Annotated in this window: 198 protein-coding genes, 2 tRNA genes, 1 other RNA gene, 2 pseudogenes and 1 riboswitch (2 of these 204 cut by a window edge); of the genes and pseudogenes, 108 read left to right on the top strand and 95 right to left on the bottom strand. The window is 49.6% G+C overall.

The window, feature by feature from the left end; all coding sequences use genetic code 11:
- Positions 1 to 2,022, bottom strand: partial view of an Rne/Rng family ribonuclease gene (locus EL216_RS05610; protein ID WP_085389563.1) — the 5' portion only. Its footprint begins 849 nt before the window's first position; 2,022 of the gene's 2,871 nt are visible here — the first part of the coding sequence; it begins with the start codon at positions 2,020 to 2,022; its stop codon lies off the left edge, out of view.
- Between the two features lie 600 nt (positions 2,023 to 2,622).
- On the opposite strand from EL216_RS05610, the gene EL216_RS05605 reads away from it, so the two are divergent.
- The gene (locus EL216_RS05605) at positions 2,623 to 3,609 is read left to right on the top strand and encodes an RluA family pseudouridine synthase (RefSeq protein ID WP_085389200.1); all 987 of its coding nucleotides are present in this window, start codon (positions 2,623 to 2,625) and stop codon (positions 3,607 to 3,609) included.
- Between the two features lie 103 nt (positions 3,610 to 3,712).
- Here EL216_RS05605 and EL216_RS05600 read toward each other — a convergent pair whose 3' ends face one another.
- Positions 3,713 to 4,639 carry a LysR family transcriptional regulator gene (locus tag EL216_RS05600; protein WP_085389201.1) on the bottom strand — a complete coding sequence of 309 codons (927 nt, stop codon included), beginning with the start codon at positions 4,637 to 4,639 and terminating at the stop codon, positions 3,713 to 3,715.
- 138 nt (positions 4,640 to 4,777) lie between these two features.
- On the opposite strand from EL216_RS05600, the gene EL216_RS05595 reads away from it, so the two are divergent.
- Both EL216_RS05595 and ubiG read left to right on the top strand, forming a co-directional pair.
- The gene (locus tag EL216_RS05595) at positions 4,778 to 5,095 is read left to right on the top strand and encodes a GIY-YIG nuclease family protein (protein WP_232005219.1); all 318 of its coding nucleotides are present in this window, start codon (positions 4,778 to 4,780) and stop codon (positions 5,093 to 5,095) included.
- Between the two features lie 40 nt (positions 5,096 to 5,135).
- Complete coding sequence (ubiG, locus tag EL216_RS05590) at positions 5,136 to 5,855, top strand: bifunctional 2-polyprenyl-6-hydroxyphenol methylase/3-demethylubiquinol 3-O-methyltransferase UbiG (RefSeq protein WP_085389202.1); 720 nt, start codon at positions 5,136 to 5,138, stop codon at positions 5,853 to 5,855.
- Positions 5,856 to 5,981: 126 nt separating this feature from the next.
- Here the strand turns inward: ubiG and EL216_RS05585 are convergent, their stop codons facing one another.
- From EL216_RS05585 to EL216_RS05555, 7 genes are all read right to left on the bottom strand, one after another.
- A complete protein-coding gene (locus EL216_RS05585; RefSeq protein WP_085389203.1) occupies positions 5,982 to 6,227 on the bottom strand; it encodes a GlsB/YeaQ/YmgE family stress response membrane protein in 246 nt (81 codons plus the stop codon).
- Positions 6,228 to 6,935: 708 nt separating this feature from the next.
- Positions 6,936 to 7,328 carry a 30S ribosomal protein S9 gene (gene rpsI, locus EL216_RS05580; protein WP_085389204.1) on the bottom strand — a complete coding sequence of 131 codons (393 nt, stop codon included), beginning with the start codon at positions 7,326 to 7,328 and terminating at the stop codon, positions 6,936 to 6,938.
- Positions 7,329 to 7,337: 9 nt separating this feature from the next.
- A complete protein-coding gene (gene rplM, locus EL216_RS05575; RefSeq protein ID WP_085366043.1) occupies positions 7,338 to 7,766 on the bottom strand; it encodes a 50S ribosomal protein L13 in 429 nt (142 codons plus the stop codon).
- A 240-nt stretch (positions 7,767 to 8,006) separates the two neighbouring features.
- Positions 8,007 to 8,184, bottom strand: a non-coding RNA gene (gene ssrS, locus EL216_RS05570) — 6S RNA.
- 13 nt (positions 8,185 to 8,197) lie between these two features.
- Positions 8,198 to 8,494 carry a cell division protein ZapA gene (locus tag EL216_RS05565; protein ID WP_085389205.1) on the bottom strand — a complete coding sequence of 99 codons (297 nt, stop codon included), beginning with the start codon at positions 8,492 to 8,494 and terminating at the stop codon, positions 8,198 to 8,200.
- A gap of 4 nt (positions 8,495 to 8,498) precedes the next feature.
- Positions 8,499 to 8,855 (bottom strand): hypothetical protein, encoded by a 357-nt coding sequence (locus EL216_RS05560; RefSeq protein ID WP_085389206.1) that lies wholly within the window; start codon positions 8,853 to 8,855, stop codon positions 8,499 to 8,501.
- A gap of 114 nt (positions 8,856 to 8,969) precedes the next feature.
- On the bottom strand, positions 8,970 to 9,959 hold the full coding sequence (locus tag EL216_RS05555; protein WP_085389207.1) for an NAD(P)H-dependent glycerol-3-phosphate dehydrogenase: 990 nt from the start codon (positions 9,957 to 9,959) through the stop codon (positions 8,970 to 8,972).
- Positions 9,960 to 10,362: 403 nt separating this feature from the next.
- On the opposite strand from EL216_RS05555, the gene EL216_RS05550 reads away from it, so the two are divergent.
- Positions 10,363 to 11,526 (top strand): cytochrome-c peroxidase, encoded by a 1,164-nt coding sequence (locus tag EL216_RS05550; RefSeq protein WP_085389208.1) that lies wholly within the window; start codon positions 10,363 to 10,365, stop codon positions 11,524 to 11,526.
- A 125-nt stretch (positions 11,527 to 11,651) separates the two neighbouring features.
- On the opposite strand, the gene EL216_RS05545 is transcribed toward EL216_RS05550, so the two are convergent.
- Entirely contained in the window at positions 11,652 to 13,310 is a 1,659-nt protein-coding gene (locus tag EL216_RS05545; protein WP_085389209.1) for an ArnT family glycosyltransferase, read from the bottom strand.
- A gap of 255 nt (positions 13,311 to 13,565) precedes the next feature.
- Here EL216_RS05545 and EL216_RS05540 point away from each other — a divergent pair, with 255 nt between their 5' ends.
- The 5 genes from EL216_RS05540 (at position 13,566) to EL216_RS05520 (ending at position 21,774) form a co-directional block, all read left to right on the top strand.
- Positions 13,566 to 14,459: a factor H binding protein domain-containing protein gene (locus tag EL216_RS05540; protein ID WP_085389210.1), complete on the top strand. Its 894-nt coding sequence runs from the start codon at positions 13,566 to 13,568 to the stop codon at positions 14,457 to 14,459.
- A gap of 561 nt (positions 14,460 to 15,020) precedes the next feature.
- Complete coding sequence (locus EL216_RS05535) at positions 15,021 to 15,740, top strand: factor H binding protein domain-containing protein (RefSeq protein ID WP_085389211.1); 720 nt, start codon at positions 15,021 to 15,023, stop codon at positions 15,738 to 15,740.
- Positions 15,741 to 16,215: 475 nt separating this feature from the next.
- Positions 16,216 to 18,924 carry an aminopeptidase N gene (gene pepN / locus EL216_RS05530; protein WP_085389212.1) on the top strand — a complete coding sequence of 903 codons (2,709 nt, stop codon included), beginning with the start codon at positions 16,216 to 16,218 and terminating at the stop codon, positions 18,922 to 18,924.
- 413 nt (positions 18,925 to 19,337) lie between these two features.
- Positions 19,338 to 21,116, top strand: coding sequence for an extracellular solute-binding protein (locus tag EL216_RS05525; RefSeq protein WP_085389213.1), 1,779 nt, complete (start codon positions 19,338 to 19,340; stop codon positions 21,114 to 21,116).
- A gap of 202 nt (positions 21,117 to 21,318) precedes the next feature.
- Positions 21,319 to 21,774 (top strand): universal stress protein, encoded by a 456-nt coding sequence (locus EL216_RS05520; protein ID WP_085389214.1) that lies wholly within the window; start codon positions 21,319 to 21,321, stop codon positions 21,772 to 21,774.
- Positions 21,775 to 21,865: 91 nt separating this feature from the next.
- On the opposite strand, the gene EL216_RS05515 is transcribed toward EL216_RS05520, so the two are convergent.
- Positions 21,866 to 22,408, bottom strand: coding sequence for an isochorismatase family protein (locus EL216_RS05515; RefSeq protein ID WP_085389565.1), 543 nt, complete (start codon positions 22,406 to 22,408; stop codon positions 21,866 to 21,868).
- A 493-nt stretch (positions 22,409 to 22,901) separates the two neighbouring features.
- On the opposite strand from EL216_RS05515, the gene pgaA reads away from it, so the two are divergent.
- The 9 genes from pgaA (at position 22,902) to arcC (ending at position 38,201) form a co-directional block, all read left to right on the top strand.
- A complete protein-coding gene (pgaA, locus tag EL216_RS05510) occupies positions 22,902 to 25,301 on the top strand; it encodes a poly-beta-1,6 N-acetyl-D-glucosamine export porin PgaA (RefSeq protein WP_085389215.1) in 2,400 nt (799 codons plus the stop codon).
- Positions 25,302 to 25,389: 88 nt separating this feature from the next.
- Positions 25,390 to 27,318 carry a poly-beta-1,6-N-acetyl-D-glucosamine N-deacetylase PgaB gene (gene pgaB / locus EL216_RS05505; RefSeq protein ID WP_085389216.1) on the top strand — a complete coding sequence of 643 codons (1,929 nt, stop codon included), beginning with the start codon at positions 25,390 to 25,392 and terminating at the stop codon, positions 27,316 to 27,318.
- 91 nt (positions 27,319 to 27,409) lie between these two features.
- Positions 27,410 to 28,636, top strand: coding sequence for a poly-beta-1,6-N-acetyl-D-glucosamine synthase (gene pgaC / locus EL216_RS05500; protein ID WP_085389217.1), 1,227 nt, complete (start codon positions 27,410 to 27,412; stop codon positions 28,634 to 28,636).
- 689 nt (positions 28,637 to 29,325) lie between these two features.
- Positions 29,326 to 31,911, top strand: coding sequence for a bifunctional aconitate hydratase 2/2-methylisocitrate dehydratase (gene acnB / locus EL216_RS05495; RefSeq protein ID WP_085389219.1), 2,586 nt, complete (start codon positions 29,326 to 29,328; stop codon positions 31,909 to 31,911).
- A 375-nt stretch (positions 31,912 to 32,286) separates the two neighbouring features.
- Positions 32,287 to 33,048, top strand: coding sequence for a 3-oxoacyl-ACP reductase FabG (gene fabG / locus EL216_RS05490; protein WP_085389220.1), 762 nt, complete (start codon positions 32,287 to 32,289; stop codon positions 33,046 to 33,048).
- A gap of 297 nt (positions 33,049 to 33,345) precedes the next feature.
- The gene (gene arcD, locus EL216_RS05485) at positions 33,346 to 34,773 is read left to right on the top strand and encodes an arginine-ornithine antiporter (RefSeq protein WP_085389221.1); all 1,428 of its coding nucleotides are present in this window, start codon (positions 33,346 to 33,348) and stop codon (positions 34,771 to 34,773) included.
- Between the two features lie 50 nt (positions 34,774 to 34,823).
- Positions 34,824 to 36,077, top strand: coding sequence for an arginine deiminase (gene arcA / locus EL216_RS05480; RefSeq protein WP_085389222.1), 1,254 nt, complete (start codon positions 34,824 to 34,826; stop codon positions 36,075 to 36,077).
- A 91-nt stretch (positions 36,078 to 36,168) separates the two neighbouring features.
- Complete coding sequence (locus EL216_RS05475) at positions 36,169 to 37,179, top strand: ornithine carbamoyltransferase (protein WP_085389223.1); 1,011 nt, start codon at positions 36,169 to 36,171, stop codon at positions 37,177 to 37,179.
- 92 nt (positions 37,180 to 37,271) lie between these two features.
- Positions 37,272 to 38,201, top strand: a complete 930-nt coding sequence (gene arcC / locus EL216_RS05470; RefSeq protein ID WP_085389224.1) for a carbamate kinase — start codon at positions 37,272 to 37,274, stop codon at positions 38,199 to 38,201.
- A gap of 258 nt (positions 38,202 to 38,459) precedes the next feature.
- Here the strand turns inward: arcC and thiE are convergent, their stop codons facing one another.
- The gene (gene thiE, locus EL216_RS05465) at positions 38,460 to 39,077 is read right to left on the bottom strand and encodes a thiamine phosphate synthase (RefSeq protein WP_085389226.1); all 618 of its coding nucleotides are present in this window, start codon (positions 39,075 to 39,077) and stop codon (positions 38,460 to 38,462) included.
- A 132-nt stretch (positions 39,078 to 39,209) separates the two neighbouring features.
- Between thiE and EL216_RS05460 the strand changes: the two genes are divergently transcribed.
- From EL216_RS05460 to EL216_RS05425, 8 genes are all read left to right on the top strand, one after another.
- A complete protein-coding gene (locus EL216_RS05460; protein WP_085389227.1) occupies positions 39,210 to 40,790 on the top strand; it encodes an inorganic phosphate transporter in 1,581 nt (526 codons plus the stop codon).
- Positions 40,791 to 41,083: 293 nt separating this feature from the next.
- On the top strand, positions 41,084 to 42,187 hold the full coding sequence (locus EL216_RS05455; protein WP_085389228.1) for an anhydro-N-acetylmuramic acid kinase: 1,104 nt from the start codon (positions 41,084 to 41,086) through the stop codon (positions 42,185 to 42,187).
- A 161-nt stretch (positions 42,188 to 42,348) separates the two neighbouring features.
- Complete coding sequence (locus EL216_RS05450) at positions 42,349 to 43,668, top strand: MFS transporter (protein ID WP_085389229.1); 1,320 nt, start codon at positions 42,349 to 42,351, stop codon at positions 43,666 to 43,668.
- Positions 43,669 to 43,774: 106 nt separating this feature from the next.
- Positions 43,775 to 44,818: a DUF2157 domain-containing protein gene (locus EL216_RS05445; RefSeq protein WP_085389230.1), complete on the top strand. Its 1,044-nt coding sequence runs from the start codon at positions 43,775 to 43,777 to the stop codon at positions 44,816 to 44,818.
- Between the two features lie 380 nt (positions 44,819 to 45,198).
- Entirely contained in the window at positions 45,199 to 45,996 is a 798-nt protein-coding gene (locus EL216_RS05440) for a glucose 1-dehydrogenase (RefSeq protein WP_085389231.1), read from the top strand.
- Between the two features lie 183 nt (positions 45,997 to 46,179).
- A complete protein-coding gene (locus EL216_RS05435; RefSeq protein ID WP_085389566.1) occupies positions 46,180 to 48,468 on the top strand; it encodes a Tex family protein in 2,289 nt (762 codons plus the stop codon).
- A 178-nt stretch (positions 48,469 to 48,646) separates the two neighbouring features.
- Positions 48,647 to 49,777, top strand: coding sequence for a Fic family protein (locus tag EL216_RS05430; protein ID WP_085389232.1), 1,131 nt, complete (start codon positions 48,647 to 48,649; stop codon positions 49,775 to 49,777).
- 641 nt (positions 49,778 to 50,418) lie between these two features.
- Complete coding sequence (locus EL216_RS05425; RefSeq protein WP_085389233.1) at positions 50,419 to 51,009, top strand: uracil-DNA glycosylase family protein; 591 nt, start codon at positions 50,419 to 50,421, stop codon at positions 51,007 to 51,009.
- 46 nt (positions 51,010 to 51,055) lie between these two features.
- Here EL216_RS05425 and EL216_RS05420 read toward each other — a convergent pair whose 3' ends face one another.
- The 3 genes from EL216_RS05420 to EL216_RS05410 form a co-directional block, all read right to left on the bottom strand.
- Positions 51,056 to 51,376 (bottom strand): rhodanese-like domain-containing protein, encoded by a 321-nt coding sequence (locus tag EL216_RS05420; protein WP_085389234.1) that lies wholly within the window; start codon positions 51,374 to 51,376, stop codon positions 51,056 to 51,058.
- Positions 51,377 to 51,471: 95 nt separating this feature from the next.
- Positions 51,472 to 52,128, bottom strand: coding sequence for a protein-L-isoaspartate O-methyltransferase family protein (locus tag EL216_RS05415; protein ID WP_085389235.1), 657 nt, complete (start codon positions 52,126 to 52,128; stop codon positions 51,472 to 51,474).
- A gap of 75 nt (positions 52,129 to 52,203) precedes the next feature.
- Positions 52,204 to 52,701, bottom strand: coding sequence for a GAF domain-containing protein (locus tag EL216_RS05410; protein ID WP_085389236.1), 498 nt, complete (start codon positions 52,699 to 52,701; stop codon positions 52,204 to 52,206).
- Between the two features lie 275 nt (positions 52,702 to 52,976).
- Between EL216_RS05410 and tpiA the strand changes: the two genes are divergently transcribed.
- From tpiA to EL216_RS05395, 3 genes are all read left to right on the top strand, one after another.
- Positions 52,977 to 53,732, top strand: a complete 756-nt coding sequence (gene tpiA / locus EL216_RS05405; protein WP_085389237.1) for a triose-phosphate isomerase — start codon at positions 52,977 to 52,979, stop codon at positions 53,730 to 53,732.
- A gap of 5 nt (positions 53,733 to 53,737) precedes the next feature.
- Entirely contained in the window at positions 53,738 to 54,091 is a 354-nt protein-coding gene (gene secG / locus EL216_RS05400) for a preprotein translocase subunit SecG (RefSeq protein WP_085389238.1), read from the top strand.
- A gap of 30 nt (positions 54,092 to 54,121) precedes the next feature.
- Positions 54,122 to 54,207: transfer RNA gene (locus EL216_RS05395), tRNA-Leu, on the top strand.
- Between the two features lie 131 nt (positions 54,208 to 54,338).
- Here EL216_RS05395 and EL216_RS05390 read toward each other — a convergent pair.
- The gene (locus tag EL216_RS05390) at positions 54,339 to 55,160 is read right to left on the bottom strand and encodes a DNA ligase (protein ID WP_085389239.1); all 822 of its coding nucleotides are present in this window, start codon (positions 55,158 to 55,160) and stop codon (positions 54,339 to 54,341) included.
- A 74-nt stretch (positions 55,161 to 55,234) separates the two neighbouring features.
- On the opposite strand from EL216_RS05390, the gene EL216_RS05385 reads away from it, so the two are divergent.
- Positions 55,235 to 55,873 (top strand): MBL fold metallo-hydrolase, encoded by a 639-nt coding sequence (locus tag EL216_RS05385; RefSeq protein WP_085389240.1) that lies wholly within the window; start codon positions 55,235 to 55,237, stop codon positions 55,871 to 55,873.
- Positions 55,874 to 55,997: 124 nt separating this feature from the next.
- On the top strand, positions 55,998 to 57,254 hold the full coding sequence (locus EL216_RS05380) for an OmpA family protein (protein WP_085389241.1): 1,257 nt from the start codon (positions 55,998 to 56,000) through the stop codon (positions 57,252 to 57,254).
- 76 nt (positions 57,255 to 57,330) lie between these two features.
- Here the strand turns inward: EL216_RS05380 and EL216_RS05375 are convergent, their stop codons facing one another.
- From EL216_RS05375 to nirK, 8 genes are all read right to left on the bottom strand, one after another.
- Positions 57,331 to 58,614, bottom strand: coding sequence for an AmpG family muropeptide MFS transporter (locus tag EL216_RS05375; protein WP_197720445.1), 1,284 nt, complete (start codon positions 58,612 to 58,614; stop codon positions 57,331 to 57,333).
- Positions 58,615 to 58,817: 203 nt separating this feature from the next.
- The gene (gene porB, locus EL216_RS05370) at positions 58,818 to 59,912 is read right to left on the bottom strand and encodes a trimeric porin PorB (RefSeq protein ID WP_085389242.1); all 1,095 of its coding nucleotides are present in this window, start codon (positions 59,910 to 59,912) and stop codon (positions 58,818 to 58,820) included.
- A 389-nt stretch (positions 59,913 to 60,301) separates the two neighbouring features.
- Positions 60,302 to 61,432 (bottom strand): prephenate dehydratase, encoded by a 1,131-nt coding sequence (pheA, locus tag EL216_RS05365; protein WP_197720451.1) that lies wholly within the window; start codon positions 61,430 to 61,432, stop codon positions 60,302 to 60,304.
- A 130-nt stretch (positions 61,433 to 61,562) separates the two neighbouring features.
- The gene (locus EL216_RS05360; RefSeq protein WP_197720444.1) at positions 61,563 to 62,789 is read right to left on the bottom strand and encodes a multidrug effflux MFS transporter; all 1,227 of its coding nucleotides are present in this window, start codon (positions 62,787 to 62,789) and stop codon (positions 61,563 to 61,565) included.
- Between the two features lie 280 nt (positions 62,790 to 63,069).
- Positions 63,070 to 64,389 (bottom strand): DUF445 domain-containing protein, encoded by a 1,320-nt coding sequence (locus tag EL216_RS05355; protein ID WP_085389569.1) that lies wholly within the window; start codon positions 64,387 to 64,389, stop codon positions 63,070 to 63,072.
- Between the two features lie 195 nt (positions 64,390 to 64,584).
- Positions 64,585 to 65,301 carry a hypothetical protein gene (locus EL216_RS05350; RefSeq protein WP_085389244.1) on the bottom strand — a complete coding sequence of 239 codons (717 nt, stop codon included), beginning with the start codon at positions 65,299 to 65,301 and terminating at the stop codon, positions 64,585 to 64,587.
- 636 nt (positions 65,302 to 65,937) lie between these two features.
- A complete protein-coding gene (locus tag EL216_RS05345) occupies positions 65,938 to 66,693 on the bottom strand; it encodes a formylglycine-generating enzyme family protein (RefSeq protein ID WP_085389245.1) in 756 nt (251 codons plus the stop codon).
- 277 nt (positions 66,694 to 66,970) lie between these two features.
- Positions 66,971 to 68,467, bottom strand: a complete 1,497-nt coding sequence (gene nirK / locus EL216_RS05340; RefSeq protein ID WP_085389246.1) for a copper-containing nitrite reductase — start codon at positions 68,465 to 68,467, stop codon at positions 66,971 to 66,973.
- Between the two features lie 402 nt (positions 68,468 to 68,869).
- Here nirK and EL216_RS05335 point away from each other — a divergent pair, with 402 nt between their 5' ends.
- Positions 68,870 to 71,107 (top strand): nitric-oxide reductase large subunit, encoded by a 2,238-nt coding sequence (locus EL216_RS05335; protein WP_085389247.1) that lies wholly within the window; start codon positions 68,870 to 68,872, stop codon positions 71,105 to 71,107.
- Between the two features lie 291 nt (positions 71,108 to 71,398).
- Here the strand turns inward: EL216_RS05335 and pta are convergent, their stop codons facing one another.
- From pta to EL216_RS11285, 11 genes and pseudogenes are all read right to left on the bottom strand, one after another.
- Positions 71,399 to 72,907, bottom strand: a complete 1,509-nt coding sequence (gene pta / locus EL216_RS05330) for a phosphate acetyltransferase (protein ID WP_085389248.1) — start codon at positions 72,905 to 72,907, stop codon at positions 71,399 to 71,401.
- Between the two features lie 278 nt (positions 72,908 to 73,185).
- Positions 73,186 to 75,141, bottom strand: a complete 1,956-nt coding sequence (gene rpoD, locus EL216_RS05325; protein ID WP_085389249.1) for an RNA polymerase sigma factor RpoD — start codon at positions 75,139 to 75,141, stop codon at positions 73,186 to 73,188.
- A 150-nt stretch (positions 75,142 to 75,291) separates the two neighbouring features.
- Positions 75,292 to 77,067, bottom strand: a complete 1,776-nt coding sequence (gene dnaG / locus EL216_RS05320) for a DNA primase (protein ID WP_085389250.1) — start codon at positions 77,065 to 77,067, stop codon at positions 75,292 to 75,294.
- Positions 77,068 to 77,121: 54 nt separating this feature from the next.
- Positions 77,122 to 77,568, bottom strand: a complete 447-nt coding sequence (locus EL216_RS05315; protein ID WP_085389570.1) for a GatB/YqeY domain-containing protein — start codon at positions 77,566 to 77,568, stop codon at positions 77,122 to 77,124.
- Between the two features lie 124 nt (positions 77,569 to 77,692).
- Positions 77,693 to 77,905: a 30S ribosomal protein S21 gene (rpsU, locus tag EL216_RS05310; protein WP_003680926.1), complete on the bottom strand. Its 213-nt coding sequence runs from the start codon at positions 77,903 to 77,905 to the stop codon at positions 77,693 to 77,695.
- A 352-nt stretch (positions 77,906 to 78,257) separates the two neighbouring features.
- Positions 78,258 to 79,016: a peptidyl-prolyl cis-trans isomerase gene (locus EL216_RS05305; RefSeq protein ID WP_085389251.1), complete on the bottom strand. Its 759-nt coding sequence runs from the start codon at positions 79,014 to 79,016 to the stop codon at positions 78,258 to 78,260.
- Between the two features lie 21 nt (positions 79,017 to 79,037).
- On the bottom strand, positions 79,038 to 79,910 hold the full coding sequence (locus EL216_RS05300; RefSeq protein WP_085389252.1) for a peptidylprolyl isomerase: 873 nt from the start codon (positions 79,908 to 79,910) through the stop codon (positions 79,038 to 79,040).
- Positions 79,911 to 79,926: 16 nt separating this feature from the next.
- Positions 79,927 to 80,208 carry a BolA family protein gene (locus EL216_RS05295; RefSeq protein WP_085389253.1) on the bottom strand — a complete coding sequence of 94 codons (282 nt, stop codon included), beginning with the start codon at positions 80,206 to 80,208 and terminating at the stop codon, positions 79,927 to 79,929.
- Positions 80,208 to 80,498 carry a YciI family protein gene (locus tag EL216_RS05290; RefSeq protein WP_085389254.1) on the bottom strand — a complete coding sequence of 97 codons (291 nt, stop codon included), beginning with the start codon at positions 80,496 to 80,498 and terminating at the stop codon, positions 80,208 to 80,210. The genes EL216_RS05295 and EL216_RS05290 overlap by 1 nt, the downstream gene beginning before the upstream one ends.
- Positions 80,499 to 80,502: 4 nt before the next feature.
- Positions 80,503 to 81,036 carry a septation protein A gene (locus tag EL216_RS05285; RefSeq protein ID WP_085389255.1) on the bottom strand — a complete coding sequence of 178 codons (534 nt, stop codon included), beginning with the start codon at positions 81,034 to 81,036 and terminating at the stop codon, positions 80,503 to 80,505.
- 122 nt (positions 81,037 to 81,158) lie between these two features.
- Positions 81,159 to 81,512 (bottom strand): annotated as a pseudogene (locus EL216_RS11285) (C40 family peptidase); the annotation flags it as partial.
- Positions 81,513 to 81,952: 440 nt separating this feature from the next.
- Here EL216_RS11285 and EL216_RS05280 point away from each other — a divergent pair.
- From EL216_RS05280 to trhA, 3 genes are all read left to right on the top strand, one after another.
- Positions 81,953 to 82,690 carry a glutathione peroxidase gene (locus tag EL216_RS05280; protein ID WP_085389256.1) on the top strand — a complete coding sequence of 246 codons (738 nt, stop codon included), beginning with the start codon at positions 81,953 to 81,955 and terminating at the stop codon, positions 82,688 to 82,690.
- 179 nt (positions 82,691 to 82,869) lie between these two features.
- Entirely contained in the window at positions 82,870 to 84,315 is a 1,446-nt protein-coding gene (locus EL216_RS05275; protein WP_085389257.1) for a dihydrolipoyl dehydrogenase, read from the top strand.
- A gap of 129 nt (positions 84,316 to 84,444) precedes the next feature.
- Entirely contained in the window at positions 84,445 to 85,071 is a 627-nt protein-coding gene (trhA, locus tag EL216_RS05270; RefSeq protein WP_085389258.1) for a PAQR family membrane homeostasis protein TrhA, read from the top strand.
- Between the two features lie 310 nt (positions 85,072 to 85,381).
- Here the strand turns inward: trhA and EL216_RS05265 are convergent, their stop codons facing one another.
- Positions 85,382 to 86,065 carry an isochorismatase family protein gene (locus EL216_RS05265; protein WP_085389259.1) on the bottom strand — a complete coding sequence of 228 codons (684 nt, stop codon included), beginning with the start codon at positions 86,063 to 86,065 and terminating at the stop codon, positions 85,382 to 85,384.
- A gap of 671 nt (positions 86,066 to 86,736) precedes the next feature.
- On the opposite strand from EL216_RS05265, the gene putA reads away from it, so the two are divergent.
- Both putA and EL216_RS11475 read left to right on the top strand, forming a co-directional pair.
- Entirely contained in the window at positions 86,737 to 90,354 is a 3,618-nt protein-coding gene (putA, locus tag EL216_RS05260; protein ID WP_085389260.1) for a bifunctional proline dehydrogenase/L-glutamate gamma-semialdehyde dehydrogenase PutA, read from the top strand.
- A gap of 42 nt (positions 90,355 to 90,396) precedes the next feature.
- A pseudogene (locus tag EL216_RS11475) lies at positions 90,397 to 90,528 on the top strand (lipoprotein signal peptidase); the annotation flags it as partial.
- Between the two features lie 230 nt (positions 90,529 to 90,758).
- Here the strand turns inward: EL216_RS11475 and mutY are convergent.
- The 3 genes from mutY to EL216_RS05240 form a co-directional block, all read right to left on the bottom strand.
- Positions 90,759 to 91,823 (bottom strand): A/G-specific adenine glycosylase, encoded by a 1,065-nt coding sequence (gene mutY / locus EL216_RS05250; RefSeq protein WP_085389261.1) that lies wholly within the window; start codon positions 91,821 to 91,823, stop codon positions 90,759 to 90,761.
- Between the two features lie 120 nt (positions 91,824 to 91,943).
- On the bottom strand, positions 91,944 to 92,549 hold the full coding sequence (locus EL216_RS05245) for a nitroreductase family protein (RefSeq protein WP_085389262.1): 606 nt from the start codon (positions 92,547 to 92,549) through the stop codon (positions 91,944 to 91,946).
- A gap of 35 nt (positions 92,550 to 92,584) precedes the next feature.
- Positions 92,585 to 92,989: a DoxX family protein gene (locus tag EL216_RS05240; protein WP_164713857.1), complete on the bottom strand. Its 405-nt coding sequence runs from the start codon at positions 92,987 to 92,989 to the stop codon at positions 92,585 to 92,587.
- Between the two features lie 113 nt (positions 92,990 to 93,102).
- On the opposite strand from EL216_RS05240, the gene EL216_RS05235 reads away from it, so the two are divergent.
- Positions 93,103 to 93,993 carry a LysR family transcriptional regulator gene (locus tag EL216_RS05235; protein ID WP_085389264.1) on the top strand — a complete coding sequence of 297 codons (891 nt, stop codon included), beginning with the start codon at positions 93,103 to 93,105 and terminating at the stop codon, positions 93,991 to 93,993.
- A gap of 77 nt (positions 93,994 to 94,070) precedes the next feature.
- Here the strand turns inward: EL216_RS05235 and EL216_RS05230 are convergent, their stop codons facing one another.
- A complete protein-coding gene (locus tag EL216_RS05230; protein WP_085389265.1) occupies positions 94,071 to 94,367 on the bottom strand; it encodes a DUF2288 domain-containing protein in 297 nt (98 codons plus the stop codon).
- A 429-nt stretch (positions 94,368 to 94,796) separates the two neighbouring features.
- Between EL216_RS05230 and EL216_RS05225 the strand changes: the two genes are divergently transcribed.
- The 3 genes from EL216_RS05225 (at position 94,797) to EL216_RS05215 (ending at position 97,494) form a co-directional block, all read left to right on the top strand.
- The gene (locus EL216_RS05225) at positions 94,797 to 95,522 is read left to right on the top strand and encodes a metal ABC transporter ATP-binding protein (RefSeq protein WP_085389266.1); all 726 of its coding nucleotides are present in this window, start codon (positions 94,797 to 94,799) and stop codon (positions 95,520 to 95,522) included.
- Positions 95,523 to 95,609: 87 nt separating this feature from the next.
- Positions 95,610 to 96,485 carry a metal ABC transporter permease gene (locus EL216_RS05220; protein ID WP_085389267.1) on the top strand — a complete coding sequence of 292 codons (876 nt, stop codon included), beginning with the start codon at positions 95,610 to 95,612 and terminating at the stop codon, positions 96,483 to 96,485.
- 88 nt (positions 96,486 to 96,573) lie between these two features.
- Positions 96,574 to 97,494, top strand: coding sequence for a metal ABC transporter solute-binding protein, Zn/Mn family (locus EL216_RS05215; RefSeq protein ID WP_085389268.1), 921 nt, complete (start codon positions 96,574 to 96,576; stop codon positions 97,492 to 97,494).
- Positions 97,495 to 97,563: 69 nt separating this feature from the next.
- On the opposite strand, the gene EL216_RS05210 is transcribed toward EL216_RS05215, so the two are convergent.
- The 6 genes from EL216_RS05210 to pyrE form a co-directional block, all read right to left on the bottom strand.
- Complete coding sequence (locus EL216_RS05210) at positions 97,564 to 98,253, bottom strand: Bax inhibitor-1 family protein (RefSeq protein WP_085389269.1); 690 nt, start codon at positions 98,251 to 98,253, stop codon at positions 97,564 to 97,566.
- Between the two features lie 119 nt (positions 98,254 to 98,372).
- Positions 98,373 to 99,278 (bottom strand): 1,4-dihydroxy-2-naphthoate octaprenyltransferase, encoded by a 906-nt coding sequence (gene menA, locus EL216_RS05205; protein ID WP_085389270.1) that lies wholly within the window; start codon positions 99,276 to 99,278, stop codon positions 98,373 to 98,375.
- Positions 99,279 to 99,530: 252 nt separating this feature from the next.
- Positions 99,531 to 99,800: an oxidative damage protection protein gene (locus tag EL216_RS05200; RefSeq protein ID WP_085389271.1), complete on the bottom strand. Its 270-nt coding sequence runs from the start codon at positions 99,798 to 99,800 to the stop codon at positions 99,531 to 99,533.
- 125 nt (positions 99,801 to 99,925) lie between these two features.
- Positions 99,926 to 101,239: an amino-acid N-acetyltransferase gene (gene argA, locus EL216_RS05195; RefSeq protein ID WP_085389272.1), complete on the bottom strand. Its 1,314-nt coding sequence runs from the start codon at positions 101,237 to 101,239 to the stop codon at positions 99,926 to 99,928.
- Positions 101,236 to 101,658, bottom strand: coding sequence for an MJ0042-type zinc finger domain-containing protein (locus EL216_RS05190; RefSeq protein ID WP_085389571.1), 423 nt, complete (start codon positions 101,656 to 101,658; stop codon positions 101,236 to 101,238). The genes argA and EL216_RS05190 overlap by 4 nt, the downstream gene beginning before the upstream one ends.
- A 222-nt stretch (positions 101,659 to 101,880) precedes the next feature.
- On the bottom strand, positions 101,881 to 102,522 hold the full coding sequence (gene pyrE, locus EL216_RS05185; RefSeq protein WP_085389572.1) for an orotate phosphoribosyltransferase: 642 nt from the start codon (positions 102,520 to 102,522) through the stop codon (positions 101,881 to 101,883).
- Between the two features lie 241 nt (positions 102,523 to 102,763).
- On the opposite strand from pyrE, the gene EL216_RS05180 reads away from it, so the two are divergent.
- Positions 102,764 to 105,277: a TonB-dependent receptor plug domain-containing protein gene (locus tag EL216_RS05180; RefSeq protein ID WP_085389273.1), complete on the top strand. Its 2,514-nt coding sequence runs from the start codon at positions 102,764 to 102,766 to the stop codon at positions 105,275 to 105,277.
- Positions 105,278 to 105,387: 110 nt separating this feature from the next.
- Here the strand turns inward: EL216_RS05180 and EL216_RS05175 are convergent, their stop codons facing one another.
- Both EL216_RS05175 and EL216_RS05170 read right to left on the bottom strand, forming a co-directional pair.
- Complete coding sequence (locus tag EL216_RS05175; RefSeq protein ID WP_085389274.1) at positions 105,388 to 105,654, bottom strand: type II toxin-antitoxin system RelE/ParE family toxin; 267 nt, start codon at positions 105,652 to 105,654, stop codon at positions 105,388 to 105,390.
- Positions 105,632 to 105,907 (bottom strand): type II toxin-antitoxin system RelB/DinJ family antitoxin, encoded by a 276-nt coding sequence (locus EL216_RS05170; protein WP_085389275.1) that lies wholly within the window; start codon positions 105,905 to 105,907, stop codon positions 105,632 to 105,634. The genes EL216_RS05175 and EL216_RS05170 overlap by 23 nt, the downstream gene beginning before the upstream one ends.
- 168 nt (positions 105,908 to 106,075) lie before the next feature.
- On the opposite strand from EL216_RS05170, the gene EL216_RS05165 reads away from it, so the two are divergent.
- The 3 genes from EL216_RS05165 (at position 106,076) to EL216_RS05155 (ending at position 107,667) form a co-directional block, all read left to right on the top strand.
- Entirely contained in the window at positions 106,076 to 106,852 is a 777-nt protein-coding gene (locus EL216_RS05165) for an exodeoxyribonuclease III (RefSeq protein ID WP_085389573.1), read from the top strand.
- 68 nt (positions 106,853 to 106,920) lie between these two features.
- A complete protein-coding gene (locus EL216_RS05160) occupies positions 106,921 to 107,118 on the top strand; it encodes a DUF1737 domain-containing protein (RefSeq protein WP_085389276.1) in 198 nt (65 codons plus the stop codon).
- 15 nt (positions 107,119 to 107,133) lie between these two features.
- On the top strand, positions 107,134 to 107,667 hold the full coding sequence (locus EL216_RS05155; RefSeq protein ID WP_085389277.1) for an alpha/beta hydrolase: 534 nt from the start codon (positions 107,134 to 107,136) through the stop codon (positions 107,665 to 107,667).
- Between the two features lie 216 nt (positions 107,668 to 107,883).
- Here EL216_RS05155 and mnmC read toward each other — a convergent pair whose 3' ends face one another.
- Positions 107,884 to 109,605 carry an FAD-dependent 5-carboxymethylaminomethyl-2-thiouridine(34) oxidoreductase MnmC gene (mnmC, locus tag EL216_RS05150; RefSeq protein WP_085389278.1) on the bottom strand — a complete coding sequence of 574 codons (1,722 nt, stop codon included), beginning with the start codon at positions 109,603 to 109,605 and terminating at the stop codon, positions 107,884 to 107,886.
- 183 nt (positions 109,606 to 109,788) lie between these two features.
- Between mnmC and pyrF the strand changes: the two genes are divergently transcribed.
- From pyrF to rfaD, 3 genes are all read left to right on the top strand, one after another.
- The gene (pyrF, locus tag EL216_RS05145; protein WP_085389279.1) at positions 109,789 to 110,529 is read left to right on the top strand and encodes an orotidine-5'-phosphate decarboxylase; all 741 of its coding nucleotides are present in this window, start codon (positions 109,789 to 109,791) and stop codon (positions 110,527 to 110,529) included.
- Between the two features lie 56 nt (positions 110,530 to 110,585).
- Positions 110,586 to 111,569 carry a D-glycero-beta-D-manno-heptose-7-phosphate kinase gene (gene rfaE1 / locus EL216_RS05140; protein WP_269471222.1) on the top strand — a complete coding sequence of 328 codons (984 nt, stop codon included), beginning with the start codon at positions 110,586 to 110,588 and terminating at the stop codon, positions 111,567 to 111,569.
- 61 nt (positions 111,570 to 111,630) lie between these two features.
- Positions 111,631 to 112,632, top strand: a complete 1,002-nt coding sequence (gene rfaD / locus EL216_RS05135; RefSeq protein WP_085389280.1) for an ADP-glyceromanno-heptose 6-epimerase — start codon at positions 111,631 to 111,633, stop codon at positions 112,630 to 112,632.
- A 232-nt stretch (positions 112,633 to 112,864) separates the two neighbouring features.
- Here rfaD and EL216_RS11060 read toward each other — a convergent pair whose 3' ends face one another.
- Both EL216_RS11060 and EL216_RS11420 read right to left on the bottom strand, forming a co-directional pair.
- A complete protein-coding gene (locus tag EL216_RS11060) occupies positions 112,865 to 113,002 on the bottom strand; it encodes a hypothetical protein (RefSeq protein ID WP_164713856.1) in 138 nt (45 codons plus the stop codon).
- Between the two features lie 347 nt (positions 113,003 to 113,349).
- Complete coding sequence (locus EL216_RS11420; protein ID WP_269471221.1) at positions 113,350 to 113,475, bottom strand: hypothetical protein; 126 nt, start codon at positions 113,473 to 113,475, stop codon at positions 113,350 to 113,352.
- Between EL216_RS11420 and EL216_RS05130 the strand changes: the two genes are divergently transcribed.
- Complete coding sequence (locus tag EL216_RS05130) at positions 113,463 to 115,919, top strand: heavy metal translocating P-type ATPase (RefSeq protein ID WP_085389281.1); 2,457 nt, start codon at positions 113,463 to 113,465, stop codon at positions 115,917 to 115,919. The genes EL216_RS11420 and EL216_RS05130 overlap by 13 nt on opposite strands.
- A gap of 76 nt (positions 115,920 to 115,995) precedes the next feature.
- Here the strand turns inward: EL216_RS05130 and EL216_RS05125 are convergent, their stop codons facing one another.
- Positions 115,996 to 116,721, bottom strand: coding sequence for a 16S rRNA (uracil(1498)-N(3))-methyltransferase (locus tag EL216_RS05125; protein WP_085389282.1), 726 nt, complete (start codon positions 116,719 to 116,721; stop codon positions 115,996 to 115,998).
- 146 nt (positions 116,722 to 116,867) lie between these two features.
- On the opposite strand from EL216_RS05125, the gene EL216_RS05120 reads away from it, so the two are divergent.
- Positions 116,868 to 117,656 (top strand): inositol monophosphatase family protein, encoded by a 789-nt coding sequence (locus EL216_RS05120; protein ID WP_085389283.1) that lies wholly within the window; start codon positions 116,868 to 116,870, stop codon positions 117,654 to 117,656.
- Between the two features lie 314 nt (positions 117,657 to 117,970).
- On the opposite strand, the gene EL216_RS05115 is transcribed toward EL216_RS05120, so the two are convergent.
- Complete coding sequence (locus EL216_RS05115) at positions 117,971 to 118,444, bottom strand: YchJ family protein (protein ID WP_085389284.1); 474 nt, start codon at positions 118,442 to 118,444, stop codon at positions 117,971 to 117,973.
- Positions 118,445 to 118,524: 80 nt separating this feature from the next.
- The gene (locus EL216_RS05110; RefSeq protein WP_085389285.1) at positions 118,525 to 119,958 is read right to left on the bottom strand and encodes an NAD-dependent succinate-semialdehyde dehydrogenase; all 1,434 of its coding nucleotides are present in this window, start codon (positions 119,956 to 119,958) and stop codon (positions 118,525 to 118,527) included.
- Positions 119,959 to 120,117: 159 nt separating this feature from the next.
- Here EL216_RS05110 and EL216_RS05105 point away from each other — a divergent pair, with 159 nt between their 5' ends.
- Together EL216_RS05105 and EL216_RS05100 are read left to right on the top strand one after the other, a co-directional pair.
- Positions 120,118 to 120,378: a hypothetical protein gene (locus tag EL216_RS05105; RefSeq protein ID WP_085389286.1), complete on the top strand. Its 261-nt coding sequence runs from the start codon at positions 120,118 to 120,120 to the stop codon at positions 120,376 to 120,378.
- A 253-nt stretch (positions 120,379 to 120,631) separates the two neighbouring features.
- Entirely contained in the window at positions 120,632 to 121,477 is an 846-nt protein-coding gene (locus EL216_RS05100; RefSeq protein WP_085389287.1) for an RnfABCDGE type electron transport complex subunit B, read from the top strand.
- A gap of 70 nt (positions 121,478 to 121,547) precedes the next feature.
- Here EL216_RS05100 and EL216_RS05095 read toward each other — a convergent pair whose 3' ends face one another.
- The 5 genes from EL216_RS05095 to EL216_RS05075 form a co-directional block, all read right to left on the bottom strand.
- The gene (locus EL216_RS05095) at positions 121,548 to 122,960 is read right to left on the bottom strand and encodes a surface lipoprotein assembly modifier (RefSeq protein WP_085389575.1); all 1,413 of its coding nucleotides are present in this window, start codon (positions 122,958 to 122,960) and stop codon (positions 121,548 to 121,550) included.
- A 131-nt stretch (positions 122,961 to 123,091) separates the two neighbouring features.
- A complete protein-coding gene (locus tag EL216_RS05090; protein ID WP_085389288.1) occupies positions 123,092 to 123,856 on the bottom strand; it encodes a Slam-dependent surface lipoprotein in 765 nt (254 codons plus the stop codon).
- 410 nt (positions 123,857 to 124,266) lie between these two features.
- Positions 124,267 to 125,283, bottom strand: coding sequence for a lysozyme inhibitor LprI family protein (locus EL216_RS05085; RefSeq protein ID WP_085389289.1), 1,017 nt, complete (start codon positions 125,281 to 125,283; stop codon positions 124,267 to 124,269).
- 99 nt (positions 125,284 to 125,382) lie between these two features.
- The gene (gene gltS / locus EL216_RS05080; RefSeq protein ID WP_085389290.1) at positions 125,383 to 126,615 is read right to left on the bottom strand and encodes a sodium/glutamate symporter; all 1,233 of its coding nucleotides are present in this window, start codon (positions 126,613 to 126,615) and stop codon (positions 125,383 to 125,385) included.
- Positions 126,616 to 126,918: 303 nt separating this feature from the next.
- A complete protein-coding gene (locus tag EL216_RS05075) occupies positions 126,919 to 127,386 on the bottom strand; it encodes an MliC family protein (RefSeq protein ID WP_085389292.1) in 468 nt (155 codons plus the stop codon).
- A gap of 294 nt (positions 127,387 to 127,680) precedes the next feature.
- On the opposite strand from EL216_RS05075, the gene EL216_RS05070 reads away from it, so the two are divergent.
- Positions 127,681 to 128,307 carry a phosphoribosylanthranilate isomerase gene (locus EL216_RS05070; protein ID WP_085389294.1) on the top strand — a complete coding sequence of 209 codons (627 nt, stop codon included), beginning with the start codon at positions 127,681 to 127,683 and terminating at the stop codon, positions 128,305 to 128,307.
- A gap of 141 nt (positions 128,308 to 128,448) precedes the next feature.
- Positions 128,449 to 129,651: a tryptophan synthase subunit beta gene (gene trpB, locus EL216_RS05065; protein WP_085389295.1), complete on the top strand. Its 1,203-nt coding sequence runs from the start codon at positions 128,449 to 128,451 to the stop codon at positions 129,649 to 129,651.
- 149 nt (positions 129,652 to 129,800) lie between these two features.
- Here the strand turns inward: trpB and EL216_RS05060 are convergent, their stop codons facing one another.
- Positions 129,801 to 130,802, bottom strand: coding sequence for an HlyD family secretion protein (locus EL216_RS05060; protein WP_085389296.1), 1,002 nt, complete (start codon positions 130,800 to 130,802; stop codon positions 129,801 to 129,803).
- 110 nt (positions 130,803 to 130,912) lie between these two features.
- Positions 130,913 to 132,430 carry a TolC family protein gene (locus EL216_RS05055; RefSeq protein ID WP_232005272.1) on the bottom strand — a complete coding sequence of 506 codons (1,518 nt, stop codon included), beginning with the start codon at positions 132,428 to 132,430 and terminating at the stop codon, positions 130,913 to 130,915.
- Positions 132,431 to 133,049: 619 nt separating this feature from the next.
- Here EL216_RS05055 and EL216_RS05050 point away from each other — a divergent pair.
- The 3 genes from EL216_RS05050 (at position 133,050) to EL216_RS11410 (ending at position 135,305) form a co-directional block, all read left to right on the top strand.
- Positions 133,050 to 134,267, top strand: coding sequence for an aspartate kinase (locus tag EL216_RS05050; protein ID WP_085389297.1), 1,218 nt, complete (start codon positions 133,050 to 133,052; stop codon positions 134,265 to 134,267).
- 71 nt (positions 134,268 to 134,338) lie between these two features.
- The gene (locus EL216_RS11415; protein WP_269471220.1) at positions 134,339 to 134,902 is read left to right on the top strand and encodes a bile acid:sodium symporter; all 564 of its coding nucleotides are present in this window, start codon (positions 134,339 to 134,341) and stop codon (positions 134,900 to 134,902) included.
- Complete coding sequence (locus EL216_RS11410) at positions 134,844 to 135,305, top strand: bile acid:sodium symporter (RefSeq protein WP_269471219.1); 462 nt, start codon at positions 134,844 to 134,846, stop codon at positions 135,303 to 135,305. The genes EL216_RS11415 and EL216_RS11410 overlap by 59 nt, the downstream gene beginning before the upstream one ends.
- Positions 135,306 to 135,361: 56 nt before the next feature.
- On the opposite strand, the gene EL216_RS05040 is transcribed toward EL216_RS11410, so the two are convergent.
- Positions 135,362 to 136,171 (bottom strand): competence/damage-inducible protein A, encoded by an 810-nt coding sequence (locus EL216_RS05040; protein WP_085389298.1) that lies wholly within the window; start codon positions 136,169 to 136,171, stop codon positions 135,362 to 135,364.
- A gap of 169 nt (positions 136,172 to 136,340) precedes the next feature.
- Between EL216_RS05040 and argG the strand changes: the two genes are divergently transcribed.
- The gene (argG, locus tag EL216_RS05035; protein ID WP_085389299.1) at positions 136,341 to 137,696 is read left to right on the top strand and encodes an argininosuccinate synthase; all 1,356 of its coding nucleotides are present in this window, start codon (positions 136,341 to 136,343) and stop codon (positions 137,694 to 137,696) included.
- A gap of 178 nt (positions 137,697 to 137,874) precedes the next feature.
- On the opposite strand, the gene ileS is transcribed toward argG, so the two are convergent.
- Positions 137,875 to 140,661, bottom strand: coding sequence for an isoleucine--tRNA ligase (gene ileS, locus EL216_RS05030; protein WP_085389300.1), 2,787 nt, complete (start codon positions 140,659 to 140,661; stop codon positions 137,875 to 137,877).
- Positions 140,662 to 140,929: 268 nt separating this feature from the next.
- Here ileS and EL216_RS05025 point away from each other — a divergent pair, with 268 nt between their 5' ends.
- Positions 140,930 to 141,286 (top strand): MliC family protein, encoded by a 357-nt coding sequence (locus EL216_RS05025; protein WP_085389301.1) that lies wholly within the window; start codon positions 140,930 to 140,932, stop codon positions 141,284 to 141,286.
- Between the two features lie 187 nt (positions 141,287 to 141,473).
- Here the strand turns inward: EL216_RS05025 and EL216_RS05020 are convergent, their stop codons facing one another.
- Together EL216_RS05020 and EL216_RS05015 are read right to left on the bottom strand one after the other, a co-directional pair.
- Positions 141,474 to 141,944 carry a DUF302 domain-containing protein gene (locus tag EL216_RS05020; protein WP_085389577.1) on the bottom strand — a complete coding sequence of 157 codons (471 nt, stop codon included), beginning with the start codon at positions 141,942 to 141,944 and terminating at the stop codon, positions 141,474 to 141,476.
- A gap of 146 nt (positions 141,945 to 142,090) precedes the next feature.
- Positions 142,091 to 142,819 (bottom strand): YebC/PmpR family DNA-binding transcriptional regulator, encoded by a 729-nt coding sequence (locus EL216_RS05015; RefSeq protein WP_085389578.1) that lies wholly within the window; start codon positions 142,817 to 142,819, stop codon positions 142,091 to 142,093.
- 305 nt (positions 142,820 to 143,124) lie between these two features.
- Between EL216_RS05015 and EL216_RS05010 the strand changes: the two genes are divergently transcribed.
- Positions 143,125 to 144,534, top strand: coding sequence for an alanine/glycine:cation symporter family protein (locus EL216_RS05010; RefSeq protein WP_085389579.1), 1,410 nt, complete (start codon positions 143,125 to 143,127; stop codon positions 144,532 to 144,534).
- 86 nt (positions 144,535 to 144,620) lie between these two features.
- On the opposite strand, the gene efeB is transcribed toward EL216_RS05010, so the two are convergent.
- The 4 genes from efeB to EL216_RS04990 form a co-directional block, all read right to left on the bottom strand.
- On the bottom strand, positions 144,621 to 145,898 hold the full coding sequence (gene efeB / locus EL216_RS05005; RefSeq protein ID WP_085389302.1) for an iron uptake transporter deferrochelatase/peroxidase subunit: 1,278 nt from the start codon (positions 145,896 to 145,898) through the stop codon (positions 144,621 to 144,623).
- Between the two features lie 79 nt (positions 145,899 to 145,977).
- A complete protein-coding gene (gene efeO, locus EL216_RS05000; protein ID WP_085389303.1) occupies positions 145,978 to 147,147 on the bottom strand; it encodes an iron uptake system protein EfeO in 1,170 nt (389 codons plus the stop codon).
- A 14-nt stretch (positions 147,148 to 147,161) separates the two neighbouring features.
- Entirely contained in the window at positions 147,162 to 147,998 is an 837-nt protein-coding gene (gene efeU / locus EL216_RS04995) for an iron uptake transporter permease EfeU (protein WP_085389304.1), read from the bottom strand.
- Positions 147,999 to 148,248: 250 nt separating this feature from the next.
- Positions 148,249 to 149,307: a hypothetical protein gene (locus tag EL216_RS04990; RefSeq protein ID WP_232005271.1), complete on the bottom strand. Its 1,059-nt coding sequence runs from the start codon at positions 149,305 to 149,307 to the stop codon at positions 148,249 to 148,251.
- Between the two features lie 134 nt (positions 149,308 to 149,441).
- Here EL216_RS04990 and EL216_RS04985 point away from each other — a divergent pair, with 134 nt between their 5' ends.
- The 17 genes from EL216_RS04985 (at position 149,442) to EL216_RS04905 (ending at position 164,932) form a co-directional block, all read left to right on the top strand.
- Positions 149,442 to 150,788 carry a DUF2868 domain-containing protein gene (locus EL216_RS04985; protein WP_197720443.1) on the top strand — a complete coding sequence of 449 codons (1,347 nt, stop codon included), beginning with the start codon at positions 149,442 to 149,444 and terminating at the stop codon, positions 150,786 to 150,788.
- 266 nt (positions 150,789 to 151,054) lie between these two features.
- Positions 151,055 to 151,417: a hypothetical protein gene (locus EL216_RS11055; RefSeq protein ID WP_164713855.1), complete on the top strand. Its 363-nt coding sequence runs from the start codon at positions 151,055 to 151,057 to the stop codon at positions 151,415 to 151,417.
- 197 nt (positions 151,418 to 151,614) lie between these two features.
- Positions 151,615 to 151,818: a helix-turn-helix domain-containing protein gene (locus EL216_RS04975; RefSeq protein WP_085389306.1), complete on the top strand. Its 204-nt coding sequence runs from the start codon at positions 151,615 to 151,617 to the stop codon at positions 151,816 to 151,818.
- A gap of 452 nt (positions 151,819 to 152,270) precedes the next feature.
- The gene (locus EL216_RS04970) at positions 152,271 to 153,599 is read left to right on the top strand and encodes a DUF3482 domain-containing protein (RefSeq protein WP_085389307.1); all 1,329 of its coding nucleotides are present in this window, start codon (positions 152,271 to 152,273) and stop codon (positions 153,597 to 153,599) included.
- Positions 153,600 to 154,405: 806 nt separating this feature from the next.
- Positions 154,406 to 154,627, top strand: coding sequence for a dioxygenase (locus EL216_RS04965; protein WP_085389308.1), 222 nt, complete (start codon positions 154,406 to 154,408; stop codon positions 154,625 to 154,627).
- Between the two features lie 66 nt (positions 154,628 to 154,693).
- Positions 154,694 to 155,068, top strand: coding sequence for a VanZ family protein (locus tag EL216_RS04960; RefSeq protein ID WP_085389309.1), 375 nt, complete (start codon positions 154,694 to 154,696; stop codon positions 155,066 to 155,068).
- Between the two features lie 113 nt (positions 155,069 to 155,181).
- The gene (gene pepP, locus EL216_RS04955; RefSeq protein WP_085389310.1) at positions 155,182 to 156,486 is read left to right on the top strand and encodes a Xaa-Pro aminopeptidase; all 1,305 of its coding nucleotides are present in this window, start codon (positions 155,182 to 155,184) and stop codon (positions 156,484 to 156,486) included.
- 10 nt (positions 156,487 to 156,496) lie between these two features.
- Positions 156,497 to 156,697 (top strand): hypothetical protein, encoded by a 201-nt coding sequence (locus tag EL216_RS04950; protein ID WP_085389311.1) that lies wholly within the window; start codon positions 156,497 to 156,499, stop codon positions 156,695 to 156,697.
- A gap of 174 nt (positions 156,698 to 156,871) precedes the next feature.
- Positions 156,872 to 157,870: a tRNA dihydrouridine synthase DusB gene (gene dusB, locus EL216_RS04945; RefSeq protein ID WP_085389312.1), complete on the top strand. Its 999-nt coding sequence runs from the start codon at positions 156,872 to 156,874 to the stop codon at positions 157,868 to 157,870.
- Positions 157,871 to 158,012: 142 nt separating this feature from the next.
- Entirely contained in the window at positions 158,013 to 158,636 is a 624-nt protein-coding gene (locus EL216_RS04940) for a LysE family translocator (protein ID WP_085389313.1), read from the top strand.
- A gap of 81 nt (positions 158,637 to 158,717) precedes the next feature.
- Positions 158,718 to 158,960, top strand: coding sequence for a Fis family transcriptional regulator (locus EL216_RS04935; protein ID WP_085389582.1), 243 nt, complete (start codon positions 158,718 to 158,720; stop codon positions 158,958 to 158,960).
- An 83-nt stretch (positions 158,961 to 159,043) separates the two neighbouring features.
- Positions 159,044 to 160,621, top strand: a complete 1,578-nt coding sequence (gene purH, locus EL216_RS04930; RefSeq protein WP_085389314.1) for a bifunctional phosphoribosylaminoimidazolecarboxamide formyltransferase/IMP cyclohydrolase — start codon at positions 159,044 to 159,046, stop codon at positions 160,619 to 160,621.
- A 321-nt stretch (positions 160,622 to 160,942) separates the two neighbouring features.
- Entirely contained in the window at positions 160,943 to 161,176 is a 234-nt protein-coding gene (gene rpmB, locus EL216_RS04925) for a 50S ribosomal protein L28 (protein ID WP_085389316.1), read from the top strand.
- A 29-nt stretch (positions 161,177 to 161,205) separates the two neighbouring features.
- Positions 161,206 to 161,361 carry a 50S ribosomal protein L33 gene (gene rpmG, locus EL216_RS04920; RefSeq protein WP_003684373.1) on the top strand — a complete coding sequence of 52 codons (156 nt, stop codon included), beginning with the start codon at positions 161,206 to 161,208 and terminating at the stop codon, positions 161,359 to 161,361.
- 491 nt (positions 161,362 to 161,852) lie between these two features.
- Complete coding sequence (locus EL216_RS04915) at positions 161,853 to 164,066, top strand: ATP-binding protein (RefSeq protein WP_085389317.1); 2,214 nt, start codon at positions 161,853 to 161,855, stop codon at positions 164,064 to 164,066.
- A 31-nt stretch (positions 164,067 to 164,097) separates the two neighbouring features.
- Entirely contained in the window at positions 164,098 to 164,463 is a 366-nt protein-coding gene (locus EL216_RS04910; RefSeq protein WP_085389318.1) for a response regulator, read from the top strand.
- A gap of 1 nt (position 164,464) precedes the next feature.
- Positions 164,465 to 164,932 carry a chemotaxis protein CheX gene (locus EL216_RS04905; protein WP_085389319.1) on the top strand — a complete coding sequence of 156 codons (468 nt, stop codon included), beginning with the start codon at positions 164,465 to 164,467 and terminating at the stop codon, positions 164,930 to 164,932.
- Positions 164,933 to 165,217: 285 nt separating this feature from the next.
- Here EL216_RS04905 and EL216_RS04900 read toward each other — a convergent pair whose 3' ends face one another.
- Positions 165,218 to 165,928 (bottom strand): SAM-dependent methyltransferase, encoded by a 711-nt coding sequence (locus tag EL216_RS04900; protein ID WP_085389320.1) that lies wholly within the window; start codon positions 165,926 to 165,928, stop codon positions 165,218 to 165,220.
- Between the two features lie 143 nt (positions 165,929 to 166,071).
- Positions 166,072 to 166,662: a Maf family protein gene (locus EL216_RS04895; RefSeq protein WP_085389321.1), complete on the bottom strand. Its 591-nt coding sequence runs from the start codon at positions 166,660 to 166,662 to the stop codon at positions 166,072 to 166,074.
- A gap of 51 nt (positions 166,663 to 166,713) precedes the next feature.
- Here EL216_RS04895 and EL216_RS04890 point away from each other — a divergent pair, with 51 nt between their 5' ends.
- The 4 genes from EL216_RS04890 to plsX all read left to right on the top strand — a co-directional run bounded on the left by EL216_RS04890 (position 166,714) and on the right by plsX (position 169,422).
- Positions 166,714 to 167,217, top strand: a complete 504-nt coding sequence (locus EL216_RS04890) for a YceD family protein (protein WP_085389322.1) — start codon at positions 166,714 to 166,716, stop codon at positions 167,215 to 167,217.
- Positions 167,218 to 167,254: 37 nt separating this feature from the next.
- On the top strand, positions 167,255 to 167,434 hold the full coding sequence (gene rpmF, locus EL216_RS04885; RefSeq protein ID WP_002214744.1) for a 50S ribosomal protein L32: 180 nt from the start codon (positions 167,255 to 167,257) through the stop codon (positions 167,432 to 167,434).
- A 140-nt stretch (positions 167,435 to 167,574) separates the two neighbouring features.
- The gene (locus tag EL216_RS04880; RefSeq protein WP_085389323.1) at positions 167,575 to 168,102 is read left to right on the top strand and encodes a phosphoribosyltransferase; all 528 of its coding nucleotides are present in this window, start codon (positions 167,575 to 167,577) and stop codon (positions 168,100 to 168,102) included.
- A gap of 255 nt (positions 168,103 to 168,357) precedes the next feature.
- A complete protein-coding gene (gene plsX, locus EL216_RS04875) occupies positions 168,358 to 169,422 on the top strand; it encodes a phosphate acyltransferase PlsX (RefSeq protein ID WP_085389324.1) in 1,065 nt (354 codons plus the stop codon).
- 125 nt (positions 169,423 to 169,547) lie between these two features.
- On the opposite strand, the gene EL216_RS04870 is transcribed toward plsX, so the two are convergent.
- From EL216_RS04870 to moaC, 5 genes are all read right to left on the bottom strand, one after another.
- Positions 169,548 to 170,165, bottom strand: a complete 618-nt coding sequence (locus tag EL216_RS04870; RefSeq protein ID WP_085389325.1) for a 3'-5' exonuclease — start codon at positions 170,163 to 170,165, stop codon at positions 169,548 to 169,550.
- A 9-nt stretch (positions 170,166 to 170,174) separates the two neighbouring features.
- A complete protein-coding gene (locus tag EL216_RS04865; RefSeq protein WP_085389326.1) occupies positions 170,175 to 171,980 on the bottom strand; it encodes a DUF294 nucleotidyltransferase-like domain-containing protein in 1,806 nt (601 codons plus the stop codon).
- 139 nt (positions 171,981 to 172,119) lie between these two features.
- Complete coding sequence (msrAB, locus tag EL216_RS04860; RefSeq protein WP_085389327.1) at positions 172,120 to 173,697, bottom strand: bifunctional peptide-methionine (S)-S-oxide reductase MsrA/peptide-methionine (R)-S-oxide reductase MsrB; 1,578 nt, start codon at positions 173,695 to 173,697, stop codon at positions 172,120 to 172,122.
- A gap of 217 nt (positions 173,698 to 173,914) precedes the next feature.
- On the bottom strand, positions 173,915 to 174,658 hold the full coding sequence (locus EL216_RS04855; protein ID WP_085389328.1) for a HesA/MoeB/ThiF family protein: 744 nt from the start codon (positions 174,656 to 174,658) through the stop codon (positions 173,915 to 173,917).
- 21 nt (positions 174,659 to 174,679) lie between these two features.
- Positions 174,680 to 175,180: a cyclic pyranopterin monophosphate synthase MoaC gene (moaC, locus tag EL216_RS04850; protein WP_085389329.1), complete on the bottom strand. Its 501-nt coding sequence runs from the start codon at positions 175,178 to 175,180 to the stop codon at positions 174,680 to 174,682.
- Positions 175,181 to 175,459: 279 nt separating this feature from the next.
- Between moaC and ppc the strand changes: the two genes are divergently transcribed.
- Together ppc and luxS are read left to right on the top strand one after the other, a co-directional pair.
- Positions 175,460 to 178,162 carry a phosphoenolpyruvate carboxylase gene (gene ppc, locus EL216_RS04845; RefSeq protein WP_085389331.1) on the top strand — a complete coding sequence of 901 codons (2,703 nt, stop codon included), beginning with the start codon at positions 175,460 to 175,462 and terminating at the stop codon, positions 178,160 to 178,162.
- Between the two features lie 120 nt (positions 178,163 to 178,282).
- Complete coding sequence (gene luxS, locus EL216_RS04840) at positions 178,283 to 178,789, top strand: S-ribosylhomocysteine lyase (RefSeq protein WP_085389332.1); 507 nt, start codon at positions 178,283 to 178,285, stop codon at positions 178,787 to 178,789.
- A 72-nt stretch (positions 178,790 to 178,861) separates the two neighbouring features.
- Here the strand turns inward: luxS and tkt are convergent, their stop codons facing one another.
- Positions 178,862 to 180,853 carry a transketolase gene (gene tkt, locus EL216_RS04835; protein WP_085389333.1) on the bottom strand — a complete coding sequence of 664 codons (1,992 nt, stop codon included), beginning with the start codon at positions 180,851 to 180,853 and terminating at the stop codon, positions 178,862 to 178,864.
- Positions 180,854 to 181,707: 854 nt separating this feature from the next.
- On the opposite strand from tkt, the gene EL216_RS04830 reads away from it, so the two are divergent.
- The 3 genes from EL216_RS04830 (at position 181,708) to ppk1 (ending at position 185,659) form a co-directional block, all read left to right on the top strand.
- Positions 181,708 to 182,355, top strand: a complete 648-nt coding sequence (locus EL216_RS04830) for a phosphatase PAP2 family protein (RefSeq protein WP_085389334.1) — start codon at positions 181,708 to 181,710, stop codon at positions 182,353 to 182,355.
- Positions 182,352 to 183,293 (top strand): YheT family hydrolase, encoded by a 942-nt coding sequence (locus EL216_RS04825; RefSeq protein WP_085389335.1) that lies wholly within the window; start codon positions 182,352 to 182,354, stop codon positions 183,291 to 183,293. Before EL216_RS04830 ends, EL216_RS04825 begins: the two co-directional genes overlap by 4 nt.
- 308 nt (positions 183,294 to 183,601) lie before the next feature.
- A complete protein-coding gene (gene ppk1, locus EL216_RS04820) occupies positions 183,602 to 185,659 on the top strand; it encodes a polyphosphate kinase 1 (protein ID WP_085389336.1) in 2,058 nt (685 codons plus the stop codon).
- 99 nt (positions 185,660 to 185,758) lie between these two features.
- Here ppk1 and EL216_RS04815 read toward each other — a convergent pair whose 3' ends face one another.
- The 3 genes from EL216_RS04815 to EL216_RS04805 form a co-directional block, all read right to left on the bottom strand.
- Positions 185,759 to 186,682, bottom strand: coding sequence for a hypothetical protein (locus tag EL216_RS04815; RefSeq protein ID WP_085389337.1), 924 nt, complete (start codon positions 186,680 to 186,682; stop codon positions 185,759 to 185,761).
- Between the two features lie 232 nt (positions 186,683 to 186,914).
- Positions 186,915 to 187,295: an MAPEG family protein gene (locus EL216_RS04810; RefSeq protein WP_085389338.1), complete on the bottom strand. Its 381-nt coding sequence runs from the start codon at positions 187,293 to 187,295 to the stop codon at positions 186,915 to 186,917.
- A gap of 157 nt (positions 187,296 to 187,452) precedes the next feature.
- Positions 187,453 to 188,733: an NAD(P)/FAD-dependent oxidoreductase gene (locus tag EL216_RS04805; protein WP_085389339.1), complete on the bottom strand. Its 1,281-nt coding sequence runs from the start codon at positions 188,731 to 188,733 to the stop codon at positions 187,453 to 187,455.
- Between the two features lie 248 nt (positions 188,734 to 188,981).
- Between EL216_RS04805 and EL216_RS04800 the strand changes: the two genes are divergently transcribed.
- Both EL216_RS04800 and EL216_RS04795 read left to right on the top strand, forming a co-directional pair.
- Positions 188,982 to 189,665, top strand: a complete 684-nt coding sequence (locus tag EL216_RS04800; protein ID WP_085389340.1) for a hypothetical protein — start codon at positions 188,982 to 188,984, stop codon at positions 189,663 to 189,665.
- Positions 189,666 to 189,956: 291 nt separating this feature from the next.
- Positions 189,957 to 191,609, top strand: coding sequence for a transferrin-binding protein-like solute binding protein (locus tag EL216_RS04795; protein WP_085389341.1), 1,653 nt, complete (start codon positions 189,957 to 189,959; stop codon positions 191,607 to 191,609).
- A gap of 441 nt (positions 191,610 to 192,050) precedes the next feature.
- Here EL216_RS04795 and rpmA read toward each other — a convergent pair whose 3' ends face one another.
- A complete protein-coding gene (rpmA, locus tag EL216_RS04790) occupies positions 192,051 to 192,323 on the bottom strand; it encodes a 50S ribosomal protein L27 (RefSeq protein WP_085389342.1) in 273 nt (90 codons plus the stop codon).
- 22 nt (positions 192,324 to 192,345) lie between these two features.
- Entirely contained in the window at positions 192,346 to 192,654 is a 309-nt protein-coding gene (gene rplU, locus EL216_RS04785; protein ID WP_126300841.1) for a 50S ribosomal protein L21, read from the bottom strand.
- Between the two features lie 246 nt (positions 192,655 to 192,900).
- Here rplU and EL216_RS04780 point away from each other — a divergent pair, with 246 nt between their 5' ends.
- Entirely contained in the window at positions 192,901 to 193,875 is a 975-nt protein-coding gene (locus tag EL216_RS04780; RefSeq protein WP_085389344.1) for a polyprenyl synthetase family protein, read from the top strand.
- 14 nt (positions 193,876 to 193,889) lie between these two features.
- Positions 193,890 to 193,961 (top strand) — tRNA-Arg (locus tag EL216_RS04775).
- A gap of 69 nt (positions 193,962 to 194,030) precedes the next feature.
- Here EL216_RS04775 and EL216_RS04770 read toward each other — a convergent pair.
- Positions 194,031 to 194,711 (bottom strand): 7-cyano-7-deazaguanine/7-aminomethyl-7-deazaguanine transporter, encoded by a 681-nt coding sequence (locus tag EL216_RS04770; protein WP_085389345.1) that lies wholly within the window; start codon positions 194,709 to 194,711, stop codon positions 194,031 to 194,033.
- Positions 194,712 to 194,912: 201 nt separating this feature from the next.
- On the bottom strand, positions 194,913 to 195,386 hold the full coding sequence (gene queF / locus EL216_RS04765; RefSeq protein ID WP_085389346.1) for a preQ(1) synthase: 474 nt from the start codon (positions 195,384 to 195,386) through the stop codon (positions 194,913 to 194,915).
- A 4-nt stretch (positions 195,387 to 195,390) separates the two neighbouring features.
- Positions 195,391 to 195,435: riboswitch (PreQ1 riboswitch) on the bottom strand.
- A 581-nt stretch (positions 195,436 to 196,016) separates the two neighbouring features.
- Between queF and EL216_RS04760 the strand changes: the two genes are divergently transcribed.
- The 3 genes from EL216_RS04760 (at position 196,017) to EL216_RS04750 (ending at position 199,504) form a co-directional block, all read left to right on the top strand.
- The gene (locus tag EL216_RS04760; protein WP_085389347.1) at positions 196,017 to 196,508 is read left to right on the top strand and encodes a MarR family transcriptional regulator; all 492 of its coding nucleotides are present in this window, start codon (positions 196,017 to 196,019) and stop codon (positions 196,506 to 196,508) included.
- 66 nt (positions 196,509 to 196,574) lie between these two features.
- On the top strand, positions 196,575 to 197,972 hold the full coding sequence (locus tag EL216_RS04755; RefSeq protein ID WP_085389348.1) for an efflux transporter outer membrane subunit: 1,398 nt from the start codon (positions 196,575 to 196,577) through the stop codon (positions 197,970 to 197,972).
- 365 nt (positions 197,973 to 198,337) lie between these two features.
- The gene (locus EL216_RS04750) at positions 198,338 to 199,504 is read left to right on the top strand and encodes an efflux RND transporter periplasmic adaptor subunit (protein WP_085389583.1); all 1,167 of its coding nucleotides are present in this window, start codon (positions 198,338 to 198,340) and stop codon (positions 199,502 to 199,504) included.
- A gap of 307 nt (positions 199,505 to 199,811) precedes the next feature.
- Here EL216_RS04750 and EL216_RS04745 read toward each other — a convergent pair whose 3' ends face one another.
- On the bottom strand, positions 199,812 to 200,054 hold the full coding sequence (locus tag EL216_RS04745; RefSeq protein ID WP_126300840.1) for a hypothetical protein: 243 nt from the start codon (positions 200,052 to 200,054) through the stop codon (positions 199,812 to 199,814).
- A 535-nt stretch (positions 200,055 to 200,589) separates the two neighbouring features.
- Between EL216_RS04745 and EL216_RS04740 the strand changes: the two genes are divergently transcribed.
- Entirely contained in the window at positions 200,590 to 203,415 is a 2,826-nt protein-coding gene (locus tag EL216_RS04740) for a valine--tRNA ligase (RefSeq protein ID WP_085389350.1), read from the top strand.
- A gap of 231 nt (positions 203,416 to 203,646) precedes the next feature.
- Here the strand turns inward: EL216_RS04740 and trpC are convergent, their stop codons facing one another.
- Positions 203,647 to 204,429 (bottom strand): indole-3-glycerol phosphate synthase TrpC, encoded by a 783-nt coding sequence (trpC, locus tag EL216_RS04735; protein WP_085389351.1) that lies wholly within the window; start codon positions 204,427 to 204,429, stop codon positions 203,647 to 203,649.
- 353 nt (positions 204,430 to 204,782) lie between these two features.
- Here trpC and EL216_RS04730 point away from each other — a divergent pair, with 353 nt between their 5' ends.
- The gene (locus EL216_RS04730; RefSeq protein ID WP_085389584.1) at positions 204,783 to 205,925 is read left to right on the top strand and encodes a THUMP domain-containing class I SAM-dependent RNA methyltransferase; all 1,143 of its coding nucleotides are present in this window, start codon (positions 204,783 to 204,785) and stop codon (positions 205,923 to 205,925) included.
- A 70-nt stretch (positions 205,926 to 205,995) separates the two neighbouring features.
- Here EL216_RS04730 and EL216_RS04725 read toward each other — a convergent pair whose 3' ends face one another.
- Positions 205,996 to 208,119 carry an AsmA family protein gene (locus EL216_RS04725; protein WP_085389352.1) on the bottom strand — a complete coding sequence of 708 codons (2,124 nt, stop codon included), beginning with the start codon at positions 208,117 to 208,119 and terminating at the stop codon, positions 205,996 to 205,998.
- Positions 208,120 to 208,236: 117 nt separating this feature from the next.
- Between EL216_RS04725 and EL216_RS04720 the strand changes: the two genes are divergently transcribed.
- From EL216_RS04720 to EL216_RS04705, 4 genes are all read left to right on the top strand, one after another.
- On the top strand, positions 208,237 to 209,121 hold the full coding sequence (locus EL216_RS04720; RefSeq protein WP_085389353.1) for a chorismate mutase: 885 nt from the start codon (positions 208,237 to 208,239) through the stop codon (positions 209,119 to 209,121).
- Positions 209,122 to 209,306: 185 nt separating this feature from the next.
- The gene (gene rraA, locus EL216_RS04715) at positions 209,307 to 209,804 is read left to right on the top strand and encodes a ribonuclease E activity regulator RraA (protein ID WP_085389354.1); all 498 of its coding nucleotides are present in this window, start codon (positions 209,307 to 209,309) and stop codon (positions 209,802 to 209,804) included.
- 6 nt (positions 209,805 to 209,810) lie between these two features.
- A complete protein-coding gene (locus EL216_RS04710) occupies positions 209,811 to 210,227 on the top strand; it encodes an OsmC family protein (protein ID WP_085389355.1) in 417 nt (138 codons plus the stop codon).
- Positions 210,228 to 210,444: 217 nt separating this feature from the next.
- A complete protein-coding gene (locus EL216_RS04705; RefSeq protein ID WP_085389357.1) occupies positions 210,445 to 211,170 on the top strand; it encodes a GntR family transcriptional regulator in 726 nt (241 codons plus the stop codon).
- Positions 211,171 to 211,236: 66 nt separating this feature from the next.
- Here the strand turns inward: EL216_RS04705 and dsbD are convergent, their stop codons facing one another.
- Both dsbD and folE2 read right to left on the bottom strand, forming a co-directional pair.
- The gene (dsbD, locus tag EL216_RS04700; protein WP_085389358.1) at positions 211,237 to 213,036 is read right to left on the bottom strand and encodes a protein-disulfide reductase DsbD; all 1,800 of its coding nucleotides are present in this window, start codon (positions 213,034 to 213,036) and stop codon (positions 211,237 to 211,239) included.
- A 235-nt stretch (positions 213,037 to 213,271) separates the two neighbouring features.
- On the bottom strand, positions 213,272 to 214,045 hold the full coding sequence (gene folE2, locus EL216_RS04695; RefSeq protein ID WP_085389359.1) for a GTP cyclohydrolase FolE2: 774 nt from the start codon (positions 214,043 to 214,045) through the stop codon (positions 213,272 to 213,274).
- A gap of 254 nt (positions 214,046 to 214,299) precedes the next feature.
- On the opposite strand from folE2, the gene EL216_RS04690 reads away from it, so the two are divergent.
- Together EL216_RS04690 and EL216_RS04685 are read left to right on the top strand one after the other, a co-directional pair.
- Positions 214,300 to 215,454: a trans-sulfuration enzyme family protein gene (locus EL216_RS04690; RefSeq protein ID WP_085389360.1), complete on the top strand. Its 1,155-nt coding sequence runs from the start codon at positions 214,300 to 214,302 to the stop codon at positions 215,452 to 215,454.
- 141 nt (positions 215,455 to 215,595) lie between these two features.
- Positions 215,596 to 216,216, top strand: coding sequence for an HI_0552 family protein (locus EL216_RS04685; RefSeq protein WP_085389361.1), 621 nt, complete (start codon positions 215,596 to 215,598; stop codon positions 216,214 to 216,216).
- Between the two features lie 130 nt (positions 216,217 to 216,346).
- Here EL216_RS04685 and pmbA read toward each other — a convergent pair whose 3' ends face one another.
- Positions 216,347 to 217,678 carry a metalloprotease PmbA gene (gene pmbA, locus EL216_RS04680; protein WP_085389585.1) on the bottom strand — a complete coding sequence of 444 codons (1,332 nt, stop codon included), beginning with the start codon at positions 217,676 to 217,678 and terminating at the stop codon, positions 216,347 to 216,349.
- Positions 217,679 to 217,806: 128 nt separating this feature from the next.
- Here pmbA and yjgA point away from each other — a divergent pair, with 128 nt between their 5' ends.
- The 4 genes from yjgA to EL216_RS04660 all read left to right on the top strand — a co-directional run bounded on the left by yjgA (position 217,807) and on the right by EL216_RS04660 (position 220,944).
- Positions 217,807 to 218,343, top strand: a complete 537-nt coding sequence (gene yjgA, locus EL216_RS04675; RefSeq protein ID WP_085389362.1) for a ribosome biogenesis factor YjgA — start codon at positions 217,807 to 217,809, stop codon at positions 218,341 to 218,343.
- 124 nt (positions 218,344 to 218,467) lie between these two features.
- Positions 218,468 to 219,541 (top strand): tRNA (adenosine(37)-N6)-threonylcarbamoyltransferase complex transferase subunit TsaD, encoded by a 1,074-nt coding sequence (tsaD, locus tag EL216_RS04670; protein WP_085389363.1) that lies wholly within the window; start codon positions 218,468 to 218,470, stop codon positions 219,539 to 219,541.
- 24 nt (positions 219,542 to 219,565) lie between these two features.
- Complete coding sequence (locus EL216_RS04665) at positions 219,566 to 220,318, top strand: J domain-containing protein (protein WP_085389364.1); 753 nt, start codon at positions 219,566 to 219,568, stop codon at positions 220,316 to 220,318.
- Positions 220,319 to 220,347: 29 nt separating this feature from the next.
- Positions 220,348 to 220,944 (top strand): class I SAM-dependent methyltransferase, encoded by a 597-nt coding sequence (locus tag EL216_RS04660; protein ID WP_085389365.1) that lies wholly within the window; start codon positions 220,348 to 220,350, stop codon positions 220,942 to 220,944.
- 87 nt (positions 220,945 to 221,031) lie between these two features.
- On the opposite strand, the gene EL216_RS04655 is transcribed toward EL216_RS04660, so the two are convergent.
- Together EL216_RS04655 and EL216_RS04650 are read right to left on the bottom strand one after the other, a co-directional pair.
- On the bottom strand, positions 221,032 to 221,991 hold the full coding sequence (locus EL216_RS04655; protein ID WP_085389366.1) for a peptidylprolyl isomerase: 960 nt from the start codon (positions 221,989 to 221,991) through the stop codon (positions 221,032 to 221,034).
- Complete coding sequence (locus EL216_RS04650) at positions 221,988 to 224,318, bottom strand: LPS-assembly protein LptD (protein ID WP_085389367.1); 2,331 nt, start codon at positions 224,316 to 224,318, stop codon at positions 221,988 to 221,990. Before EL216_RS04650 ends, EL216_RS04655 begins: the two co-directional genes overlap by 4 nt.
- Positions 224,319 to 224,388: 70 nt before the next feature.
- On the opposite strand from EL216_RS04650, the gene amgK reads away from it, so the two are divergent.
- The 3 genes from amgK to hslO all read left to right on the top strand — a co-directional run bounded on the left by amgK (position 224,389) and on the right by hslO (position 228,111).
- The gene (amgK, locus tag EL216_RS04645; RefSeq protein WP_085389368.1) at positions 224,389 to 225,393 is read left to right on the top strand and encodes an N-acetylmuramate/N-acetylglucosamine kinase AmgK; all 1,005 of its coding nucleotides are present in this window, start codon (positions 224,389 to 224,391) and stop codon (positions 225,391 to 225,393) included.
- A gap of 140 nt (positions 225,394 to 225,533) precedes the next feature.
- Positions 225,534 to 227,078, top strand: a complete 1,545-nt coding sequence (murJ, locus tag EL216_RS04640; protein WP_085389369.1) for a murein biosynthesis integral membrane protein MurJ — start codon at positions 225,534 to 225,536, stop codon at positions 227,076 to 227,078.
- Between the two features lie 115 nt (positions 227,079 to 227,193).
- Entirely contained in the window at positions 227,194 to 228,111 is a 918-nt protein-coding gene (hslO, locus tag EL216_RS04635) for an Hsp33 family molecular chaperone HslO (RefSeq protein ID WP_085389370.1), read from the top strand.
- 87 nt (positions 228,112 to 228,198) lie between these two features.
- On the opposite strand, the gene mscL is transcribed toward hslO, so the two are convergent.
- From mscL to EL216_RS04620, 3 genes are all read right to left on the bottom strand, one after another.
- Positions 228,199 to 228,636 (bottom strand): large conductance mechanosensitive channel protein MscL, encoded by a 438-nt coding sequence (gene mscL, locus EL216_RS04630; protein WP_085389371.1) that lies wholly within the window; start codon positions 228,634 to 228,636, stop codon positions 228,199 to 228,201.
- A gap of 321 nt (positions 228,637 to 228,957) precedes the next feature.
- Complete coding sequence (fabI, locus tag EL216_RS04625; RefSeq protein WP_085389372.1) at positions 228,958 to 229,752, bottom strand: enoyl-ACP reductase FabI; 795 nt, start codon at positions 229,750 to 229,752, stop codon at positions 228,958 to 228,960.
- 231 nt (positions 229,753 to 229,983) lie between these two features.
- A protein-coding gene (locus tag EL216_RS04620; RefSeq protein ID WP_085389373.1) for an MFS transporter crosses the window boundary here: on the bottom strand, positions 229,984 to 230,686 show its 3' portion. Its footprint extends 497 nt past the window's final position; only the last 703 of its 1,200 coding nucleotides appear in the window; the start codon falls outside the window, past its right edge — the gene reads right to left on this strand; it ends in the stop codon at positions 229,984 to 229,986.

The raw sequence follows: 230,686 nt of genomic DNA, 5'->3' as shown, positions 1-230,686 counted from the left end.
CGATTGTCCGCTTTGGCGTTCGTTGCGGCTGTTTTCAGCTTCTTCCGTTTGGACTGCATCGTTGCGACGGTCTTCGTCTGAGCTTTGGCTTTGACGGCCGCTACGTTCACGGCTGTTGTCATTTTGATTACGGCGGTTACTGCGGCCGCTGTTGTCTTTTTCTTCCGTCAATTTGACGGCTTTGTTTTCCGTTTCGGCTTTATCGCCGTCAGTATCTTGACGTTTGACATTTTGCCCGCGGCGCGGGTGATTGCGGCGGTTGGAAGAACGGCGCGCGTTCTGACGGCCGCCTGCGCTGCGTTTTTCGGTTTTTTCGGAATCGGCTGTTTTTTCTTCTGCCGCGGAAGTGCCGAAAATTTTACCCAGCCAGTTTTTGAAATTGCTCCACCACGATGCTTGGGCGGACGGAGTGTTTACAATCGGTGCGGGTTGGGTATGTTTTACGCCTTTTACGGCCGGTTCGGGACGGGTAGCTTTGGCTTTATCGCCGCCGAAAGGTTTGGCATTTTCGTCTTCTTCCGGTGCGGCCACGCGTTTGTAGCTTGGCTCGGCGTTTTCGTCTACATCGTCGGTACGCACACGGGTAACTTCGTAGTGCGGGTTTTCGAGGTGGATGTTGGGAATCAGGAAAACGGATACGTCCAAACGTTCTTCCATACCGAAAAGCTCGGCGCGTTTTTCATTGAGCAGGAACGTGGCCACATCAACCGGCACTTGCGCGTGCACTTCGCCAGTGTTGTCTTTCATGGCTTCTTCCTGAACGATGCGCAACACATGCAGGGCGGTTGATTCGATGCTGCGGATTACGCCGGTGCCGGCGCAACGCGGGCAGGCGATATGGCTGCTTTCGCCCAATGCAGGCTTCAGGCGTTGACGGGAAAGTTCAAGCAGGCCGAAGCGGCTCAATTTGCCCATTTGCACGCGTGCCCGGTCTTTTTTGAGGGCATCGCGCAGCACGTTTTCCACATCGCGCTGATGCTTGGCATTTTCCATATCGATGAAGTCGATTACCACCAAGCCGCCCAAGTCGCGCAAACGCATTTGGCGGGCCACTTCTTCGGCGGCTTCCATATTGGTCTTGAAGGCGGTGTCTTCGATGTCTGCACCGCGGGTGGCACGGGCAGAGTTGACATCAATGGAAACCAGTGCCTCTGTGTGATCGATCACAATCGCACCGCCGGAAGGCAGGCTGACACTACGCGAAAATGCGCTTTCGATTTGGTGTTCGATTTGGAAACGCGAAAACAGCGGAGTGTGGTCTTGATAGAGTTTCAGACGGCCTATGTTGTTGGGCATCACATACGACATAAATTCGGAAATCTGGTCGTACACTTCTTGGTTGTCGACCAAAATTTCGCCGATGTCGGGGCGGAAGTAGTCACGGATGGCGCGGATAAGCAGCGAGCTTTCCATAAAGAGCAGGTAAGGCTCGTTGTGAGCGCGGCCGGCTTCTTCGATGGCCTGCCAAAGTTGTTGCAGGTAGTTGAAGTCCCATTGCAGTTCTTCTACGCTACGGCCGATACCGGCGGTACGGGCGATCAGGCTCATGCCGCGCGGTACGTCCAATTCGGCCATAGCGGCTTTTAACTCTTGACGTTCTTCGCCTTCGATACGGCGAGATACGCCGCCGCCGCGGGGGTTGTTCGGCATCAGTACGAGATAGCGGCCGGCCAGGCTGATAAAAGTGGTGAGCGCCGCACCTTTGTTGCCGCGTTCGTCTTTTTCAACCTGAACAATGATTTCCATGCCTTCTTTCAGCACGTCTTGGATACGGGCGCGGCCGCCCTCGTAGTCTTGGAAATAGGAACGGGAGACTTCTTTGAAGGGGAGAAAACCGTGGCGGTCGGTGCCGTAATCGACGAAACACGCTTCCAGCGACGGTTCGATGCGGGTGATGATACCCTTGTAGATATTACCTTTGCGCTGTTCTTTACCCAGCGTTTCAATATCGAGATCGAGCAGCGTTTGCCCGTCGACAATCGCCACGCGCAGCTCTTCGGCCTGCGTGGCATTAAATAACATACGTTTCATAACTACCTCGTTTTTGAGCACCCACGAGGCCGGTAATCAGTATTCAACGCTTATAAGCCGCCAATGGTCAGGCCGTCTGAAACGGCGTGCGGGGCGTTATCTGAACGAGAAGGAGTGTATAAAGAGCAATGGGCATTGCCTCAAAACAACTGCATTTGTTTACGGGGTTTGTGCCGTTTTTTTATGTGTAAAAGTGTACCGGCGGTATTTCTTAATATCATCCGCGTGTATCTGCACCGGCAAGCGGCGGCGGAAGGGTGTAAACAGTATATCGGTAATGCCTGTGGTTCCGCTTTGGTTTCTATGCTGTGCGAAACACGAAAAATCTTAGCCGTCTTCTTCATTACTGTCCGGCGGTTGTACTGCCGAGGGCTGCACACATGTTTGAGCGGGTGCGTCTTATGCCGGATCGGAAGGCCTGCCGGAAAAGGTTAAACTTAATTACGTCTTCACCCGCCGGGCTTGGCGGCAGATGAAGGAAATGCTTTGTGGCGTGCTTTTTAGTATAAAATTCCAGTTTACAATAAGTTTTCAGACGGCCTGATCAATCTGTAAAACGGCCCCTGAAAACGTAAGCGGATTATAGAGAAAATGCCGACAATTAGCAAAGACTTGGTTAACCACATCAGCATCCCGCCGGAAGACGCAGGGCAGCGGCTCGACAACTTTTTAATCAAGATTTTGAAAGGGGTGCCCAAAAGCCATATTCAGCGCATCATCCGCGCAGGCGAAGTACGCTTGAACAAAAAACGCTGCAAGCCTACCGACCGCATAGAAGCGGGCGATGTTTTGCGTATTCCGCCAGTGCGCATTGCCGAAAAGCAGAGGCCGTCTGAAAACATGCCGGTGCCTGCGCGTGATTTTGAAATCGTTTACGAAGACGATGCGATGCTGGTGGTGAACAAGCCCAGCGGCGTAGCGGTACACGGCGGCAGCGGGGTAAGTTTCGGCGTGATCGAGCAATTGCGCCGCGCCCGACCCGAAGCGCGTTATCTGGAGCTGGTGCACCGTTTGGACAAAGATACCAGCGGGCTGCTGATGATTGCGAAAAAGCGCAGTGCGTTGGTAAAGCTGCACGAAGCCATCCGCAACGACCATCCGAAAAAAGTTTATCTGGCTTTGGGCGTAGGAAAGCTGGCGCAGGATAAGTTGAATGTGAAACTGCCGCTGTTCAAATACACGGGCGCACAAGGCGAAAAGATGGTGCGCGTGAGTGAAAACGGCCAGCATGCGCATACGGTGTTCCGTGTATTGAAGTGTTTTTCAGACGGCCTGCTGCATCAGGTCGGCCTTTCGCATTTAACATTGGTGGAAGCCACCTTGAAAACCGGCCGCACCCATCAAATCCGCGTACACATGCAGTCGCAGCAGTGCCCGATTGCGGGCGACGAACGCTATGGCGACTACCAAGCCAACAAACGGCTGCAAAAACTGGGTTTGAAACGGATGTTTCTGCACGCGGCGGAACTGCATTTGCAGCACCCGCTGACGGGCGAGCCACTGAAACTGGTGGCTCCTTTGCCGCAAGAGTTGGAACAGTTGGTTACGGTGTTGGCGCATCAGCATAAAGCAGAATGACGGGTTGAGGTTTTGAAGTGGAAAGACAAGAGGCCGTCTGAAAGCGAAGCTCACAAGGTTCGCTTTCAGACGGCCTCTCGCTATATGTTCAAATTTGAGCGGCTTACATTTCCAGAACACTCAGCCCCGGCAAGTCTGCAAATCCGCGGTCGCGCACAATTTGGCAGAAATTTTCCAGATAGGTTTTTCCCATATCTTCTGCACGCATGGCGGCATAAAGTTCGCTTTGCAGGCCGTTTTCGGTAATCGGGCGGGAAATGACATAGTCTTTTTCAAGATAGGGCATCACTGTCCAATAGGGGAGGGCGGCAATGCCCCGGCGGCTGGCGACGAGCTGGATAATCGCAATTGTTAATTCGCTATGGCGACGGGGTGGATTGATGCCTTTGGGCAGCAGTACTTTGCGCAGTAAATCAAGCATATCGTCGGGCACGGGGTAGGTGATCAGCGTTTCATCGGCAAAATCTTCCGCTTCCCAAACATTTTTAGCGGCAAGAGGATGATCTTTGGCGCAAATGCCCACCATACCGTAGGCAAACAGCGGTTGAAAAGTAATACCAGATTGAGGTTCGGCATCAGATACAATGGCTAAATCGGCTCGATGTTGCAGCAGCAGCCCTACAGGGTCGGCTTGGAAGCCTGATACGATATCCAGCTCCACTTGTGGCCATAAAGGACGGAATTCTCCCATGGCAGGCATCAGCCAGTCGAAGCAGGTATGGCATTCTACAGCCAAACGCAATTCACCCGCCTCACCTTCGATAATTTGTGCCATATCCCGTTCCGCTGCAGCGACCTGAGGCAGCAGATCGCGTGCCAGCTGAAGCAGGCGTTCTCCCGCAGGTGTAAAGCGCAGCGGGGTGGATTTGCGCTCAAACAACGGCGTTTCGTAGTAGTTTTCCAATGCCCGAATCTGATGAGACAGGGCGGACTGGGTAAGGAATACGCGTTTTGCAGCCAATGATACGCTGCCGGTTTCTTCCAACGCCAACAGGGTTTTGAGATGGCGCAGTTCTATAATGGAATCCATATTTTTGCAGATGGAATAATACAAGTGCGGTTATATTAAAATAACTCATATTCGGATGTAAACGGCCGAATTTGATTTCAGATGGCCTACAGGGTGTTAAAATCATTATTTTACAGGCCGTCTGAAACGGTTTTATCCATGCAATCTGCCGAATACCTTTCCTTATTTTCTCTACCTGAAAAAATCTCAGACGGCGATTGGTACGTATATCTGGTGTTGTGCGAAAACGGTTCGCTGTATTGCGGCATCACTAACTGCCCCGAAGCACGTTTTGCCTTACATTTGGCGGGGAAGGGTGCAAAATATATGCGGATTCACAAGCCAGTATCTATGCGGCTGGTGTATATGGGTATTTCCCGTGGTCAGGCTGCCCGTGTCGAACTTCTGATAAAAAAGTTCAAGGTCGAACAGAAACGGCAGCTATGGGCGGCACTGGACGATTTTCAGACGGCCTGAGTTTGATATAAAATCCAGGCCGGTTTCTATAAGGATTAATATGATGAACAGCCAGCACCAGCACAATGTCGATCATAGTGAAATCGATAAATTTAGCCTGCTTGCCCATAAATGGTGGGATAGAAACGGTGAATTCAAGCCGTTGCATGACATTAACCCGCTGCGTCTGAATTATATCGACCGACACGCACAAATTGCCGGCAAAGCCGTACTGGATGTGGGATGCGGCGGCGGCATCCTGACCGAAAGCATGGCGAAGCACGGAGCTGAACATGTAAGCGGTATCGATATGGCTGAAAAATCGCTGAAAATCGCCAAACTGCATGCATTGGATGAAGGCATTGCCAACGTTGACTACCGCTGTGTACGGGTAGAAGATTTGGCTGCCGAAAAACCGCATAGTTTCGATGTGGTAACGTGCATGGAAATGATGGAACACGTTCCCGATCCCGCCGCTATCGTTGCCGCCTGTGCCAAACTGGTTAAGCCCGACGGTATGGTGTTTTTCTCTACCATCAACCGCAACCCCAAATCGTATGTACACGCTATTGTAGGTGCCGAATATATTTTAGGGCTGGTGCCGCGTGGTACGCACGACTGGCAAAAATTCATCACTCCCGCCGAACTCGCCCGTATGTGCCGCCAAGCAGGGTTGGATATTATCGATTCCAAAGGACTCACCTATAATTTGCTTACCAAAGTTTACTCGGTAGGTGATAACACGGATGTTAACTACATGGTTGCCTGTAAGCCCGCATAATTGAGAAATTTAAATGATGAGGCCGTCTGAAAAACTATTCAGACGGCCTTTTTGATGGGCTTTACAGAGGAGGGCAGGTGTAATGAAAAAGCAGACAATTTATGTCTGCTCTTGAGGAAGATGCGATTACTTTTTAATCAAGCGGGTATAAACTACCAGAATGATAACAGCGAAAATAGTAGAGGCGATCCAACCGGCAGGTTCGCCCACTTCATACCAACCGGCAGATTGGCCAACAAAACCGGCCAACAAAGAACCGCCGATACCGAGTAACGTGGTCATGATGAAGCCTAAATTCTCCTTACCTGGGTGTAGAAATTTCGCTAATACGCCTATGATGAAACCGACGATAATGGTAACTAACCAGCCCATAATTTCCTCTCATGTTGTTTGTTGTTAAGTTAAATAAATATTGCATTCGTATTAGTGTGTGATTGTGTTGATTAACAATTGAATGTAATAAACATAATCTAAAAACATCATACATGTTATATATGTAACAGTCTTTTAAACTTGCGTTTCTTTTCAAAAAATAAAAAGAATTTTAATTTTAAAACAGCAGATATAGGATAAACGCAACAATTTCATGAAAAATGAAGAAATTGCGTACATTTTGTAGAAAATTCTCAATCATTCTCCGATTTTGCCGATTTTAGGAATATTTGAGAAAAAGAGATTTCATTCGAAATAGTAGTATCGTAGCAAGGCAAGCTGTATAAACAGTTTTTTGTATTGCTGGTATTACAGTAAATAAACTTAAAAAAAATAGTACGTTTGTCACGTTCGGGCTTGATTCGAGTATTTCGGGTTCCAGTAACCTTAGAAGATGCTCAGACCAAGCTCGAGCATGGTTGAATCATGGTAAAAATAATTTGATTTATTATATTTTTGGCCGACAGCTTTATTTTGAAGATGAAATGTATTAGGTACCGATAGAAAAGAAGTAAATTAACAAAGTACTGATTTGAAAATATACAATAACAAATTAAATGTTTTTAAAATAAAAGTATTGAATATAAGGGCTAAAGTAAGAAAAAAGCTCTGCAAATAGCAGAGCTTTTGATGTTTCCACAAACAGCATTAACGTTTTGAGAACTGTTTGGCACGGCGTGCTTTGCGCAGACCGAATTTTTTACGTTCCACTTCACGAGCATCGCGGGTAACGAAACCGGCTTGAGACAGAGCAGGTTTCAAAGCTGCATCGTAGTCGATCAAAGCACGGGTAATGCCGTGACGGATGGCACCTGATTGGCCGGTTTCGCCACCACCTACAACATTTACTTTAATGTCGAAAGTTTCAGCATTTTCAGTCAGAACCAAAGGCTGGCGAACCACCATGCGGCTGGTTTCGCGTGAGAAGAATTCGTCAACAGGACGGCCGTTTACGATGATTTGGCCGGTACCTTTTTGCAGGAATACACGAGCCACTGAACTTTTGCGGCGGCCTGTGCCGTAGTAATATTTACCGTTCATGTCGTGTCCTTAGATTTCCAAAACTTTGGGTTGTTGGGCAGCATGGCCGTGCTCGGAGCCGGCATATACTTTCAGTTTTTTAATCATGGCATAACCTAAAGGGCCTTTCGGCAGCATGCCTTTAACGGCTTTTTCCAAAACGCGCTCAGGGAATTTTTCTTGCATTTCGGTAAAGTTACGCTCATAAATACCGCCTGGAAAGCCGGAGTGGCGGTAGTATTTTTTATCTAAGGCTTTGTTACCGGTTACACGCAGTTTGTCGGCGTTGATGACGATGATGTAATCGCCAGTGTCGACATGAGGGGTGTATTCGGGCTTATGTTTACCGCGTAAACGGCGGGCGATTTCGGCTGCAACGCGACCCAGAACTTTGTCTTGTGCATCGACAACAAACCACTCGCGCTTCACCTCGTGCGGTTTAGCTGAAAAGGTTTTCATAAGGGGTAATCCAGATAGGTATAGAAAGTTGCCGATTTTAGAGAGAATTTGAATTTCTGTCAATCTGCTTTAGGCCGTCTGAAAAATTTTATAGAATGTTAACAGCGCTATCAGCTGATATATGTCGTATTTGCGGCATTTCACTTTTACACTAACATGTTAAGGTAAGGCTTTTCTAACTTGCGCCATATTTTTGATTTCTGCAAAATAAAAATACCGCCATAAGGCGGTATTTGGGAAAGGATCCCCGCTGATGTCGTTTTGGCTGAATCCGCTTGAACCTTGCTGACAAGGTGGTCGCCACGGGCAGTTTCGGGTGCATCTGTGAAGACGCTCGCGCCCACTGCAACTCCCGGCAACCTTAAGCGAACGTATTGGTTCAAAGGAATGTATGCCTTCGCGAACATCGCAGGGAAAGAGCTTTAGCCTGATTAGGCTGACTTTGATAATACTTTATCGCAAGTATTAATCATATCTGTTATTTTACGCTCAAATTCGCCAATTGCCAAATCATCTTTTACAGTCATTTTCAATAGGTCGTGTACTAAATTTAAAGAGGCCATGATGATGATTTTGTCTGTTTCGACAATGCGGCCGCTTTGTTTGATGGTGTCGAATTTTTGGTTCAACATGTTTACAGCTTGCAGCAAAGTGGCTTTTTCTTCTGGAGGTGTACCGATATTGAAGGCGCGTCCCATGATTTCTAAGCTGACTTGTTCAATGCTCATCGGTTTATTCTCCAGAAGTTTCGGTGATTTCTTGGGGGAGGCGCGCCAACAGGGTGTGGATGTGCTCGGCATTGTGCTTTAAGGCATCACGGTATTTTTGGTTTTCGGCTATCAGGCTGTTGATTTTACCTTGTAGGTCGTCTTTGAGTTTGTTGACTTGTATCAGCAAGGCCTCGCTCAATTCGTCGACTGCGGCTTCATGTTCGTTTTTTTGTTGTTCTTGCGCCAGCTTTTGACGGGTAATTTCGTCATGTAGGCGGGCGATTTCTTGTTGCAGGCGTTTGTTTTCGCCAATTTGGGTTTCAAATTTTTGTACCAGTTGGTAAACGCTGATTTCGAGTTTGTCTAGAGACTGATTCATTTTGTGCACCACTCGGTTGATATGGGGGCAAGCATAGTCGGGATGAAAGATACTGTCAAATAAGGCCGTCTGAACGTATGTTTTTTCAGACGGCCTTGTATTTTAAAGGCATTTTTATTCGAATCGGGCTTCCCTGTCCATCAGGCGTTCTACCACTTGTTGGGCGGTCATTTCTTTGCGTAGGAGTTGGAGCAGGGTTTGGGTGATGGGCATGTCGATTTGGTGTTTGCAAGCCATATTGAATACTTCTTCAATGCTGCTCACGCCTTCCGATACATGTCCGATTTCAAGGAGCACGGTATGCAGTTCTTTACCTTCTGCGAGGCCTAAGCCTACTCTGCGGTTGCGTGAGAGTGCACCGGTGCAGGTAAGGATTAGATCGCCGATGCCGGCCAATCCCATCATGGTTTTGGGTTGTGCCCCCATGGAAACGGCCAGTCGGGTAATTTCCGCCAATCCTCGGGTTACCAGTGCGGCCCGAGCGTTTAAGCCGTAGCCGAGGCCATCAGAAAGACCGGTGGCGATGGCCATAACGTTTTTAACTGCTCCGCCTACCGCTACGCCGATAATGTCTTTGCTGCCGTATAAACGTAGTACGGTGGTGTTCAGACGGCCTACCAGTTCTTCAATCCAACCTTTGTTTTCCGATGCTAAAACAACGGCGCAAGGTAGTTGTTTGGCTAATTCTTGGGCAAAACTGGGGCCGGAGAGCACGCCGATTTTGTCGTTTTCGGGCAGTACGTCTTTAACCACTTGGAACGTGAGCAAGCCAGTATCTTGCTCAAAGCCTTTACAGGCGGTTAATACAGGTAGGTGGCCGGCGTTGTTTTGCACGAGAAGTTGTGCGCTGTCGCGTAAGCCGGCAACTGAGGTGGCTATGATCACCAGTTCCGTATCGGGAAGGGCTTCTGCCAGAACGGTGTGGACTTTAATGGTGTCCGGTAGTTTGAAGCCGGGGAAATAACGTTTATTTTCGCGGTTTTGTTGCAAGGATTGCATGTGTTCGGTATTTCTCGCCCACATAGATATTTCATTGCCGTGCAGTGCAAAATGTATGGCAAGTGCAGTTCCCCAAGAACCTGCGCCGATTATGGTGATTTTCATGTTTTTCTCCCGAAAAATTGCTTTCCACTTTAAAACAATCATGCTTATGGTGCAAGTTTTAAGCGATTTGTGTAAGAAAAATGAAAGTAGATCGTCCTAATAATGTTTCAAGCATGATTGCACCGAAAATGGTATGTCGGGATTTGAAATAAAAACTATCGTAATGATATATATTGTTAATGGTGGCGTTTAAATTTGATTTTAGGCAAATAAGGAGAAATATTATGCCACTATACTTCCATAAGTTTGTATAAATTTTATGCGGATTACAATTCTGTTTCGTATGACACGGATCGCATTCTAATATGGAGGTAAGCGTAGACAAAAATATTCATTATGGTGGGAGCGTAGATAAAAATATATATTTACTTGTTTTGACTGTTTTATTTTGGAGGAAATCTTCATGAACCAAACCACTCGTAAAGCCTCTCTTGCTATGGCCGTTTTATTGGCCCTTTCGGCATGTGGAGAAAAAGCTGCTGATACTGCTGAACAAGCGGCTTCCCAATCGGTAGAAACTGCAGTTGCGGAAACCTCTGCGCCTGCTGCTGTTGATAACAGCAATGCTTCATCTGAAGATTTGGAGCTGTTGAAGCAGGCCCAAGGTATTTTCAAGCCGTTGCCAAATAGTGAGGAAATGCAAAAAATACATCCATTTACTGAGGCTCAAGTAAAACTTGGTCAGCAACTTTGGCATGATCCGCGTTTATCGCGAGGCAACACCGTAAGCTGTAACACATGTCATAACCTTGCTACGGCAGGCGTTGACAATCTGCCGACCAGTCAGGGCTTTAAAGGCCAATTTGGTCCGCGTAACTCACCCACCGTGTTAAATGCCGCGTTACTGGGTAGCCAGTTCTGGGATGGCCGTGCCGCAACAGTTGAAGAACAAGCAGGTGGCCCGTTGATTAATCCGGTGGAAATGGCAATGCCTGACCATGCGGCCGTAGAGAAGAAAGTTTCTGCTATTCAGGGATATGCTGACTTGTTTAAAGCAGCTTTCCCGGAAAATAACGGTGCGATTTCAATTGCTAACATTACCAATGCTATTGGCGCATTCGAACGGACCTTGTTGACGCCTTCCAAATGGGACGAGTATCTAAAAGGTAATGTTAATGCGTTGAATGAAAAAGAACGTCGAGGTGTGCGTTCATTTATCAATAATGGTTGTATTGCTTGTCATGCAGGCGTAAATTTGGGGGGTGATTCTTTCCAAAAATTCGGTTTGGTTAAGGGACCTTACTGGAAATACACCGGTAGTACAAAACATGATGAAGGTCGTTTTGAGGTAACTAAAGCCGAAAGCGATAAATTCTTCTTCCGTACCCCGGGCCTGCGCAATGTTGCCCGCACCTATCCTTATTTCCACGACGGTAGCGTATGGGAGTTGGATAAAGCTGTCAGCATCATGGGCGAAACCCAGCTTGGTAAACAGTTATCGAAAGAAGAAGTGGATAATATTGTAGCATTCTTGGGTACTTTATCTGCTCCGATACCTGAATCTGCACTTGTATTGCCGGAATTGCCGGAATCTGCGTTGCCGGAAACACACCCCATTAATAAGTAATGTGTAATATAAGTTAGTGTTAAGATAAAAGGCTGTCTGAATTTTTCAGACGGCCTTTTTATATTTAGACCTAGGCTTTATAGGATAAACGTATGGCGGATAGTATGGAATATATATAGGGTAGCTTAGAATTTAGGAAGTTTTTCCAGTAGGGCAAAACCTTCAACTTTGTTGCGCGGGCGTGCACCTTGCCAGAGTAGTAGCCAGCCTTGGGGAGCGGCACTGTCTTTGGGTTGTTGAACTAAGCGGTAACGGCAGGCGGAATCATCGACATTCAGTTTTAGAGAACTATATTGTGTCCAAGCGATACGAGCAGTAGTGGCATTTTTGTCGATGCTGATGCAGTTTTGACCGTTTGAAAGCGATTGCTTTAAGGCTGGCGATAAAGCTGCTTCCATTTGAGAAACAACAGGAGCATGGCTTTTGGCAGCATCAAGCCAAGGTAGAAAAAGTGTCATCATCAACGCCCATACTAAAGTAACACCTGCCGCCCAATTGGTTACAGCCTGCCTGCCGCGGATATGTTTCCGAGTGATGGCCCATAACCATACGGGGGTAAAAGAAATAGCAACCAGCATCGGTACGGTGCTGATTTTAGGAGTGTAGTACGGGCTGAAGTACAGCGAGCGTTCGGCAAGTTTTGCCGGCCAACCGTAGTTCATGGCAAAAAATCCTATCCATAGAAAGATGGCAAACAGCCCGAAAGTCATGATGCCGAACCAGTTGAAGAATGCTGCCGGCCCCCGCCTTAGGCCGTCTAGTTGTACGGCACCGATAAGGGCGAGAGGAGGCATCAACCAAATCAGATTGTCTTGAAATTGCAGGGGCGTAATGCTTAGCAGGATGCCAATAGTGCTGAGCCATGCCAATGCCAGAATACCCCAACGATGTTCGGTTAGCTTGGTTCGGCTGGTTGTCCATATTGCAAGAGGCCATGCCGGTAAAGCAAACCATAACAGGTTTTTCAAATAATAGCCTAATGAAAAGGCCGTCTGAAAAGAGGCTGTGCCGCCAAATTCGCCGAATACATGATATTGCAGCCACAACTCGAAGGCCTCTGGATTAGTTTTATAAAGTGCGAACGGATACACCGGCAACAAAGGAAGGGCAACGGCAAATGCGCCGATTAATGTGATGTAGCAGCGTTTGTTTCTCCAATGGTGGTTAAACAGTAATCCCAGCGACATCAGTATCAAGGCGGCCGGTAGTAAAAAACCGGCTGACAGAGACAATAAAACCCAACCGCCCCCCAGTAACAGTGAGGCCATAATTACCCGACTGGGTGCTAATGAGAATCCATACAGACACATGCCTAACGCCGCGAATACTACCGGCATGCTGCCGAGGAAATGCGCCATGGTAATCAGGCCGACGCAGCCGATTAAAATCAAAACGACGCTACGACCTTGATGGCGGCCTAAAAAGCGGAACCCGGCCATACCGCAGCAAGTCAGCCCGATAGCCGTGAATGCTACGCTGGCAAAACGCGCAGATGCATAAGCATCAGCGGCCCAAGGGGAGAGTAATTTTTGAAACAATACTGCAACCCATAAATATACGGGAGACACTTTGAAATAAGGTTGTTCGAATACTGTTGGCAGCCATACGGATCCTTGATTTGCCAGAGCTTCAATGCTGGTAAATACCATAGGTTCTGCAGGATGCCATAAATCACGTGAAAAAATGCCCGGCCACAGCCAAGCAAATGCCAACAACAGTAGCAACCAAGGTTTTTCATGGGTTGGTGCGACAGTACGGGTTTCTGGTGGAGTATAAGTGAGCATGGGCTGAAGGGGTAAAGTAAAGTGTATTAAGTGTAACAAATTACCTGTTGGGACGGGGTGGATTTTTCCGGTGGGATAAAAAGGAAAAATAGGTGTTTACATAAAATAGCAAAAGTAAAGAACAATGGTATTTTATGCTTTTATGCTATTCCGTGTTCATTTTTTAGAATAAATGGTCTATTTTTACATCAAAGATGTTGTTAAATTGTTTTTCAATAGGTAAGATACATTGTTTTTAATATCTAAGGAAATAGTATGCGAGTTAAGTATTTCGTTTGTTTAAAGGCAGGTATGCTCATATCTGCCATATGTGGTTTGGCTGCCTGCGGCAGTAGTGGTGGAGGCGACAAACCGGTTACTGCTTCCACAACCACTCCTTCAACTTCAAGCTCTACGGCTACAACCGGTAGTCCTCAATTTCGCCGTGCTCAAAATCTGGGAACAAACAATCAACAAGCAGGCAGTAACACTTCAAATCAGGACGCCAATTTACCAGGCCCAACTCCGCGAGCTTCTAAGCCTACTCATAAAAAAGCCCAAAATTATTCAGTAACAATCAACGGACACACACATCAGGGCGGCGGTAAAATCGTATTGGATGATTTTCAGAAATCTAATTTGAGCGTTATTAAGAGTAATAATGGCGGCACGATTCGCGCTTACCGTCAGAATCATTCGATTATTGCAGGTTATTTGGGGCAACCCAGTATGACTACTCCGCAGCTTCTAACTATCGGATTGATAAAGGGTGATTTGACGGAAGCATTGCCTACTCAAGGTACTTATACTTACCAAGGCAAAGCTTTCAGCGGTACTGAAACAGGTAAACTGGATTACAGTGTGAATTTCGATAAACGTACCGGCAGCGGTAAAGTGAGCGGTTTTAAAGAAATCAGTGATATTGTTTTAAAAGAAGGCAGCATCGGTAATGTGATGATTGACAATCAATTGGATGGCAGCGGATTGCAAAAAGCGCAGGGGATTATCGGTAAAACGGAATACTCTGTTGTTGAAAACGGCAATAGGGTGAAACGTGAAGAAGACTACCGTTTGGTATTCTTTGGTCCTAATGCTGAAGAAATCGGTGGAAAAGTGTTCCATGCTACCGGTGAAATCGGTATTGCCGGTAAAGTAACCGGTAAAAAATAACAATCGGTGTATATCGGAAGGGCTGTTTGAATTATTTCAGACGGCCTTTTTTGTTGTTTGAATTACTTATCAATGTGTCGCAGTTATGTTTTGGTTTATATTAAGAGACGTACGATGCTATCGAGGCTGTTTGGGAATGGCCGGTTAAGAGGACTGCCGAATAGATTTGCTGAGAATTTTTTGTGAGTAAATAGACATTTCTGAAAACTAGTGTAAAGAAAAATAGTGTCTGATATAGCTTTTATTGAGAAAAATAGTTTGTGTTGTAATTAAAACACAAGCATCATAAATAAAAAAGCATAATATTAAAAAATAGTTTTTGTTAAAAAATATAAATGATACATGCATTTATGCATAAGAAAAAATTTTTTTGTCATATTGCTTTGTCGTTTTTTAGAATTTTTACCCATAATGAATATTTATGAAGAATAAAATTCATATGAGCGGTATAAATTTTCGCCTAACGGTTGTTAAGTTATGTTGATAATTGCTAATATAGCGTTGTGGCAAATAGCTACTGTTAAATATAGTTAAGAAAATACAAATACGAGGATTACGGAAATGTCTATTCACAAAAAAATCGGTTTAGCAACGATTATTGCACTCGGTTTGGCTGCTTGCGGCGGAGGTGGGGGTGGTTCTCCCTCAACTGCTTCTACCGCCACTGCACAGTTCGTATCAGTCAATCAATTTTCAGATGCTACTCCAGGTATTAAAGCAGCTGCTTATGATGCAAATTTCACTATCAGTTTGGGCGGCAAGGCTTACAAAGTAGCCGAGTTGGAGCAAGACAAAGTGTTGACTTTGACAGACGATGCAACGGGTGAAAGCAGCCGCATTTACCGTCAACAATATTCGATTATCACGAGCAGCGTGCCTAAAGGCGGACAAGATACTCCCCTGTTGATGACTGTAAACAAAATCAGAGGTGCGTTTACTCAAGTTTTACCTACCCAAGGTACTTATAACTATCAAGGTAAGGCCTTCAGCCGCACGGAAGAAGGTGCATTGGCTTACAGTGTGAACTTTGATAAAGGTATCGGCAGCGGTAAAGTAAGCGGTTTCAAAGAGTTCAAAGATATTGCGCTGCAAGAAGCCAAACTTGGACCGGTTCTGTTCAATCAAGAAGGTCTGCGCGGTAAAGGTTTTGCGGGTAAAACCGATTTGGGCGATGATTATCGCTTGGCTCTCTTCGGTGAAAACGCTGAAGAAATCGGCGGTATGGTATATCACAGTACCGGTGAAATCGGTGTGGCAGGTAAATTGATTGATAAAAAATAACTAAAGTCTGTTCCCTGGTGAAAAAACCGTCTGAAATGTTTTCAGACGGTTTTTTTATTTTGGCGGATGAACAGGCAGTGAACCGGATACGAGGAGGATTGTATGGATTGAATCCATATAAAGCGACGGCTTGAAAACGGTTCGGTTGATATAAAACCGATTCTGTTGCCGTTTGGCCGGCCGGTAAAATCATTTGCTTTGGCTCCAGACTAAATAACACGGCATGAAATATGGATTTTTATGGCTATTACTTAATGTCCGGCCTGCTTCGGGTTCATTGCAATGACCAGAAGGCCGTCTGAATATGGCCGGAAAGTTTTCACGGTTTGAACAGTATTTTCAGACGGCCTCTATTGAATAAAGGCCGTCTGAAACCATATAGCAACGGTATTACATGCAGAAGGTAAAATAACTTTATACAACTTTACTTACTGCATTTTCTGCATCATCCGAAACGAAATGAAGAGAGAATCCGATGGCTAAAACCGTTCATTATCTGAAAGATTACCAATCTCCTGCTTACCATATCTGCAAAACCGATTTGCATTTTGACATCCAAGAGCTGCATACAACCGTTAAAGCACGTTTGGTGGTAGGGCCGAAGCGATCGGGAGAACCTTTGGTATTGGACGGTTCGGCAGAGTTGCTCTCCATTAAAATCGACGGCGAAACCGTCGAAAGCTACACGTTGGCCGCTGAAAAGCTCACGATCGATCAGGTGCCGTCTGAAAACTTTATTCTCGAAATCGAAACACGCATCAGGCCGTCTGAAAACAAATCACTGATGGGCTTGTATGCTTCGGGCGGCAATCTGTTCACCCAATGCGAGCCGGAAGGTTTCCGCAAAATCACGTTCTATCCCGACCGCCCCGATGTGATGTCGAAATTCACCACCACCATCGTGGCGGACAAAAAACGTTACCCCGTGCTGCTTTCCAATGGTAATAAGATTGACGGCGGCGAGCTTTCAGACGGCCGCCATTGGGTAAAATGGCTGGATCCGTTTGCCAAACCGAGTTATCTGTTTGCCTTGGTGGCGGGCGATTTGGCTTTGACCGCAGACACCTTTACCACGAACAGCGGCAAAGACGTAGCGATTGAGTTTTACACGACGGAAGCCGACAAGAGCAAAGTCGGTTTTGCGGTAGAATCGCTGAAAAACGCCATGCGTTGGGACGAAACCCGTTTCGGCCTTGAATACGATTTGGATATTTACATGGTCGTGGCGGTGGGTGACTTCAATATGGGTGCGATGGAAAACAAAGGCTTGAACATTTTCAACACCAAATATGTGCTTGCCGACAGCCGTACCGCCACCGACTTTGATTTTGAAGGCATCGAATCGGTGATCGGGCACGAATATTTCCACAACTACACCGGCAACCGCGTAACCTGTCGCGATTGGTTTCAACTTTCGCTTAAAGAAGGCCTCACCGTATTCCGCGATCAGGAATTTTCCGGAGACCGCGCCAGCCGCGCCGTGCGGCGTATCGACAACGTGCGTATGCTGCGCCAGCACCAATTTCCCGAAGATGCCGGCCCGACGGCGCACCCCGTCCGTCCGGCCTCTTATGAAGAGATGAACAACTTCTACACCATGACCGTTTATGAAAAAGGCGCGGAAGTGGTGCGTATGTATCATACCTTGCTAGGTGAAGAAGGTTTTCAGAAAGGCATGGCGCTGTATTTCAAACGCCACGACGGGCAGGCGGTTACCTGCGATGATTTCCGTGCGGCAATGGCCGATGCGAACGGTATCAATCTCGACCAATTCGCCTTGTGGTACAGCCAAGCCGGCACGCCCGTGCTGGATGTGTCAGGCCGTCTGAATGAGGCGGACAACACGTTTATTTTCAACATCAAGCAAACCGTTCCGGCCACACCCGATATGGCGGAAAAACAGCCGATGATGATGCCGGTGAAAATCGGTTTGCTGAACCGCAAAGGCGAAGCGGTTGCATTCAGGCCGTCTGAAAATGCCGAAGCGCAAACCGAAGCCGTGCTGTTGTTGCAACAGGCCGAGCAGGAATTTGTGCTGCACGGTGTAACCGAAGCCGTGGTGCCGTCGCTGCTGCGCGGGTTCAGTGCGCCGGTTCATCTGAATTATCCGTACAGCGACGAAGATTTAACCTTACTGCTGGCACACGATACTGATGCCTTTGCCCGTTGGGAAGCCGGTCAAACCCTTTACCGCCGCGCAGTGCAGGCCAATTTGCAGGCTATTGAGAATCAAACCGCCATGCCCGCGCATGAGGGTTTGGCTGCGGCGGTGAAGCAAGTGTTGCGGCAACAGGATTTAGACCCCGCATTCAAAGCCGTACTGTTGGGCGTGCCGTCTGAATCCGAGCTGTGGGACGGTGCGGAAAACATCAATCCGCAACACTACTACCAAGCGCGCGAAGCCTTGCTGAACACCCTTGCCAAATCCTGCATCAACGAACTGGCAGCCGTGCGTACATGGGCATTGGCGCAGGAAAAAGACAGCGGCATTGCCAAGCCTTACGAGTACCATCCCGAATTAGCCGGTGTACGCAGCTTGTTGGCAGCCGTGCGCCTGCTGACTATCCGCGAAGAGCGTCATTCGATGATTAACACGGCTGCTTATGACAGTGAGCTCAGGGCGCAGACGGCGGCAGTTGAAAAATTGGAAGGCACGCGCCTGAAAGACTACACCACCCGCTACGAACAGCTCACCCGCAATATGACTCACGAGATGAGTATTCTCAACACCGTGAACCATTTGGAAGAAGAAGGCCGCAACCGTTTGCTCGACCGATTCGCCGAACGTTATGCCGATGATGCGCTGGTGATGGACAAATATTTCGTTCTGATCGGCAGCAGCCACCGCAGCGATACCCTGCAACAGGTTCAGACGGCCTTAAGCCATCCGAAATTCAGCTTGGAAAACCCGAACAAAGCTCGCTCGCTGTTGGGCAGCTTTTCGCGCAACGTGCCGCATTTCCACGCGGAAGATGGTAGCGGTTATGAATTTATCGCCGCTAAAGTGATGGAAATCGACCGCTTCAACCCACAAGTGGCCGCCCGTTTGGTGCAGGCGTTCAATATCTGCAATAAGCTCGAACCGAACCGCCGTGGGTTGGTGAAGGCGCAACTGCAACGGATTCAGGCGCAAGAGGGTTTGTCGAAAGACGTTGCCGAGATTGTGGGCAAAATTCTGGCGTAAACGGGTGGGTAAAACAGGTTGAATGCAAAGAGGCCGTCTGAAATTTTTCAGACGGCCTTTCGGTTGGCTCCAAAGATTCCTGTCGGCTTAATGAGTAGGGTGCGCGGCTAAAGACACCTATTATTAGAGGTATGGTAATCTATGCACTGAAGGCCGTCTGAAAACACTTTTTCAGACGGCCTTCTTCTTTCTAAATGCCTTTATGATTGAAGCTGTTGAAATAATCATCAAGGAAATAGATTGCCTGCTATCGTCAAAGCCATTTTGCGGGAGATACGTTTTTCTTTACCGCTAAACTTGCCAACCTGAAATGATGCTTGTAAATGCACGGTATCAGCCTGCGTTGGAAAGGTGTCCGGCAGTTTTTTTAGGCTACAATACGCCGTTCGGTTGTGATAAACAGATATGACGTTATGAAATTATTCTCTATATGGTTGCTGTTTTTTTCCACGGCGACTTATGCCGCCCACGGATTGGGTTTGGGACAGCCGGTTGCTTATCCCGCGGATTTCAAGGCATTTGAGTATGTGAACCCGAATGCGCCGAAAGGCGGCACGTTTTCACTGCCGATAGCAGGCGGTTTTGATACGCTGAATCCGTTTACGCTCAAGGGTGATCACGAAGCGGGAGTGGCGGCTTTGACGTTGGATACACTGACGGTAAAAGGGTTGGACGAACCGTTTTCAATATACGGTTTGCTTGCGCAGGATATTGTTTTGGCTTCAGACGGCCTGTCGGTAACATTCAAACTCAACCCGAAAGCGCGTTTTCATAACGGCGATCCGGTGCTGGCGAAAGATGTGGCGGCATCGTTCGATATTTTGACCAAAGACCCTGCCGCTGTCCCACTATATAAATTCTATTGGGCGGATGTGGCGCGGGTGGAAACGCCCGATGCGCGTACGGCGGTATTCCGTTTTAAAAAACGCAATGCGGAATTGCATATGATTTTGGGCAGGTTGCCGGTGTTTTCGCACAAAAGTTATCCGCACGGGCTGGCTGCCGCGGCAAACAAACTGCCCATAGGTTCGGGGCCATACCGTTTCCATAAAGCAGACGGCGGGCGGTTGAGCGAGTTTAAGCGCGATAAAGAGTATTGGGCGCAAAATCTGCCGGTACGCAAGGGTACGTATAACTTCGACCGGGTGCGTTTCAAATACTATAAAGACGACAGCGTGCGTATCGAGGGCATTAAAGGCGGGCATTACGATTTCATGCAGGAAAACGTCGCCCGCAATTGGGCGCGCGCCTACCCGGAACACATGCTGGAAAAGCGCAGTTTGCACAAGCACGAATGGGCGCAGAAGAGTACCGCCGGGATGCAGGGTTTTGTGATGAACATGCGCCGCAAGCCGTTCGACGATATCCGCGTGCGGCAGGCAATAGTGCTCAGTTTTGATTTTGAAAGCACCAATACGCGCCTGTTTTACGGAGCCTATCGCCGGAGCAACAGCTTTTTTACCAACAGTGAAATGGCGGCTTCGGGCAAACCCGAGGGAGAGGAACTGGCCGTCTTAAATACCGTACGCTCCAAACTGCCGGCCGCCGTATTCACACAGAATGTGCCCGAGCCTCCGAAAACCGATCCGGTGCTCGGTGTCAGGCTCAATCTGCTTAAAGCCCGTGCGTTACTCGAACAGGCGGGCTACCGTTACCGCAACGGAGCGTTGGTGGACGGACAGGGCAAACCGCTGGTGCTGGAGTTTCTCAGTCCGAGTAAAACCTATGAACGGGTAGTGGCGAAATGGCAGAGTGATCTGGCCAAAATCGGCGTAAAAATGAATGTGCGCCTTGCCGATCTTGCCGTGTATCAGAAGCGTGTGAACAACTTCGATTTCGATATGACGGTGGTGGTGTATGCCAACAGCGAAAGCCCGGGTAACGAGCAGTTCGGCTATTTCAGTTGCACCTCCGCCAAAACTGACGGCACCCGCAATTGGGCGGGGGTGTGCGATCCTGCTGTGGAAGTGCTGCTCAAACGTTTTGAAAGTTTTTCCAGCCGCAGCGAACTGGTCGCGTCCGCCCGCGCACTCGATCGGGTGATACGCCACCAATATATTATTGTGCCGAATTGGTATTCCGACCGCTACCGCGTGGTGTACCGTGATACGTTGGGCCTTCCCGACCGCCGTCCGAAAGGTGCTTACGGTGCGGTTGAGTGGGTGCTGAGTTCGGGGTGGATAAAGCAATAAACGGAAGCCGTCTGAAAAATCATGATTTCAGACGGCTTCAAACTTTGATTTAAAACAATTTAATCCTATACTGCCGCAACTTATACCGACGGCGGTGGTCATATAATACAGACCCTTGACTATTTCCTTCCCAAGTGCGGCGGCCCATGCAGGCCGTTTGAAAAGCGGAAAACTGTTTACCACACAACAAAGGAGGTACTTTATGTATCAATATCAGCGCATTATGGTTCCTGTTGACGACAGCCAAACTTCGCTGCAGGCACTGAAAGAAGCGTGTAGTCTGGCTCAGGCGATGGATGCTACTGTGGTGGTGGTACATGTTGTGGACTTGGGGCAATTTGATTGGGGTGCTCCCGGTTTTACCGATGCCGCAGCTTTGCGTAAAGCAGTTGAAAACACCGGTGTGAAAGTACTGAAACGTGCATCCGAAGAATTAAAGAAAGTGGGCGTAAAACACGAAACGCTGATTCTGGAAAGCGCAGGCGACAGAATTGCCGATTTGCTGGTAGAGCAGGCGACAGAGGAAAAATGCGACCTGATTGTAATGGGAACACACGGTTTTTCCGGTTTGATGCACCTTCTGTTAGGTTCGGTTGCCGAAGGCGTTATCCGCAAGTCCAATGTGCCGGTATTGCTGGTGCGCCGCAAGGAAGATTAAGCCAAGTTTTATAAAAGAGAGACTAGAGAAACGGCAGGCCGTCTGAAAACGCTTTTTCAGACGGCCTTGTCTATTGCCTCATTTAAGCAGCCTATTGAATCAGCTTGGAAATCGTTTTAAACGCTTCATGTTTGGCATCTCCCAGCATTTGGAACAGCACGCTTTCCACATTCGACACCACCGCACCTGCTTCACGCATCAGGAGCAAAGCATTTTCCTTATTGGTCGGATTGCGTGAAGTGGTACATTCGAACGGCACATAGACGTTGAGGCCGTCTGAACGCAAGTCCAACACGGTTTGCAGCATACATATATGTGTTTCCGCGCCCACCAAAATCACATTTTCCGCCTGATGTCTGCGGATTGCTTCCCGCACTTCATCGATATAAGCGGAAAACCGCGTTTTCTCGAAAACGGGTACATCTTTTAACAGCAGTTGTACGGCCTGAACAGTAGGTCCCAACCCTTTAGGATATTGTTCGGTAACAACAAGCGGCACGCCGAGCGCCTGCAAGCCCTGCAACAGCACGCGGCTACGCTCTATCATGGCTTCAGCGGCATACAGAGACGGGGTAAGGCGCTCCTGAATGTCTACTACAATACAGATGGTATTTTGAGGACTAAGATGTTTCATTTTTTTTCCTTGGTTCATTTGAATGATAGGTTTTCAGCCCTTGATGCGCGGGCGCAACGCTCGAATTAATTATATGCATAATCAATATTTTAGATTGAATTAGTTATTTTTTTCATATATCGATCTTTTCTTGTACCATACAGGGAAAATTGGGCCTATAAGCTTTTTTAAATATAAATAGCTGTTTTTTTAATAAGTTACAAGATGAAATAATCAGTCATCTAATTTATTATCTAGAGTTATTACTTCTAATGAAATTATTTCAATGGCATAGTCAAATTCCGTTAGTTTAGGTTGTAGACCGTTAGAGTGTAACGTCAGCAATTTTCATCTGGCTAATATAAGCTGTTAGCAACTCTGATTAGAAATAAATTTAAGCCTAATTTCCGGCTTTTTTCGACACATTTCAAAAGGTCCTATTTGTTTCGCTTAAATATCTTCATTTTTTCTTAAGATATTTTCTGTTTGATCACGATTATTGATAGTGAGCATCATGAAAAAAATACCACTTTACATTGCTGTAGCCTTTGCAGCAATTCCTTTAACTGCCGTAGCCAAAGATATTCATGCAGAGAGAGAACGTTGGGTAGTTCACGCGCGTAGCGGCGATGCACAACTGGCAGAGGCAGTAAATGCACTGAAAACATTGTATGCTGAAAACCGAGATCCCAAGGTACGGGCGGATTTGATTGCATTATTGGTGCGCCAGCAGAAATTTTCAGAGGCTTTGGCAGTATGTACCGCATGTGGCTTGGAAGATTTTTCTAACGACGAATTGGAAAATTTAGCCAAAGCAGCCCGCGACAGTAAACAGTTCCCGTTGTCGGTAAGCCTATATAAGCAGTTGCAAAACAAAGCACCCGGCAAAAAAATCGGACATCTCGGGAGTGCATTGGCTGCTGTGGATGCCGCAGATTATTCCGGTGCGCGAAAACAGATTAACGAATACCGCCGCCGTTTTGGAAATGATAAAGACATTCAAGATGCTGAAAAATATCTGAAATTACGTACGCAATCCATCACGGAACGTATGGCGGATTTACAAAAGCAGCTTGAAGCCAATCCTAACGATCATGAAACCGTGATCCAACTTTACCGTTTAGCTGCCCGGTTACAGGCTTTTCCGCAGCAGGAGCGTTTACTGGAGCGGTACCCGCGGCTTTTTAACGAACAAGACCGTTTATGGTTGCAAGAAGCCAAAGCGGTTGTATTACTACGCGGTGCCCGCCCTACCACTTCATCCGATCAATTGCATACTGCTTATCAGCGCTTGAGTGAAATCGTTAATAAAGCTCCGGCAGGCAGTGCATTGCACACTCAAGCCTTGCGCGACCGCATGGCGGCGGCGATTGCCGTAGGTAAAGAGAAGCAAGCACTTAAAGATTACTATGCATTGGTTAAAAACGGTGAGCAGCCTGAATATGTGAAAGAACAATACGCTTTTGCCTTGCTGATGTATGGCAGCCCTAGGGAAGCGAAACATATTTTAGCCAACAGGGCAGCGAAGCAAAAAGCGAAACAGAGCAAAGTAGACCCTGAGATTATTGAAGGCTTAATTCAAGCTGATTCGGATTTATTGCATTTTTCCGAAGCGAAAAAACATCTGCAAGGGTTAAACCCCGATAAATACGCCCGAGATTTTACGCACACGGTTTACGTTCGAAATCCGTATTACGACAAACATTATTTTTGGAGGGTACGGCTTGAAGCTTGGAGCGGCAACATGAAAGGTGCCGTTAAGTTGATGGACGAATGGCTTGCAGAACATCCGGGTGATCCGTGGGCCATGATTTTACGTGGCGAGCTGGCACAATGGAACGGTCATGAAGATGAAGCTATACGTTGGTTCGATAAGTCAAGAGAGTTTCTATCGGAAGAAAGTCAAAAATGGGCCAACAATAAAGCCGGAGCTGTTCTCTTGAATAGTGGCGATTGGTCGTCAATACAAGATTTAGTTGCAGAAATTGATCGTAATGATTTGAACTACCAAGGTTTTTGGAAACTTTACGATGAAGGGCGTGCTGCACAGCTAAATATTTCCGGAAATGTTTTAAAGGCAACTTCTCCGAAAGGCAAGGCTGAATGGCATCAAGAAATAAAACTGTACAGCCCGAGAAGTCAGGGAGGCCATAGGGCTTATATTGTTCAAAGGTTTGATACCGACCCTAATAACGGCAACACATTGCGCGCAGGGCGCGTGGGTGCAGGTGCGGAAGTCAGTCTTTATCCTATTACTTTGAATGCAGAAGCAGGGCGTGGTACGCACTTGAATAACAAAGCTTATTTGAATGCTGGTGCTGACTATCGTGTGAACGATTATCTTAGTCTCACTGCGCGTGCAGCACTTAATAGTGCCAACACGCCAATTAAGGCATTGAACCAAAATGTTTATGCAAATGAATATACGGTAAATGCCGAATTGACACCTTCTAATGTTACCCGGGCCGGTTTGAGTTTGGGGGTAATGAAATTTGACGATGGTAATACCCGCCAGGCAACCCGTACGTGGTTGACACATACTTTATTTCAACATAACCGTTGGAAGGTGGGCAGCTCGCTTTCGGCAGATTACGGCCGTAATAAAGAGATTGCCGGTACGAACTACTACAATCCAAAAAGCAACAAGAGCATCAATGGTGGTCTCGATCTTTCTTATACCGTGCCTTTTGCACATGCCACTATTCTTGATCAGAAACTTAGCGGCGGTGCTGGGCGGTACTGGCAAGCAGGAGAAAATGCCGAGAATACATGGATGTTGAAATACGGCCATGATTGGCAATTTGGCAAACAGGCGAAGTTGGGTTATGAGCTGGGTCGTCAGCAAGCTATTTATGACGGCAAACCGGAATACCAAAACTTCGGCAATGTGAGTCTGAATGTGAAATTCCACTAAATGTTTCAGACGGCCTTTTTCGAAAGAGTGGATGCCGCCTGAAGTGACCATTTTGTTTCAGTTAATTTAACGATACAGAACATTAATTATGAAATACAAAAGCCTGTTATCCGGTCTGATTTTTGCTTTGGGGTTGAGTGCTTCCCATGCAGCCGACCTGCGTTATGGTGTGATGTGTTATCACGATGTTATTGATGAAACCGCTCCGGTGATTAAAACGGAGGAGGAAAAGGAATTAAAAGGTGAGTTGAAGCGACAGTATTTTCCTCAAACCATTACAGTACAACGGTTGACGGCACATTTTAACTGGTTACGTGACAATGGTTATACACCGGTGAGTTGGAAACAAATTGAAGATGCCCGAAACGGGCGCGGAAAATTGCCAGAGAAACCGGTATTGCTTACCTTTGATGACGGTTATATCAGCTTTTATACCAAAATCTATCCATTGCTGAAGGCTTATAACTATCCTGCCGTATTCGCATTGGTTACCAGCTGGCTGGAAATCCCACCAAACGGTCAGATTTCTTATGGCAGTAAAAAATTACCCCGTTCCGCTTTCCTTACTTGGGAACAGGTGCGTGAAATGCAGAAGAGCGGATTGGTGGAAATTGCCTCGCACACTCACGACCTGCATCATGGCAATCCCGGTAACCCATATGGATCGCAGTTTGCCGCTATGTTTCCAATGTACAAAAACGGCCGCTATGAAACACCTGCCCAGTATGAGAAGCGGATTTATACCGATTTGAAGCGTTCTGTAGATGTGATCGAACAGCGTACGGGAGTCCGGCCTAATGTATTGGTGTGGCCTTACGGTCAATTTAACCAAACAGCCCAAAGAATTGCCCGCAGTGTAGGTTTGGAAAATGACTTCACTTTGTTCGATGACAAATTGAATACCCCCGACCAACAAAGTGTAGGACGTGCTTTAATTGATACTGAAACTGATTTCGGTGTAATGAAAGCTTACTTGGACGGCACATCATTCCAACCCCCACACCAACGTGCTGTACATATTAATTTGGATTCTCTTTATGATCCGGACCCGGCTAAATTGGAGCGCAATTATGATAAGTTGATTGAGCGTGTTTATAAGCTGGGCATTACCACCGTTTATTTGCAGGCTTTCTCCGATGAAGACGGTAACGGTGTGGCCGAGGCCGTGTATTTTCCTAACCGCCATATTAAGATGAAGGCAGATTTGTTCAGTCGTGTGGCATGGCAGCTAATTACCCGCTCTAACGTTAAGGTATATGCATGGATGCCGATGATGGCCTTTGATTTAGGTAAAGGTTATGACTACGTTACCGACAGCCGTACCGGTGAGCCGAGCAAAAACCATTATTTGCGCCTTTCCCCTTACAGTGAAAAGAGCCGCCGTGCCGTTACCGAGATTTATGAAGATTTGGCTTTCAGCAGCCGTTTCCACGGAATGGTATTCCATGACGATGGTTTCTTAACGGATTATGAAGGTCAGGTTGCACAAGGTAAACGCAGCAAAGAGCAATTATTGCAGGAAGCAGAACGGAAGAGTGATGATTTGATCCGCTATTCAGATCTACTTAAAAAGTCTGCACTGAAATACAGTCTTAACAGTACCAATGAAATGAAAACTGTCCGCAGTCTGAATGCAAACCTGATCATGCAACCGGATACGCAAAAATGGTTTGCCCAAAGTCTGCCTAAATTTACTAATCACTACACTTACACGGCCATTATGGCCATGCCTTATCTGGAAAGTGACAAACTGATTACTGGTAAAGATGCGGCAAGTTGGCTGGCAAGATTGACCCAAAATGTGAAAAACAGCAATGTTCCTTTAGATAAAACAGTGTTTGATTTGCAAACCAGAAATTGGCACACCAAACAGCCTGTTCCTGATAAAGAAATCGTGTCTTGGGTTGACGCATTGAAGAAAGAGGGGGTGCGTAATATTGCTTATCGTCCCGATGGTTTCCTCCATAACCGACCGGCATTGAAGGCTATAAAACCTGTATTTTCAGTTCAACACTAAATTTTCAGACGGCCTCTCAGTAGGCCGTCTGAAAAATCCTGAACAAGCACATCAATAATTGGCAACAAAGTTTGAAAGTAAATAAATCTAAATGAACTGGCACGATTATTTAGCCATATTTGTCATGCTGTATCCCGGCGTTATGGCCGTGTATTGGACGATTTCCGGCATTTTTTATTTTTTATTTTGGGAAAATCGTACTGACGAACCTGAATTCATGTTTCAGGAACACGCTCCTATGGTGAGTGTGCTGATTCCTTGTTACAACGAGGCAGATAATCTCGATACATCTATTCCTCACCTGCTTAACCTGACTTATCCCAACTATGAATTAATTTTCATCAATGACGGCAGTACCGACAATACATTGAGCATTATTCAAAAATGGGCAAATGAAGCTGAAAAAATCGTTGTCATCGACCAACCGAACGGTGGAAAAGCATCTGCTATGAATAATGGTGCACGCCATGCGGCAGGTAAATACATAGTAGGTATTGACGGCGATGCCATTCTTGATTACAGCGCTATTGAATACATGATTCAGAATTTGGAAGACAACCCCGATCTGGGTGCGGTAACCGGTAATCCGCGGGTGCGCAACCGCAGTACTGTGTTGGGGAAACTCCAAGTGGCGGAATTCAGTTCCATCATCGGTTTGATTAAACGATCACAAAGTGTGGTGGGTACATTGTTTACCGTATCCGGTGTGATTATGTGTATCCGCAAAGATGTGTTGAGACGTATCGGTGGTTGGAGCGACAACATGATTACCGACGATATCGATATCAGTTGGAAGACTCAAATTGCCGGATACAACATTGCTTACGAACCGAGGGCACTCTGCTGGGTACTGATGCCCGAAACCGTGCGCGGTTTATACCGGCAGCGTTTGCGTTGGGCACAAGGTGGTGCAGAAGTTATTTTGAAATATTTCAAAAGTGTGTGGCAATTGAAAAATGCCCGTTTGTGGCCTTTGTATTTCGAATATTTTATTACTTTGATTTGGGCGTATTCCCTATTCGCTTTTACTCTGCAACACATTTTTGAGTATTTTGTTGCCGGTAACTCTAATTTCACACTCATTAAAGTAACAAGTTTGATTACCTTCATGATGTTTATTTTGCAGTTTTCCGTGAGCATGTTTATTGATAGCCGTTATGAAAGAAAGCTGTTGCGCTACTTTATCAGTTGTATTTGGTATCCCTATGCTTTTTGGCTGATTAACAGCATTACCTTGATGCATGGTTTTCCGAAAGCACTTTTGCGCGACAAACGGAGAAAAGCTACTTGGATAAGCCCTGATCGCGGTGTGCAGTGAGCCGTATGGCATAGAGAAAGGAGAAGTATATATGAGAGAACAGGCACAAGACTTACGCGAATTGATGATTATCAACAAGGCACGTAATGTCAACCTTACTATCAGTACTAAAAGTTTATTGATTTTCACGATAACGTGGGTATTATGGTTTTTAACTGCTTATTTTATTGTCAATGACCATCGAGTCTTGTTGTATAACCCTGTTATCGGAACGTGGACACTGGCAGACCTACTTAAAGCATCTGTCGCTTTTGTACTCGTCCAACTGAATATCCTGCTGATTTGGTCTATTTGCGTTACAAGAAATAAATTTTCTTGATTGGATATTATTAAGGAGGCCGTCTGAAAATATTTTCAGACGGCCTTTATCATGACTATCGAGTGTAAGCGTTCCTGTATAGATTGAGATTTTTACTAAAGATCCGAGCAGTACATATTTTCGCATGGTGTACCGTTTATTTTCTTGTTTGCCATGAAGAGCAATTGCTGCATTTTCTGTGTTGCTCTGCCTTGAATTACGTATATATTTTCAGGCTTTTATAAAGGCTCAATGCTACCAATAGAGGTCGTTAGGCATACATAAAAAGGAAGTTCCTATTTGTACCGATTTAGTTTATGATTAACCGACTACTGCGTACTACATCGCAGTAAAACATAAAAGAAAAACCATTATTATAAGGAACAAAGAGATGTTAGAAGCCTATCGCAAAGCCGCCGCAGAGCGCGAAGCTCTGGGCATTCCCGCCCTCCCGCTCACAGCACAGCAAACCGCCGATTTGGTAGAATTGCTGAAAAACCCGCCCGCAGGCGAAGGTGAGTTTCTGGTAGATTTGCTTGCCAACCGCGTGCCGCCCGGTGTGGACGATGCCTCCAAAGTGAAAGCATCTTTCCTTGCCGCCGTTGCCGAAGGCAGCGTAACCAGCCCGCTGGTTTCTCCCGAATATGCAATCGAACTTTTGGGCACCATGCTCGGCGGCTACAACATCCATCCGCTGATTGAGCTTCTCGATAACGACAAACTGGCTCCGATTGCCGCAGAAGGCTTAAAACACACCCTGCTGATGTTCGATTCTTTCCACGATGTGGAAGAAAAAGCCCAAAAAGGCAACGAACACGCCAAAGCCGTATTGGAATCTTGGGCCAATGCCGAATGGTTCACTTCTCGCGAAAAAGTACCCGAAAAAATCACCGTTACCGTATTTAAAGTAGACGGCGAAACCAATACCGACGACCTTTCACCTGCGCCCGACGCATGGAGCCGCCCCGACATCCCGCTGCACGCTTTGGCGATGCTGAAAAATCCGCGCGACGGCATCAATCCCGACAAACCCGGCGAAGTCGGCCCCATCAAACTGCTGGAAGAATTGAAAGCCAAAGGCCATCCCGTTGCTTATGTGGGCGACGTAGTCGGTACCGGTTCTTCCCGTAAATCCGCTACCAACTCCGTTATTTGGCATACCGGTTTGGACATTCCTTTCGTGCCGAACAAACGTTACGGCGGCATATGCTTGGGCGGCAAAATCGCACCGATTTTCTTCAACACCCAAGAAGACTCCGGCGCGTTGCCGATTGAGGTTGACGTATCGCAACTGAAAATGGGCGATGTAGTCGACATCCTGCCTTACGAAGGCAAAATCGTGAAAAACGGCGAAACCGTTGCCGAATTCCAATTGAAATCACAAGTATTGCTCGACGAAGTACAAGCCGGCGGCCGTATCAACCTGATTATCGGTCGCGGCCTGACCGCCAAAGCCCGCGAAGCTTTAGGCTTGCCCGCATCTACCGAATTCCGCTTGCCGCAAGCGCCTGCCGAAAGCAAAGCAGGTTTCACTTTGGCTCAAAAAATGGTCGGCCGTGCCTGCGGCTTGCCTGAAGGTCAAGGCGTGCGTCCGGGTACTTATTGCGAACCGCGCATGACCACCGTCGGCTCTCAAGATACCACCGGCCCGATGACCCGCGACGAGCTGAAAGACTTGGCTTGCTTGGGCTTCTCTGCCGACTTAGTGATGCAGTCTTTCTGTCATACCGCCGCTTATCCGAAACCGGTTGACGTAAAAACCCATAAAGAACTGCCTGAGTTTATCTCTACCCGTGGAGGCGTGTCTTTACGTCCGGGCGATGGTGTCATCCACTCATGGCTGAACCGCTTGCTGCTGCCCGATACTGTCGGCACCGGCGGTGACTCGCACACCCGCTTCCCGTTGGGTATTTCTTTCCCCGCAGGTTCCGGCTTGGTGGCGTTTGCTGCGGCAACCGGCGTAATGCCTTTGGATATGCCGGAGTCTGTATTGGTACGCTTCAGCGGCAAACTGCAACCGGGCGTAACCCTGCGTGATTTGGTTAATGCGATTCCGCTGTACGCCATTAAACAAGGTTTGCTGACCGTAGCCAAAGCGGGCAAGAAAAACATCTTCTCCGGCCGCATCTTGGAAATCGAAGGCTTGCCAGATCTGAAAGTCGAACAAGCGTTTGAATTGTCTGATGCCTCTGCCGAGCGTTCAGCCGCCGGCTGTACTGTGAAGCTCAATAAAGAGCCGATCATCGAATACATGAATTCAAACGTTGTATTGATGAAGAACATGATTGCCGACGGCTATAAAGATCCGCGCACCTTGGAACGCCGTATCAAAGCCATGGAAGCATGGTTGGCTAATCCGCAATTGCTGGAAGCGGACAAAGATGCGGAATACGCTGCGGTTATCGAAATCAATATGGACGATATTAAAGAACCGATTATCGCCTGCCCGAACGATCCCGATGACGTATGCTTCATGTCTGAGCGTTCAGGCACGGTAATCGATGAAGTGTTCATCGGTTCTTGTATGACCAACATCGGCCACTTCCGTGCGGCTTCCAAACTGCTGGAAGGCAAGAGCGATATTCCCGTACGCTTGTGGGTAGCTCCGCCGACCAAAATGGATGCTCAAGAGCTGACCAACGAAGGCCATTACGGCGTGTTGGGTCGTGCCGGTGCGCGTATGGAGATGCCCGGTTGCTCGTTGTGTATGGGTAACCAAGCACAAGTACGCGAAGGTACGACCGTGATGTCTACTTCAACCCGTAACTTCCCGAACCGTTTGGGTAAAAATACCAACGTATATTTGGGTTCGGCTGAATTGGCAGCGATCTGTTCTAAGCTGGGTAAAATCCCGACTGTTGAGGAATACCAAGCCAATATCGGTATCATCAACGAGCAGGGCGACCAAATCTACCGCTACATGAATTTTAATGAAATTGACAGCTATAACGAAGTGGCCGAAACAGTAAGTGTGTAAAGTTTATCTTTAAGATTTAAGACGGCCTCTCTGTGCCAGAGGAGGCCGTCTTGAAAACGGAATGGTGATGACCATTCCGTTTTTTATTGGAGGTAAACCGAATGCTTGGTTGGCCCGTTTTATCGGTTTGCATCATAGTCGGTAAGATGTGATGCCTTCACTTGCTATAAGGGTTGGGTTTCGCCATGACGCTATAGAAGTGCTGCCGCATTGCTTGGGTTAACTTCGGCAAGCCATTAATCAATAAGGTGATATGGTTATCCGAGGCTTGGGTATTTGTGATGGTTGCGGATGATCGTGCTAAACTTCTGATAAGTACTTAGAAGATAAAAGCGATTATTTTGTGAGAAATATTTATAGCGCAAGGAGACGACGATGAATTTATTTTCCCTGAACGGCCAAACGGCTTTAATTACCGGTAGTGCCAAAGGTATCGGTAAAGGCATTGCCGAAGTGCTGAAAAAAGCGGGAGCGAATGTTGTGATTGCCGATATCGACCGTGAGCACGGAGAGCAAACGGCAGCGGCATTGGACGGATATTATCAGTATCTGGATGTGCGTTCACAGCAAAGTTGCCGCGATGCGGTAGAGCAGGTGGTGAAGCAGCATGGCAAACTTGATATTTTGTGCTCGAACACAGGTATTTTCCCGCAAAAAAACTTGGCCGAGATGAGTGAAGCCGATTGGGATGAAACCCACAGCATTAATTTGAAAGGCACGTTTTTTACCGTTCAGGCCGCCTTAAATGTAATGAGGCCGCAGAATTATGGCCGGATCGTGCTTACTTCGTCGATTACCGGCCCGGTTACCGGTTTTCCGGGTTGGAGCCATTACGGTGCCAGCAAAGCGGGGCAGCTCGGGTTTATGCGTAGTGCGGCACTTGAGTATGCGCGTTTCGGCATTACCATCAATGCCGTAATGCCGGGTAACATTTTGACGGAAGGTTTGGAGGCACAGGGCGAAACTTATCTGGCACAAATGCGGGCGGCCATTCCGACACATACCCTCGGTAAACCGCAAGACATAGGCTATGCAGTTTGTTTTCTGGCCAGCCGTGAAGCTGCCTATATTACCGGCCAAACATTGATTGTGGATGGGGGGCAGATTTTGCCGGAATCTCCGGACGCATTATTGTAATTGGGTAGATATAAATCAAATCAGGCCGTCTGAAAAACTTTTCAGACGGCCTGCATGACTTTAGGGGAATAAGCAAAGAGTTTTTTTATAAAATTTTAATTCTTTTAGATATTATTGGAACTAATGCTAATGCTTTATCATCCTATAAGTCATAAATTCTAACCTTTGACCAAAATCAATAGCCTCTTTCTTTATTGGGTCTAGAATAGTATTTAAAATATGATATTAGAGTATTTAAATTAGTATTATTGCTTTAGAAATATCAGTTTAAACCTTCTGTAAAAGGAGAGTAACAAAATGTCTGACAGCACACAAAAATTACGATTAGGTTCATTGGTCGCATTGGTCGTCGGCTCCATGGTTGGAGGCGGCATTTTTTCTATCCCTCAGAATATGGCTTCCGGTGCCGCTGCCGGTGCAATTTTGATCGGTTGGGGGGTTACTGCCATCGGTATGTTGATGCTCGCGTTTGTTTTCCAAACATTGGCCAACCGTAAACCGGATTTGGATAACGGTGTGTATGCTTATGCAAAAGCGGGATTCGGCGACTACTTGGGGTTTTCTTCGGCTTGGGGTTATTGGATCAGTGCCTGGATCGGCAACGTTAGTTATTTGGTATTGCTGTTCGGCACTTTGGGCTATTTTTTCCCTGCTTTCGGTGAAGGAAATACCACTGCGGCAATAATTGCCGCATCTATCCTGCTATGGTGTGTGCATGCTTTAGTGTTGCGCGGTATTAAAGAAGCAGCTTTTATCAACCTTATCACTACTATTGCCAAAGTAGTGCCATTACTTACATTTATCGCGTTAACCGGTGTTGCCTTCAAAATGGATATTTTCACTACCGATTTCTGGGGGCAGGGCAATGTCGAACTGGGTAGCGTAATGAACCAAGTTAAAAGCATGATGTTGGTAACGGTTTGGGTATTCATCGGTATCGAAGGTGCCAGCGTATATTCCGCCCGTGCCGAGCGGCGTTCGGATGTGGGTAAAGCCACCGTGCTGGGCTTTATCGGGGTGCTTTCATTATTGGTCATGGTTAATGTGTTGTCGGCCGGCGTTATGACCCAACCTGAACTGGCCGCTTTAAAAAACCCGTCTATGGCTTATGTGTTGGAGCATGTGGTTGGTTCTTGGGGGGCGGCATTTATTTCCATCGGGTTGATTATTTCTTTGGCAGGAGCCTTGTTATCTTGGACTTTGCTGTGCGGTGAAATTCTTTATTCTGCGTCTAAAGATAAAACAATGCCGGCTTTCTTTCATAAAGAAAATAAAAACGGTGTGCCTGCGAACGCGCTGTGGGTGTCAAATATTTCAATTCAAGCTTTTCTGATTATTACCCTGTTTTCCAGCAGTTCTTATTTGGATTTGCTCTATTTGGCTACTTCCATGATTCTGATGCCGTATTTCTTTTCAACAGTGTATGCGGTCATGATTGCGGTACGTGGCGAGGGATACGAAGTTAATGACACCCAACGCAGTAAAGATATATTAATCGGTGCAATTGCAGTCACTTATAGTGTGTGGCTTCTGTATGCTGCAGGCGTGAAATACTTGCTGTTGTCTGCTTTGCTGTATGCGCCCGGTGCTATCCTTTATATCAAAGCAAGGCTTGAAAACAAACAACTTGTTTTCACTAACGTAGAAAAATTTTATTTTGCAGTGGTGGTAATTGGTGCCATAGTGGCTGCAGCAGGGTTGGCCAATGGTTCCCTGACTTTATAAGTTTGATTCCCATCGTTTAACTGTGTTTTATCAATTAAAGGAGTTGTATCATGCAAAACACTAACAAATTAGGTGTTTATTCAGAAGTCGGTAAATTACGACGAGTAATGGTGTGCTCTCCGGGGGTGGCCCATACGCGCCTGACTCCTGACAATTGTGATGATTTATTGTTTGATGATGTTTTGTGGGTTAGCCAAGCCAAACGTGACCATTTCGACTTTGTTACCAAGATGCGTGAACGCGGTGTTGAAGTGTTGGAAATGCATAACTTGTTGGCGGAAACCATCGGCGACCCGAAAGCGTTGAAATGGATTCTGGATCGTAAAATCACCGCCAATAACGTGAGCGGAATCATCATGAACGAACTGCGTTCTTGGTTTGAAGGATTGAACGCACGTCAACAAGCCGAATTTTTGATTGGCGGTGTCAGTGTGAACGATTTGCCGTCTGATCTCAACGGTGATGTCGGTGCTTTATTGCGTGCCGCCCAAGGCAATGCCGGTTTTGTATTGCCTCCACTGCCGAACACACAATTTACCCGCGACAATACCTGCTGGATTTATGGCGGTGTTTCTTTGAATCCGATGTATTGGCCGGCACGCCGTCAAGAAACGTTATTGACTTCGGCTATTTATAAATTCCATCCTTTGTTTGCCGAAGAAGATTTCAAAGTTTGGTGGGGCGATCCTGACCAAAATTACGGTAAAGCCACATTGGAAGGCGGAGACGTATTCCCCATCGGCAAAGGTATCGTGTTGATTGGTATGGGAGAACGCACTTCGTTGGAAGGTGTCACCCAACTGTCTAAACAGCTGTTTGCAGAAGGAGCTGCCGAACGCGTGATTATTGCAGCTCTGCCGAAAATCCGTTCGGCCATGCATTTGGATACCGTATTTACTTTCTGCGATCGCGATCTGGTTAATATCTTCCCTGAAGTGGTTGATAACATTACAGCGTTCAGTTTACGTCCCGATGAAAGCAAACCGGGCGGACTGGATGTGCGCAAAGAATCAAAAGCATTTGTTGACGTAGTGGCTGAGGCTCTGGGACTTAAAGAGCTGCGTATAGTAAGAACCGGCGGCGACGATTATGCAGCCGAGCGGGAACAATGGGACGACGGTAATAACGTTGTCGCTTTGGAACCGGGGGTGGTAGTCGGCTACGACCGCAATACTTACACCAATACCTTATTGCGTAAAGCAGGTGTGGAAGTGATTACCATCAGTTCCGCCGAGCTGGGTAGAGGCCGCGGCGGCGGTCGTTGTATGACTTGCCCGATTATTCGTGATGCTGTGGATTATTAATTAATCGGTTTACATTGTTAATTTCGGAGCTGCTTGGAATGCTGCTTATCGGTTTTCCGGCCGCCCTTTAAGTTAAAGAAGGAGAGTTACTATGTCATTTAACTTGAATAATCGTCATCTGTTGAGTTTACTTAACCACAGCGAAAAAGAATTACGTTTCCTGTTGGATTTGGCGCGCGATTTGAAACGTGCGAAATACAGCGGCACCGAGCAAAAAACGTTGCTTGGAAAAAATATCGCTCTGATTTTTGAAAAAACTTCCACCCGTACCCGTTGTGCTTTCGAAGTAGCCGCTTACGACCAAGGTGCCAACGTTACTTATATCGATCCGACTTCATCCCAAATCGGTCATAAAGAAACCATGAAAGACACCGCCCGCGTGCTCGGCCGTATGTATGACGGTATCGAATACCGCGGTTTCAGCCAAAAAATCGTACAGGAATTGGCTGATTATGCCGGCGTTCCGGTGTTTAACGGCTTGACCGATGAATATCACCCCACCCAAATGCTGGCCGACGTAATGACCATGCAAGAAAACAGCGATAAACCACTGCACGAAATCAGCTACGTTTATTTGGGCGATGCCCGCAACAATATGGGTAACTCTCTCTTGCTGGTAGGTGCCAAACTGGGTATGGATGTACGCATTGCTGCGCCTAAAGCTTTGTGGCCGAGCGAAGAATTGGTTGAGAAATGCCGTGCGTTCGCGAAAGAAAGCGGTGCCCGCATCATGTTGACTGAAGACCCGAAAGAAGCTGTGAAAGGTGTGGACTTCATCCATACCGACGTATGGGTATCTATGGGCGAACCCATCGAAGCATGGGGCCAACGTATCGACATGCTGCTGCCTTACCAAGTGAACACGGCCCTGATGGAAGCAAGCGGCAATCCCCGCGTTAAATTCATGCACTGCTTACCGTCTTTCCATAACAGCGATACCAAGGTCGGTAAACAAATTGCCGAAAAATATCCGCATTTGGCTAACGGCATCGAAGTTACCGAGGATGTGTTCGAGTCTCCATACAATATCGCCTTCGACCAAGCCGAAAACCGTATGCATACCATTAAAGCGGTGTTGGTATCGTCTTTGGGCGGATTGTAAGCATATAGCTGATCAGGACAGGTCGTCTGGCCTGTCCTGATTTTCAAATAATTTGGGAAATTTATTTTTGAATATACTGCGAGGAGCATGAAATGCGTATCGTGATTGCTTTGGGCGGCAATGCCTTGTTGAAACGCGGCGAAGCGATGACTGCCGAAAACCAACGTGCAAACGTGCGTTTGGCCGCTACACAGATTGCCAAAGTCCAACCGGGAAACGAGCTGGTTATTGCCCACGGTAACGGCCCCCAAGTGGGGTTGCTGGCTTTGCAGGGTGCGGCTTATCCTGAAGTGGAAACTTATCCGCTCGATGTACTGGGTGCCCAAACCGAGGGTATGATCGGTTACATGATTGAGCAGGAAATGGGCAATCTGCTGCCCGAGGAAGTGCCGTTTGCCACACTTCTGACTCAAGTCGAAGTCGATAAAAACGATCCGGCTTTCCAAAATCCCACCAAACCCATCGGCCCTGTTTACAGCCGTGAAGAAGCGGAAAAATTGGCTGCCTCCAAAGGTTGGAGTATCGCTCAAGACGGCGATAAATACCGCCGTGTGGTAGCCAGCCCGCGCCCGAAACGTATTTTTGAAATACGTCCGGTTAAATGGTTGCTGCAACAAGGTACGGTGGTTGTTTGTGCCGGTGGCGGCGGTATTCCGACGTTCTTCGATAAAGACGGAAAACTGACCGGTGTGGAAGCGGTTATCGATAAAGACTTGTGTTCGGCATTGTTGGCCGAGCAGTTGAATGCCGATTTGCTGGTTATTGCCACCGATGTCGATGCGACTTACGTCAACTGGGGTAAAGAAGACGAAAAGGCAATTGCGGCCGCTCATCCGCAAGCATTGCGCGATTTGTCTTTCCCGGCCGGTTCGATGGGGCCGAAAATCCAAGCAGCATGCGAGTTTGCTGAAAATACTGGTAAAACGGCTGTTATCGGTGCGTTGGCAGACATCGAAGCGATTGTTCGGGGAGAAGCCGGTACGCGCGTCAGCACGGCTGAAACAGGTATCCGTTACCGTTAATCGCGAGATGCTGCGATAAACCGTTTGCATGTTTAGAGTTTTCAGACGGCCTTGAGGCCGTCTGAAAACTTTTTAGTCAATTTGCAGCGGGTGGCATATAGTGCCGGCATGCAGAGTATGAGACTTTGGAGAAATTCCCATATGCCGTCTTTCGCTACATAAGGCGGTTCTATTTGGCTCTTGTGCATTTGATAGCGCATTTGCGCTTGCTTCGGGAGGCGTAGAAAAAGCCTGCATTGTTGAAGGCCGGTTCTGGATTCAATCATCCCATAACGATTGAAAAGCTTTTACCACCGCTTCGGGATTATCGGCTTCGGTTACGGCGCGTACCACCGCTAGGGAAGATACGCCGGTTGCCAAAATCTCTTTGGCGTTTTGCAGATTAATGCCCCCGATGGCCACAACGGGCGTATCGCCTGCCTGTGCTACATAACGGCGCAAATTATCCAGCCCTTGGGGTGCGGTCGGCATTTTTTTGGTTGTGGTCGGGAAAATGGCACCGCTGGCGACATAGCTGGGGTGTACGGATAAAGCTCTGTCTAGCTCGGCAACGGAGTGTGTGCTCAATCCTAAGCGTAAGCCCGCGTCGGCAATGGCTGTGAGATCGGCTTCATTCATATCTTCTTGGCCCAAATGTACGCCGTATGCTCCGGCTGCTATGGCTTCTTGCCAGTAATCGTTGATGAAAAGCCGGGTTGACGTGCCTTTGCAGACGGCCACGCTGCGCTCGATTTCTTTTTTCAGATTGTCGCCGCGCAGTTCTTTGTTCCGCAGTTGCACGGTATCGGCACCGGCTTTTACCATCCGTTCCACCCATTCGGCGGTGGGAACGACGGCGTAAAATCTTAATGGTGTACAAATAGGCTTGAAAAACATACTCATAAATTCCTTTCAGACGGCCTTTGATTTTATAATATTCAAAATTGTCACATTCCTGTCATCATTCTGTAATAAAGTATACGGTATCTGCAACCGCCCTTCTTGTGTTTTGTGTTTAAGGAAAAAAGTATGGCTCAAGCCCCGACAAGCTCAAGTATACAGAAAATCAATTTTATCTTTACTGCTTTGCTCATCGGCATGGTCGGTTATTTTATTGTGTGGGGTCTCGGCTATACCCAGCACAATCATGTCGTTTTGTTCCTGCTGGCTACATTGTTCGGCGTGTTTATGGCGTTCAATATCGGCGGTAACGATGTGGCCAACTCCTTCGGCACCAGTGTGGGGGCCGGTACGCTTACTATTCCTCAGGCTCTGTTGATTGCCGCTATTTTTGAAGTAAGCGGTGCGGTGATTGCGGGCGGACAGGTAACCGATACCATCCGTAAAGGGATTATCGACCTTAACGGCATGGAGCTCGAGCCGATGCAGTTTGTGTACATTATGATGTCTGCTCTGCTGGCGGCGGCTTTATGGCTGCTGTTTGCCAGTAGGAAAGGGCTGCCGGTTTCTACCACGCATGCCATTATCGGCGGTATTGTCGGCAGCGCATTGTGTTTGGGCTTCGTTAGCGGCAATGATGATACGTTTGCGTTGGTTCAATGGAAAAATGTGGCGGAAATTGCCGTTTCATGGGTGCTTTCTCCTGTGTTGGGAGGCTTGGTTTCCTATCTTTTGTTTTCGCAAATCAAAAAGCATGTTTTGGATTACAACACCGATGCCGAAGAGCGTTTGAAAAGAATCAAGCAGGAGAAGAAAAACTATAAAGAACAGCACCGTCTGTATTTCGAAAGCCTTGATGAATCCGAAAAAATCGAATGTGCTTCTGCGATGGCACGCGATGCACAGATTTACGGCGAAGGCGATTTTGACCCCAGCGAGTTGGAATCTTCTTATTACAAGGGGCTTTATGATATAGATAACCGTAAACATAATATTGATGCTTATAAAGCCCTTCATTCATGGGTGCCGCTGATTGCTTCTGCCGGCGGTATGATGATTGCGGCCATGCTTATTTTCAAAGGATTGAAAAATCTGGAATTGGGTATGAGCAACGTCGGCAGTTTTTTAACGATTTTTATGATTGGCGCGGCCATTTGGATGGCAACCTTTATTTATGCCAAAACACTCAAGCGTAAAGATTTGGGTAAATCGACGTTTTTGATGTTCAGTTGGATGCAGGTATTCACGGCCGCCGGCTTTGCATTCAGCCACGGTGCGAATGATATCGCCAATGCCATCGGCCCGTTTGCCGCCATTATGGATGTGCTGCGTACCAACGATATTGGTGCACAGGCTCCCGTGCCTCCCGTGGCGATGCTCACTTTCGGCATCGCATTGATAGTCGGCTTGTGGTTTGTCGGTAAAGAAGTGATTCAAACGGTGGGCACGAGCTTGGCGGAAATGCATCCTTCTTCCGGTTTTACTGCCGAGCTTGCCGCCGCTTCGGTAGTGATGATGGCTTCTTTGATGGGATTGCCGGTATCCAGTACCCATATTTTGGTAGGTGCGGTGTTGGGCATCGGATTGGTCAACCGTAATGCGAATTGGGCGTTGATGAAACCGATCGGTTTGGCATGGGTAATCACTTTGCCGGCGGCGGCGGTTTTATCTGTCGGTTGCTTCTTGGCGTTGAGGGCGGTATTCGGTTAATCGGTATCTGCTTCAAACGTTTCTGGTTCTTGTTGCATTTTATTTCAGACGGCCTTGAGTGATATTGAGGCCGTCTGAATTCATATGGGCGGATAGGCGGTTGATGATGCATCTACATAATCCGCTTGTTATGCCGTTTGAAGACCTTTGCCAAGCCTCGTTTGAGGTGTGTTTCCGCATTGCGTGCCGCTGCCTGCGGCGGCATGCAAAGGTTATGCCTCTTCCGTGATGCCGGTATCCCAAGCCTTGCCAACCGTATTACAATAACGCTTCTTTTTTCAGACGGCCTCATTATGGATTCACAACTTTTCATCGGAATCATGTCCGGTACCAGCATGGACGGTGCGGATGCCGTGCTCGTGCGTATGGCAGGCAATCGTTGGCAGGCCGCCGAAGCGCATGCTTTCTTGCCTTACTCAGGCCGTCTGAAAAGCGATTTGCTGGCATTGCAAAACACCGGACATAACGAATTGCACCGCAGTATGGTTTTGGCGCAAGAGTTAAGCCGGTTGTATGCTGATACGGTTGGCCGGCTTCTGGAGGAGCAGAATCTCAAGCCCGAACAGATTGCCGCAATCGGCTGCCACGGCCAAACCGTGCGCCATGCGCCGGAAGCGGGATACAGCATCCAACTGGCCAATTTGCCGTTGTTGGCGGAGTTGAGCGGTATTTTTACCGTGGGCGATTTCCGCAGCCGCGATTTGGCGGCGGGCGGGCAGGGTGCTCCTTTAGTACCCGCTTTTCACCATGCTTTATTTCACAGTGCCGGAGAAACCCGCGTGGTATTGAATATCGGCGGTATTTCCAACGTCAGCGTTCTGCCGCCGCAAAGCCCCGCTTTCGGTTTCGATACCGGCCCCGGCAATATGCTGATGGACGCATGGACTCAGCACGTTTGGCAGCAACCCTACGATAAAAGCGGTGAAAAGGCCGCACAGGGCAAAGTGCTGCCCGAATTGTTGGACAGGCTGCTCGCCCATCCTTATTTCGCTTTGCCGCACCCGAAAAGCACGGGGCGGGAATTGTTTTCGCTCGAATGGCTGCTGCCCCAGCTTTCAGACGGCCTCAACCCGTATGACGTATTGCGGACCTTGCTCGAATATACCGCACAGAGCATTGCCGACGCAGTGGCCGTTGCCGCCCCCGAAGCGAGGAATCTGTATGTTTGCGGCGGCGGCATCAGAAACGCGGCTTTGATGGAAAGCCTGACCGCCCGCCTTGCCGCACGGCGAACCGCCGTGCACAGCACTTCGGCCTTGAATCTCGATCCGCAGTGGGTCGAAGCAGCCGCTTTCGGTTGGTTGGCCGCATGCTGGGTGAACGGCATAGCCGGAAATCCGCATCATGCCACCGGCGCAGGGAAACCGTGTATTTTGGGTGCGGGATATTATGCTTGAATGGCTTTACAGGCCGTCTGAAAACTGTTTTTCAGACGGCCTGTTAATTATTGCGGCAATATAAAGAAGGTGCGAAACCGCTTCCGTTGCCGCTTTGTTTGATTTGAAATGATTCAATTAACTTGTTCTCAATAAACCTAGTCATCGGAGAGGAAACACGGATGGATATTCTTACCCGCCTGCAAAGCCTGCCGGCCGGAAAATTCCACCTCAAACTTTTACTGCTCATCGGTTTGGGGTGGCTGTTTGATGCCATGGATACCGGCATGGTGTCGTTTGTATTGGCAACTTTGGGCAAAGAATGGAATTTGGTGCCGTCGGAGCTGGGCTGGATTGTCAGCATCGGCTTTATCGGCATGGCTTTGGGGGCGGTGTTAAGCGGCCGTATAGCAGACCGCATCGGCCGCAAAAACGTGTTTATCGCCACGATGGTGGTTTACAGTATCGCTACGGGTTTGTGTGCTTTCGCTTGGAACCTTGAGAGCCTGCTGTTTTTCCGTTTCTGGGTCGGGTTCGGTTTGGGCGGCCAGTTGCCGGTGGCAGTGTCGCTGGTGAGCGAATATGCACCGCCGCAAGTACGCGGGCGTTTTATCGTGTTGCTGGAAAGTTTCTGGGGCTTGGGTTGGCTTGCAGCAGCGCTAATATCGTATTTCTTTATTCCGCATTACGGCTGGCAAAGCGCGTTTTTGATGGGTGCACTGCCGGTGTTTTACGCCTTTTTCGTGTGGAAGCATCTGCCCGAGTCGGTGCCTTATCTGATCAGCAAAGGGCGCGTTGGCGAAGCGCATGAAATCGTAGTCGGGCTGGAAAAGCAGGCAGGCATAGAGGCGGTTCAGACGGCCTCGGTAGCCGAGCGTGCGCCGCAGGAAAACCCGCGTTTCGCACAGCTGTGGCAACCGCCTTTTGCCAAGCGTACTTTGATGTTGTGGCTGATTTGGTTCGGCATCGTGTTTTCGTATTACGGCATTTTCACTTGGCTGCCGAAGCTGCTGGTGGAGCAGGGCTATACGGTGGTGAAAACGTTTGAATATGTGCTGGTGATGATTTTGGCGCAGCTGCCGGGCTATTTCGCGGCGGCGGTGCTGGTAGAAAAAATCGGCCGCAAGGCCACGCTGGCCGGTTTTCTGTTTGCCTGTGCGGTGTGTGCTTATTTCTTCGGCCGCAGCGATTCGGCGGCGATGATTATGTTTTGGGGCTGCTGGATGTCGTTCTTCAACTTGGGCGCATGGGGCGTGCTCTATACTTATACGCCAGAGCTGTATCCGGTGCGTTTCCGTGCGTTCGGCTCCGGTTGGGCGGGTGCGGTCGGCCGTATCGGTGGGATTGTCGCACCGATGGCCGTTGCGGCGATGATCGGCAGCGAAGGCGGTTTCGAGCGGATTTTCGTGATGTTCACCGCCGTACTGATGGCTGTGGTGGCGGTGATTGCGGTGCTAGGTGAAGAAACCAAAGGCCGCACGCTGGAAGATATCAGTAAGTAAAACCGCCGGCAGTTGAATTTAAATAGCTGAAGGCCGTCTGAAGAATAAGAGATTAAGTTTGATTGTTTTCAGACGGCCTCGGGCTTTCAATTTCAGGAAACAGACTATGGACATCAGCAAACGCCATTTGCAGCAGGCCGTAGAGCGGCGCATTATCAACCCACAGCAGGCCGATGCTTTGTGGACGTTGTGGCAGCAGCAAAACAGCCATGTGCCGCAATTCGGCTTTACCCATGTTTTGTATTATCTCGGCGGGCTGTTGGCCATCGGCGCGATGTCGCTGTTTATGAATTTGGGTTGGGAAGCCTTCGGCGGCACGGCGATTGTGGTGCTGTGTCTGCTTTACGGCACAGCAGGCATAGCGCTCACCGAGTATTTCCGCAAACGCTGCCTGCACATTCCGGCGGGCATTTGCGCCACTTTTGTGGTGGTGCTGGTGCCGCTGGCGGTTTACGGTGCGCAGCAGGCTTTGGGTTTTTGGCCAGGCGATAAAATGGTTTACAGTGATTACCATCATTGGATCGACTGGCGCTGGTTGATGATGGAGTTGGCCACGCTGGCCGCCGCTACAGTGATGCTGTGGCGTTACCGTTATCCGTTTTTGGTGATGCCGTTAGCGGTTACGCTGTGGTATATGTCGATGGACGTTGCCGATTGGATTTTCTACGGCCAAGGCGGGGTTTACGATTGGACGCTCAAGCAGCAGGTTTCGGCTTTGTTTGGTGCGGTGATGATTCTGCTGGCGTTTTGGGTGGATTTCCGCAACCGAAGCGAGCGCGATTATCCGTTTTGGCTGTATCTCTTCGGTGTGATCACGTTTTGGGGCGGCCTGAGCTTTATGGAGTCTGACAGCGAGTGGAACAAGTTTATTTATTTCTTGTTGAACGTGGGCATGGTATTCGCTGGCGTATTAATCCGCCGCCGCGTGTTTGCCGTGTTCGGTGCGCTGGGGATGTTCGGTTATTGCTGGCATTTGGCCGATAAGATTTTTAAAAACAGTTGGCTGTTTCCGATTTCGCTCACGCTGATCGGCTTGCTGATTGTGTGCATCGGCGTGTGGTGGCAGAAGAACGAGGCGGTTTATACGCAGAAGCTGCAAAACCGAATGCCGCACGCGGTACGCCGTTTTTTGCAGCGTAAATTCCAATAGCCGAGAGGCCGTCTGAAAAAATTTTAGCGAAGCCCGCAAAGTTCGCTTTCAGACGGCCTCTTTTTAAAAAATCCCTCCGATAAAACCGTTTTTTGCATTAAGTCAAAAGTTGATTTTATATTGGGAAACATGCCTTTTGAGTGAGGGTGATGTATAGCCCTTTTCGTTTTGCCGGGAGGTATAATGCTCAAACGGAAAACCTTGAAACCTTTGCGAAAACACAATATGCGGTGCGTTTCTGAGTCGTCGTCCGTTTGTTTGCCCTGAGATGTGTCTGCTGCCGCTGCGTTGCCGTATGCTCCGAACCGTATCGGTTTTTAGTGTTTTGACAAGGTGTTGTTCCATATCCAATGTTTAACCAGCTTGAAACGGAGGCCGTTATGTCCAGACTTGCCCAAAAAACCGCCCTTGTTACCGGTGCCGCACGCGGCATCGGCGAAGCCATCGCCCGTAGCTTTGCCGCCGAAGGCGCTTTCGTTTATCTCAGCGACATCAGACAGGAAGAAGGCGAACGCGTTGCCGAAAGCATCGGCAGTAACGCCCGCTATCTGCCGCTGGACGTGCGTGAAGAAAACGATTGGGAAAAAGCCGTCCAAACCATTCTCACCGAGCAAGGCAAACTCGATATTCTTGTGAACAACGCCGGTATCACCGGTTTGGAGCAGGGAGCGGCCCATAATCCCGAACATGCCAGCCTTGACGACTGGCACGCCGTACACCGTACCAACCTCGACGGTACTTTCCTCGGCTGTCGTTGTGCCATCCGTGCCATGCGCCCGCAAGGACACGGTTCGATTATCAACATTTCCTCACGTTCCGGCCTTGTCGGTATTCCTTCCGCCGCCGCTTACGCTTCCAGCAAAGCCGCCATCCGCAACCACAGCAAAAGCGTCGCCCTTTATTGTGCTCAGCAAGGGCTGAAAATCCGTTGCAATTCCATCCATCCGGCTGCTATCTTTACGCCGATGTGGGAACCGATGCTCGGCGAGGGCGAAAAGCGTACCGCCGTTATGGAAGCCATGGTGCGCGACATTCCCGTACACCGTTTCGGCCAATCGGAAGAAGTGGCCATGCTTGCCGTGCTGCTTGCCTCCGACGAAGCCACTTATATTACCGGCAGCGAATTCAATATTGACGGCGGCTTGCTTGCCGGAACATCGGCCAGCCCGAAGCAATAAAACATAATCCGTACTTCATCGGCAGATGCTTTTATTCGCCGCTGCCGGTGTCTATTCCAGAAGAGGCCGTCTGAAACACCGGTGCCATTCCTGCAAAACCCTGTTTTCAGACGGCCTTTTCCTTTGCCAAACCTACCCAAAACCGCTATCCTTTTCCCTTTTTTCAGCTTCAAAATCTTTGCTATGAACATCATTTCCACCATCGCATCAGAATTAAACGCCACCGCCGCCCAAATCCAAGCCGCCGTCGAACTGCTCGACGACGGCGCCACCGTGCCCTTTATCGCCCGCTACCGCAAAGAAGTAACCGGCGGGCTGGACGACACCCAACTGCGCCACCTTGCCGAGCGTCTGCAATATCTGCGCGAATTGGCAGAACGCAAGCAAACCGTGTTAAAAAGCATTGAAGAACAAGGCAAACTCACGACCGAGCTTCAGACGGCCATCGAAGCGGCCGACAACAAAACCGCACTCGAAGACCTCTACCTGCCCTACAAACCCAAACGCCGCACCAAAGCCCAAATCGCCCGCGAAAACGGTTTGCAGCCTTTGGCGGAATTATTGTTACAAACGCCGTCTGAACACCCCGAAACCGCCGCCGAAGCCTATCTGAACGAACAAGTGCCCGACACCAAAGCCGCGCTCGACGGCGCACGCGCCATTCTGATGGAACAGTTCTCCGAAGATGCCGAACTGCTCGGCAACTTGCGCGAAAAACTGTGGAACAAAGCCGAAATCCATGCCCAAGTGGTTGCCGGACAAGAAGATGCTGGCGAAAAATTCAAAGACTATTTCGACCACCGCGAACCCGTCCGCAACATGCCCAGCCACCGCGCGCTCGCCGTATTGCGCGGCCGCAACGAAGGCGTGCTGCAAGTCGCTCTCAAATACCAGCCCGACGAGACCCCGATTACCGAGCAGAGCGAATACGAAAAAATCATCGCCAAACATTTCGGCATCGCCGATCAAGGCCGCCCCGCCGACAAATGGTTACGCGACACCGTGCGCCTCACATGGCGCGCCAAAATCTTTCTCTCGCTGGAGCTGGAAGCCTTAGGCCGTCTGAAAGAAGCCGCCGACACCGACGCCATTACCGTGTTCGCCCGCAACCTCAAAGACCTGCTGCTCGCAGCCCCCGCCGGCCGTCTGCCCACCCTCGGCCTCGACCCCGGCTACCGCACCGGCATTAAAACCGCCGTGGTGGACGACACCGGCAAGCTGCTCGACACCGCCGTCGTCTATCTGCACCAAGAAAACAACGCCTTAGCCACCCTTGCCCGCCTCATCAAACAACACGGCGTGAAACTGATTGCCATCGGCAACGGCACCGCCAGCCGCGAAACCGACAAACTCGCCGGTGAATTAGTTAAAGGCCTGCCTGAAATGGGGCTGCACAAAATCGTGGTTAGCGAAGCCGGCGCATCCGTTTATTCCGCCTCCGAGCTGGCCGCCAAAGAATTCCCCGAGCTGGACGTTTCCCTGCGCGGCGCCGTCTCCATCGCCCGCCGCCTGCAAGACCCGCTGGCCGAATTGGTAAAAATCGACCCCAAATCCATCGGCGTTGGCCAATACCAGCACGATGTCAACCAAAGCCAACTCGCCAAATCGCTGGATGCCGTGGTGGAAGACTGTGTGAACGCCGTCGGTGTGGACGTGAACACCGCTTCCGCCCCCCTGCTCGCGCGCATTTCCGGCCTGAACCAGACGCTGGCGCAAAACATCGTTGCCTACCGCGACGAAAACGGCGCATTCGACAGCCGTAAAAAACTCCTCAAAGTACCGCGTCTCGGCGAAAAAACCTACGAGCAGGCCGCCGGCTTCTTGCGCATCAACGGCGGTAAAGAACCGCTGGACGCATCCGCCGTCCACCCCGAAGCCTATCCCGTCGTCGCCAAAATGCTCGACGACCTGCATATCAAAGCCGCCGACCTCATCGGCAACCGCGAAAAAATCAAACAAATCAAGCCCACCAGCTACACCACCGAGCAATTCGGCCTGCCCACCATCATGGACATCCTCGCCGAACTCGAAAAACCCGGCCGCGACCCGCGCGGCGAATTTCAGACGGCCACCTTTGCCGAAGGCATCAACGAAATCAGCGATTTACAAGTCGGCATGATTTTGGAAGGCGTCGTGAGCAACGTCGCCAACTTCGGCGCATTCGTCGACATCGGCGTCCACCAAGACGGCCTCGTCCACATCTCCGCCTTATCCAATAAATTCGTTCAAGACCCGCGCGAAGTTGTCAAAGCCGGCGACGTAGTCAAAGTAAAAGTGCTGGAAGTCGACGCCGCCCGCAAACGCATCGGCCTAACCATGCGCTTGGATGACGAAGCAGGCAGCGCTTCGGCAAGAAGCGGCAGGCCGTCTGAAAACAGACGCAATGATAGCGGTAGAAACCAACGTAACCAGCGCGAGCAGACACCGGCTAATTCGGCGATGGCAGATGCGTTTGCCAAACTGAAACGGTAGTGGATTTGTAAATCAAAAAAACTTATATCCAATTCACAAACCATTTAGACTCCTCTTAAAGAACCACAAAAAAATTTGTGGTTCTTTTTTTGATAAATTTGGTTCACCATTTGCTTTGTCTTTCCTTAACGAGTTACAATTCGTTTTTTGAATCAAATATTACATAATAAGAGTCACAATGAATCATACTGCCATCGATTTAAGCAATGCTGTTCAATATCATTACAATCGATTTCCACCGCAAGAAATACAGTTGCAGCAATTTTTTGATGAAATTATTGCAGCGGTTTCGGCACTGTCCCGCTATGACCAAATGCTGAAAACCTTACACAACAGTGAGATTCTGCTTGCTCCCCTGCGCAGTCGTGAAGCGGTAATTTCATCCCGCATCGAAGGTACCATCAGTACATTAGATGAAATCCTGCGTTATGATGCCGAAGCTGAAATAGACCAAATCAATCAGGAAATCCGGCAAGATACCATAGAGACCTTACTTTACCAGCGTACTTTGAAAGCAGCCCAGCATGCTTTGACAGAAGGGCAGCCCTTGTCGCCTGCCATGTTGCGCACTATGCATCAAGGCTTGTTGAGTTTTGGACGTGGGGCCCAAAAAGCACCGGGGCAGTTTAAAACCGAGCAAAACTATATCGGCAGACACCGCTCGCGCCGGATTGATTTTGTGCCGATTGCTCCCGAACACCTGCAGTCGGGTCTGGACAGGTTGTTTGATTACATTAACCAAGACACCGGCCATCATCCGATTATTAAAACTGCTTTTGCTCACATTGAATTTGAGGCACTTCATCCGTTTAAGGACGGTAACGGCCGCATTGGCAGAATGCTCATTCCTTTGCTACTGTGGCAGATGGGGCAAATCAGTGCTCCGCATTTTTATATCAGTCATTTTTTTGAAGAACACAAAGACGAATATATCGAACGAATGCGTGCGGTTTCACAGGAAAACGACTGGTCGGGGTGGTGCGCATTCTTCTGCCGTGCCGTCAGCGAACAGGCTCAGCAGAATCTCTGCATTGCAGAAGAAATCACCGCACTTTATGACAATATGAAAACCAACCTGACCGAAATCCTTTCTTCCAAATGGACTGTTGTTATCTTAGATGCTCTGTTTACCCAACCTGTTTTTAAAGCCACACGCTTTGCAGTAGGCAGCAATATTCCAAAACCCACATTGCAAAAGCAGATTAACATATTACTGGAAAAAGGAATTATCCAAACGGTAGAAGAAGCCTCCGGCCGCCGTGCCGCGCTATATTCGTTTGAACCTTTACTGCAGCTGGTGCGGATTTGAAGCCGTCCGAAAAGAGTTGATGCAATAAACGCAGTCTAAAGTTGTAAAAGAGGAAAACCATCAATTTAGTGATGATGGAAGGGTTTGAAGAAAAGACATACTACTAAACAGGCCATTCGAACAAGATAAACCATAATCAATGTCCTTTAATCCTCAGTATTTCTTCAGACGGCCTGTCCCAATTTTTGCTGTACCAATTGGGCGGGCAGCTTTGGTTAACACCATTGAAAATAGCGGAACGGTACCAAGACCAATAAACAATATCAGCAAGCTATCGTGGCAGTGCTGGCCGAAGACGAGTTACAGGAAAGCTCAGTTATCAACTTCCAGTTGATAACTTCCTCAGATGGCAGAACTATCAAATCTTGCTTTATGTGTTACCGATGATTATCGCATTGGCTACCGCGTGCGTTTTTTACGCAGTACTCAATTCTGTCACTGGGCAATATGCGCTTTAGGTAAATATCTGTAAAGAGGTTTTGTACCAGACAATGAACGCTTGAAAAATCAGCCGGTTGGCATCATTGTTGCGACAAAATTATTACGCTTGCAAGCCAAAAGACCCGAGTAGCCGTTTTTTAACAGATTAGGCCGTCTGAAATTTCAACGGTTGCCAATTTATCATTTTATTTTCTTCAATCATGAACTGCTCCGATATTGAAACCCACCCCTTGCCCCCTTTTACACCCGCCAATGCCAAGCTATTGATGCTCGGTTCTTTCCCGCCGCCGCGTGCGCGTTGGAAGATGGATTTTTATTATCCGAATTTTCAAAACGATATGTGGCGGATTTTCGGTTTGGTGTTTTTCGGCGATAAGGGTTATTTTGTCGAAGCAGGCGGCAAGGTGTTTAAAGAAGAGGTGTTGCGGGCATTTTTGGCGGATAAAGGCATTGCCATCAGCGATACGGCACAGAAAGTTATCCGCTTGCAGGGCAATGCTTCGGATAAGTTTTTGCAGATTGTCGAGCCGGTGGATTTGCAGGGTTTGTTGGCACAAATGCCGCTTTGCCAAACGGTGATGACCACGGGGGAGTTGGCGACGGATACTTTGTTGTCTTTGATGCCGTCTGAAACGGGCAAGCCGAAAATCGGCGGGTTTGCGGAAGCTGAATATTGCGAGCGTGCGCTACGACTCTACCGCCTGCCGTCTTCTTCGCGTGCGTATCCTTTGGCTTTGGAGAAGAAGGCGGAGGTTTACGGGCGGTTTTTTGAGGAAATCGGCTTATTGTGAAGAATGGAAAAGGGGATTCTTACGCTTTTCAGACGGCCTGTGAAAATTAATAGCGCGGCACACTCGAGTTGACTTGGAGCGACCATGCGTCAATACCGCCTTGTAAGTTATACAGTTTTTCAAATCCCATATCGGCCAAATACATGGCTGTGTGCAAACTGCGGATGCCGTGGTGGCAGTAAACCACAATCGGGCGGTCGTCCGGTAGTTCGTTATGGTGTAGCGGAATCAGGTTCATTGGAATGTGAATGTGATCGGGCAGGGCGCAGAAGGCGACTTCTTCGTCGGTACGCACGTCAAGCAGGGTTATTGGTTTACCGTCGGTAAGCCATTGTTGCAGTTCGGTCGGGCTGAGTTGGGGGATCATATTGGTTGCGCGTGTGATAAAAAATTGTGGGAAAATATGTTTAAACGAAGATGCCGTCTGAAAAGTTCAGACGGCATATTTTTGTCGGTCTATTATTAAAAGTTGAATTTACTTGCCGGCTGTAAAGTTTTCGTTTGCAGTGTGGGAATCAAAGTGTCGAACAGCACGGTTTCGGTAAAGTTGTCGCCGTTGCGGGTAATCAGCAGTGCGCGTTGCACGGGGGCTTCTCCGACCACGACCACCATGCGTCCGCCGTTTTTGAGTTGGGTTTTCAAAATTTTGGGAACGTCCGGCACGCCTCCGCCGATGTAAACGGCATCAAACGGACCGCCGCTGATTTCGCCTGCCAAACCGTCGCCGACTTGGTAAGTGATTTTGTCTAAGCCGAGTTTGTCCAACACGGCTTTGGCGCGCTGTTGCTGTGCGGCATCAATATCCACCGTTACAACGGTGCCGGCCAGCTTTTGCAACAGTGCGGAAGCATAGCCGGAACCTGTGCCGATTTCCAATACTTTATCTTCGGATTTTAGTGCCAGCCCTTGAATCAGGCGGGCAACGATTTTGGGTTCGAGCATACTGCCGCCGTTGGGCAGGGGCAGGGTTTTGTCGGCATACGCCAATGCTTGATGGGCTTCGCCGACGAAATGTTCGCGCGGGATGTCGCTTAAGGCATCGAGAACGTTGAAGTCCAACACGTCCCAAGGACGGATTTGTTGTTCTACCATGTTGAAACGTGCTTTTTCAAAATTCATGCCGTGCTCCGTATGGGTATGGTTTGTGTGATATGTGTGTGATTATAATGGTTTTGGATATGGTTTGACAGTATTTCAGATGGCCCCGTTGTGATGTTCGGCGATGATGTCTGCCAATCGGCCCAAGTAAAGTGCGTCGGTTTCGCCAAATTGGGAAACTTGGTCGGCATCTACGTCTAAAACGGCAATAAGCTGCTGATTTTTGTCGAAAATGGGCACTACGATTTCTGATTGTGATAATGATGAGCAGGCAATATGGTCGGGGTGTCGGTTTACGTCTTCCACCACGATGGTTTGGTTTTGTGCCCAAGATTGCCCGCATACGCCCCGTCCGAAAGGAATACGTGTACAGGCCAACGGCCCTTGGAACGGCCCGAGTATCAGTTCGCGGCGGTTGTGATCTGCCAGATAGAAACCCACCCATAGCCAGCCGAATGCGGCTTTCAATACGGCGGAAATGTTGGCTAAATTGGCGATCAGGTTGGGTTCGTCGCTGATCAGGCTTTCGATTTGCGGCAGGATTTCTTGGTAAACCGCTGTTTTTTCGGTGCTGTTGATTTGAAGGGTATGCATAATTTTAAGGCCGTCTGAAAAAATGGGTATTGTTGCGGTTCGGAGAGAGTCGGTCAAGAGTCGGCCGCTTGCTTGGAACAAAAGTTTTTTTCGGTTGGTCTGACTAATGGATTTTTAACGGGCCGTCTGAAAATAGAGTTTGCATATGTGCAAAGACAAATTTGCAAAACGGGTAATGCATTGCGATTGATTTTGGCCGCATCAAGTATGCACACGATGTTTGAATGTGCGTTACAATACAAGTATTTTGTTAGCTCAGCATAAAGGAATAAACCATGTGGGAACAAAAATGGGTTATTGGTAACTGGAAAATGAACGGTCGCTTGCAAAACAATAACGCTTTGATGCACCGTTTCCGCATCTTACCTCCTGTTGACCGTGTGGTTATCGGTTTGGCAGCCCCCACGGTTTATCTGCTGCAACTGCATAACGCCATGCAGATTGTGTTGGGCAACCGCATCTTGACTTGTGCCCAAGACGTAAGCCGTTTTGCCGGTAACGGTGCCTATACCGGCGAAGTGTCCGCCGAAATGATGGCAGATGTGGGAGTGGATATTGTTTTGATCGGCCACTCCGAGCGCAGTTTGTATTTTGGCGAAAAAAATGAAATCCAACGGCAGAAAATGGAAAATGTGTTGAATGTGGGATTGATTCCGCTGCTGTGCGTTGGGGAAAGTTTGGAGGAACGGGAAGCAGGGCATGCGCAAGATGTCATTGCACACCAACTTTCTATTTTGAAAGGGTTGGATACTAAAAAAATAGTTGTCGCCTATGAACCGGTATGGGCCATCGGTACGGGCAAAGTGGCCACTACCGAACAGATTGCTGAAATGCATACTTTTATTTACAAACAAATCTTGTCATTGTGCGGGGATGATGTTAAAATCCGCATTCTTTACGGCGGAAGTGTCAATGCAAACAATGCAGCCGATATTTTTGCCGTGCCCTGTGTTGACGGTGCCTTGGTTGGCGGTGCATCATTATCTTATGATTCGTTTACCGCCATTATCAACGCCGCACAAGAATCATAGAGATTATGGAAGCTTTTAAAACCGTTATTTGGATTATCAACATTTTTGCCGCCCTTGCCGTAGTAGTGCTGGTTTTGATGCAGCACGGTAAAGGTGCAGATGCAGGTGCCACATTCGGTTCGGGCAGCGGTAGTGCGCAAGGTGTATTCGGTTCGGGTGGTAATGCTAACTTTTTGAGCCGTAGTACGGCAATTGCTGCTACTGTGTTTTTTGTAACTTGCATTGCGATGGGTTATATTCATACCCATTCGACCAAGCATGGCTTGGATTTTAGCAATGTACAGCAAAGCAGTCCTGCGAAAAACCAAGGTGCGCCGGCGGGTAATCCTAACCAAACGCCAACTGCTCCGCAGAAGTAACAGTGAAGTTTCCGTAATTTAAAGTTTTATGCCGACATGGTGGAATTGGTAGACACGCTATCTTGAGGGGGTAGTGACCCTAGGTCGTATGAGTTCAAGTCTCATTGTCGGCACCAATCGAAGAAAAAAGGCCGTCTGAAAATATTTTCAGACGGCCTTTTTATTGTTTGAAATGATAGTTGCTTTTGTTGGAATAGAAGTGTCTTTTTATAAAAAACTTCTAGTCTGATTGATTTAAAACGGACTTTTACGGCTGCTGTTGGCTATCATCTCGTACCCGCAAAAAAGTAGGGAATCTGGGTGTACCTTTTTGAGTGAATCCTCGGTAGCGGTAAGTAATGATGCTGCCGATGGCCGGAGGATTGTTGCGGTCGGCATCTTTGAAGCCGCTGCCTATACGAAATTCGCCATGTTGGTTGACACAACTTAATGCCCCTAGTTTACCTGCGTATTTGCCTTTCCCCTCGTGATGTTTGGTTACGGTGCATTCGGCATCATGTTTGCTTTTGAGTTTTAATAAATAGGGGCTGCGACCGATGGTGTAGGGTTTGTTGGGATGGCGCAGCATTATACCTTCTCCGCCTTTGGCTTCAACCACTTTTAAAAACTTCATCGCGTGATTGATATCGCGTACAGGAGTTTGCGGAATGATAGTAATGGGAGCTTCGGGATGTTGTGACAGCCATTGTTTTAAGACGGCTAAGCGTTGGTGAAGGTTGCCTTTTGCTTGGGGAACGTCGAAAACATGTAGCTTGATGTTACTCCAATTGCCCGAATGTGAACGTACTGTGGCAGAAATTTGTTCGAACTGCCCGCGTTGGCTGAATAGTTCGCCATCTATCGGGTAAGGAGGGAAGTTTCGGGTATAGTCTGGGGGAGGGGTAAATGCATATCCTTGGCGGCTGATGAGTTGTGTACCGTTCCAGTAGGCTCGCACTCCGTCAAGTTTTTCACTCATGGCCCAATTGATAATGTTTTGATTTTTATATTCTTGTGCGAGCAGTAAATCGGATGCTGCCGTGGCGGCAGAGGTAAGAAATAAAAGGTAAAGAGGTATGATAGTTTTCATGATTTCCCTGTACTATTTAATAGTTTTGATAGATATTATTACAAATTTGCTAAAAAATAAAGGAATCGATAAACATGCCTTTGCAATGTGAAATAATTGCGGTAACTCCATTTCGTCAAAATTGCACACTCATTTGGGATGATGAAACCCGTGAGGCCGTCTTAACTGATGTGGGAGGTGATGTGCCGTTTTTATTGGAAGAAATCAATAAGCACGGCTTGGATTTGAAGGAGATTTGGCTGACACACGGGCACCTTGATCATGCGGGGGGCGTGGTGGAAATGCTTTCTCATCAAAAAGTACCGGTGTTGGGGCCGCATGACGACGATTTGTTTTTGCTGGAGCAGCTTCCTCATATAACAGCGCAATATGGGTTTCCTGTTTCTCCGTCGTTTGCTCCTACCCGTTGGTTGCATGAGGGAGATAGGCTTACTGTGGGGCGTTATACGTTTGAAGTGCTGCATATCCCCGGCCATACCCCCGGCCATGTTGTGTTTTATTGTAAAGACGCGGAATTATTAGTGGCCGGAGATGTCTTGTTTTATGAATCAATCGGTCGAACGGACTTTCCTCGTGGAAATCATGCCGATCTGATTCACAATATTACAGGCAAACTGCTGGTGTTGCCCGAACAAACCCAAGTAATTCCAGGGCACGGTAGGATGACAACCATCGGACATGAAAAACAGCATAATCCGTTTTTGCAGCCTTAAGGCCGTAGTTACGGTAACGGCGGCAGTCAAGCTGCTCTGGGCATATGGTGTTATGTAATATTGTTGGTGGGTATGTTTTACATATCTGTTTAACAGGGTGTTTTAACATCATCAAGGAGTGATTATGTCTTTCGATTTGGGTAATTTATTGCAAGGCAAGCTGGGGGGTATTTTAGGCCAATATTTGACCAGTAACGGTGAGAATGCTGAAAACAGCATGAAAGCTGCCGGAGTAGCCCTGCCTGCCGTTATTGCGGGGTTGGTTAAGCATGTCGGCGATAATCCTGCCAACGCAGCAGGTTTGTTTGATCTGATTAAAGGGGCTACCGGAAGCCAGTTGAGCGGCGCAGTGGAACAAGCCGGCGAAGGTCGCGGCTTAGAAGGTTTGGCCGAGTGGGGTAAAAGACTTCTACCGAATTTACTGGGTGGCAATGCGGCTGATGTAGCCGATCAGATTTCACAAGAAAGCGGAGTATCGAAAGCATCGGCCGGTTCACTCCTATCATTGGCTTTGCCGCTGGTGTTGTCAGTGTTGCGCGGTAAAGTGCAAGATGATGATATGACTCAAGGGCAATTGTTGGGCTTGCTGGGTCAACAGCAAAGCTGGTTATCGAAAGCTTTGAGCGGTGGCATGTTGTCAGCTTTGGGAATCGGCAGTTTGAGCGGTTTGTTTGGCAGCCTTTCCCACTTGGCCGGCGGATTGGGTGGCGTAGGAGCAGGGGCTGCCGGTGCTGCTGCGGCTACTGCTGCCGGTAAAGGCTCCGGTTTGGGTAAATGGATTGCTTTGGCGTTGGCTGCTTTGCTGGCTTTATTCGCGTTCAAGAGCTGTGGAGGTAAAGAAGAATCGGCACAGATACCCACCGCCGAAATGTCAGCTTCAGCAGCTTCTGATGGAGTGGAGAGCATGGCTACTGCTTCTGCAGAAGTTGAAGCTGCATCTCCTGTGATGCCGTCTGAACCGGTGGAAGCATCCCTGCCGGCTATTGCTCCGGTTGCTTCCGAAGCAGAAGCATCGGTACCGGAGGTTGTGCAAACAGAAACGGCAGATGTTGCCCGTGTAACTTATGAAGACGGGGTGGCTAAGTTCTATTTCACTACTGCCAAATCCGATGTGGCTGAAGGTGCGGAGGCGATTGTGGCCGATGTAATTGCTGCCGGTAAAGAAGGTAAGAAATTGGTTATTAGCGGTTTTGCCGATAGTACCGGTAATGCTAAAGCCAACCAGCAGTTGTCTAAAAAGCGTGCCGAATCGGTAAAAGCGTTCTTTGAGGCTCAGGGCGTAGAGGCAAAAAACATTGAACTGCGTAAACCTGAGAGCACTACTGGGGCGATCGGTAACGATGTAGAAGGCCGTCGTGTTGAAGTGAAAGTGGAAGGTTGATTTAATCTTTCTAATGATAAGGTAATTACAGAGGCCGTCTGAAAATTTTTCAGACGGCCTTTTTGATGCTGTGGGATTACGAGATTGAAGTTTGTGCTTTATCGCCGTTCCATGGTGCTACTTTAAAGAGTAGTAACATACCGGGTACTGCTAGGAAGAAACAAAGCCAAAAGAAGTTAACGTAGCCCAGCCATTCAATCAAATAGCCGGTGGTGGCATTGATGAATGTACGGGGTACGGCGGCAAGGCTGGTAAACAAGGCTAATTGGGTAGCGGTAAAAGCGGGATTGGTTTCCCGTGCCATATAAGCCACAAACGCGGCTGTTCCCAGCCCGACTCCGACGGCTTCCGCGCCGATGACACCGGCCAACATCCAGCGCTCTGTGGCGGTTACTGTTTCAAAATGGCCGAATCCTGCCAGCCATACAAATCCTAAAATCGTTATGATCTGCACGAAACCAAATAGCCATAACGCTTTATTTATGCCTAATTTCAACATCCAGATGCCGCCGATGATACCGAAAATAACTGCGGGCCATAATCCGGCATTTTTGGCAATCAAGCCGATATCGGTTTTACTGTATCCCATATCGAGATAAAACGGCGTAGCTAATGCGGTGGCCATGCTGTCGCCGATTTTATAGAGAAAAATGAATGCCAATACCAGTAGTGCTTGTTTTACACCTTTGCGGCTGAAAAACTCATAGAAGGGATCTGCTACGGTTTGCTTGAAGGTTTTAGGAGAGGAAGGTGGTAAGTCCGGTTCTTGAGCAAGGAATAACGTCATCAGCAGGCCGGGTAGCATAAACAGTGAAGTAATTAAAAAAACATTGTGCCATGGCATAATGTCTGCCAGCACTAGAGACAAAGAGCCCGGAATCAATGCGGCAATTCGATAAGCATTAACGTGTATGGCGTTACCTAAACCCAGCTCATTGTCAGTTAGTATTTCCCGCCGGAGAGCATCAAGAACGATGTCTTGGCTGGCAGAAAAAAATGCCACCACCACGGAAAGCCCCATAATGATAGGGATATGTTGTTGCGGATTTAAGAAAGCATAAGCAGCTAATGTCAGTAGCAGGCCGATTTGCGTAACCAACATCCAACCGCGCCTGCGTCCTAAAAAGGGCAGGCGTACGGCATCCATGATGGGCGACCAGATGAATTTCCAAGTGAAAGGTAAGCCGATCAAGGCGAACAGACCGATGGTTTTTAAGTCGATATGTTCACTACGCAGCCAAGCGGGAATCAGATTAATCAGAAAATATAAAGGAAGGCCGGAAGTAAAGCCGGTAAAAATACAAATCAACATGCGACGGGAAAAAATCTGCCGCATAACGCCGGATGTGTTGGATGACATGAATGCTCCCAGAATTTGTGCTGCAGAGTAGGCAGGCATCTTGTGTTTGAAGCTGTATTGTAGCAATGAAGGATGGAGGCCGTCTGAAAATATTTATTGAATATATAAAGAATAATTTTATGGCTTACAGTTAAATTAAGTGAAAATAAAGATAATAAAAAAAGAGCTCGCATAGCAAGCTCTTTTCATAACTAACCGTTACATTAGAATTTATGACGTAGGCCAACCAAACCGGCAGTGTTTTGGTATTTGGTGTTACCTTTACCAGTTTTCAACCAACCGGCAGAAACCAGGGCAGTAGTACGTTTAGAGAAATCGTAGTCAGCACCTACAATAACTTGATCGTATTTACTGTCTTTAATAGAGGGTTTTTTAGCTTCGGATAGGTTTTTAACATCCCAACCATGTGCATAAGAAACGCGAGGTGTTACATTACCGAAGCGATAGGCACCAGTTACGGCAACTTCTTTAATTTCTAAACCTTGTAAATCAGGGTTATTGCCAATATCTGCACCAGTAAATGCACGGTTATAGCTATCTACGTTAGTAAAGCCTTTGTCGTATTGAGCACCTACTGCTACAAACAAGTTGTTTGCATCGTAACCACCTTCGATACGGTGAACATGGCCAGTTTTACCTTTACCGCTCAGTAAGCCTTGGGCATTTACTCGACTGTAAGCATTTTTCTGAACACCGACACCATATTGTGCATAGAAACCAGAATTTTCATAATTTAAACCGGCATGGTAAGCATCTCTAGCAGGTTGTTCGTGTTTATATTTGTCGTCAGGGTTAGCATTGTCACGAGGAGTGTATTGAATGTTAGCACTGAAACCACCGAATACAGGAGTGTCATACTTAATAGAAGTTACTTTTTTACCGGTACGAGTGAATACACCCAAGCCTAAAGCAGGGTTCTCGTACTCCCACGGATCTATTTGGTCCATGTCGTCCAGTTGGGTAGCCAATTTACCGGCACGGATTTTACCGAAACCACCTTCCAAACCAATGAAAGACTCACGACCAGCCCATTGACCACCACCGGCAACAGAAACTTTGTTTTCAATTTGCCAGATAGCATTCAGACCGGAACCGATGTGCTCATGACCTTTGAAGCCGATACGTGAACCGAAATCAGCGATTTCAGAGGCAGTTTTGGATTTGTCTTTATTTGCGCCAGAACCTGTTTTAATTTTAGAAACTTCTACACCAGCTTTGATTTGGCCGTACAGAGTTACGTCGGCAAAAGCAGCTACGGGCAGAGTCGCCAGAGTCAAAGCAATCAGAGTTTTTTTCATTGCTGTATTCCTTTTCTATCGTTAAGAAAACAAACTTAAATGGGAGGGTATGAAATCCATCTAAGCTTTTGCACTCATCGCAAGGTTAGCGATTTCATGTCTGCTAATATAATTGCTTCGTTGCAAAAAAACAAACTTTATCGGCTTCTGTTTGGTGTGTTTGCAACATAATGTGTGTTGTTTCTTCCACACATCTTAATTAAATTTAATAAAATCAGTGTATTATAAAATTTTAGCTATTTTTTTGCAGTATTGCAACAAGTTGTCATTTTTTGTTGTTTTTTTGGCAAATAAAGCTGTAGAAGCTTGGTTTTACTGGCTTGGATGGATATTACAAACTAGTTGAAAAGCTTCAGATGGCCTGGTTATCACAGGTTGGTAGGTAAGGTTTATAAGATAGCCGTTGGGTATGAACCGATGATTTTGATGAATGAGGCTCTTTCATCTAATTTTGTAAGAGCGGTTTGTACTTTAGGGTCGTCTTTATGGCCTTCTATATCGATAAAGAACAGATAATCCCACAATCCTGACCGGCTGGGGCGGCTTTCGAATTTAGTCATGGAAATGCTTTGTTCGGTAAATGGTTTAAGCAGGTTATTAACGGCTCCCGCTTTGTTGGGCGTGGAAATAACAAGTGAGGTTTTATCGCAGCCTGTGGGCGAAGTGGTTTGGTGGCCGAGCACGAGGAAGCGGGTGGTGTTGTTCGGTTCGTCTTCTATATTATCGGCTACTTTGGTCAGTTGGTATAGTTCGGCGGCGGTTTGTCCTGCAATGGCGGCGACGGCGGCATCGCTTGATTCGGCAGTTAAGCGGGCCGCTTCTGCGTTGCTGGATACTGAGATGCGTACGGCATCTGGTAAGTGGCGGTTGAGCCATTCGTGGCACTGGGCAAGTGCTTGTGCATGGGCATAGATTTTCTTGATGCCGTTTTTTTCACTGCTGTTTTTGCGTAGCAGGTGATGATGGATGCGCAGTACGACTTCGCCGCAGGCTTGCAGAGGGGAAACGGACAGTAAATCGAGCGTGCGGCCTATGCTGCCTTCGGTAGAGTTTTCTACGGGGGCGACAAGGTAATCGGCTTGACGGGCCTCAACTTGGCGGAAACATTCGTCGATAGTCAGGCAGGCTTGGGTGTGTGCGGCATGGCCGAAATGTTTGATGGCGGCTTGCTGGGTAAAGGTACCTGCGGGTCCGAGGTAGGAAATGGTTAACGGGCGTTCGACGGCGAGACATTCGCTCATGATTTCACGGAAAAGGCGGGCGACGGCTTCGTTGGGAAGAGGGCCGTGGTTGAGATTTTGAATGCGGTTTAAGACGGCCGCTTCCCGTTCGGGGCGGTATACCGTGCCGGTGCCTTTGAGCTCGCCGATAGCGCGTGCATGGCCGGCGCGTTGATTGAGCAAATTGAGAATCGTGGCATCGATTTCGTCGATGGCATTGCGGTGCGGTAACAGTTTGTCGTCGGAAGACATGGTATTCCTCTTAATCTTATCTTTTGTATAGATGGTGGATTTTAGCACCATTGAGGCCGTCTGAAAGGGCATTCGGTTTTAAGGGGTTGATGCTGTATTTGTTTTCAGACGGCCTCTGTTCGGATATGGCAGATAAACTTGATTTTTACTACGGCGTTGCTGCGCCTTGACATACTACTTATATTTCGTTTTTGAGATTTTCGTGCCAATCGCGGTGTGAGCACAGCCATAACAATACGATACCGCAAACGGTTGATAGCAGCATCATGCCCGACATGACGGTGGCGGTGCCGTTGTGCAGCCATGTGGTAAACATGCCCATTAAGGCCCCGATTACTGACTGGCTCACGCCCAGTACGGCATTGGCGCTGCCTCCTTCTTTTCTGAAATAGCTCATAAATCCCGCCTGTGTGTTGGCTGTTACCAAACCTTGCGTGCCGACGGAAATCATGACGCAGCCGACCAGCAGCCACATGGGGGGCAGTTTGAAGATTAAAACGGACACAAACATCAGGGTGTTGGCGGTAAATTGGATGATGATGCCCCAAGTCAGGATTTTTTGTGTGTGGGTGCCTCTCTTCAGCCGCCATGCGGTGATGCGGTTGAAAAAAGCCATGGTAATGATGTTCATACCGAATACCCATGCGTAGGTGTGGGCGGAAATGCCGTATAGCTTCATGTAGACGAATGATGATTCGGTAAGGAAGGAAAACATGGAGGAAAAGCTGAAGGCTTGGAAAAACAGATAGCCTAATGCGGGAGTGGTACCGAGTACGCGGCGGTAGCGGCCGGCGACATTGCGGAAAATGCCGAAGCCGATGGCTTCCGTGGCGTTCGGTTTGGCGAGAAAACGATATAACAACAGCCAAACGGCAGTGGCATAAATACCTAAGAATATGAAAATCGCCCGCCAGCCGCCGATGCTTTGCAAAACTGCGCCGATCATCGGGGCGATTAGCGGAGCGGCCATCATGATGATGCCGATTAAGGCGAACATTTGCGCGGCTTTTCTGCCTTCGTAGTTGTCGCGTACAACCGCGCCGACCACGACTACCGTCATGCCCGCGCCGAAAGCCTGTACCAACCGTAACAGCAGCAGTTGTTCGCCGGTTTGAACCAGAGCAAGCCCGATAACGCTGGCAATATAAATCAGCAGGCCGGTAAGTGCGACGATACGGCGGCCTTTGATATCGGAAATCGAACCACCGATAATCTGACCGGCGGCAACGCCGAACAGAAAGGTACTCAGGCTTTGTTCGATACGGTGAATGTCTGCATTCAGACTTTCCGCCATTGTGGGAATGGCGGGCAGATAGGCATCAACGGAAAAAGGCATTAAGGCAACGAGCATGGCTAACAGTGTGGCCATCTGTTTGTCGCCGAGTGTTTGCGGGGCAGGGGGCATTTAATGTCTTTCGGGCAGGCGTAGTGAATTTTTAATCCCTCGTGCGGAACATGCGGATTCGAGTGCTTGCTTCACTACTTATATATAAAGAATAAAATCGGGGAAAAACGTACAATGAAACCGCCCGAAGGCGGTTTGTTTGTGATGAAATTATACGCTGCTTTGAGGCCGTCTGAAAACCGAGCGTTTTTCAGACGGCCTCAAGTTACTTTATATATAGTATGGGGACGGCATTTTAAGACGGCTTTTTATAGTATGGAAAAATCTTACTGCATCTTGTTCAAAACGCCCATTGCGACACGCAATAAATGGCAAGCCCCACCAAGCCGCCGACTAAGGTGCCGTTGATGCGGATAAACTGTAAATCGCGGCCGACGCTGAGTTCCAGTTTTTCGACCATTTGCGTGCTGTCCCAGCCTTTTACTTTGTCGGATACAAACAATGCGGCTTTTTCTTTGTGGCGCATCACAAAATCGCGCACCATCAGCGAGATGCGCACATCTGCGCGGCGCATAAATTGCGGGTATTTCGCCGCTTGAGCGAGCATGTGGTCGAGAAGTTTGTTTAATTGCGCCAACCATAGGGAATCCGGTTTTTCCACATCGTGTTCCGTCCATGTTTGCAGACTTTGCCAGCTTTGTTGCAGGATTTCCTGCAAAGCAGGGGATTCGGCAAAGTGGTTTTTTTCACGCTCCAGTTTTTTATGCCACAGTCGGGAATGGCGCAGAGCTTCCGTGATGCGGTCGAACTGTTCGTCAAAATTTTGGCGGATGCGGTGGTTAGGGTCTTTTAGTGCGGCGGCAAGATAGGAATCCGCCCATTCCAAGGCTTTTTCAGATACCCAGCCGTCCACTTTGTCTACCAATGTGCCTTTTAATGAGGCTTTCAATCTTTCCCATGCGCCGGGATTGTCGCTTTTGATTCTTGCCGCCCATTCGTACAGGTTTTGTTCCAGTAGGGCGCGGGTTTCGGGGTTTTTCAGCCAGCGGCGGGTTTGTTTTAAGACGGCCGTAAACAGGGTTTCGTGCAGCCCTTGGGTTTTTAAGGCGGAGAGGCCGTCTGAAAGCGTTTTGCCGATTTTGTCGCCGCTGTATTGCTCGGTAAGAAGTTGGCTTAAAAAGCGGGATACTTGTTCGGGTTTAGCGATCTTGATAAGCGGAACCAATTGTTTAGTCAGCCACGGCATCCATTGGGTACGAGTTGGCTCGGAAGCCAGCCAGTTTAATAGCTTTTCGCTCGGTGCCGCTTGATAAACGCGTAAGGCGATGGGCTTGCTTTGCAGGAAGTTGTTTTCGATAAAGCGCCCGAGCTCGTCAGCAATGCGGTGTTGATTACGCGGCAGAATGGCAGTATGCGGTATCGGTAGCCCCAGTGGGTGACGGAATAGGGCGGTAACGGCGAACCAGTCGGCCAATGCCCCCACCATTGAGGCTTCGGCAAAGGCTTTCAGGTAACCGAGTGCGGGATATTGTTTGACATAGATTGCCGATACAGTAAACAGTACGCAAGCCGACAACAATAATCCGGTGGCCAGACGGCGGCTTTTTTTGAGGCGAGCGCGGGCTTTTTGCGTCCGTACTTCTGCAGACAGCGTGTGCATAGGCTGCTCCTTTTTCGTGTGCTGTTGCTTTTGCAACAACACGGTATGCGGCATATTTATTATTACATGTGTTTTATTCGGTGTGGTTAGGAAGTGCTAAAGATTAGAAATATATTTGTTATGGTAAGTTTGGCCGGGGTTTAAAGATACGGCCGAATGGTTTTCTTTTGTATCATTCCAGCCGTGCTTTGATGTTTACGATAATGGCGACGGCAGCTCGACAACATCTACTTTATAGCCTTTCAAGGTGTTGTGGTTAAAAAATATGAAGGTTTTGTTGTTTTTGGTTTTTTTACCCAGAACATACATATCCCCATTGCAAGCCAAAATGTAATATTGCTGGTTGTCGAAGATAATTTTGTCATAAGTTGTTCGGAAATATGGCCGTATATATCCAATACAGAATGCCAATATTGTGAAATACAGAAAAATGAATACTGTAAAAATGAAAGAGTGTTGCTCTTTATTTTTAATTTTCATAATGTCTAGGGAAAAAGTATTGCCGGTTTTGTGAAATATGGCAGATAAGATTAGGGCAACGATGAGAAAGAAGGCAATAAATTTCCCCGATATATACCCTGCGAAAATATAAAACTCCACGACAATCGGAAAGAACAAAACAGATAAGAGGATGAAAATTCTCAAGCAGCCGATATTCTGAAATAAATTGCTTCTTTTAACTCCCCGGAGCAGAAGATATCCGATGCCGTATCCTATTATCAGGGCGAAAGAGGTAACGCAAACATATGCCATGCTCCGAGCAACGCTATCCGGCCCTTTTGCAACGTGCCACCATGGATAGCCGTAATAAAGGGCTTCTCCCCAACCGTAACAATACGTGGTCGCCCAACTGGTTATGCCTAAGAAGGCTACAGAAACTGAAGATTGAATGAGTTTTGTCCAACTTCTCATTATTAAATAACCGTAATATATTTAAAGTAACCATAATGAAAGAAACGAACCTATAATTTTGATTGAATTTGTGTGGAAATGTAAATAGAGTAAAAATTTTTATTCCATATTTTTTGATTTAAATCTAATTTGCATTATTTTCATTGCTGAAAATAACAACGGTTTTTGTTTTAAAGCAGATAAGATATTAACTCGTGCATTGTTTCCGTCTGGTTTTATTCGGATTAGCAATGGTGCGTACTTAGATATTTTGAATATGGCTTGAAATAGCGGATTGTTGTTTATATTAAGTCTGATAGAGTGATGAAATTTTAATCAATTTTATTTTTTATCAGAGAAATAAAGGTTTATCTATCTTATGCACAGGCAATACACATTTGGATAAACAGTTTTGGTGGTTTGTATGGTAATTTGCCTGGATTTTAAGCAATAGAGAATTTCTTATATGATTCAATTTCAAACTTTATTTATCCACAAGCTGTTCACAAGGTTATGGGCAATTTTCGAGTATTTTCAATTAAGTTGGGGGAATGATGTAAAAAAACGGCGGCACATCGTTTGAAGTACCGCCAAGCTGCTTGTTTATGGAGAGCAGAAAAGGAAACTAAAGAAGATAATCAACAACCAAAAAGCATATTATTTTTTCGCGCAACGGAAACCGAGGTTGTTCAGTACAAACTTGGCTTGCAGGCTGGTGCGGATACCGTAGCGCATGAATGCAGCGTAATCGCTGGGGTCGGCAGAACCAGCCGCTGCGCCGCTGCAAAACATATTGTTGCCCGCCGCCGCGTTGGAACTGAGCAGGCTGCTGTTGAAGTCTTCCGTCCATTCCCAAATCAGGCCGTGCATATCGTAAATGCCCCAATAGTTGGGTTTGCTTTTGCCTACGTCGCGCAAGCCTTTTCTGCTGCCTTCCGCATACCAGTCGAGAATGATGCGGTTATAGTTTTCTTCCGTAGTGCCGTTGACTTTGGTAGTCGAGGCTTGTCCGGCGAATTCCCATTCATCCATTGTCGGCAAGCGTTTGCCTTGTGCATTGCAGTAGGCATTGGCGGCAAACCACGAAACATTGGTTACCGGTTTTTTCAAGTCTTCCGTTTTGGGGGCATAACCGTTACCTCTTTTTACCCAATGGCGCAGATAGCCTTGTTCGGCCTGTTTGCTGCCGACTTTGCCGTATTCCCATTGCGGATGCTTTTGCACAAAATCGGCGAAATCGGCATTGGTAACCGGTAATACGTCCATTTGGAAGGGCTTGACGACAATCATGGGCGTATCTTTTTTCAGATACAACGGGCGATAGCTGCCTCCTTTTACTTTAACCATGTCGGCGGCAGCAGCCGTGCCTGCGGCAAGCATGAAAGCGATGAGAAACAGTTTGGCTGTGTGCATGGTTTGGCTCCTGTCAGTTGCCTGTTTTCTTTTCAGACGGCCTGTTTATCAAGCCAGAGGCCGTCTGAAAAGAAAACAACCGTTGCATGTTAAAGCCGATAATGCCGTAACGTTTTTGACATCATACTGCTTTATCAATATCCGGTTTTTGGCCTGTGTCAAATATGGTGGAAGAACCGGATCATTCTTCTTTTTATATTGAATCAGAACTTTGTGTGTATGCTGTTTTATGAGGCCGTCTGAAAGCAGGGTTGTTTTCAGACGGCCTGTTTGCAGCTTACTTGGCTGCACGCTCTTTGGCTACGTCGGCTGCGGTGATTTGACCTCCGCCATTACCGAAGCTGTTGAGAACATAGGTCAGCACGTTGGCGGCATCTTCGTCATTCAAAGCCATGGCCGGCATAACGCTGTTGTATTCTTTTCCGTTTACGGTAATTTTGCCGCTCACGCCCTTAAGAATGGCATGGATGCCGCGTTTGGGATCTGCTTGAAGGTAGTCGGAACCGGCCAGCGGAGGAAACGCACCTTCCACACCTTTGCCTTCCACACCGTGACAGGCCATACAGTTGGCGTTGTACACGGTTTTACCGAGCTTGATTTGCTCTTCTTTGTTTGATGCTTTAGCAGGGCCTGTGGCTACTTGTGCAGCTTCGCTGGCGGTTAAGGGCACGGTTTGGATGGTTCCGCCTTCGGGCTGGTAAACGGTATCGCTCATTTTGCCGGAGTAAATTTCTTTGTTTTCTGGGCCTTCTACTTTCAATTGACCCAATGCGCCTTTATTGAATGCGCGGAAAATAGAATGATCAACCAACGTGAAGCTGCCGGGCACGTCGAGTTTGAAATCGACAATCGCCGCACCGCCCGCAGGCACCAAAGTGGTTTGAATATTTTCATTAATCAGCTTGCCGCCTTCCACATAAACTTTGTCGAAGATTTCGCCGATAACGTGGAAGGAAGACACTAAGTTGGGGCCGCCGTTACCCACGAAAATCCGCACGCTTTCGCCCACTTTGGCTTTCAAGGCGTTATCGCCGGCAATCGAACCGACATGGCCGTTAAAGACAACGTAATCGGGTTGTTCTTTAATGGCTTTTTCCATATCAAAGGGTTGCAGACCGGGTTCGCCGTATTTGCCTTTGGTGTAGAAGTCGCCTTGCACAACATAAAATTCTTTATCGACTTTCGGCAATCCTTCTTTAGGCTCGACCAAAATCAAACCGTACATCCCGTTGGCAATGTGCATGCCCACGGGAGCGGTGGCACAGTGATAGATATACAGGCCGGGTTGCAAGGCTTTGAAACTGAACGTAGAAGTGTGGCCGGGCGCGGTAAAGGTAGCTTCGGCACCACCGCCGGGGCCGGTTACGGCATGGAAGTCCACATTGTGCGGCACGGTAGAAGTGGGGTGGTTGGAAAACTGCACTTCCACTTGGTCGCCTTCGCGCACACGGATGAATTGGCCAGGCACCTGCCCGCCAAAGGTCCAATATTTATAATCTACACCGTCGGCCATTTTCATCACTTTTTCAAGCACTTCCATTTTTACGATGACTTTGGCGGGATAGTCGCGGTTAACGGGCGGAGGCACTTGGGGCGCATGCGTCATCACGGCATCAATGACGGGCAACTCACCCTGTGGAGTTTGCGTATCGGCTGTTTTTTGTTCGCTTGATGCGGGAATTACAGTGTCTGCCGGTTTTTCGGGGGCTTTCTGGTCGCAGGCAGCAAGAGTAAATACAGATGCAATCAATGCAGCAAGAATATGGTGTTTCATGGCAGTTTCCTTTTGTTGTTCCGCTTATCAAGGTGTAAGCAAATTTTATATAAAACAGTTTTTTACTATTTTTCACAGATTATGTGTGAAGGGGATATCTGAGATGTTGATTTAAATCAATTAGCTCATAAAATATGAATCTTTAAAGTTCAAATAATACTTTAGAACTACCTTTTAGATGGTCTGATTAATACTTTCGGATAATAATATAAGTTTTTGTTATTAAAAGATTACTGAAGAGGAGGTGATGTGAATTACAAATAAAATTATAGATGTTCAATTGCTTGCGTGAATTTAATTGACATGCGGTACCTTTTTTATTTTGCCCATGCTACAATCTTTAACATTCATATTTTATGAATTTTTAAACCACCCAAAACAACACAAACACAGGAGCGTAAAATGGGACAGTATAAAAAGCTCTGGTACTCGCTGATTGCGGTACTGACCATTACTTTCTCCATCCTCGGCTATTTAGGTGTCGAGGTTTACCGGCAAGTGCCGCCGATTCCCCAAGCCTATGTTTCTGCTTCAGGCGAAACGGTCATGACCGAACAGGATATTCTGGCCGGCCAATCCGCATGGCAAAGCACCGGCGGTATGGAGCTGGGTTCGATTCTCGGCCACGGCGCGTATCAAGCCCCCGACTGGACGGCCGACTGGCTGCACCGCGAGGCCGAAGCATGGCTGGATATTACCGCAGGCAAAGAGTTCGGCAAGAAATACGCCGAATTGGATAAAGCGGCGCAAGCGAATATCCAAGCGCGTTTGGCCGATGAATACCGCAACGGCAGCCGTGTCAACGATCAAGGCAAGGTGGTGTTGTCCGACACCCGTATCGAAGCGATCAAGCAGGTTGCGCCTTATTACATCACGCTTTACGGCGACGACCCTTCGATGATTAAAACCCGCGAAGCGTTTGCCATGAAAAACGGCACGCTGCCGAGCGAAGAGGCACGCCAAAAGCTGACCAACTTCTTCTTCTGGACTTCGTGGGCATCTTCTACCAACCGTCCCGACCATGATGCGACCTACACCAACAACTGGCCGCACGAGCCTTTGGTCAACAATGTGCCCACCACCGAAAACTACATGTGGTCGTTTGCCAGCATCGTGTTCCTGCTGCTGGGCATCGGCTTGCTGGTATGGGGCTTCTCGTTCCTGAAGAAACACGACGAAGAGCCGAAAGCACCGGCTGAAGATCCTTTATCGAAAATTACGCTCACGCCGTCTCAAAAAGCATTGGGCAAATACGTTTTCCTAACCGTTGCTTTGTTTGTGGCGCAAGTGCTGCTCGGCGGCGTTACCGCGCACTACACCGTGGAAGGCCAGCAGTTTTACGGCATTGATATTTCACAATGGTTTCCGTATGCCTTAGTGCGTACATGGCACATTCAATCGGCTATTTTTTGGATTGCCACCGGCTTTTTGACTGCGGGCTTGTTCCTCGCCCCGATCATCAACGGCGGCCAAGATCCGAAATGCCAACGGGCGGGCGTGAATTTCTTATATATCGCTCTGTTTATCGTTGTGCTGGGTTCTTACGGCGGCAACTTCTTGGCCTTGAGCCACGCCATTCCGGCTGATTTGAACTTCTGGTTCGGCCATCAAGGTTACGAATATCTCGACTTGGGCCGTTTTTGGCAGATTCTGCTGATGGTGGGTTTGCTGCTGTGGCTGTTTCTGATGCTGCGCTGCACCGTTAACGCCTTCAAACAAAAAACCGATAAAAACATGCTGGCCATTTTCGTCGCTTCGATGGCCGGGGTCGGCCTGTTCTACGCGCCCGGCCTGTTCTACGGCGAACACACCAGCCTAACCATCATGGAATACTGGCGTTGGTGGGTAGTACACCTGTGGGTGGAAGGCTTCTTCGAAGTATTCGCCACCGCCGCATTAGCCTTTATCTTCTTCAACATGGGCTTGGTATCGCAACGCACCGCCACCGTAACCGCTTTGGTTTCCGCCAGCCTGTTTATGGTCGGCGGCGTGCCCGGCACGTTCCACCACCTTTATTTTTCGGGAACCACCACGCCCGTGATGGCCGTAGGCGCGTCGTTCTCTGCTTTGGAAGTGGTGCCGCTGATTCTGCTCGGCCGCGAGGCCTACGAGCATTGGTCTTACCAACACACTTCGCCGTGGGCAAAACGCCTGCGCTGGCCGCTGATGTGCTTCGTAGCCGTAGCATTCTGGAACATGGTTGGAGCCGGCGTATTCGGTTTCCTGATTAACCCGCCGATTTCACTCTATTACCTGCAAGGCTTGAACACAACAGCCGTTCACGCCCATGCCGCATTATTCGGTGTGTACGGTTTCCTCGCACTGGGGTTCGTGCTGCTGGTTGCCCGCTATATCAAACCGAATATCGAATTCAACGAAAGCCTGATGACATGGGGTTTCTGGCTGCTCAACGGCGGTCTGACCCTGATGATCATCACCAGTCTGCTGCCCATCGGCGTTATCCAAGCCTATGCCAGCATCACGCAAGGCTTGTGGTACGCCCGCAGCGAAGGGTTCATGCAGCAAGAGTTGCTCGATACTTTGCGCTGGATCCGTACCGTTGCCGACTTAATCTTCATCGGCGGTGCGTGCTGCGTAGCGTGGCAGGCAACCAAAATGGTGTTCAGCCGCGATAAATAATCATCAGGTTCCGATACTGTAACAAGGCCGTCTGAAACCTGTGTTTCAGACGGCCTTGTTACTTTTCCCCGATAACTGAAACGATATATCGGGGGAACATACGCTGTTTACTATTTAATTGGTAATGGCAGCATTTACGGCTTGAGGCATTGTAAATATTTCAAATAAGATTTATCCAATTTTTGTAAAATTCTTATTTCAGTGTATGTCTGTGTGCTTAATTTATCTTAATAAAAACAAAAGGCCGTCTGAATATTTTCAGACGGCCTGTTTATATATTTTAAACAGCTTTTATCTATCCATCTGTACGGCTTGGATAGCAGTCAGAGCAATAGTGTAGACAATATCATCTACCAAAGCACCTCGGGAAAGATCATTTACCGGTTTGCGTAAACCTTGCAGCATCGGACCTACGCTCAATACATTGGCGTTGCGCTGTACTGCTTTGTAGGTGCAGTTGCCGGTGTTCAGATCGGGAAATACCAGTACGGTGGCTTGTCCGGCCACTTTGCTGTCGGGCGCTTTGGATTTGGCTACGCTCGGCACAGTGGCGGCATCGTATTGCAGGGGCCCGTCTACATCAAGATCGGGGCGTTTTTCACGTACAAGGTTGGTAGCCTGAATCACTTTGTCCACGGCAGGGCCTGAGCCTGATGTGCCGGTAGAGTAGGAAATCATCGCTACTTTGGGCGGAATGCCGAAGGCTTTGGCAGAATCGGCTGATTGGATGGCGATATCGGCCAGTTGCTCGGCAGTCGGCTCGGGATTCACTGCGCAGTCGCCGTAAACCAGCACTTGGTTGGGCAGCAGCATGAAGAATACGCTGGATACCAAGCTGGCACCGGGAGCGGTTTTGATCAGTTGCAGGGCGGGGCGGATGGTGTTGGCGGTGGTGTGTACCGCACCGGATACCAAACCGTCCACATGGTCTTGCGCCATCATCATGGTGCCGAGTACAACGGTGTCTTGCAGTTGTTCGCGGGCTTGTTCGGGTGTTAAGCCTTTGCTCTTACGCAGCTCGCACATCGGCTCGACGTATTGGTCGATTAAGGTGGCCGGGTCGATGATTTCCAAAGAGTCAGGCAAAGTAATGTGGCGCTCTTTAGCTACGGCTTCCACTTCGGCACGGGGAGCCAGCAACACGCAGCGGGCAAGGCCTTTTTCATGGCAAATTGCCGCAGCTTGTACGGTGCGCGGTTCGGCACCTTCGGGCAATACGATGCGTTTGTTGGCTTTGCGGGCTGATTCCATCATGTTCACGCGGAATTGTGCAGGCGACATGCGGCCGGTTTTTTTCAGTAGTAAATCGGTGTTCACGATTTTATCAACGGAACCGAAATAGCTCAGGCCGGTTTTTTCCGCTACTGAGGCTCCGATGCCTTCGTCCGAACCGTCTAAAATGAAACCTGCCAATACGCCGGGAGCCGTGGCATAGGCTTGTTTGGCAATGTTCAGTTTGTTTACCAAGTAGTCGACATCGCCGTTATCGGAGAATACAGAGAATACAACGTTGGCATCCAGTGACAATGCGAGTTCTACGTTTTGAGTCGAGAGGAAGATTTTTTCGGCATCGGGTTTAATGCCTTTAATGATAATATTTTCATTATTAAGGCCGGATACTTGGGTAACCAGAGAATCAAGCCAATCGTCGCCTTTGCCGGCACTCAGTAATTTTTCTGCTTCACCTGTTTCGTCAATCGCGCGGACAATTGCGCTATCAGGCAATGCAGCGGCAACGGCTTGGGTAACGGCCCAGCCGTCGGAACGGGTTGAAACGGGAACAATCAATACACTAGCCATAATTTATCCTTTATAAACCGGGTTGGGGGATTTTTCTGATTTTATCATTTTAAAACGGGACTTTATACCAAAAAATTGCTGTTTTAATGTTGTCAGCATTTTCATTAAATTGCTGTATAGGCTAAATATACAATAGAATGAAATATTTGTAGCTTTGCAGGATAAAAAATATTTGTTTTCTTGTTAATGAATTTAATTTGATAAAAAACAATGCCGTCTGAAAAAGTATATAAAAAACGCAGATCGGATAGAGATCTGCGTTTTAATTGGGATGCCGTTTACTGTTTGTTCTCTTCGCTGTCCAAGAAGCTGCGCAAGCGGTCGCTGCGGGTCGGGTGGCGCAGTTTGCGCAAGGCTTTTGCTTCGATTTGACGGATACGCTCGCGGGTTACGTCGAACTGTTTGCCCACTTCTTCCAGCGTGTGGTCGGTATTCATGTCGATACCGAAGCGCATACGCAATACTTTGGCTTCGCGCGGAGTGAGGCTTTCCAGCACTTCTTTGGTAACCTCATGCAGGCTCGAATACATGGCTGCGTCTGCCGGGGCAACATTGTTGACATCTTCGATGAAATCGCCCAAATGCGAATCGTCGTCATCACCGATGGGGGTTTCCATAGAAATCGGCTCTTTGGCGATTTTCATGATCTTGCGGATTTTGTCTTCGGGCATTTCCATCAGTTCGGCCAGTTTGGCTGAATCCGGTTCTTCGCCAGTTTCTTGCAGATATTGGCGCGAAATGCGGTTCATTTTGTTGATGGTTTCAATCATGTGAACCGGAATACGGATGGTACGCGCTTGGTCGGCAATCGAGCGGGTGATGGCTTGGCGGATCCACCAAGTGGCATAGGTTGAGAACTTATAGCCGCGGCGGTATTCGAATTTATCTACCGCTTTCATCAGGCCGATATTGCCTTCCTGAATCAAATCGAGAAACTGCAGGCCGCGGTTGGTGTATTTTTTCGCAATCGAAATCACCAAACGCAAGTTGGCCTGAATCATTTCCTGCTTGGCGGCAGCGGTTTCTTTCTCGCTGATAACCATGTTTTTATTGATCTCTTTTAACTCGTCGATGGAAATACGGGTTTCGGTTTCCATATCGGAAAGAGCGGTTTGCTTCTCGATGATGGCGTGGCGGAAACGGTCGAGGGCGTTGCTCCATACTTTTCCTTTGCCCACTTCTTCTTCCACCCAGTCCAAACGCGTGATTTCCGGCAGGAAGTAGCTGATGAAGTAGTCGCGATCCATATGTACACGTTCGAGACAGATATCGCGGATTTCACGTTCCAGTTTGCGGATATTTTCGACACGTTCACGCAGGCTGCTGCTCAAGCTTTCGATTTGGCGGGTGGCGAAGCGTACCTCCAGTAATTTGGAGGCAATGGCATCACGGTGCTCCAGATAGGCGGCATGGCGGCTGTCGTGCTTGTTGAGGGCGGCAATCATTTTGTCGTAATCGGCTTGGATACGCTCGAAATGCTCCAGCACTTTTTGCTTCAATTCTTCCAAATTGGTGGCGGCAATGGCTTCGGCACTGCTTTCGTCGTCGCTGTCGCTGTCATCATCACTATCGCCGTCATCGTTATCACTGTCATTGCCGCTGTCGATGGGGGTATTGGTTTCCAGATGACCCAAGCCCAATTCGTTCAGCAATACCTCGTTGGGATCGATGATGGCTTCGACAACTTCGTCTACTTTGATTTCATCTTCGCGGATGCGTTTGATCAGCTCCAAAATTTCGGCAATCGAACCGGGGCAGGCAGAGATAGCCTGTACCATGTTTTTCAGGGCATTTTCGATTTTTTTGGCGATGATGATTTCATCTTCGCGGGTCAGCAGGTCGACTTGGCCCATTTCCCGCATATACATGCGCACAGGGTCGGTGGTGCGGCCGAATTCGCTGTCTACGCTGGAAAGGGCGGCTTCGGCCTCCGCAACGGCATCATCGTCGGTCAAGCCGGCGGTGTTGTCGCTCATCAACATTTCTTCGGCATCGGGCGCTTGTTCGGTTACTTGGATGCCTAAACCGGAAATCATGCTGACAATGTTGTCGATCTGATCGGCATCCGACATGTCGTCGGGCAAGGCGTCATTGATTTCGGAATAGGTGATGTAACCGCGTTCTTTGCCCATGATAATGAGCTGTCGCAAACGCGCCCGCTGCTCTTCGAGCGTAAGCGGGCGGTTGTCGTTTTGTTCTTCGTATTCGTTGTCGTTAGTGTTTTTGATAGACATAGTCATCTCTATGATAAAACGGGTTAGCGGGTTTCCGTGATTGGAAAGGCAACTGTCTGTCGAGGCCGTCTGAAAAGATGAAAACGGGTATTCTGCGATAGGTCCAAACGACTCGGTTGCAGCAGGGTATGTTTTCAGACGGCCGGAAAATCAGCGTGTTGCAGATGTCAATAAAGTAAGCAGAAGTTTTTTCTCTCCATCGCTCAGACCTGTTTGAAGGCTTTTTTGTTTCAGTATATCGATTTGTGCGTATTTTAACTCATTTAGCAACTTTTTCATGCCGAGCTTGAAGTTTTCACAATCTTCTTCACTGCTGCTTTCCCATTCCTCGGGGGAGTTGAGCGCGTTTTGGAAAATTTGGTTGAGCGCGGCTTCGTAAGGGGTGCCGCGCATGTGTTCCAAAATTTGTGCGCTGTTGGGTGGCGTAGGGAGGCTTTTGATCAATTCGGCCAAATTCGCCAAACAGGCGAAATCGCCTGTGAGTACCAGATATTCGGGCAAATCTATATATGCAGCCCATGCCGGATTTATCAAGAGGCTGCGGATTTGTCTTTGTACCAGTGTGGACATTTGCGGCTGCCGGAAGGTTTCCTGAGGCAGCTTGTAGTTTTTTTGTTTGGCTTGTCGTTTCGGCGCTTCCTGTCCCAGCAGGCGGGTCAGATCGTCGGGTTCGATGCCGACTATTTCACTTAACTTCTGCTTAAGCAGGAAGCCTAGTGCAGGGGTGGTTATTTGTGCCAATAGGGGTGAACTGGTTTTGACTAATTCCGCTTTGCCTTCTTGTGTATTCAGGTTGAGGCCGTCTGAAAGAGCTTTCCAGAAGTATTCCGACAGGGGTTTGCTTTGATTCAACAGGGCATTTTCAAACCGCTCTTTGCCGTAAGCACGGATATAGCTGTCGGGATCGTGCTCTTCCGGCAGAAACAGGAAATGCAGCGATTTGTCGTCTTTCAATTGCGGCAGGGCGTTTTCCAATGCACGCCATGCAGCTTTTCGTCCTGCCCGGTCGCCGTCGAAGCAGAAATAAATGCTGTCGGTTTGGCGCATCAGCAGTTTGATGTGGTCGGCGGTGGTGGCGGTGCCGAGCGATGCGACACTGTAACCGATGCCGAATTGTGCCAGTGCAACCACATCCATATAGCCTTCTACCACTAAAATACGCCCCGCTTCTTTGATGGCGGCACGGCCTTCGTGCAAACCGTAAAGGTTGCGCCCCTTGTCGAATAGCGGTGTTTCGGGCGAATTCAGGTATTTGGGTTCACCTTTGTCGAGGATGCGTCCGCCGAAGCCGATTACTTGCCCGCGCTGGTTGCGGATGGGAAACATGACGCGGTCGCGGAAGCGGTCGTAATGCTTGCCGTCTTTTTCAATTACCATCCCGCTTTCCATCAGCGGCGTGCTGGGGTAGGGATTAAATACTTGTGCAAGCGGCTGCCAGCCGTCGGGGGCGTAACCCAAACCGTAGTGCTCGATGACTTCGAGGCTTAAGCCGCGTTGATTCAGATAGGTTTGTGCTCGTTGGTTTTGCTTTAATTGCTGTGTATAGAATGCAGCAGCAGTTTCGGTGGTTTCTTCCAGCGTTTGCTGCTTTTTTTTACGCTTGCGCACCGCTTCGGGGTTATCCTGTCTGCCTCGCGCACGAGGTACGGTCATTCCTACGCGGTCGGCCAGATATTGTACAGCTTCGGTAAAGCTCAAACCTTGGTATTCCATGATGAACCCGATGGCTGAACCGTGTGCGCCACAGCCGAAACAGTGGTAAAACTGTTTCTGCGGGCTCACGGAAAACGATGGCGATTTTTCTTTATGGAACGGGCAGCAGGCCATATAGTTCACGCCGCCTTTTTTCAGCGGAACATGTTCGTCGATAATATCGACAATATCAATTTTGGCGAGCAGCTCGTCTATGAATTCGCTGGGTATCATGGTTCTCTGTCGGAGGCCGTCTGAAAAAGTTTTCAGACGGCCTCTGCTTATGTGTTAGGCGGTAAGTGCCGCTTTTAGGATTTTGTTGACTTCGCCCATATCGGCTTTGCCGGCAAGATCGGTTTTCAAAATGCCCATGACTTTACCCATGTCGGCCATGCCGGACGCGCCGGTTTGAGCGATGGCGGCATCGACGGCGGCACGGATTTCGTCGGCGGACATCATCTGCGGCAGATAGCGGTTGAGTACGTCGATTTCGGCATTTTCTTTGTCGGCCAAATCATTGCGGCCGGCATCGGTGTAGATTTTGGCGCTGTCTTTGCGCTGTTTGACCATTTTGGTCAGGATGGTGGTGATTTTGGCATCATCGGCTTCGCTCCGCTCGTCGACTTCATATTGTTTGATAGCGGCATTGATCAGGCGCACGGTAGATAGAGTGATGCCGTCTTTGTTGCGCATGGCGGTTTTCATGTCTTCGGTGAGTTGCTCTTTCAGGGTCATATTGCGTTCGCTTTGGAAATCGGATGAAAAAGTAAAGTGCCGGAGCAAATCGGATAAAGGCAAAAACACCGCAGGGCAGAGCCTTACGGTGTGTCTTGCTTAGATTACAGAGTAAAGCCTGTAATTAGTACATTTTAGGAGGTAGTTGTTGGCTGCGCAGACGTTTTTGCAGGCGTTTTGCGGCAGCGGCTTTTTTGCGTTTGCGCTCGGTAGTCGGCTTTTCGTAAGCTTCACGGGCACGCAGTTCGGTTAATAGGCCGGTTTTTTCTACGGCGCGTTTGAAACGGCGCATAGCAACTTCAAAAGGTTCGTTTTCTTTTACGCGGATAGCGGGCATTTTTATTTCCTTAAATAAATTCGTTTGGGGCGCCTGTTTTCAGACGGCCTTTCTAAAATAGGATTGATTCGTTGTCGTATCGCTGTTGCGGCGGGATACGCGCCGTGATGTAAAACATCACCTCCTAACGAAACGGCATGGTTCGGCTGCCGTAGAAATAGGTTCAACCGTATAAAACGGTTGCAATGAATTTTTGAATTATCTTATCGGCAGGTGTTCTTGTCAAGAAAACAGTTGTTTTGATTTGGGGGGCGTGGTGTTTTGCGGTGGCGGTTTCAGGTGTTCCGGTAAGCGGACAGGCCGTCTGAAAACAAGACAGTGCTTTCAGACGGCCTGCGGGAAACGGCAAGGATTACTTCACACCGTTTTCTTTCAGCAGTTTTTCGATTTGCTCTTGAACCTTCTGTTGTTTGGCCTGAAGGGTGAGCTGGTCTTTGATTTGAGCAAACGGAGGTGCTTCGGGGCTGCGTTCCACGGCGGCCAGTTTGAACAGATAGAATTTGCCGTTGAATTTAACAGGGTCAGCGGTAACTTGGCCGCGGGTCATCGGGGCGATTACTTGACCTAATTCGGGAGGAAGTTGTTGCGGGAAAATGAACTCGTCAAATTCCTGTTCGGGGTTGGGATAGCGTTTCATCAGTTCTTCGAACGACAAACCTTTCAGCAGCAACTCTTGTGCACTGCGGGCTTCCGCTGCTGTAGCAAATTGCACTTGCTGGAGTTTTACCGTATTGGTTTGCCGGTCGTAGGCTGCACGCAGGTCGGCTTCGTTCACTTGGGTGTTGCGCTCCAGATAGGCGGCATATTGCGAAGCGTAAAACTGAGCCTCTAGATTTTTCCACTGGTTTTGTACTTCTGGGTCTTTGTTCAGGCCGATTTTGAAGGCTTCGTTTTTCAGCACTTCAAAACTTTGCAGCTGGACAATCACGTTTTTGCGTATGGCTGCACCGTCGGGTTTTTGAGTGGAGTGGGGGGTGTTGTCGCCCTGTTTCAATACTTGGGCCACCATGCTGTCAATGCGCCCTCGTTCGATTTCGGGAGCTTTGGCAATCGCGAATCCGGTAGTGGCTGCGATTATGGCACTCATCAAAATGGTGTATTTGCGTTTCATTGGTTGGTTTCCGGTTCGGACTTATTTTGCGTTTTGAATTTTGGCCTTTTGATACAGGGCTTGGATGGCAGCATCAACACGGGCGGCCTGCAAATCCTGCATCAGGTTGTTTTTAGCGGTTTCATAAGACGGAACATTGAAGGCTCGTTTGTCATTTACATAGAATATACCGAATAGGCCGTCACCGCTTTGTATCGGTTGTGTGTAGCCGCCTTTGTTCAGGTCTTTAACTGCGGTATACAGTGCGGGAGCATTGGCTTCCAAGTCTTTTAGATTGACGTAAATCGGAGCAATACCGCCGTTTTGCTTACCTTGCGGATCAATGGTGTAGCGGGAGGCGACGGTTTTGAAACTTTGTTTGGCTTTCAGGGCGTCAATGGCTTTTTGGGCATCGCCGCTGCTACGGGTAATGATTTCGCCCATTTGGATTTCCTGGCTGTCTTTATAGAATTTGCTGTAATCGTCGTAGGCGGCTTTGGCATCGTTTTCTTGAACGGGATTGCTGCGTACTACATGGGCAATAAAGGCTTGATGCAGTAATTCGCTTTCATAAGCGGCCCATTGTTGTTTGAACTGGGGACGTTTGTCAGCTCCCTGTTGTTTGGCGGCGGCACGTGATTGTTCGAGTGCCTGTTTATATTCGGCACTTTGATCCAGTTTGAGGTGCTTGGCTTCTTGGTTGGTCAACGTCAGCATTACCTGGCGTTCGGTCAAGTCGCGTCGCAACATGGGAGTGTCTTGGATTTGTTTGTTTTGGCTTCGCAGCATTTTTACTTGTTCGTCAATGGTTTTGCTGTCGATAGGGGTGCCGTTCACGGTAACCAGTGTTTTGGCAGCCAAACTGCCGGCTAAGGCGGTTAACATCAGTGCGGAAATTAAGTAGGTTTTTTTCATGGGAAGCTCTTTAAATTTAAGGGTTGGGATGGTTGAAATATTCGTCGGGTGTGGCCGCTTTAATGCTTAAGGCGTGTATCAGGCCGTCTGAAAATAAATCGTGCAACAGTTCTTTCACCATACGTTGGCGGTTCACTCGGCTCAGGCCGGCAAAGGTTTCGCTGACAACCAAAACGGCGTAATGGCCGCCGCCGGTATTGCCTGCGTGTCCGGCATGAAGGTGGCTGTCATCTCGAAATTCAAACACTTGGGGTGCTAATGTGTTCAGACGGCCTTCGATAATCTGTTCCATGCTCATTATTTGAATACGGCTTTAAAAGGTTTGATCAGGATTTCGCTGTATACACCGGCATCTACATACGGGTCTTGTTCCGCCCATACTTGCGCGTCATCCAATGAGGCGAATTTTGCAATGATCAGGCTGCCGGAAACGCGTTCCGGTTCGTCGGGGAGCGGGGTGGGGCCGGCGGTGAGCAGGCGGCCTTCGGCTTGCAGGGCCTCCAAGCGTGCCAAGTGGGCGGGGCGCGCTTCGGCGCGTGCTTCGTGCGTGTTGTCGCCGTCGGTGGCAAGCAACATGTAATATTCCATAAAATCAATTCTCCTGCGGTAAATGGCGGCTCAGGTAAAGGCCTTGTCCGATAAAGAATACGATCATCAAGCCGGTTGAGCCGAAGAGTTTGTAGTTTACCCATTGGGCTTCAGAGAAAGTATAGGCAACGGCGAGATTTACAGTGCCCATGAAGATTAAAAAAGCAATCCATGCCCAAGTGAGCTTGCGCCAGATGTCGTCGCTGAGTTTCAACTCTTTGCCCATTATGGATTTCAAGCCGTTTTTGTTTAGGGCGTGGCTGATGCCTAATGCCAATGCGCCGAACCAAAACAGTAGGGTCGGTTTCCACATAATGAAACGGGCATCGCGCAATACAATGGTGGCTCCGCCGAACACGACGATTAAAACCAAACTTACCCATTGCATGGTGTCGAGCTTTTTGTGTTTTACCCATGTGAAAGAAGCCTGCAATACCCCGATGACTAATGCGACGGCGGTTGCCCAAACGATATTTTTGGTAAAGGTATAAGTAAGGAAAAACAGGATAACGGCGATTAAATCGCTTAATACTTTCATATTATTAAAGGTGCACGTTAGGTTGGATAAATACCTATGATACAGCCAGAAGCTGGCTTTTGCATTATTTATAATGAAAAGCTCTGAAAAACTCAAAAGACGGCTTTCAGGCCGTCTGAAAATCACCATCTGCACTTTGCGCGGCGTTTGTCAAAAAACGCATGTGCGCTAATAACACGCTTCCAGTAGTATGGGTTGGCGAGCTTCTTGGTGCGGATAACGCCGCGGCTGGACGGTGCATGAATGAATTCGCCGTTACTGATATACATGCCGATGTATGAATTTGCTTGAATCGCTGGTATTGAAAAAGACGAGATCGCTTGTTTTCAGACGGCCTTGCGGAATAAGGTGGGAAGCGGCTGCCATATCGCGAGCGGTGCGGTACAGGTTGACTTCAATGCATTTTTATACACAAACTGAACCATGCCGCTGCAACCGAAATCAGTAGCTATGGTGCTACTTCTGTAACGGTAAGGTGCAAAGGTTGTGTTTTGTAGGCGGTTTGCTTGGTTTTGTTTTTGAGGTATTTTCAGGCTGCTGCCGCAAGGGTGTAAGCAATAATACAGAACAGTCTACGAAAAGGCTTTATACAGAATGTTTGATATGATTTTATCATGTTGATACAATTTTGAATATAAAAGAAAAAAATCTGTTTGTAGGGTAGAAGAGGGAAGAGTGGAGTAAGTTGAAGGAATCTGTAAATTTCCGTAAAACATACTGGCTTTATTTATGAAGCAGCCTTATATATTTATTCTAGTCTGATTGTTGTGTTTAATTTAATCAATGGCATAGTTTTTCATAATGTACGTTATTTGAACTATAAATTATTCAGATTGAAAAACATAAGTTAAAATTTTCTATTGCAATTTATTTTTAATCCCTTTCATTTAAACGTTTTAAAGACAGGAGTATCAAAATGGCTTTAGTAGATCGTACCGGTCAGCAAGTACCGAGCGTTGTATTCCACACCCGCGTAGGTGATTCTTGGAAAGATGTTTCCACCGATGATTTGTTCAAAGGTAAAAAAGTAGTGGTGTTCTCTTTACCGGGCGCATTTACCCCCACTTGTTCTTCTACTCATCTGCCCCGTTATAACGAATTGGCCAAAGCGTTTAAAGAAAACGGTGTGGATAGCATTTTGTGTGTATCTGTGAACGACACTTTCGTGATGAACGCTTGGGCTGCCGACGAAGAGTCTGACAACATCATCATGGTTCCGGACGGCAACGCTGAGTTTACCGAAGGCATGGGCATGTTGGTTGATAAAGACAGCTTAGGTTTCGGCAAACGTTCTTGGCGTTACTCTATGCTGGTAAACGACGGCAAAATCGAAAAAATGTTTATCGAACCAGAAAAAGAAGGCGACCCCTTTGAAGTTTCCGATGCCGACACTATGTTGAAATACATTGCTCCGAATTGGAAAGCTCAAGAATCTGTGGCTATCTTCACTAAACCAGGCTGCCAATTCTGTGCCCAAGCCAAAGCAGCATTGGACGCTAAAGGTTTGGCTTATGAAGAAATCGTATTGGGCAAAGATGCCAGTATCGTTTCCGTACGCGCCATTACCGGTAAAGCAACTGCTCCGCAAGTATTTATCGGCGGTAAATACATCGGCGGCAGCGAAGATTTGGAAGCTTATTTGGCTAAAAACTAATTTGATTTAGTGGATATACAAACCGGGCCGTTTTAGCGAAACTCACTAAAATTCGCTTCCAAACGGCCCGTCTGAATAGCTTAAGGGTTATTCAGGCAGTCGCGGGCCTATGCGGACGATACTGCCTGAATAACTCTTAGTTTTAGCGGCGGGGAACCGCCTATTGAAGGAAAAACAATATGAAACAGATTCAAGCTGATGTAGTGGTTATCGGTGGCGGCACTGCCGGTATGGGGGCATTCCGCAATGCCCGTTTTCACACCGACAATGTTTATCTGATTGAAAGCAACGTATTTGGTACAACTTGCGCCCGTGTGGGTTGTATGCCTTCCAAGCTGCTGATTGCCGCTGCTGAAGCACGCCATCACGCTTTGCATACTGATCCGTTCGGTGTTCATTTAGATAAAAGCAGCGTTACCGTTAACGGCGAAGAAGTAATGAACCGCGTAAAATCGGAGCGCGACCGTTTTGTCGGCTTTGTGGTAAACGATGTGGAAGAGTGGCCTGCCGACAAGCGCATTATGGGCGCGGCCAAATTTATTGATGAACATACCATTCAAATCGACGATCACACCCAAATCAAAGCTGACCGTATTGTCATTGCTACCGGTTCGCGCCCCATTGTGTTGCCACAATGGCGGGCTTTGGGTGATAAAGTGATTATCAACGACGACGTGTTCTCTTGGGATACCCTGCCTGAGCGTGTTGCCGTATTCGGCCCCGGCGTTATCGGTTTGGAGCTTGGCCAGGCTTTGCACCGCTTGGGTGTGCAAGTAGAAATCTTCGGCGTCGGCGGTATGCTTGGCGGTATTTCCGATCCGGTGGTATTGGAAGAAGCCAAAACCGTATTCGGTGAAGAATTGGTATTGCATTTGGATGCCCGAACCGAGGCTAAGTTGAACAGTAAGGGTGAAGTGGAAATCAGCTGGACTGAAAACAGAGAAAGCGGAGTTTTCACTGCCGATTATCTGCTTGCTGCGATTGGCCGTAGTCCGAATGTCGATAATATCGGCCTTGAAAACATCAATATTGAATTGGATAGCCGCGGTGTACCCAAAGCCCACCCGTTAACCATGCAAACCAGCATTCCCCACATCTTTATCGCAGGGGATGCATCTAACCAGCTGCCGTTGCTGCATGAAGCCAGCGATCAAGGTAAAATTGCAGGCGACAACGCCGGACGATACCCTAATATTCAAAACGGTTTGCGCCGTAGCACCATCGGCGTAGTCTTTACCAGCCCGCAGATTGCCTCTATCGGTTTGAAATACGCACAAGTGATGGAGCGTTATAAAAACCCCGAATGCGTGGTTATCGGCGAAGTATCGTTCCGCAACCAAGGCCGCAGCCGCGTGATGTTGGTCAACAAAGGCCATATGCGCGTGTATGCCGAGCAAGGCACGGGCCTGTTTATCGGTGCGGAAATCGTCGGCCCGGCTGCCGAACATCTGGCACACTTGCTGGCATGGGCGCATCAACAGAAAATGACGGTTCCGCAAATGCTGGATATGCCTTTCTATCATCCGGTAATCGAAGAAGGTTTGCGTACCGCTTTGCGCGATGCCAACGGCAAGCTGAAATTGGGCGAAGTGCATACCGAATGTGCCGAATGCGTGGGTGATTAAGCAAATGGTAAAAGGCCGTCTGAAATTTTCAGACGGCCTTTTTAACTGGATTTTATGCTTTCAAACAGCCGTTTGCGGATTGAATCGGGTAAACTGCTCATACTCTAAAGATAAGAATCATTATTAATTATGTATATAGGTGAAAGATTCAATGCATACAGCCATTTGGCCGGTGCGGTATTGGCCATTACGGGAATGGTGTTGCTGCTGATTAAGGCGGTGGGGACGTTGGACGTTTATAAGGTGGTCAGCGCTGCGGCTTACGGCACTTGCCTGATTGTGCTGTATGTAGGTTCGACAATCTATCATAGTGTGCCTCAGCCGAAAGCGAAGGCAGTGCTGCAGAAAATAGACCACTGTGCCATTTATCTTTTGATTGCAGGTAGTTATACGCCGTTTACACTGGTAACGCTGCAAGGGGCATGGGGTTGGTCGTTATTCGGCGTATCGTGGGGGTTGGCTTTATTCGGCATCATTCAGGAGCTGACCATCAGCCGTAGAAGTGAAAAACGGCTGTTATCGCTGATTCTGTATGTGTTGATGGGCTGGTTGGTGTTGGTGGCGATTTATCCGCTGGTAAAAACGCTGCCGCCGGAAGGGATGTTTTGGCTGGTACTCGGCGGGCTGCTGTATAGTGCTGGAATTTATTGGTTTATCAACGATACGAAAATCAAGCACGGGCACGGCATTTGGCATTTGTTTGTGTTGGGTGGCAGCTTGGCCCAGTTCGTTTGCGTGTATTTTTATGTGATTTGACTGTGGTAACTCGAGAGGCCGTCTGAAAATGTTGAAGCAAGTATTTTCAGACGGCCTCCCGGTTTTTATCGGACAAGGCGGCATTAAAAGCCATTCGTAAAATAGCTAGGGTAGACAAACTTGATTTTTACGGCGGTGCTGCCGGGTCTTGGTTCAGAGAAAACGGTTTTGTAGCCTGCCGCTTTGTATTGAACACAAGGTTATTTGTTGTATTTGCGCTGCGGATAAAAAAAGGCCGTCTGAAAAGACGGCCTGAAAAGTGCTCTTACAGATGGGAGTGTCTGCTAAGAGATTCTGAAGTTTAAAACAATCATGAAACTTTGCGCATTGCATGGGCTACAGGGCCGTTTTCGATGGCTGCCTGCAACTCTTCGGTGCTGTTTACAACGGTTACACCGGCTTGACGCATGGTGTAAACGGCTTGAATCGCACTTTCGGGGGTGTAGCCGCGACAGGCGGAAATATTAACGATAACATGCCAGCTATCGTTATACCAACTTAAGTGTGCAGCGGTTTGCAGAACGGAATGTTCGGTTGCCAGGCCGCCGATGATAATGGTTTCGGCTTCTTGGGCGTGCAGCCATTCGATTAAGCCGGTGCTGCGGTATTCTCTTTTATCGTGGAAACATGCGCTGTCGGTTACTTCGCCTTCCACTTCGATGGCGTGGTCGTAGTCGGCAGGGCACGGCAGGCCGCGCAGCAAATGCGCACCATGGCAGCTTTCATTTTGCGCCGCATGAATAGATAAATTTTCGCGCGCAAACACAAAATGGTTTTGTGGGATGGTAATGCCGTATTCGTTGGCGCAACGGCTGGCGCATAAGGTTTCTTTGGGTGCAGACACGTTTTCGATCAGAATGCGTTTGTGCGCCAATCTGGCCTGATTGTTCAGCTCAGGCACAATTTGCTCCGGTTGGTGGACACATTGTTTATCATTGGCGGCAAAGCAGGAGAATCTGCATTGAGGCTGAAGGTCGATGGCAATAATGGTCATAATGTCTGCCCCTGAGAGGTTAAGCTTTCTTTCCGTTTGTTGGGCGGTGTGAAAACCGGACAAACGTTCTTCTTTTGATGAGCGGTATGTTATCAAGATAAATGGTGTTGTTCCAATAATTATTTTAAAACGTGTAAACAGTTATCTTTGTTAATGTCTATTTCGGGATAAATATATCTTATTAAATATCGCAAACAGTTTTATTTATAAGTTTAACTATTTGATTTTTAACTGATAAATATAAATATTCATATGGTATTTTAAGCTGGTGTTCCGGTTTTGATGTGTTGTTTTTATACGAAAAAATCGTACATAAGGCAGATATTCCTATAGATTGACGTACCGTTTTTATAAAAAAGCCATAACGAGAATCATGATAGGCGGTATGGATAAACGGTATTTTCAGGATGAGTGGTATGAAAATTTGTGAAAACCATTACCAGTTCCCGCATTTCCCTATGCTGTAAAGCCATTCATATCGAGTGGTTGAAAAGGTTCCGGTATCTTTAGTTGGGGGCGGTTTGCCAGTTATTGTTTTCCAATATAAATATTTATCTGCGACATCTATGTAGTTTTGTTATCTGCCCGGATATTTTGATGAATTTTTCAGACGGCCTGCGCTACAATCTATTGCACTATCAAAATAAATAAATCTGTTTAGGAGAAATACCATGTTTGCCTTTACCAAACCCCAATCCGCTTTGCGTGATGCCGTTACCGCCGCCTACCGCCGTGACGAGGCCGAAGCGGTGGCCGATATGCTGCAACGCGCCGAAATGAGCGCAGAGGAAAAAGAAGAAGCGGCGAAACTGGCGCGCCGTTTGGTGGCGCAAGTGCGGGCCAACCGCACCAAAGCCAGCGGCGTGGATGCGTTGATGCACGAGTTTTCATTATCGAGCCAAGAGGGTGTGGCCTTGATGTGTTTGGCCGAAGCCTTGCTGCGGATTCCCGATAACGCCACCCGCAACAAGCTGATTCAAGACAAACTTTCGGGCGGAAATTGGAAAAAACACCTCAACAACAGCCCGTTGCTGTTTGTGAACGCCGCCGCGTGGGGGCTGCTGATTACCGGCAAGCTCACCGCCGCCAACGACGACAAAACCTTGGGCATGGCCTTAACCCGCATTATCGGCAAAGGCGGCGAGCCGATGATACGCAAGGGCGTGGACTACGCCATGCGTTTGTTGGGCAAGCAGTTTGTTACCGGCCAAACCATAGGCGAAGTCCTGCAAAACGGCAAAGAGCGCGAAAAATCGGGCTACCGTTTTTCGTTCGACATGCTCGGCGAAGCGGCGATGACGCAGGCCGATGCCGACCGTTATTATCAGGATTATGTGAACGCCATCCACGCCATCGGCAAAGATGTGGCGGGTGCGGGCGTGTATGAAGGCAACGGCATTTCGGTGAAGCTTTCCGCCATTCACCCGCGTTACGCGCGCGCCCAGCACGAACGTGTGATGAGCGAACTGCTGCCGCGTTTGAAAGAGCTGTTTGTGCTGGCGAAACAATACAATATCGGCTTGAACATCGATGCCGAAGAAGCCAACCGTTTGGAACTGTCGCTCGACCTGATGGAAGCGTTGGTTTCCGACCCCGATTTGGCCGGCTTTAACGGCATCGGTTTTGTGGTGCAGGCGTATCAGAAACGCTGCCCGTTTGTGATCGATTATTTAATCGACCTCGCCCGCCGCCACAATCAGAAGCTGATGATTCGTTTGGTAAAAGGCGCGTATTGGGACAGCGAAATCAAATGGGCGCAGGTGGACGGCTTGGAAGGCTATCCCGTTTACACCCGCAAAGTCCACACCGACGTATCTTACCTCGCCTGCGCCCGCAAGCTGCTGGCCGCGCAAGATGCCGTGTTCCCGCAGTTTGCCACCCACAACGCTTACACCTTGTCGGCGGTTTACCAAATGGGGCAGGGCAAAGACTTTGAATTCCAATGTCTGCACGGTATGGGCGAAACGCTGTACGACCAAGTAGTCGGGGCGCAGAATTTAGGCCGCCGCGTGCGCATTTACGCCCCCGTCGGCACGCATGAAACCCTGCTCGCCTATTTGGTGCGCCGTTTGTTGGAAAACGGTGCCAACTCTTCGTTTGTGAACCAGATTGTCGATGAAAAAGTGAGCATAGACGATTTAATCAAATGCCCGCTCGATGCCGCCGCACAAACGCAAGGCAAAATGCACGCCGCGCTGCCGTTGCCGCGCCACCTTTACGGAGCAGGCCGTCTGAATTCGCAGGGTTTGGATTTGAGCAACGAATTTGTGCTGCAACAACTGCAAAACGAGATGAACGCCGCTGCCCGGCAAAATTTTCAGACGGCCTCCATCACCACCGTGGCCGTGGCAAGCGGCGAACCACAGCCTGTGCGCAATCCCGCCGACCACAGCGATATGGTCGGTGCCGCCGCCTTTATTCAGACGGCCTCGGTCAGCGAGGTGGTGGCCGCTGCCAAAGCCGCAGAACAGGCATGGGCGGCCAAGAGGCCGTCTGAAAGGGCGGAATGCCTGCGCCGTTTTGCCGACCTGCTCGAAGCCCACATGCCCGCGCTGATGATGCTGGCGGTGCGCGAAGCGGGCAAAACGCTCAACAACGCCATTGCCGAAGTGCGCGAAGCGGTCGATTTCTGTCGCTACTATGCCGACGAAGCGGAAACCACCTGCGCCGAACGTGCGCCGGTCGGCACCATTGTCGCCATCAGCCCGTGGAATTTCCCGCTGGCGATTTTTGTCGGCGAAGTCGCGGCTGCGTTGGCCGTCGGCAATACCGTGATTGCCAAGCCTGCTGAGCAAACCAGCCTGATCGCCCATTACGCCGTGCGCCTGCTGCACGAAGCGGGCGTGCCGAAAGACGCGCTGCAACTGGTGTTGGGCGCGGGCGAAGCGGGCGCGGCATTAACGCAAGACCAACGCATCAACGGCGTGATTTTCACCGGCTCCACCGAAGTAGCCAAACTGATTAACCAAGCCTTGAGCCGCCGCGCCGACAACCCCGTGCTGATTGCCGAAACCGGCGGCATGAACGCAATGATTGTCGACAGCACCGCGCTGGCCGAGCAGGTGTGCACCGACGTGCTTGCTTCCGCGTTCGACAGCGCCGGCCAGCGTTGTTCCGCCCTGCGGATTTTGTGCGTGCAGGAAGACGTAGCCGACCACATGATTCGGATGATTAAAGGCGCGATGAACGAGCTGAACGTCGGCAATCCGATACGCCTTGCCACCGACATCGGCCCCGTGATTGATGCCGAAGCGCAACAAAACCTGCTGGCGCACATCAACAAAATGAAAGGCGTAGCCAAGTCGTATCACGAAATCAGGCCGTCTGAAAACGAGCGGAGCGAGTTTCGCCAAAACGGCGGCAACGCCACATTCGTTGCGCCGATATTGTTTGAACTGAACAACTTAAACGAACTGCAACGCGAAGTGTTCGGCCCCGTGCTGCATGTGGTGCGCTACCGTGCCGACGAACTTGACAGCCTGATCGATCAAATCAACAGCAAAGGCTACGCGCTCACCCACGGCATCCACAGCCGCATCGACGGTAGCATCGAGCACATTTGCAGCCGCATCGAAGCGGGCAACATATATGTGAACCGCAACATCGTCGGTGCCGTCGTCGGCGTACAGCCTTTCGGCGGGCACGGCTTGTCGGGCACCGGCCCCAAAGCAGGCGGCGCGTTTTATCTGCAAAAACTCAGCAAGGGCAAATGGCAGATGCCCGCGCTCACCCGCAACGGCAAAGCCGACGAAGCTGCGCTGGCCGTGTTGGAAAACCTGATGCAGCAGATGGGCTTCGACCACGAACAAAAAGTGCGCTTGGGTAGAGTGATGGGCGAAACGCGCATACATACCCTGCGCCAAGCCGAAGCCCTGCTGCCGGGGCCGACAGGCGAGCGCAACACAGCCATGTGGCGCGCACCCGAAAAAGTATGGCTCTACGGCGGCAGCTTGGAAAACGCCTTCGCCGCGCTGATCCAATTGGCGGCGGCAGGTTCGGCGGTAGTCGTTACCCAGCAACACCCGCTGGCCATCTGGAGCGAACATTCAGACGGCCTGATTGAAGTGAGCAGCCGCAACGTACCCGAAGGCATCAGCCATCTGGCCGCGCTGGAACCGCTTCCCACCGAACTCAAACAGCAGGCCGCACAGCAAGACGGTGCAATCATCAAAATACTCGATGCGGCAAACGGCGTAGATATTTTGCAGGTGTTCGAAGAAATCAGCGTCAGCATCAACACCACCGCGGCAGGCGGTAACGCAAGCCTGATGGCAATGGCGGAAAGCTGATCGGGTTTGATACTGTCTTGAATCATAACGAGGCAGAGACCTTTGCAAACCCCCCATCTGCGGCGCATTTCTGCGTTGTCCGCTGCTCGCTCGTTTGCCTATCTATATGATATGTCTGCACTCGCTGTGCTGCTACGCCTTGAACTGCATCCACATCTGAGGGTTTTGCATAAGGTCTCAGGCCGTCTGAAAAAGTTTTCAGACGGCCTCGGTTGTTTTCTAAGGCGGGCATGGAAGCGGAACGGGCTATGGCGGACAAACTTAATTTTTAGGGAGGCTTACCGTGCCTTGGTTGAAAGGAAACGTTTTTGTAAAGTGCCGATGTGGCGACGGAATCGGTTTCATATCGTTTTGTCGCCTTGTATCGAAAATAAGCGTACCGGCCGTATTTTTATCGGATATGTTCAACCGCCGAACAAATCCTTTTGCGTTTTATTCAGCCAGCCGTGCAAAGGTTTGGGCAGGCCGTAGGCGGCCAAATCCTGTTCGGCCACCCACAGGCCGTCTGAAAGGTTTTCAGGCGGCCTGACTTGCGGAATCACGGCGCAAAAAGGCGTAATCAGCATCAGGCGGTGGGTGAGGCGGTGGGTAAGCGGGGCTTGTTCTTCAAGGCCGTCTGAAACGCCGGTAAAACGGGCAGTGTAGTTGTGCATTGCGTCGAGGGTTTCAAAACACGGTACGCAATACAGACCGCCCCAGATGCCTTTTTGAGGGCGTTTTTCCAACCATAACGCGCCGTTTTTATCACGCAGCACCAGCCAGTAGAGTGGCAGGGTCTGCACTTCGACGGCGGTTTTCTTACGCGGCAGTTCGGTAATACGGTTTTGCGCTTTGGCCGCGCAGATGTCTGTCATCGGGCATTGGTTGCACAGCGGTTTGGTGCGTTTGCATACGGTTGCGCCCAAATCCATCAAGCCCTGTGTGTAAGCAGGCATGTCGCTGTTTTTTTCGGGCAGCAGGCGTTCTGCCAGCATCCACAGTTCGTTTTCAAATTTTTTGTCGGTCGGATTGCCGTCGCGGGCAAACACGCGGCAAAGTACGCGTTTGACATTGCCGTCGAGTATGGTTTCGCGCCGGTGGAAGGCGAACGCGGCAATGGCTGCCGCCGTGCTTCTGCCTACGCCGCAGAGCTTTTCCAATTCGCTACGCTGTTGCGGGAAAATACCGCCGAAGTCGTTTACCACTTGTTGTGCGGCTTTGTGCAGGTTGCGGGCACGGCTGTAGTAGCCCAGGCCTGCCCAAAGGCTCAATACGTCGTCTTGCGGTGCGGCGGCAAGCTCTTCTACGGTGGGGAAGCGGGCGACAAAACGGGGATAGTAGTCGAGCACGGTAGCCACTTGGGTTTGCTGCAACATGATTTCCGAAAGCCATACGTTGTAGGCTTCGCGCACCTGCCACGGCAAATGGTGGCGGCCGTGCTGTTTCTGCCAGCGTATCAGGCGTTCGGCGAAAGAAAGGGAGGAGGGCATGTTGAAGAGGCCGTCTGAACTGAAAGTGCGTATTTTATCGTTAAATGCCTCGGTTGTTGTGTGGAGGCCGTCTGAAAGTCTTTCAGACGGCCTTTTATTGCGGTTTGTCCGGTTAAGGTATCAGAGGCCGAATATTTTCATACGTTCTTCAGCCGGTGCGAGCGGTTTTTCTGCGGCAGGAGCTGTGATGCCGCCAAACACCATCTGTGCACGTAAAGTCCACGAAGAGGGAATATCCCATTCTCTTTTTACAGCCCGGTCAATCAGAGGATTATAATGTTGCAGATTGGCTCCGATTCCGGCTGCCGCAAGTGTGGTCCAGATGGCGTATTGGTGCATAGCGTTAGCGTGATCCGCCCAAACAGGAAAATTGTCGGCATAAATGGGAAAACGCAGTTGCAGATTGCTGATTACGGTTTGTTCTTCAAAAAACAACACCGAACCGGCGGCGGCTTTGAGCATATCCAGCCGGCTTTTTGTGGATGCGAATTTTTCAGACGGCATGATGTCCCGCAGAATATCTTCTGTCAGTTGCCACAGTTTTTCATGTTCGGCATTAAACAACACGGCCACGCGGGTAGATTGCGAGTTGAATGACGACGGTGTATGTGTTACCGCGTGCCTGATAATATCGCTTACTTGCGGCGCAGATAGAGGCAGGTTTTTGTTGAGGGTGTAAATGGAGCGGCGTTTTTCCGCAGCTTGCTGCAAGATGTAATAGTTCATGTTTTTTTATCTTTAATGAATACCGTTAAAGAAAATCAGTTTGTTTTGGAATGTTTGTTGTCTAATGCCCAGCTGCCGCCGCCTGCGGCTGAAAGGTACAGGAAAATAAAGCAGAAGAGGGCTGCAGCTTCCCCTCCGTTGACAAGCGGCAGTAATGGCGCTTTGGCTGCATGTGCGATAAAGTAGGCCACGGCCATTTGCCCTGAAAGGATGAATGCGACAGGACGTGTAAATAAGCCTAGCAACAGCAATAAACCCCCGACGGCTTCGAGAATGCCTGCGAAGCCGTATAGAGAAAGCAGTTGCAAACCATCAAACATTTCTAAATGCGGTATGGCGAAAAGTTTTGCCGTGCCGTGCAGCATAAACATATAGGCGGAAGTAATCCGTAAAATAGCAAGCAAAATAGGTTGGAAACGGTTTTGATTTGAAAGGCTCAAGATAAATCTCCTGTTGTGTTGTAAGAATATGAAAATTACCGTTTTAGTATAGTTATTTCATATTTATTAAAATATACTTTATTTGTTTATATAATATTTCTTATTGGGAAAGCATGGATACCTTATTCAGTTTAAAAGTATTTCGCCAGGTGGTGCAAAGCGGCAGCTTTACCCGGGCGGCCGACCATCTCGGTATTTCGACCGCTATGGCGAGTAAGCATGTGAGCCATCTTGAAAATACCATTCATGCCAAATTACTGCACCGCAACAACCGCAACCTGCATCTTACCGAGGCAGGGGAAGAGTATTACAACCAATGCAGTTACGCTTTGGAAACGCTGGAAACGGCAGCCCAGAAAGCTGCCGGGAGTGTTGAAAAACCGCAAGGTGTGTTGAGGATAACCATGCCGCAGTGGTTTGCAGGTTATCGGGTAGGAAATTGGATTGCCGAATACCGTAGCCGTTACCCAGAGGTATCGCTTGATTTGCTGCTCAGCAACCGCCACACCGATCTGATTGCCGACGGTATTGATTTGGCCTTGCGTGTTTCCAACGATCCTAATCCTTCACTGATTGTGAAGCCGCTGGCGGAAATAGAATTTTTTTTACTGGCATCCCCCGAATATCTGCGCCGTAACGGTGTGCCCGAAACGCCTGAAGAAGTCCAGAGCCATCATGCAATATTGCCTTCTTATGTCGATATGAGCCATGTCGACATTCGTCCGCGCGAGGGCGGTGAAAGTGTACAGCTTGTTTTGAAGCAGGCTGTTTCTTGCGACAATACCTTGATGATAGGCAGTTTGATACGTGCCGGTTGCGGTATCGGATTCCAGCCGGAGTGGAGTGTATGTAACGATTTGAAAAACGGCAGTATGGTAAGGTTGCTGCCGGATTATAAAATTATGACTGCACAACTTTATGCGGCTTATGTGGACCGTACTTTTTTGAGTGCGAAAGTACGCAGTTTTATCGACTTTATCAGTGAAAAGGTTAAGGAAGACTGAGTAATCGACAGGCCGCCCAAACAATGGTTTTCAGACGGCCCTCGACCTTGCACCGATTTGCGGAAAATGATAGTGGCTTATGCCGCACAGGGTTGAATCAGTACCCACGGCGCAACCACGACCGCCCACATGTCTTGATTCTCGGCCAGAAACCGTCGGGCTTGCGCCTCACTGACGACACCGAATTTACCCTGCTGCATCAGTGCCCCCAAAGTTGTGCTGTCGTCCTCGGCCATGCGGCGGGCGATATCGATTAGATCCAGGTCGGGGCTAACATAAACCGCTGCTCCGCGAGCGAAGTGGGGTTGCAGTTCCTGCCAGTTGATGCGGGCGGTTTCAAGATTGAGCTTATCGTTCAGCAGGGGTGCGGACATAGAGGGCTTTCATGAAAAGAAAAAACGTATTGTACCGATTTTTAACGGCTGTTTTCAGTTGCGGGCGGTATTTCGACATAGAAAAATGGCCGGATACAGCTTGGTTTCGTCTTAAAAAAGCATCGGCATCGGGCTATCTGAAATGATATTGATCTAACATCAAAATAAAGTGGCAGAAAATTGTGTAGAATAAGCGTTCTCCAATTTTTTGTTTTACAACCATGATGTTATGCAGTATCATTTATTCCTTTGGCGATGATTTCAGACGGTACCGAACCGAACGGTATCTTCACAGAATCTTCACAGACCGTCTGAAATCTCTTAAGAAGTATCCATGAATTCGATTTTATTAACCGGTTTGCTCCAACGTTTGTTGCTGGCGCTGTGTGCGCTGGCCTTACTGTGGAGCGTTTATTTTTGGGCCGTAGCATGAGTATCGTAGTTGAAAATCTTACCGTCAGCTACCAGCGTTTTCCCGCCGTACACCATTTGGATATGGAATTTGCCGACGGCAGCATGTGGGCGGTGTTCGGTCCGAACGGGGCAGGAAAATCCACTCTGCTCAAAGCCATGATCGGTTTGCTGAAAGCCGATACAGGCAGTATTCACCTTCGGGGGTTGCAGCGGAAAGATATCGCCTACCTGCCGCAGCAGTCCGATATTGACCGCAGCCAGCCGATGACGGTGTTCGAGTTGGCGGCAATGGGACTGTGGTATGAAATCGGTTTTTTCGGACGTGTGAATGCCCGCCAGCGTCAACGGGTGCACGAGGCATTGCAACGTGTGGAAATGGCGGATTTCGCTTCACGCCAGATTGCACATTTATCCAACGGCCAGTTTCAGCGGGTATTGTTTGCACGCATGCTGGTACAGGATGCCAAGTTTCTTTTGCTGGACGAACCCTTCAACGCGGTAGATGCAAAAACTACCTACGCGCTTCTGGATGTGTTGCTCCGCTGCCACCAAGAAGGATTGGCGGTAATAGCCGTATTGCACGATTACGAGCAAGTGCGGGCGTATTTCCCCGATACCTTGCTGATTGCACGTGAAAAAATTGCCGCCGGAGCCACCGAATCGGTGCTGACCGACTGTTTTTTGCAAAAGGCAAACGCAGCGGTGCAACGGCACGAAACCGGTGAATGGTGTGCGGCATAGTGGTAGCCGGATTATAAAAGGCCGTCTGAAAACAAACAGTTAAATTGGGCTGCTTGAACTTTTTCAGACGGCCTCCGACAGAACAAAATGAGTATTTACGAATTAATCGTCGAACCGTTTACGGAATTCGACTTCATGCGTTATGCGCTGGCCTCGGTGGTATTCCTCGCTCTGAGCGCAGCGCCCGTGGGCGTGTTTTTAGTGATGCGCCGCATGAGCTTGGTGGGCGATGCCCTCAGCCATGCGGTGTTGCCCGGTGCCGCCATCGGCTATATGTTTGCCGGACTGAGCCTGCCCGCCATGAGTGTGGGTGGTTTCGCGGCAGGAATGCTGATGGCTCTGCTGGCCGGATTAGTAAGCCGTTTTACCACTTTGAAAGAAGATGCGAACTTTGCGGCGTTTTATTTGAGCAGCCTCGCTATCGGCGTGGTGTTAGTCAGTAAAAGCGGCAGCAGCATCGATTTACTGCATCTCTTGTTCGGTTCGGTGCTGGCGGTGGATTTACCCGCTTTGCAGTTGGTTGCACTGGTGGCCAGCGTAACCATTCTGGTGCTGGCGGTGATTTACCGGCCGCTGGTGTTGGAAAGCATAGACCCGTTGTTTTTGAAGGCGGTAAACGGCAAAGGCGGCTTTTGGCACGTGCTGTTTTTAGTGTTGGTAGTGATGAATCTGGTGGCTGGGTTTCAGGCGTTGGGTACGTTGATGTCGGTGGGTTTGATGATGTTGCCGGCAATTACCGCACGGCTGTGGGCACGGAGCATGGGCATGTTGTTGTTGCTGTCGGTGGCGGTGGCTTTGCTGTGCGGCTTCGGCGGGCTGTTGTTTTCATATTATGTTGAAATTCCCTCCGGCCCGGCGATTATTCTGTGGTGCGGCGCACTTTATCTGTTTTCGGTGCTGCTCGGCTGGGAAGGCGGTATCGTACCGAAGTGGTTGCGGCACAAGCGGCACCTTAAAGTTTAAACGTCCTTTTCAGACGGCCTGTTGTTTGAAGCGTGTTTGCGGCGGGTCGTACGATCAATTAGAGTTATGTTATAGCAAAGGAAAAATTATGAAACATTGGAAAACCGGTTTGATTGCCGTTTTGGTTTCCGGCAGCCTGTATGCCGCCCCCATGCCTGTGGTAACCAGTTTCAGCATTTTGGGCGATGTGGCCAAGCAGGTCGGCGGCGAGCGCGTGAACGTACAGAATCTGGTAGGCCCTAACCAAGACGCACATGCCTATCATATGACCAGCGGCGACGTGAAAAAAATCCGCTCAGCCAAGTTGGTGTTGGTAAACGGTTTGGGTTTGGAGGCGGCGGATGTGCAACGTGCCGTGAAACAAAGCAAAGTAGCTTATGCCGAAGCAACTGCGGGTATCAAACCGTTGAAAGCACCCGAAGGCGGGCACCACCATCATCATGGACACGACCACCATGACCACCACCATCATCACGACCACGGAGAATTTGATCCGCATGTGTGGACTGACCCCGTGCTGATGCAAACGTACGCCCAAAACGTCGCCAACGCCCTGATTAAAGCCGACCCCGAAGGCAAGGCTTACTATCAGCAGCGTTTGGCAGACTATCAAGGTCAGTTGAAAAAGCTGCACGAAGACACGCAAAAGGCCTTTAATGCCGTGCCGCAAAACCAACGTAAAGTGCTGACCGGCCATGATGCTTTCGCCTATATGGGCAAGCGTTACAACATCAAATTCATTGCCCCCCAAGGCGTGAGCAGCAGCGCTGAACCGTCTGCCAAACAAGTGGCGGCGATTATCCGCCAGATTAAGCGCGACGGTATCAAGGCCGTGTTTGCCGAAAATATCAAAGACACGCGCATGGTTGACCGCATCGCCCAAGAAACCGGCGTGAAAGTAAGCGGAAAACTGTATTCCGATGCCTTAAGCACCGGCGCACCGGCGGATACTTATGTGAATATGTACCGCTACAATGTGAAAGCGTTAACCGATGCGATGAAGCAATAAGCTGCGGTTGCCGATAAGAAAGGCCGTCTGAAAGTTTTCAGACGGCCTCTTTTTAATGTTTCATATAAATTAATCTTCGCCGCTCAAAGAAAGCAAGATGTTGAGCAGGCTGCTGAAAATATTGTAGAGGGAAATAAAGATGGTTAAAGCCGCGCTGATGTGGCTGGTTTCGCCGCCGTCAATCACAGTACGGATCCGCCACATAATCACCAGCGAGCTGAAAATCACAAAACCTGCGGAAATCGTTAAGCCCAGCGCAGGAATTTGCAGGAACATATTGGCCACTACGCCCACCATCAACACAACGGCACCCACCACCAAGAAGCGGCCGAGTGAATTCATGTCGGCTTTGGTACGGCGCGCCATCGCAGCCATGGTAAAGAACACGGCGGCAGTCATGGCGGCGGCAAGGCCGACGATTTTCGCACCGTTGCTGAAGCTGAGGCTGTATTGCAGCAGCGGGCTGATCAGCACGCCCATGCCGAAAGTGAACACCATCAGCAAGGTGGCACCCACATTGCTGTAACGGTTTTTCTCAATCAGGAAGCACATGCCGTAGAAAAAGGCCAGCACCACGCCGAAAGCAATCCAGCGGTTGCCGAACATGCTGTATAGGTTGAAGCCGACTTGGCTGCTTAAAAATGCGCCCGCAGCACAGGGAATAAAAGAAAGACCGAGCAGACCGTATGTTTTGCGCAGCACGGTATTTTTCTGCACCGCGCCGGCGGTTTGGGTGTAATGATAAACGTCGTTTTGCATGGCGTTTGCTCCCTATTTGAGGAATGTGTGTAAAAAATGAATGAAAAAAGATTTTAGCAGCAAATCAAAGATTTTGGCGCAAAATTATCGCAATCGGTTTGAAGTGCCGCCGATCGGCTTCACACATGCAGCCACAACAGCAGCACCCACAGCAAAACCGTGATGCTCCATTGCGGCAGCAGTTTGTCGAGCTGCGCGCAAGATTGGGCTTTTTTAAGAAAATACAAGTGGATGAGTGATGCTGCCAGTAGAAAAGCATGCAAACGGCTTACAGATGTTGTGCTGAAATACCGGGGCAGCCACCGCCACCACATCAATCCTGCCGCTGCCAGCAAAGCAGTGTGATACAGCTTGGCGCGGCGCAGCCCCAAGCGCACGGCGACGGTGGTTTTACCTGCGGCCGAATCGCTGTCGATATCGCGCATATTGTTGATGTTCAACACCATGCTGCACCACAATCCGAGTGCGGTGGCGGGTAGCCACGACCATGTGTTCAGACGGCCTGTTTGCAGATATTCGCAACCGAGCACGCCGAGCCAGCCGAAGAAAACCAGCACGGCCAAATCGCCCAAACCGACGTATCCGTAAGGGTTTTTACCGGCCGTATAAGCGAATGCCGCCGCCACCGCCGCCGCACCGAGCAGCAGCCACAACAGCCAGTTTTGCAGTCCGCTCATGCCGATGGAGGGCAGGGCGGCTGCTAAAAGGGAGATGCCGAGCGCGCAGCAGATAACGGCGGCGGCAACCAGCCCGCGTTTCATGGCGGTACGGCTGATGTGTCCGGCACCGACCATGCGCTCCGGCCCGCGGCGTGCAGCAGAATCGGCACCGTTGCAGGCATCGCCGTAATCATTGGCCAAATTGCTGAATATTTGCAAGGCGACGGCGGTCATGACGCATAACACCAAAACCGGCGGATTGCTTTGCTGATTTAGGGCTGCCGACACGCTGCCGCATAATGCAGACGCAGCGGCTAGCGGCAAAGTGCGCAGGCGGGCGGCGGCGAGCCAGTGTTTGAAAGCCATAAGGTATTTGCGGAAGGTAAAAGAGAGTGCCTGATTATATATGAGGCCGTCTGAAAGTATTTGATGTGGATACAATAACGGGGGATTACAGGGAAGTTTTGCCAAATGTGGGTAGATTTGATATTGGGAAAGTGCGGTAGTTTTCCGCTTATGAAATATTAACTTTCAAGTTGGCAGCCGATATAAGCAAAGGCCGTCTGAAAACTGTTTTCAGACGGCCTTTCCTTGTTTTCCGAAAGCAATCCGGCAAGATTATTTCTGCGGCACATAGCCTTGCACTTGGTCGGCTCCGTCGCCGAAGAAGTAGTTTTCCATTTGCTGCGCTAAATATTCGCGTGCACGCGGATCGGCGAGGCTGAGGCGGTTTTCGTTGATGAGCATGGTCTGGTGGCGCGTCCAAGCGTCCCATGCTTCTTGGGATACGTTTTCAAAAATGCGCTTGCCCAGCTCGTTAGGCAGCGGGGCGAATTTCATGCCGGGGGCTTCTTTGCCGAGTTTGATGCAGTGAACCATGCGGGTCATGTCGGTTTCCTTTTGAATGTAGTGTTTCAGATGGTCTTGATTGTAGCGGAGCAAGACGGGTTTGTATATTGCCCGGGCCGATGGTGCCGCGGTTCGCTTTCGACCGGCCGCTTTTTGCAGGCAGGTTAAAGGTAGTAGGCGAATACTTGCGAATTGCGGCCGCTTTCGTAGTATTCGCGTTGCCGCTGTTCGGGCAACTCTTCCACAGGGGCCGTCTGAAAACCGCGTTCGACAAACCATTCGCCGGTTTGGGTGGAAAGGGCGAACAAGGTGCGTATTTTGCGGGTGCGGGCTTCGTTAATCAGATGTTCGAGCAACAATTCGCCGTAACCGCCTTTTCTGGCTTCGGGGGAAACAACCAAACCGGCCAGTTCGCCGTCGGAGCTGCCGGCAAAAGTTTTCAGAGCCGCGCAGCCGTAGATTTGGCGGTCGTGTTCCAAAACGAAAAATTCGTTGATGTGTTCGTCGAGGTATTCGCGGCTGCGGCGCAACAGGATGCCTTGTTCTTCGAGCGGGCGGATGAGGGTGATGATGTCGGAAATATCACTGATTTCGGCTCGGCGTATGTTCATAAAGGCACCGCAGGCAATGGATGTGCCGACCCCCTGCCTCGAAAACAGCTCGCCGATCAAGCTACCGTCCTGTCGTCCGCTGAGCACATGAGTGCGCTGTACGCCGCTTTCCACCGCATTGATGGCGGATTGCAGCAGGCGGCTTTGGGCGGGATGGTGGCGGTCGGTTTCAATCAGGATACGGGCTTCTTGCGCGGAAAGGTTGCGGAATACATTGCCCTGCGTATTGATAATGCCTTCTTGCTCGACAAGGTAGATCAGTTTTTCCGCTTGCAGGGCAATGGCGGCGGCCTCGGCAATATCGCTCATGCTCAAGTTGAAGGTTTTGCCGCTGAGTGAATGCCCCAGCGGGCTGATTAATACCAACGCACCGTTATCGAGGCGTTGGCGTATGCTGTCGGTGTCGATCTTGCGGATGTGCCCCGTGTAGCCCATGTCGATTCCATCAATCACACCGTAAGGGCGGGCGGTAACAAAATTGCCGCCGGCCACGCTTAACGAGCTGCCGCGTTGGGGTGCGCGGGAAATGCCGATGGACAGGGCGGCTTCGATGTCGCTGCGTACCATACCGCAGGCCTGTTTGACATAAGTGAGCGTGGTTTCATCGGTGATACGGTGGCCGTTATGGTATTGGGGCGTGTGGCGGTCGGCTTCGGCCAAGGCATTGATTTGGGCGCGGGAGCCGTGCACGACAACCAGCCGCACGCCCAAGCTGGCAAGCAGGTTCAAATCGGCGGCAAGGGTGTTGAGTGCGGAACCGGAAAGCAGGCTGCTCGATACGCCGATGACCAGCGTTTTGCCGCGCAGATAGTTGATATAGGGGGCGGCTTCACGGAAGTCGCGCACAAAGTCAACAGCAGTGTTCATCTTAATAAAATCAGATAGAAAAGCTGCATAATCAATACGGTAAGTGCCACAAACGAAGCAAGGGTCCAGTTAATGTTTTCCTGTTTTGCCTTGTTGCCGCGTTGGGCGCGGGCGGGCGCGGCACTTTTTGTTGTTTTGCCGTCGTCAGGCAAAAGATTGTCGAGTACGTCGGCAATTTCGTGTTTGGTCATGGCTTTGCGGGTGCGTACTTGGGGGCCGATGCTGTGGACGAGTTTAACGTCGGTAACCGCATAGGGAAGCTGGTCGGCTTTGGCATTGTCCGGCATTTCGCGCATATAGTCTTTGGCCTGAAACAGGCCTTCGCATTTGCTGCATACAACGAAACCTTGCGCAACATTCAATTGCGTATCTTTCACCCGGTGGCGGGTTTTGCAGTGAGGACAGACGCTTACGAGCATGGTATTTTCTTGATTTAAAGTTATTGTTTGAACGGGTATTTTAAGTGTTTTCAGACGGCCTGTGTAGTTAAGCCTGTGAAGATTCGGAGTTGCGGCGGCTTTTGTGTCTAAAAGTGCAGCGATATGTTCGATTTGCGTATAAATTTTTTCAGACGGCAGGAGGCCGTCTGAAAACATGTGCCGGGCAGCTTATTCGGACAGACAAACGCTATATTGAGGGCTTCAAGCCACGCCGTAACGTTCGCAGTAAGCGCGTACCGGTTCCAGATAAGCACCGAATTCGGCGTTGTTTTCCAGCAGAGCCAGCAAATCGCGCAAGTTGGCAATCGACACCACCGGCAGTCCGTATTGTTGCTCCACTTCCTGCACGGCGGAAAGTTCGCCCGTGCCTTTTTCCATGCGGTCGAGTGCAATCGCAACGGCTGCAGGCGTTGCGCCTTCCGCCTCAATCAGCTTAACCGATTCGCGCACCGAAGTGCCTGCCGAAATCACATCGTCGATGATCAACACGCGGCCTTTGAGCGGGGCACCCACCAACACGCCGCCCTCGCCGTGGTCTTTCGCTTCTTTGCGGTTGTAGGCAAACGGCACATTCACACCTTTTTCAGCCAGCATCATAGCGGTGGCCGCCGCCAGAATAATGCCTTTGTAGGCCGGGCCGAACAGCATATCGAATTCGACTTTGCTCTCGATAATCGCTTGTGCATAGAATTTGGCCAACGCCAAAGTGGACGCGCCGTCGTTAAACAAACCGGCATTAAAAAAATAAGGCGACTGACGGCCTGCTTTGGTGGTGAATTCGCCGAACTTCAAAACATTTTGTTCAAGCGCGAATTTGAGGAAATCTTGACGGAAATCGGACATTTTTGCAGTTCTTTCCAGCAGAAAAATAAAGCCGATTATAGCCGAAGGAAGCAAGCGGCAACAGGCCGTCTGAAATAAAACCGCAAGCATCGGCAAATATTACTGCGGCATTTTTGAGGTGTTGTGGAAGCAGTTTTTGCAAAATTACCGCACAGCTTAATGTTTCAATTTTCTTTTCTCAATAACGCAAGTTTACGTATAATTGTTATGGTATAACATTTTGTAAATTGAGAGTCGGAAGATGAAAAAAACAAAAATAGCTTTGGGCGTGTCGTTGGTGTTTGTTCATTCGGTGTTGTCGGCGGAACCTGTTCAAGATGAAAAAGTGGCTTTAGATATGGTTGTAGTGAAAGGAGAGCGTTACACCGCCAAGTCTGAAGGGAATGTGTGGAATCAAAAAAGAATTGCCGACACGCCTAAAGGCAACGGCACCATCAATGATTTGTTGCGCACCAGCCCGGGCGTGCAGTTTTCCAATACCGAAGGCACGGCCGACAGTGCGGGAGAAATTGCACCGCCGAATATTTCATTTCACGGCGAGAAGTTTTACAACAACCGTTTTGCAATAGACGGAGTGAGCAACGACAGCAATCTCAACCCCGCGCACAACGGCTCCGATACGCAGTTGGATGCGGATACGGTAAATTCGCACACGGTGGGCGCGCTGCCCGCAGGCCATCCGCAGGCGTTTTGGATCAGTCCTTCGCTGGTGGAAAACATTAAGGTAAAAGACAGCAATATTTCCGCCCGCTACGGCCGCTTTACCGGCGGCGTGGTGGATGCCGATTTAATCAAGGCAAACAGAGAAAAAGCATTCGGCAGCCTGTCGTACCGCACCACGCGCCACACTTGGACGCATCATTATATCGACCCGCTGTATGCCGACGAATACCGCGAGGCGCAGTCGTCCAACACGCAGCCGAAATTTACCAAGCATGAATCCACTCTCACGGTAAACCAACCTGTCGGCAAAGATTCGGCGGTGCTGTTTTCGTATAGCCGCCAGCGTGCTTCGATTCCTTTTTTCCATCAGCATCTGAAACAGTCGACCAAGCAAAGGCGTTTGGCTGAAACCTTTTTGTTGCGGAGCACGCACCGTATCGACGACGATAACAATCTGTCGGCAACGGTAATATATTCGCCGCATTATGCCACTTACCATCCGGCCAACTATAAAGACGGCCGCTTTACCAACAGCGGCGGCGGCTGGCGTTTTGATTTGGATTGGGAACGCTACGCCGGTTTCGGCAGGATGCAGACCAAATTGAGCTACCGCAGCACCGAAGAAAAAACCGCTTACGACCAAGACAATTTATACCGCTACAACGACGACACGCCGTCGATAAACTGGACAACCCATCCCGAAGTGGATGAAGCGGCCGTGGGCGGCATAGGCACCAGCCGTTCGTTTGGCAAGCATATCAACCTGCAACAGCATTTCGAGTTTAACGAAGCGGACTGGCGCGGTTGGAAACACCGCTTCAACGCAGGTTGGGAGGCGGAATATGCCGATAAAGGCTTCGAGCGCAAAAAGCCCACCATTATTTACAGCGGCTCACGAAAAACCGACCGTAAGGATTGCACCGAATGTATTCCGGGCGAACAGTTCTTTACCAGCTATGCCTACAACTATCCGGCCAACATCAAAGTAGGCACGCATAATCTCTCCCTTTATCTTGAAGACGATATCGAAAAAGGCAATCTGCGTTTGAAGCCGGGTATCCGCTTGGATTACAACGGCTTTCTGAAAAATACCGACATCGCACCGCGGTTTGCATTCGATTACCGCCTGCCGTTGAAAGCGGCCAAACTGCATGTGTTCGGCGGAGCCAACCGTTATTACGGCAGCGAAATGCTGACCTACAAATTACGCAGCGCACATGTGTTCCAACGCAATTTCGACCGCTTCGAGATAGATGACCCGTGGACATCGCGCGAGTTGAAAGAACCGCGTTACGACGGTAGCGATTTGAAAACGCCGTACAGCAACGAATGGAATTTGGGCCTGCGCCAGCATATCGGCAACAGCGAATGGCAGTTGAAATGGGTGCGCCGCAACAGCCGCAACCAGTTTTTAACCAAAGAAAAAACCGATGAAAGCGGCCAAACCTACCGTGTGTTGGCCAATACCGGCCGTTCCGACAACGACACCTTCAGCTTTACCGCCGGCTTGAACCGCCCGTGGACGCTCGGCCCGACCCTGCTCAGTTGGCGGGCAGGTGCCGATTACAACAAACGCCGCTCCAACCAAATCGGCACGTTCCAACGCTACGACTGGAGCGAATGGAACGTGAAAAAAGTATTGGTAGACGGCAAGCTGAAAGATCCCGACAACTTGCCCGCAATGGATTTCAACCAGCCGTGGAATGCCTTTATCGAAACCGAACTCGCCGTGCCCAAGTGGTATTTTACCTGGACGCAACGCTGGCGTTATTCGCCCGGCACGGTGGAATACACGCAGGAAAACATCCGCTGCACGCCCGAACGCGCACGGCTGTGCCAAGGCTATGTAGGCAACCTGAGCAAGTTCGACCAAATCAAATACAATTCCGCGCTGATGGCAGACTGGCATTTCTCGTGGGCAAAACCGCTGGCGAAAACGAAAAAGGTGGAAGTGAATTTGGACGTGTTGAACGTGTTTAACCGCAAAATCGTCGGCAAAAAAGTTTATACCCCCGAATGGCAGGAGAAAAAACGCGACGTGTCGTATAAAATCGGCCGCCAATTCTGGCTGGGGGCGAAATATTCTTGGTAAACCAAAGGACAAGATAAAGAGGCCATCTGAAAATTAAATTTCAGACGGCCTTTTAGATTAAAACCATAGGTCGACCATGCTTGGCTGACGTTTGTGCAGAAACTGTTTGGTTAGCCGAATAGCGCGGAGTGCGTGCCGATTCGTGCCAGTTCGACTGTGTTTTCCGTATGGCGGTAAATCAGTACCAAATCAGGCTCGATGTGGCAGTCGCGAAAGCCGTGCCAGTTGCCCGTGAGCGCGTGGTCGCAAAATTTAGGCGGCAGAGTTTGTTCGCTGCATATACAGTAGAGTGCTTCAATCCAGCGCGTTGACAGCGCCAGCGCAGGATATTTTTTGAAATCGCGTTTGAATGCGTTACTGAACTCGATCGCTTTCATTCAGCCGTTCCATCAATGCTTCCACACTGTCGGCGCGATGCAGGGTTTCCGTGCCGTTTTGCATGGCAGTTAAAACGCGTGCGGTTTCGGCGTTGGGTTGGTAGTCGAAGCTGAAGCGTTGCTCGGTGGCGATTTTGGTCAGCGTCATGCGGATGACGTCGGAGATGGTCAAACCCGCACCGGCCAATACTGCGCTGGCTTGGTTTTTCACATCTTCGTTGATGCGTACGCTCACAAGTGCATTGGCAGCCATTTGCTTTCCTTTGTTTATCATTTGATAAACAAATTATCCTAAAGGCCGTCTGAAAATGCAAGTGGCAATGAAATGGAAACACCCGTTTCTCTTTTTTCAGATGGCCTCAAAGCCCGGAAAACTTCTGCTACAATCGCGTTTTATTTTCTCGGTTCCAATACATTCATCATGTTGAAAATCATCTCAGCCAACGTTAACGGCATCCGCTCCGCCTATAAAAAAGGCTTTCACGAATACATCGCTGCGTCGGGTGCCGACATTGTGTGCGTGCAGGAATTGAAAGCCCAAGAGCCGGATTTGTCGGACGATATGAAAAATCCGCACGGTATGCACGGCGTATGGCATTGCGCCGAAAAACGCGGTTACAGCGGCGTGGCGGTGTACAGCAAGCAACGCCCCGACAATGTGCAAATCGGCATGGGCATTGAAGAATTCGACAGCGAGGGCCGTTTCGTGCGTGCTGATTTCGGTAAATTGAGCGTGATTTCGCTTTATCTGCCCAGCGGTACCAGTGCGCCCGAACGCCAAGAGTTGAAATACCGTTTTTTAGACGCGTTTTACCCCATGCTGGCGGAAATGAAAGCGGAAGGCCGCGATATCGTAGTGTGCGGCGATTGGAATATCGCCCATCAAAACATTGATTTGAAAAACTGGAAGGGCAATCAGAAAAACTCGGGCTTTTTGCCCGAAGAACGCGCGTGGATAGGCAAAGTGATTGCCGAATTGGGCTGGGTGGACATGTGGCGTAAGCTGTATCCCGAAGTGCCCGGCTACACTTGGTGGAGCAACCGCGGGCAGGCGTATGCGAACGATGTGGGGTGGCGTATCGACTACCACATGGTTACGCCCGATCTGGCGGCCAAAGCGGTGGAGGCGCATGTGTATAAAGAAGAAAAATTTTCAGACCATGCGCCGTTGGTGGTGGCGTACGATTATTCATTTTAATACCCACTCTTTTCAGACAGGCATTCGTTACAATGCCTGTCTGAATTCTGATTCGGAGGAGGAACGATATGAAAGTTTACCGCATGCTCACCGGCCCTGATGATGCCGTGTTCTGCCGCCGCGTAACCGAAGCTCTGCAACAAGGTTGGGATTTATACGGCAACCCCGTCATGACCTACACGCCCGACGGCGTGCAGGTGGGGCAGGCCGTAGTGAAAGAATTGGAAGGCGCTTACGACCCCGATAAACCTTTGCGTGATTACTGATGCTTGTCTGAAACCATGAAACCGGGCGATTTAGAAGATTTAACCCTACTGCTGATACGCGATGCCGATGAGCCGGAAATGTGGATTGACCGCTGGGCGGTCAGCTATCCGACCGTGCGGACGGTTGAAGTGTCGCGCCGGCAAAGTATCCGGCAATGGCAGGAGGCGGTTCAGACGGCATGGAACAGCATACACGGGCACAATGTCGCCGTTGTCGCGCATGGTGCGGGCGTGTCGGGCTGGTTGGCGTGGCTGTATCTGGCCGACGTGAATATGCAGAAGCGTATCCGCGACATGATGCTGGTGTCGCCGCTGCAAAGCGCGTTTCCTGATGACGAATGCCACACTTTGCAACGGGTGCGCTGCCATTGCAAAACGGCTCTGGTTATCGGTCGGCACGACGATGATTGCCCGCAGCCGTGGGCGCAGCAGCAGGCACGGCTTTGGGGCGTGCGGTTGCTGGTGTCGCCTCACGAAGGCCGTCTGAATGCGCCTTTGCACGGCTGGCAGTGGGGGATGAAGCTGTTGCAGGAAATGCTGCTGGCGTGAGCAAGCGGTGTGATACCGAACACGCATGAACAAAGGCTCGGAAGCGTTGCATACCATCATTCGGCAACGGTTCCGAGCCGTTTTTATAGTCAGTCAACTTAATTTTTACTACGGCGTTGCTGCACCTTGCCGTATTACCCGTACCGTCTGTGGCTTGCTGCCTTGTATTAAAAATAAGTTGATTGATTATAGGCCGTCTGAAAACCTCAAACCATTTCAGACGGCCTTTCCCAACAACGGCTGCTGCCGCACGATGGCACGGATAACGGTGCGGTTGGGGGCGAGGGCGTGGCGGATTCTTTGCGACAGCGGGTTGGGCAGGCCGAGGATGTCGGCGGCGACGGCGGCGGCGCAAATCGGGGCGGTGGCCAGCCCGCGGCTGCCGTGGGCGGTGTTGATGTAGGCGTTCGGCAGGTAGGGGCAGGGGGCGTTGAGGCGGTAGTTTTTGTCGAGGGCGAGTTTGGCATACACGTTTTGCATGGCGGCGATGTTGCCGAGTGCGCCGACGATGGGCAGGTGGTCGGGGCTGTCGCAGCGCAGGGCGGCGTGGCCTTGCGGGGTGGGGCCGTCTGAACGGGTTTCAGACGGCCTGTGCTGTTGGTCAGAACCGTCAAGGCCGTTTGAAAGCGAGCTTTGCGAGTTTCGCCAAAGCGAAGTTGGTGAGCTTTGCCAAAGCAGTTGCGCGGCCAGTTGTGCGTTTAACTCGTGCAGGTTGGCGCGGTTGGTTTGGCGGTCGCTTTCGCGCCAGTCGGTGCCGGTGTCGTGCTGGACGAAGGTTGCGCCGTAGCAGTGCAAGCCTTGCCATGTGGGGCTGATGTAGCTGGCGCCGGAAAGGGCGCAGCGCAGTTGTTCGGAATACGGCACGGCGGCGGCAAGGTCGGTTTGTCCGCGCACCAAGCGGTAAGGCAGGGCGGATACGTTGGGGTCGGCGGCTTGCGGGCTGCGCGCGCCGGTGCAGTAAATCAAATGGCTGCCGCTGAAGGTGCGTTCGGGCGTGCGGACTTGCCACTTGTTGCCGTCGTGTTCGGCGGCAAGCACCGGCGTGCGGGTGTGCAGTTCGATCAGCGGATGGTCGAGCAGGGCGCGGACGAACGCGGGCGGGTTCAGCCACACGCCTTGCGGCCAATACAGGCCGCTTTGTGCGGTTTCGATGCCGGCAATCTGCGCGGCTTCGTCGGCATCGACGGGGCGGTAAAGGTGGGCATGATGGCTGTGCGCGGCCAAAGCCTGATTGCGGCGGGTTTCTTCGGCATTGTGGTTGAGATAGAGCACGCCGTTTCCGCCCCAGCTTTCGCGGTCGGGCAGCAGGGTTGCGAGCAGGCGGCGGGTGTAGCCGTAGCCGCACAGCAGCAGTTCGGTCTGCTCGGTGTTGTGCGGCGAAATCTTGGCATACAGCAGCCCTTGGCGGTTGCCGGACGCGGCGTTGGCGGGTTCGGCGGCTTCCAGCACGGTAACGGGCAGGCCGTGTTCCGCCAGCGCGCGGGCGGTGGCAGCACCGGCAATGCCCGCGCCGACGATAACGGCACGATTGGGTGCGGCGCGGTGTTCAGACGGCCTGAACCACGGTTTGAGCGGTTGCGGCGGCAGTTGCGGCACGGATTCGGTCTGCCATTGCACGGGTTGCGGAAAATGCTCGCCCAGCCGCGCGGAGTTTTCAGACGGCATCAGCCATAAATGCACGCCGGGCAGGATGTTTTCCAGCACGTTGGCTCCGTTGAATTGGATGCAGCCGAGTTTGCCCGCTATGGCTTGCCACAGCGCGCTTTCTTCCGCGCATGGGGTTTGGCGAAACTCGCAAAGCTCGTTTTCAGACGGTCTGAATTCGGGGATGCGGCGGTCGGGCATGCACACGATCAGATACAGCGGTTTGGCATGGCTGCGGACGGCATCGGCCAAACAGCTAAGCGCGGGCGGGTGGTTCCAAGCAAGATAATTCATGATGAGGCCGTCTGAAAATAGTGTGGGCAGCCAGTTTATCACGAGCAAACGGCGGACAAACAGGTTGGAAAGCTGCTAAAATTTGTGCGATTTTATGATTTCAGACGGCCTGCGGCGGCAAGCCATGCTAAGCTGTTGCATCACGAGCCGCAGGCCGTCTGAAAATATGCCACGGAACCCGTTATGAATCCATTAATCGCCGACTTCCAAACCGAATCCGCCCGCACGCCCGTGATTGTGGCTTTGGACTTTGCCAACGAACACGACACGCTTGCCTTTGTGCGCCGTCTCGATCCCTCCCTATGCCGTCTGAAAATCGGCAAAGAACTGTTTACCGCCACCGGCCGCAGTTTGGCCGAAAAGCTGATCAATCAAGGCTTCAAACTGTTTCTCGATTTGAAATACCACGACATTCCCAACACCGTAGCCCACGCCTGCAAAGTAGCGGCCGATATGGGCGTGTGGATGGTGGACATGCACGCTTCTGGCGGCCGCCGCATGATGGAAGCCGCCGCCGAAGCCGTGGCCAACCATGCGCAAAAACCGCTGCTGATCGGCGTTACCGTGCTGACCAGCATGGAGCAGGGCGACCTTGCCGAAATCGGCCTCAATCAACCGATAGAAGAATTGGTGTTGCGTTGGGCGAAGCTGGCGCAAAGTTCCGGTTTGGACGGCGTAGTCTGTTCCGCCCATGAAGCCGCACCGCTGCGCCGCGAGTTGGGCGGAGAATTTGTGCTGGTTACGCCCGGCATCCGCTTGGATACCGCCGGCAACAGCGACGACCAACGCCGCATCATGACCCCCGCGCAAGCGTTGGCGGCGGGTTCCACCTATTTGGTGATGGGGCGGCCGATTACGCAGGCAGCCGACCCCGTGGCCGTGTTGCGCGAAGTGAATGCGGCTGCCAATCAGATTTCGGTTTAAATATGTTCAGACGGCCTCTCGCAGCATGAAGAGGCCGTCTGAAAATGTAGCTAACAATGGATATTCCTATGGTACTCAACACCGATATACAACAATTACAATCGCGTTTGGCACAAGCGCGCGTTTTAGTGGTGGGCGACGTGATGCTCGACCGTTACTGGTTCGGCGACGTTTCCCGCATTTCTCCCGAAGCCCCCGTGCCGATTGCCAAGATCGCCAGTACCGACCAACGCGCGGGCGGTGCCGCCAACGTTGCCCGCAACATCGCCTCGTTGGGCGGCAAAGCGGCGTTACTGTCGGTTACCGGCAACGATGAAGCCGCCGATGCGCTGGAAAAATTGATGCAGCAAGACGGCGTGGCTTCGTATCTGATGCGCGACAAAGAAATTTCCACCACCGTCAAACTGCGCGTCGTCGCCCGCAACCAGCAGCTTATCCGCCTCGATTTTGAAGAAATGCCGCACCGCGAGATTCTCGATTCGGTCAAAGAACAATACCGCGCCTTGCTGCCGGAATACGATGTCGTGGTGCTGTCCGACTACGGCAAAGGTGGCCTGCTGCACGTTGCTTCCATGATCGAATGGGCGCGCTTGGCAGGCAAGCCCGTATTGATCGACCCGAAAGGCGACGACTACGAAAAATACGCCGGAGCCACCCTGCTTACGCCCAACCGCGCCGAACTGAAAGAAGTGGTGGGCAGTTGGCGCGATGAAGCGGAATTGACCGAAAAAGCCCAAAACCTGCGCCGCCATTTGGAATTGGAAGCCCTGCTGCTGACCCGCAGCGAAGAGGGCATGACGCTGTTTCGCAGCAGCCAAATCGACCACCAGCCCACCCGCGCCCAAGAGGTGTACGACGTATCCGGCGCAGGCGACACTGTGATTGCCAGCATGGGTTTGAGTATGGCCGCCGGTTTCGGCCTGCCCGAAGCCATGCACATTGCCAACACCGCCGCCGGTGTGGTGGTGGCGAAACTGGGTACGGCGGTGTGTTCGTTTGACGAACTCAGCGCGGCTTTGAAGGAACAACAGGCCGTCTGAAAGTCATCAAGTTCGCTTTCATACGGCCAGCCCCTATTTTAAAGACCAAAAGGAAAAGATTATGACCATCATCGTAACCGGTGCCGCCGGCTTTATCGGCAGCAACATCGTCAAGGCCCTGAACGAACGCGGCATTACCGACATCATTGCCGTTGATAACCTGACCCGCGGCGAGAAATTCAAAAATCTGGCCGAGTGCGAAATCGCCCATTATCTCGACAAACATGAGTTCATCCGCCAAGTGCGCGAGCATCTGCTGCCGTTTGACGATATCGAAGCCGTGTTCCACGACGGTGCGTGTTCCGACACTATGGAGCACAACGGCCTGTATATGATGGACAACAACTACCAATACAGCCTCGATCTGCTCGATTGGTGTCAGGACGAACGTATTCCGTTTTTATACGCCTCCAGCGCGGCAGTGTACGGCAAAGGCGAGATTTTCCGCGAAGAGCGCGAATTGGAAAAACCGCTCAACGTGTACGGCTATTCCAAATTCCTGTTCGACCAAGTGGTGCGCCGCCGCATGGAAGAGGGCTTGACCGCGCAAGTGGCCGGTTTCCGCTATTTCAATGTGTACGGCCCGCGCGAACAGCACAAAGGCCGCATGGCTTCGGTGGCGTTCCACCATTTCAACCAATACCGCGAGCAGGGCTATGTGAATTTGTTCGGCGAGAACGAAGGCTACGGCAACGGCGAGCAAACCCGCGATTTCGTGAGTGTGGAAGATGTGGTGAAAGTGAACCTGTTCTTCTTCGACAACCCTGAAAAATCAGGTATTTTCAATCTAGGCACCGGCCGTAGCCAGCCGTTTAACGATTTGGCCGCCGCAACCGTCAACGCCTGCCGTGTGGCCGAGGGCAAACCTGCGATGAGCCTTCAGGAATTGGTTAAAGAAGAGTTGATCCGCTACATTCCGTTCCCCGATTCGCTCAAAGGCAAATACCAGAGCTTTACCGAAGCCGATATTTCGCGTTTGCGCGAAGCCGGTTACGAAGAAGCGTTTTTAGATGTCGACGAAGGTGTAAGCCGTTATGTGCACTGGATGTTGATAAATCTGTAAGCGGGCAGCGTTTTTAAAAAGTTGTGTCGACTGTTTCGGCTTTTCTTTAAAGATACCGGTATGGGCCGAAACGGTTGGGTTTACAGGTTGAAAACAAAAAAGAGGCCGTCTGAAAGATTCAGACGGCCTTTATTCAGCAATGATTTATCGGTTTTGTTTTGTCGGATTTTTGATTTTTAAGAAAGGGTGCGTGTGTTTGGGAGGGATTTTTTTACAAACATAACAAGCATTGCTAACGGTGCGAACCGGGCAACGTTTTCTTTTTGCTTTTATTGAAATTGTCATACATAACCCACGCAGTCAGCCCTATGTAGCCGATAGTGGATAGCACGCCGATTACGGCGAAAATAGGCATAAGACGGTCAATCATGGGTTCTCCGAGTAAAGAAATGTTTTCGAATGTTTGGAAGGAAAGAAACTTCTTTTATTTTGTTATATTTGTTTTGACTACACTTTAATTGCATAAAATTATGAAATTAAAAAGCCTTGCCGTCAATGCTTATGGTTTAAATCGATTGAAACGGGGAAGATATTACAAAATAATGTTGTAAATTTGAGTAATATAATGTCAATGATAAATAGATTTTTTAACCTAATAAAATAAAAGAAAGTAGTTTGGGGAGGCTTTTTAAAAATTTTGCCGAATAATTTAACCAAAATGAGTATGACGATTGTTTAAGGTAAAAGTCGACGGCAGTGCGGATATGGAGGTACAGATTAAAAGTTGGCTGCTCCCGTACGATAACTCCGGTTGATACCCGACTCTTCACGGCCGTCTGAAAAAGCGGTTTCATTGCCCGAAAAAAGCCCTGCGCGTACAATCGTTGCCCATGAAAAAAACATGCTTCCATTGCGGGCTGGACGTGCCCGAAAACATCGACTTACCCATTCAATACGAAAACGAAACCCATCCCGCCTGTTGTGCAGGCTGTCAGGCGGTAGCGCAGAGCATTATCGATGCCGGCTTGGGCAATTATTACAAGCAGCGTACCGCTGATGCGGAAAAAGCCGCTTTGCCGCCGCAGGAAGTGCTCGACCAAATCAAGCTGTACGACCTGCCCGAGGTGCAGGCGGGGTTTGTGGAAACGGGAGAGGGTAACGAGCGCGAAGCGGTGCTGATGCTCGGCGGCATCACTTGTGCGGCGTGCGTATGGCTGATCGAACAACAGCTTTTGCGTTTGAACGGCGTGTTGCGGGTGGATTTGAATTACAGCACCCGCCGCGTGCGCGTGTTGTGGGACAGCAGCCGGGCGGCGCTGTCCGATATTTTGCTGCGCATACAAAATACGGGTTACACCGCCGCGCCTTATGATGCGCAGAAGGTGGAAGAGCAGGCGCAGAAAGAGCGCAAGCAGTCGCTCATCCGTCTTGCCGTGGCGGGGTTGTCTATGATGCAAACGATGATGTTTGCCGTGCCCACTTATCTTTACGGCAACGAAATCGAACCGCTGTATCTGGGTATTCTGCATTGGGGCGCATTTCTGATGGTGCTGCCCGCCATGTTTTATTCCGCCGTGCCGTTTTATCAGGGCACTTGGCGCGACCTCAAAAACCGCCGCATCGGTATGGATACGCCGGTGGCGATTGCCATCATTCTGACTTTTACTGCCGGTATTTACGGGCTGCTCAGCAATGCGGGGCAGGGTTTGTATTTTGAATCTATCGCCATGTTTGTGTTTCTGCTGCTGGGCGGGCGTTATATGGAGCAAATCGCGCGGCGCAAGGCGGGAGACGCGGCGGAGCGGCTGGTGAAGCTGGTGCCTGCGTTCTGCCACAAGCTGCCCGCTTATCCCGAAAGCGAGGCCGGCGAAGAGGCGGCAGTGGTGCAGTTGCAGTCGGGAGATGTGATTGTGGTGCGCGCGGGCGAAGTGATTCCGGTGGACGGCACGGTGCTGGCCGGAGAGAGCGAAGTAAACGAGGCCATGCTTACCGGCGAAAGCCTGCCGGTGGCGAAGCGGCAGGGCGCGGCGGTGGTGGCGGGCACGTTGAATACGGCAAGCCCGCTGGTTATCCGAACCGATACCGTCGGCAGCGATACCCGCTTGTCGCACATTGCCAAACTGCTCGACCGTGCGCTGGCGCAAAAGCCGCGTTTGGCCGAGCTGGCCGACAAATATGCTTCGTCTTTCGTGATGAGCCTGCTGGTGTTAGCGGTGCCGGTGTTTGCCGGTTGGACGATTTACGCCGACGCGATGACCGCGTTGTGGATTACCGTGTCGCTGCTGGTGATCACCTGCCCGTGCGCGTTGTCGCTGGCCACCCCGACCGCGCTGGCGGCTTCCACCGGTACGTTGGCTTCAGACGGCATCTTGGTGGGTGGCAGCCAAAGTTTGGAAACTTTGTCGCAAATCGACGATGTGGTGTTTGATAAAACCGGCACGCTTACCAAAGGCATGCTGACGGTTTCCCGCATCATTCCTTTAGGCCGTCTGAAAACCGCCGAAGCCCTTGCCGTGGCGCAGGCTTTGGAAATGCAGTCCGAACATCCGATCGCGCGGGCGATTTTGAGCTGCAATGCAAACGATGGCGATGTTATGCCCGATATCCGTACCGAGCAGCGCATCAACCGCGTCGGCTACGGTGTGAGCGCGCAGGTGGAAGTGAACGGCAAACGGCAAATCTGGGCGGTCGGCCGGGCGGAATTTGTAGCGGAAATCGCCGGCAGGCTGCCCGAAGATGCCCGTATCGAACACAGCGGCAGCATGGTTTATCTCGGCAACCAACAAGGTTTTCAGACGGCCTTTTTGCTGGAAGACGAAGTGAAAAGCGGTATTGCCGACATGTTGGCTGAACTCAAATCGCAAGGCGCGCGCCTGCATGTGTTGAGCGGCGACCGTACCATGGCCGTCGAAACGGTGGCACGGCAGCTCGGCTTGGACGCATACCATGCCGAAGCCTCGCCCGAAGACAAACTGGCCTATGTCGAAACCCTGCAACGGCAGGGTAGGAAGGTGCTGATGGTCGGCGACGGCATCAACGATGCGCCCGTGCTGGCGCAGGCCGACGTATCGGTGGTTGTGGCGGGCGGCGCGGATATTGCCCGAGACGGAGCGGACGTGGTGCTGCTCAACGACGACATGCGCGTGCTGCCGCTGATGGTGCGGCAAGCGAGGAAAACCCGTAGCGTTATCCGGCAAAACTTGGCTTGGGCGAGTATGTATAACCTGATTGCCGTGCCGCTGGCGGTGCTGGGGTTTGTTACCCCGTGGATTGCCGCACTGGGCATGAGCTTGAGTTCGCTGCTGGTATCGGCCAATGCCTTAAGGCTATTGAAGAAAGACAAATGATGGAAAAGGCCGTCTGAAAAGTTTTGTTTTATAGAATAAACTTTTTCAGACGGCCTTTTGGCAATGCGGCTGGGCTTCAAACAAAATCGCCCCATAAAGTCTGCATGGCGGCAATGGCGGCCAGTGAAGCCGTTTCTGTACGCAATACGCGCGGGCCCAGCGTAACCGATTGGAACCCCGCATTAAAAGCCGTTTGCTCTTCCGCTGCCGTCCATCCTCCTTCGGGGCCGACCATAAACGTGATGCGTTGCGGAGCGGAGGCAACGGCATTCAAGCTGCGGGCGTTGTTCAGGCTCATCAGCAGGCGGGCATCGGCTTCGGGCAGGCGGTTCAGGGCTTCTTTGTATGAAGTCAGCGGCAACACCTGCGGCACGACGTTGCGCCCGCTTTGTTCACAGGCGGCAATCACGATTTCCTGCCAGCGCGCCACCCGTTTGTCGGCACGTTCGCCGTCCAAGCGCACCACGCAGCGCTCGCTCAAAACGGGGCGGATTTCGGCCACGCCGAGCTCGACGCTTTTTTGCAGGGTAAAATCCATGCGTTCGCCCCCCGACACCGCCTGTATCAGCGTAATCCGCAGCGGCGATTCGTTGCCGGTCGGCTCTTCGCGTAAAATTTCCGCTTCGGCGCGGCGTTTTTCCAGAAGAGTCAGGCGGGCGGGATAAGCCTTGCCGTTACCGTTGAATAAAACGATTTCTTCGTGTGGTCTCATTCGTAAAACATGCAGGTGGCGCACGACATTGTCAGGTAGTTGAAGTGTTTGTTCGGAGTGTAGTTCGGAGGAAACGTAAAAACGGGGCATGTTCGGTTGTGGTTGTTGGCGGAAAAAAGCTAATATTGACTTTTTCGGCGTGAAATGGCAAGTGCCGGCGGCCCGATGGCAAACCGTTGCTGCCGTCCGCCGCTTTAACGGTCGGGCAAATCAATAATAACGATTAAGGAAAAACCGTGTTAGACAAATTGCATGTGCTGGTACGCGAAGTGGCGCGCAGCGAAGTGATGCCGCGTTTTCTTGATGTCGCCGTCAGCCGGAAGCCTGACGGTTCGACGCTTACCGAAGCCGATTTGGCAGCACAGGCGGCATTTGCGGAGAGGCTGCCTGAAATTATCGACTGCCCGATGTTGGGTGAGGAAATGACTTCGAAACGACAGATGGAATTATGGAAGCACAATCGGCAAGGGCTTTGGGTGGTCGATCCGATCGACGGCACCAATAATTTCATCAACGGCCTGCCGCATTTCGCCCTTTCCTGCGCCTATGTGAAAAACGGCCGCTCGCAAATGGGCGTGATTTACAACCCCGTGAGCGACGAATGTTTTTATGCCGAACGAGGCAAAGGCGCGTTTCTCAACGGCCGTCCGCTGCCGGCCCGCAATGTGGAAAAACAGCTTCATGAAGCGATTGCCGGTGTGGAAATCAAATATTTGCGTTCCGGCAAACTGTCCAGCCGCATGAATACGCTGGCTCCGTTCGGCAGCCTCCGCAGCATGGGCAGCAGCACGCTCGACTGGTGTTATCTGGCTGCAGGCCGCTACGATATTTATGTGCACGGCGGGCAGAAGTTGTGGGATTACGCCGCCGGTGCGCTGATTCTGGAAGAAGCGGGCGGTTCTCTCGCCACTTTGGAAGGTGATGATTTTTGGAGCGGCGAACATGTGTTCAAGCGTTCGGTAGTCGCCGGGCTGCATCAAGGGCTTTTTGCCCGCTGGCTTAAATGGATACGGGAAAACCAATAGTTTTCAGACGGCCTGATTACAAACGAATGTGAATGTAAAAAGAAGAAATCTTGCACAGCTTAACGCAATTTAATGCTAACTCCGCTAGAATATTCATCACTGACAGAGATTGCTTTTCTCCCTTAAAGCAGTTGAAACAGTAAGACGTTTTCCCGCAATGTAATTGACCATTCATACTTCTCCCTTGGTATGGATGGTTTTTTTTATCTGTAAAGCATATATGGATACAAAGGCCGTCTGAACAATAAAGTTTCAGACGGCCTGATTTTTTTGCAAGAAAGGTTTTCGCGCCGAACAGCTCGGCAGCGGTAGGGTTATTTGAAAAACCGGCCGCAGCATTGTTTGAATTTTTTACCGGAGCCGCAAATGCACGGCTGTTTCAGGGCGGGTAACGGCACGGTGGGATCGATAAAGTACCAGCGTTGTTGCGGTTTCACAAAAGCGGAAAGTTCGTGATGGCTCTGCCTGCCGCCGTTTTCTTCAAAATAGGCTTTGAATTTCACTTGGGCATGGTGTTTGCCGATATTCGGAATATGTTTCAGCACCTCTAAATCCAGCCATTGTGTGTTGCGGCTCCATTCCGACATGGCGGCCTTATCCAGCAGCGGCTGCTGTTCGGGCACAGTGGTGGCGACAATGTAATCGATATCGTGCAGTACATAAGCGCAATAACGCGAACGCATCAGGGCTTCGGACGTGGGCGGGAGCTGTGTTCCTTCGTGAAAGGGGGCGCAACAGTCGGCATAGGGTTTACCGGATTGGCAAGGGCAGTTTTGTGAAGACGGCATGATAGGCGGTTTGATGATTGTAGGGAGGATACGAGGCCGTCTGAACAATGTTTTCAGACGGCCTCCGACAGTGTGCGGGTTTAACTCAAATCAAGGCACATGTATTTCATTTCGAGATATTCGTCGACACCGTATTTGCTGCCTTCTCGTCCGAGTCCGCTCATTTTCACTCCGCCGAACGGGGCGACTTCGTTGCTGATGATGCCCGTATTGATGCCGACCATGCCGTATTCCAGCGCTTCGGCCACGCGCCATTGGCGGGCGGTGTCGCTGGTGAACAGATAGCAGGCCAAGCCGAAGCCGGTATCGTTGGCTTGCCAGAGGGCTTCTTCTTCGGTGTCGAATTTGAAAATCGGGCATAACGGGCCGAAAGTTTCTTCGTGCGCTACCAGCATGTCGGCAGTAACGTCGCGCAATACGGTCGGCTCGAAAAACGTCCGTCCCAAGCTGCTGCGCTTGCCGCCGGTAAGGCAGCTTGCGCCTTTGGACAAAGCGTCTTCGATATGTTCTTCCACTTTGCGGACGGCTTTTTCGTCAATCAGCGGGCCTTGCCGCACGCCTTCGTGCAAACCGTTGCCCGGCTTAAGTGCGGCCGCTTTGCCGGAGATGCGGCGACAGAATTCTTCATATACGCCCGCCTGCACATACAGGCGGTTGGTGCACACGCAGGTTTGGCCACTGTTGCGGAATTTGCTGGTCAACGCTCCTTCTACGGCTTTGTCCAAGTCGGCATCGTCAAACACGATAAACGGTGCGTTGCCGCCCAGTTCCAAACTCAGTTTTTTGATGTGTTCCGCGCTGTTGCGGAAAATTTGGATGCCCACTTCGGTGGAGCCGGTAAAGCTGATTTTGCGGATAAGCGGGTTTTGCGCGAAAGTATCGCTGATTTCGGCCGCTTTACCGCTCACGATCACAAACAAATCTTTCGGAATGCCCGCTTGATAAGCCAGCACGGCTTGGGCGTAGGCACTTAAAGGTGTTTGGCCGGCGGGTTTGACCAACATGGCACAGCCGACGGCCAGCGCGGGCGCGGCTTTGCGGGTAATCATGGCGGCGGGGAAGTTCCACGGCGTGATGGCGGCGGTAACGCCGATGGGCTGCTTAACCACCAGCAGCTTTTGTGCGTGCTTCACGTTGGTGAATATATCGCCGTCGATACGACGAGCCTCTTCGGCGAACCAGCGGATAAACGAGGCGGCGTAATCGATTTCGCCGCGCGATTCGGCAAGCGGTTTGCCTTGTTCCATCGTCATCAGGCGGGCGAGGTTTTCTTTATTGTCTTTTATCAACGCGTACCAACGCCACAAAATATCGGCACGCTCCAGAGCGGTTTGTGCCGCCCATTGTTTCTGGGCTACTGCGGCGCGTTCGATCAATTCGTTCAGGCGGTTTGGCGAGGTGGTTTTGACATAGGCCAACGTGTCGCCGGTGGCAGGGTTGTGTACGGCGATACTGTTTGCTGTGGGTGAAAAGACGACATCGGGATGTTGTAATAATTGCTCAATGGTTTTCATTATTCTGCCTCCTTCGTTGGGCGGGATATAGAGGGAGATAATATAACCAACAGGCTTTTAAATCTATGGGTTGGGCTTGTTTTGTAGGCCGTCTGAAAGATTTTTCAGACGGCCTACAAAAATAAAGCAAACCGGTTCGAGTAAAAGCAACGCAAAAAAATGATATGGATTTTCTCATTATTACTGCCGATGTTTCGGCAACTTTTTATTAATCGGGGCGGACCAATAAAAAAGGTGGTTATGAAACAGCATTTTGGCGTTATCGGCAGGATAGGGTTTGGCCTAGGTTTTACGGAGCCTGACGGTGTAACAAATTTTGTTGGGCATACCGGCAAAGATACTGCTTTGTGGTTTATGAGTTTTGTAAAAACAATTATGCATATTGATATGGAAAGATGTTTGATGCCCGAATGTCTGTGAGAATAAGAAATAAGACGCATGAGAAAGAAAGGAAACCAAAACCGGAGCAGCAAGGATTGGACAATGAATATATTGTTTTGCCGGATTCCGATGTTCCCGGCTCTTTTTTAAAGAAGAGTTTCAGTAAAGGGAATATTTAAAAACGGTTAAAAACACTACCGGGCCGTCTCTCGATACGCCGTATTGATGGGTATTCATAAAAACCGGTATCAATCTGTTAAAATAAGCACTTTCCCGATACCAAGCCGTTTCAATGAATATCACCGTCAACTGCATCAATAAACTTTTACCTCAAACCCAATGCCGCGAATGCGGCTATCAGGGCTGCCTGCCTTATGCCGAAGCATTGGTAAACGGAAATGCAGAGGTGAATTTGTGCGCGCCGGGAGGTGAAGAGGTAATGTTGGATATCGCCGGTATGCTCGGCAAAGCACCGCTGAAACCGGCCAAAATTCAAGAAAAAGCATTGGCATGGATAGACGAAGCTGCCTGTATCGGCTGTACGGCCTGTATCCGAGCTTGTCCGGTTGATGCAATTATGGGCGCGTCCAAACAAATGCACACCGTTATCCGAAAAGAATGCACGGGTTGCGGTTTGTGCGTGGCACCGTGTCCGGTGGATTGTATTTATATGCAGCCGGTTGAAGCGGATTATCTGCCTTTATCGCGCGATTTCGAGCAATCAAGAGAAGCCCGTTTTGCAGCTTCCGCTTATGCGTTGCACCGCTACGAACGGCGTGAAGCACGCAAGCAGCGGGATGCCGAAGAACGCCGCACATTGTTGGCGCAACGCGAGGCTGCTACCAAAGCACGCCTGCAAAGTGAAACGACACTGCAACCAGCAGAAACCAAGCCGGCGTTTAATCCGGCTGACCTGATTGCGCAGGCGATGGCGCGGGCACAGGCGCAGCAAACCCAGCGGACAACTTCTGCCAACCGCGAGGTTTATCAGGCCAGACAGCTCGAAGAGGCGAAAGAACGCGCTACGTTCCGCCGCGCCCAGCGTGATTTGCGTTACGGCACGGAAGAAGAAAAAGCTGCCGCACTGGCGTATCTGAGGGAATATAAAGCGGCTCAGGAAGCCAAAGCCGCCAAATAAACGGGTTGCGATAGATTGAAGAGGCCGTCTGAATCATATTCAGACGGCCTCTTCAACAAATCGGACGTGTTCAGAAATTTTTGGTTAAAGAAACGCTTACTTCGTTTTGTTTGACGTTGTACAGCCAGCCGATATTGCTGTTGGAGCGACGGTGTTTCAGGGTTAATACCGGCTTGATGTCCGCTATTTTCCAACGGTCCGCACCGATGCTTAGAAAATATATCTGTTCGTTTTCGCGGCGGCGTTTTCCGAGAAAGGCATTTTCCGCCTTATGGCTTCTGTGGCTGAAAGTGGCATTTAAAGAGGCATCAAATCCGGCTGAAAACAGCTTGGATACGCCTACGCGGGCTGATGTTTGGCGGTAGGCATCGGTATCGCTTTTTGCTTTGCGCTGTTGCCAATCCACACCGCCGTAGACCATGAGGTCGCCACGCGGGATATAAGACAGGGTGTTATACACGGCAACCAACGGGCCGTCGAGCATGCTTTCTTTGTTGGCGTAGTATAAATGTTTCCATTCCGCCTCGGTGTTCCACGACCAGTTGTTTTGATCCATGTTCCATTCACCGCGTACACCGTAGGCACGGTTTTGGGTTTTATTGCTTTTGCCGCTCCACTCAAACAACGGTGCCAAAGCCAGTGTATGGCGGGCATTTTCAAATTGATAGCCGGTGCTGATGCTGGCGGTGTGTTCGTTGTAGAGGGAGTGGTCGCGGTAAACGCGGCCATAACCCAATCCGCGTACAAACACGCCGTGGTGTCCTTTCACTTGCCAGCGCCTTACGGCTGAAGCTTCATATTTTAAACCGCCGGCTTCTATGGACGGGTCTCCTGAAAAACTTTCGAAGCATTCACCGTTGATTTCCGTTTTACACCAATATCCGTTTGAACCTTCATTAATGTTGTCGTTCCAGAAGGTGCCGATTGAAGCCGAACCGCGCCAGCTTTCACGTTCTTTCAAGGCTTCTTGGAACGAAGCGATATTTTCTTTTACGGCTTCGGGCAACGGTTCCTGTTGGAGTTTGACAAATTCGGATGCAGCTTCTCTATTCAGACGGCCTTCATATAGCAACCGTGCCAGATCAAGGCGGCCGCGCAGGAAGTCGGGTTGACGGTGCAAAAGCGTTTCATAGCCGTGTTTGGCCGCTTTCCAGTTGCCGTCTGCACGGGCTAAGGCTGCTTGGGCGAATAAGGCAATATCGGGATCGTAATCGGGTTGCTGCCGGTATTCCGCCAGCAGTTTGCGTACTTCCGGCCAGTTGCTATGGTTGACGGCGATAAACAGGCGTTCGCCTACATCTTCTTCTCCGGTTTGTCCCGAAGGATCTAAAGCGGTGTCGGCTTGTGCTTCGTTTTCATGGACTTTCCGCTCTTGCTCTTGTACGGCTTGACGGGTATTTTGCCATAGCCGTTGCGCGGTATTGTCTTCGGCAAAGGCGGGGAAACTGACGGCCAACCACAACCAAACTGATTTTTTTAACATAGGTGCCTGCTTATTGAAGTGAAAAGTTAAAGTTATAAAATCAACAGTCAACGGCATTGTCGATTATTTAAAAAAGGCCTGCGGGTGCAGGCCTTCCTTTCGTTAGACACTGATGTCTGCCGAATGTTTCATTATTTTTTCACGCCGCCGTAAGCAGTGTCCAGATTACGGTTGGTTTTGAATTTAGCTACGCCAGCCAGTGCAGAGGCACCGTGTCCGAAGAAGTGGCCTTCTGTTTTACCGTAGTGGCCGTTGGCTCGTGCATGACCTTTAAACGAAGCTTTATGAGGTTTGATATGCGCATGAATGTCCATGTGTACCGCAGAGTTTTTCATAGAGCCTACCAAGGTTTTTTGACCAAAGTCCGCACGCAGGGTGCCTGTCATCATATTATTGCCGCTGTAGTTGTTGATACCTTTGACAGCGTAGTTGGCAACACCGGCAGTCGGCATATGGGTTGCGCGTTTGTCTCCGACATAGTAAACACCGCGGTTAGTGCCTTTGGCATACTCTTTGCCTACCCATTCGCCGAAGTAAACCTCTGAACCGCCGCTCTTAATGGTTTGGAAAGCGTAGCGTCCCAAATGTTCGCCACTGTAGCGGTCTTTGGCGTGAATGGTTTTAACACCGTTTCTGTCGGCACGGGCTGAATAATATTTCAGGTCTTTGTAATGAACGCCGGATCTTCTGGCGGCATTTTTCATTACTTTTTCACCTTCGGCTTCAGAAGCGGGTTTGCCCCATTTTTTGTTGTGTTTTTTATGGGGTTTTACGTAGTCGTTGGGAACCCAATAACCGTCTGCTTCACCGTAACTGTAATTTGTGTTCGCATAAACGCTTGAACCCAAGAGTGCGGCTAAAATTGCTACGGTAGCTTTTTGCATATTTATTTTCATGTCAAACTCCTTGATGATAAACCGATAGGTAGGAACAATAGGTAGCAGGCACTTTGGGGAAGGCGTTCATGCATCGGGAAAACATGTTGTGCTTAAATGCCCGCTTACCTATTGTTTTCACTTGCTATTCTAGAGAGCGTAACTTAGGTGAAAATTAGTAGATATTTAAATATTGCAAAGATTGAAAAGTAATTATTTAATTTTAGGGAAGAAATGGAATAGATACGCAATTTTATTTCAATGATGAATAGAAATTTACAGGCGGTTTCAATCCGAGTGCTTCCGGATACCTTGATAAAATCAAGGATGGCCCGTCAAGGTATTGAAAATGCTGTGCTTTACAATTTCATAACAAATTAGGCCGTCTGAAGATTTTCAGACGGCCTAATTTGTTATGGTGCCAAGCCGGATTAGTTAATCGAATACCCTTGCAGGTATTGGCTGCGTTCGCGCGTCATGCGGGTGTCGCATTGAAGTTGCAGGTATTCGGCTTGCAATGTGGTTTCCGCCTGGGCGGCAGCACGACGGCAATTGAGGTTTTTGTTTTGAATCCACTCGCGTTGGTCTTCCAGCAGTTCTTTTTGCACGGATTTATCTATGGTGTTCCATATGCGGTTGATTTCATTGTTGGATGCTTGATTGTTGCTGCGTGCCTGTTCCAATTCGTTCGCCGAAAAACTGATATCGCCGGGGCGGGTTTCGGGAGTGAGTACTTCGGGGGCAGGGCTCTCCGGAAGGGAAGATTCGACGGCTTCACTGGCAGCATTGTTTTCAAGAATATCCAGCGGATCGATTGGAGGAGGTTCCGGGGCAGGTTGGTTCGGCTTCAATGCATCTTCAAGGCTGACGGCTTGACCGTTGATCATCAGCAGGCTTTTGATACCGTAAGGCAGCAAGGCGGTTGCTATGGTTTGTGCGGTGGCTGTGAGGGCATTGTCTTCGTAATTAACGGCAGTTTGCCCTTCGGCAGCAGAAGGAGTGTAACGCAAGGGGCGCGAGAACGTGCCTTTGTCGTAGGAAAGCGGGGTGCCGCTGATACGGCTTTGCACTAATTTTTCGATAGAGCGTTCGCCGTAAAGCAACGGGCTGTTGGTTTGGGCGGTGTCGTAAATATTGTCGGGAATTTTAATATTCAGGTTGGCCTTGCATATCGGTGTGCCGTCGTTGGTTTCCTGTACGGGGTTTTCCAGAGAAATGGAAAGTTGGGTGGCCGCGGCAATAATTTTGTCGGCATCAACGAATTGGCGGGTGTCCGAATTAGCAAAGTTTTGTGCTTCCTGTTTGATGATTTCTTGAACGTTGATGCGGACGTTTTGAACGACGGCGGGGCTGTCGCAAAGCAGTTTGTTTTCAGGCTGGGGTTTTTCGTTTCCACAGGCACTTAAGGCAGAGGCAATTAGGGTTAAAGTGAGTAATTTTTTTAGCATAATACGCCTTTGGGCTGGTTGATGTGTTTCAGACGGCATCATAGCAAAAGCACCTGCAACGGGTAAGATGCCGCAGGTGCTTTTTAGTTTACTTGCAGTTTATTTGAGGAAGTTTACAAAACCAGTCAGAATGGCAACGTTGATCAAGTCTACGAAAAACGCACCCACCATCGGCACAATCAGGAAAGCTTTATGAGAAGGGCCGAAGCGTTCGGTAATCGACTGCATGTTGGCAACGGCAGTGGGCGTGGCACCCATACCGAAACCGCAATGGCCTGCCGACAATACCGCCGCGTCGTAGTCGCGTCCCATAAACACATAGGTTACCAAGGTTGCATACAGCACCATCACAATGGTTTGTGCAACCAAAATAATGGTAACGGGGCCGGCCAAGCCTGAAAGTTCCCACAGTTTCAGGTTTAATAATGCGATGGCGAGAAAGAGCGACAATGAAGCATTGCCGAACACGTCGATGGCACGGTCGAACATATTGAATTTGAAGATGGCAGTGAGTATGTTGCGCAAAATCACGCCGCCTCCCAAAGCCCAGACGAATTTGGGCAGATCGTACAAGTATTCTTTATCGATACCGTCCATAATTTCGGCAAAGGCCAAACATGCTGCGAACATGGCCAGTGTTTCGACGGCCGAAGAAGCTGTAATCAGGCGGGTTTGGTCGGGACGCTCGAAAACATCGTTGGTATTTTGGGTGGTATTGTCGTCGTGTTCCGCGGCTTTGATAGATGCGCCGTCCAACGGTTTGCGCCCCATTTTGTTAATCAGGCGGCGGGCCACCGGGCCGCCGATTAAGCCGCCGACAACCAAACCGAAAGTGGCACTGGCCAGTCCCAAACCGGTAGCTCCTATCAAACCGTATTCTTTTTCAAATACCGGCCCCCATGCGCCTGCCGTACCGTGGCCGCCGGTTAAGGTAATCGAACCGGTAATCAGGCCGATAAGCGGGTTTTGCCCCAAAACGGTTGCCAAGCCCACGCCTACGGCGTTTTGGACTGCAATGTAGATACCCACAATTGCGGTGAAAACAATCAAGGGTAGGCCGCCGGCTTTCAAGCGGGAGAAGTCTGCACTTAAACCGATGGAGATAAAGAAAATCAGCATAAATGCATCTTGCAGCGGTTTTTCAAATTTAAAGCTGACCCCGTAAGCGGCATGTAGGGCATACAGGATAATCGCAGCAACCAAACCGCCGGCCACGGGTTCGGGGATATTAAAATTCTGCAAAAATTTAATTTTATTGATCATGATTTTGCCGACCAGCAAAACAATGGTAGCGGCAATCAGAGTGTAATAGCTGTTAAAGATCCATTCCATAGTTTCTTCTTTCTAAAATACCAAAACTTGTTTTTCTTCAATTGGCTATGCCGGTTGTATCTAACCGTATCAGGACCAAGCGGGAAATATTAGGGGAATAGTTAAGGTTTGTCAAAGACTGAATGTTTTTGATTTGTGAAACATTTTTCATCAAATAAGCAATGGAAAAAGGTGCTTTGTTCCGCAGGATGAACAAGGCTGAGCTACAAAGTAGTCCGTTGTAAGCAGGGGCGGCGGCATTAAAAAGGCCGTCTGAAAACATGTTTTCAGACGGCCTTGCAGGAAAAGAGCCTATGTTTTAGATTAGAGAGCGTTGCAGGTTGTTTCCACACGGTTGCCGTACGGATCGGTAAAGTTGAAGACAGCACTGCCGCCTTTCTGATGCCATTCGGTATGTTTGCCGAACAAGCCGCGGTTGCTGGTATAAAGCGAACCGGAACCTGAGCGGGAGGCGTTGAGTACAGAGCGGTTGTCGTCCAAACGCAATTCGATGCGGTCGGAGCCGAGGGGACGGACATTCACGTACAAACCGTTGCGGCATTCGAAACGGGCGGCGCGGATGTTGCGCTCGCGGCGTTCTTCAGTATGCTCGTTACGGCGTTCGCGGCGATGGTGATGATCGTAACGGTCGCGGTCGTAATGGTCGTCGCGGTCATAGCCGCGCTCATGGCGGCGTTCGCGTTCGTGATGGTGATCGTAATCATAGGGAACGACACAGGCCGCGGTAGTTAAGGCTGCTGCAACGGATAAAATCAATGCGCTGGCTTTCATGGATATATTCCTTTATAAAATATAAAAAACATCTACATATCGGCTTATGTGCCGGATGGTATGCTAGTAACGGCGGCATTTTATGGCAATGCGGTTTAACAAGAATTTTCTTAACCGGCTGTAAGCTGTTGTTTTCTGCCGAACGGAATGAAAAATCATGCTAAAGGCCGTCTGAAAAGTTTCAGACGGCCTTCGGCTTTTTATCGGATGTGTAAACGGATGTCAGTTTTGCATAGCCAATTCCGTTTTAATTTTTTAGAATCACCCTGTTCTCGGCAATTTTAAAACCAAACCATGAAAATCCGTACCAAAATTTGCGGCTTTACCCGCCCCGAAGATGCCCGCATTGCCGCCGAATTAGGCGTGGACGCGGTGGGGCTGGTGTTTTACGAAAAAAGCAAACGTTTCGTTACCGTAGGGCAGGCAAGGAAAATCGTGGACGCGTTGCCGCCGTTTGTGAGTGTGGTGGCGTTGTTTGTGAACGCAACAGAAGCGCGTATCCGCGAAATTTTGGCTCAGGTGCCGATAGACGTGATTCAGTTTCACGGCGATGAAACGCCCGAGTTCTGCCGTCGGTTCGAGCGGCCTTACATCAAAGCGGTGCGTGTGCGGCATACCGCAGATATTCAGACGGCCTGCAGGCAATTCCCCGACGCGCGCGCGGTATTGTTTGATGCACATGTCGATGGCGAATACGGCGGCACGGGCAAGAGTTTCGACTGGCACATGCTTTCCGGACAATCGAACGGCCGTTGGATACTTTCAGGCGGCCTCACTCCCGAAAATGTGGCGGAAGCTGTTAGAATCACAGGTGCGCAAATTGTCGACATTTCCAGCGGCGTGGAAAGTGCCGCCGGTGTGAAGTCCGCCGAAAAAATGGCGGCGTTTATACAAAATGTACAGCAGTTGCCGACCATATAAACCAACAGGGTTTGGGCGGGTTCGGTTCCGCATCTGTACACTGCAACCTGCCGTTTTATCTTGTTTTCAGACGGCCTTTTACAATTTGCCGTAAGGCTTCGAGAGGCCGTCTGAAAAGCGATTTTCTTCAAAGGAACCTTTATGCAGAACTACAACTTCCCCAACGAGCAAGGCTTTTTCGGCGAACACGGCGGCGTGTATGTTTCCGAAACATTGATTCCCGCATTGCAGGAATTGGCTGCGGCCTACCGCGAAGCCAAAAACGATCCGGCTTTTTGGGAAGCGTTCCGCCACGATTTGAAACATTACGTCGGCCGTCCCAGCCCGGTTTACCATGCCGTGCGTTTGAGCGAAAAGCTCGGCGGGGCGCAAATCTGGCTCAAACGCGAAGACCTCAACCATACCGGCGCGCATAAGGTGAACAACACCATCGGTCAGGCGTTGCTGGCCAAGCGTATGGGCAAAAAACGCGTGATTGCCGAAACCGGCGCGGGGCAGCACGGCGTGGCGAGTGCTACGGTAGCTGCGCGTTTCGGCATGGAATGCCATGTCTATATGGGCGCGGACGACATCCAACGCCAAGCACCCAACGTGTTCCGCATGAAGCTGTTGGGGGCGAACGTAGTGAGTGTGGACAGCGGTTCGCGCACGTTGAAAGATGCCATGAACGAAGCCATGCGCGAATGGGTGGCGCGGGTGGACGACACGTTCTACATCATCGGCACCGCCGCCGGCCCTGCGCCTTATCCCGAAATGGTGCGCGATTTCCAATGCGTGATCGGCAACGAAGCCAAAGAGCAGATGCTTGAAGCCATCGGCCGCCAGCCCGATGCGGCTGTGGCCTGCGTGGGCGGCGGTTCCAACGCCATCGGCTTGTTTTATCCCTATATCGGCGAAAAAAACGTGCGTTTGGTCGGCGTGGAAGCGGGCGGCAAAGGTGTCGATACAGACGAACATGCCGCGCCGATTACCAGTAAAGCACCCATCGGCGTGCTGCACGGTTTCCGCAGTTATCTGATGCAGGACGAGCACGGCCAAGTGGTCGGCACCCATTCGGTATCCGCCGGTTTGGACTACCCGGGCATCGGTCCCGAACACAGCCATTTGGCCGACATCGGCCGCGTCGAATACCATGCCGCTAACGACGATGCCGCGCTGGAAGCCTTTGATTTGCTGTGCCGCTACGAAGGCATTATCCCCGCATTGGAAAGCAGCCACGCGCTGGCGTGGGCGGTGGCCGAAGCGCCGAAGATGGCCAAAGACCAAGTGATTTTGGTGAACTTGTCCGGCCGCGGCGACAAAGACATCAATACCGTGGCGAAATTGAAAAATATTGAGTTGTAAGCATGTTTTCAGACGGCCTGTTACCGCAGTGAAACTTGATATTTCACTGCGGTAACAGGCCGTCTGAAATTGATAGTAAGGAACATAGCCGTTCAGACGGCATTCATACGGTTTGCACTTTGCCGCTGCATATGAATGCGGAGGGGCGGCTATATTTTTTGGTCTGCGGGCACCAACACGCTCATGCCGGGGCGGACGTTTTGCAAAGGCTGCACGGGGCGGGCTTTGATTTCGAAAGTGCGCATATCGAAGCCGTCGTTATTACGGGTGGCGCGCCATGTGGCGTAGTCGGCAAGCACCTTGCTGGCGAACACTTTGAAGCGTACGGGTTGATCACCCAAAGCGGGAATCGTGCCTTCGAATTCTTTGCCCAAGCCGAAGGCTTTCAAATGATCTTCGCGCACATTCAACACCAGCCACTGGTCTTTCAAATCCACCAACGTAACCAACGGCACTCCTTGCGGTACAACGGTACCTTCTTCCACCATCACGTCCGCCACTTGGCCTTTGATCGGGCTTTTCAGATTGGCTTCGGCTTGTGCAACTTCGGCCTCTTCCACTTTGGCGGCAACTTGTTTGGCTTGGGCTTCGGCAGCCTCTTTGTCTTCCGAACGCGCGCCGGTTTTGGCCATGTCGTATTGTGCTTTGGCGGCGGCGGCCTGCTCGCGGCTGGCGATGTAGTTGGTGTAGGCCTCATCGCGTTTTTGACGCGACATCAGGCCTTCGTCGGCCAAATTTTTCACGCGGCGGTAAGAGGTTTCGGCAAGGTTGGCGGCAGCTTGGGCGCGTTTCCATTGCGCGCGTGCTATTTCGATTTCCTGCGGGCGCGCACCGTGTTCGGCTTTGCGTGCTACGGCTTCGGCGGCTTCCTGTGCGGCTTTCGCCTGCTTGATTTTGGCGGTGATTTCGGGGCTGTCCATTTCGATCAGTTGCGTACCGGCTTCGATGTTTTCGCCTTCTTTCACGAAAATTTTGCTGATGCGGCCGGGCACTTTGGCGGCGATATCGGTTTCTTGCGCGTCCATCTGGCCTTGCAGCACCACGGGGTCGGGTTTGGCGGCCAGCCACACGCCGTAGGCAACCGCGCACACGAGAATCAGCAGCACGATAATCAAAGCGGCGGAACGGTTTTTGTTGTTGCTTTCTGTCATGGATGTTCTTTCTTTTTCAGACGGCCTGTATGCGGAGCGGAGCTTGCTTGCGGGTTGTTTGTTGTTTGCAGACGGCCTTTATAGTTTGAAGACGGAGAGGCCGTCTGAAATTATTGCACGACACCGTTTTTCATAAACAGTTTCACATCGGCCTGATGTTCGTAATCGTGCAGCCGTTCGGGGATGCCGCTGCTTTCCAGCAGTTTGGCCAGCGACTGCACATAGTCGTTGGCGGCTTTGGCGCGTTCGGTTTTGGCTTTGGTGAATTCGGTTTCGGCTTTCATCAGTTCCGCCACCGTATTCACGCCTTCGCGCAGGCCGGATTTTTTCAGGTGCAGCACTTCTTTGGCCAGATTGACGTTGCTGCCGCGGCGGATGTATTCCGTACGTGCGTTTTCGACGTTGCGCCAATTTTTTTCAACCAGCAGCATGATGTTTTCGCGCAGGTCTTCATTGCTTTTTTCGGCTTGGATGACTTGTTGCGCCGAGGCGCGGCTCATGGCTTTGCGGTCGAGTTGGCTGTAAAGCGTCCAATGCAGGTTTACGCCTGCCATCCAACTGGCTTTGTTTTTGGTTTCGTAGGCACCGAAGAGGTTAAGGTTGGGCTTGTAACGCGCTTGTCCGGCATCGTGAAGTGCTTCGGCCTGATGTTTTTTGGCATTCACCTTGCTGAAGCCGGGGTGTTTTTCCAAGGCCAGCTGCTGGAAGTGTGTCAGCGGTTCGATCGGTTTGGTCAGCAGGAAAATGGGGGTGGTTGGTTCGACGGGTGTTTCGCGTCCGAGCAGGCGGTGCAGGGCGGTTTCGGCCAGCTCGGCATCGTGGTGCGCTTTTTCGGCATCGCGCTTGGCATTTTCAAAAGCGGCCTGCGCTTCCAAACGTTCCACTTTGGCAATCAGACCTTCTTCCAATGCGCGTTTGGCGGTGTGGTCGTAGCGTGCGATGGTGCGCACGGCTTGATCGTGCAAACCGGCGGCCATGCGTGCAAGCTGTGCGCCGAAATAGCGTTCGGCCAAGGTGCTGTTCAACTCGTTGGCGGTAAGCGAAGTGTCGGCTCCCGCTTCGTCGGCACGGGCTTTCAATAGGTTTCGGGCGGCTTTGGCGGTGCCGCCGTTGTACATCGGCCATACGGCGATTAAGGCGGCGTTGTGCGTGTTGCCTTTGGCATCGTAGGAAATTTGGTCGGGAATGCGGGCGGCAATGCGGTTGGCGGCGGTGTCGAGCACAGAAGATACGGAAGGATCCAACCCGCTCAGGATGGTGTTTCTGCGGGTGTTGTTCAGAGCCTGATGTTTGATGTCTCTGATGTCCGCTTCGCCGCGTACACGGTATTTGATTGCAGTAGCATCAAATGCCACGCTGGGCCCGCCCAAGCCTTTTGCGGCTTCGCTCTGCAATTGCCGTGCCGATTCAAACGCTTGTGCCGCTGCTATTTTGGGCGAATTGCGCATCAATTCCTGCCGGGCTTCCTGAAAACTCAGCATGCCGGTACCGTCTTCGCTATTTACTGCTAATCGGGTGTCGGCGGTGGAAAGGGTTTCTTCTGCAACAACCGGCGGCATTTCGGCAGCAGCGAGAGGTGCGGCCAGCAAGGTTAAAAAAGCAAACGGTAAAAGCGGTTTTTTCATCATTGTTTACGCGGTCAAATGCAGTAAAAGCCGCGATGCGGCTGAATATATAATATTGGAATTATAGAGTTGGCCCTTTTTTGCTTCAATAGGAGAAATAGTGCAGGGCATCTATCTTTAACAGTTAAATGAAATATGGATGCGGAATATGCAGCGGTTTATGCTGTTCGGCGGTAGTGAAGACTATGGGGATTCAGACAAATGTTAAATGCATCCCGTTCCTTTCAGTGTGGCGGCAGCAGTAAAATTTTTTCAGACGGCCTGTTGGAAAGTTTGTGCCATAAGCATTTTATAGGCGTTTTTAATAAAAAAACGGCGGAATCGTCGGACGCGGTGGAGAAGGGGAGGCATGATGTGGCGGGTGTTCCGTTTCCGAACGGGATATGGCACGGCATAAAACCGAACATACACAGTCATTTGAAAACAAAAGTGCCTTGTGTTCCGTGTAAAAAATAGTAATAATGCTCCGGCTAATCATTGAATCTAGCCTCGATTGTTATATGGCGGAACAGACAGGATTTTTACTTAAAGTGTGGCAATACCGGTTTTCCGGTCCGGCACTTTATTAATATGAATTTTGTTCTCCCAGATTTCACAAATCCAAATCAAGAAAGCACGAAAAATGGCGTTAATCGTACAAAAATACGGCGGTACTTCGGTAGGTTCCGCCGAGCGTATTAAAAACGTCGCCAAGCGTGTTGCCAAAACCCGCGCCGAAGGACATGACGTGGTGGTGGTGGTTTCAGCCATGAGCGGCGAAACCAACCGTTTGGTAGCTTTGGCGCACGAGATGCAGGATTTCCCCGACCCGCGCGAGCTGGATGTGGTATTGGCTACGGGCGAGCAGGTAACCATCGGCCTGTTGGCGATGGCTTTGAAGAATATCGGTGTCGATGCGAAAAGCTATACCGGCTGGCAGGTTGCGGTTAAAACCGACAATGCCCATTCTAAAGCACGCATTGAAGACATCGACGACCAAGCCATCCGTGCCGATTTGAAAGCCGGAAAAGTAGTGATTGTGGCGGGTTTTCAGGGCGTGAATGCCAACGGCGATATTTCTACGCTGGGTCGCGGCGGTTCCGATACTTCCGCCGTTGCGCTGGCCGCCGCTTTGAAAGCCGACGAGTGCCAGATTTATACCGATGTGGACGGTGTTTATACCACCGACCCGCGCGTGGTGCCGGAAGCCCGCCGCTTGGACACGGTTACTTTTGAAGAAATGCTGGAATTGGCGAGTTTGGGTTCGAAAGTTTTACAAATCCGTTCGGTAGAATTCGCCGGTAAATATAAAGTCCGCCTGCGCGTGTTAAGCAGTTTGCAGGAAGGCGGCAATGGCACATTAATTACCTTTGAAGAGGACAACAACATGGAAAGAGCCGCCGTATCCGGCATTGCATTCGATAAAAACCAAGCCCGCATCAATGTGCGCGGCGTGCCCGACAAGCCCGGTGTGGCTTATCAGATTTTAGGTGCGGTAGCCGATGCCAATATCGAAGTGGATATGATTATTCAAAATGTAGGCGACGAAGGTACAACCGATTTTTCATTCACCGTACCGCGCGGCGAATACAAGCCCGTGTTGGAGCTGTTGAACGGTTTGAAAGAAAGCATCGGTGCCGCTGAAATCGACGGCGACGATACCGTATGTAAAGTTTCTATCGTCGGCTTGGGCATGCGTTCGCACGTGGGCGTGGCTTCCAAAATGTTCCGCACATTGGCCGAGGAGGGCATTAATATCCAAATGATTTCGACTTCCGAAATCAAAGTTTCGGTGCTGATTGACGAGAAATACATGGAATTGGCCACCCGCGTATTGCATAAAGCTTTCGAGTTGGCTTAAGCGCCGATATTGCAAAGAGGCCGTCTGAAAACCTTTTCAGACGGCCTGTATTGTATGGGAGTAACCGGTCGATGAAGATATTGAAATATTTAAAAATAGATACGTTTTTGCTGATGTTGCTGCTCATGATGCTGGCGGCAACGCTGTTTCCCGCGCAGGGGGAGGCGAAAACGTTTTTCAAATATCTGACAACCGCCGCCATTGCGCTGCTGTTTTTTATGCACGGCGCGAAACTGTCGCGTGAATCGATTTTAGCGGGCATCCGGCATTGGCGGCTGCATTTGCTGGTGTTATCTTCCACGTTTGTGCTGTTCCCTCTGATCGGCATGGCGATGAGGCCGCTGTCGCCTTGGTTGATGGAACCTGAAATTTATCAGGGCTTTCTGTATTTATGTGCGCTGCCGGCCACGGTGCAGTCGGCGATTGCCTTTACTTCGCTGGCACGCGGTAATTTGGCGGCGGCGGTGTGCAGTGCTTCGGCATCAAGTTTATTGGGAGTGTTTGTATCGCCCTTGCTGGTGGGCATGTTGATGAGTACGCAAGGCAATATGGATTTTTTCGGTTCGGCGGGCGGTGATGCTGCAATTGCTGTTGCCGTTTGTTTTGGGGCATCTTTCGCGCCGGTGGATTGCTGAATGGGTGGCGGAACATAAAAAGCTGATTCGGTTCACCGACCAGTCGTCGATTTTGCTGGTGGTTTACACTGCATTTAGCGAAGCAGTGTTGGAAGGTATCTGGAGCCGTGTGGGTTGGAACACGCTGCTGGTAATTGCAGCAGTGTCGTGTGCGATGCTGGCATTGGTGTTGCTGGCAACCACATACGGTGCGCGTCTGTTGGGATTTGATAAAGAAGACGAGATTACCATTGTGTTTGCCGGTTCTAAAAAGAGTTTGGCTAACGGCGTACCGATGGCGAATATTCTGTTTCCCGCCCCTATGGTGGGGATGATGGTGTTGCCGTTGATGATATTCCATCAGATTCAGCTGATGGTGTGTGCGGTGCTGGCACAGCGTTATGCGAAACGTGCCGACGGTTAAGCGGTACGGAGAGAGACAAGAGGCCGTCTGAAAAAGTTTTTCAGACGGCCTCTTATTTATGCTTCTTCGGGGGCTTGGTTCTGTATCCGGGCATGGGTGCCGGCCAACCGGGCCAGCACATCTGACCATGCCGCATCCATTTGGCGGCAGGCTTCACCCTCGGCTTTGATGCCGAATTCGATATGCGGCGGAATTTTCTCACCGCTTTTGCTTTTCCAGCCCACGCTCGGCAGGCTGAAAGAACGAATGCCGGCGTATTTCTGTTCGACATCGCGCATAATCGGTGCAACGTGCGATTCGGGCACGCCGAACAACCACACCGAACGTTGCGCGCTTTCCGTTTGATGGAAGCGGTCGGCATAGTAGGTGTCCAGTACCCACTCGGCCATCGGGTGCGCCATCACGGGAAAGCCCGGGAAGAAATAATGTTCGCGTATCGAAAAACCGGCGATTTTGTTATAGGGGTTGGGCACCAAATCGGCTCCGGCGGGAAAGTCGGCCATCAGCAGGCGCTGTTTGTGCGACGGGGAATCCAGCGAATCGCCGCGTTCGAGGGTGGTTTCTTCGATAAACGGCACGGCGGCGACATGGCGTTCGACCGGCAAACCCAACGCTTCGGCCGCAGCTTGGCGGGTGTGGTCGTCGGGCGTGGAGCCGATGCCGCCGGTAACGAAAGTCGGCAGGCCGTCTGAAAAACTGCGGCGGAACTGTTTGACCAGCAAATCGCGGTCGTCGGGCAAATATTGCACCTGACCGAGCTTTAATCCATGCCGTTCCAATAAGGCTTTGAAAAACGCAAAATGTTTGTCGGCCCGGGTACCGTGTAGAATTTCGTCGCCGATAATGATTAAGTTGAAATAGATCATTGCGTATCCTGTAATAAAGTGGAATGTATAAGCGGCCTGAAAAGCAGATAAAAGTAAATTTAAAAGCTGGACTAATTAACTGATTCATACAATAATGAACCGATATTGGCAGTCAGTAGGGCCATTAGGCACATATCATTAAACAAAAGAAAGAAAAATAGGATCTTACATGAATCAGGACGAACATATTATTCTACAAAATCTGCCGATGAATCAAAAAGTCGGCATCGCTTTTTCAGGCGGCCTGGATACCTCGGCCGCTTTGTTGTGGATGAAATTGAGGGGCGCGCAAACTTATGCCTACACCGCCAATTTAGGCCAGCCCGATGAAGACGATTATGAAGCAATTTCCCGAAAAGCCAAAGAGTATGGTGCCATTGAAGCCCGTTTGATCGATTGCCGCAGCCAGCTTGCCCACGAAGGCATTACCGCCATTCAATGCGGAGCATTCCATATCCGAACCGGAGGCACGACTTATTTCAATACCACGCCTTTGGGTCGGGCCGTTACCGGCGTTATGCTGGTTTCCGCTATGAAAGAAGACGACGTTAATGTTTGGGGCGACGGTTCTACTTATAAAGGCAACGATATCGAACGTTTCTACCGTTACGGCTTGCTGACTAATCCTAATCTTCGCATCTACAAACCGTGGCTCGATCAAGCTTTTATCGACGAATTGGGCGGCCGTCAGGAAATGAGCGAGTTTCTAATCGCCAACGGTTACGACTATAAAATGTCGGTAGAAAAAGCCTATTCCACCGATTCGAATATGTTGGGAGCCACCCACGAAGCCAAAGATTTGGAGTTTCTAAACTGCGGCATCAACATTGTTAATCCGATTATGGGCGTAGCATTTTGGGATGAAAATGTAGAAATCAAACCCGAAGAAGTAAACGTACGTTTTGAAGAAGGCGTGCCGGTGGCTTTGAACGGACAAGAGTTTGCCAATCCGGTAGAGTTGTTTTTGGAAGCCAACCGTATCGGCGGCCGCCACGGTTTGGGCATGAGCGACCAAATCGAAAACCGTATTATCGAAGCCAAATCACGCGGTATCTATGAAGCGCCGGGAATGGCGTTGCTGCACATTGCTTACGAGCGTTTGGTAACCAGTATCCATAACGAAGACACCATCGAACAATACCGTATCAACGGCTTGCGTTTGGGCCGCCTGCTTTATCAAGGCCGCTGGTTTGACCCGCAGGCATTGATACTGCGTGAAAGCGGCCAGCGTTGGGTGTCGAGGGCGATTACCGGTGAAGTAACCTTGGAATTACGCCGCGGCAATGATTATTCGATACTGAATACCGAATCTCCCAATCTGACTTACCACCCTGAGCGCTTGAGCATGGAGAAAGTTGAAAATGCGGCATTTACGCCGGCAGACCGTATCGGCCAGCTTACCATGCGTAATCTGGATATTGCCGATACCCATGTCAAGTTAGGCTTGTATTCAAAAGCAGGGCTGTTGTCTAAACATGTTGATTCGTTACGCAACTGGGTAATGGTTGATAAGGCCGATAAATAATCCGCTTGTCCGGAATAACGGAGAAGCCTGATGCATATGCACAGGCTTCTTTTTTATTTGTTGTGAAAGTAAAAACAGAAGGCTGATTTCCAAGCTTATCCGAATAAAGGAGGCCGTCTGAAAAAATCTTTTCAGACGGCCTCTTTGCTCTTTCATTCAAGTAAAAAAACTAACGGTATTAAGCATAGTGGCGTTCTTCGCCTTTACCGTCCACATTGTCGGCACAGCGTTTACAAATGGTGGGATGGTCTTCGGCAGCACCTACGTCGTCGGTGTAGTGCCAGCAGCGTTCGCATTTTTCGCCGCTGCTTACTTTAGCCGTTACCGCCAGCTCTTCGCCTTTGTTGACGGTGGCTTTGGACACCAGCAACACAAAGCGCAATTCGTCGCCGAGCATTTTCAGGTAGCCCGCCAAATCTTCGGGAGCGGTAATATCGACTTCGGCCTGTAAAGATGAACCGACGGTTTTATCGGTACGCAACGGCTCGATGGCGGCGGTGGCCGCTTCGCGCACTTGGCGCACGGCTTGCCATTTTTTCACCAATTCGGCTTCGCTCTTTTCATTAATGGGCGGAAATTCGTGCCATGTGTGGAACAGTACGCTGTCTTCTTCGCCGCCGCCGATGATATCCCACGCTTCTTCTGCGGTGAAGCAGAGAATCGGCGAAATCAGCAACACCAAGCTGCGGGTAATGTGGTAAAGCGCAGTTTGCGCGCTGCGGCGGGCGTGGCTGTCGGCGTGGGTGGTGTAGAGGCGGTCTTTCAGAATGTCGAGATAGAACGCGCCCAAGTCTTCCGAACAGAAGCTCACGATGTCTTTCACCGCGAAGTGGAAGGCATAACGCGGGTAGTAATCGCCGGCCAAACGCTCTTGCAGTTGGCGCGCCAAAATTAAGGCGTAGCGGTCGATTTCCACCATTTGGTCTTGCGGCACGGCGTGCTCGATGGGGCGAAAATCGCTCAGGTTAGCAAACAGGAAGCTCAAGGTGTTGCGGATGCGGCGGTAGCTTTCGGTAACGCGTTTGAGGATTTCTTTGGAAATCGCCAATTCGCCACTGTAATCGGTAGAGGCCGTCCACAAGCGCAGGATGTCGGCACCGAATTCGTTATACACTTCTTGCGGAGCGACAACGTTGCCCAGCGATTTGGACATTTTTCTGCCGTTTTGATCCACCACAAAACCGTGCGTGAGCAGTTGTTTGTAAGGTGCGCGGCCCATTGATGCGCAGCCGGTGAGCATGGACGATTGGAACCAGCCGCGGTGCTGGTCGCTGCCTTCAAGGTAAAGGTCGGCAGGCCAAGCCAGCTCGTCGCGCTGTTTCAGCACGGAAAAGTGGGTGCTGCCGGAATCGAACCATACGTCCATGGTGTCTTTGAGTTTTTCGTATTGTTCGGCTTCCGCACCCAAGAGTTCGGCGGCATCCAGCGAGAACCATGCTTCGATGCCTTTTTCTTCGATGCGTTTGGCCACTTCTTCCAAAAGCTCGGCGGAACGCGGGTGCAGTTCGCCGGTTTCTTTGTGGACGAAGAAGGTCATCGGCGTGCCCCAATAGCGTTGGCGCGACACCACCCAGTCGGGGCGGCCTTCAATCATGGCTTGCAGGCGGGCGCGGCCCCATGAGGGGAAGAACTCGGTATCGTCCACGGCTTTGAGCGCGTTGTTGCGCAGGGTTTTGCCGCTGGCTCCGGCTTTGTCCATGCCGATAAACCATTGGCCGGTGGCGCGGTAAATCAGCGGGGTTTTGTGCCGCCAGCAATGGGCGTAGCTGTGTTCGATTTTGGCGTGGGAAAGCAATCTGTTTTCTTCTTGCAGCCATTCGATAATCACGGCGTTGGCTTCCCACACGGTTAAGCCTGCCACGCGCGGCACGTCGCTGCGGTAGCGGCCTTCGCTGTTAACGGGGTTGTCGAGCGTGATGTTGTATTTCAGGCAGACGAAATAGTCTTCCAAGCCGTGCGAAGGTGCGGTGTGAACCAAGCCGGTACCGGCATCGGTGGTAACGTGTTCACCGTTGAGCATGGGGATGTCGCGCTCTAAAAACGGATGGCTCATGTGCAGGTTTTCAAGCCTGTCGCCGGTGGTTTCGGCCAGCACTTGGGTGTGGCCGTCTGAAAAGCCGTAGCGTTTCAATGCTTCTTCGGCCAAATCTTTGGCGAGCACGAGCTTGCCTTTCGGCGTATCGATCAGCTGGTAAAGCACATCGGCACCCGCGCTCACGGCTTGGCTGGCGGGCAACGTCCACGGCGTGGTTGTCCAAATCACGGCAAAAGCCTGGCCGTCGAGAGTACCCAAACCGAAGGCTTGGGCAAGGGCAGCGTTGTCTTTAAAGGAGTAGGCCACGTCGATGGCGGGCGACACTTTGTCTTTATATTCCACTTCGGCTTCGGCCAGCGAAGAGCCGCAGTCCAAGCAAAACTGCACAGGCTTCTCGCCGCGGTAGAGGTAGCCTGCTTTGTAGATTTCGCCGAGGGTGCGCACGGTGTCGGCTTCGGTTTTGAAATCCATGGTGCGGTAGGGGTTGCCCCAGTCGCCCAGCACGCCCAAGCGGATGAAGTCTTTTTTCTGGCGGGCGATCTGTTCGGCGGCATATTCGCGGCACAGTTCGCGGAACTTGGCATCGGGCATGTTTTTGCCGTGCAGTTTTTCCACCATCACTTCAATCGGCAGGCCGTGGCAGTCCCAACCCGGCACATAGGGCGCGTCGAAACCGGCCAGCGTTTTGCTGCGGATGATGATGTCTTTCAGAATTTTGTTGACGGCATGACCGATGTGGATGTCGCCGTTGGCATAGGGCGGGCCGTCGTGCAGAATGAATTTCGGGCGGCCTTGGGCTTTTTGGCGCAGTTTTTGGTAGCGTTGCTGATCCTGCCAATCTTTCACCCACGCCGGCTCGCGCTTGGCCAGATTGCCGCGCATGGGAAAAGGCGATTCGTGAAGATTAACGGTTTTGCTGTAATCGGTCATGGTGTTCTCAGTGTAACGGTCGTTCGGATGGTTTTAGCGAAACTTGCAAAGCTTATTTTCATACGGCCTGATTGCCGGATTTGTAAATTTTGTTCATTTTATAAGGGTTTGTATCGTCTGAAAAGTACAACAAGCTTCGAAAAGGTGGGTAAATGAAAGTTAAGTGAAATTGTAAATGTTCTATGCAGCACTTAAGATGAAATCAGCCTTGCCTCCATCAGGCGCGGTTCTCTGTTTCTAATTTTCACTAGATATAAGGATTCATTTGATGCAAACAGTAAAAATCCTCGCTCCTTTGGCTTTGGTTTTGGCTGCTGCGGCTTGCAGTACCGACGGAAATGGACATGGCGGTGCAGATGTGGGCCAACAGGCTGCTCAAACGTTCAGTTGCCAAAACGGATTTGTTGTGGCAGTAAAAAATGCAGGCCAAGATAAAGTTGCTTTGGAATATGGTTTGAGCGACAGTAAGAGCCGTGCGGTATTGTCTAGTGCGGTTTCCGGTTCCGGTGAACGTTATGTTTCTAACGATAAGAAAACCGAATGGCATCAAAAAGGCGGAGATGCTATTTTGAGCTTTACCGATCCTTATGGCAATGTAACCGAAACTTCTTGCCAAGCTCAATAATTTATCTTTTCTAAATATTAAAAATCATCTGATGGTTTTGGGATGAAGCTGCCGGAAAACGGGCGGTTTGATTATTTCTTTGCAGGCCCGATTTCCCTGTTGCTCGGAAATCGGGCCTTTTGATTTTAATGTTTAATTTTCAAGACTCGGGTTACTTGTTTTCAGACGGTCTTGCATATATCAAACATTATTCGCTAACGGTTTTCCGAATCAGTTTTTCCGCATTAGCCAATGTGTTTTCTACATCGCGGTATTCGATGTGGCTGCCGCGGATAAGGGTGCGGATGTCGGTAAATACGGCTTTTACTTGCCCGTTGGTTTCGGTTACCAGTACGCGCATGGGAAGTTGCAGAGCGAATTCGGGGTCTTTCAACATTAGCGGCGTACCTATTTTCGGCTGGCCGAACACTATCACTTTGGCCGGTTGCATGGTCAGGCCGTATTTTTGTGCGGCGGCTTGGTGGTCGATAACGGTAAATACAACCATGCCTTTGGCTTTAATGGTGTTTTCCAAACGGGAAACGGTTTCGTTGAAAGTGTAACGGCTGGCTACGGAATGGATGGTAGGTGCGGATGATTCGGCATGTTCGCCTGTATGCGGAGTATGTGTACAAGCTGCCAAAGTGATGGCGGCGATAAGGTAAAGGGCTGTTTTCAAGGGTTTCATAACGTCTCCTTTTGTGGCAAATGTTTGAAAGGCATAAGGTAGAACGGTAAAAGTTAAACAAAAAGCAGGCTTATTGTAAACCTGCTTTATTGATTAAATGTAAGTTAGACGTTCAGGCCGTCTGAAAACTTACAATATTATTCAAAATTTAATACTGCCGAAGTGTAAACGTTTTGTACGTCGTCCAAATCTTCCAGAGCATCAATCAGCTTCTGCATCTTTTCTGCATCTTCGCCGCTCAATTCGGTTTCGTTTTGGGCGCGCATGGTAACGTCGCCGTCTTCCGATTTGAAACCCGCCGTTTCGAGAGCGGCTTTTACGCCCGCCCAATCGTTGGGGGCGGTAATCACTTCGATTGAACCGTCGTTATTGGTGACTACATCTTCCGCACCGGCTTCGAGGGCCGCTTCCATTAATGCGTCTTCGTCTACGCCCGGAGCGAACAGCAGATAGCCCTGATGTACGAAGTTGAAGGCCACGCAGCCGTCGGTGCCGAGGTTGCCGCCGTTTTTGTTGAACGCGTGGCGTACGTCGGCAACGGTACGGGTTTTGTTATCGGTCAGACAGTCTACCATCAAGGCGGCACCGCCGATGCCGTAGCCTTCGTAGCGCAGTTCGACGTATTCCGCGCCTTCCAAATTGCCCGTGCCTTTGTCGATGGCACGTTGCACGTTGTCTTTGGGCATGTTGTTGTCGAATGCTTTGTCCATTGCCAAGCGCAGGCGGGGATTGGATGCGGGATCGCCGCCGCCCATTTTGGCTGCTACGGTGATTTCTTTAATCAGACGGGTGAAAATCTTGCCGCGTTTGGCATCTTGACGTTCTTTTTTGTGGCGGATGTTCGCCCACTTGCTATGGCCTGCCATATTGGTTTGTCCTTTCAATGCCGCTCCTGCGGTAAACAGGGCGGGCGGGTAATTTTGAGGCGTGCATTTTAGCACAAAAGATTTGGGGAGGAATGCAGCGCACAGGCCGTCTGAAAAGTTTTCAGACGGCCTGTGCGGGCGGATAAGCCGGATGCTGACGGTAAAGTAGGGAGGCTGTTATAAATCAAGCTTTGCCGGATCGGTGCCGCAGAGGGGTAAATTTAAGGTATGATTACTTGCTTTTTTTGCTGTAAGCGGAAAAGGCAGTGTGATTAGCTGTTTGATGTATCGCGGAGATGAAAAGTATGGAAGAGATGTTGTCCTCGGTAGTGAATGCCGTCAATTCAGTGCTGTGGGATTATCTTTTGATTTATGCCTTGTTGGGCATCGGTTTGTTTTTTACCGTGTATCTCGGTGCGCCGCAGATTGCTAAATTCGGTACGGCGGTGAAAATGGTGTTCGGCGGGTTGTTTAAAAAGCAAGACGGGGAAAAAGACCACAAATCGCTGTCGCAATTTCAAGCGCTTGCGGTAGCGGTGTCGGCACAGATCGGCACGGGCAATGTGGCGGGCGTGGCCACGGCGATTACGGCCGGCGGGCCGGGGGCGATTTTCTGGATGTGGCTCTCGGCATTGCTCGGCATGTCGACCATTTTTTCCGAAGCAGTGCTGGCGCAGAAATACCGCATCGTCAGCCACGGCAAATATATCGGCGGCCCTGCGTTTTACATTTCACGCGGGCTGCCGTCGAAAATCGGTTCGTCCGCGGCCAAAGTGCTGGCCGGGATTTTCTCGGTGGCGATTATTCTGGCACTCGGTTTTATCGGCAATGCAACGCAGGCAAACTCGATTGCTTCGGCGGTAACGGTGGCGTTTGACATTCCGTCGCTGGCGGTGGGAATCATGCTGGCTGTTTTGGCAGGCATGATCATCATGGGCGGCGTAACCCGTATTGCCAAAGTTACCCAGTTGGTCGTGCCGTTTATGGCGATAGTGTATATTTTGTGCGCGATTGTGATTTTATTCCGCTTTTCAAACCATATCGTGCCGATGATCCAGCATATTTTTACGGCGGCGTTCAGCCCCGCCGCATTGGGAGGCGGCTTGGCCGGTATCGGTATGCGCGAAGCCGTTCGTTACGGTGTGGCGCGCGGTTTGTTTTCCAATGAGGCGGGTATGGGCTCCACTCCGCATGCCCATGCCACCGCCGATGTGAAACATCCCGTTCAGCAGGGGATGGCGGCTTTTGTAGGGGTGTTTATCGACACGATTCTGGTGTGCACCGCCACGGCGTTGATTATTTTGCTTACCGATGCCAACCTGCTCGGTTTGAAAGGCGCGGCGGTTACGCAGGAAGCCTTCAATATTGCATTCGGCAGCTTCGGCCAAAAACTGCTGGCCGTGTGTTTGACTTTCTTTGCGTTCACCACCATCATCGGTTGGTATTATTTCGGCGAATCGAATATCCGCTATCTGTTTAAAAACAAATACCTGAGCGTATACCGCCTGCTGGTGCTGACGGCGATTGTGCTCGGCACGCTGGGCAAGGTGGATCTGGTTTGGAATATGTCGGATATGTTCAACGGCTTTATGGTGATTCCGAACTTGATTGCGCTGTTTTTATTGCGTAAGGAAGTACGGGAAGTGTTTGACGATTATCTGCGTCAGAAAAAAGCAGGGCAGGAATTGTCTTACCCTTATCAAGAGCATCTGTAAATCAATCATTATCGAAGGTACCTTCATCCTTGAGGCCGTCTGAAAAGTTTTTCAGACGGCCTCAAGTTATCCGGCCTGAAAGCAAATCAAATATCTAAGAGGCTTTGGCCGAAGAAGCCGCCTTTTTCAACGCCCGGCAGCGTGAAGAAATAGCCGCCGCCGAAGGGGCTGATGTATTCTTCCAGCGGTTCGGTATCGAGCAGTTTTTGCACGAAGATGAAGCCGTCTTCCAGATTGGCCTGATAGCAGATAAACACCAAGCCGACATCGAGTTGGCTGGCTTTGGAGAGGCCGCGCGAATAGTTGTAAGGCCGTCTGAACAGTTGGTGTTTCTTCATAAATTCGGGGTCGCGCGGGTTGGCGACGCGTATGTGGCTGTCTTTCGGAATCACTTCGCCTTCGGGGTCTTTGCTGTAATCGGGAACGTCGTTTTCATATTTCATGCCCAAGGGTGCGCCGCTGTATTTTTCGCGTCCGAAAATACTTTCTTGCTCTTGCAGCGGTGTTCTGTCCCAAAATTCGACGAAATGGCGGATGATGCGCACGGCTTGGTAGCTGCCGTTTTTCGTCCACGCGGGTTCGTCCAAGCTGTTGGCGGCGATGCCCGTCCATAGCACCTGATCGGCGGTTTTGGGGTCGGCTACGTTGGGGTTGGCAGTGCCGTCGTGGAAGCCGAGCAGGTTGCGGGCGGCGGAACCGGGTTCGGATTTGGGTAGGAAGCCGTCTATGCTCCAGCGGATGATGGCGTATTGCGCGGTGTTTTTGATGATGTCGCGCAGGGCGTTTTGGCAGGTTTCGGGGGTAAAGGCACAGATTTGCAGGCTGAGGTCGCCGTCGCTCCATTCGGCTTGCAGTTTGTCGTTGAAGAAGTCTTTCATTTCCTGCAGGTGTTTGGGTTTTTTGGCGGCCAGCCCGAAGCGTTGGTCAAACAGGCTGGCTCCGACGCTCAGGGTAACGGTTAGCCCGTCGGGGCGGATGATTTTGCCGAGTATGCCGCTGCCCGAAGGCGGCAGTTTGGCATCGCCGTCTTGCAGTTCGCCTCCTTGGGTGAGAAATTCGATGCGGCTGGTGATGATGCGGAATAGTTTTTCCAATTCTTTCGGGGTTTTGGCGAGCACGTCGAAAGCAGCCATGATGCCGAATTGTTGGTGCGGGGTGGTGATGCCTGCCTGATGTTGGCCGTAGCAGTTGTAGCTTTCTGTGGAATGCTGCATGAGTGCGGCTTTCTCTTCGTTGCGGCCTTTTTTCTCGCCCCATGTGAAACCGCCCGCGGCAGCGACAGCACCGGTGGCGGCCGCGGCAACGGCGGCTTTGAGGAAGGTACGTTTTTCGGGTTGGATAGGGGATTGGTTGTCGTTGTTCATGATGGTTTTGTTACATTAATGTTTTCAGACGGCCTTTTGATGTACTGAGGCCGTCTGAAAAGGGTTGATGAAACAGAAATCAGTTAAGGCCGAGTGTGCCGCGAAGTTTGGCTAAGTCTTCGGCCAAGGCGTTAATCGGTGCTTGTAAGGTTTTACGGTCGGCTTCTGTAAGCTTGTCGTAGGTTGCAAAGCCGTCGGCGGTTTTGTATTTCGCCAAAATGTCGTTCACGGCTTTGAAGTTGGCATCGACGTTATCCAGCAGAGCTTTGTTTTTTTCGGCAATCAGCGGGTGGAACAGAGCAACGATTTTTTGTGCGCCTTCCATATTGGCGTTGAAGTCGCTCAAGTCGGTGTGGCTGTAACGGTCTTCTTCGCCGCTGATTTTGCTGTTGGCCACTTCTTCAACCAGCTCTGCCGCACCACCGACTACTTTGTTGGGCGGGAAGGTCAGCACGTCGATTTCCTGCTTGAGTTTTTTCACGTCTTGTTCGAGCTTGTCGGCCACGGCTTCAACGCCTTTGGTGGTTTTTTCGATCCACAAGGCGTGTTCGATGCGGTGGAAGCCGCTGAAGGCTGGGTCTTTGGGGCCGGCTTTAAAGTCGTCTTCACGCGCGTCGATAGCGGGGTCGAGTTCGTTAAACAGCTCGGCAATCGGTTCGATGCGCTCGTAGTGGGTACGGGTGTCGGCAAACATGGCTTTGGCTTTGTCGGTTTCGCCCGCTTTCACGGCGGCAACAAAAGCGGCGGTTTTGCTTACCAATTGGTCGGCTTCCTGTTGGACATAGGTTTTATAGTCGGCCAGCGGTTGGGCGAGTTTGGCCATATCCGCTTCGCCGCCCGCCTGTTTGAAGCCGCTGTCGGTTACGGTGAGTTTGCCGCGCGGGTTGTTGAGCAGGCCGCAGGTCATTTCGTATTCGCCGGGCAGCAGGGTAACGGTCATTTTGTCGGCAAGGCCGGGGGCGATGTTTTCACGTTCGTCCACCACCATCACGCCTTTTAAGATTTCCCATTCGAGCTTGCGGCTGCTGTTGTTTTTAATGTTGAACACCACTTCGCCGCTGGGCACGGTGAGTTCCATCGGTTCGCATTTTTCATCGTTAACCGCCATATTGAAGCTGCCGTCTTGCGCTTTGGCTTCGGCCGGTGCGCCGGATGCGGGCGCAGCGGTTTTTTCGGCTTCGGGCGGTTGGCAGGCGGAAAGGCCGAGCGCGATCAATACGGATAAAGCGGTTAGGTTCAGTTTCTTCATGTTTTACCTCTTTCTCAATTTACTGGGGATTTTCCAACAGCTGCAGCCGGTGAGCTGCCGCGTAAAAACCAATACATCACGGGAATCAGGTAGAGCAGCCACACCAAAACTTCGCCCTGCGTGGGGTGGTCGGTATAGCCGAAAAAGCCGCCGAGCAATACGCCCAGCGGGCTGTCTTCGTGCAGGATATGGGAAATGTCGAAAACGATGGTTTGCAGCCGGTTCCATACGCCCGCTTCATGCAGCGCACGTAGCGAACCGGCGAGCAGTCCGGCGGCCACAAAAATCAGAAAAACGCCCGTCCAGCGGAAAAATTTCGCCAGATTCAGGCGCATACCGCCCTGATAAACCAACATGCCGATTACAACGGCTGCCGCCAGCCCCAGCACCGCACCTGCCGGCATGTGCCAACTCGGGCTTTGTTGGAATACGGCAAGCAGGAAAAACACGCTCTCCAAACCTTCGCGGGCTACCGCCAAAAAAGCCATACCCACCAATGCCCAGCCTTGCCCGCTGCTGCGGTTTAAGGCCGTCTGAACCGAATCGTGCAGATGCTGCTTCATGGAGCGCGCCGCTTTCTGCATCCATAAAATCATGTAAGTCAGCATGGCAACGGCTACCAGTCCGATGATGCCGACGACCAATTCCTGCTGTTTTTGCGGAATTTCGCCGGTGGCGGTATGGATACCGTATCCGAGAATCAAGCACATCAACGCGGCTAACAGCACGCCCAGCCACACTTTGGGCATTAAATGACTGTTGCCCGACTGGTGCAGAAATCCGGCAACGATACCCACAATCAAAGCTGCTTCAATGCCTTCGCGAAGCATAATCAGAAAAGCAATCAACATAATTTCATTCTTGGGGGGAGATTGTTATCGGGTTATATGCTTATTTTTTTAATAATGCAAATCGTTTTTATTATTGGTTTGAAAGATGGGATGAGTGTTGGTTCCGTGAATATTTAGATATTAATTTGATAAGGGATAGTTTGCTTCAGAGGGTTAAGGGAATCGGAAATACACAGGGATATAATAGAAATAAATCCGGCAAGGTCAAGCGGATGCCTTGCCGGATATCAAGTGGGAAAACCAATGCGATTTAAAATAACGCTTCCATACGCACCAATACTCCCGCATGGTGTTTACGGTTTTCTTTGCGGTTATTGAGATAATTGATTTCGGGTTGAACAAACAGCCATTCGCGCCAAACCGGTTGCCGCCAGCCTGCAAACGGGCCGTAGCTGTTGAGTTTTACCTTTTTGTTTTTGATGTCGCCGCCCGTGTAGATGCCGTAGTTCAGGCGTTTGTGATTGGGAAAATCGTGTTGGCGGTAGAGGCTGTTGCCCCATGTCCAATGTTCGTCTTGGTCTTTGTGGTTGTATTCGATATTCAAGTGGTTGGCGATAAACGGTTTGCCGGCTTTGCCGTGGCGCACTTCCCAAGTGGTGCGGGTGTGGTGTTCGCTTTTGAGGCCGTAGCGGTAAATTTGTTCGACGCGGGTGCTGAAATCGTTGCCTAAATCCCAATCTTTACTGCCTTTCAAACGCACATATAAATCGTCGCCGGAGCGGATACCGATATCGGCATCGGTGTCTATGCCGGTGTATTTGCCGATGTCTGACCAGCGTAGTGCAAGAGATGAGTTGCTCTCACGGGTTTCGGTTTTGCTGAAGGTTTTTTGGCGGTTTTGAACGGTTTCGTCGTATAGATGACCTGTTTGCTGCGGCTCACTGTCCAACGAATCATCACCGAATACCACGTTCAGGCGTTTTTGCAGCACGGGCAGCTTCACTTTGCCGCGAACACGGGGCTTGACGGAAAAATCGTCGTGTTTGTTCCATGAGGTATCAACGATCAGGCGCAGGTTGGCAGTAGCGGGGTTGTCGGGATCGGGGTCGCCGAACCAGTCGTCCATATTATGCGCCCAGCCGCTCAGAGTGATGCGGATGTCTTTATGCCTTCTGTCCACCCAAGTATTGTGTTGTTCCTGCTCTTCGGCAGGGGCGGAGCGGGTAACCGGCACATAAACCGGTTGTTGTTCCGAGACGGCTTGCGTTTTCGCTGAAACCGGCTCTTCGGCCGGCATGTGATCAGCCCAAACGGTGAATGATGCTGCACCGGCCAGCAGGCCGAGAGAGAGGTGGTGGATAGCGCTCATGGTCTGTTTCTCCTTCTTTATCTTTATGTCTACGCGCTAGCATACTAAATTTACACCGCATTTGCCATAAGGCCGTCTGAAAAGCGGCCTATGCTAAAATAACGCCTTATTTTCAAACAGCCTCTTCATTTTCTATGCTCAACCCACACCGCCAGCTTACCGAACTCGTGCGCCTGCTTCAGGAACGCAGCTACATTTTCCCTGCCGACCCGCAACCCATTACCGAAGCCCTGCGCCACGCCGACGGCAATTCCGAAACCAAACTCAACCGCCGCGCCGAAATGATCGACAGCGACCACAAGCTGCAAGACAGCCTTGCCCGCGTCCGCAGCCTGTTTGCATGGCTGCTGCTGGCGGCTACCGTGTTTTGGCTGGTAAGTGGGTTTCTCGGCACCTTTACCCTAATGCAGCAATCGGGGCTGAACTTCTTTTTCGTGTTGGCAGGTGTGCTAGGTTTGCATACCTTAATGCTGCTGGTGTGGCTTGTCGCCGTAGGCATGCGCTTTAAACCCAACGGTTTTTTTGCCAATCCCGCCATGTGGATACGCGGCAAAGACCCCGTTAACCAAGCCATCCTGCGCCTGTATAGCGACGAATGGAGCAAGCCCGCCACCCGCTGGCTGATCGGTCAAACCACCCACCGTCTGTGGCTGGCCACCCTGCTCGGCATGCTCGCAGCCGTCGTGCTGCTGCTCACCGTGCGCCAATACACCTTCAATTGGGAAAGCACCCTGTTGAGTGACGGCACCTTCGTCAAAGCCGTGCAGGTTTTATCATGGCTGCCCGCCAGACTCGGCTTTCCCGTGCCCGATACCGAGGCCGTCTTAAACAGCCGTCTGAACAACGACATCACCGCCTCCCGACAATGGGGCGGCCTCTTAATCGGCAGCATCATCTGCTACGGCCTGCTGCCGCGCTTCGCCGCATGGCTCGTGTGCAAAATCCTTTCCCGCCGCACCCAAAGCCCGCTGCCGCTTGAAAAACCCTATTACCAACAAATCATCCAACAATGGCAGCAGCGCGTTGTCGATGCCGACACCCAAAGCGAAACCGTTACCGCCGTCGCCCCCAAAATCAGCCTCAACCAATCCCCCAAATGGGCCGTGATGCTCGATGCCGAATGGCCCGACAAAACATGGTTCAAACACATCTTAGGACAAGATTGGCTCGACAAAGGCACCGCCGACAGCCGCGATGCCGTGGCCGTCTTAAAAAACGAATTGCAGACACAGCCCGCACAACTGCTGATCGGCATCCGCGCCCGCAGCGTGCCCGACCGTGGCATTCTGCGCCAAATCACCGCTTTGGCCGAAGCCGCACAAGGTGGAGCAGTGGTGCAGTTGCTGGCGGAAAAAGACTTTTCAGACGGCCTCGAAGACTATTTAAGCCAATGGCACGCAGCCCTAACCGAACGCAGTTTGCCGTGGTTGAATCCGGCTAGGGTTAGCCAGCAGGAGCGGTTGGAGCGGGAGGCCGTCTGAAAAACAAAAAGCCGTCTGAAAAATAAATTTCAGACGGCTTTTTGTTTTTTATGGTTAAGATAAATTAATGGTAGCCCGTTATTACAACATAGCCTTTTGCGCACATACAACGCCTCAGTTTTTAGCAGTCTGTTTGCAAGATAAATTGCTAACTAAGGCTTTATGGTGGCAAAAGATTACTTGAGTCGTGGTTGTTTATTGTGAAGGTTTTTATCACAATTTGAATTTAATTAAGAAAATATATTCACTTTTTATTTGAACTACTTTTGCTTGATGGTGGATTGTTTCCTCTGCCACTGCCGGACGGATTACCTGTTTTACTCGGCCAGTTCGGATTGTTTGAACTACTTTTGCTTGATGGTGGATTGTTTCCTCTGCCACTGCCGGACGGATTACCTGTTTTACTCGGCCAGTTCGGATTGTTTGAACTACTTTTGCTTGATGGTGGATTGTTTCCTCTGCCACTGCCGGACGGATTACCTGTTTTACTCGGCCAGTTCGGATTGTTTGAACTACTTTTGCTTGATGGTGGATTGTTTCCTCTGCCACTGCCGGACGGATTGCCTGTTTTACTTGGCCAGTTCGGGTTATTGTTTTTTGCTGCACACATTTTTGTATTATCTCCTTAAATAATATGTTTTTTTTAGCTGAAAATTTTTTATAAATAAGAAGTAAATATAAATTAAAATGAAATCTAATTCAATCACAGTTGGAAAATATACCATTAGAATTAATTGTTTAGTAAGCACGGCTTTTTATACTTTATATAATATATATACATGGAAAAACCTAACCTATACCTTACAGCTCAGTTCTCACACAGGACATGTATCAAATACGCTGTCTGAAAGGAATCTCTCACGAAGAATTGGTATTTGAAGTAGGAATCAGTAAAACCTATATTTGCAAAATAGAACGGGGCAGCAGAGCGGTGTCGATTGATATAATGGGACGGATTGCAGTTGCGCTGGAATTGCCCTTAGAAGAATTGTTACAGCGTGATTTGGCAAAACTAGGCCGTCTGAAATAAATTCTGTTTATTTCAGACGGCCTAGTTTTATGGAGATATTTGATGGATTTATATTAGCTAAACTATTTACTTAGTAACACAATAGTAGGGGTGGATTGTATATCAGCCCGTGTTTACATTTCTGGAATATCTGGACAATCCTTGTAAGATTTGCCGCTGCGGGCGGATATGTAATCCGCCCCTACAACATTGCAGAGAAAAATTTTACTTGTTTATCAAATCAATTGCTTAGCAACTGTTCCGTCATGCTTGAGTTAAGTTCGAGTATGACTGTTTTGTTATTAAAATTAAGTTGATTGACTATATTAAGCCTGAAAATACTCAGAAAATTAAAAAACAGCCATCAATTCTATGTGCATTAGCATTTATACTTTTAAGTTAACGAGAATACCTTGTCGGTACAAGACCTGCAGCCTAAAATGCAGGCTGTTAATTCAATGTAAGCTTTTGCCATGCAAAATCCCCTATCCCTAGCCGTCGTCGGCCACACCAACACCGGTAAAACCTCTCTGCTGCGTACCTTGCTGCGCGACAGTCAGTTCGGCGAAGTCAAAAACGCGCCCGCCACTACGCGCCATGTGGAAGAGGCGGCGATTAGCGACGGCAGCAATACGCTGGTTTACCTCTACGACACGCCCGGTTTGGAAGATGCGGGCGGTGTGCTGGATTGGTTGGAAGCCAATACTTCCAGCCGTTCAGACGGCATCGAGCGTTTGCAGCAGTTTCTCGACAGCCCTGAAGCGGCAGGCGATTTCAATCAGGAAGCCAAAGTATTGCGCCAGCTTTTGCAGAGCGATATGGCTTTGTATGTGGTGGATGCGCGCGAGCCGGTGTTGAACAAATATAAAGACGAGCTGACTGTGCTTTCGTGGTGCGCCAAACCCGTGATGCCGGTGTTCAACTTTATCGAAGGGCAGGATTTAAGCGAATGGACAACCATGCTGGCGAGGCGCGGGCTGCATGTTTACAGCGGATTCGATACCGTTGCCTTTGATTTTGAAGGTGAAATCCGCTTGTGGGATAACCTCGCCACCATGCTGCCCGAACGCGATACGCTCGACCGCTTGATGGGGATGCGCCGCCGAGAATGGCAGAAGCTCGACAGCGATGCCAAACACGATATCGCCCATTTTCTGCTCGATGTGGCTGCGTACAAGCAGGAAATTGACGAAGACGACAACCCCGAACCTGTATTGCAAACCATGCAGGCCGCTGTGCGCCAGTTGGAACGTCAGCTTCAGCAGCAGTTATTCCAAACCTACCGTTTTTACCACAGCGAAATCGACACGGGTGAATGGGCGTTAAAAGAATTCCGCCAAGACCCGTTTGACGCGGATTTACTTAAAGAATACGGTATCCGCACCGGTACGGGCGCGGCCACGGGCGCGTTAATCGGCTTGGGTGTGGACATGGTAACGCTCGGCGGTTCGCTCGGTTTGGGCACAGCCATCGGCGGCGTGCTCGGCGGTGTGCTGCCGAACATGCAAACCATCAGCGATAAATTATCCGGCATTCAAACGCTGCATATCGACCCCGAAACCATCACATTATTGGCCGCCCGTGCTTTGGATTTGCTCAACGCGCTGCAAAAACGCGGCCATGCGGCGCAAGCCCAGATTCAGATGCTGAGCGGCAAAACGCCGTGGCAGCCTTCCAAACTGCCGTCTGAATTGAACAAAGCCAGAAGCCAGCCGAAATGGTCTGCTTTGAACACGCATTTGCCGGAGCAAAGCAGGCGCGAACGTGAGGAAGCGGCAAAGGTATTGACGAGGAAGTTATAGAAAGTAGGGGTAAGTTGTGGAAATGGTGTTGCAATGATTATTTTTAACGCATAAAAACCTGAAAATTCAATGCTGTAAGCATTTTTCCTTGTTGAAATCGAAAATAAAACAACATAAATTTGTTGTTTTTATGGTACTTTTTTAGAGCAAATCGAACAAAACCGCAAAATGAAATTGACCTGTCGTGGCGATAAAGGCAAAATGCTTTCCATCGAGTTGCTTAATGCAGCTTGATTTTTCTCCTCTATTTCTCCTTTGTAGACTTGGCGCATATCCCAAAGATATGCGCATTTTTTTTTATCTGTTTGATTTGATCTCTGAAAAGCCCAGTTTTTTAGAGGTGGAGTGAAGAAGCCCTGATGTTGTTGGTTGCAGCTGGTTTTTGTTCGCAAAAGGACATTTATTTTAGAAATAAAGCTACATAAAAAAATTAAAACGACTATATTAAGAAATATAATAAGAAAATATCTTGACGGTTATGATGTAGGGCGTGCATAATTTGCTCCGTTAGCTGGTTCGAGTAGTCAGTTAATAGTTTCTCCTCTATTTCTCCTTTGTAGACTTGGCACACATTCTATGGAATGTGTGCATTTTTTTCGACTTATTTTCTGAATCTGTTAAGTTATATTGTTTCATGCGGCCTTTGACAGGCCTATTTTTTTGTATGAAATTGTTGTCTAATTACTTGCGGTGTATTGAGGCAATGTTCGATAAACAACATTTTTCTATACGTTCTGTTCAGGCTATATCAAGCCTTTCAAACACGTTAAAATACATAATATTTTTCAGACAGGCTTATATTCGTTATGTCGGTACTTACAGAATTAATTGAAACCGAATCGCCCACAGTTGTTGCCGAAACATTGGATTTTTGCTTGCATGAATGCAGCATCGACGAAGCTCCGAGCGTGGAGGAAGTGGCAAAGTGGCGGGATATCCTGCGCCGACGCGGAGGTAAATTTGCGCGTTTGGCCGAGGTTTGCCAAACTTGGTTGGAAGAAGAGGGAGAGGACGCAGGCATCGGATAAGCGGTGCCTTTGCAAGATTTTATCCGGTTTGCGGTTTTCGATACTGACTAATGGTATTTGCTGCTTATGAACATTCCCGCCAATAAATTTTCCCTGTTTGCATTGCTGTGGTTTGCAGCGGGGGTGTATTTTTTGATATTCCGAGAGGCTGACGGTTCCGTGCCGCCGTTTGCGCATTTTGATAAAGCAGCGCATTTCGCCTTGTTTTTTGCCCAATTCTGGTTGTGCGCCAAAGCCTTTATGAGCGATCGCCGACCGATTCCTTATATTGCATTGCTGGCGGTTGCTGCTTTGCTGGCTGTGGCAAGCGAAGCGGCGCAGGCGATGTTTACCCAAACCCGCGAGGGCAGTGCAGCTGATGCTTTGGTTGATATTGCCGGGGCGGTAACGGCTTTGTGGTTGGCGCGGAAAGTTGATGCAAATGAGCCGGAATCGTCATAATAAAGATTTCAGGCCGTCTGAAAATAAGCGTGGTGCAGTTTTTGCGGGGCAAATGTTTTCAGACGGCCTCTGTCATTTCTATTTATATATGTTGGATAAGAAAGAATCATGTTATGGAACCCTTTGCCGAACGCCGTGCCAAATTACTGCAACAAATCGGCCGCAACAGCATTGCTGTGTTGTTTTCAGCACCTGAACAGCGTCGCAGCAACGATACTTCGTTCCCTTTTCGCCAAGACAGTTATTTCCATTACCTTACCGGTTTTCCCGAAACCGAGGCGGTGTTGATGCTTGACGGCACGGCGCAAACAAGTACGCTCTATTGCCGCGATAAAGATTCGTTACGCGAAACGTGGGACGGTTTCCGCTACGGCCCCGAAGCGGCACGCGAGGTTTTTGATTTTGATGCGGCTTACAGCATCAGCGAATGGAGTGACCATATTCCCGAAGCCCTTACCAACAAACGCCGCTTATATGCGCTATGGGGGCAATATTCCGAACAAGACTGCGTGCTGATGCAGCATTGGAGCCGCGTTCGGCAAGGGGCGGGGCAGCGTATTCAGGCCAATACTTATGCGCCCGACACGCTTGCCGATTTGTCGGTGTTGTTGGATGCGATGCGCTTAATCAAAGACGACAGCGAAATCGATTTATTAAGGAAAGCAGGGCAAATCAGCGCGCTGGCGCATATCCGGGCCATGCAGAAAACCCGGCCGGGTATGGGTGAATTGCAGATCGAGGCGGAAATATTGCATGAATTTATGCATCACGGCGCACGTTTCCCTTCCTATAACACTATTGTTGCCGGCGGAAAAAATGCCTGCTGCCTGCATTATGTTGAAAATAAAGATTTGCTGAGAGACGGTGATTTGCTGCTGATTGACGCGGGGGCCGAATATCAGGGTTATGCGGGCGATATCACCCGTACGTTTCCGGTGAACGGCAAATTCAACGCCGCCCAAAAAGATCTTTACGAAGTGGTGCTGGCGGCAAACAAAACCGCGATTGATGCAGTTAAGCCCGGAATCAACTGGGCAGATATTCACCGCAGTGCTTTGGCTATTCTGGTGCAGGGCATGGTGGATCTTAAACTGTTGCAAGGTTCGGTGGAGGGTAATATCGAATCGAATGCCTACCAACGTTTTTACATGCATGGTTTGGGGCATTGGGTGGGCTTGGACGTACATGATGTCGGAGGTAGGTGGTTCAACGGCCAGCCCGTATTGTTGCAACCGGGTATGTGCACCACCATCGAGCCCGGAATTTACGTGAATGCCGCCGATGATGTGCCGGAAGCGTTCCATAATATCGGCATCCGTATTGAAGACAATGTTTGCGTAACGGCAAACGGCTGCGAAGTTTATACGGCTACCGTGCCGAAAGAAGTTGCCGAAATCGAAGAAATCATGCGCGGTTGAGCGGGGCAACATGAACCGGCAAATTAAAGAAACCGTACAAACCGTACGCCGTCTGAAAAACGAACGCACGGACGAAGAACGTCTGCAAGGTTGGCAGGAGGTTTGTACGGTGAAAGGCTTGAGTGGCGAGTTTGCCGTGGCCGCAAAAATAGGCGGGGAGGCTTATACTGAAGAACAGGTGAAAATGGTTGCCGAATTGTTCGGACGCTGAGGTCGGTTTATTGTTAAGCTCACTCAGGCCGTCTGAAAACGTTTTCAGACGGCTTTATCTTATGGGCATCTGCTTTCCCGCTCCGCCAAAATTTACCTGCCGCAGGGTAATTTCCGATTGGAAAGCCTGCTTAAAAAATGTACAATCTCCAAATCTCTTTCTGACCGTTTTCCTATGTATATCGGCGCATATTTTATCGACAACCCCATCGCATTAGCGCCGATGGCCGGCATTACCGACAAACCGTTCCGCAGGCTTTGCAGGGATTTCGGGGCAGGTTGGGCGGTAGGCGAAATGCTGACTAGTGACCCGACGCTCAGACACACACGCAAAACCCTGCGCCGTAGTGATTTCAGTGGAGAAAACGGCGTTATCGCCGTGCAGATTGCCGGCAGCGATCCGTTACAAATGGCGGATGCGGCACGTTACAATGTCGAACAAGGAGCGCAGGTAATCGATATCAATATGGGTTGTCCGGCAAAGAAGGTGTGTAACGTGCTGGCTGGCAGTGCTTTGCTGCAAAACGAGCCGTTGGTGGCCGATATCCTGAATGCGGTGGTCGGTGCCGTCAATGTGCCGGTAACGCTGAAAACCCGTTTAGGTTGGCACGACGAACATAAAAATGTTTTAACTGTCGCCCGAATCGCCGAAGATGCCGGCATCGCCGCACTTGCTGTACACGGGCGCACACGTACGCAGATGTATAAGGGCGAAGCCAGTTATGATTTGATTGCCGAAGTGAAAGGCCGTCTGAACATACCTTTATGGGTAAACGGCGACATTGCTAGCCCGCAGAAAGCCGAGGCTGTCTTAAAACAAACCGGAGCGGACGGCGTGATGATAGGGCGGGGCGCACAAGGCAGGCCGTGGCTGTTTCGCGATTTGAAACATTATACGGAGCACGGCAGTTTACCCGCACCGTTAAGTGTGGCGGAATGCAGTGAAACCGTGCTGCAGCATCTTCGGGCCATGCACGATTTTTACGGCGAAACCGCAGGTGTGCGCATCGCCCGCAAGCATATCGGGTGGTATATAGACGAAATGCCCGATGGAGAAGCAGCCCGCCGTGAAATCAACCGTTTGGACAGTGCGGCAGAACAATACGACGCATTGGCTCTGTATCTGGAAAAGCTGCAAGAAAAAACAGACCGTTGGGTGTGCGGCTACCGTTGAGGCCGTCTGAAAACAGGTTCGGCCGAGAGTGTGGAGGCATGCAGAACGGCGGTTTTGAAACGGCTTGTTCGGAAAGAAAAAGCGGTGCCGTTGTTCGGGCATAATAAAAAGCAAAAATAAAAATAAACCAAGGAGAAACATCATGGATTTTTGGCAGGGCTTTTGGGTGATTACCGGCATCCATCTGCTGGCGGTGGCTTCGCCCGGGCCTGATTTTGTCTTGGTGTCGCAGCAATCGCTATGCCGCAACCGTTCTGCGGGCATTCTTACCAGTTTGGGCATTGCGCTGGGATTCGGCGTACATATGGTTTACTCGGTGTTGGGATTGACTGCGGTTGTCACCCATTCGGAAAATCTATTGCTGGCGGTAAAAATCATCGGCGGATCCTACCTGATTTACATCGGCATCAAAGGCTTGCACGTGCAAGCGCAAACCGCTACGGAAATCAGGCGGGAAGCGTTGGCAACCGAGCCGGCATTTAAAACCATACGGCGCGGTTTTTTATGTAACGTGCTGAATCCGAAAGCCGTCGTATTTATGCTTTCATTGTTTACCGTTGTGCTTTCCCCCGATATGCCTGCATGGCAACTTGCTGTTTACGGCGCATGGATGGCGGTTATCCTGTTTTTATGGTTTGCCGCTGTTTCCTGCATGCTCTCCATGCCCGCAGTTAACCGCCGTTTCCGGCGTGTCGGGCATTGGATAGACCGACTATGCGGCGGCCTGCTGGTGTTGTTAGGTGTAAAAGTGATTACCGGCCGTTGATGAAGTTTTTTCAGACGGCCTGTGTATTTGAGAGGCCGTCTGAAAAGCCTGTTTGCAATAATCAATAATAAAGAAGCTGTTATGAAAAACAATATTCCTGATATTGCTCATTGCATCGAGCAAAATTTGAAGCAGTATTTTAGAGATTTAAACGGAGAAGTGCCTTGTGCAGTTTACGACATGGTGTTGCACCAAGTGGAAAAACCACTGTTGGAATGCGTGATGTCGGAATGCGGCGGCAACCAGTCGAAGGCAGCGGTTATGCTGGGGTTGAACCGTAATACTTTACGGAAAAAGCTGTTGCAGCACGGGTTAATCGAATAATGTTCGATAGGCAGGAGGGTTTTTACCAAGAAACCGGCCTGCTTTTAATTTTTTATATTGCCTAGTCAAAAGGAAATGGAAACATGGCAGCAGTAAAAAGAGCGTTGATCAGTTTGTCTGACAAAACAGGTGTTGTTGAATTTGCCCAAGCTTTAACTAAGCTGGGTGTTGAAATTCTGTCTACCGGCGGTACTGCCAAAATGCTGGCCGATGCCGGTGTGCCGGCTATCGAAGTGGCCGACTATACTGGTTTCCCCGAAATGCTCGACGGCCGCGTGAAAACACTGCATCCGAAAATCCACGGCGGTATTCTGGGCCGCCGCGATTTAGACGAACACGTTACCAAAATGAAAGAACACGGTATCGATACCATCGACTTGGTATGCGTGAATCTTTATCCTTTTGCTGCCACCATAGCCAAACCGGGCTGCACCTTGGAAGATGCGATTGAAAACATCGATATCGGCGGCCCCACCATGGTGCGTTCTGCTGCTAAAAACTGGAAACATGTCGCCATCGTTACCGATAACGGCGACTTCGAAAAAGTGGTTGAAGAGCTGCAAAGCAACGGCGGAATATTGAGCGACAAAACCCGTTTCAACCTTTCTTGCAAAGCATTCAGCCACACCGCCCAATACGACGGCATGATTTCCAACTACTTAACCAGCGTGTCGGATGAAAAACTGTCCGGTGAGCCTGAAGTAAACGAGTTTCCGAACCAAATCAACCAAAGCTGGGTTAAAGTGCAGGAAATGCGCTATGGTGAAAACCCGCATCAGCAGGCCGCGTTTTACCGCGACCTTTATCCCGCTGCGGGCAGCCTTTCCGCATACAGCCAATTGCAGGGAAAAGAATTGTCATACAACAACATCGCCGACGCAGATGCCGCTTGGGAGGCCGTAAAAGCATTCGACCAACCCGCCTGCGTGATTGTGAAACACGCCAATCCGTGCGGAGTGGCCGTGGCAAATGATACGCTGACCGCTTACAAATTAGCGTTTGCCACTGATACTACCAGCGCATTCGGCGGCATTATCGCGTTTAATCGGGAAGTGGATGCCGATACGGTGGAAGCCGTTACCGGCCAGTTCCTCGAAGTGTTGATGGCACCTAAATTTACTGATAAAGCGAAAGAAATCATCGCAGCCAAGAAAAACGTGCGGGTGTTGGAAGTGCCTCTTTTGGTCGGAGCCAATCGCTTCGAGTTGAAACGTGTCGGCGGAGGGCTTCTGGTGCAAACACCCGATATCCACCGCATCAAGCGCGAGGATTTAAAAGTGGTATCGAAGCGCCAGCCTACCGAGCAGGAATGGCAAGATTTGATGTTTGTGTGGAATGTGGCCAAATTCGTCAAATCCAACGCCATCGTATTCGGCAAAGGCGGTCAAACCTATGGCATCGGAGCGGGCCAGATGAGTCGTGTCGATTCGACCCGTATTGCCGCGCGTAAAGCCCGAGACGGCGGTTTTGATCTAAACGGTGCCTGTGCCGCATCTGATGCCTTTTTCCCCTTCCGTGACGGTATCGATGTCATTGCGGAGCAAGGTATCAAAGCCATTATTCATCCGGGCGGTTCAATGCGTGATGAAGAGGTTTTTGCCGCTGCAGATGAGCATGATATTGCAATGGTATTGACCGGAATCCGCCACTTCCGTCATTGATGTTCAGAAACACCAAAGGCCGTCTGAAAACCATTTTCAGACGGCCTTTGGTAAAGATTGCGTATGCCGATAAGCCGAATCATTTTATAAAGCATACAGAGCCTTACGTATCGATTCAATTGATTAATAAATACTTCGCTTACACATCGGACTTGTTCTGTATATTATCATTCGGAATCTTGCCGTTCTATGTTTTAGAGAAACAACATTTTTATATATTGTTATCGTAAAAGCGTAACCGTTTTAAAAACGAACTTGAACAGAAACTGCTTTTTATGGTATAAATCGCGTTTTACTATTTTAGAAGTTTGGAGACTAACCATGGCACGAGTTTGCAAAGTGACCGGTAAACGCCCGATGTCTGGCAATAACGTATCACATGCCAACAACAAAACCAAACGTCGTTTTTTGCCTAACTTGCAATCACGTCGTTTTTGGGTAGAGAGTGAAAACCGCTGGGTTCGCCTGCGCGTATCAAGTGCTGCGTTGCGTACTATCGACAAAGTAGGCATTGATGCCGTTTTGGCTGATTTGCGTGCTCGCGGCGAAGCTTAATTTAAATATTTTGATTAAGGAATACTGCAATGCGCGATAAAATCAAACTGGAATCGTCTGCCGGTACTGGTCATTTTTATACCACTACCAAAAACAAACGTACTATGCCTGGCAAACTGGAGATCAAAAAATTTGATCCGGTAGCTCGGAAACACGTTATTTACAAAGAAACCAAATTGAAATAAAGTAATTTTGTTTCTAAATAAATATGAAAAAGCCTTTGTTTATTGAGCAAAGGCTTTTTTGTTATTTTGCAATAGGCAAAAGAAGCTGAATCAATAAAATTTGTTATCAAGATTTTGTAATTCACATAGAAACATGTGTTAAGATTATGATTTTATTTGAATAGCATAAAATGTTTTGAGTTTGTAAATTTTGTTAATTATGGTTAACAATTGTATGTGTTTTACAACAAAAAAGTTTCAGTGTGCATAGCAACAAAAACTATTGATTCTAATAAGAGTATGAACTTTAGAACTTTACCCCAGTCAGATAATTTTAATGACATTGCTGAAGTCGGTAAAATTGTTTGGTATATTAGCTTCTTAATTTAAGAAGAGAAGCTTGCGGGGAACATGATTATTAAACAAAGCTATCTCTCGACCTTTCGTGTGATGTCGTAACAGGCTGCTTGGCCGGTAACGGTCTCATTTCTAAGTTTTGTAGGGGAAGATTTATGGATAACGCCCAAAAAACCTTCAATGAGCAAAAATTTTCATTTAAACGTTATCGGAATGTAATTATTTCGATTGCATTATTTCTGTTATTTGTTTCAGGCCTAATGTTTGCAGGTTATCGTATTTCAGGACAAATCCAAAGAAGCCAATTGCAAATTGATGTGGCAGGTACGTTAAGCGATACTGTCTACGATATGTTAACGATTACTCAATCATTGCAGTTATTGAGTATGGAAAAACTTATTCCTGAGACAACTGAAGTAGAAACAAATGGCGATGCAGGCGGCAATATTGAGGCTGCAAATGATCCCGAATATATTGCATTGCAGGTTGAAAAGCAAAAGCTGTTGGATGAATATCAGAAAGTTGCTAAAAACCTCTTGAATGTATTGGATAAAGGCGGTGCTTATGATGTTGTTGAAGGATTCAACAGTGTGGCTCCCCTGAAAGTAGGGGATACACGACAGTCTTTGCAAAAAGTACAGGGTATCTGGAAAGACTACAATTCTTTAATTGACGATGCGGTCAAATATTCTGTTGCTTCAAATCAAAATATGGAGTTTGCCAGAAAGGTTTCGACATTTGCGAGCGATAACCAGGATGCTCTTTATGAAGGCATTGATGAGATTATTGTCGGGCTTAATGAAGATATTACTGAAAAAGCAGCGTTGCTGCGGTGGATTCAGATTTCGGGTATCGCTTTATCGCTTCTTTATTTCTTGTTTTTTGTCGGCTTCTTTATGCGTCGCTTAGGGAAGGCGGATTTGGCTGCCGCTGTCGCTCGGCGTGAAAATACAGAAATCATGCAAACTATTAACAACGGCCTTTTTCTGTTGGATAAAGATTTAAATATTGGTTCGCAATATTCAAGTGAATTGGAGCGTTTGTGGGGCAAGCAAAATCTTGGCGGACAGAATATGTTGAGCGTATTGTCCGACATGGTGGCAAATCCGGAAGATTTGGAGACTGCGGGCAGCTTTGTCCAACAACTATATAATCCGCGTACAAAAGAACGTTTGATTGCCAGTTTGAATCCTTTAATCCATAGTCCGATGAATGTGATGAATGAATCCGGTGTAAAAGAAAAACGCTATTTGGATTTTAAATTCAACAGGGTTTATGACAACGAAGAAATTGTGCGGGTGTTGGTTAGTGTGAGTGATGTTACCAATGCGGTATTGCTTGAAGAAAAAATTACCAAGGAGCGTGAGCAAAATGATTTGCAAATGGAAATGCTTACTTTTATTTTGAAAGCAGATCCACAATTGCTGACTGACTTTATTGAAAATACCAAGAAGCGTAACAACAACATTAATGAAGTACTAAAGCAACCCGTAAAAGCACAGGCCGAATTTTTCACCAAACTGCGGACAATTTTCAGAGAGGTGCATGGCTTAAAAGGCGATGCAAGTTCATTAAATTTACATGGATTCGTATCGATTGCAGAAAATTTGGAAACCAGTTTGAAAGAGTTGCAAAATAAGAAAATGCTTAATGGTGAGGATTTCCTAACTTTAACTGTTTCTCTGGAAGAGTTGTTTAGCCTGACACAAACTATTGAAGATTTGAATAAGCGGATTAATCATATTTCCGGTCAAGAAGGAAATACAGGCAGAGTCGGCAGATCAATAGCTGCAAGCCGCCAAGCAGCCAATCCGGAGCCAGCTAAGAGCCAATTGACGAAATATGCAGAGGAGTTGTCTCAGCGTTGTGGCAAGCGTGTCGATTTTAGCTGTTTGGGTATGGATAATATGAGCATTAATATGACTATTAAAACCCAGTTGCGTGAGTTGGCCGTGCAATTACTTCGTAATGCGGTAGTGCATGGTATTGAGAATCCTGAAATACGTTTGAATAAACATAAATTGTCTACCGGACATGTTCGGATGGAGATGAAAGAGGAAGGTGATTCTATCAGGCTGATTGTCGAAGATGACGGTGCCGGTATCAATACCGAACTTATCCGCAGCAAGTTAGTTGAACGGGGTATGTATTCGAAAGACGAAGCGGCTAAGCTGGATACCAGAAGTCTGATTCAAAAAATATTTATACATGGTTTCTCCACTATGGAAGGAAGCAATCAAGACGCAGGACGCGGGGTAGGAATGGATATTATCAGTGATCGTATTAAGCAAATGAAGGGGAGAATTGCTTTGGCAACCCGTGCAGATGCATATACACGGGTTACATTAACAGTGCCTAAACGAATATAAGATTTAAAACTAAATTTTTTGAGGAAAAATAATGCTCACAGTTATGGTTGTAGATGATTCCAACGTTATCCGTAAACGTATTACCCGCGGTTCGGAGAGTATGGAATTTGAAGTAGTTGCAACGGCGGCCAACGGTAAAGATGCTGTACAGCTATACGATATATTGCGTCCCAACTTGGTAACCATGGATCTGACAATGCCGGAAATGGACGGGCTCGCTTGTATCCAAAATATTATGGACATTGATGAAAATGCCAATATTTTAGTGATTTCCGCACTTGCGGATAAAGCTACGGGTATTAAGGCTTTGGAATACGGCGCGCGAGGGTTTCTTTATAAACCTTTTACCGACGATGACTTATTTGAGGCATTAAAGGAAATGTCAGAAGGATTGTAAGATGAAAGAAACACAATTACAGGTGTTTTTAGAAGGTGTGCAAAAGTATTTTAATCAAGTTGCCGGTGAAGAAATTTTTATTGGTACGCCTTATCTTGTTGAAAATACTATGCCGGCGGCTCAACATTATTCAGGAGTAATTACTATCTCAGGCCGTAATAAAGGGGTTGTTTATTTTACTTCTCCGGAAAACATGGTAGGGCGTTTGCTTGAGCTGATGGGGGAAAGCGATATTTCTGAAGAAAACGTTATGGATTTGGTAGGTGAGGTTGCCAATACGATTGCGGGAAATGCACGCAGTGAATTTGGCGAGAAATTTGAAATTTCCGTGCCTATCGTTATTCGTGGTGCTCCTGATGAGATTATGCTTCCTCGTCATGGCAGATCATTTGTTATTCCTCTGGAGTGGAAAAAACACCAAGCGGCTATTGTTGTAGCTTTGTATCGAAATACCCCTGGCAAGTGTTGATTTAAAAGGGGTGTATGAATCGGCCCTAAGGGTTGCATCTGAACAAACAAAATTTTAACTGTGTTTCAGATACAATACTTAGAGCCGATTTTTTACTTTTTGCTCTATATTTAGAGTGAATATTTCATGTTGTTTTACTTTGCTTCGGCTTAAGGAGAAAATTTTGTAGACTGTCGTAAAGGCAGCAACAAAATCCAGCCAATACTGTTTGTAGCTTGCCTATTTGTATGGTTTTAATTTTCACAGTTATATCAAACTTTTCAGAAGCATTTTTTCAGGCGGCAGCTATGCGGCATGCAGCACGAAAATAGTCGGGCGTTTTTTCAAATTCGGTAAGCTTGATAATTTTTGCCAATTGTTGACGGTTTTGCTGATAATGGTTTGTGAGGGTAAGGTTAAATCACAGGCAATGCAAAGGCGTGTGGTCGGATTAAGCGTAGCGACGGCATCGTTCAGTAAGGCATCATTGCGGTAAGGGGTTTCGATGAACAAATGGGTTTCGTTATGTTGGCGGGAACGATGCTCCAATGCTTTTAATGTATTGATACGTTCGATTTTTTCGGCAGGCAGATAGCCTTTAAAGGTGAAATTTTGTCCGTTTGCCCCTGAAGCCATCAGTGCCAAGAGCAAGCTGGAAGGGCCTACCAGCGGACGCACTTCAAAACCGTTGGCATGCGCCAATGCTACTAAATCCGCTCCCGGATCTGCAACAGCAGGGCAGCCTGCTTCGCTAACCAAGCCCATATTGCGCCCCTCTTGCAAAGGTTTCAATAGTTCGGGTAGGGTGCTGGGGTTGGTATGCTCGTTGAGAGTTTGCAAGTTCAGTTCGCGGATAGGCGTAGTAACGCCCAAGTGCTTTAAATGAGCCCGAGCGGTTTTTTCGGCTTCAACAACAAAGTCTGTCAAACCGGTAATTTGGGTTTGCTCGTGAGGCAGCAGGCAGGGGGTGTCCAAAGAGCCGAGCGGAGTAGGGATTAAGTAGAGAATCGGGTTCATTGTTGTTTCCGGTTAATGGAATAAAGTTTTCGGACGGCCATACTTTCGTGTAAATGCCTTTGCAGCATATTGTTGTGCTTCGTACCGTATGCATTGAATTGAATACACATTCGGTACTTTGCACGGATTTTCAGCCTGAGGGTTTATAAAATTTCCACGCCTTCTGCTTTCAGAAAATCAATCAGTTTGAAAATGGGCAGACCAATGAGTGCATTCGGGTCGATGCTGTCAATCCGTTCGAGCAAAGCTGCACCTAATCCTTCGCTTTTTGCTGCTCCGGCGCAATGCACGGCATCCGGTTCGCGTTTAAGATAACGGTTGATTTGTTCGGTACTTAATTCCCGCATAGTTACAACGGTTTTATCAACATGGGTATGGAGGCCGTCTGAAAATGTATTCAACAGCACGACGGCACTGTAAAACTCGATACGCTTACCGCTGAGTTCGGCCAGCATCTGTTGTGCTTTTGCGACGTTCAACGGTTTGCCTAATTGCTTGCCGCCGCACCATGCTACTTGATCTGCACCGATGATTAAGGCTTGCGGAAATGCCGCTGCCAGAGAGCGGGCTTTGCCGGCGGCAAGACGCAGGGCGGTGGCTTCTGGAGATTCGCCGTTTTGAGGGGTTTCGTCGAAATCAGGAGAGGCCGTCTGAAAAGATAAGCCCAAACGCTGTAACTGCTGTTGGCGGAATATCGAGCTTGAGCCTAAAATAAGCCGCAGTTTTGTATTCATGTGTGTAAAAACATTGACGTTAAACCGCTGAAATTATATCATACCCCGTTTATGTCAGACCCTAATTTGATTGACCCCGCAGCTTTCGCAGCAGAGAAGCAGAGTTTGCAAGGCAAATTTTTGCTGAGCCAGTTGGACGAACGCGTTTGGTCGCACGAATATTTTGCCGACAAGCAAGCCGAAGTATCGTTTACGCTGCAAGGCGGGCGAGACCGCTGGCAGCGTTTGTTTTTAGACTTGAATGTTAAAGGTGTTTTACCGCTGTTTTGCCAGCGTTGTATCAACCCGATGCCGTTTGAGTTGGATGAAACAAGCCGTATTGTTTTGTTTGCTGACGAAGCAAGCCTCGATGAAGCCATGCTTTCCGATGAAGAACTCGAAGGCATGCTGATTGAAAAAGAGCTGAACGTGCGAGAGTTGGTGGAAGACCAAATCCTGATGGCACTGCCGTTTTCTCCACGTCATGAGAATTGCGCTAATGCCGTGCTGGATGAAGCAAATCAGGACAAACCCAATCCGTTTGCCGTTTTGGCAGGGCTGAAAAGCAGCCGCTAACCGGTTTTACAGTTTTATATATTTTTAGGAGCTTGAAATGGCCGTTCAACAAAATAAAAAATCTCCCTCTAAACGCGGTATGCACCGTTCACACGATGCCCTGACTGCGCCTGCGTTGTCTGTAGACAGTACAACCGGTGAAGTACATCGCCCGCACCACATTTCTCCCAACGGTATGTACCGTGGCCGTAAAGTGGTAAAAGCCAAAGGCGAATAAATTTCCACTTGACCGATGAAAGATGAAAGCCAGAAGATTGCCTTTAAAATTGCAACTGCTGGCTTTTTTGCATTAATCGACCGTCGGTTGTATGAAGATGCCGTCTGAAATGCAGCCGGGCGGTTTGCCGGTATCCGAACATGAAAAAGAAAATCTGGTACACCTACGACGATATTCACCGTGTGATTAAAACCCTTGCCGAAAAAATCCAAGCATCAGGTGTGAAATATGATGCCATGATTGCTATCGGTGGAGGTGGTTTCATTCCTGCGCGCATATTGCGCGGTTTCCTCGGTATTCCAATCTATGCTGTTACCACAGCTTATTATGATAGTGAATTCCAGGGTAAAGTTACTGACAATGTTAAAAAAATCCAATGGCTTGATCCGATTCCGGAAACTCTGAACGGTAAAAATATATTGGTGGTAGATGAGGTGGATGACAGCCGCGTTACCCTCGAATATTGCCTGAACGAATTTGCCAAAGAAAATTTCGGCACGGTTGGGATTGCTGTTTTACATGAAAAAATCAAAGAGAAAACAGGTAAATTGCCGGAAGGCATGCCGTATTTCAGCGGTGTTACCGTGCAAGACTGGTGGATTAACTATCCGTGGGATGCGGAAGATATTGATGAACACAACCGTTTGGCGGTAGAAAGCCGTGATTGACGGCTCGTTTGCCTATTGTCTTTGGCAGACCTGCTAAACAGAAATAATATGGAAGAGGCCGTCTGAAACCCATCCGACAAAAAGCAAAACCCGGCATTGTATTCGGTTTGAAAAACAGACGGCGTATTGAAGCATTACATGTAACCGCGCGGCGGCATTGTCGCGCGGTTGCAGCCGGTTCCTTTATGAGCCGGTTTTCAGACGGCCTTTAAATTTGGAAGAGGCCGTCTGAAACCGTTATACGGAGAATTACTCATGATTACTTTGGCCGTAGATGCCATGGGGGGCGATGCCGGTTTGAGCGTAACCGTGCCCGGTGCCGTTTCTTTTCTCAAACAGCGCACGGATGCCCGATTGATTATGGTGGGGGACGATGCTTTGGTGCGTGAAGCATTGACGGCTGCTAATGCGCCGATGGAGCGAATCGATATTTGTCATGCCTCTCAAGTTGTGGCGATGGACGAACCGCCGCAGTTGGCGCTGAAAAACAAAAAAGATTCATCAATGCGCGTTGCCATCAACCAAGTGAAAGAAGGTAATGCGCAAGCAGCAGTATCGGCTGGCAACACCGGTGCATTAATGGCAACCGCACGTTTCGTGTTGAAAACCATTCCGGGCATCGAACGCCCTGCCATTGCCAAATTTCTGCCGTCGGCCGATAACCACATGACGCTGATGCTGGATTTGGGTGCCAATGTCGATTGTTCGGCAGACCAGTTGATGCAATTCGCCGTTATCGGCAGCGAATTGTTCCAAGCCCTGTATCCGGAAAAAGGCAGGCCGCGTATCGGTTTGCTGAATGTCGGCACTGAAGAGATTAAAGGCACGGAAACGATCAAGCAGGCGTTTGAATTGCTGCAAAGCAGCAGCCTCAATTTCGTGGGCAACGTGGAAGGCAATGCTGTTTTCAGCGGTGAAGTGGATGTGGTTGTGGCAGACGGTTTTGTCGGTAACGTTGTTTTGAAAACCATCGAAGGTGCCGTTAAGTTTTTGGGTGGCGCAATCAAACACGAATTCAAGGCCAGCTTGTTTACCAAAGCTGCCGCATTGGTGGCTTTTCCTGCTTTGAAAGGATTTAAAAACAAATTCGATCCGCGCCGCTTCAACGGAGCTATTTTTCTGGGATTGCGCGGCGTTGTGGTAAAAAGCCACGGCGGTACGGACGCGACGGGTTTTGCTTACGCGCTGGAAGAGGCTTACCATGAAGCCCGTGCCGACAGTTTGGATAAAATCGAACAGGGTGTTGCTTCGCAGTTGGCGTTACTGGCTGAAAAAAGGTTGGAAAGCGAGCAGGCGGTAATGGCTGACAATATCGAATAGTTTCTCTTAAAAGGCTTGCTAAGAAGCAGCAGGCTTTTGGTAAGAAACTGAATTTAAGGGCAGAGGCCGTCTGAAAAGTTTTCAGACGGCCTCTTGAGTATAAGGGGGTATTGATGCACAAGGGTTTAGCGTTTGCTTCGGGCTTGTAGCGCCAAATACATCATGGCGACATTAATTGAATCGTTTAACGCATCATGGCGCGGCAAATCGGGAATGCCGAGCTTTCTAATCATCGGAGCCATCCGCAAGTCGACATAGCTGTCGTAGAACTTCTTGTCGATTTCCTGCCGGTAATAGATGCTGGACACTTCAATCTGACGGTTTGGCAATTTAACACCTAGCAGGGGTTTCATGAATTTATTAACCATTGCCACATCGTATTCCAAAAAATAGCCGACTACCGGCCTGCCGCCGATGAAATGGAGAAAACGCCGCAGGGCCTCTTCAACAGGAATGCCGTCGCTCAAATCTTTCGGCCGTAGGCCGTGGATGGTTACGTTGGCGGCTTCCATCATGCCTTCGGGTTTTACCAGTGCATAAAAAGAATCGCTAGTCAGCACCCGATTGCCGCGGATTTTAACGGCACCGATGGAAATGATTTCGGCTTCTTTCACATCCAAACTGGTGGTCTCGCAATCGAAGCTGACCAATTCGTCGGGGTGTTCTTCATACAGAAAACCATATTGCGGGTCGGTCAGCTTTTTACGTTCCCGTGCAAGCAGAAAGTGTTCGATAAATTTCATTTCCGCCTCCTAGGTATTCAGATGGAAATGATGGCGGATAACGTTTTTGAAACGTTTTACCACTTGCAAAGCCTCTTTGAGCAAGTCGCGTTCTAAGGTCGACAGGCTGTGCACGTTTACCTGATTCGGTTCTTTAACCTGCCCGTTATGCAGTGAGAGCAGGCCGGCTTTCAAGCGGAGTTCCATTAAATAACGTTGGGTTTCGGCGATGTCTTTGCCGAGCTGTTCGTCTAATACTTTGAGTTGAACTAGTTTCTGGATGCGCTCGAAAGTATTGGTTTCGTCAAGCCTTGCTTCCAAACTTAACGCACGTACGCCGTGCACCACGGGGAAGAGGCCCATTTTTTTGATGTCCATTTTTTCGGTGGTTTCACGGCGCAGCAGTTGCGAGAAAAAACCTTGTCCGTGGCTGTCGAACTGTTCTACCGCACGTGCGAAGGCCATCAGCATACCTGCATCGTTATTTAACCGTTTATGTAGGTGCGCCCTGACTTCATTGAGCAGCGAAGCATCGCCGGCGACTGCTTTGGCATCGACAAAGATGGCCAGATTCATCATGTTTGCGGGGTTGGGCAAGGCGCACCAGCTTGCAACCGTTTTTTTGAATTCGGGCAGTGTTTTGCGCCATTCGGGGTTGTTGGCCATGATGCGGCCTTTGCATGGCGGGTAGCCTAAAAGTTCCAATGTGGCGGAAAATGCTTCGGCGGCTTGGGCAGCCGCTTCGGTATCTATGCCTTCGCGCATAATCAGGGCGTTGTCTTGGTCGGTTTTCAGCACTTGCTCTCCGCGTCCTTCCGAACCCATGGCCACTAAGCATGATTGCCCGTAAATTTCAGGTGGGGCAATCATGCTCCATGCTTTTTCAAACAGGCTGCTGTTCAATACCTGCATCAGTTGTGCCAGCTGCGGTGCGCGTACGCCGTTTTTGCGTAATGCTTGAATCGAATCGTTCATCTGTGCGGCGATGGCCACCAATTCATCTATGCTTTGGGCACGCTCCAGCCGCTGTGCAACGAGATGGCTGTGGTTGGATACGTAGGCGAGAATGTCGATCTGTTCCAATGCGCCGATAACTTCGCCGTTGTCTTCCACGATAACGCGTTGGATATGAAACTGGGTCATGCGTAATAAGGCGTTGAATATAAAGTCGTCGCTGTCTATTGAGATTAAGTCGAATGTGGCCCATTTATGCGCGGGATCGTCGCTTGGTGTACCGGCGATTACGATGTTGCGGAATACCGATTCGGTGAGCAGGCCGATACGCCCTTCATGGCGCACCAGCAACGATTTGGTTTTACTGTCGTGCATGGTTTGCGCTGCTTCGAGAATGGTGGCGGAGCCGTCAAGCCAAGCAGTATTGTGGCGGTAGGCATCACGCACTTTGGCGGTGAAGAGGCTGGCGAACTCGTCTTCGTTTGTATTGCCGGAAAGGCTGGCGAATTTTTCCGCCACCGAAGCATAAAAATAAGCGCCGAATTGGGCGTTGGATTCCATAATTTCGGTAACGGCAGCTTTGGGAATTGTGTACACCAATGCTTGCTCCGCCACCACAAACTGGTTTTGGCTTGTACCTTCTACTAAGGCACGGGCTTCGAAAGTATCATGCGGGTGGTAGAGTGCGACCACCTCACCGTCGCTGCCGATTTCTTTAACCAATCCTTTAATCACAACGTAAAGATGTTCGATCGGCTGTTGCGGGCGAATGATAGTTTCGTCGTCGTCGAAAAAAGCGATATCGACCGATTGTTGCAGCAGTTGGCGTTGGTTGAGGTTGAGGCTGTCATAAGGTGCGTAGCCGAAATCGAACCTATCCATATCTCTCTCCTTTGTTATTTGTTTTTTATAAAGAATTATATTTTTCGTTCAATTATGCCACGTTTGCCGGATAAAGAGCAGGCCGTCTGAAAAACGATTTTTCAGACGGCCTGTTTGGTGCTTGAGTTGAGAAAGGGAATTAACGGTTAACGCTTGATTTCAGATGGCCGTAACCTTCGGCATCCATTTTATCCAGCGGGATGAAACGCAGGCTGGCACCATTGATGCAGTAACGCAAACCGCCTTTGTCTTTCGGGCCGTCGGGGAACACGTGGCCTAAGTGTGAATCGGCAGCACGGCTGCGTACTTCGATGCGGTGCATGTTGTAGCTTAAGTCATCGTGCTCGGTAACGGCGGCCTGTTCGATCGGACGGGTAAAGCTAGGCCAGCCGCAGTGGGAGTTGTATTTGTCGGCGGAGCTGAACAGAGGTTCGCCGCTAACGACATCCACATAGATACCCGGGTCGAACAGATGGTCGTATTCGTGGCTGAAGGCATATTCGGTGCCGCTTTTTTGGGTAACGCGGTATTGCTCGTCGGTCAATATACGTCTCAGCTCGGCATCGCTCGGTTTACGGTAAGTGGCGGCATTAAAACCTTTTTTGGTTTGCGGTGCGCTTTTACCGGGCAGCGGCTCGTCGGCTTTGCGGATATCGATATGGCAGTAGCCGTTGGGGTTTTTAATCAGGTAATCCTGATGATATTCTTCTGCTTCGTAGAAATGTTTCAACGGCAGGTTTTCCACAACCAGCGGTAGGCTGTATTTGGTTTGCTCTTTTTTTAAGGCGGCCTCTACCACTGCTTTTTCGGCAGGGTTAGTATAGTAAACACCGGTGCGGTACTGTGTGCCGCGGTCGTTGCCTTGTTTGTTGAGGCTGGTGGGGTCGATTACGCGGAAATAGTATTGCAGGATATCGTCGAGGCTGAGTTTGTCGGCATCGTAGGTAACTTTTACGGTTTCGGCATGGCCGGTATCGCGGTAAACCACGTCTTCATAAGAAGGGTGGTCGGTTTTGCCGTTGGCGTATCCGGATACTGCATCGACTACGCCGGGTACACGTTGGAAGTAGGCTTCCAAGCCCCAAAAGCAGCCTCCGGCCAGGTAAATGGTTTTGGTATTGATCACGGCAGATTCCTTTTTCTTATCGCTCGGTTTGTAGAATTGGGTTTGCAGACGGCCTATGTCGGCATCTGGGTTTTCTATCAAGGCCAAAGCCTGTGCTTCATTAATACTGCCTTTAACGATGCGGGCGACTTCGCCTTTTTTATTGAGTACGGCCCATGACGGATAAACGCTGATGTTCAGGCTCTTGGCAATTGTGCCGCCGTCATCTGTAATCACCGGCAGTTTGGGGTAGTTCAGGCCGGCATACCATTGCTGGAATTCCCCCGGTTTTTTCTCGCCAAGAAAGCCGGGAGAGGCCACGGTAATCAGATTGGCCGTCTGAAAACGGCTGTCTGTTATCCATGACTCGGTATGCCCTAGCTCAGATAGGCACAGCGGGCACCAGCTCGCCCAAAATTTAATTAATGTAGGTTTGTCTTTTTTCAGATAGTTTCCGGCGGGTTTACCGTGGGTGTCGTGCAGCTTTTGCAATACTTGCGGCACGGGCGCAGCGGCAGCGGATTGTGTTTGCGGCAGTAGTGTGGCCGTAGCGGCGGCCAGTGCTGCAACAATGGTAAACACTTTCCAGCCGGAGCGTTTGGGGGAATTCATGATGTTCTCCTGTCTATGGGAATTCTATCTATCTACAGAAGACGGTTTGTGCGGTAAATCCTTACATTAAGGCTTGTAAAGTAGATGGTTAACATTTTTTAGGAAAAGTTGGCAGTATGGAAAACGCTTTCGGACGGTTTTGCCGAAAAGGATGAAAATTAAGGCCGTCTGAAATACTGTTTCTCAGACGGCCTCTCAAGTATAAAAGTTCTTTTTATCAAATCCGGCATACGCGGCATTGCGGGTTTTTCTCAAAAGGGAAACGTTGCCATTCGTTATTCAGGGCATCGTAAACCAAAAGTTCGCCGTGTGCCTCGCGGCCGGTGCCGATAAGGATTTTCAAGGCTTCGGCAGCTTGTGTGGTGCCGATGATACCGACCAGAGGCGAAAATACGCCGAACACCGAGCATGCTCCGTCGTTGGCATGGTTGCCGTCGAACAGGCAGGCATAACAGGGCGCATCGGGCAGGTCGGGGCGGTAAACGGCAATCTGGCCTTCAAAACGTACGGCGGCTCCGGAAACCAACGGAGTGTGTGTGGCAACGGAAGCTCGGTTGACGGCCAGCCTCGTGGCAAAATTGTCGCAACAGTCGAGCACGATGTCGGCTTCCCGCATCAATTCGGTTAAACGGGCTTCGGTTAAGCGTTCGTTTAAAGCAGTGATGCGGACGCGGTTGTTAAGGACGTTCAGACGGCCTTTCATCACTTCGGCTTTGCTTTTGCCGATGTCGCCCTCCGTGAAGGTGATTTGGCGTTGCAGGTTGGTGTCGTCTATGGTGTCGTTGTCGGCAATGGTCAAATTGCCTACTCCCGCCGCAGCCAGATAGGGCAGGGCGGCCGCGCCCAATCCGCCGCAACCGACAATCAACGCACGGGCATCAAGCAGCTTTTGCTGGCCTTCTATGCCGATTTCGTCGAGCAGAATGTGTCGGCTGTAACGCAGGAGGTCGCGGTCGTCCATGAGGGAGTTTCGATTTTGGTTTTAGTAGATGAGGTTTTCGAGGCTGTTGTCGAAAACAAACGGGCCGCTCTTGCCGCCGGTTTTTTCTTCAAGGTGGATTTGGGTAATCACCATGGCTTTATCGACTGCTTTGAGCATGTCGTAGATGGTAAGCAGGGCGATGTTGACACCGGTAAGGGCTTCCATTTCCACACCGGTTTTGCCTTCGGTGCTGGCGGTTACGGTAGCTTTGATGCGTGCCAGATCGGTATCGATTTCAAAGTCTACGCGAACGTGGGTAAGTGCAATCGGATGGCACAGTGGAATCAGAAAGCCGGTTTGTTTGGTGGCCTGGATGGCGGCAATGCGGGCAATGCCGAGCACATCGCCTTTTTTTGTGGAACCTTCGACAATCAGTTTTATGGTGTCGTGGCTCATATTGATGTAGCCGCTGGCACGGGCGATGCGTTGGGTGGGCATTTTGGCTGCAATGTCTACCATGTGGGCTTCGTTGCTTTCGTTGAAATGGGTTAGGTCGGTCATGATGTTTCCTGAATGTGTTTTGATTGAAAGGCCGTCTGAAAATACCGGCGGCAAATTGGATGATATTTTAAGGCATTTTCGGCCTGCCGCCTACGGAGTCGGCAATTTATGGAGTATTTTTTATGCAGAAACAAACGCTTTTTCAGACGGCTTCCAATGTTTTTTCAGATTTAAATCAAATTACAAAAAACTACATTGCTGACAATTCTAGTGTGATTGAATACCCTGTTATAGAATAATTTCGTTCGGCCTTACTATTTTATTAAGAAAGAAACAGATATGCAGCTTCACATCCTCAATAATCCGAAAGATGCGGCACTGGCCGCCGATGCAGCGTTTCTGAAACAGGCGTTGTTCAAATTGTTGCAAAATGAAACGACCGATGCGGTGTTAAACACGGTAAAAGCATTGTCCGACGCGGAAGACAGCAGTGCGGTCATCGAAAAAATATTGCCGCAATTGGACGAAAAGCAAACTCAAAACCTGATTATTGCCTGCGGCATGTTCGCCCAGATTTTGAATATTGCCGAGGATGTGCACCACGAACGCCGCCGTTTAGCACATGAAAGTGCAGGGACGAGTGCGGCAGAAGGCAGTTTGGTGGAAACGGTACGCAAGCTGCGCAAACATCAAATTGATGCCGAAACCCTGCAAAAACAATTGGATCAAACGCATATCGCCGCGGTATTGACCGCGCATCCTACCGAAGTGCAACGTCAGGCTACTTTGAACTTTCACCGCCGCATCCGTATGCTGCTGCCGCAACGCGAGTTCTGCCGCAGCGCGGAAGCTTTGGAAGAGCTGCAACGTGAAATCGACACGTCGCTTTTGGCTTTGTGGCAAACCAGCGAAACCCGCCATTTCAAAATCACGGTAAAAGATGAAATCAACAACGGCGTGTCAATTTTTCCGCTGAGTTTTTTCTACGCGCTGCCCAAACTCTACCGCTCGATGGAAAAAACCTTTCAAACCGTGTGGTCCGATATCCGCATTCCCGATCTGCTGCAAATCGGCGGCTGGATAGGCGGCGACCGCGACGGCAATCCGTTTGTTTCCGCCGACACCTTGCGCCATGCGTTTACCCGTCATGCCGATACCGTATTCCACTATTACCGCCGCCAGTTGGGCGAGCTGTATCAGGACCTGCCGCTGTCGGTGCGCAGGGTGCGGGTGAATGAGGGCGTAACGGCATTGTCCGCCCAATCCCCCGATACCGCCATCGCCCACGAAGAAGAGCCGTACCGCCGCGCCATCGCCTACATCATGGCGCGCTTAATCGGCAAAGCGCATAAACTCGGCCTGACTTTGGGGTGCCGTTTCGGCACGCTGGAGCCGTATCCCGATGCCGAAAGTTTTATTGCCGATTTGAAAACATTGCAACAATCTTTGAGCGACAACGGCAGCGAGTTGCTGGCCGGAGCGCGCTTGGCCGACGTTATCCGCACCGCTTCGGTGTTCGGTTTCTTCATGATGCCGCTCGATTTGCGCCAACATGGCGGCAAACACGCCGAAGTGGTGGCCGAATTGTTCCGGCATGCCGGATTGGAAGATTACGAGGCTTTGCCGGAGCAGGAAAAACAAGCCGTTTTATTGCGCGAACTGCAAAACCAACGCCCGCTTTACAATCCCTACACCGTATACAGCGAACACACGCGGCACGAGCTGGCGATTTTCCACGAAGCGCGCAAAATCAAAGACGAGTTCGGCGAAAAAGCCATCAACCAAAGCATTATCTCCAATGCCGAAGCCCCCAGCGATTTGCTGGTGCTGGCCTTGCTGCTGAAAGAGAGCGGTTTGCTGGTGTTGGAAAACGGCAAACCTGTGAGCCGCATCAATATCGTGCCGCTGTTCGAAACCATAGAAGCGCTCGAAAACGCCTGTGCCGTGATGGAAACCATGTTCAACCTGTCGTGGTATCGCGATTTGCTTGTCGGCCGCGACAATATTCAGGAAATCATGCTCGGCTATTCCGACAGCAATAAAGACGGCGGCTATGTGAGCAGTTCGTGGGAGCTGTATCAGGCGGAACAAGGCTTAGTGGTGCTTTTCGCCCGCTACGGCATCAGAATGAGGCTGTTTCACGGGCGCGGCGGTAGTGTCGGACGAGGCGGCGGCCCTTCTTACCAAGCAGTGCTGGCGCAGCCGCAGGGCAGCGTAGCGGGGCAGATACGCATTACCGAGCAGGGCGAAGTGATCAGTGCCAAATACGCCGACTTCAACAACGCCCACCGCAACCTCGAAACACTGGTTGCCGCTACGCTCGAAGCCAGCTTGCTGCCAAACCAAAAAGACCCCGACGGCAACCTGATGCAGGCATTGTCCGACAGCGCATTCAAGCATTACCGCGCCTTGATTACCTGCGACGGCTTCATCGACTATTTCCTGCAAACCAGCCCGATCCGCGAAATCGCCACCCTCAACCTCGGCAGCCGACCCGCCAGCCGTAAAACACTGGCGCGCATTCAAGACCTGCGTGCGATTCCGTGGGTATTCTCATGGACGCAAAACCGCTTGATGCTGCCCGCGTGGTACGGCTTCGGCAGCGCGGTGGAAGAGTTGTGCCGGCAAGATGCAGGCCGTCTGAAAGACATGCAGCAGCACGCACAAGACAACCCCTTCTTCCAAGCCATGTTGTCGAATATGGAGCAAGTGATGGCGAAAACCGACTTGACGTTGGCGGAAAACTACGCCGGTTTGAGCGAGTCGCCGCAACGCGCCGCCGAAATTTTCGGCATGATTAAAGAAGAATACCTCAGAAGCCGCAAAGCCCTGTTGGATATTCTGCAAACCGGCGAACTGCTCAGCGACAACCGCAGTTTGGCCCGCTCGCTGGCCTTGCGGATGCCGTATCTGAATGCCCTCAACGGCTTGCAGGTAGCCCTGCTCAAACAGCTGCGCAAAGACCCCGAAAACCCCTATCTGCTGCAAATGGTGCATCTCACTATCAACGGAGTCGCACAGGGTTTGCGCAATACCGGCTGATGCGGAAACATTCGACAGAGGTCGTCTGAAAACAGGAATACGGTTGGTTTTCAGACGGCCTCTGCAATCAAAAAATGCTATCATACATGCCCGAACCCGTAAGATTAAAAGGAAACCGCCATGCCCCTGCTCGACAGTTTCAAAGTTGACCACACCCGTATGCACGCTCCCGCCGTGCGTATTGCCAAAACCATGCAAACGCCGAAAGGCGACAACATTACCGTTTACGATCTGCGCTTTTGCGTGCCGAATCAGGAAATCTTGTCCGAAAAAGGCATTCACACGCTGGAGCACCTTTTCGCCGGCTTTATGCGCGAACATCTGAACGGAGTAGATGTGGAAATCATCGACATTTCCCCGATGGGCTGCCGCACCGGTTTCTACATGAGCCTGATCGGAACCCCCGACGAGCAAAAAGTTGCCGACGCATGGCTGGCTTCGATGCGGGATGTGTTGAACGTAAAAGACCAGAATCAGATTCCCGAACTGAACGAATACCAATGCGGCACTTACCAAATGCACTCGCTGATTGAAGCGCAAGGCATCGCCCAAAACGTGCTGGACCGCAAAATCAGCGTAAACAAAAACGAAGATTTGACGCTGGACGAAAGTTTGTTAAAAGAGTAAGAAGCTGTTTGAATGGTGAAGAGGCCGTCTGAAAACACTTTTCAGACGGCCTCTTTCACAACTAGCCTATGCTTAAGCTTTCAGCACGGCTTTTACGGTGTTTACCACATTATCAACGGTAAAGCCGAATTCTTTGAACAGCAGTTCCGCCGGAGCCGATTCGCCGAAGCGGTCAAGGCCGACTACGGCACCGTTCAGACCGACGTATTTGTACCAGCCGTCGGTAACGCCTGCTTCAACGGCGATACGCGGCAGGTTTTGCGGCAACACGCTGTTGCGGTAGGCGGCATCTTGCCGGTCGAATACGTTGGTGGAAGGCATGGAAACGACGTTTACGGCAATGCCTTGTTCGGCCAATGCTTCTTGCGCGTTCAAAGCCAACTCGACTTCGGAACCGGTGGCGATTACCACGGCTTGGGCTTGGCCGTTTTCGGCTTCGCTAATGATATAGCCGCCGCGTTTAATGCTGTCCAACTGGGCTTGGCTGCGCGGGATGAACGGCAGGTTTTGGCGGCTGAAAATCAGGCAGCTCGGATGGTCGGCGGCTTTGGCGGCTTCTGCCCATGCCACCAACGATTCGGCGGTGTCGCACGGCCGCCATACGGCCATGTTGGGAATCAGGCGCAGGGTGGCGGTTTGCTCGACAGGCTGGTGGGTGGGGCCGTCTTCGCCGAGGCCGATTGAGTCGTGGGTAAACACGAAAATCGGGTTGATTTTCATCAGCGAAGCCATGCGCAGAGCGTTGCGGGCGTATTCGCTGAACATCAGGAAGGTTGCGCCGAAAGGTTTCACGCCGCCGTGCAGGGCCATGCCGTTCATAATGGCGGCCATGCCGAATTCGCGCACGCCGTAGTGGATATAGTTGCCGCCGTTTTCGCCGGTTACGGCTTTGCTTGCCGACCAATCGGTAAGGTTCGACGGGGTAAGGTCGGCAGAGCCGCCTACAAATTCGGGCAAGACTTTGGCGAGGATTTCAATGCTGTTTTGGCTGGCCTTGCGGGTGGCGATTTTTTCGGCTTTGTCGCACACTTCTTTTAAGGCCGTCTGAACATAGGCATCGAAGTTTTCAGGCAGTTTGTTATCCATGCGGCGCACGAACTCGGCGGCTTCGGCGGGGAATTTTTCTTGATAACGGGCGAATTTTTCGTTCCATTCGGCTTCGAGTTTCGCGCCTTTTTCTTTGGTGCTCCACGCGGCGTAAACGTCTTGCGGGATTTCAAACGGACCGTGGTTCCAGCCCAAATGTTTGCGGGTGGCTTCGATTTCTTCGTCTCCCAACGGCGCACCGTGGGTTTTGTGGCTGCCTTCTTTGGTGGCCGCGCCTTTGCCGATTAAGGTTTTGCAGCAGATGATGGAAGGTTTGCCGGTTTCGGCTTTCGCCGCTTCGATGGCCGTCTGAATGGCGGCGGTGTCGTGGCCGTTTACGTTCGGCACCACATGCCAGCCGTAGCTTTCAAAGCGTTGCGGAATGTTTTCGGTAAACCAGCCGTCCACTTTGCCGTCGATGGAGATATTGTTGTCGTCGTAGAGCACGATCAGTTTGCCCAAGCCCAAAGTGCCGGCCAGCGAGCAGGCTTCGTGCGACACGCCTTCCATCAGGCAGCCGTCGCCCAAGAATACATAGGTGTGGTGGTCGACGATATCGAGGCCGTCTTTATTGAATTCGGCGGCAAGGATTTTTTCGGCCAACGCCATGCCCACTGCGTTGGCAATGCCTTGTCCCAACGGGCCGGTGGTGGTTTCCACGCCGTCGGTGTAGCCGTATTCGGGGTGGCCGGGGGTTTTGCTGTGCAGTTGGCGGAAGTTTTTCAGGTCTTCAATGGATACGTTGTAGCCGGTAAGGTGCAGCAGGCTGTAAAGAATCATCGATGCGTGGCCGTTGGAAAGGACGAAACGGTCGCGGTTGTAGAATTTGGGGTTGGCGGGGTTGTGGTTTAAAAATTTCGTCCACAGCACTTCGGCCATTTCAGCCATGCCCATCGGCGCACCGGGGTGGCCGGAATTGGCTTTTTGAACTGCGTCGGCGGAAAGAAAACGGATGGCATTTGCCAGTTGAGAAGCCATTTGGATACCTTTGTTGGTTAGGAGTGGAAACAGTTTTGATTATCGCTTGATTCGACCGTGGTTTCAAGGCAGTTTCAGACGGCCTCTTGCATGGATTGAGGCCGTCTGAAAAGAAAAAAGCCGTTTGAAACGGCTTGGGTTCGAACGGGCTGCGGCCGGTGTTTCCGCAAAGGTTTCAAAGAGCTTTCATTGTCGGATATCCGGGATTTAATCAGAGAGGCCGTCTGAAATTGTTTTCAGACGGCCTCTTACTAAGACGGATTGCCGCGGCGGGTTTAGAAATCCTGCCCCGAAAACCATAAAGCTCCCAAAGTAAGCACGGATATGCAGCTAATCAGGATAATGATATTTAAAAAGAACATAGACATAACGACCTCCGTATGATGGTAAATGCCGTTTGCTGCGAAATAACCGTTAAATACGGCGGTAATGTTGCATCGGCTGCAAATTACTTGGTCTGAGTGTTTGCCCGTATCGTTTTTCGATTATCCGTTTGAAACGGCTTATTGTTTATTATGGGAATATTGCAACTACATCATATCAATAAAGTCTATACATATCTTTACTTTTTACTCAAATTTCCAATGAGAAAAATACAATTATTATCAATAACTAAATCAAAAATAGAATTGAATGCTTTTACAAATCTTAAATATTTAAGCGGTTCTTACGGAATGGTCGGCCGGGGTGTAGCGCAAGTTGTGTGTAAGCGGTTCTGTTGCAGTTACAAATGCTTGTAAAAACGGCTGAAAGCGGGCGGGTGGCGGAGAAATTCGGTTTTTTTACTGTCTTTTGTAGAAAAGCAGGGGCGATTCACTATAATGCTGTGTCGATAAATTTCAAACGGTATCCGCATGCTGCCTTTACGCGCTTATATCCCGCCTTTTCCTCGGTTGCTTGTCCTTTTTCTGGGCATCGTTATTCCTTTGGTTATTGCCGGTTTTATCGCCGACGACATCAGAGCCCAGCAGCATTTCGTTTTCGAGCAGCCGCTGATGATGTGGGTGCACGAGCATGCGGGTGAGGCTTTTACACCTGTTGCCATTGTGTTGCATCATCTCGGTAAAAGCGCCGTTGCCATACCGATTACCGTATTGTTTGCATTGTGGCTTTATTTGCGCAGGCGGCGCGGTTATGCTTTATTCGTGCTGTTGGGAGCGGCTTTGTCTACTGCAGTTATGTTTATCGCCAAACAGTTTTTCAACCGCCCGCGCCCTGAATTCTGGCCGCGTATCGTCGAGGAAACCAATGCTTCTTTTCCCAGCGGACACAGCACGTTTGCCGCTGCCATTGCTACTTTGATTGTATTGGTGTATTGGTATTCGCCTTATCGGAAATACATTATCGCCGCAGCGGTTGCATTTACGCTGTTTATGGGCTTTTCGCGCATCGTTTTAGGTGTACACTATCCTACCGATGTATTGGTGGGCTGGATTACCGGTGTCAGCACCGTGCTCGGCCTGCATCTTGTTTTATTCCGTAAGCTGCCCGAATCTACATGACAAACCTGCCTCCGCTTCACACTCCCCTCTGGCTGCGCAGCGGCAATCTTGAAACTTTATATGCCAAAACGTTGCAGTCTCCGCCGCCTGCCTACCGCCGCGAACTGTTGCCCGACAGCACCGGCCAAACGTTGGTGGCTTATGATTTTATCGACAGCCCACGTACCGATGCTCCGTTGGTTGTGTTGTTCCACGGCTTGGAGGGCAGTAGCCGCAGCCATTACGCCGTCGCCTTGATGCAGGTGGTATTGGAAAAAGGGTGGAACGGTGTGGTGGCGCATTTCCGCAGTTGCGGCGGCGTGCCTAATACCGCGCCGGTGTTTTACCATTCTGGCGACACGGCCGAAATCAAGTTTATGCTCGATACTTTGGCGGCGCGTTACCCGCATATTTACGCCGTCGGCGTGTCGCTCGGCGGTAACGTGCTGGCGAAATATCTGGGCGAGCAGGGCGGCTGTGCCGTACCGAAAGCTGCTGCAGTGGTGTCCGCTCCCGTAGATTTGGCCGCCGCAGGTGCCCGTTTCGACAGCGGCATTACCCGTTTGCTCTACACCCGTTATTTTCTCGGTTCCCTCTTGCCGAAAGCCCGCGCCAACGGTTTTCATACCGATAAATTGCAGCAGTGCAAAACGCTGGGGGATTTCGACGATTTTTTCACTGCTCCGTTGCACGGCTTTGCCGACCGATATGACTATTACCGCCGTGCCTCGTGCAAGCCGTTACTGCCGGAAATCCGAATACCTACTTTATTGCTGAACGCCGTCAACGACCCGTTTCTGCCTTCCGAAGCGTTGCCCGACCATACCGAAGTTTCCCAATACGTTACGCTACTGCAGCCGCCGTATGGAGGGCATGTCGGGTTTGTGAGCGGCAGCGGCAAAGGCCATCTGAATTGGCTGCCCCAAACCGTATTGGCTTATTTTGAACAGGCCGTCTGAAAACTTACCGCCGCCGCCAAAATAACCTTTACGGCGGCTGTTACCGCAATCGTTTTCCGACTCAAACCAAGCTTCCGGCTTACTATAAAAATGCCGTCTGAAAACCTTTACTTCCCTCTTACTTGCTTTATCGCAAAGCAGCACAGGAAAACGTTATAATTTATTACTTTTGAATGGATTTGTTATAAAGTTATTTTGTTGCCGTCTGAAACTGTGAGCGGAACCGCATAATAAATTAAAGCCGAGATGCTTTGACATGAAAGGTTTGGTTAGGCAACAGCCGTTTATTGTCTTTTGGGAGATTTCGAATGCCTGAACAAAACCGATTACTTTGCCGGGAATTGAGCCTTTTAGCCTTCAACCGCCGCGTGTTGGCACAGGCACAGGATACGCGCGTGCCGCTGTTGGAGCGGTTGCGCTTTTTGTGCATCGTTTCATCGAATCTGGACGAATTTTTTGAAGTCCGCATGGCGTATTTGAAACGCGAATTGAAACAGCGACCCAACCACATACTCGACAGCGGCCGTACTCCGGCCGAAACCATTGCCGCCGCTACTCGTGAAGTGCGTGCTTTAATACGCGAACAATACGCTTTGTTCAATGAAGAGTTGCAACCGGCGTTGAGCAAAGAAGGCATCCATTTTTACCGCCGCCGCAACTGGACACCCGAACAAAGGGAATGGATCGAAGACTACTTCGCTCGCGAGTTGCTGCCGATTCTTACTCCCATAGGCCTCGACCCTTCGCACCCTTTTCCGCGCCCGCTGAATAAATCGCTTAATTTCGCCGTCGAGCTGGTCGGTACCGATGCGTTCGGCAGGGCTTCAGGCATGGCAATTGTGCAGGCTCCGCGTATTTTGCCGCGCGTGCTGCAACTGCCGAAAGAGGTTTGTAACGGCGATAACGGCTTTGTGTTTTTGTCGTCGATTTTGCACGAGTATGTCTACAAACTTTTCCCGGGTATGGATGTAAAAGGCTGCCATCAATTCCGCCTTACCCGCGACAGTGATTTGACGGTGGACGAAGAAGATTTGAAAAATCTGCGGGCGGCGATTCAGAGCGAATTGCAGGATAGGGAATACGGAGATGGCGTGCGTTTGGAAGTGGCGGAAACCTGCCCTGCACATATCTATGAATTTTTGTTGAGTCATTTCAAATTGGAACCGTCCGAGCTATATCAGGTTAAAGGCCCGGTAAATTTGGTGCGGCTGATGGCCGTGCCCGATATGGTAGACCGTCCTGACTTAAAATTTCCTCCTTATGTCGCGGATTTACCCAAACACTTGAGTAAAAACGAATCGGTAATCGATGCGGCTGCCAAAGCGCCGGTTTTGCTGCACCACCCTTACCAATCGTTCGAACCTGTTGTCCGCTTTATCCGTGAAGCCGCGGTAGATCCGGATGTGGTGGCGGTGAAAATGACGATTTACCGCACCGGCAGTACGTCCGAACTGGTAAAGGCTTTGTTGAAAGCCACGCATGCAGGCAAGCAGGTTACAGTAGTGGTTGAATTGATGGCGCGTTTTGATGAAGCCAATAACGTCAACTGGGCGCAACAGCTTGAAGATGCCGGAGCACATGTGGTTTACGGTGTGTTTGGCTATAAAATCCATGCGAAGATGGCTTTGGTAGTGCGCCGTGAAGAGGGAGTGCTCAAACGCTATGCGCACTTGGGCACGGGCAACTACCACCAAGGTACGTCGCGGATTTATACCGACTTCGGCTTGATTACCGCCGATGAAAAGATTACCGCCGATGTCAACACCATCTTTATGGAAATCACCGGTTTAGGCCAGCCTATTCGTTTGAACAAGCTGTATCAAAGCCCGTTCACCCTGCATAAAATGGTTATGGAAAGCATTGAACGCGAAGCCAAGAATGCCAAAGCGGGCAAACCTGCGCGGATTGTGGCCAAGATGAATGCTTTGCTTGAACCTACCGTTATCGAAGCCTTGTATGCGGCCAGTGCGGCCGGCGTGCAAATCGATTTGATTGTACGCGGTATGTGTGCTTTGCGTCCGCAAGTGCCGGGATTGTCGGACAATATCCGAGTGCGTTCCATTATCGGCCGCCAGCTTGAACACTCGCGCGTGTATTATTTCTATAACAACGGCAAAGAAGATACCTATATTTCCAGCGCCGACTGGATGGGCCGCAATTTCTTCCGTCGCATCGAAACCTGTACGCCGATAGAGCTGCCCGAGTTGAAAACACGTATTATCCGCGAAGGGCTGACTTTGGCTTTGCAAGACAACACGCAGGCATGGTTGATGCAGCCTGATGGCAGCTATGTTCGTGCCGTTCCTGCCGAAGGCGAGGCAGAGGTAAGCCTGCAAAATGATTTATGGAAAAAATACGGGCATTAATGAATTGAGTCTATAAGAAGAGGCCGTCTGAAAACTTTATTTTCAGACGGCCTTTCGTATGGATATACCGTTATGGGATTATAAGTTTCTTTGATTTATTTATATGTCGGTTTGTTCGAATGGCAGGTCTGTCCACACATGGAGGTAGCTGGTGTAATAAATTAACAGCATAGTAGGGATATATATCAGGTAGAAAGTAAGGTGTATTACAAGGATAAGCAATATTCCCGTTATGGAACCGATATCGCCGAGCAGGCTTAACATCATAATGGAAATGGCGGAAACCGTACCCACAATAACCGCGATGCCGAGGAAAACAAAAAAAGCAGAGACAATAAAAACGATAAGCGGCAGGATATTGCGCAAACATGCATATAGGCTCATTCTCATGGCAGCCCACGGTCCGATGCCGTGTAAAGTGATCAAAACGGGGGCATACCACATTGTCATGACTAACAGTATCAAAAATACCGAGGCGCTGAATAATGTGGCTTGAGGATGGATGGCTTGCAAACTTTGCGGCAAATCAGGATAAAGTGCCGGTAATTGTGGGATCAACACAATGGTTATAACTGCTGCCAGTGCGAATAAAGTTAAATGGATCAGGATAAGTATCGAAATGTTTTTTAATTGACTGAAAATGCCGTTAAAAAGCGTACCGATGCCTACTTCGTCGCCATTTAAAAGGGCATCGGCAGTGTGGGCAAAGCCTGCGATAACAAAAAGCCATATGAAGTTAAAACCGATGTTGGCGATGTTGCCCAGTAGCGGGGAAACGGATGCCAGTAAGATGGCCAGCACCGCCAACGCGATAAAAATCATGCCGATTATCAGAATGGAGAGCATCCAGACGTCAGGCATCATTTTAAAAATTTCCCAAGCCTGCTTCATCCATGAGATGCCGCAGCGTGCATTCAAACGGTTGGGTTTGGTAAGCAGTTGCGGTATGTTTTCAGGCTCTTCCGACAAAAAAACATTATCAGGGTCAGGAGTCGTAATCAGGTTGATGCCGGTGGAAGACATGGGCTTATTCCCCAGTTGAAATACGAAGTTAAATATTGTAATGGGAATTTAAAAAAAGTCATTGAATGCGGATAAGCCGCTGAAAAATAGGCTTGAACGGAATGCTGAGGATTGGGAAAAGAAGAGGCCGTCTGAAAAAATTCGCCCGCACGGAAACTGCGTTGCGCTTGTTTTTCAGACGGCCTCTAACCGTTCAATATAAGCAGTTAAGAAGTGTAAGATACCGTTTGTTTCAGGAATTAAAAAATATGCCTGTTAATCCGACAATGATCAGAATGATGTTCGGAATGGCTGTCAATAAAAAACCGACCGCTCTTTTTTGCGGGTTTTCGGTATAAGTACGCCAATAAATGAAACGGCCGCAGAGGTAAACCAAGCCGATAAGTGCAATAACAGCATCCGACCAATACGTTCCGGCAATAAATAATGCAGGTAAGAAAATAATCAGTTGCTCAAGGGTGTTGGTATGAACACGGAAAACGCGCTCGAAATGTTCATTGCCCGATATGGCCGGTGCATGAATGCCGTATTTGCTTCTGGCACGTCCTACCATGATGCCGAAAAAGCCGTATTGCAATAAAGCCAGTAAGGCGATGATGTGGATATAGTTCATAAACCCTCCTGTATTTCAGTTTGATGCAGAATGCACCCATAAGTATGTGCGGCCGAATCATAGCACGTTCAAAACACTTATATAGCCGCGAAACCCGATAATTATGCAAGGCAACAGCATGGTCGGATTTCGCGGCTATAAGGTTTGAAAGTGTTGGTTAATGCAGCTTCAATCTGCCTGATACCCGCTTCTGCATTGCCCGTGCCAAAGCCAGCAAAATGGTTTTACTGTAGCCAAGTATGGTTTTATGATGCATCAAATGCAGCGACATATACATGTATTTGGCAATCAATCCTTCGATAAAGAAACTACCCCCCGATAAGCTGCCCATCAGATTGCCTACGCCGTGGTTGTTACCGAGCGATACCAGCGAACCGGAATCTTTATATAGGAATGTTTTGTTAAAAGAACGGTTTTTAGTGTAGGCAAGCAGCAGATCGCATAGAAAATCGGCTTGCTGGTGTGCGGCTTGGGCGCGGGCCGGTACAAGTTTGCCGTCTTCCCATTCACAGGCAGCACAGTCTCCCATGGCGTAAATACCTTCAAACGGTGTTTGCAGTTGGGTGTTGACTTCGAACTGGTTGATACGGTTGACCGGCAGCCCGTATTCACGGTTACTGTCGGCTGCTTTAATGCCTGCTGCCCATACCACGACATCGGCGGAAATATTTCCTTGGTCCGTTTCCACTTTATCAGGGTAAATTTGCATGACTTTGGTGGAAGTCATTACCTTAATCTGTTTTTGTTGCAGAGCCTGAAGTGCTTGCGATGAAACTTTTTCGGGTAAGCCCGACAGAATGCGCGAAGCGGCTTCAATCAGCGTAAGGTTGATACGGAAACGCTGTTCCGAGCCGGAGGTGCTTTGGATTTCGTGATAGGCTTCCATCATTTCGGCAGAAAGTTCTACGCCGGTTGCTCCGGCACCGACGATTACCACATTAAGTTGTTTATTGGTGGAATAGGCAGCTTTGGCGAACAGATTTAGCAGATGAGTGTGGAAATTTTGAGCATCTTGAGCATTTTCAAGCACATATGCATACTCGCTACCGGGTGTGCCGAAGAAATTGGAACCGCTGCCGACGGCAAACACGCAACGGTTGAAGGTGATATGGCGTTCGGGAATAATTAAAGTGCCATCAGCCTGATAAACTTCTTTTAAGGTCAGTTTTTTTACTTCGGGATCAAATTTAACCAATTCCCCCAATACAAAACTGAAATGGTTGGAGCGGCCCAAGATGCTGTACGATAAGCCTTCTTGTTGAGGATTCAATGTGCCGGCAGCCACTTCGTGCAGGGTCGGTTTCCAAATGTGGAATACTGAGCGGTCGATCAGCAAGATTTTTTCGGGGCCGTTTTTACGGCCGAGAGCGCGTCCGAGTTTGGAAGCCAATTCCAAGCCTCCGGCACCTCCGCCTACAATAATAATGTCGTAATGCATAATAAAGGTCTCTGATGTGAAATATGAAGTAACAAAAAAATGCAGGAGTGATTTGTTCTTTGAGTTATAAAATAACTTATATTGTGTGATTTTTATTATTTTACTGCAATTTCTGATGTTTTTTGTAGTTAGTTTTCATATAGTCATTTTTCGATATGGTTTTGGGTGTAGCAAAATAAAGCCAAGCCGTCGGAAACTTTCAGACGGCCTTCTGTCTAATCATGGTATTTGTGTAAGGAATAATTAAAATGTGTAAAATATTTGTGCCGTTAATTATTTTCCCTTTCTTGCTTACAGCTTGTGCAAGTAAGGTTGTTAATCAGCAGCCGGTTTCAGAAGCTGTTGCATCATATCAGGCCGGTAAACCCGAGCACCGTATCCGTAAAATAGTTTATGCTGTTACGGAACAGAGTAATAATGAAAATGCCCAGTCATATGAGCAAATTGATAAGTTTTCTCTAACCTCTAAAAATTTATTGCGTAAAGTCAGCACAGCAAAAGGAAAACCGAAAGTAGAAAGCCTTATTTTAATGAATCATTGGGAATTGGATTGGAAAATGGATAAAAATGCCTTCCTTTCTGAAAACGTTGATTTACGCCCTTACCCTGCCCAATGGTCGGCTAATGGTACTAATGTTTATAACAGTTCTACATTAGTGGATTCCAACGGACGCTTGATTTGGCGTGAATATTGCCAGCTGGGTGCAGCGGACAATGCAGCAAAGCTGTATAAAAAACTCAAAGGGCAAGTGCAAGTTGCCAATTGTAATGCTCTGTTGAGCAATGAAGAGGGAACGTTGCGTATTATCCAGGGTTTTCAAGGATATTATTTACGGAGCTATCAGATGTTTATACCGAAGGTATTGGTCGTAAACAATGAAACCAACGGTAAGGTGGATAAAATTGAATATGCTATAAAAAGCATTCAATAATCCATACATATTTCCATTGCAAAAAAAGGCTGTCTGAAGTTTTAAGACGGCCTTTTTTCTTAGTAACAATTATAAGAAGTGAGAGGATACTTTTCTCAATAGATTTCTAATCAAAGTATGATGAAAAATTATGCGAGATATTGTAATTGTTGGTAATTTTGTCTAAGACTGAAAGATTTGGGGTCATTTCAGATATAAATTTTTGACTCGGAAAGACACTGAGAAATAAAATTGCCGGTCATTTGTAAAAATGAATTTTAAATTCAATTCACATTTTGAATAGGAACAACAATGAAAACAAAATTACGGGTCAACGGCACGCTTACTTTATTAACTATGCTTACTTTATCTGCATGCGGCAGTGGCGGCGGTAAAGCGCCTGAGACAATGCCTTCTTCCAAACCGACTCAGAAAGTAGAACAGAAGACCCTCTCTGTACCCAAAGTAGGTGAACAGAAAGGAAAATCAGAACAAGTACAAGTAAATTCACAGGCAGATAAATCTCAAAAGAATAAACCTTCAGCAAAAGAAAAAACGCAGGTTAAACAACCCGAGGGGAAATCTGAAGCTAAAAAAACTCAAACAGAACAATCGGTAAACCCTAAAAACAACTCCTCAACTCAAGAAATAAAGGCAGATAAATTTGAAGAGAAAAAAACGGTAGATTCTCAAGTTAAACAAAAGCCTACTGAAGAAACCAAAGTAAGCAAACCTCAAATAGAACAACCCGAGCCTCCTAAAACCAATCCGTCAGCTCAAGAAGTAAAAGCAGATAAACCTAAAGAGGAAAAATTAGTAGAATCTGAAATTAAGCAGCAGCCTACAGAAGAATCCAAAGTAAGCGAGCCTCAAGCAGAACAACCGACAAATCCGCAAATGAAACAACCTGCTGAAGAAGTAAAAGAAGAAAGCAAACCTAAAGAAGAAAAAATAGCGGAATTGCAAGCCGAAAAGCCTTCTGAAGAATCTAAAGAAAGCACTTCCGAAAAAACAGAACAACCGATAGAGCCCCAAACCCAATCTTCAGCTAAAGAAACAGAAGCAGAGAAATCTAAAGAAGAAAAAACAGCAGAACTGCAAGCTGATTCTTCTGTTGATATATCAAATACAGATACTGAGTCTCGAGTGAAAGAAACGGTTGAATCACAATCAAATCAGCTTGTTGATTCACCAAAAGTAGATACGCCTCAAGCTGAAAAAACAGAACTGGATAAATTGCAACAGCCTCTTGCCCAAAGCCTGAATGATAAAGAAGTTTTTGAACGTTTGGTTCCTTACGCTAAAAATGGTGTTGTTGACGGTAATTTAGTTAAATTGGTTCTGAATGATAATAATAGAAAAGTAGAATTAACTGTATTGGATCCACATAGTTTTGTAGGTACTCCGAAAATTGAAACTTTGCGTGATAGCACGGGTGCTTTGGTTGGTTATTATGGCTATGCTAGAGTAGCTGAGCAGAAGCAGGATCTTTATAAAGATAAGTACGTTACTTTGCATGATCTCTATCTGCAATATGCAGACCAAAGTTTACAGCAACGCCCTGTTAGTATGGGTGATATCAACTATAATGGTAAAATGCTTTATCAATATCATGCTGACCCACGTCAATTGGAGGCAACTGTTTCTGCTACATATTTTGTTGGCGAGAAAAAGCTGAAAATGGATATTCATGATAAAGACGGTGGTTTATGGACTTTACATGAAAGAAGAGCCTCGCGCAGTAACAATCATGTGAGCGTCAATGAGGACGGATCAATTGGAGGTTATTTATTTTTCCACAATAATCAGTCAGATAAACCTTCTTTTAATGGAAATTTTTCAGGTGGATTTTATGGTAAAGACGGTAGTGTACTGACAGGTCGAGCATCTTATGAAGACCGTGAAAACGGTTGGGAAGGTGTTATCGGTGCTACTGCAGAAAAGGCTGATAAATCTAAGCCGTAAAGTTTGTTGATACTTATATTTTAGAGGCCGTCTGAAAAAAGTTTTCAGACGGCCTTTTCTTTAGCTTTATAAAAAATTAAATCAGTCTGAATTATGTTCTACAAAATTTGGGAAATAATAAGGAATCAGTATTTATGGCGTAGTTATTTTTTGATGTAATAAATAAACTTTACTTTTTTATGTTACTGCTGCTTCTCTCCGTATTGTCTGTACTGTTTGTGGTTTGCTACTTTGTATCAAAAATAAGTATATTGGTTATAGTAGTTGTTTATTATGGAAAAATATCCAAATTAAATTTATTGGTATAGAACATTGCACGGAATAATATTTCTTCAAGATATTACTTCTCGTCCCTCCTTTAAATAAAAAGAAACTGCACCTTAAAAGTAGAACTTTTAAAGTGCAGTTTTTATATTTAGTTGTATTGATGTACCGACTTAATTACTCATCAGCACCAGTATAAGGGCGTACACTTACGGTTTTGCGGTTTAGTGCACCTTTAGTTTTGAATTCAACATAACCATCAACTTTTGCAAACAAAGTATGGTCTTTACCCATGCCCACGTTTTCGCCTGCATGGAAACGTGTACCACGTTGACGTACAATGATTGAACCGGCAGGAATCAGTTCATTGCCGAAGGCTTTCACACCTAAGCGTTTAGCTTCTGAATCGCGACCGTTTTTAGAGCTACCACCAGCTTTTTTGGTTGCCATTTTATTTACTCCTAATTATTAATTAAGCGATTGCCACGATTTCGATTTGGGTGAAATTTTGGCGATGACCTTGACGCTTTTGGTAGTGTTTGCGACGGCGCATTTTGAAAATGCGCACTTTTTCGCCACGACCGTGAGCAATTACTTTAACTGTTACTTTTGCACCTTCGATAAAGGGTGCGCCAACTTTTACAGATTCGCCGTCAGCAATCATCAAAACTTCGTTCAGTTCGATTTGGCTGTCGAGTTCGGCAGGTATCTGTTCTATTTTCAATTTTTCGCCAACAGTAACTTTGTATTGTTTACCGCCGGTTTTTATGACCGCGTACATACTCAACTCCATGAGAATTCAGGTTTTAAAATATCTGTGCCCCATGCACAGAATCGTGTATTTTATTTTTATTTATCTGTTTTGTCAAAGTTTATTTTTAAACTATTAAGTTTAGGAATCTTTTGAGAAATTCGAGCTCATGCAGCAGACGGCCTTTGCTGTTATAATTAAATGTTATGTTTTATTTTATATCCTAAATACGAAGAATCCGCGTTATTTTGCGCATTACCTGAAACCGTTTAAGTCATGCTTGAAAATCTGCCTTATTTCCAACGTCATCTGAATGACGATCTTGCCAAAGTCAATGTTGTGATTAATCAGGCTGTGCAGTCTGAAGTAGCTTTGATTTCACAAATCGGCACTTATATCATTAGTGCCGGCGGAAAGCGATTGCGTCCGATTATCACAATTTTGGCTGGGAAAGCTTTAGGGTATGATGATCAGAAACTGTATTCGCTTGCAGCGATGGTAGAGTTTATCCATACTTCAACTTTATTGCATGACGATGTGGTTGATGAGAGTCAATTGCGTCGTGGACGTGAAACAGCAAATAATCTTTTTGGCAATGCTGCTGCCGTGTTGGTAGGTGATTTTTTATATACCCGTGCTTTTCAGTTGATGGTAGGTTCGGGGAGTATGAAAATTTTAGAGATCATGGCGGATGCTACTAATATTATTGCCGAAGGTGAAGTCATGCAGCTAATGAATATCGGGAATACAGATATTACTGAAGCTGAGTACGTTCGTGTTATCCAGTATAAAACTGCCAAATTGTTTGAGGCAGCGGCTCAAGTAGGGGCAATTTTGGCCGGTGCTACATCGGAGCAAGAGCAAGCATTAAAAGACTACGGCATGTATGTAGGTACAGCTTTTCAGATTATTGACGATGTGTTGGATTATTCGGGAGATACGGTAGAAATCGGCAAAAATGTCGGTGATGATTTGGCAGAAGGTAAACCGACGTTGCCACTTATTTATTTGATGCGGCAAGGGGATGAATCAGTAGCCTCAGATGTTCGTCAAGCTTTGGAAAATGCTGATCGTAGTTGTTTCGATAAAATTTATCGTCATGTTATTCATTCTGAGGCATTATCCTATTCCGTTAGTGAGGCAAAAAAAGCCGTGGAAAAAGCCGTTACTTGTTTGGATATATTGCCTGATAACGAGGTTACACAAGCTATGCGTCAATTGGCGGAAGAGTCGTTAGCGAGAGTTTCTTAATAGCCTTGTTTTATCCCGCTGTAGTTCAACGGATAGAACGTATGCCTCCTAAGCGTAAAATACAGGTTCGATTCCTGTCGGCGGGGCTAAAATAAAAGGCCGTCTGAAAAGTTTTCAGACGGCCTTTTTACTTTAATTAAACTAAAGAGTAATAACTATATTTTTTGTGTAACAAATTCCTTGGCATTTTCTTTGGTTTTCAAGGTTATCAGTTTTTTTGTCAAAACGTTTAACATAACACCGTATGCAGGCACGAAAAATAAGGTGCATATGATTAGTTTAAATACGTAATCTACCAACGCAATTTCCGGCCAGTTTGCTGCCATAAAGGTATCGCTACTTGCATAAAATGCAATGCTGAAAAATACTAAAGTATCCATTGCATTGCCGATAAAAGTTGATGTCGTCGGTGCAATCCACCATGATTTCAAACTGCGTAGCTTGTTGAAAATAAAAATATCTAAAAATTGTCCAACCGCATAAGCAGAAAAACTAGCGAGCGCGATACGCCCAACGAAGGTATTAAATGAAGATAATGAGCTCCAACCTGTCCAGTTTCCTTCACTGAATAAAACAGAAAAAGCATATGACAGAACCAATGCCGGTAACATTACTCGGAAAATAATACGACGGGCGAGGCGTTGGCCGAAAATACGTACGGTTAGATCAGTTGCAAGAAAAATAAAAGGGAAGGTAAATGCCCCCCAAGTAGTATGCATGTTTAAGATTTCAAATGGAAACTGAACCAGATAATTACTGGAAGCTATGATTAAAATATGAAAAAGAGAAAGCCAAATGAGGGCTTTTTTTTGTTGTGCGGAATTAAATTGGTACATATTTAGTGATCTTTCGGAAAGCAGTTTTGTTTCAAACTGAAATCGCATGGCGTTTTGGTAATGAATACCTGTTTAAAAGTGAATTTCAGATAATTGATCTATAGGGAGTTATTGCCTTAACCGTTTTATGACTATCGGATGGGTAAGGCAGATCACAATATATTGGATTAAATATATTGTGCGTTTGCTGATTTATAGAAATCAAAGAGTATCGTGTGCAAATAGACGGTCGCGGGCGAGTTTTTCAAATTCCGTACCAGCCTTGCCGTAATTGGCAAAAGGATGGATGGCAATGCCTCCGCGCGGAGTAAATTCACCGAATACTTCGATATATTTAGGTTGCATTAGTTTGATTAGGTCTTTCATGATGATGTTGACGCAATCTTCATGAAAATCGCCATGATTGCGGAAACTGAAGAGATACAGCTTGAGTGATTTGCTTTCTACCATTTTGATATGGGGAATATAGCGGATGTGAATCGTGGCAAAATCCGGTTGTCCTGTCATTGGGCAAAGGCTGGTAAATTCAGGGCAAATGAATTTAACAAAATAATCATTGTCAGGATGTTTGTTTTCAAATGCCTCCAGCACTTCGGGAGCGTATTCGGTTTTATATTGGGTGTTTTGATTGCCCAGTAAAGAAATACCGTGTAGTTCTTCTGTTTTACGGGTCATGAAAAGTTCCTTAGTTTTTTAATGTGGGAGGTTTGCGAACCACAGAGTGTATAGAAGTATAAATTTTATTTTAATACAGTAGGTGAAGTTTGTGTGTATGTAAAATGCAACAGGTGTTACTGTAAAGATTTTTATACAAGTTGTCCTTTTATTTTTGTTAAAAGTAAAAATCAACAACTTTATTTTTTATAAATTATTGTATTTAAAAAAATAAAATAGTAAAAGTCAACCTTGTTCAACATGCATACGGCGTAAAAAAATGTTGTGAGGTCGAACTATGTAGTGGGAGAAGGTCTAAAAAAGAGCCAATATTTGACTGTTGTTTTTGCTTTAAACTTAAGCAATTTCAATTTGCCACCTTAAAATTGCCTAAATTATAGGCAATAACGGCATGTTGTATCAGGATGAGCGGTTTATTTTTCAGGTGGGTGGAAGTTGTATGCCAAATGCAAGCCGCCTGTTGGTGGTGTAAACCGATTATCTGGTTTTTTATCGGGATAGGTAACAGTTGGATTAATATGTGGGCATTTAGAAGCAATTCTGTCTTTTTAATGTGTTAAATGAAGATTTTAGCGTATTTTAAAAGCAGATGGCTGCATTATTCATGACTAACACCGAGAAGAGAATATAATGAGTTTTTCGCAAGCTGAATTGGTTAATGCTCTGCGCTTGTTGTCAGGGCGTTTACCTGAATTTTCCGAACAGCAAACCCAATCAAGTCGTTTGCTGCGTGTAGTTACCGAGCGCCTAAGCAGCCATTTGAACGAAAGTTTGAAAGAATTCGGTATAAATGAAAACCTATGGTTTGCCATGATGGCTGTATATGTAAGTCCGAATAGCGAGATATTACCGTCCCGGTTAAGTGATTTGATGGACCTTACTCGAACCAGTGCAACTCGTCTATCAGATGAAATGGTAGACCGTGGTTGGGTAGAGCGTCATATCAACCAGCAAGACCGTCGCCAAATCGTGTTAAAATTAACACCGGAAGGTGAAGCTTTCATTCAGAAAATTTGGCCGCAAATTTCTAACAAAAGCGGTGAGGCATGGGAAGACTTTACCGATGAAGACTATGCCCAACTTCAACATCTGCTAAGTAAACTGTTGACTCGGTTAGGTTAATGGTTGGTTTAGTATAGCGTTGTGGGCGAAACCTACTATATATTTTTATAGAGTATAGAGCCCGTCATGAAATTTAAATTTATCGTTCGCAGGCTGAGCATCCTGACTTTATGTACGCTCGGTGCCTGCGCGCCATTCGGTAAGCAGGCGCCGTTGGAAGTTCCAACGGCGTATTCGTTACCGGAGGGGCGGTCAACTCAAATCGCACAAGCTGCTTGGTGGGAGCAACTGCGTGATCTCAATCTTAATGCTTTAGTAAAAGAAGCACTTCAAATTTCCCCTAAACTACGTATAGTCAAAGCCCGCCTCGATCAGGCGGAAGCGGAGCTTGGTGTGGCACAGGGCTCTTCTAAAATGCAAGTGAGCTTAATTGCACAAGGAGTTGGTATATATGCAAACTCTAAACCTGTTGCGAATCAAGGCGATACTGATCATATTTTGTTAACGGCCCATACTGCTTTGCAAAATCGCTGGGTGTTTGATTTCTGGGGTAAAAATCGTTCCCGTATTGCTTCTGCTCTCGGGCGTAGGAAAGCAATTGCTTATGAGGCAGCCCAATTGCGCATCGAATTGGCCAATGCGGTAGCAGCACAATATTTTGCATGGCAAGCGGTAGTTGGACAGCAGAAGATTATCCGCCAGCGCATTGATATTGCCAAAGACTCTGAAAAATTGCTGATGCGTCGTGTTCAGGCAAAGATTTTACCGGCAAGTGCGGTTTATCAATCAGAATTGATGCAGCAGCAATTGCAGATAGAGTTACTCCAACTTGAGCGTATAGAGAAATCGGTTCGTTATAGTTTGGCTGCTTTAGTTGGAAAAACCCCGAATGCTTTGGCCGATAAACAACCCGGTTTGGTTTCTTCTGTTCCGAGGTTGGCGGTAGGTAATGTTCGTGCGGATTTATTGGGCAGCCGTCCTGATATTGCGGCACAACGTTCTTTGTTGCAGGCAAAATTTCATAATATTCAAGAAGCCAAAGCTCAATTTTATCCCAATATAGAATTGAAATTATTAGCCGGATTGACACATATTGATGCTTTTGATGTGGTCAAAGCAAAAAGCTCGGCCGTTGTAGGTATTTCACCGGCATTGAGGTTGCCGATTTTTCAGTCGAGGGTATTGCAATCTCAGTTGGCTGTGAGAAATGCTCAATATAATGAACAAGTTGCTATTTATGATCAAACGGTATTGAATGCTATGCGTTCTGCGGCCGATGCAATAAACGATTATCAAAATCTGCAACAGCAGGTTGCTTTTCAGGAGCGCATTGTCAATACGGCACAGAAAGTGGAGGTAGCTACTTTGCGCCGTATGCGTGCAGGGCTAGATAACGGCTTGACCCATTTGCAAAAACGGGATGAAACTTTGAAATTGAAAATGAAAGCGGTACAAACCAAGGCTGATTTGGCGATCGCATGGAGTAATGTACATGCCCAATTGGGTGGCGGTTTTAAGATGTGACAGAGTATCAAATCCGATGGAAATGTTTCAATTCAGACGGCCTAGGTTGTATAGGCCGTCTGAAATTTTATCTTTTATATATAATTGATAAATTTCAGTTTTTTGCTTTATTTCAGTATGTGTAGCAGATACCTCGGGCTTGAAATATGCTTAATATTTAGCCGTACTATAACTTGCTTAAGAAACTGCCATAGCTATAAAATAAAAAGAATTTATAAGCGATAAATTCATTTTAAAACAGCTCTGATACAAAGAAATTTTGTTTTTGATAAATGAATTTTTTTACAATAATAATGTCGGCCCACTTCAATGGATGCCGTCTGAAATGTAGATTTTGAAGAAAATCAATCGGAATAAACGGGATGATGAATACTTCACAAAACAACGCGACAGATACAACATCTAAGCCTTCTTTATCTTCTCGGTACATGCGCAATTTGACTCTGGTTACGCTGTTTTTTATCGCAGTTTCGCTGGTGTTGGCCATGATGTATTTTTTAGTTTGGCAGCATGAAGAAATCACGGAAGATGCTTATGTTGCAGGGCATTCGGTTCAGATTACGCCTCAGATAGCAGGTTCTGTGCGTAAAATAATGGCGGATGATACCGGTATTGTTAAAAAAGGCGATGTACTGGTTTTATTGGACGATAGTGATTTTCAATTGGCTTATGACAGGGCTCAAAACGAATTGATTCAGGCAATCCGTAAAAATAAACAACAGGCTGCCGTTTCAACTCAAACCAAAGCCCAAGTTTTATTGCATAAAGCAGATTTGGCGAAAGCCCAGGCGGATTTGCGCCGCCGTGAGTCCCTAGCAGGAACGGATGCCATTTCGGGAGAAGAATTAAGCCATGCGCGGGCGGCGGTTATTCAGGCGCAGGCAGCTTTAAAGGCGATGGAAGCAGAAGAGGCTTCCGCACAGGCAATGCTGGGTAAGAATGTGCCTTTACGACAGCAGCCTGCCGTGCAAACTGCAATCAGCCACATTAAAGATGCTTGGCTGAATCTTCAGAGAACACAAATCCGGGCACCGATAGCAGGGCAAATTGCCAAAAGAAATATTCAAGTAGGGCAACGGGTTGAGCCTGGAGTAGCGGTTATGTCGGTTGTTCCTTTACAGAATTTGTGGGTCGATGCCAATTTTAAAGAAACCCAGTTGCGTAAAATGCGTATTGGGCAGCCGGTGGAGATGACTGCGGATTTATATGGAAGCAGAGTAACCTATCACGGTAAGGTTATAGGCTTGTCGGTTGGTTCGGGCAGCATTTTTTCCAGCAATGGGAAAGCAGAATCAGCGGATATGGTTCAATATGTGCCGGTACGCATCAGTTTGGATGCGCGTGAATTGAAAGCCAATCCGCTGCGGGTTGGGTTGTCAATGACGGCCAAAGTGGATACTGCAAACTCGGGAGACGGCAAGGTAGTGTCAGAGGGAATGGGAAAGAAGACGGATATGCCGGAAGCGGACGTAACCGATTGGTCTTCTGCTGATGCTTTGATTGAACAGATATTCGAAAGATATGCAAAATAGCATTATGTTTCAAACAGTTTTCCCAGTATCAACGGATTATTTTGAATATAGGCGTAGAAAATCCAAACATTACACATAAACCAAGAGGCCGTCTGAATGTTTTCAGACGGCATTTTTTTACCATGCCGCTGTTCATTGCGGCTTGATAATGAGAGTTGTTGATTGAGTTTGAACGCACCGTATATGGGTATTCGCGGCCCGGCATGATTATTCGTCCACCTCAATCAAGCCGTTAAATATTTAAAAAAAGAAAGCCTGTCCTCAAGGGACAGGCTTTTCAGAGCAGTCGGATTTAACGGGCGGATTATTATTTCACCACGCCGCTGGCTGCTCCTACGCCTGAAGCGTCTAAAGGAGTAACGGTAGCAGCGCCGGTTGTAGCGGTGCCGGTAGCTGCTTTGGTTGAATTCTTGGTTTTTTTGGCAGACTTGGCAGATTGGGAGCCTGTTACTTTTTCCTCTACTTTGCTGGTGGCCGCTTTTTCAACGGGAGCTGCCATTACTGTGGCGGATAATGCGGCGGTAGTCAAAAGTGCGATAAATTTTTTCATCAGTACATCCTCTTCTTCAAGATTAATAAAAAATACCATGTTCTGTAACATGTTACTGTGAGAAAAGCTGAAAGAAGAAAAGTTCAAAAATAACCTAAAATACGGCGGTAAAAAAAGATTAATTTAAATCAATGATATAAACATGATTTTGAGTTGATTTTGATAGGCTGCACGGTATTGGAAAACTGTAAGTAAGTGTCTTCAGACGGCATTTTGATATTGTTCATTTCTTATCATTTTGAAATTGAATATCCTTACAATAAAGCCGAAATACCGTTTAACCCGCAACATAAACAGCCTGAAGCCTTGGCAAAATTTACTTTTTCCGGTTTGTGATAAGCATCTATATTTTTTTCTGTAACAAAATACTCGGGCCGTCCGAAAATCTTTTTTCAGACGGCCTCATTCACCATCGGAACCGCATCAGTCCGAATCATAAAACGGCCGGATTGCCCGTTATGCTTCTAACTTCAGACGGCTGTTTGCGTTATAATCTGTCAATTCAGAATCATTTCCAGCCAATACGAAAAACATCATGCTAGACAAATATAATCCCGCCGAAATCGAAGCCAAACATTATCAAAACTGGCAATCGCAAGGTTATTTCCAGCCGGATATGGCCGCCGCAGAATCGTTCTCCATCCAGCTTCCTCCGCCCAACGTTACCGGCACCCTGCACATGGGGCATGCCTTCAACCAAACGATTATGGACGGCCTCACGCGTTATTACCGTATGAAAGGCCGCAATACCTGCTGGATTCCCGGTACCGACCACGCCGGTATCGCCACGCAGATTGTGGTGGAGCGCCAGTTGGCCGAAAAAGGCGTTTCCCGTCATGATTTGGGGCGCGAAGCCTTTCTTGAAAAAGTGTGGGAATGGAAAAATATGTCCGGCGGCACGATCACCGAACAAATGCGCCGCATGGGTTGTTCGGCCGACTGGAGCCGCGAATATTTCACGATGGACGACACCCGCGCCGAAGTGGTTACCGAAGTGTTCGTGCGCCTGTTTGAGCAGGGCTTGATTTACCGCGGCAAGCGTTTGGTGAACTGGGATCCTGTGCTCGGTACTGCCGTTTCCGACCTTGAAGTGGAAAGCGTGGAAGAGCAGGGTAGTATGTGGCACATCCGCTATCCGTTGGCGGAGAGGCCGTCTGAAAGCGTGATTGTGGCCACCACCCGCCCCGAAACCATGTTGGGCGACGTGGCGGTGGCGGTTCATCCCGAAGACGAGCGTTACCGTCATTTAATCGGCAAAGAACTGGTGTTGCCGCTTACCGGCCGCACCATTCCCGTGATTGCCGACGAATATGTGGAAAAAGATTTCGGCACCGGCTGTGTGAAGATTACGCCCGCGCATGATTTCAATGACTACGAAGTCGGCAAACGCCACGACACGGCTTTAATCAATATATTTGATTTGGAAGCGAAAGTTTTAAGCCAAGCCGAGGTGTTCAACTATAAAGGCGAGGTTCAGACAGGCATTGCTTTGCCCGAAGCCTACGCAGGTTTGGACCGCTTCGCCGCCCGCAAGCAAATCGTCGCCGATTTGGAAGCGCAAGGTTTGTTGGTGGAAGTGAAACCGCACACCTTGATGACCCCGAAAGGCGACCGCACCGGCAGCGTGATCGAGCCGATGCTGACCAGCCAATGGTTTGTGGCGATGAGCGCGAAGCCCGAAGGCGGCGAGCCGGCTGGCGAGTTTACCGGCATGAGCTTGGCCGAAAAAGCCAAACACGCCGTAGATTCCAGCCAAGTGAAGTTTATCCCCGAAAACTGGGTCAACACCTACAACCAATGGATGAACAATATCCAAGACTGGTGTATTTCGCGCCAACTGTGGTGGGGCCATCAGATTCCCGCTTGGTACGATTCGGACGGCCGCGTTTACGTTGCCCGCAATCAGGAAGAGGCGGAAAAACTGGCAGGCAAAAGCGGCTTAACTCGCGACGAAGACGTGCTGGACACTTGGTTCTCGTCTGCAATGGTGCCGTTCTCCACTTTGGGCTGGCCGTCTGAAACCGAAGAATTGAACGCCTTTTTGCCCAGCAACGTATTGGTAACCGGTTACGAAATCATCTTCTTCTGGGTGGCGCGCATGATTATGATGACCACCCACTTCACCGGCAAAGTGCCGTTTAAAGACGTGTATATCCACGGCATGGTGCGCGATCACGAAGGCAAGAAAATGTCGAAGTCCGAAGGCAACGTGATTGACCCTGTCGACTTAATCGACGGTATCGACCTCGAAAGCCTGCTGGTGAAACGCACCACCGGCCTGCGCCGCCCCGAAAAAGCGCCGCAAGTGAAAAAAGCCACCGAAAAGCTGTTTCCCGAAGGCATTCCTGTGTTCGGCACCGACGCACTGCGCTTCACGATGGCGAGCTACGCCAGCCTCGGCCGCAGCATCAACTTCGATTTCAAACGCGCCGAAGGCTACCGCAATTTCTGCAACAAGCTGTGGAACGCCACCAACTTCGTGTTGATGAACACCGAAGAAAAAGACTGCGGGCAAGACGAAACCCTGCCGCTGGCGTATAGCTTTGTCGATCAATGGATTATCGGCCGTCTGCAACAAACCGAAGCTGCCGTTGCCGAAGCATTCGATACCTACCGCTTTGATTTGGCAGCGCAAACGCTGTATGAATTTGTGTGGAACGAGTATTGCGACTGGTATATCGAGCTGGCGAAAGTGCAACTGCAAACCGGCTGCGAATCCACCCGGCGCGCCACCCGCCGCACTTTGGTGCGCGTGTTGGAAGTGGTGCTGCGCCTGATGCACCCGATTATGCCGTTCATTACCGAAGAGCTGTGGCAGGCAGTTGCGCCGCTGGCGAATGCCAAGAAGACCGACAGCATCATGCTGGCCGCTTGGCCGGTTGCCGACAACGAAAAAATCGTGCCTGCCGCGTTTGAACAAATGGCCGCACTGCAAGACTTAATCGGCGCGGTGCGCAACCTGCGCGGCGAAATGGGCTTGGCTCCGAGCGTGAAAGCGCCGTTGTTTGTCGAAGGCGGCAAAGATTTGGAAGCCTTGCTGAAATATGTGCCGATGATGGCACGTTTGACCGAAGCCAAGCTGGTCGACAAACTGCCCGAAAGCGAAGATGCGCCGGTGGCCGTTTGCCAAAATGCGCGCTTGATGTTGAAAGTGGAAATCGACAAAGCCGCTGAAACCGCCCGTCTGAACAAAGAAGCCGAGAAGCTGCAAAAAGCGTTGGACAAACTCAACGCCAAACTCAGCAAACCCGGCTATACCGACAAAGCCCCTGCACATCTGGTCGAAAAAGACCGCGCCGAGCTGGCCGAGTTGGAAGACAAAATGGCGAAAGTACAAGCGCAACTGGCCAAGTTGAAATAAAAGCCGGTATTTAACAAGAGGCCGTCTGAAAAGTTTTAGCGAAGCTCACATAGTTCGCTTTCAGACGGCCTTTCTTTTATTGGTTAGCTGACGGCAAACAAATTTGTTTTGATACAAAATGGAGTATCTTCAGTAAGGAACAGATTTTTTTCTTTTTTCAATAATTCACAAAATCATTCTCTTTGAATTAAGGCACGGCAATGACGAAGCGGGTTAAGTTTATTAACTATATTAAAACAGAGATTTTACCGTTGCTTCGATGTCATCCGCACGCATAAAGGTTTCGCCGATTAGAAACGTGTGTACGCCGTGCTGCTGCATGAATTCCACGTCTTGCTTGCTGCCGATGCCGCTTTCGGTAACCACGGTTTTGCCGCTGAGCGAGGGCAGCAGGTCGAGCGTTTGTTGCAGCGACACTTCAAACGTGCGCAGGTTACGGTTGTTCACGCCCCATAGCGGCGTGGTGAGATTGCGGCATTTTTCCAGCTCGCTTTTATCATGCAGCTCCAACAACACCGACATGCCGAGCGAGTGGGCGGTACGCTCGAATTGTTCGAGCTCTTCGGCTTCCAATGCGGCGGCAATCAGCAGGACGGCATCGGCTCCCCATGCCCGGGCTTGGTAAATCTGATAGTCGTCGATGATGAAATCTTTACGCAACACGGGCAGTTCTACGGCGGCTTTCACCTGCTTCAGATATTCGGGCGAACCTTGGAAATATTGTTCGTCGGTCAACACCGACAAGCAGGCCGCTCCCGCGCGTTGGTAGGCTTGTGCGATTTCTACCGGATGGAAATCCAGCCGGATTAAACCTTTCGACGGGCTGGCTTTTTTTACTTCGGCAATTACGGCGGGCAAACCGGCGGCATGTTTGGCATGAATCGCGGCGGCAAACCCGCGCGGCGGAGCGGCGGCTTCGGCACGGCGTTTGATTTCCTCAAGAGGAACGGCGGCTTTGGCGGCGGCCACTTCCTCGGCTTTGGTGGCTAGGATTTTGTTTAGAATGTCGGTCATGACAGGCTTTCGAATGTGGACGGGGTTAAATATTTTTGAACTATGGAAGTATAAAGATAAGGCCGTCTGAAAACAATTCAGACGGCCTAAACCATTGGCAAAATGCTCGGATAGTGATGCGGTTCAAGGCTTGGCGGCAAGCAGGCCGAAGCCGGGTAAGTGTGCAGGCAGAGTAAAATGAGAAGAGGCATCGGTTTGTAAACGAAAAGGTGGCTGTTTTGTGGAGTAAGCCGAATGTCTACCTAAAGAGAAGCGGCGGCCATTTTTGCCAAAGCACCGGTCTGTTTATCGGCTATAATCAGTTTTTCTACCGCATTCAGACGGCCTGAATGCTTCTTCACAAAGAAAGTGCCATGACCCGATATTCCCTCTTTATTACCTGCCCGCGCGGTTTGGAAACCGTATTGTCCCAAGAATTGGCCGCACAGGGCTGCACACAGATTGAAGCGACCGACGGCGGCGTTGCCTGCAAAGGCACGTTGGAACACGTTTACCGCGTCAACCTGCATTCGCGCACCGCCAGCCGCGTGCTGCTGCAACTGACCAAAGGCAGCTACCGCAACGAAAACGACATCTACACACTCGCCCGCAATATCCGTTGGACAAACTGGTTTGCGCTGGAACAAACCTTTAAAGTGAAAGTGGAAGGCAAGCGCGCGCGGGTGAAGAGCCTTGATTTTGTCGGCCTGAAAATCAAAGATGCCCTGTGCGACGCGTTCCGCGAAGCCTGCAACGCCCGCCCGAGCGTGGGCAAAGTGCAGCCCGACGTGCGCATTCACGCCTTTATCAACGACCAAACCGTGCAGATTTTTATCGACACCAGCGGCGAAGCCTTGTTCAAACGCGGCTACCGCCAAGAAACCGGCGAAGCGCCGTTGCGCGAAAATCTGGCCGCCGGTTTGCTGCTGCTGGCCGGTTACGACGGCACGCAGCCGTTTCAAGACCCGTTTTGCGGCAGCGGCACGATTGCCATCGAAGCGGCATGGATAGCCACCCGCCGCGCCCCCGGCCTGATGCGCCGTTTCGGGTTTGAAAAACTGCAAGGGTTCGATAAAACATTGTGGGAAAAAATCCGCCGCGAAGCCGAGCAGCAGATTCAGTTTCAGACGGCCTCCGCCATCGGCGGCAGCGACAACGACCGCCACATGATACGCACCGCCATCGCCAACGCGCAGGCGGCGGAAGTGGACGACATCATCCGCTGGGAAGTGAAAGACGCACAATCCGTGCGCCCCAACGGTGAAAACGGCATCATGATTTCCAACCCGCCCTACGGCGTGCGCTTGGCCGAAGTGCAGGCATTGCAGGCTCTGTATCCGCAACTGGGTACTTGGCTGAAGCAGCATTACGCAGGCTGGCTGGTGGGCATGTTTACCGGCGACCGCGACATGCCGAAGTTCATGCGGCTTTCGCCCAAACGCAAAGTGCCGCTGTATAACGGCAATCTCGATTGCCGGCTGTTTTTGATGGATATGGTGCAAGGCTCGAACCGTTGATCGGTTTGGGTAAAGATGAGAGGCCGTCTGAAAATATTTCAGACGGCCTCTTTAATCCAAGCGATACAAATCAACGCGGGTTTAACCATAGCCATTGCTCTTTCAGCGTTTCGGCTAAAGCACGCTGTTTTTCTTCAGGGGTGTTCAGGCCGGAGGTCAGGCGGTTGAAATCGATGGTTACGGAAGGGTTGTTGACCGGCCCGCTGATTTTGAGCGGTACGGGTTTGGCTTCGGGGTTGCGGATATTTTGGATTAATACGTTTTCAGATACGGTTTGAGTATTGAGGTCGGTTTGTCCGTTACTACTAATTTTCAGGCTGTCGGACAAAAGTTCTGCGTTGATATGTTTGCCGACACCGTTACGGATATCGCTGGTTAAGGAAAACTGGCGGAAGGGTGTTTGTAGATTGCGTCCGTTGCCGCCGATGGCGGTGTTGTTGCGTACACTTTGCAGAATGTTGTTCATGTCTACGCCCATCCACGAGCCGTCAGATACATTCAATTGCAGGCTGCCGTTAAGGGCTTTGGTGAGACTGTTGCGATCATTCCCTTGTGCGGTGAGGTCAATCACGGCATCACCGGTGCCGCTGATGTTATGGTAACCGAGCAAATCTTGAAGCAGCGGGCGGATTTGTACGCCTTGAGCGTTTTGCTGCAGATGGTAGGAGGGAGGAGTGGTATTGGCGATACTGATGCCTCCTTCGGTGGTGCCGCCGTATAAACCCGCGCGGAAATGGGTGAGGGCGATGCGGCGGCTGTCGGCATAAAGCAGCGTTTGCAGGTCGTCAACTTGGAGGTTGGGCATGGTTAGGCTGCCGATTTTGATGCCTGCTTCGATGTTAGGAATCTGGCGGCGGTTAAGTAGGGCGGGGTAGAGGTCGCCGGCCTGTGCCTGAAAGTCGCTCCAATAGGGGGCGAGGGTCAGTTTTTGCAGATTGAGTTGGGCAGTGAGTTTGGCAGGGTCTTCCCCGGCAGCCGTGTACGCGGCCGAGAAAGTAACCGGCTGGCGGTCAAACAGCCCTTTCAATTCGGTTGTCCAATTGCGGTTGTTTACCAAAGAGAAATTGCCGTTCAAACGGCTGATCAGGCGTGAATTGGGCGAAGATTGGGTATTGTCGAGATGGCTGGTGATTAAAAGGTTTTCTGACTGCAACAGCTTGTTTTTCCGCCAGATTAGCGGGCCGGAAATATTGAAGGTGGTGTGTTTTGTATCAGTGCGGTAGCCGCCGTTGAATTCGACTTTGCTGACGGTGGCGATGCCGGGGCGCAGGCTGGCGCGGGTAAGAGAGAGCGAACCGTCCCATCGGTTGTGTCCTTCGCCGGCGGTGAATACGCCGCTTAATTTGTTGATGGTGAGATGATTGGTTTTCCAAAGCAGCAGCGGGCTACGGGCGGTAAGGTGCAACTGCTGCCACGAGCTGTCGGCACGCAGGTTGAGGTTGCGTGTGTATAAAGTATTGGCTTGTGGCTGCCAAACCAAATCCGCTGTGGCTGCTACGGTGGCTGTTTCGCCGTTAACGGGGGCTTGGGCTTCAACATTCAGTGCAGGCAGTTCCCACTGTTTACCGTTTCGGCGCAATGTGCCGTTGCTTTTCCACGAAGCGGTTTCGGACGGAGCGCGGCTGACGGTGCCTTCGGAATGGAAAACGCGGCTGTTTTCGTTTTCGCCTCCCACGTTCAAACCGAATTGCCGGACGTGATAGCTGCCGTCGGGTAGGTTGATGTTCAGACGGCTGTTTTCCACAACCAGGCGGTTGATTTCAACGGAGCCGTCTGATTTTTTCCATAAGTCCCGCAGGCTCCAACTTCCGTCGCTTCGGCGTGTGATTTCGGCATCGGCTTCTTTAACCACCCATTTTTCGATAATGGGGGAACGGTTCCACAAGCCGCTCCATGCGAGGCCGATGCTCATTTCTTCGATATGGACGGCAGATGCGCTGCTGTCGGGTTTGCTGAGTACGACATCACGCAGCACGATGGTCGGGCGGGGTAGCCAGTTGCGGCCTATTTTGTCGCTGAAGCGGATGGAACGCCCGGTACCGGCCACCGATTCGTCGGCCAGTGCATGAATGCGTTCGCTGCTGAATACATACAGCAGGGAAGCGTAAAAACCGAATATCAGCAATATGGCAATGAAGCCGCCAAATACGATGAATCTCAGCCAGAATTTTCCGGAGCGGGGCAGGCAAATCATGATAAAGGAATAAAAACGGATTATCGAAGTATAGCATAGCCCGTCCGAACAAGTGCTTTGTTGGCGTATGTGGATGATTATTGCTACTATTCGGTCAGGCCAATCAGGGAGGTTCAGATGATTATCGTGATGCATAAACAGGCTTCTGCTGAAGCAGTGGAACGTGTGGTGGCATTTATCCGCAGCCGCGGGTTGCAGGAGCATGTTTCCAAAGGCGAGGAGCGTACCATTATCGGGGCGGTGGGCGACGAGCGCGTGTTTCATCCCAACGAATTGGAAAGGCTGCCATTTGTGGAACGGGCCATCCGCGTGTTGAACGAGTGGCGCATCATCAGTCGTGAAACCCAACCCGAAAACAGTATCATCACGGTGCGCGGTGTGGCGTTCGGCGGAGAAAAAATGTTGGATATTACTGCCGATGGCAGCCGTGCGGGTACGGCCGATGCGGTGTTCGCCGATCCTTTCTATCTGCCTTCGCGCCCTTATGCCGACACCGACCGGAGCAGTGAAAAGGAACAAATCCGCACCATGCAGGCCGAAGTGCAACGCCATCATGCCGCCGGCAAACCCGTGATTGTGCGGGTGCGCGATGTCCGCCAGATTGCGCCAGCTCTGGATGCCGAGGCCGATATCCTCTATTTGGGAGGAGAACTGATGAGCAACCGTGCCCTTCAAGACGAAGTAGGCCGTCTGAATACTCCCGTTGTGTTGTGTAAAGACAAGCACCACCGTGCCGACGAGTGGCTGGTGGCCGCGGAACATATTGCTCTGCGCGGCAACCACCACATCATTCTTGGCGAAGCGGGCACGCTCAGTTTCGAGCCGGAGCACCCCTACCGTTTGGATGTCGATGCTGTGGTGCGTGTACGCAAGGTAAGCCACCTGCCCGTTGTCGCCAACATTACCCGTTTGTGGCATAGCGACATGCCTCAGGAAATCTTATACAAACTGGCCACAGCCGCCGGTGTAAACGGTGTGGTCAACAGCTTGCAGCAGGATTAGAGTCGGAAATTCCAAAGAGGCCGTCTGAAAAAAGATATTCAGACGGCTTCGTACATATGGCAAAGCCATCGGCCGCTTTTCCGTTTCCGCAAATGATTTATAATGCGTTTCAGACGGTCTCATGCTTTCTATAAATATCAGAGGCCGTCTGAAAACGGGATCGCCCCATAACCGAGGAGAGAAACATGAGCGAGAAATTTTATTTTTCTACCGCCGACTTAATCGACACCGCCCCCGACACGCCGTCATGCGAAACGCAGTTCCGCCATTTCGGCCGCCGCTACAGTTTCTGCGGCAGAATCCGCACGGTTAAATGCGACCGCGACAACGGTTTGGTCAAGCAAATGATGAATACCCATTCCGACGGCGAAGTGTTGGTGGTGGACGGCGGCGGTTCTTTATACAGCGCATTGATGGGCGACATGATTGCCGGAGCAGGCGCGGCAAACGGTTGGGCGGGTGCGGTAATTTTCGGCGTAATCCGCGACGGCGAAGCCATCAACACACTTGATTTCGGCGTGAAGGCACTGGGCACCAATCCGCGCAAAAGCGCAAAAGACGGAGCGGGCCAAGTGGATGCAGCCGTATCGTTCGGCGGCGTAACCTTCACGCCCGGACATTATCTGTACAGCGATTCGGACGGCATTTTGGTGTCGGAAAAACCGCTGCGGGAAGAGGAGTAATCCGAGATGAAAATCACTTCAAAATGGTTGGACAATTCATGCTTTGTGGCCACCAACGAGGCCGGCCACAGTGTTATTATGGAAGGCATGTCCGTCGAAGGGCAGTCCAAACGCGGCCCCAGCCCGATGGAATTGCTGCTGATGGGCGTGGCGGGCTGCTCCAGTATCGACGTGGTGATGATTGCCGAAAAGCAACGTCAGGACATCACCGACTGTCAAGCCACCGTAACGGCCAAACGTGCCGACGAAACGCCGCGGGTATTTACGGAAATCCATATCCATTTCAAAGTATTGGGCCGCAATCTGAAAGAAAGCGCGATTGAAAAAGCTGTGCAGATGTCGGCGGAAAAATATTGTTCGGCTTCGATTATGCTGGGCAAGGCGGCCAAGATAACGCACAGTTTTGAGGTGGCCGAAGGGTAGCCGCTTTGGTTTGCCGCCGTTATATTTTGCACAAACTGCCCGAAAAGGCGGCAACATCTGCTTTCAGGCGGCAAGTTTCAGTAAAATCAAGAATAAAATCCGGCAATGGTTTATAATCCGCCCGCCGGATAAAGCCAATTCGTACAGCCGTAATTTCCGGAAAAAACGAAGCGGCCGTCCATATATTTCCAACTCATAATGCCGGCATGAGACCGCTATGACCGAAACCGAAAACAACCAGCCGGAAGCACCGGCCACTTCTTCCATGATACCCGGCGGGCGACATGACTCGGAGCTTTTCCGCGTTTATTCCCGCATTCTCGACGGTATTACCGACCATGCGTTGCTGCCGGGTAAAAAGCTGACCGAATCCGATTTGTGCCGCCAGATGGTTTGCTCGCGCAACACCGTGCGCGGCGCACTTTCATTGTTGGCACACGATAAAATCGTCGACCTGCTGCCCAACCGCGGCGCATTCGTACATGTGCCCGACGCGAAAGAAACCCGCGATGTGTTCGAAACACGGATTGCGTTGGAAGAAACCGTGGTAAACATGCTGCTGGATCAAAACGACGAAAGCCTGTCGGAGCGTTTGCAACCGCTGTATGCTTTGGTGGACGAGGAAGAAGCGGCTTTCGCACGCGGCGACCGTGTGAGCTGGAACCGTTTGGCCAATGCGTTTCATATCGAATTGGCACGGTTGCTCGATAACGATGTGCTGCTGGAAATGATGCATGCCGTATGTGCGCGTTCGTCGCTAATTATTGCCGTATTCGACAAGCCGAAAGACCGTTTGCGCCATACTTATTGCGAACACCGCGAAATACTCGATTTATTGGCAGAAGGCAAACGTAACCGTGCCTGCAAATTAATGCGCCGCCATCTGGGGGAATGTCAGGCTCGGTTGCTGAGGAAGTTTGAAGCGGAAAGCATGGAATTTTGAAGTGGTTGGAATGAGAGGGAGGCCGTCTGAAAAAACTTTTCAGACGGCCTCTTCGCTTTGTAGGGATTACTTTTCGTTTTGCTTATACCACTCGATAAATGCATCCGGTTTCACAAAGCCCAGCAAGGCTTCGCTGCGGCTGCCGTCGGCGCGGATAACAAACACTCCGGGTGGGCCGAACAAGCCGTATTCTTTCAATAACGCCTGATGTTCGGGCGTATTGGCAGTAACGTCGATTTGGAAGAAACGATCCATATCCACCGCTTCATGCACCGAAGGCTGGTTGAAGGTGTAGGCCGCCATTTCTTTGCACGAAATACACCAGTCGGCATAAAAATCAAGCAATACCGGTTTTTGTGGGTTTTGCTCCAAAGCGGCCTGCATGGCGGCTTTCAATTCCGACACATCGGTGTAAACATGGCCGTGTGTGCTGCTTTCTCCTTCGGCGGCAGGCGGCGCAAGCGTGAGGAAGTGGTGCAGGGCGGTGGTTTGTTTGTTAGCACTTTGGTAAGCAAACCATGAACCGCCGGCCAGTAGCACCGTGCCCAAAACCAAGCCTGCGGTTTTCAGACGGCCTGCCTGCTTTCTGGAGCCGGCCAACAGTAGCCCGGCGGGAATGATCAGCAGCAAGGTGTACAGAGCGATCACCAAAAGATAGGGCAGATAAGGCGTGGCCAGATAAACGGCAACGGCAAGCAGGATAAAGCCGAAAGCGTATTTGATGCCGTCCATCCAAGTGCCCGCGCGGGGCAGAATATGGCCGCCGAAGGTGCCGATGGCAATCAGCGGCACGCCGGTACCGAGTGCCAGCGTGTATAAAGCCAAGCCACCCAATGCCGCATCACCGGTCTGGCCGATATAGCCGAGGGCAAAAGCCAGCGGAGGAGCTACGCAGGGGCCGACAATCAGAGCCGACAGCATGCCCATCACGAATACGGAAACGATTTTGCCGCCGCTTAATTTATTGCTTTGGTTTTGGAAATAGCCTTGTACGGAAGCAGGCAATTGGAGGGTAAACACGCCGAACATCGACAAAGCCAGCAGCACCATCACGGCCGCCGCCGCCAGCACCACCCACGGTTGTTGCAGCCACACGGTAAGCAGCGCGCCGGTTAAGCCCGCAACCACGCCGACCATGGTGTAAGTGAGCGCCAAGCCCTGCACGTAAACCATGGAAAGGGCGAAAGCACGGCCTTTGGACGCGTTTTTATCGCCTACCACGATGCTCGATACGATCGGCAGCAGCGGATACATACAGGCGGTAAAGCTCAAGCCCAGCCCGGCGAGAAAAAACGCCAATAAATTGGCGTTTAGCGTATCCCATGAAAGTTTGAACCGACTGCTGTCCAAGCCTTTGGCAGGAGCGGTCGACGAACCCGATGCCGCCGGAGCCGATTGCAGGAAGCGGTCTTTGCTGTTTGCCGGTGCTTCGGCCTGAGGCTGGTAAAGCCCGTTGTGGGTGATGTCGAAAGTGGTCTCGGTGGGCGGGTAACATACACCGACTTCGGCACAGCCTTGATATTGCAGTGTTAATTGGTATTTTTGCGCTTTTTTAGCGTACGGCCAGTTGATTTGTGCGGCATGGTGATACACGGTTTGTTTGCCGAAGAATTCATCTTCTTTTTCTTCGCCTTTACTGTATTGTGGTGCGGCCAGCAGGCCGGCGGGATTGGTATCGGCAAGGATTTTCGCTTGATAGAGATAATAACCGTCGGCAATCGCAAACTGCACGTTAATACCTTGGTCGGTTACGTTGACCTGCGGTATGAACGCCTGCTCGGGCGGCAGCAGTTTGGAAGCATCTACCGCATGTGCGCCGGTGATGAAAACAAAAAAGGTAGTGAGAAAATAGAGTAGTTTTTTCATGGCATTGCTCGTTTCAGACGGCCTGAAAGTATGATAGTCGAAGTAGGGGCAAAAAACGAAAGCCCGGCTGTTCGCGGCGGGCAGTTTTGTAATCTATATGCCTTTAGACGGAAAGTAGGAAGTATTCTGACACAATAGGTTGTAAAGTTATGTTTTTATAAACACCGTAAAATGAAAGAGAGGCCGTCTGAAAAAACGGATGCCATGTTTTTCAGACGGCCTTCCCACCCCGTATTTAAGGGTAGGAAATGTAAGCATAGGCCGAATGGTTGTGAATCGACTCGAAATTTTCACTTTCCACTACAAAGCCGCACACGCGGCTGTCAGCGATGAGGCGGGTGGCGACATCACGCACCATATCTTCCACGAATTTTGGATTTTCATACGCTTTTTCGGTAACGTATTTTTCATCAGGGCGTTTGAGCAGGCCGTAGAGTTGGCAAGAGGCCTGCGATTCCACGCAATCGATCACTTCTTCGATGCCGACTTCGCTGCCGCAGGTGATGGTTACGGTAACGTGCGAGCGTTGGTTGTGCGCGCCGTATTGGGAAATTTCTTTGGAACACGGGCACAGGCTGGTTACCGGCACCAATACTTTCAGCGTGTGGCTGTATACGCCGTTTTTGATTTCGCCGGTGAGGGTAACGTCATAATCCAACAGCGATTGGATGCCCGACACGGGTGCGGCTTTTTTGCGGAAAAACGGAAATGATACGCTGATTTTGCCCGAATGCGAATCGAGTAATGCCACCATTTCTTCGGTAAGTATTTTCAAACGGTTGAAACACAAGGCCTCGGTTTGGCTTTCCATCAGCGCCACGAAACGCGACATGTGCGTGCCTTTTTGGTCGGCAGGCAGGAAAACGGTCATGGTCAGCCGGGCGACCGTGTTTTGCGAACCTTCGGCGGTGTCGAGAGTGATGGGTAAACGTAAATCTTTAATGCCGACTTGGTTAATCGGCATATTGCGTAAATCGGGGCTGGATTGCACGTCTGCAATGGCGTTCATGCGGCGGATTTCCTTAGAATAAAACGGGCGGATGCCCTATGTGTGTGCGGTGGTATGAAAAAACAAGGCCTAAGCCTGTGTCGGGCCGTCTGAAAACGGCTTCGCATTTTAAGACGGCCTGTTTATTGTTGCCAAAAAATTCGGCTGCTTTTTAGAGGTGGGATTATATCACTCGAAACCACAGCCGACATTGATTGTTTCTATTTTTTAGATAGTGATAAAATACTGTTTTATTTATCTAAAGATCGAACGCCATGGAATTTGCCACCCAAGCCATCCACTCCTCTTACGACTGCGACGAGCACAACCGCGCCATCATGCCGCCGATTTATCAGAACAGCATGTTTGCCATGCACGAAATCGGTGAAAATGTGCCTTACAAATATTCTCGCCTCAACAATCCCACTCGCAAGGTGCTGGAAGACACGGTTGCCGAGCTGGAAAACGGCACGGCAGGATTTGCTTTTGCCAGCGGCATGGCCGGAATCGATACTGTTTGGCGCACGTTTTTACGCCCGGGCGACACCATCGTGGCGGTGGCCGATATTTACGGCGGTGCCTACGATTTGTTGGTGGACGTATACGCACATTGGGGCGTGAACGTGGTGTTTGCCGATTTGACCGATGCCGCCAGCCTTGATGCTATTCTTGCCGACGGAAAAGTGAAAATGCTCTGGCTGGAAACCCCTTCGAACCCCCTTTTACGTTTGGTAGACATCAAAACGCTGGCCGCCAAAGCCAAAGCGGCGGGGGCATTAGTGGGGGTGGACAACACTTTTGCCACGCCGTACCTGCAAAATCCGCTCGATATGGGTTGCGACATTGTGTTCCATTCCGCTACTAAATACCTGTGCGGCCATTCCGACGCGTTGATGGGGGTGGTGGCGGTAAAAGATGCGAAGCTCGCCAAACCGTTGCGCAATATGATGACAAATGCGGGAGCAGTGGCCGGTCCGATGGATTGTGCGCTGGTATTGAGGGGTATCAAAACGTTGGTGGTGCGCATGAAGCAGCATCTTGAAAACGCCGCCGAACTCGCCCGCCGCCTTGAGGCGCATCCCGCCGTTGCCAAAGTGTTTTACCCGGGCTTGCCGTCGCATGAGCATCACGAATTGGCAAAACGGCAGATGCGCGGTTTCGGCGGCGTGGTATCGGTTTATTTGAAAAACGATACCCAAGCTGCGGCCAACAGCGTAATTAAAAACATGAAACTCGTCAAAATGGCTTCCAGCCTCGGCGGAGTGGAAAGTTTGGTAAACCACAGTTATTCCCAGTCGCACAGCGGCATGTCGGCCGAATTGAAAGCAGGCTTGGGTATCAAAGAAGGTTTGTTGCGTTTTTCCGCCGGTATCGAAGACATCAACGATATTTGGAACGATATTTCCAATGCGCTGGATACCACGTTGTAACGCCGAGGCAAAAGGCCGTCTGAAAAGTTCCGGCCGTGCCAAACTTTATCCCGTCCGTTTTCAGACGGCCTTCTGAAGCAAGGTTTGGGTCGAGAGGCCGTCTGAAAGCCGTTTGATAAAACTTTCCGTAAAGGGAACACCATGCTCACTCCGGCAAGCTGTGATTTATTCAACCGGCCGTTTTTCCAATTTGCACAACTCAAAAAATACCAACCCGAAACCATTCCCCAAATCAAAGCCGATTACAAAGCCGCATGGCAGATTTGGCAGGCTATCATTATGCAAACGGCCGAAAAATTGGGAGAACCGTTCGCTCCGCCGCATATCGAACGCTGGTGCAACGGCTGGCAGGTGCGCGCCCACTTTTTCGCCTATTTCAAATACGCCTCCTATCAAGATTCGGCAGCCATTTTGTCGGTGCTGCTCAACCGCCGCCGGTTGACCGTGAGTTTGGATTGGCATTGCTACAAAGCGGGAAAATCGCCGATTACCCTTGCCCACTATAATCAATGGCCGGATGGGCTTGACTTTGAAACTTTCGGTAGTTTCGATATTTGGCATGGAAGCGAGAGCGAGTATGCCGATTATCCGACCGTGGCACGGCAGGCGGAACAGGGGTTTGTCTTGCAGTCGGACGAGGATTTTTTCTGCATCGGCAAGCATATCGAACGGGATGATTTGGGAAAAGCGGACAGCGTGGAATGGATTGTGCAAACGATTAGGGCGTTGCAGCCGCTGTATGAGGCTTGTCATAAACCGTAAGAAATCAAAAGGCCGTCTGAAAACATTTTTCAGACGGCCTTTTCAGTCAGGTTACGGAAGCCGGTTTGTCCGTGGGTGGAAGGCGGAATCCGATTGAAACGTTGCGCCATTTTCCGGCCGTTCGGTGCGGTTAAGTGCCCGCCGCAGTCATACCGCCGATCAGAATCGAACCGATTTTATTCGGCGAACGTTTCAGAGCATCGTCGGCAACGCCGATGATGTTCAGATACATATCCTGCAAACGTCCTGCAATGGTGATTTCTTGCACGGGATAAGCAATCGCGCCGTTTTCGACCCAGAAGCCCGCCGCGCCACGCGAATAATCGCCGGTAAGCGTATTGACTCCTTGCCCCATCAGTTCGGTAACGAGCAGGCCGGTACCCATTTCTTTGAGCAAACCGGCTTGGGCGGCATGGGTGCTGCTCAAATACAGATTATGCGCGCCGCCCGCGTTGGCAGTGGTTTGCATGCCGAGTTTGCGTGCGCTGTAACTGCTTAAAAAGTAACCTTGCACGATGCCGTTTTCAATCACGAAGCGCGGTCGGGTGGCTACGCCTTCGCCGTCGAAATAAGTGCTGCCGAACGCGCGCGGAATATGCGGTTCTTCGCGCAGATTGATGAAGGCGGGCAGAATTTGTTTGCCGAGGCTGTCGATGAGGAAGCTGCTTTGGCGGTAGAGTGCGCCGCCGCTTAAGCCGCCGATAAGGTGGCCGATCAAGCCGCCGGAAACGCCGGTGTCAAACAACACGGGATAGCTGCCGGTGGGGATGCTGCGGCTTCCCAAACGGCGCACGGTGCGTTCGGCGGCAATGCGGCCGATGCTTTCCGGCGATTCCAAATCGAGATGGCGGCAAGAGGTGTCATACCAATAATCGCGCTGCATGCCGTCTGAATCGGCGGCGACCACGCTGCATGAAATGCTGTGGCGCGTGCCTTGCTGGTGGGCGGAAAAGCCGTGCGAATTGCCGTAAACATATTGGTAATGCCCGGTTTGTATGCCTGCACCGTCGGAATTGGTGATGCGGTTGTCGGTATCCAACGCGGCTTGTTCGCATTGTTTGGCAAGGGCGACGGCGGCTTCGGCGGATAAATCCCATTCGTGGTATTTGTCTAAATCGCCGATTTCACGAGCCATCAAACCGGCATCGGCCAAACCCGCGCAATCGTCTTCGGCGGTGTATTTGGCAATATCGACGGCGGCCTGCACGGTATCGCGCAGGGCTTGCGGCGAGAAGTCGGCGGTGCTGGCGCGGCCTTTGCGCCGGCCGACGTATACGGTAATGTCGAGCGATTTGTCCTGCTGGTATTCAATTTGTTCGATTTCGTTCAGGCGCACATTAACGCTTTGGCCGAGCGATTCGCTCAAATCCGCTTCGGCGGCCGTGGCACCGCTTTGCTTGGCTAAGGTCAACACCTGATCGCAGAGTTGCAGCAGTTCGTTTTTACTGTGATTGAACATGATTTTTGCCGTCAATGAAGGTTGCACGGTATTTTAACTGCTTTCAGACGGCCTCGGTAAAAATATAGCAGCGGCAAGGATGAAGCGGGCGGCTGTGTTAGAATGCGGCAACCTGATAAAGAGACAAAAAAATGAGTAATAACGAACAAGAATGGGTAAGCAAAACCCAGGTGAAAAAACAGATGGACAGCCTGCAAGACTTGGGTATGCAGCTGACCAAACTTTCCCCCGACACCTTAAAAAAAATCGGCTTGCCCGAAGATTTGTACGAAGCGGTGCTGGCGTATAAAAAAATTACTTCCAACGGTGCCTTGAAACGGCAGGCGCAATACATCGGCCGCCTGATGCGCGATACCGATCCCGAACCGATCGAACGCTATCTGGCCAAGCTGCGCGGCGACAATGCCGCCCACAACGCTTTTTTACAGCGGGTGGAACAGGCGCGCGACCGTCTGATAGGGGGCGACGATGCGCTTACGGCGTTTATTGCGGAATACCCGAATGCCGATGCAGGCAAATTGCGCACTTTAATCCGCAACACGCGCAAAGAGCAGGAGTTGAACAAACCGCCGAAAAATTTCCGCGCTTTGTTTCAAGAAATCAAAGCCGTGATGGACGGCAGCCATTCCGCTACGGATGAAGGGGCGGAAGAAGAAACCTTCGAGTAAAAAATCTCTCGGTGAGCATGAGGCCGTCTGAACAGTATTTCAGACGGCCTTTGCGCATTCATACGCATGGCGGTGGAAAATCCGCTAAAATATTACGCTTTACTTTTTCAGACGGCCTCAAGTTATGTTGGTATTGGGAATAGAATCTTCTTGCGACGAAACCGGTGTGGCGCTTTACGACACCGAACGCGGTTTGCTGGCGCATCAATTGCACACGCAGATGGCGATGCACGCCGAATACGGCGGCGTGGTGCCGGAGCTGGCGAGCCGCGACCATATCCGCAGGCTGGTGCCGCTGACGCAGGGCTGTTTGGAAGAAGCCGGGGCAGGGTATACCGATATTGATGCAGTGGCATTCACGCAAGGTCCGGGATTGGGCGGTGCGCTGCTGGCCGGTTCCAGCTATGCCAACGCTTTGGCTTTCGCGCTCGGCAAGCCCGTGATTCCCGTCCATCATCTCGAAGGGCATCTGCTTTCGCCGCTGCTGGCCGATGAAAAACCTGAATTTCCTTTTGTGGCGTTACTGGTGTCGGGCGGGCATTCGCAATTTATGGCGGTGCGCGGTGTCGGCGATTACACGCTTTTGGGTGAAAGTGTGGATGATGCCGCCGGAGAAGCGTTTGATAAAACCGCCAAACTGCTCGGCCTGCCGTATCCGGGCGGAGCCAAACTCTCCCAGCTTGCCAAACTCGGTTCGCCCGATGCATTCAGTTTCCCGCGCCCGATGCTGCATTCCGACGATTTACAGATGAGCTTTTCCGGCCTGAAAACCGCAGTGCTGACTGCTGTGCAGAAAGTACGGGCGGAAAACGACGGTGAAATGCCCGAACAAACCCGCAACGATATCTGCCGTGCGTTTCAAGATGCGGTGGTGGATGTGTTGGCGGCCAAAGCGCACAAGGCCCTGCTGGATACCGGCTTCCGTACTTTGGTGGTGGCCGGCGGCGTGGGGGCGAACTGGAAACTGCGCGAAACCTTAGGCCGTCTGAAAATACAGCCGCCTTACGCAAAAGGCCGCGCGAAACCGCCTGCCGAAGCCGTAAAGGTTTATTTCCCGCCGATGGAGTATTGCACTGACAACGGCGCGATGATTGCCTTTGCCGGCGCAATGCGTTTGCAGCAGGCCCAACCTTCAGGCGGGTTTAATGTGAAACCGCGCTGGCCGTTGACGGATATTGTGAAACAGCCTTCCCAATAACCTTTTCTTCCCACCGCAAAGCCCATGTCGAAACGCATACATACCCATTACGACAATCTCAAAGTCGCACAGGACGCACCTATAGAAGTTATCCGCGCGGCTTATCGTTCGCTTTGCAAAAAATACCATCCCGACCAAAACCGGGATAACCCCGACGCACACCGCATCATGAGCCTGATTAACCGCTCGTATGCGGTATTGTCCGATCCCGAACAGCGGCGTGCGCACGATGAATGGATTGCCGCGCAACAGCAAGGCTGGGGGTCGGAGATGCCGTTAAGCCCGCCTATGCCCGCACAGGCGGAGCCGATGCCGTCTGAAAACTTACTGCGGCAGCGCCGTTTCTGGCTGGGGCTGGCTTTTTTCGTTTTCTTGCTGGGCGGCCTGTTTTGGCTGGCGCAGCAACAACGCGAAGCCGCTGCCGATATGCCGCCGCGTGCGGTTGCCGCTTCCGAGCATTATCCCGAATTCGCCCAATATCTCGACGGCTATCCCGTGCTGGCGGAGCGGGGCAACGGTATGGTAAAAATCGATAACCGCCGCAACCGTTCGGCGGTGTTCGTGCAGATTTATCTGGCCAAAGGCGATACCGCCATCCGCACGGTTTATATTCCTGCCCATGCCGATTTCACCGCATTCAAACTCGCCGCAGGAACTTACCGTATCCGTTACCGCCAATTGGTTAACGACACGTGGGAGGCAGCCGGATTTACTTTGCCAGACGAGCAAACCCGGGTAAATGTAGTATTGGAAAACGCACCTCCTGATGTATTGTAGAAGCCGTCTGAAAAATATAGAGGAACGACATGTCTAAATGGAACGAACATTATTCAAGCAGCGAATATGTTTTTGGTACTGAGCCGAATGAATTTATTGCACGTATCAAACCTTACCTGCCTAGAAAGGGGCGGGCGTTGGATTTGGCTACGGGAGAGGGCCGTAACGGTGTTTTTCTCGCCCAGCATGGTTTGGATACGGAAGGGGTGGATATGTCGGCGGTGGGCCTGGAAAAAGCGCGAAAGCTGGCAGAAGCCAAAGGCGTGCACTTTTCCACCCGTTTGGAAAACATTACCGAAATGCAGATGCCGTCTGAACATTATGCCGTGATTACTTCGGTGTTCTGCCATTTTGCAGAACCGGAGCGTACCCGCGTGATGCAGCGCATTATCGGCGCATTGCAAAGCGGAGGTTTGTTTGCCGGCGTGTTTTACCATCCCGACCAAATCGGCTACGGCACCGGCGGCCCCAGCGATCCCGTCATGCTTGGCACGTTGGAAGAAATGCAAAGTGCGCTGGACGGTTTGGAATGGCTGATTGCCGAGCATAGTTTGCGAGAAATGGACGAAGGCAGCCGCCATCAGGGAACCAGTTCGGTTATCTGCCTGTTGGGGCGTAAGCGGTAAGAAGGTTGCGGAATATTATTTAAAAGAGGCCGTCTGAAAGATTTTTAACAAGTCTTTCAGACGGCCTTTCAGCTTGTAATGCTTGAATCAGCGGATTTCTACAAACGAGTTGGCGTGCAGTTCTTGCAGCAGGTTGGCGGTAGCCTGTTCCACTTTTTGTTGGGCGATGTATTGGCGTACAGCCTCGCGTTGCTGTTCTTCGGGAGTGCCCGCTTCACGCACTTCGTTGAGCTTGATAACGTGCCAGCCGAATTGGGTGCGTATGGGGCGGCTGATTTGACCGGGATTCAGAGCCTTAACTGCGTCTTCAAATTCCGGAACCATATGGCCTTCACCAAACCAACCTAAATCACCGCCTGCCGCCGCACTGCCATCTTGGGAAAATCTGCGTGCCAATGAAGCAAAATCAGTACCGCTGCGGGCTTGGTTATAAATTTTGCGGATACCGCTTTCTGCGGCAGCCAATGCATTACTGCTTTCGCCTTTCAACAAAATATGTTGGGCGCGGTATTGGCGCATCGGTTTACCCTCGGGCAGGGCAATGCCTTGCTCTTTGGCGCGTGCAAGCAGATTGTCCACTTCGGCATCGCTTACGCGGCTGTTTTGCATAATCGCCTGTTGTTGAACCTTTTGGGCAATAATGCTGTCGGCGATGCTGCGGCGCATCGCGGCTTTGCTTACTCCGATCTTGGCCGATTGCGCATATAAGCCGTCGATAGTGGTTTTGCGGGATTGGGCAATGAGGGCGAGTGTTTCATCGATTTCGGCATCGCTGGCGTTGATGTTGCGTAATCTGCCTGCCTGTACGATTAATGACTGGTTAATCAGCTGTTGCAGCACTTGTTGGCGCAGTTCTTCATTACTGATTTGGCTGTCTTTAGGCAGATTACGCCGTGCTTCGGCGATACCTTGGCGTACGTCGCGGTGAGTAATTGCTTCAGTACCGGCAATCGCAGCAATTCCATCCACCAGTTTGACATCAGAGGCTTGGGCAGTTTGCAGGGCAAGGCCGAGGGTGGCGGCGAGAATCAGGGATTTACAGTTCATTGTTTGACTACCTCGTTGGTTTTGCTGTAGCCGGGAATGGCTAAACGCAGTTTTTCAAAAGGATTGTTGCCGATATTACTCAAATCTTTAAGTTGCAGGTTGAAAAATACGGCGTTTTTCTTACTGTTCAGGCCGGTAACGTAACGTTGGCCGACCACGCTGGCACTCCAGCAGCCGCAGCCGCTTTTATATTCGACACCGGCGAGTATTTCCAGCGGCTTTTTAACATTGATTTCATGGTTGTAGCGGGCAACGCCGTACAGGTTTTTCGTAAGCGGCCACTGGGCAGCAAGATCTATCTGGCTGAGTTTGTCGTAAAAATATTCGCCGTTTTTTTGCAAGTATATTTTTTCATTGCGCCCGTATTTATAATGTGCACTCAATACTTTGCCCGGCTCGGGGTTGTAGCGTACTCCGGTGGAGAAGCTTTCGGTACGCTTCAAGTTTTGGTTGTAATGTACATCGGTATCCACGCTTACGCTATTGCTGACTTTTCCGTTGGCAAACGCCACCCAATCGGAACGGTTGCGGGTGTAGCGGTCCACGCTTCCGTCGAGCAATACGTTATCGTTTTTCAAGTAAAATTTCTGGCCGATACCGGCACGGAATAGTTCGGCACCGTTGTTCGGGTTGAGGAAACGGGTTTGCACCGCGGTGGAAACGCTGTTGGCGGAGTTGATGCGGTCGTTGCCGGAATACAGGTTTTCACGGAAAAGCTGGCTGTAGTTGAAGCTGTTTTCCGAAGAGTCGAAATTAGGCAGGTCGTTTTGCGACTTGGTCGGAATGTAGTTGTAAAACAGGCGCGGCTCGAGGGTTTGGACGTAATTGTTGCCGAAGAGCGAGGCCTTGCGCTCGAAAGTCAGGCCGCCGTCAACATTGAAAACCGGTAATGTGCGGCTGAGTGTGCGTGCGTTTTTCTTTTCAAATTTATCCAAATCGTAATAGGTGGCATGCACACCGATTTTGGGGCGCAGATAACCCCATGCATTATGCAAATCCCATTTGACGCTAGGATACAGCACCACACGGCTGCCGGCCTGCTTGCTATCGTGGTCGAAGCGGGTGAACTGGCTGAATACGTTGACTTGCGCACCGCTTATGCTTTTCTGCCAACGGGCGGAAAAACGCGGCATCAGGGCATAAGGTTCGTCTTTGTAGCCGTCGGCATTGGCAAGAGTTTGGTATTTTTGGGCGGTGAAATAACCATCAAAAAAACCGTCCAACAAGCGGGAGTTGTAATTTAACCATGCTTGGCGGTTCAGATTGACGTTGCGGGCGATATCGTCGCGGTTGTAGAAGTCTCGGTAATAGTCGTCGTCGGATACTTGGTGGAAGTCTATGCCTCCGCTGAGACGGTCGGTAAATTGGTGGCGGTGTTCCCACTGTGCGCGGTAGCGGTTGTTGTGTTTGCTCCGTTTATCGTCGGGCATCCAAGTGCCTTCGATTTTTCCTGCGAATTTAGGATCAAGATAACGGAACTGTCCGCCTAATTGCGCACCACGGTTGCTGATAAAGCCGGGCGTAACGGTTGCATCATAATTCGGTGCAAGGTTGAGGTAATAGGGCACGGCCATTTCGAGGCCGTCTGAACCGATAGAAAGCGTCGGCACCAACAAGCCGCTTTTACGGTTGCCGTTGATGGGGAAATCGGCCCACGGCGTATATAAAACCGGCACTCCGCCGAAAACCAGCGAAGCATGTTTGGCCACGCCGATGCCGCTGTTTTGGTCTGCTTCAATGCTTTTCGCTTGAATATACCAACTTGCATCGCCGCGCTCGCAAGTGTTGAATTTTGTATTGGTAAGCTTGTAGCGGCCGTCGCCCTGCATTTCGGCCGTTTCGCTCACACTTTGCAAACGGCGGCCTTCGTGTTCGGCTTCCAAGCGTGCATTGTGCGAAATGCCGGTGCCTTCGGCTAAGTTGTATTCGACTGTACTGCCACTGACGGTGGAACCGTTTTGATATAGCGTGAACGTATTGCCGGCCCGCACGATTTCGAGGCTTTGGTCGTAGTCTACCCATTGTGCGTTGAGTATTTGGTCGTTGCGTTCAATGATCACATCGCCTTCGGCACGCACTTTGATATTGGTTTGGCCTTCGAGTCGGTCGGCAGTAATGCGGGTATAGTCCGCCGGAAGAGGTTCTTCTCCGCTGCGTTTGATGTCGGGTACGGCATGTGCTTCCGCTTCGTTACGCAGTTTTTCCGGCGAGCAGTTCAGGCAGGTGTTGCCGAGCGACAAGTCGCCGGCGGCTTGCGCCGTCGCTGCTGCGCCGAAGCCTACTCCCAAGGCCAATACCAGCGGTTTTAATGAAAATAAACGAGCCAAAGTCTCACCTTAAATCGGTTTTGCCAGTTAGAATAGCGGATATTTTAACCTGAAAAAATGAAAAACGACCATGCAACGACAAACCGAACTGAAAAATTGGCTGGAAACGGTTTATCCCGCCCAGTCTTTCGAATTAAGTTTTGCCGCAGCCGATGCCGATTTCCGGCGGTATTTCCGCGCCGCTTTTTCAGACGGCCGCACCGTAATCTGTATGGATGCACCGCCTGAGAAAATGAGTGTAGCACCTTACCTGAAAGTACAAAAATTATTTGACATGATAAACGTACCACAGGTTCTGCATGTAGACGAAGCTCAAGGTTTTATGGTGTTAAACGATTTGGGCAACACCACTTTCCTGACAGCCATGCAGCAAGAAAGCGGAGAAATTGCACATAAGGCTTTGTTACTTGAGGCGATTGACGAACTGATTACTTTGCAGAAACACAGTAAAAAAAACGTATTGCCTGAATACGACAAAGAAGTTATGTTGCGCGAAATCAATCTTTTTCCGGAATGGTTTGTCGCCAAAGAATTGGGCAAGAGCTTGAATTTCAAACAGCACCAACTGTGGCAGCAAACCGTCGATACCCTGTTGCCGCCGTTGTTGGAGCAGCCGCAAGTGTATGTGCACCGTGATTTTATCGTCCGCAATCTGATGCTGGAAAAAGGCCGACCGGGAGTGTTGGATTTTCAAGATGCGCTTTACGGACCGATTTCTTACGATTTGGTGTCGCTGCTGCGCGATGCTTTTATCGAATGGGAAGAAGAATTCGTGCTGGATTTGGTTATCCGCTACTGGGAAAAAGCCCGTGCCGCCGAATTGCCCGTGCCGGAAAATTTTGATGAGTTTTACCGTTGGTTCGAATGGATGGGGGTACAACGCCATCTTAAAGTGGCCGGTATCTTTGCACGACTGTATTACCGCGACGGCAAAGACAAATACCGCCCCGAAATTCCGCGGTTCCTCAATTACCTGAGGCGGGCATCACGCCGTTACAACGACTTGGCTCCGCTATATACGTTGTTGGTCGAGTTGGTTGGCGATGACGAGTTGGAAACCGGATTTACATTTTAGATTGGAATGAACGGATGAGGCCGTCTGAAAACAAGATTTCAGACGGCCTCATGCTGCACTGTGCCGTTTAAAGTCTGCTTGACTGCCCATCTGAATCTGGCAATATGCGCTCTGCTATAAGAAGCTGAACGGAAATTTTTATGAATCTACTCGGTGCGCTGGCGAAAGTCGGCAGTTTGACCATGCTTTCGCGCATTCTCGGTTTTGTGCGCGATACGATTATTGCGCGGGCGTTCGGTGCGGGAATGGCAACGGATGCGTTTTTTGTGGCGTTCAAACTGCCTAATCTGCTGCGGCGGATTTTTGCAGAGGGGGCGTTTGCACAGGCGTTTGTGCCGATTTTGGCGGAGTATAAGCAAACCCGTTCGGAAGAGGCGACACGTGAGTTTGTGCGTCATGTAGCGGGGATGTTGTCGTTTATTTTGGTCATTGTAACGGCGGCCGGCATTTTGGCTGCTCCGTGGGTAATTTATGTATCTGCGCCGGGGTTTGCGAGAAATGCGGATAAGTTTGCGCTGTCGGTGGAGCTGCTGAAGGTTACGTTTCCTTATATTTTGCTGATTTCGCTTTCTTCTTTTGTGGGCAGTATTTTGAATACGTACCATAAATTCAGTATTCCGGCGTTCACGCCTACTTTTCTGAATGTTTCGTTTATTGTTTTTGCACTGTTTTTCGTGCCGTATTTCGATCCGCCGGTGATGGCTTTGGCATGGGCGGTGTTTGTGGGCGGTTTGTTGCAGCTGGGTTTTCAGTTGCCATGGTTGGCGAAGCTGGGTTTTTTGAAGCTGCCTAAGCTGGATTTTAAGGATGCGGCGGTAAACCGTGTGATGAAGCAGATGGCTCCTGCAATTCTGGGGGTAAGTGTGGCGCAGATTTCGTTGGTGATTAATACGATTTTTGCGTCGTTCCTGCAATCGGGCAGTGTGTCGTGGATGTATTATGCCGACCGTTTGATGGAGCTGCCTACCGGAGTGCTCGGTGTGGCGCTGGGTACGATTTTACTGCCTACTTTGTCGAAATATGCGGCGAGTGATAATCCTCAGGAATTTTCCGCATTGCTGGATTGGGGTCTGCGCCTGTGCATGTTGTTGGCTATGCCTGCCGCAGTGGGGTTGGCAGTGTTGTCGTTTCCGCTGGTGGCTACGCTGTTTATGTATAAAGAGTTTACTTTGAACGACGCGGTGATGACGCAGAATGCGTTGATTGCGTATTCGTTCGGTTTAATCGGGCTGATTATGATTAAGGTGCTGGCACCGGGGTTTTATGCACGTCAAAATATTAAAACACCTGTGAAAATTGCTGTTTTCACGCTGGTGTGCACGCAGTTGATGAATTTGGCGTTTATCGGTCCGTTGAAGCATGTGGGGCTGGCGTTGGCAATTGGCTTGGGTGCATGTTTGAATGCAGGTTTGCTGTATGTGCTATTGAGAAAGCACGATATTTACCGCCCCGGCGCGGGATGGCCGGCATTTTTGGCAAAACTTTTTACCGCGCTTGCGGCCATGGGCGGCGGTTTGTGGGCGGTGCAGATGTATCTGCCGCTGCAATGGGTAGAGGCTGCCGGCTGGTATAAGGCGGTGCAGTTGTTGGGATTGGTGCTGTTTGGAGCCGCGCTGTATTTTGCCGCGCTGGCCGCGCTGGGATTCCGTCCGCGGGATTTTAAACGTTCGGAAGGGCGCGAATAATTTACGGCAGGCCGTCTGAAAACGATTTTTCAGACGGCCTTTTGCTTTTAGGTACTTGATTTCAGACGGCCTGTAACCATATTGCAGACAATCTGATTATGCTTGAAAGAAAACCATGACCTCGAATATTACTGAGGCAGCTGCTCCCCGCAATGATTGCCGTACCCGTTTTATTTTCGACGATATGCCTGTGCGCGGCCTGCATGTGCGCCTGGAGCAGGTGTGGCAGCATATTGTCGGGCAGAAGCATTATCCCGCAGCCATCCGCCGGGCATTGGGCGAACTCTTGGCTGCCGGTTCGCTGTTATCGAGCAATTTGAAAATTGACGGCACGCTGACTATCCAAGTACAGGGGCAAGGCCGTCTGAAAATGCTGGTGGTAGAGGCTACATCCGAACAGACTTGCCGTGCGACTGCCCGTTGGGACGAACAGTCTGCCATTGATGATAACGAAAGCTTACGTGATTTATTAGGCGGTAACGGCGTGTTTGTTATTACGTTACAGCCGCAAGACGGTGATCCGTGGCAGGGTGTGGTGCCGCTGGAAGGCGACAGTATTGCGCAAATGTTAATAAATTACATGAAACGCTCGGAGCAGCTTGATACCCATATTTCGCTTGCGGCCTCCGACGAAGTTTGCGGCGGTTTGCTGGTTCAGCGCTTGCCTGAGCAGGAAATTGATACTGAATCGTGGGAACACATGGTTACGCTGACGCAAACGGTAACTGCGGAAGAGTTGACTACACTGGATGCGCATCATGTGTTGTACCGTTTGTTCCACGAAACACCGCCCCGCGTGTTCGAGCCGGAAACCATTGAATTTGCCTGCACTTGTTCGCGCGGTAAAGTGAGCGATATGTTGCTGATGTTGGGCGGGCAAGAAGTCGGTTCGGTAGTGGCGGAGCAGGGCAGTGTGGAAATTGACTGTGATTTCTGCAACGCCCAGTATGTATTCGACGAAACCGATGTTAATGCTCTCTTCGGTATGGATATTGTGAGTGCTGTGCGTGAAGAGAATCTTAGAGTCCAGTAATTCGCTGATGAAGTTAATCTGAAATGGAACATGCCGTCTGAAACAATATTTCAGACGGCATGTTTTTATGTTCGGCGATAGAGGCGATTATTTTTTCAAAGAATCACGGATTTCGCGTAACAACAGAATCTCTTCAGAAGGTTCTGCCGGAGCTTCTTCAACAGCAGGTGCTTCTTTTTTCAGTTTGTTAATGCCTTTAATTACCATAAAAATGGCAGCGGCGATAATCAGGAAACTGATAACGGTATTGATGAACAAACCTATATTCAAAGTAACGGCACCGGCGGCTTGGGCGGCTTGCAGGGTAGCATAGCCGGCTTCAGGGGCGGGAGTACCGTCTTTCAGTGTGATAAAGAGGTTGGAGAAGTCTACGCCGCCAATCAGAATACCGATGGGAGGCATGATTACATCGTCAACCAATGATTTTACGATACCGCTGAAAGCAGTACCGACAACCAGACCGACCGCCAGATCGATCACGTTGCCGCGCATAATGAATTCTTTAAACTCTTGTACAATAGCCATAATGTTTCCTTTTCTAAAGTATATGGGTAATTTAATTTAATTTGCTTAATACAACTCAATAAAACAAGACCGCGCATACTAACGGTTTTAATGTAACAGAGTGTATTGCAAAGTTAAATTTTGTTTTTTGATAAGAAATTGTCGTTTTAGTTCCCGTTTGGGTAGAAAAAAGACCGTTTGAAAAACAAGGTGTAACTTTTTTACAGCATTTTAAAACGGCATCCCGAATGCGGTTGATTTTTTGTAATCATAATAAAAAAGCACCCGAAAAATTGTTTCGGGTGCTTTGATTTCTGTTTTTTTTTTTTTCAGACGGCCTGTTTAAGCGTTTTCTTCAGGGTCGTTTAACGCGTTGATGCTGTAACCGCCGTCCACATAAGTGATTTCGCCGGTGATGCCGGAAGAGAGATCAGACAACAAGAAAGCAGCGGTATTGCCTACTTCTTCAATCGTTACGTTACGGCCTAGCGGGTTGTGGTCGGCAACGTGGTTCAGGAGTTTGCTGAAATCGGCAATGCCCGATGCCGCTAAGGTTTTAATCGGGCCGGCGGAAATTCCGTTGCAGCGTACACCTTCTTTACCTAAACAGGCTGCGGTGAAGCGTACTCCGGCTTCCAAGCTGGCCTTTGCCATGCCCATCACGTTGTAGTTCGGAATGGCACGCACGGCACCAAGGTAAGTAAGGGCAACAATTGAAGCATTGCGGCCTCTCATCAATGGGCGTGCGGCTTTTGCCAATGCAGGTAGGCTGTATGCGGAAACTTCGTGGGCGATTTTGAAGGCTTCGCGGTTGATACTGTCTAAGAAATCGCCGTTAAGTGATTCGCGCGGAGCAAAGCCGATAGAGTGAACCAATCCATCCAGTCCGCCCCATGCCTTGTTTAAACCGGCAAAAGTTTGTTCGATTTCTTCGTCGCTTTGCACATCGCAGCGGAATACCAACTCCGAACCCAGTTCGGCAGCCATTTTGCGCACGCGTTCTTCCAGTTTGTCGACAACATAAGTGAAAGCAAGCTCCGCGCCTTGTTCGCGGCAGGCTTTGGCAATACCGTAAGCGATGGAGCGTTCGGAAATCATGCCCGTAATCAGGATTTTTTTACCTTGCAAAAAGCCCATGTTTTATCCTTAAAAAGTAGTGGTTTCGCAGCGGCGTACACTTTGTCTGTTGTTACGCCCCGCTCGTCAATTAAACGGCGCATTATACCAAAATCCTTAGTTTCGGTATAGAAAACAATGTTTTCAGACGGCCTGAAAGAAGAGCCTTGGAGAAATCGGATATAAATATTACTCAAAGGTATGGAATTTTATTCTGGAAACGGGCGGGTATGTGGCGGCAGGGTGCGAAAGTTATTCTGTTTGGCTTTGAGAAAGAGTTTTCGGGCTGGCTGCAAACCACGCCAATATGCATTCGATGAACATCAGTAAAGTTAAGGCAGCCATAGATACTGACCACGAACCGAGTAAGTCGTATAAGACCCCCATACCGAGCGGTCCGAAAACGGCAACGGTGTAGCCGACCGTTTGCGCCATGCCAGAAAGTGATGCGGCTTCATAAGCGTTGTCGGTGCGTAAAGCAAACAGCATCAAGACAACAGAAAAAGCTGCCGAACCGCCAATACCGGTTAACGCCGCCCACAGCCACATGGTTGATGGGGAGCCTAACCAGAGCCCGGTAATGCCGGCAAACATTAACATGGCTGCGATCAAGTTGAAGAGCTGCTTTTTATTACTGCGGGCAAAGCGGAAAGAAGCTGCCAGTACACCGAGCAATGATGCTGCTTGAAACAGGGAAACACAAGCACCGGCGGCAAGAGGTGTCATGCCTTTCTCAACCAATACCGATGGCAGAAAGTTGACCATGGCGTAAAAAGACAGCGACTGTATGCCCATAAATACGCTAATGCACCAAGCAGCGCGGGATTGCCATACGTTGAGGCCGTCTGAAACCGTTTGGCTACGGGTAGTGGTTTCGCCGTTTGCCGTGCGGATATATAACCATACAGCCAATGCCGCCAATGCAGTCAAGATCCAGATACCGAGTGGCCATTGC

The organism is Neisseria animaloris (assembly GCF_900637855.1).
Classification (GTDB): domain Bacteria; phylum Pseudomonadota; class Gammaproteobacteria; order Burkholderiales; family Neisseriaceae; genus Neisseria; species Neisseria animaloris.
This window is presented reverse-complemented; position numbering and strand designations above follow the sequence as displayed.

What these genes read in the sequence shown, in the direction of transcription:
- EL216_RS05605 (WP_085389200.1), top strand. Translation starts at nt 2,623, where the DNA reads ATGCCGACAATTAGCAAAGACTTGGTTAACCACATCAGCATCCCGCCG.
- EL216_RS05600 (WP_085389201.1), bottom strand. Translation starts at nt 4,639, where the DNA reads ATGGATTCCATTATAGAACTGCGCCATCTCAAAACCCTGTTGGCGTTG.
- EL216_RS05595 (WP_232005219.1), top strand. Translation starts at nt 4,778, where the DNA reads ATGCAATCTGCCGAATACCTTTCCTTATTTTCTCTACCTGAAAAAATC.
- ubiG (WP_085389202.1), top strand. Translation starts at nt 5,136, where the DNA reads ATGATGAACAGCCAGCACCAGCACAATGTCGATCATAGTGAAATCGAT.
- EL216_RS05585 (WP_085389203.1), bottom strand. Translation starts at nt 6,227, where the DNA reads ATGGGCTGGTTAGTTACCATTATCGTCGGTTTCATCATAGGCGTATTA.
- rpsI (WP_085389204.1), bottom strand. Translation starts at nt 7,328, where the DNA reads ATGAACGGTAAATATTACTACGGCACAGGCCGCCGCAAAAGTTCAGTG.
- rplM (WP_085366043.1), bottom strand. Translation starts at nt 7,766, where the DNA reads ATGAAAACCTTTTCAGCTAAACCGCACGAGGTGAAGCGCGAGTGGTTT.
- EL216_RS05565 (WP_085389205.1), bottom strand. Translation starts at nt 8,494, where the DNA reads ATGAGCATTGAACAAGTCAGCTTAGAAATCATGGGACGCGCCTTCAAT.
- EL216_RS05560 (WP_085389206.1), bottom strand. Translation starts at nt 8,855, where the DNA reads ATGAATCAGTCTCTAGACAAACTCGAAATCAGCGTTTACCAACTGGTA.
- EL216_RS05555 (WP_085389207.1), bottom strand. Translation starts at nt 9,959, where the DNA reads ATGAAAATCACCATAATCGGCGCAGGTTCTTGGGGAACTGCACTTGCC.
- EL216_RS05550 (WP_085389208.1), top strand. Translation starts at nt 10,363, where the DNA reads ATGAACCAAACCACTCGTAAAGCCTCTCTTGCTATGGCCGTTTTATTG.
- EL216_RS05545 (WP_085389209.1), bottom strand. Translation starts at nt 13,310, where the DNA reads ATGCTCACTTATACTCCACCAGAAACCCGTACTGTCGCACCAACCCAT.
- EL216_RS05540 (WP_085389210.1), top strand. Translation starts at nt 13,566, where the DNA reads ATGCGAGTTAAGTATTTCGTTTGTTTAAAGGCAGGTATGCTCATATCT.
- EL216_RS05535 (WP_085389211.1), top strand. Translation starts at nt 15,021, where the DNA reads ATGTCTATTCACAAAAAAATCGGTTTAGCAACGATTATTGCACTCGGT.
- pepN (WP_085389212.1), top strand. Translation starts at nt 16,216, where the DNA reads ATGGCTAAAACCGTTCATTATCTGAAAGATTACCAATCTCCTGCTTAC.
- EL216_RS05525 (WP_085389213.1), top strand. Translation starts at nt 19,338, where the DNA reads ATGAAATTATTCTCTATATGGTTGCTGTTTTTTTCCACGGCGACTTAT.
- EL216_RS05520 (WP_085389214.1), top strand. Translation starts at nt 21,319, where the DNA reads ATGTATCAATATCAGCGCATTATGGTTCCTGTTGACGACAGCCAAACT.
- EL216_RS05515 (WP_085389565.1), bottom strand. Translation starts at nt 22,408, where the DNA reads ATGAAACATCTTAGTCCTCAAAATACCATCTGTATTGTAGTAGACATT.
- pgaA (WP_085389215.1), top strand. Translation starts at nt 22,902, where the DNA reads ATGAAAAAAATACCACTTTACATTGCTGTAGCCTTTGCAGCAATTCCT.
- pgaB (WP_085389216.1), top strand. Translation starts at nt 25,390, where the DNA reads ATGAAATACAAAAGCCTGTTATCCGGTCTGATTTTTGCTTTGGGGTTG.
- pgaC (WP_085389217.1), top strand. Translation starts at nt 27,410, where the DNA reads ATGAACTGGCACGATTATTTAGCCATATTTGTCATGCTGTATCCCGGC.
- acnB (WP_085389219.1), top strand. Translation starts at nt 29,326, where the DNA reads ATGTTAGAAGCCTATCGCAAAGCCGCCGCAGAGCGCGAAGCTCTGGGC.
- fabG (WP_085389220.1), top strand. Translation starts at nt 32,287, where the DNA reads ATGAATTTATTTTCCCTGAACGGCCAAACGGCTTTAATTACCGGTAGT.
- arcD (WP_085389221.1), top strand. Translation starts at nt 33,346, where the DNA reads ATGTCTGACAGCACACAAAAATTACGATTAGGTTCATTGGTCGCATTG.
- arcA (WP_085389222.1), top strand. Translation starts at nt 34,824, where the DNA reads ATGCAAAACACTAACAAATTAGGTGTTTATTCAGAAGTCGGTAAATTA.
- EL216_RS05475 (WP_085389223.1), top strand. Translation starts at nt 36,169, where the DNA reads ATGTCATTTAACTTGAATAATCGTCATCTGTTGAGTTTACTTAACCAC.
- arcC (WP_085389224.1), top strand. Translation starts at nt 37,272, where the DNA reads ATGCGTATCGTGATTGCTTTGGGCGGCAATGCCTTGTTGAAACGCGGC.
- thiE (WP_085389226.1), bottom strand. Translation starts at nt 39,077, where the DNA reads ATGTTTTTCAAGCCTATTTGTACACCATTAAGATTTTACGCCGTCGTT.
- EL216_RS05460 (WP_085389227.1), top strand. Translation starts at nt 39,210, where the DNA reads ATGGCTCAAGCCCCGACAAGCTCAAGTATACAGAAAATCAATTTTATC.
- EL216_RS05455 (WP_085389228.1), top strand. Translation starts at nt 41,084, where the DNA reads ATGGATTCACAACTTTTCATCGGAATCATGTCCGGTACCAGCATGGAC.
- EL216_RS05450 (WP_085389229.1), top strand. Translation starts at nt 42,349, where the DNA reads ATGGATATTCTTACCCGCCTGCAAAGCCTGCCGGCCGGAAAATTCCAC.
- EL216_RS05445 (WP_085389230.1), top strand. Translation starts at nt 43,775, where the DNA reads ATGGACATCAGCAAACGCCATTTGCAGCAGGCCGTAGAGCGGCGCATT.
- EL216_RS05440 (WP_085389231.1), top strand. Translation starts at nt 45,199, where the DNA reads ATGTCCAGACTTGCCCAAAAAACCGCCCTTGTTACCGGTGCCGCACGC.
- EL216_RS05435 (WP_085389566.1), top strand. Translation starts at nt 46,180, where the DNA reads ATGAACATCATTTCCACCATCGCATCAGAATTAAACGCCACCGCCGCC.
- EL216_RS05430 (WP_085389232.1), top strand. Translation starts at nt 48,647, where the DNA reads ATGAATCATACTGCCATCGATTTAAGCAATGCTGTTCAATATCATTAC.
- EL216_RS05425 (WP_085389233.1), top strand. Translation starts at nt 50,419, where the DNA reads ATGAACTGCTCCGATATTGAAACCCACCCCTTGCCCCCTTTTACACCC.
- EL216_RS05420 (WP_085389234.1), bottom strand. Translation starts at nt 51,376, where the DNA reads ATGATCCCCCAACTCAGCCCGACCGAACTGCAACAATGGCTTACCGAC.
- EL216_RS05415 (WP_085389235.1), bottom strand. Translation starts at nt 52,128, where the DNA reads ATGAATTTTGAAAAAGCACGTTTCAACATGGTAGAACAACAAATCCGT.
- EL216_RS05410 (WP_085389236.1), bottom strand. Translation starts at nt 52,701, where the DNA reads ATGCATACCCTTCAAATCAACAGCACCGAAAAAACAGCGGTTTACCAA.
- tpiA (WP_085389237.1), top strand. Translation starts at nt 52,977, where the DNA reads ATGTGGGAACAAAAATGGGTTATTGGTAACTGGAAAATGAACGGTCGC.
- secG (WP_085389238.1), top strand. Translation starts at nt 53,738, where the DNA reads ATGGAAGCTTTTAAAACCGTTATTTGGATTATCAACATTTTTGCCGCC.
- EL216_RS05390 (WP_085389239.1), bottom strand. Translation starts at nt 55,160, where the DNA reads ATGAAAACTATCATACCTCTTTACCTTTTATTTCTTACCTCTGCCGCC.
- EL216_RS05385 (WP_085389240.1), top strand. Translation starts at nt 55,235, where the DNA reads ATGCCTTTGCAATGTGAAATAATTGCGGTAACTCCATTTCGTCAAAAT.
- EL216_RS05380 (WP_085389241.1), top strand. Translation starts at nt 55,998, where the DNA reads ATGTCTTTCGATTTGGGTAATTTATTGCAAGGCAAGCTGGGGGGTATT.
- EL216_RS05375 (WP_197720445.1), bottom strand. Translation starts at nt 58,614, where the DNA reads ATGTCATCCAACACATCCGGCGTTATGCGGCAGATTTTTTCCCGTCGC.
- porB (WP_085389242.1), bottom strand. Translation starts at nt 59,912, where the DNA reads ATGAAAAAAACTCTGATTGCTTTGACTCTGGCGACTCTGCCCGTAGCT.
- EL216_RS05360 (WP_197720444.1), bottom strand. Translation starts at nt 62,789, where the DNA reads ATGCCCCCTGCCCCGCAAACACTCGGCGACAAACAGATGGCCACACTG.
- EL216_RS05355 (WP_085389569.1), bottom strand. Translation starts at nt 64,389, where the DNA reads ATGCACACGCTGTCTGCAGAAGTACGGACGCAAAAAGCCCGCGCTCGC.
- EL216_RS05350 (WP_085389244.1), bottom strand. Translation starts at nt 65,301, where the DNA reads ATGAGAAGTTGGACAAAACTCATTCAATCTTCAGTTTCTGTAGCCTTC.
- EL216_RS05345 (WP_085389245.1), bottom strand. Translation starts at nt 66,693, where the DNA reads ATGCACACAGCCAAACTGTTTCTCATCGCTTTCATGCTTGCCGCAGGC.
- nirK (WP_085389246.1), bottom strand. Translation starts at nt 68,467, where the DNA reads ATGAAACACCATATTCTTGCTGCATTGATTGCATCTGTATTTACTCTT.
- EL216_RS05335 (WP_085389247.1), top strand. Translation starts at nt 68,870, where the DNA reads ATGGGACAGTATAAAAAGCTCTGGTACTCGCTGATTGCGGTACTGACC.
- pta (WP_085389248.1), bottom strand. Translation starts at nt 72,907, where the DNA reads ATGGCTAGTGTATTGATTGTTCCCGTTTCAACCCGTTCCGACGGCTGG.
- rpoD (WP_085389249.1), bottom strand. Translation starts at nt 75,141, where the DNA reads ATGTCTATCAAAAACACTAACGACAACGAATACGAAGAACAAAACGAC.
- dnaG (WP_085389250.1), bottom strand. Translation starts at nt 77,067, where the DNA reads ATGATACCCAGCGAATTCATAGACGAGCTGCTCGCCAAAATTGATATT.
- EL216_RS05315 (WP_085389570.1), bottom strand. Translation starts at nt 77,568, where the DNA reads ATGACCCTGAAAGAGCAACTCACCGAAGACATGAAAACCGCCATGCGC.
- rpsU (WP_003680926.1), bottom strand. Translation starts at nt 77,905, where the DNA reads ATGCCCGCTATCCGCGTAAAAGAAAACGAACCTTTTGAAGTTGCTATG.
- EL216_RS05305 (WP_085389251.1), bottom strand. Translation starts at nt 79,016, where the DNA reads ATGAAACGCAAATACACCATTTTGATGAGTGCCATAATCGCAGCCACT.
- EL216_RS05300 (WP_085389252.1), bottom strand. Translation starts at nt 79,910, where the DNA reads ATGAAAAAAACCTACTTAATTTCCGCACTGATGTTAACCGCCTTAGCC.
- EL216_RS05295 (WP_085389253.1), bottom strand. Translation starts at nt 80,208, where the DNA reads ATGAGCATGGAACAGATTATCGAAGGCCGTCTGAACACATTAGCACCC.
- EL216_RS05290 (WP_085389254.1), bottom strand. Translation starts at nt 80,498, where the DNA reads ATGGAATATTACATGTTGCTTGCCACCGACGGCGACAACACGCACGAA.
- EL216_RS05285 (WP_085389255.1), bottom strand. Translation starts at nt 81,036, where the DNA reads ATGAAAGTATTAAGCGATTTAATCGCCGTTATCCTGTTTTTCCTTACT.
- EL216_RS05280 (WP_085389256.1), top strand. Translation starts at nt 81,953, where the DNA reads ATGGCTTTAGTAGATCGTACCGGTCAGCAAGTACCGAGCGTTGTATTC.
- EL216_RS05275 (WP_085389257.1), top strand. Translation starts at nt 82,870, where the DNA reads ATGAAACAGATTCAAGCTGATGTAGTGGTTATCGGTGGCGGCACTGCC.
- trhA (WP_085389258.1), top strand. Translation starts at nt 84,445, where the DNA reads ATGTATATAGGTGAAAGATTCAATGCATACAGCCATTTGGCCGGTGCG.
- EL216_RS05265 (WP_085389259.1), bottom strand. Translation starts at nt 86,065, where the DNA reads ATGACCATTATTGCCATCGACCTTCAGCCTCAATGCAGATTCTCCTGC.
- putA (WP_085389260.1), top strand. Translation starts at nt 86,737, where the DNA reads ATGTTTGCCTTTACCAAACCCCAATCCGCTTTGCGTGATGCCGTTACC.
- mutY (WP_085389261.1), bottom strand. Translation starts at nt 91,823, where the DNA reads ATGCCCTCCTCCCTTTCTTTCGCCGAACGCCTGATACGCTGGCAGAAA.
- EL216_RS05245 (WP_085389262.1), bottom strand. Translation starts at nt 92,549, where the DNA reads ATGAACTATTACATCTTGCAGCAAGCTGCGGAAAAACGCCGCTCCATT.
- EL216_RS05235 (WP_085389264.1), top strand. Translation starts at nt 93,103, where the DNA reads ATGGATACCTTATTCAGTTTAAAAGTATTTCGCCAGGTGGTGCAAAGC.
- EL216_RS05230 (WP_085389265.1), bottom strand. Translation starts at nt 94,367, where the DNA reads ATGTCCGCACCCCTGCTGAACGATAAGCTCAATCTTGAAACCGCCCGC.
- EL216_RS05225 (WP_085389266.1), top strand. Translation starts at nt 94,797, where the DNA reads ATGAGTATCGTAGTTGAAAATCTTACCGTCAGCTACCAGCGTTTTCCC.
- EL216_RS05220 (WP_085389267.1), top strand. Translation starts at nt 95,610, where the DNA reads ATGAGTATTTACGAATTAATCGTCGAACCGTTTACGGAATTCGACTTC.
- EL216_RS05215 (WP_085389268.1), top strand. Translation starts at nt 96,574, where the DNA reads ATGAAACATTGGAAAACCGGTTTGATTGCCGTTTTGGTTTCCGGCAGC.
- EL216_RS05210 (WP_085389269.1), bottom strand. Translation starts at nt 98,253, where the DNA reads ATGCAAAACGACGTTTATCATTACACCCAAACCGCCGGCGCGGTGCAG.
- menA (WP_085389270.1), bottom strand. Translation starts at nt 99,278, where the DNA reads ATGGCTTTCAAACACTGGCTCGCCGCCGCCCGCCTGCGCACTTTGCCG.
- EL216_RS05200 (WP_085389271.1), bottom strand. Translation starts at nt 99,800, where the DNA reads ATGACCCGCATGGTTCACTGCATCAAACTCGGCAAAGAAGCCCCCGGC.
- argA (WP_085389272.1), bottom strand. Translation starts at nt 101,239, where the DNA reads ATGAACACTGCTGTTGACTTTGTGCGCGACTTCCGTGAAGCCGCCCCC.
- EL216_RS05190 (WP_085389571.1), bottom strand. Translation starts at nt 101,658, where the DNA reads ATGCTCGTAAGCGTCTGTCCTCACTGCAAAACCCGCCACCGGGTGAAA.
- pyrE (WP_085389572.1), bottom strand. Translation starts at nt 102,522, where the DNA reads ATGTCCGATTTCCGTCAAGATTTCCTCAAATTCGCGCTTGAACAAAAT.
- EL216_RS05180 (WP_085389273.1), top strand. Translation starts at nt 102,764, where the DNA reads ATGAAAAAAACAAAAATAGCTTTGGGCGTGTCGTTGGTGTTTGTTCAT.
- EL216_RS05175 (WP_085389274.1), bottom strand. Translation starts at nt 105,654, where the DNA reads ATGAAAGCGATCGAGTTCAGTAACGCATTCAAACGCGATTTCAAAAAA.
- EL216_RS05170 (WP_085389275.1), bottom strand. Translation starts at nt 105,907, where the DNA reads ATGGCTGCCAATGCACTTGTGAGCGTACGCATCAACGAAGATGTGAAA.
- EL216_RS05165 (WP_085389573.1), top strand. Translation starts at nt 106,076, where the DNA reads ATGTTGAAAATCATCTCAGCCAACGTTAACGGCATCCGCTCCGCCTAT.
- EL216_RS05160 (WP_085389276.1), top strand. Translation starts at nt 106,921, where the DNA reads ATGAAAGTTTACCGCATGCTCACCGGCCCTGATGATGCCGTGTTCTGC.
- EL216_RS05155 (WP_085389277.1), top strand. Translation starts at nt 107,134, where the DNA reads ATGAAACCGGGCGATTTAGAAGATTTAACCCTACTGCTGATACGCGAT.
- mnmC (WP_085389278.1), bottom strand. Translation starts at nt 109,605, where the DNA reads ATGAATTATCTTGCTTGGAACCACCCGCCCGCGCTTAGCTGTTTGGCC.
- pyrF (WP_085389279.1), top strand. Translation starts at nt 109,789, where the DNA reads ATGAATCCATTAATCGCCGACTTCCAAACCGAATCCGCCCGCACGCCC.
- rfaE1 (WP_269471222.1), top strand. Translation starts at nt 110,586, where the DNA reads ATGGATATTCCTATGGTACTCAACACCGATATACAACAATTACAATCG.
- rfaD (WP_085389280.1), top strand. Translation starts at nt 111,631, where the DNA reads ATGACCATCATCGTAACCGGTGCCGCCGGCTTTATCGGCAGCAACATC.
- EL216_RS11060 (WP_164713856.1), bottom strand. Translation starts at nt 113,002, where the DNA reads ATGATTGACCGTCTTATGCCTATTTTCGCCGTAATCGGCGTGCTATCC.
- EL216_RS05130 (WP_085389281.1), top strand. Translation starts at nt 113,463, where the DNA reads ATGAAAAAAACATGCTTCCATTGCGGGCTGGACGTGCCCGAAAACATC.
- EL216_RS11420 (WP_269471221.1), bottom strand. Translation starts at nt 113,475, where the DNA reads ATGTTTTTTTCATGGGCAACGATTGTACGCGCAGGGCTTTTTTCGGGC.
- EL216_RS05125 (WP_085389282.1), bottom strand. Translation starts at nt 116,721, where the DNA reads ATGCCCCGTTTTTACGTTTCCTCCGAACTACACTCCGAACAAACACTT.
- EL216_RS05115 (WP_085389284.1), bottom strand. Translation starts at nt 118,444, where the DNA reads ATGCCGTCTTCACAAAACTGCCCTTGCCAATCCGGTAAACCCTATGCC.
- EL216_RS05110 (WP_085389285.1), bottom strand. Translation starts at nt 119,958, where the DNA reads ATGAAAACCATTGAGCAATTATTACAACATCCCGATGTCGTCTTTTCA.
- EL216_RS05105 (WP_085389286.1), top strand. Translation starts at nt 120,118, where the DNA reads ATGATATGGATTTTCTCATTATTACTGCCGATGTTTCGGCAACTTTTT.
- EL216_RS05100 (WP_085389287.1), top strand. Translation starts at nt 120,632, where the DNA reads ATGAATATCACCGTCAACTGCATCAATAAACTTTTACCTCAAACCCAA.
- EL216_RS05095 (WP_085389575.1), bottom strand. Translation starts at nt 122,960, where the DNA reads ATGTTAAAAAAATCAGTTTGGTTGTGGTTGGCCGTCAGTTTCCCCGCC.
- EL216_RS05090 (WP_085389288.1), bottom strand. Translation starts at nt 123,856, where the DNA reads ATGAAAATAAATATGCAAAAAGCTACCGTAGCAATTTTAGCCGCACTC.
- EL216_RS05085 (WP_085389289.1), bottom strand. Translation starts at nt 125,283, where the DNA reads ATGCTAAAAAAATTACTCACTTTAACCCTAATTGCCTCTGCCTTAAGT.
- gltS (WP_085389290.1), bottom strand. Translation starts at nt 126,615, where the DNA reads ATGGAATGGATCTTTAACAGCTATTACACTCTGATTGCCGCTACCATT.
- EL216_RS05075 (WP_085389292.1), bottom strand. Translation starts at nt 127,386, where the DNA reads ATGAAAGCCAGCGCATTGATTTTATCCGTTGCAGCAGCCTTAACTACC.
- EL216_RS05070 (WP_085389294.1), top strand. Translation starts at nt 127,681, where the DNA reads ATGAAAATCCGTACCAAAATTTGCGGCTTTACCCGCCCCGAAGATGCC.
- trpB (WP_085389295.1), top strand. Translation starts at nt 128,449, where the DNA reads ATGCAGAACTACAACTTCCCCAACGAGCAAGGCTTTTTCGGCGAACAC.
- EL216_RS05060 (WP_085389296.1), bottom strand. Translation starts at nt 130,802, where the DNA reads ATGACAGAAAGCAACAACAAAAACCGTTCCGCCGCTTTGATTATCGTG.
- EL216_RS05055 (WP_232005272.1), bottom strand. Translation starts at nt 132,430, where the DNA reads ATGATGAAAAAACCGCTTTTACCGTTTGCTTTTTTAACCTTGCTGGCC.
- EL216_RS05050 (WP_085389297.1), top strand. Translation starts at nt 133,050, where the DNA reads ATGGCGTTAATCGTACAAAAATACGGCGGTACTTCGGTAGGTTCCGCC.
- EL216_RS11415 (WP_269471220.1), top strand. Translation starts at nt 134,339, where the DNA reads ATGAAGATATTGAAATATTTAAAAATAGATACGTTTTTGCTGATGTTG.
- EL216_RS11410 (WP_269471219.1), top strand. Translation starts at nt 134,844, where the DNA reads ATGCTGCAATTGCTGTTGCCGTTTGTTTTGGGGCATCTTTCGCGCCGG.
- EL216_RS05040 (WP_085389298.1), bottom strand. Translation starts at nt 136,171, where the DNA reads ATGATCTATTTCAACTTAATCATTATCGGCGACGAAATTCTACACGGT.
- argG (WP_085389299.1), top strand. Translation starts at nt 136,341, where the DNA reads ATGAATCAGGACGAACATATTATTCTACAAAATCTGCCGATGAATCAA.
- ileS (WP_085389300.1), bottom strand. Translation starts at nt 140,661, where the DNA reads ATGACCGATTACAGCAAAACCGTTAATCTTCACGAATCGCCTTTTCCC.
- EL216_RS05025 (WP_085389301.1), top strand. Translation starts at nt 140,930, where the DNA reads ATGCAAACAGTAAAAATCCTCGCTCCTTTGGCTTTGGTTTTGGCTGCT.
- EL216_RS05015 (WP_085389578.1), bottom strand. Translation starts at nt 142,819, where the DNA reads ATGGCAGGCCATAGCAAGTGGGCGAACATCCGCCACAAAAAAGAACGT.
- EL216_RS05010 (WP_085389579.1), top strand. Translation starts at nt 143,125, where the DNA reads ATGGAAGAGATGTTGTCCTCGGTAGTGAATGCCGTCAATTCAGTGCTG.
- efeB (WP_085389302.1), bottom strand. Translation starts at nt 145,898, where the DNA reads ATGAACAACGACAACCAATCCCCTATCCAACCCGAAAAACGTACCTTC.
- efeO (WP_085389303.1), bottom strand. Translation starts at nt 147,147, where the DNA reads ATGAAGAAACTGAACCTAACCGCTTTATCCGTATTGATCGCGCTCGGC.
- efeU (WP_085389304.1), bottom strand. Translation starts at nt 147,998, where the DNA reads ATGTTGATTGCTTTTCTGATTATGCTTCGCGAAGGCATTGAAGCAGCT.
- EL216_RS04990 (WP_232005271.1), bottom strand. Translation starts at nt 149,307, where the DNA reads ATGAGCGCTATCCACCACCTCTCTCTCGGCCTGCTGGCCGGTGCAGCA.
- EL216_RS04985 (WP_197720443.1), top strand. Translation starts at nt 149,442, where the DNA reads ATGCTCAACCCACACCGCCAGCTTACCGAACTCGTGCGCCTGCTTCAG.
- EL216_RS04975 (WP_085389306.1), top strand. Translation starts at nt 151,615, where the DNA reads ATGTATCAAATACGCTGTCTGAAAGGAATCTCTCACGAAGAATTGGTA.
- EL216_RS04970 (WP_085389307.1), top strand. Translation starts at nt 152,271, where the DNA reads ATGCAAAATCCCCTATCCCTAGCCGTCGTCGGCCACACCAACACCGGT.
- EL216_RS04965 (WP_085389308.1), top strand. Translation starts at nt 154,406, where the DNA reads ATGTCGGTACTTACAGAATTAATTGAAACCGAATCGCCCACAGTTGTT.
- EL216_RS04960 (WP_085389309.1), top strand. Translation starts at nt 154,694, where the DNA reads ATGAACATTCCCGCCAATAAATTTTCCCTGTTTGCATTGCTGTGGTTT.
- pepP (WP_085389310.1), top strand. Translation starts at nt 155,182, where the DNA reads ATGGAACCCTTTGCCGAACGCCGTGCCAAATTACTGCAACAAATCGGC.
- EL216_RS04950 (WP_085389311.1), top strand. Translation starts at nt 156,497, where the DNA reads ATGAACCGGCAAATTAAAGAAACCGTACAAACCGTACGCCGTCTGAAA.
- dusB (WP_085389312.1), top strand. Translation starts at nt 156,872, where the DNA reads ATGTATATCGGCGCATATTTTATCGACAACCCCATCGCATTAGCGCCG.
- EL216_RS04940 (WP_085389313.1), top strand. Translation starts at nt 158,013, where the DNA reads ATGGATTTTTGGCAGGGCTTTTGGGTGATTACCGGCATCCATCTGCTG.
- EL216_RS04935 (WP_085389582.1), top strand. Translation starts at nt 158,718, where the DNA reads ATGAAAAACAATATTCCTGATATTGCTCATTGCATCGAGCAAAATTTG.
- purH (WP_085389314.1), top strand. Translation starts at nt 159,044, where the DNA reads ATGGCAGCAGTAAAAAGAGCGTTGATCAGTTTGTCTGACAAAACAGGT.
- rpmB (WP_085389316.1), top strand. Translation starts at nt 160,943, where the DNA reads ATGGCACGAGTTTGCAAAGTGACCGGTAAACGCCCGATGTCTGGCAAT.
- rpmG (WP_003684373.1), top strand. Translation starts at nt 161,206, where the DNA reads ATGCGCGATAAAATCAAACTGGAATCGTCTGCCGGTACTGGTCATTTT.
- EL216_RS04915 (WP_085389317.1), top strand. Translation starts at nt 161,853, where the DNA reads ATGGATAACGCCCAAAAAACCTTCAATGAGCAAAAATTTTCATTTAAA.
- EL216_RS04910 (WP_085389318.1), top strand. Translation starts at nt 164,098, where the DNA reads ATGCTCACAGTTATGGTTGTAGATGATTCCAACGTTATCCGTAAACGT.
- EL216_RS04905 (WP_085389319.1), top strand. Translation starts at nt 164,465, where the DNA reads ATGAAAGAAACACAATTACAGGTGTTTTTAGAAGGTGTGCAAAAGTAT.
- EL216_RS04900 (WP_085389320.1), bottom strand. Translation starts at nt 165,928, where the DNA reads ATGAACCCGATTCTCTACTTAATCCCTACTCCGCTCGGCTCTTTGGAC.
- EL216_RS04895 (WP_085389321.1), bottom strand. Translation starts at nt 166,662, where the DNA reads ATGAATACAAAACTGCGGCTTATTTTAGGCTCAAGCTCGATATTCCGC.
- EL216_RS04890 (WP_085389322.1), top strand. Translation starts at nt 166,714, where the DNA reads ATGTCAGACCCTAATTTGATTGACCCCGCAGCTTTCGCAGCAGAGAAG.
- rpmF (WP_002214744.1), top strand. Translation starts at nt 167,255, where the DNA reads ATGGCCGTTCAACAAAATAAAAAATCTCCCTCTAAACGCGGTATGCAC.
- EL216_RS04880 (WP_085389323.1), top strand. Translation starts at nt 167,575, where the DNA reads ATGAAAAAGAAAATCTGGTACACCTACGACGATATTCACCGTGTGATT.
- plsX (WP_085389324.1), top strand. Translation starts at nt 168,358, where the DNA reads ATGATTACTTTGGCCGTAGATGCCATGGGGGGCGATGCCGGTTTGAGC.
- EL216_RS04870 (WP_085389325.1), bottom strand. Translation starts at nt 170,165, where the DNA reads ATGAAATTTATCGAACACTTTCTGCTTGCACGGGAACGTAAAAAGCTG.
- EL216_RS04865 (WP_085389326.1), bottom strand. Translation starts at nt 171,980, where the DNA reads ATGGATAGGTTCGATTTCGGCTACGCACCTTATGACAGCCTCAACCTC.
- msrAB (WP_085389327.1), bottom strand. Translation starts at nt 173,697, where the DNA reads ATGAATTCCCCCAAACGCTCCGGCTGGAAAGTGTTTACCATTGTTGCA.
- EL216_RS04855 (WP_085389328.1), bottom strand. Translation starts at nt 174,658, where the DNA reads ATGGACGACCGCGACCTCCTGCGTTACAGCCGACACATTCTGCTCGAC.
- moaC (WP_085389329.1), bottom strand. Translation starts at nt 175,180, where the DNA reads ATGACCGACCTAACCCATTTCAACGAAAGCAACGAAGCCCACATGGTA.
- ppc (WP_085389331.1), top strand. Translation starts at nt 175,460, where the DNA reads ATGCAGCTTCACATCCTCAATAATCCGAAAGATGCGGCACTGGCCGCC.
- luxS (WP_085389332.1), top strand. Translation starts at nt 178,283, where the DNA reads ATGCCCCTGCTCGACAGTTTCAAAGTTGACCACACCCGTATGCACGCT.
- tkt (WP_085389333.1), bottom strand. Translation starts at nt 180,853, where the DNA reads ATGGCTTCTCAACTGGCAAATGCCATCCGTTTTCTTTCCGCCGACGCA.
- EL216_RS04830 (WP_085389334.1), top strand. Translation starts at nt 181,708, where the DNA reads ATGCTGCCTTTACGCGCTTATATCCCGCCTTTTCCTCGGTTGCTTGTC.
- EL216_RS04825 (WP_085389335.1), top strand. Translation starts at nt 182,352, where the DNA reads ATGACAAACCTGCCTCCGCTTCACACTCCCCTCTGGCTGCGCAGCGGC.
- ppk1 (WP_085389336.1), top strand. Translation starts at nt 183,602, where the DNA reads ATGCCTGAACAAAACCGATTACTTTGCCGGGAATTGAGCCTTTTAGCC.
- EL216_RS04815 (WP_085389337.1), bottom strand. Translation starts at nt 186,682, where the DNA reads ATGTCTTCCACCGGCATCAACCTGATTACGACTCCTGACCCTGATAAT.
- EL216_RS04810 (WP_085389338.1), bottom strand. Translation starts at nt 187,295, where the DNA reads ATGAACTATATCCACATCATCGCCTTACTGGCTTTATTGCAATACGGC.
- EL216_RS04805 (WP_085389339.1), bottom strand. Translation starts at nt 188,733, where the DNA reads ATGCATTACGACATTATTATTGTAGGCGGAGGTGCCGGAGGCTTGGAA.
- EL216_RS04800 (WP_085389340.1), top strand. Translation starts at nt 188,982, where the DNA reads ATGTGTAAAATATTTGTGCCGTTAATTATTTTCCCTTTCTTGCTTACA.
- EL216_RS04795 (WP_085389341.1), top strand. Translation starts at nt 189,957, where the DNA reads ATGAAAACAAAATTACGGGTCAACGGCACGCTTACTTTATTAACTATG.
- rpmA (WP_085389342.1), bottom strand. Translation starts at nt 192,323, where the DNA reads ATGGCAACCAAAAAAGCTGGTGGTAGCTCTAAAAACGGTCGCGATTCA.
- rplU (WP_126300841.1), bottom strand. Translation starts at nt 192,654, where the DNA reads ATGTACGCGGTCATAAAAACCGGCGGTAAACAATACAAAGTTACTGTT.
- EL216_RS04780 (WP_085389344.1), top strand. Translation starts at nt 192,901, where the DNA reads ATGCTTGAAAATCTGCCTTATTTCCAACGTCATCTGAATGACGATCTT.
- EL216_RS04770 (WP_085389345.1), bottom strand. Translation starts at nt 194,711, where the DNA reads ATGTACCAATTTAATTCCGCACAACAAAAAAAAGCCCTCATTTGGCTT.
- queF (WP_085389346.1), bottom strand. Translation starts at nt 195,386, where the DNA reads ATGACCCGTAAAACAGAAGAACTACACGGTATTTCTTTACTGGGCAAT.
- EL216_RS04760 (WP_085389347.1), top strand. Translation starts at nt 196,017, where the DNA reads ATGAGTTTTTCGCAAGCTGAATTGGTTAATGCTCTGCGCTTGTTGTCA.
- EL216_RS04755 (WP_085389348.1), top strand. Translation starts at nt 196,575, where the DNA reads ATGAAATTTAAATTTATCGTTCGCAGGCTGAGCATCCTGACTTTATGT.
- EL216_RS04750 (WP_085389583.1), top strand. Translation starts at nt 198,338, where the DNA reads ATGAATACTTCACAAAACAACGCGACAGATACAACATCTAAGCCTTCT.
- EL216_RS04745 (WP_126300840.1), bottom strand. Translation starts at nt 200,054, where the DNA reads ATGAAAAAATTTATCGCACTTTTGACTACCGCCGCATTATCCGCCACA.
- EL216_RS04740 (WP_085389350.1), top strand. Translation starts at nt 200,590, where the DNA reads ATGCTAGACAAATATAATCCCGCCGAAATCGAAGCCAAACATTATCAA.
- trpC (WP_085389351.1), bottom strand. Translation starts at nt 204,429, where the DNA reads ATGACCGACATTCTAAACAAAATCCTAGCCACCAAAGCCGAGGAAGTG.
- EL216_RS04730 (WP_085389584.1), top strand. Translation starts at nt 204,783, where the DNA reads ATGACCCGATATTCCCTCTTTATTACCTGCCCGCGCGGTTTGGAAACC.
- EL216_RS04725 (WP_085389352.1), bottom strand. Translation starts at nt 208,119, where the DNA reads ATGATTTGCCTGCCCCGCTCCGGAAAATTCTGGCTGAGATTCATCGTA.
- EL216_RS04720 (WP_085389353.1), top strand. Translation starts at nt 208,237, where the DNA reads ATGATTATCGTGATGCATAAACAGGCTTCTGCTGAAGCAGTGGAACGT.
- rraA (WP_085389354.1), top strand. Translation starts at nt 209,307, where the DNA reads ATGAGCGAGAAATTTTATTTTTCTACCGCCGACTTAATCGACACCGCC.
- EL216_RS04710 (WP_085389355.1), top strand. Translation starts at nt 209,811, where the DNA reads ATGAAAATCACTTCAAAATGGTTGGACAATTCATGCTTTGTGGCCACC.
- EL216_RS04705 (WP_085389357.1), top strand. Translation starts at nt 210,445, where the DNA reads ATGACCGAAACCGAAAACAACCAGCCGGAAGCACCGGCCACTTCTTCC.
- dsbD (WP_085389358.1), bottom strand. Translation starts at nt 213,036, where the DNA reads ATGAAAAAACTACTCTATTTTCTCACTACCTTTTTTGTTTTCATCACC.
- folE2 (WP_085389359.1), bottom strand. Translation starts at nt 214,045, where the DNA reads ATGAACGCCATTGCAGACGTGCAATCCAGCCCCGATTTACGCAATATG.
- EL216_RS04690 (WP_085389360.1), top strand. Translation starts at nt 214,300, where the DNA reads ATGGAATTTGCCACCCAAGCCATCCACTCCTCTTACGACTGCGACGAG.
- EL216_RS04685 (WP_085389361.1), top strand. Translation starts at nt 215,596, where the DNA reads ATGCTCACTCCGGCAAGCTGTGATTTATTCAACCGGCCGTTTTTCCAA.
- yjgA (WP_085389362.1), top strand. Translation starts at nt 217,807, where the DNA reads ATGAGTAATAACGAACAAGAATGGGTAAGCAAAACCCAGGTGAAAAAA.
- tsaD (WP_085389363.1), top strand. Translation starts at nt 218,468, where the DNA reads ATGTTGGTATTGGGAATAGAATCTTCTTGCGACGAAACCGGTGTGGCG.
- EL216_RS04665 (WP_085389364.1), top strand. Translation starts at nt 219,566, where the DNA reads ATGTCGAAACGCATACATACCCATTACGACAATCTCAAAGTCGCACAG.
- EL216_RS04660 (WP_085389365.1), top strand. Translation starts at nt 220,348, where the DNA reads ATGTCTAAATGGAACGAACATTATTCAAGCAGCGAATATGTTTTTGGT.
- EL216_RS04655 (WP_085389366.1), bottom strand. Translation starts at nt 221,991, where the DNA reads ATGAACTGTAAATCCCTGATTCTCGCCGCCACCCTCGGCCTTGCCCTG.
- amgK (WP_085389368.1), top strand. Translation starts at nt 224,389, where the DNA reads ATGCAACGACAAACCGAACTGAAAAATTGGCTGGAAACGGTTTATCCC.
- murJ (WP_085389369.1), top strand. Translation starts at nt 225,534, where the DNA reads ATGAATCTACTCGGTGCGCTGGCGAAAGTCGGCAGTTTGACCATGCTT.
- hslO (WP_085389370.1), top strand. Translation starts at nt 227,194, where the DNA reads ATGACCTCGAATATTACTGAGGCAGCTGCTCCCCGCAATGATTGCCGT.
- mscL (WP_085389371.1), bottom strand. Translation starts at nt 228,636, where the DNA reads ATGGCTATTGTACAAGAGTTTAAAGAATTCATTATGCGCGGCAACGTG.
- fabI (WP_085389372.1), bottom strand. Translation starts at nt 229,752, where the DNA reads ATGGGCTTTTTGCAAGGTAAAAAAATCCTGATTACGGGCATGATTTCC.